This is a genomic window from Marinobacter confluentis (genome assembly GCF_004785685.1).
Lineage (GTDB): Bacteria > Pseudomonadota > Gammaproteobacteria > Pseudomonadales > Oleiphilaceae > Marinobacter > Marinobacter confluentis.
The window spans coordinates 512,710-743,395 of the sequence record NZ_SRPF01000001.1; the positions used below are offsets into that span (position 1 = coordinate 512,710).

The 230,686-nt window shown below is 57.1% G+C and carries 203 protein-coding genes, 3 tRNA genes, 1 other RNA gene and 2 pseudogenes (2 of these 209 running past the window's edge); 151 read left to right on the forward strand and 58 right to left on the reverse strand.

Annotated features, from left to right (window positions below):
* A protein-coding gene (locus E5Q11_RS02400; protein WP_135801796.1) for a sensor domain-containing diguanylate cyclase crosses the window boundary here: on the reverse strand, window positions 1–729 show its 5' portion. The gene continues 1,104 nt to the left of window position 1, outside the view; 729 of the gene's 1,833 nt are visible here — the first part of the coding sequence; its start codon is at window positions 727–729; the stop codon falls past the left edge of the window.
* A 140-nt stretch (window positions 730–869) separates the two neighbouring features.
* Between E5Q11_RS02400 and rlmM the strand changes: the two genes are divergently transcribed.
* A complete protein-coding gene (rlmM, locus tag E5Q11_RS02405) occupies window positions 870–1,946 on the forward strand; it encodes a 23S rRNA (cytidine(2498)-2'-O)-methyltransferase RlmM (RefSeq protein WP_135801797.1) in 1,077 nt (358 codons plus the stop codon).
* Between the two features lie 20 nt (window positions 1,947–1,966).
* Here rlmM and E5Q11_RS02410 read toward each other — a convergent pair whose 3' ends face one another.
* On the reverse strand, window positions 1,967–2,254 hold the full coding sequence (locus E5Q11_RS02410) for an antibiotic biosynthesis monooxygenase family protein (RefSeq protein WP_135801798.1): 288 nt from the start codon (window positions 2,252–2,254) through the stop codon (window positions 1,967–1,969).
* A 171-nt stretch (window positions 2,255–2,425) separates the two neighbouring features.
* Between E5Q11_RS02410 and E5Q11_RS02415 the strand changes: the two genes are divergently transcribed.
* A complete protein-coding gene (locus tag E5Q11_RS02415) occupies window positions 2,426–2,602 on the forward strand; it encodes a sulfurtransferase TusA family protein (protein ID WP_263641511.1) in 177 nt (58 codons plus the stop codon).
* On the opposite strand, the gene dsbD is transcribed toward E5Q11_RS02415, so the two are convergent.
* Window positions 2,583–4,475: a protein-disulfide reductase DsbD gene (gene dsbD, locus E5Q11_RS02420; RefSeq protein ID WP_135801800.1), complete on the reverse strand. Its 1,893-nt coding sequence runs from the start codon at window positions 4,473–4,475 to the stop codon at window positions 2,583–2,585. The two genes, E5Q11_RS02415 and dsbD, sit on opposite strands and share 20 nt — an antisense overlap.
* Before the next feature lie 152 nt (window positions 4,476–4,627).
* Between dsbD and E5Q11_RS02425 the strand changes: the two genes are divergently transcribed.
* Genes E5Q11_RS02425 through pdxB form a run of 3 tightly spaced genes read left to right on the forward strand, consistent with a single transcriptional unit; the run spans window position 4,628 to window position 7,735 of the window.
* Window positions 4,628–5,206, forward strand: coding sequence for an elongation factor P hydroxylase (locus tag E5Q11_RS02425; protein ID WP_135801801.1), 579 nt, complete (start codon window positions 4,628–4,630; stop codon window positions 5,204–5,206).
* Between the two features lie 6 nt (window positions 5,207–5,212).
* Window positions 5,213–6,556 (forward strand): DEAD/DEAH box helicase, encoded by a 1,344-nt coding sequence (locus E5Q11_RS02430; protein WP_225314967.1) that lies wholly within the window; start codon window positions 5,213–5,215, stop codon window positions 6,554–6,556.
* A gap of 21 nt (window positions 6,557–6,577) precedes the next feature.
* Complete coding sequence (pdxB, locus tag E5Q11_RS02435) at window positions 6,578–7,735, forward strand: 4-phosphoerythronate dehydrogenase PdxB (protein ID WP_135801802.1); 1,158 nt, start codon at window positions 6,578–6,580, stop codon at window positions 7,733–7,735.
* Window positions 7,736–7,753: 18 nt separating this feature from the next.
* On the opposite strand, the gene htpX is transcribed toward pdxB, so the two are convergent.
* The 3 genes from htpX to E5Q11_RS02450 form a co-directional block, all read right to left on the reverse strand.
* A complete protein-coding gene (gene htpX / locus E5Q11_RS02440) occupies window positions 7,754–8,635 on the reverse strand; it encodes a protease HtpX (RefSeq protein WP_135801803.1) in 882 nt (293 codons plus the stop codon).
* A gap of 99 nt (window positions 8,636–8,734) precedes the next feature.
* Window positions 8,735–9,184: a hypothetical protein gene (locus E5Q11_RS02445; protein WP_135801804.1), complete on the reverse strand. Its 450-nt coding sequence runs from the start codon at window positions 9,182–9,184 to the stop codon at window positions 8,735–8,737.
* Between the two features lie 10 nt (window positions 9,185–9,194).
* Window positions 9,195–10,409: a pyridoxal phosphate-dependent aminotransferase gene (locus tag E5Q11_RS02450; protein ID WP_135801805.1), complete on the reverse strand. Its 1,215-nt coding sequence runs from the start codon at window positions 10,407–10,409 to the stop codon at window positions 9,195–9,197.
* Window positions 10,410–10,570: 161 nt separating this feature from the next.
* On the opposite strand from E5Q11_RS02450, the gene E5Q11_RS02455 reads away from it, so the two are divergent.
* Window positions 10,571–11,059: a glutathione peroxidase gene (locus E5Q11_RS02455; RefSeq protein WP_135801806.1), complete on the forward strand. Its 489-nt coding sequence runs from the start codon at window positions 10,571–10,573 to the stop codon at window positions 11,057–11,059.
* 12 nt (window positions 11,060–11,071) lie between these two features.
* Here E5Q11_RS02455 and E5Q11_RS02460 read toward each other — a convergent pair whose 3' ends face one another.
* Both E5Q11_RS02460 and E5Q11_RS02465 read right to left on the reverse strand, forming a co-directional pair.
* Complete coding sequence (locus tag E5Q11_RS02460; protein WP_225314966.1) at window positions 11,072–13,411, reverse strand: hybrid sensor histidine kinase/response regulator; 2,340 nt, start codon at window positions 13,409–13,411, stop codon at window positions 11,072–11,074.
* 57 nt (window positions 13,412–13,468) lie between these two features.
* On the reverse strand, window positions 13,469–14,242 hold the full coding sequence (locus E5Q11_RS02465) for a hypothetical protein (protein ID WP_135801807.1): 774 nt from the start codon (window positions 14,240–14,242) through the stop codon (window positions 13,469–13,471).
* Between the two features lie 212 nt (window positions 14,243–14,454).
* On the opposite strand from E5Q11_RS02465, the gene E5Q11_RS02470 reads away from it, so the two are divergent.
* The gene (locus E5Q11_RS02470) at window positions 14,455–15,465 is read left to right on the forward strand and encodes a LysR family transcriptional regulator (protein WP_135801808.1); all 1,011 of its coding nucleotides are present in this window, start codon (window positions 14,455–14,457) and stop codon (window positions 15,463–15,465) included.
* A gap of 14 nt (window positions 15,466–15,479) precedes the next feature.
* Here the strand turns inward: E5Q11_RS02470 and E5Q11_RS02475 are convergent, their stop codons facing one another.
* The 8 genes from E5Q11_RS02475 to E5Q11_RS18100 all read right to left on the reverse strand — a co-directional run bounded on the left by E5Q11_RS02475 (window position 15,480) and on the right by E5Q11_RS18100 (window position 22,403).
* Window positions 15,480–16,445, reverse strand: coding sequence for a GNAT family N-acetyltransferase (locus E5Q11_RS02475; protein WP_135801809.1), 966 nt, complete (start codon window positions 16,443–16,445; stop codon window positions 15,480–15,482).
* 28 nt (window positions 16,446–16,473) lie between these two features.
* The gene (locus E5Q11_RS02480; protein WP_135801810.1) at window positions 16,474–17,625 is read right to left on the reverse strand and encodes a cupin domain-containing protein; all 1,152 of its coding nucleotides are present in this window, start codon (window positions 17,623–17,625) and stop codon (window positions 16,474–16,476) included.
* Between the two features lie 3 nt (window positions 17,626–17,628).
* A complete protein-coding gene (gene purB / locus E5Q11_RS02485) occupies window positions 17,629–19,005 on the reverse strand; it encodes an adenylosuccinate lyase (RefSeq protein ID WP_135801811.1) in 1,377 nt (458 codons plus the stop codon).
* Between the two features lie 79 nt (window positions 19,006–19,084).
* Window positions 19,085–19,729 (reverse strand): high frequency lysogenization protein HflD, encoded by a 645-nt coding sequence (gene hflD, locus E5Q11_RS02490; RefSeq protein WP_135801812.1) that lies wholly within the window; start codon window positions 19,727–19,729, stop codon window positions 19,085–19,087.
* Window positions 19,726–20,886, reverse strand: coding sequence for a tRNA 2-thiouridine(34) synthase MnmA (gene mnmA, locus E5Q11_RS02495; protein ID WP_135801813.1), 1,161 nt, complete (start codon window positions 20,884–20,886; stop codon window positions 19,726–19,728). Before mnmA ends, hflD begins: the two co-directional genes overlap by 4 nt.
* 44 nt (window positions 20,887–20,930) lie before the next feature.
* Window positions 20,931–21,389 carry an NUDIX hydrolase gene (locus E5Q11_RS02500; RefSeq protein ID WP_135801814.1) on the reverse strand — a complete coding sequence of 153 codons (459 nt, stop codon included), beginning with the start codon at window positions 21,387–21,389 and terminating at the stop codon, window positions 20,931–20,933.
* On the reverse strand, window positions 21,386–22,018 hold the full coding sequence (locus tag E5Q11_RS02505; RefSeq protein ID WP_404802764.1) for a pseudouridine synthase: 633 nt from the start codon (window positions 22,016–22,018) through the stop codon (window positions 21,386–21,388). Before E5Q11_RS02505 ends, E5Q11_RS02500 begins: the two co-directional genes overlap by 4 nt.
* 43 nt (window positions 22,019–22,061) lie before the next feature.
* A complete protein-coding gene (locus E5Q11_RS18100; RefSeq protein ID WP_135801816.1) occupies window positions 22,062–22,403 on the reverse strand; it encodes a cold shock domain-containing protein in 342 nt (113 codons plus the stop codon).
* A gap of 336 nt (window positions 22,404–22,739) precedes the next feature.
* Between E5Q11_RS18100 and clpS the strand changes: the two genes are divergently transcribed.
* Complete coding sequence (gene clpS / locus E5Q11_RS02515) at window positions 22,740–23,099, forward strand: ATP-dependent Clp protease adapter ClpS (RefSeq protein ID WP_135801817.1); 360 nt, start codon at window positions 22,740–22,742, stop codon at window positions 23,097–23,099.
* Window positions 23,100–23,118: 19 nt separating this feature from the next.
* A complete protein-coding gene (gene clpA, locus E5Q11_RS02520; RefSeq protein WP_135801818.1) occupies window positions 23,119–25,386 on the forward strand; it encodes an ATP-dependent Clp protease ATP-binding subunit ClpA in 2,268 nt (755 codons plus the stop codon).
* Between the two features lie 75 nt (window positions 25,387–25,461).
* On the opposite strand, the gene infA is transcribed toward clpA, so the two are convergent.
* From infA to E5Q11_RS02565, 9 genes are all read right to left on the reverse strand, one after another.
* Window positions 25,462–25,680 carry a translation initiation factor IF-1 gene (infA, locus tag E5Q11_RS02525; protein ID WP_135801819.1) on the reverse strand — a complete coding sequence of 73 codons (219 nt, stop codon included), beginning with the start codon at window positions 25,678–25,680 and terminating at the stop codon, window positions 25,462–25,464.
* 79 nt (window positions 25,681–25,759) lie between these two features.
* On the reverse strand, window positions 25,760–26,473 hold the full coding sequence (locus E5Q11_RS02530; protein ID WP_135801820.1) for an arginyltransferase: 714 nt from the start codon (window positions 26,471–26,473) through the stop codon (window positions 25,760–25,762).
* Window positions 26,474–27,211: a leucyl/phenylalanyl-tRNA--protein transferase gene (aat, locus tag E5Q11_RS02535; RefSeq protein ID WP_135801821.1), complete on the reverse strand. Its 738-nt coding sequence runs from the start codon at window positions 27,209–27,211 to the stop codon at window positions 26,474–26,476. It lies immediately after the preceding gene.
* Window positions 27,212–27,406: 195 nt separating this feature from the next.
* On the reverse strand, window positions 27,407–28,357 hold the full coding sequence (gene trxB / locus E5Q11_RS02540) for a thioredoxin-disulfide reductase (RefSeq protein WP_135801822.1): 951 nt from the start codon (window positions 28,355–28,357) through the stop codon (window positions 27,407–27,409).
* Window positions 28,358–28,403: 46 nt separating this feature from the next.
* Window positions 28,404–29,315, reverse strand: a complete 912-nt coding sequence (locus tag E5Q11_RS02545) for an AAA family ATPase (RefSeq protein ID WP_135801823.1) — start codon at window positions 29,313–29,315, stop codon at window positions 28,404–28,406.
* A 7-nt stretch (window positions 29,316–29,322) separates the two neighbouring features.
* Window positions 29,323–30,243: a carbon-nitrogen hydrolase gene (locus E5Q11_RS02550; protein ID WP_135801824.1), complete on the reverse strand. Its 921-nt coding sequence runs from the start codon at window positions 30,241–30,243 to the stop codon at window positions 29,323–29,325.
* Window positions 30,240–31,277 carry an agmatine deiminase family protein gene (locus E5Q11_RS02555; RefSeq protein ID WP_135802407.1) on the reverse strand — a complete coding sequence of 346 codons (1,038 nt, stop codon included), beginning with the start codon at window positions 31,275–31,277 and terminating at the stop codon, window positions 30,240–30,242. Before E5Q11_RS02555 ends, E5Q11_RS02550 begins: the two co-directional genes overlap by 4 nt.
* 92 nt (window positions 31,278–31,369) lie before the next feature.
* On the reverse strand, window positions 31,370–31,675 hold the full coding sequence (locus E5Q11_RS02560) for a hypothetical protein (protein WP_135801825.1): 306 nt from the start codon (window positions 31,673–31,675) through the stop codon (window positions 31,370–31,372).
* 155 nt (window positions 31,676–31,830) lie between these two features.
* Complete coding sequence (locus E5Q11_RS02565) at window positions 31,831–32,427, reverse strand: PilZ domain-containing protein (RefSeq protein ID WP_135801826.1); 597 nt, start codon at window positions 32,425–32,427, stop codon at window positions 31,831–31,833.
* A gap of 126 nt (window positions 32,428–32,553) precedes the next feature.
* Here E5Q11_RS02565 and E5Q11_RS02570 point away from each other — a divergent pair, with 126 nt between their 5' ends.
* On the forward strand, window positions 32,554–33,795 hold the full coding sequence (locus E5Q11_RS02570) for a lipoprotein-releasing ABC transporter permease subunit (RefSeq protein WP_135801827.1): 1,242 nt from the start codon (window positions 32,554–32,556) through the stop codon (window positions 33,793–33,795).
* Window positions 33,788–34,498, forward strand: coding sequence for an ABC transporter ATP-binding protein (locus tag E5Q11_RS02575; protein ID WP_135801828.1), 711 nt, complete (start codon window positions 33,788–33,790; stop codon window positions 34,496–34,498). The genes E5Q11_RS02570 and E5Q11_RS02575 overlap by 8 nt, the downstream gene beginning before the upstream one ends.
* On the opposite strand, the gene E5Q11_RS02580 is transcribed toward E5Q11_RS02575, so the two are convergent.
* Window positions 34,486–35,061 carry a DUF2062 domain-containing protein gene (locus E5Q11_RS02580; protein WP_135801829.1) on the reverse strand — a complete coding sequence of 192 codons (576 nt, stop codon included), beginning with the start codon at window positions 35,059–35,061 and terminating at the stop codon, window positions 34,486–34,488. The two genes, E5Q11_RS02575 and E5Q11_RS02580, sit on opposite strands and share 13 nt — an antisense overlap.
* Before the next feature lie 34 nt (window positions 35,062–35,095).
* On the opposite strand from E5Q11_RS02580, the gene E5Q11_RS02585 reads away from it, so the two are divergent.
* The 9 genes from E5Q11_RS02585 to murB all read left to right on the forward strand — a co-directional run bounded on the left by E5Q11_RS02585 (window position 35,096) and on the right by murB (window position 43,979).
* Entirely contained in the window at window positions 35,096–37,507 is a 2,412-nt protein-coding gene (locus tag E5Q11_RS02585; protein WP_135801830.1) for a DNA internalization-related competence protein ComEC/Rec2, read from the forward strand.
* 109 nt (window positions 37,508–37,616) lie between these two features.
* On the forward strand, window positions 37,617–38,243 hold the full coding sequence (locus E5Q11_RS02590) for a MotA/TolQ/ExbB proton channel family protein (RefSeq protein WP_135801831.1): 627 nt from the start codon (window positions 37,617–37,619) through the stop codon (window positions 38,241–38,243).
* Between the two features lie 5 nt (window positions 38,244–38,248).
* Entirely contained in the window at window positions 38,249–38,671 is a 423-nt protein-coding gene (locus E5Q11_RS02595; RefSeq protein ID WP_135801832.1) for an ExbD/TolR family protein, read from the forward strand.
* On the forward strand, window positions 38,668–40,449 hold the full coding sequence (gene msbA, locus E5Q11_RS02600; protein ID WP_135801833.1) for a lipid A export permease/ATP-binding protein MsbA: 1,782 nt from the start codon (window positions 38,668–38,670) through the stop codon (window positions 40,447–40,449). The genes E5Q11_RS02595 and msbA overlap by 4 nt, the downstream gene beginning before the upstream one ends.
* Window positions 40,446–41,474: a tetraacyldisaccharide 4'-kinase gene (lpxK, locus tag E5Q11_RS02605; RefSeq protein ID WP_135801834.1), complete on the forward strand. Its 1,029-nt coding sequence runs from the start codon at window positions 40,446–40,448 to the stop codon at window positions 41,472–41,474. The genes msbA and lpxK overlap by 4 nt, the downstream gene beginning before the upstream one ends.
* A 1-nt stretch (window position 41,475) precedes the next feature.
* Window positions 41,476–41,664, forward strand: coding sequence for a Trm112 family protein (locus tag E5Q11_RS02610; protein WP_135801835.1), 189 nt, complete (start codon window positions 41,476–41,478; stop codon window positions 41,662–41,664).
* An 11-nt stretch (window positions 41,665–41,675) separates the two neighbouring features.
* Entirely contained in the window at window positions 41,676–42,467 is a 792-nt protein-coding gene (gene kdsB / locus E5Q11_RS02615; protein ID WP_135801836.1) for a 3-deoxy-manno-octulosonate cytidylyltransferase, read from the forward strand.
* On the forward strand, window positions 42,460–42,939 hold the full coding sequence (locus E5Q11_RS02620) for a low molecular weight protein-tyrosine-phosphatase (protein ID WP_135801837.1): 480 nt from the start codon (window positions 42,460–42,462) through the stop codon (window positions 42,937–42,939). Before kdsB ends, E5Q11_RS02620 begins: the two co-directional genes overlap by 8 nt.
* Window positions 42,936–43,979, forward strand: a complete 1,044-nt coding sequence (gene murB, locus E5Q11_RS02625) for a UDP-N-acetylmuramate dehydrogenase (protein WP_135801838.1) — start codon at window positions 42,936–42,938, stop codon at window positions 43,977–43,979. The genes E5Q11_RS02620 and murB overlap by 4 nt, the downstream gene beginning before the upstream one ends.
* Before the next feature lie 7 nt (window positions 43,980–43,986).
* Here the strand turns inward: murB and E5Q11_RS02630 are convergent, their stop codons facing one another.
* Entirely contained in the window at window positions 43,987–45,720 is a 1,734-nt protein-coding gene (locus E5Q11_RS02630) for a proline--tRNA ligase (protein ID WP_135801839.1), read from the reverse strand.
* A gap of 164 nt (window positions 45,721–45,884) precedes the next feature.
* Here E5Q11_RS02630 and E5Q11_RS02635 point away from each other — a divergent pair, with 164 nt between their 5' ends.
* The gene (locus tag E5Q11_RS02635) at window positions 45,885–46,307 is read left to right on the forward strand and encodes a PaaI family thioesterase (RefSeq protein ID WP_228260627.1); all 423 of its coding nucleotides are present in this window, start codon (window positions 45,885–45,887) and stop codon (window positions 46,305–46,307) included.
* 31 nt (window positions 46,308–46,338) lie between these two features.
* Here E5Q11_RS02635 and E5Q11_RS02640 read toward each other — a convergent pair whose 3' ends face one another.
* Entirely contained in the window at window positions 46,339–46,836 is a 498-nt protein-coding gene (locus E5Q11_RS02640) for an Lrp/AsnC family transcriptional regulator (protein WP_135801841.1), read from the reverse strand.
* 162 nt (window positions 46,837–46,998) lie between these two features.
* Here E5Q11_RS02640 and leuA point away from each other — a divergent pair, with 162 nt between their 5' ends.
* Window positions 46,999–48,666 (forward strand): 2-isopropylmalate synthase, encoded by a 1,668-nt coding sequence (gene leuA / locus E5Q11_RS02645; RefSeq protein ID WP_135801842.1) that lies wholly within the window; start codon window positions 46,999–47,001, stop codon window positions 48,664–48,666.
* 103 nt (window positions 48,667–48,769) lie between these two features.
* Here leuA and E5Q11_RS02650 read toward each other — a convergent pair whose 3' ends face one another.
* The 3 genes from E5Q11_RS02650 to xseA form a co-directional block, all read right to left on the reverse strand.
* Complete coding sequence (locus E5Q11_RS02650; protein WP_135801843.1) at window positions 48,770–48,979, reverse strand: cold-shock protein; 210 nt, start codon at window positions 48,977–48,979, stop codon at window positions 48,770–48,772.
* Window positions 48,980–49,093: 114 nt separating this feature from the next.
* A complete protein-coding gene (locus tag E5Q11_RS02655) occupies window positions 49,094–50,977 on the reverse strand; it encodes a propionyl-CoA synthetase (RefSeq protein ID WP_263641509.1) in 1,884 nt (627 codons plus the stop codon).
* A 90-nt stretch (window positions 50,978–51,067) separates the two neighbouring features.
* Window positions 51,068–52,390, reverse strand: coding sequence for an exodeoxyribonuclease VII large subunit (xseA, locus tag E5Q11_RS02660; protein ID WP_135801845.1), 1,323 nt, complete (start codon window positions 52,388–52,390; stop codon window positions 51,068–51,070).
* A gap of 227 nt (window positions 52,391–52,617) precedes the next feature.
* On the opposite strand from xseA, the gene guaB reads away from it, so the two are divergent.
* From guaB to E5Q11_RS02700, 8 genes are all read left to right on the forward strand, one after another.
* Window positions 52,618–54,081, forward strand: a complete 1,464-nt coding sequence (guaB, locus tag E5Q11_RS02665; RefSeq protein ID WP_135801846.1) for an IMP dehydrogenase — start codon at window positions 52,618–52,620, stop codon at window positions 54,079–54,081.
* Window positions 54,082–54,145: 64 nt separating this feature from the next.
* A complete protein-coding gene (gene guaA / locus E5Q11_RS02670; RefSeq protein ID WP_135801847.1) occupies window positions 54,146–55,723 on the forward strand; it encodes a glutamine-hydrolyzing GMP synthase in 1,578 nt (525 codons plus the stop codon).
* 67 nt (window positions 55,724–55,790) lie between these two features.
* Window positions 55,791–58,427: an Ig-like domain-containing protein gene (locus tag E5Q11_RS02675; RefSeq protein WP_135801848.1), complete on the forward strand. Its 2,637-nt coding sequence runs from the start codon at window positions 55,791–55,793 to the stop codon at window positions 58,425–58,427.
* A 203-nt stretch (window positions 58,428–58,630) separates the two neighbouring features.
* Complete coding sequence (locus E5Q11_RS02680; RefSeq protein ID WP_135801849.1) at window positions 58,631–59,434, forward strand: PEP-CTERM sorting domain-containing protein; 804 nt, start codon at window positions 58,631–58,633, stop codon at window positions 59,432–59,434.
* A gap of 88 nt (window positions 59,435–59,522) precedes the next feature.
* Window positions 59,523–60,041 (forward strand): tRNA adenosine(34) deaminase TadA, encoded by a 519-nt coding sequence (gene tadA, locus E5Q11_RS02685; protein WP_225314965.1) that lies wholly within the window; start codon window positions 59,523–59,525, stop codon window positions 60,039–60,041.
* Window positions 60,042–60,046: 5 nt separating this feature from the next.
* Window positions 60,047–61,057 (forward strand): UDP-glucose 4-epimerase GalE, encoded by a 1,011-nt coding sequence (galE, locus tag E5Q11_RS02690; protein ID WP_135801850.1) that lies wholly within the window; start codon window positions 60,047–60,049, stop codon window positions 61,055–61,057.
* Window positions 61,058–61,059: 2 nt separating this feature from the next.
* Window positions 61,060–62,403: a UDP-glucose dehydrogenase family protein gene (locus E5Q11_RS02695; RefSeq protein ID WP_135801851.1), complete on the forward strand. Its 1,344-nt coding sequence runs from the start codon at window positions 61,060–61,062 to the stop codon at window positions 62,401–62,403.
* A 10-nt stretch (window positions 62,404–62,413) separates the two neighbouring features.
* Window positions 62,414–62,839, forward strand: a complete 426-nt coding sequence (locus tag E5Q11_RS02700) for an HIT domain-containing protein (RefSeq protein WP_135801852.1) — start codon at window positions 62,414–62,416, stop codon at window positions 62,837–62,839.
* 2 nt (window positions 62,840–62,841) lie between these two features.
* Here E5Q11_RS02700 and fabR read toward each other — a convergent pair whose 3' ends face one another.
* Window positions 62,842–63,459, reverse strand: a complete 618-nt coding sequence (fabR, locus tag E5Q11_RS02705; protein WP_135801853.1) for an HTH-type transcriptional repressor FabR — start codon at window positions 63,457–63,459, stop codon at window positions 62,842–62,844.
* 175 nt (window positions 63,460–63,634) lie between these two features.
* On the opposite strand from fabR, the gene aspS reads away from it, so the two are divergent.
* The 14 genes from aspS (at window position 63,635) to nadA (ending at window position 74,771) form a co-directional block, all read left to right on the forward strand.
* Window positions 63,635–65,434, forward strand: coding sequence for an aspartate--tRNA ligase (gene aspS, locus E5Q11_RS02710; RefSeq protein ID WP_135801854.1), 1,800 nt, complete (start codon window positions 63,635–63,637; stop codon window positions 65,432–65,434).
* Window positions 65,435–65,503: 69 nt separating this feature from the next.
* Complete coding sequence (ruvC, locus tag E5Q11_RS02715; protein ID WP_135801855.1) at window positions 65,504–66,028, forward strand: crossover junction endodeoxyribonuclease RuvC; 525 nt, start codon at window positions 65,504–65,506, stop codon at window positions 66,026–66,028.
* 99 nt (window positions 66,029–66,127) lie between these two features.
* Window positions 66,128–66,760, forward strand: coding sequence for a Holliday junction branch migration protein RuvA (gene ruvA / locus E5Q11_RS02720; protein WP_135802409.1), 633 nt, complete (start codon window positions 66,128–66,130; stop codon window positions 66,758–66,760).
* 155 nt (window positions 66,761–66,915) lie between these two features.
* Window positions 66,916–67,944 (forward strand): Holliday junction branch migration DNA helicase RuvB, encoded by a 1,029-nt coding sequence (gene ruvB, locus E5Q11_RS02725; protein WP_135801856.1) that lies wholly within the window; start codon window positions 66,916–66,918, stop codon window positions 67,942–67,944.
* Window positions 67,937–68,368 (forward strand): YbgC/FadM family acyl-CoA thioesterase, encoded by a 432-nt coding sequence (locus E5Q11_RS02730; RefSeq protein ID WP_225314964.1) that lies wholly within the window; start codon window positions 67,937–67,939, stop codon window positions 68,366–68,368. The genes ruvB and E5Q11_RS02730 overlap by 8 nt, the downstream gene beginning before the upstream one ends.
* 33 nt (window positions 68,369–68,401) lie before the next feature.
* On the forward strand, window positions 68,402–69,091 hold the full coding sequence (gene tolQ, locus E5Q11_RS02735) for a protein TolQ (protein ID WP_135801858.1): 690 nt from the start codon (window positions 68,402–68,404) through the stop codon (window positions 69,089–69,091).
* On the forward strand, window positions 69,088–69,534 hold the full coding sequence (tolR, locus tag E5Q11_RS02740; protein WP_135801859.1) for a protein TolR: 447 nt from the start codon (window positions 69,088–69,090) through the stop codon (window positions 69,532–69,534). Before tolQ ends, tolR begins: the two co-directional genes overlap by 4 nt.
* A 3-nt stretch (window positions 69,535–69,537) precedes the next feature.
* Window positions 69,538–70,563: a cell envelope integrity protein TolA gene (gene tolA, locus E5Q11_RS02745; RefSeq protein ID WP_225314963.1), complete on the forward strand. Its 1,026-nt coding sequence runs from the start codon at window positions 69,538–69,540 to the stop codon at window positions 70,561–70,563.
* Between the two features lie 16 nt (window positions 70,564–70,579).
* A complete protein-coding gene (gene tolB, locus E5Q11_RS02750) occupies window positions 70,580–71,896 on the forward strand; it encodes a Tol-Pal system beta propeller repeat protein TolB (RefSeq protein WP_135801860.1) in 1,317 nt (438 codons plus the stop codon).
* A gap of 29 nt (window positions 71,897–71,925) precedes the next feature.
* Complete coding sequence (pal, locus tag E5Q11_RS02755) at window positions 71,926–72,507, forward strand: peptidoglycan-associated lipoprotein Pal (protein ID WP_135801861.1); 582 nt, start codon at window positions 71,926–71,928, stop codon at window positions 72,505–72,507.
* 12 nt (window positions 72,508–72,519) lie between these two features.
* Window positions 72,520–73,260 carry a tol-pal system protein YbgF gene (ybgF, locus tag E5Q11_RS02760; protein ID WP_135801862.1) on the forward strand — a complete coding sequence of 247 codons (741 nt, stop codon included), beginning with the start codon at window positions 72,520–72,522 and terminating at the stop codon, window positions 73,258–73,260.
* An 83-nt stretch (window positions 73,261–73,343) separates the two neighbouring features.
* Window positions 73,344–73,419 (forward strand) — tRNA-Lys (locus E5Q11_RS02765).
* A 77-nt stretch (window positions 73,420–73,496) separates the two neighbouring features.
* A tRNA-Lys gene (locus E5Q11_RS02770) sits at window positions 73,497–73,572 on the forward strand.
* A 137-nt stretch (window positions 73,573–73,709) separates the two neighbouring features.
* Window positions 73,710–74,771 (forward strand): quinolinate synthase NadA, encoded by a 1,062-nt coding sequence (gene nadA / locus E5Q11_RS02775; protein WP_135801863.1) that lies wholly within the window; start codon window positions 73,710–73,712, stop codon window positions 74,769–74,771.
* A gap of 3 nt (window positions 74,772–74,774) precedes the next feature.
* Here nadA and E5Q11_RS02780 read toward each other — a convergent pair whose 3' ends face one another.
* On the reverse strand, window positions 74,775–76,253 hold the full coding sequence (locus tag E5Q11_RS02780; RefSeq protein ID WP_135801864.1) for a M48 family metalloprotease: 1,479 nt from the start codon (window positions 76,251–76,253) through the stop codon (window positions 74,775–74,777).
* Between the two features lie 134 nt (window positions 76,254–76,387).
* Here E5Q11_RS02780 and E5Q11_RS02785 point away from each other — a divergent pair, with 134 nt between their 5' ends.
* The 8 genes and pseudogenes from E5Q11_RS02785 to E5Q11_RS18165 all read left to right on the forward strand — a co-directional run.
* Window positions 76,388–76,615: a sulfurtransferase TusA family protein gene (locus E5Q11_RS02785; protein WP_135801865.1), complete on the forward strand. Its 228-nt coding sequence runs from the start codon at window positions 76,388–76,390 to the stop codon at window positions 76,613–76,615.
* Between the two features lie 30 nt (window positions 76,616–76,645).
* A complete protein-coding gene (locus E5Q11_RS02790) occupies window positions 76,646–77,725 on the forward strand; it encodes an AI-2E family transporter (protein ID WP_135801866.1) in 1,080 nt (359 codons plus the stop codon).
* Between the two features lie 70 nt (window positions 77,726–77,795).
* Window positions 77,796–78,674, forward strand: a complete 879-nt coding sequence (gene dapA / locus E5Q11_RS02795; RefSeq protein WP_135801867.1) for a 4-hydroxy-tetrahydrodipicolinate synthase — start codon at window positions 77,796–77,798, stop codon at window positions 78,672–78,674.
* 38 nt (window positions 78,675–78,712) lie between these two features.
* The gene (gene bamC, locus E5Q11_RS02800; RefSeq protein WP_135801868.1) at window positions 78,713–79,813 is read left to right on the forward strand and encodes an outer membrane protein assembly factor BamC; all 1,101 of its coding nucleotides are present in this window, start codon (window positions 78,713–78,715) and stop codon (window positions 79,811–79,813) included.
* Window positions 79,814–79,857: 44 nt separating this feature from the next.
* On the forward strand, window positions 79,858–80,571 hold the full coding sequence (gene purC / locus E5Q11_RS02805; protein WP_135801869.1) for a phosphoribosylaminoimidazolesuccinocarboxamide synthase: 714 nt from the start codon (window positions 79,858–79,860) through the stop codon (window positions 80,569–80,571).
* A 35-nt stretch (window positions 80,572–80,606) separates the two neighbouring features.
* A complete protein-coding gene (locus E5Q11_RS02810) occupies window positions 80,607–81,335 on the forward strand; it encodes a TIGR04219 family outer membrane beta-barrel protein (RefSeq protein WP_135801870.1) in 729 nt (242 codons plus the stop codon).
* Window positions 81,336–81,354: 19 nt separating this feature from the next.
* Window positions 81,355–82,362, forward strand: a complete 1,008-nt coding sequence (locus E5Q11_RS02815) for an NAD-dependent epimerase (RefSeq protein ID WP_135801871.1) — start codon at window positions 81,355–81,357, stop codon at window positions 82,360–82,362.
* Between the two features lie 743 nt (window positions 82,363–83,105).
* Window positions 83,106–83,195: pseudogene (locus tag E5Q11_RS18165) on the forward strand (PEP-CTERM sorting domain-containing protein); the annotation flags it as partial.
* A 268-nt stretch (window positions 83,196–83,463) separates the two neighbouring features.
* On the opposite strand, the gene E5Q11_RS02825 reads toward E5Q11_RS18165, so the two are convergent.
* From E5Q11_RS02825 to E5Q11_RS02835, 3 genes are all read right to left on the reverse strand, one after another.
* A tRNA-Val gene (locus tag E5Q11_RS02825) sits at window positions 83,464–83,540 on the reverse strand.
* 55 nt (window positions 83,541–83,595) lie between these two features.
* Window positions 83,596–84,561, reverse strand: a complete 966-nt coding sequence (locus E5Q11_RS02830) for a DMT family transporter (RefSeq protein WP_225314961.1) — start codon at window positions 84,559–84,561, stop codon at window positions 83,596–83,598.
* Entirely contained in the window at window positions 84,558–85,691 is a 1,134-nt protein-coding gene (locus E5Q11_RS02835; protein ID WP_135801872.1) for a helix-turn-helix transcriptional regulator, read from the reverse strand. The genes E5Q11_RS02830 and E5Q11_RS02835 overlap by 4 nt, the downstream gene beginning before the upstream one ends.
* 112 nt (window positions 85,692–85,803) lie before the next feature.
* Between E5Q11_RS02835 and E5Q11_RS02840 the strand changes: the two genes are divergently transcribed.
* Entirely contained in the window at window positions 85,804–87,627 is a 1,824-nt protein-coding gene (locus E5Q11_RS02840) for an integrin (protein WP_168215595.1), read from the forward strand.
* Between the two features lie 83 nt (window positions 87,628–87,710).
* Here E5Q11_RS02840 and E5Q11_RS02845 read toward each other — a convergent pair whose 3' ends face one another.
* The 4 genes from E5Q11_RS02845 to E5Q11_RS02860 all read right to left on the reverse strand — a co-directional run bounded on the left by E5Q11_RS02845 (window position 87,711) and on the right by E5Q11_RS02860 (window position 91,524).
* Entirely contained in the window at window positions 87,711–88,799 is a 1,089-nt protein-coding gene (locus E5Q11_RS02845; RefSeq protein WP_135801874.1) for a hypothetical protein, read from the reverse strand.
* A gap of 77 nt (window positions 88,800–88,876) precedes the next feature.
* Window positions 88,877–89,950 (reverse strand): AsmA family protein, encoded by a 1,074-nt coding sequence (locus E5Q11_RS02850; protein WP_135801875.1) that lies wholly within the window; start codon window positions 89,948–89,950, stop codon window positions 88,877–88,879.
* Window positions 89,951–90,119: 169 nt separating this feature from the next.
* Complete coding sequence (locus E5Q11_RS02855; RefSeq protein ID WP_135802412.1) at window positions 90,120–90,689, reverse strand: YceI family protein; 570 nt, start codon at window positions 90,687–90,689, stop codon at window positions 90,120–90,122.
* A gap of 85 nt (window positions 90,690–90,774) precedes the next feature.
* A complete protein-coding gene (locus tag E5Q11_RS02860) occupies window positions 90,775–91,524 on the reverse strand; it encodes a CDP-alcohol phosphatidyltransferase family protein (RefSeq protein WP_135801876.1) in 750 nt (249 codons plus the stop codon).
* 100 nt (window positions 91,525–91,624) lie between these two features.
* On the opposite strand from E5Q11_RS02860, the gene E5Q11_RS02865 reads away from it, so the two are divergent.
* The 4 genes from E5Q11_RS02865 to E5Q11_RS02880 are packed head-to-tail and all read left to right on the forward strand — an operon-like array spanning window position 91,625 to window position 95,949.
* A complete protein-coding gene (locus E5Q11_RS02865; protein ID WP_135802413.1) occupies window positions 91,625–92,611 on the forward strand; it encodes a zinc-dependent alcohol dehydrogenase in 987 nt (328 codons plus the stop codon).
* A gap of 47 nt (window positions 92,612–92,658) precedes the next feature.
* Window positions 92,659–93,057 carry a 6-pyruvoyl trahydropterin synthase family protein gene (locus E5Q11_RS02870; RefSeq protein WP_135801877.1) on the forward strand — a complete coding sequence of 133 codons (399 nt, stop codon included), beginning with the start codon at window positions 92,659–92,661 and terminating at the stop codon, window positions 93,055–93,057.
* Window positions 93,058–93,059: 2 nt separating this feature from the next.
* Window positions 93,060–95,000, forward strand: a complete 1,941-nt coding sequence (locus tag E5Q11_RS02875; RefSeq protein ID WP_135801878.1) for a glycosyltransferase — start codon at window positions 93,060–93,062, stop codon at window positions 94,998–95,000.
* Window positions 94,993–95,949 (forward strand): lysylphosphatidylglycerol synthase transmembrane domain-containing protein, encoded by a 957-nt coding sequence (locus E5Q11_RS02880; protein ID WP_135801879.1) that lies wholly within the window; start codon window positions 94,993–94,995, stop codon window positions 95,947–95,949. Before E5Q11_RS02875 ends, E5Q11_RS02880 begins: the two co-directional genes overlap by 8 nt.
* Here E5Q11_RS02880 and E5Q11_RS02885 read toward each other — a convergent pair.
* Entirely contained in the window at window positions 95,924–96,805 is an 882-nt protein-coding gene (locus tag E5Q11_RS02885) for a RibD family protein (protein ID WP_135801880.1), read from the reverse strand. The two genes, E5Q11_RS02880 and E5Q11_RS02885, sit on opposite strands and share 26 nt — an antisense overlap.
* Window positions 96,806–96,942: 137 nt before the next feature.
* Here E5Q11_RS02885 and E5Q11_RS02890 point away from each other — a divergent pair, with 137 nt between their 5' ends.
* Window positions 96,943–97,359, forward strand: a complete 417-nt coding sequence (locus E5Q11_RS02890; RefSeq protein WP_135801881.1) for a helix-turn-helix transcriptional regulator — start codon at window positions 96,943–96,945, stop codon at window positions 97,357–97,359.
* Window positions 97,360–97,371: 12 nt separating this feature from the next.
* Here the strand turns inward: E5Q11_RS02890 and galU are convergent, their stop codons facing one another.
* Window positions 97,372–98,208 carry a UTP--glucose-1-phosphate uridylyltransferase GalU gene (gene galU, locus E5Q11_RS02895; RefSeq protein ID WP_135801882.1) on the reverse strand — a complete coding sequence of 279 codons (837 nt, stop codon included), beginning with the start codon at window positions 98,206–98,208 and terminating at the stop codon, window positions 97,372–97,374.
* Between the two features lie 365 nt (window positions 98,209–98,573).
* On the opposite strand from galU, the gene E5Q11_RS02900 reads away from it, so the two are divergent.
* The 10 genes from E5Q11_RS02900 (at window position 98,574) to E5Q11_RS02945 (ending at window position 112,104) form a co-directional block, all read left to right on the forward strand.
* A complete protein-coding gene (locus E5Q11_RS02900; RefSeq protein WP_135801883.1) occupies window positions 98,574–99,659 on the forward strand; it encodes a ShlB/FhaC/HecB family hemolysin secretion/activation protein in 1,086 nt (361 codons plus the stop codon).
* Window positions 99,660–99,748: 89 nt separating this feature from the next.
* Window positions 99,749–101,296, forward strand: a complete 1,548-nt coding sequence (locus tag E5Q11_RS02905) for a glucan biosynthesis protein G (protein ID WP_135801884.1) — start codon at window positions 99,749–99,751, stop codon at window positions 101,294–101,296.
* A complete protein-coding gene (locus E5Q11_RS02910; protein WP_135801885.1) occupies window positions 101,293–101,559 on the forward strand; it encodes a hypothetical protein in 267 nt (88 codons plus the stop codon). Before E5Q11_RS02905 ends, E5Q11_RS02910 begins: the two co-directional genes overlap by 4 nt.
* A complete protein-coding gene (gene mdoH, locus E5Q11_RS02915; protein WP_135801886.1) occupies window positions 101,552–103,660 on the forward strand; it encodes a glucans biosynthesis glucosyltransferase MdoH in 2,109 nt (702 codons plus the stop codon). Before E5Q11_RS02910 ends, mdoH begins: the two co-directional genes overlap by 8 nt.
* A 97-nt stretch (window positions 103,661–103,757) precedes the next feature.
* Window positions 103,758–104,438, forward strand: a complete 681-nt coding sequence (locus tag E5Q11_RS02920) for a GntR family transcriptional regulator (RefSeq protein ID WP_135801887.1) — start codon at window positions 103,758–103,760, stop codon at window positions 104,436–104,438.
* Between the two features lie 21 nt (window positions 104,439–104,459).
* A complete protein-coding gene (prpB, locus tag E5Q11_RS02925; protein ID WP_135801888.1) occupies window positions 104,460–105,347 on the forward strand; it encodes a methylisocitrate lyase in 888 nt (295 codons plus the stop codon).
* Window positions 105,348–105,424: 77 nt separating this feature from the next.
* Window positions 105,425–106,552, forward strand: coding sequence for a bifunctional 2-methylcitrate synthase/citrate synthase (gene prpC, locus E5Q11_RS02930; protein ID WP_135801889.1), 1,128 nt, complete (start codon window positions 105,425–105,427; stop codon window positions 106,550–106,552).
* Between the two features lie 106 nt (window positions 106,553–106,658).
* Window positions 106,659–109,256, forward strand: coding sequence for a Fe/S-dependent 2-methylisocitrate dehydratase AcnD (acnD, locus tag E5Q11_RS02935; protein ID WP_135801890.1), 2,598 nt, complete (start codon window positions 106,659–106,661; stop codon window positions 109,254–109,256).
* 108 nt (window positions 109,257–109,364) lie between these two features.
* Window positions 109,365–110,534: a 2-methylaconitate cis-trans isomerase PrpF gene (prpF, locus tag E5Q11_RS02940; RefSeq protein ID WP_135801891.1), complete on the forward strand. Its 1,170-nt coding sequence runs from the start codon at window positions 109,365–109,367 to the stop codon at window positions 110,532–110,534.
* Between the two features lie 85 nt (window positions 110,535–110,619).
* On the forward strand, window positions 110,620–112,104 hold the full coding sequence (locus tag E5Q11_RS02945) for a bifunctional 2-methylcitrate dehydratase/aconitate hydratase (protein ID WP_135801892.1): 1,485 nt from the start codon (window positions 110,620–110,622) through the stop codon (window positions 112,102–112,104).
* Between the two features lie 465 nt (window positions 112,105–112,569).
* On the opposite strand, the gene E5Q11_RS17845 is transcribed toward E5Q11_RS02945, so the two are convergent.
* Window positions 112,570–113,286 carry a PEP-CTERM sorting domain-containing protein gene (locus tag E5Q11_RS17845; protein WP_225314960.1) on the reverse strand — a complete coding sequence of 239 codons (717 nt, stop codon included), beginning with the start codon at window positions 113,284–113,286 and terminating at the stop codon, window positions 112,570–112,572.
* A gap of 302 nt (window positions 113,287–113,588) precedes the next feature.
* Here E5Q11_RS17845 and E5Q11_RS02955 point away from each other — a divergent pair, with 302 nt between their 5' ends.
* From E5Q11_RS02955 to E5Q11_RS03000, 10 genes are all read left to right on the forward strand, one after another.
* Window positions 113,589–115,001 (forward strand): TIGR03013 family XrtA/PEP-CTERM system glycosyltransferase, encoded by a 1,413-nt coding sequence (locus E5Q11_RS02955; RefSeq protein WP_135801893.1) that lies wholly within the window; start codon window positions 113,589–113,591, stop codon window positions 114,999–115,001.
* Window positions 115,002–115,031: 30 nt separating this feature from the next.
* Entirely contained in the window at window positions 115,032–115,676 is a 645-nt protein-coding gene (locus E5Q11_RS02960; RefSeq protein ID WP_135801894.1) for an XrtA/PEP-CTERM system exopolysaccharide export protein, read from the forward strand.
* Window positions 115,677–115,692: 16 nt separating this feature from the next.
* Window positions 115,693–117,216 (forward strand): XrtA system polysaccharide chain length determinant, encoded by a 1,524-nt coding sequence (locus tag E5Q11_RS02965; protein WP_135801895.1) that lies wholly within the window; start codon window positions 115,693–115,695, stop codon window positions 117,214–117,216.
* Window positions 117,216–118,088, forward strand: a complete 873-nt coding sequence (locus E5Q11_RS02970) for a P-loop NTPase family protein (RefSeq protein WP_225314959.1) — start codon at window positions 117,216–117,218, stop codon at window positions 118,086–118,088. The genes E5Q11_RS02965 and E5Q11_RS02970 overlap by 1 nt, the downstream gene beginning before the upstream one ends.
* A 28-nt stretch (window positions 118,089–118,116) precedes the next feature.
* Window positions 118,117–119,370: an outer membrane beta-barrel protein gene (locus E5Q11_RS02975; RefSeq protein WP_191964456.1), complete on the forward strand. Its 1,254-nt coding sequence runs from the start codon at window positions 118,117–118,119 to the stop codon at window positions 119,368–119,370.
* Between the two features lie 26 nt (window positions 119,371–119,396).
* On the forward strand, window positions 119,397–120,296 hold the full coding sequence (locus tag E5Q11_RS02980) for an XrtA system polysaccharide deacetylase (protein WP_135801897.1): 900 nt from the start codon (window positions 119,397–119,399) through the stop codon (window positions 120,294–120,296).
* On the forward strand, window positions 120,293–121,450 hold the full coding sequence (locus E5Q11_RS02985; RefSeq protein WP_135801898.1) for a glycosyltransferase family 2 protein: 1,158 nt from the start codon (window positions 120,293–120,295) through the stop codon (window positions 121,448–121,450). The genes E5Q11_RS02980 and E5Q11_RS02985 overlap by 4 nt, the downstream gene beginning before the upstream one ends.
* A 7-nt stretch (window positions 121,451–121,457) precedes the next feature.
* Window positions 121,458–122,591, forward strand: coding sequence for a glycosyltransferase (locus E5Q11_RS02990; RefSeq protein WP_135801899.1), 1,134 nt, complete (start codon window positions 121,458–121,460; stop codon window positions 122,589–122,591).
* A gap of 348 nt (window positions 122,592–122,939) precedes the next feature.
* Window positions 122,940–124,835, forward strand: a complete 1,896-nt coding sequence (asnB, locus tag E5Q11_RS02995; RefSeq protein ID WP_168215597.1) for an asparagine synthase (glutamine-hydrolyzing) — start codon at window positions 122,940–122,942, stop codon at window positions 124,833–124,835.
* An 89-nt stretch (window positions 124,836–124,924) separates the two neighbouring features.
* Window positions 124,925–125,833, forward strand: a complete 909-nt coding sequence (locus E5Q11_RS03000; protein ID WP_168215598.1) for a glycosyltransferase family 4 protein — start codon at window positions 124,925–124,927, stop codon at window positions 125,831–125,833.
* Between the two features lie 208 nt (window positions 125,834–126,041).
* On the opposite strand, the gene E5Q11_RS03005 is transcribed toward E5Q11_RS03000, so the two are convergent.
* On the reverse strand, window positions 126,042–127,331 hold the full coding sequence (locus E5Q11_RS03005; RefSeq protein ID WP_135801902.1) for a hypothetical protein: 1,290 nt from the start codon (window positions 127,329–127,331) through the stop codon (window positions 126,042–126,044).
* Between the two features lie 392 nt (window positions 127,332–127,723).
* Between E5Q11_RS03005 and E5Q11_RS03010 the strand changes: the two genes are divergently transcribed.
* Genes E5Q11_RS03010 through E5Q11_RS03030 form a run of 5 tightly spaced genes read left to right on the forward strand, consistent with a single transcriptional unit; the run spans window position 127,724 to window position 133,301 of the window.
* Window positions 127,724–128,617, forward strand: a complete 894-nt coding sequence (locus E5Q11_RS03010; RefSeq protein ID WP_135801903.1) for a glycosyltransferase — start codon at window positions 127,724–127,726, stop codon at window positions 128,615–128,617.
* 26 nt (window positions 128,618–128,643) lie between these two features.
* Window positions 128,644–129,777, forward strand: a complete 1,134-nt coding sequence (locus E5Q11_RS03015) for a glycosyltransferase (protein WP_135801904.1) — start codon at window positions 128,644–128,646, stop codon at window positions 129,775–129,777.
* Window positions 129,774–130,805 (forward strand): polysaccharide deacetylase family protein, encoded by a 1,032-nt coding sequence (locus E5Q11_RS03020; RefSeq protein WP_135801905.1) that lies wholly within the window; start codon window positions 129,774–129,776, stop codon window positions 130,803–130,805. The genes E5Q11_RS03015 and E5Q11_RS03020 overlap by 4 nt, the downstream gene beginning before the upstream one ends.
* Complete coding sequence (locus E5Q11_RS03025) at window positions 130,798–132,180, forward strand: O-antigen ligase family protein (RefSeq protein WP_135801906.1); 1,383 nt, start codon at window positions 130,798–130,800, stop codon at window positions 132,178–132,180. Before E5Q11_RS03020 ends, E5Q11_RS03025 begins: the two co-directional genes overlap by 8 nt.
* Window positions 132,177–133,301 carry a glycosyltransferase family 4 protein gene (locus tag E5Q11_RS03030; RefSeq protein WP_135801907.1) on the forward strand — a complete coding sequence of 375 codons (1,125 nt, stop codon included), beginning with the start codon at window positions 132,177–132,179 and terminating at the stop codon, window positions 133,299–133,301. Before E5Q11_RS03025 ends, E5Q11_RS03030 begins: the two co-directional genes overlap by 4 nt.
* A gap of 36 nt (window positions 133,302–133,337) precedes the next feature.
* Here E5Q11_RS03030 and E5Q11_RS03035 read toward each other — a convergent pair whose 3' ends face one another.
* Window positions 133,338–134,882, reverse strand: coding sequence for a hypothetical protein (locus tag E5Q11_RS03035; RefSeq protein ID WP_135801908.1), 1,545 nt, complete (start codon window positions 134,880–134,882; stop codon window positions 133,338–133,340).
* Window positions 134,883–135,356: 474 nt separating this feature from the next.
* Between E5Q11_RS03035 and E5Q11_RS03040 the strand changes: the two genes are divergently transcribed.
* From E5Q11_RS03040 to xrt, 8 genes are all read left to right on the forward strand, one after another.
* Window positions 135,357–137,165: an ABC transporter ATP-binding protein gene (locus E5Q11_RS03040; protein ID WP_191964455.1), complete on the forward strand. Its 1,809-nt coding sequence runs from the start codon at window positions 135,357–135,359 to the stop codon at window positions 137,163–137,165.
* Window positions 137,166–137,279: 114 nt separating this feature from the next.
* Complete coding sequence (gene asnB, locus E5Q11_RS03045) at window positions 137,280–139,211, forward strand: asparagine synthase (glutamine-hydrolyzing) (protein WP_135801909.1); 1,932 nt, start codon at window positions 137,280–137,282, stop codon at window positions 139,209–139,211.
* A 57-nt stretch (window positions 139,212–139,268) separates the two neighbouring features.
* Window positions 139,269–140,981, forward strand: a complete 1,713-nt coding sequence (locus tag E5Q11_RS03050) for an asparagine synthase-related protein (protein WP_135801910.1) — start codon at window positions 139,269–139,271, stop codon at window positions 140,979–140,981.
* A gap of 41 nt (window positions 140,982–141,022) precedes the next feature.
* Window positions 141,023–141,907: a glycosyltransferase gene (locus E5Q11_RS03055; RefSeq protein ID WP_135801911.1), complete on the forward strand. Its 885-nt coding sequence runs from the start codon at window positions 141,023–141,025 to the stop codon at window positions 141,905–141,907.
* Window positions 141,908–141,938: 31 nt separating this feature from the next.
* Window positions 141,939–142,814 (forward strand): glycosyltransferase, encoded by an 876-nt coding sequence (locus E5Q11_RS03060; RefSeq protein ID WP_135801912.1) that lies wholly within the window; start codon window positions 141,939–141,941, stop codon window positions 142,812–142,814.
* Window positions 142,811–143,878: a hypothetical protein gene (locus E5Q11_RS03065; protein ID WP_135801913.1), complete on the forward strand. Its 1,068-nt coding sequence runs from the start codon at window positions 142,811–142,813 to the stop codon at window positions 143,876–143,878. Before E5Q11_RS03060 ends, E5Q11_RS03065 begins: the two co-directional genes overlap by 4 nt.
* Window positions 143,875–145,008: a GNAT family N-acetyltransferase gene (locus tag E5Q11_RS03070; protein WP_135801914.1), complete on the forward strand. Its 1,134-nt coding sequence runs from the start codon at window positions 143,875–143,877 to the stop codon at window positions 145,006–145,008. The genes E5Q11_RS03065 and E5Q11_RS03070 overlap by 4 nt, the downstream gene beginning before the upstream one ends.
* 132 nt (window positions 145,009–145,140) lie before the next feature.
* The gene (gene xrt, locus E5Q11_RS03075; protein ID WP_168215599.1) at window positions 145,141–146,685 is read left to right on the forward strand and encodes an exosortase; all 1,545 of its coding nucleotides are present in this window, start codon (window positions 145,141–145,143) and stop codon (window positions 146,683–146,685) included.
* A 177-nt stretch (window positions 146,686–146,862) separates the two neighbouring features.
* Here xrt and E5Q11_RS03080 read toward each other — a convergent pair whose 3' ends face one another.
* The 6 genes from E5Q11_RS03080 to E5Q11_RS03105 all read right to left on the reverse strand — a co-directional run bounded on the left by E5Q11_RS03080 (window position 146,863) and on the right by E5Q11_RS03105 (window position 155,985).
* Complete coding sequence (locus E5Q11_RS03080) at window positions 146,863–149,562, reverse strand: tetratricopeptide repeat protein (protein ID WP_135801916.1); 2,700 nt, start codon at window positions 149,560–149,562, stop codon at window positions 146,863–146,865.
* Between the two features lie 84 nt (window positions 149,563–149,646).
* Window positions 149,647–151,026 carry a PEP-CTERM-box response regulator transcription factor gene (gene prsR, locus E5Q11_RS03085; RefSeq protein ID WP_135801917.1) on the reverse strand — a complete coding sequence of 460 codons (1,380 nt, stop codon included), beginning with the start codon at window positions 151,024–151,026 and terminating at the stop codon, window positions 149,647–149,649.
* Between the two features lie 116 nt (window positions 151,027–151,142).
* Window positions 151,143–153,275 (reverse strand): XrtA/PEP-CTERM system histidine kinase PrsK, encoded by a 2,133-nt coding sequence (gene prsK / locus E5Q11_RS03090; protein ID WP_135801918.1) that lies wholly within the window; start codon window positions 153,273–153,275, stop codon window positions 151,143–151,145.
* A gap of 26 nt (window positions 153,276–153,301) precedes the next feature.
* Window positions 153,302–154,261 (reverse strand): SDR family oxidoreductase, encoded by a 960-nt coding sequence (locus E5Q11_RS03095; RefSeq protein WP_135801919.1) that lies wholly within the window; start codon window positions 154,259–154,261, stop codon window positions 153,302–153,304.
* Complete coding sequence (locus E5Q11_RS03100; RefSeq protein WP_135801920.1) at window positions 154,261–155,076, reverse strand: lysophospholipid acyltransferase family protein; 816 nt, start codon at window positions 155,074–155,076, stop codon at window positions 154,261–154,263. The genes E5Q11_RS03095 and E5Q11_RS03100 overlap by 1 nt, the downstream gene beginning before the upstream one ends.
* Before the next feature lie 15 nt (window positions 155,077–155,091).
* Window positions 155,092–155,985: a D-hexose-6-phosphate mutarotase gene (locus E5Q11_RS03105; protein ID WP_318527266.1), complete on the reverse strand. Its 894-nt coding sequence runs from the start codon at window positions 155,983–155,985 to the stop codon at window positions 155,092–155,094.
* A 146-nt stretch (window positions 155,986–156,131) separates the two neighbouring features.
* Between E5Q11_RS03105 and E5Q11_RS03110 the strand changes: the two genes are divergently transcribed.
* From E5Q11_RS03110 to E5Q11_RS03210, 21 genes are all read left to right on the forward strand, one after another.
* Entirely contained in the window at window positions 156,132–156,806 is a 675-nt protein-coding gene (locus tag E5Q11_RS03110; RefSeq protein WP_135801922.1) for a 2OG-Fe(II) oxygenase, read from the forward strand.
* Window positions 156,807–156,886: 80 nt separating this feature from the next.
* Window positions 156,887–156,983, forward strand: an RNA gene (ffs, locus tag E5Q11_RS03115) — signal recognition particle sRNA small type.
* Between the two features lie 115 nt (window positions 156,984–157,098).
* Window positions 157,099–158,955, forward strand: a complete 1,857-nt coding sequence (gene dnaX / locus E5Q11_RS03120; protein WP_135801923.1) for a DNA polymerase III subunit gamma/tau — start codon at window positions 157,099–157,101, stop codon at window positions 158,953–158,955.
* A gap of 15 nt (window positions 158,956–158,970) precedes the next feature.
* On the forward strand, window positions 158,971–159,291 hold the full coding sequence (locus E5Q11_RS03125) for a YbaB/EbfC family nucleoid-associated protein (RefSeq protein WP_135801924.1): 321 nt from the start codon (window positions 158,971–158,973) through the stop codon (window positions 159,289–159,291).
* 24 nt (window positions 159,292–159,315) lie between these two features.
* On the forward strand, window positions 159,316–159,918 hold the full coding sequence (gene recR, locus E5Q11_RS03130; protein ID WP_135801925.1) for a recombination mediator RecR: 603 nt from the start codon (window positions 159,316–159,318) through the stop codon (window positions 159,916–159,918).
* Window positions 159,919–159,934: 16 nt separating this feature from the next.
* On the forward strand, window positions 159,935–161,047 hold the full coding sequence (locus tag E5Q11_RS03135) for a ribonuclease D (RefSeq protein ID WP_191964454.1): 1,113 nt from the start codon (window positions 159,935–159,937) through the stop codon (window positions 161,045–161,047).
* Window positions 161,037–161,369 (forward strand): YcgL domain-containing protein, encoded by a 333-nt coding sequence (locus E5Q11_RS03140; protein WP_135801927.1) that lies wholly within the window; start codon window positions 161,037–161,039, stop codon window positions 161,367–161,369. The genes E5Q11_RS03135 and E5Q11_RS03140 overlap by 11 nt, the downstream gene beginning before the upstream one ends.
* A complete protein-coding gene (locus E5Q11_RS03145; RefSeq protein ID WP_135801928.1) occupies window positions 161,366–161,812 on the forward strand; it encodes a YcgN family cysteine cluster protein in 447 nt (148 codons plus the stop codon). Before E5Q11_RS03140 ends, E5Q11_RS03145 begins: the two co-directional genes overlap by 4 nt.
* A 3-nt stretch (window positions 161,813–161,815) precedes the next feature.
* Window positions 161,816–162,160: a hypothetical protein gene (locus E5Q11_RS03150; protein WP_135801929.1), complete on the forward strand. Its 345-nt coding sequence runs from the start codon at window positions 161,816–161,818 to the stop codon at window positions 162,158–162,160.
* Between the two features lie 41 nt (window positions 162,161–162,201).
* A complete protein-coding gene (locus tag E5Q11_RS03155) occupies window positions 162,202–164,022 on the forward strand; it encodes a VWA domain-containing protein (RefSeq protein WP_135801930.1) in 1,821 nt (606 codons plus the stop codon).
* A 105-nt stretch (window positions 164,023–164,127) separates the two neighbouring features.
* A complete protein-coding gene (locus E5Q11_RS03160; protein WP_135801931.1) occupies window positions 164,128–164,970 on the forward strand; it encodes an AAA family ATPase in 843 nt (280 codons plus the stop codon).
* Between the two features lie 22 nt (window positions 164,971–164,992).
* Window positions 164,993–166,171 (forward strand): vWA domain-containing protein, encoded by a 1,179-nt coding sequence (locus E5Q11_RS03165; protein ID WP_135801932.1) that lies wholly within the window; start codon window positions 164,993–164,995, stop codon window positions 166,169–166,171.
* Between the two features lie 315 nt (window positions 166,172–166,486).
* Window positions 166,487–167,032, forward strand: coding sequence for an AraC family transcriptional regulator (locus E5Q11_RS03170; protein WP_225314958.1), 546 nt, complete (start codon window positions 166,487–166,489; stop codon window positions 167,030–167,032).
* 15 nt (window positions 167,033–167,047) lie between these two features.
* Window positions 167,048–168,691: a tetratricopeptide repeat protein gene (locus E5Q11_RS03175; protein WP_135801933.1), complete on the forward strand. Its 1,644-nt coding sequence runs from the start codon at window positions 167,048–167,050 to the stop codon at window positions 168,689–168,691.
* On the forward strand, window positions 168,688–171,528 hold the full coding sequence (locus E5Q11_RS03180; protein WP_135801934.1) for an outer membrane protein assembly factor BamD: 2,841 nt from the start codon (window positions 168,688–168,690) through the stop codon (window positions 171,526–171,528). Before E5Q11_RS03175 ends, E5Q11_RS03180 begins: the two co-directional genes overlap by 4 nt.
* Window positions 171,518–172,012 (forward strand): tetratricopeptide repeat protein, encoded by a 495-nt coding sequence (locus E5Q11_RS03185; RefSeq protein WP_135801935.1) that lies wholly within the window; start codon window positions 171,518–171,520, stop codon window positions 172,010–172,012. Before E5Q11_RS03180 ends, E5Q11_RS03185 begins: the two co-directional genes overlap by 11 nt.
* Complete coding sequence (locus tag E5Q11_RS03190; protein WP_135801936.1) at window positions 172,012–172,332, forward strand: hypothetical protein; 321 nt, start codon at window positions 172,012–172,014, stop codon at window positions 172,330–172,332. Before E5Q11_RS03185 ends, E5Q11_RS03190 begins: the two co-directional genes overlap by 1 nt.
* Window positions 172,333–172,348: 16 nt before the next feature.
* Window positions 172,349–172,993 (forward strand): MotA/TolQ/ExbB proton channel family protein, encoded by a 645-nt coding sequence (locus E5Q11_RS03195; RefSeq protein ID WP_135801937.1) that lies wholly within the window; start codon window positions 172,349–172,351, stop codon window positions 172,991–172,993.
* Window positions 172,990–173,514, forward strand: a complete 525-nt coding sequence (locus tag E5Q11_RS03200) for an ExbD/TolR family protein (RefSeq protein ID WP_135801938.1) — start codon at window positions 172,990–172,992, stop codon at window positions 173,512–173,514. The genes E5Q11_RS03195 and E5Q11_RS03200 overlap by 4 nt, the downstream gene beginning before the upstream one ends.
* Entirely contained in the window at window positions 173,511–174,005 is a 495-nt protein-coding gene (locus E5Q11_RS03205; RefSeq protein WP_135801939.1) for an ExbD/TolR family protein, read from the forward strand. Before E5Q11_RS03200 ends, E5Q11_RS03205 begins: the two co-directional genes overlap by 4 nt.
* On the forward strand, window positions 173,998–174,975 hold the full coding sequence (locus E5Q11_RS03210) for an AgmX/PglI C-terminal domain-containing protein (protein WP_225314957.1): 978 nt from the start codon (window positions 173,998–174,000) through the stop codon (window positions 174,973–174,975). Before E5Q11_RS03205 ends, E5Q11_RS03210 begins: the two co-directional genes overlap by 8 nt.
* Window positions 174,976–174,982: 7 nt before the next feature.
* Here the strand turns inward: E5Q11_RS03210 and E5Q11_RS03215 are convergent, their stop codons facing one another.
* On the reverse strand, window positions 174,983–175,468 hold the full coding sequence (locus tag E5Q11_RS03215) for a MaoC/PaaZ C-terminal domain-containing protein (protein WP_135801940.1): 486 nt from the start codon (window positions 175,466–175,468) through the stop codon (window positions 174,983–174,985).
* A 189-nt stretch (window positions 175,469–175,657) separates the two neighbouring features.
* Between E5Q11_RS03215 and E5Q11_RS03220 the strand changes: the two genes are divergently transcribed.
* From E5Q11_RS03220 to E5Q11_RS03230, 3 genes are all read left to right on the forward strand, one after another.
* Window positions 175,658–177,331: an AMP-binding protein gene (locus tag E5Q11_RS03220; protein ID WP_135801941.1), complete on the forward strand. Its 1,674-nt coding sequence runs from the start codon at window positions 175,658–175,660 to the stop codon at window positions 177,329–177,331.
* 85 nt (window positions 177,332–177,416) lie between these two features.
* The gene (gene hrpA, locus E5Q11_RS03225) at window positions 177,417–181,199 is read left to right on the forward strand and encodes an ATP-dependent RNA helicase HrpA (protein WP_225314956.1); all 3,783 of its coding nucleotides are present in this window, start codon (window positions 177,417–177,419) and stop codon (window positions 181,197–181,199) included.
* A 101-nt stretch (window positions 181,200–181,300) separates the two neighbouring features.
* Entirely contained in the window at window positions 181,301–182,422 is a 1,122-nt protein-coding gene (locus E5Q11_RS03230) for a beta-ketoacyl-ACP synthase III (RefSeq protein ID WP_135801943.1), read from the forward strand.
* A 35-nt stretch (window positions 182,423–182,457) separates the two neighbouring features.
* On the opposite strand, the gene E5Q11_RS03235 is transcribed toward E5Q11_RS03230, so the two are convergent.
* Window positions 182,458–182,871 carry an acyl-CoA thioesterase gene (locus tag E5Q11_RS03235; protein ID WP_135801944.1) on the reverse strand — a complete coding sequence of 138 codons (414 nt, stop codon included), beginning with the start codon at window positions 182,869–182,871 and terminating at the stop codon, window positions 182,458–182,460.
* A gap of 206 nt (window positions 182,872–183,077) precedes the next feature.
* On the opposite strand from E5Q11_RS03235, the gene E5Q11_RS03240 reads away from it, so the two are divergent.
* From E5Q11_RS03240 to dinG, 5 genes are read left to right on the forward strand one after another with little or no spacing between them, the layout of a single operon-like run.
* On the forward strand, window positions 183,078–183,752 hold the full coding sequence (locus tag E5Q11_RS03240; protein WP_225315004.1) for an MlaA family lipoprotein: 675 nt from the start codon (window positions 183,078–183,080) through the stop codon (window positions 183,750–183,752).
* 14 nt (window positions 183,753–183,766) lie between these two features.
* Entirely contained in the window at window positions 183,767–185,254 is a 1,488-nt protein-coding gene (locus E5Q11_RS03245) for a DUF3336 domain-containing protein (RefSeq protein ID WP_135801946.1), read from the forward strand.
* 1 nt (window position 185,255) lies between these two features.
* Entirely contained in the window at window positions 185,256–186,968 is a 1,713-nt protein-coding gene (locus tag E5Q11_RS03250) for an ExeA family protein (protein ID WP_135801947.1), read from the forward strand.
* Window position 186,969: 1 nt separating this feature from the next.
* Entirely contained in the window at window positions 186,970–187,662 is a 693-nt protein-coding gene (locus tag E5Q11_RS03255; RefSeq protein WP_135801948.1) for a general secretion pathway protein GspB, read from the forward strand.
* Between the two features lies 1 nt (window position 187,663).
* A complete protein-coding gene (gene dinG / locus E5Q11_RS03260; RefSeq protein WP_135801949.1) occupies window positions 187,664–189,799 on the forward strand; it encodes an ATP-dependent DNA helicase DinG in 2,136 nt (711 codons plus the stop codon).
* A gap of 264 nt (window positions 189,800–190,063) precedes the next feature.
* On the opposite strand, the gene E5Q11_RS03265 is transcribed toward dinG, so the two are convergent.
* Entirely contained in the window at window positions 190,064–192,814 is a 2,751-nt protein-coding gene (locus tag E5Q11_RS03265; protein WP_135801950.1) for a LuxR C-terminal-related transcriptional regulator, read from the reverse strand.
* Window positions 192,815–193,052: 238 nt separating this feature from the next.
* Between E5Q11_RS03265 and cysB the strand changes: the two genes are divergently transcribed.
* Entirely contained in the window at window positions 193,053–194,030 is a 978-nt protein-coding gene (gene cysB / locus E5Q11_RS03270; protein ID WP_135801951.1) for an HTH-type transcriptional regulator CysB, read from the forward strand.
* Window positions 194,031–194,033: 3 nt separating this feature from the next.
* On the opposite strand, the gene E5Q11_RS03275 is transcribed toward cysB, so the two are convergent.
* The gene (locus E5Q11_RS03275; RefSeq protein WP_135801952.1) at window positions 194,034–194,756 is read right to left on the reverse strand and encodes a phosphoadenylyl-sulfate reductase; all 723 of its coding nucleotides are present in this window, start codon (window positions 194,754–194,756) and stop codon (window positions 194,034–194,036) included.
* A gap of 178 nt (window positions 194,757–194,934) precedes the next feature.
* Here E5Q11_RS03275 and thrH point away from each other — a divergent pair, with 178 nt between their 5' ends.
* Entirely contained in the window at window positions 194,935–195,552 is a 618-nt protein-coding gene (thrH, locus tag E5Q11_RS03280) for a bifunctional phosphoserine phosphatase/homoserine phosphotransferase ThrH (RefSeq protein WP_135801953.1), read from the forward strand.
* 187 nt (window positions 195,553–195,739) lie between these two features.
* Here the strand turns inward: thrH and pabB are convergent, their stop codons facing one another.
* Complete coding sequence (pabB, locus tag E5Q11_RS03285) at window positions 195,740–197,092, reverse strand: aminodeoxychorismate synthase component I (RefSeq protein WP_135801954.1); 1,353 nt, start codon at window positions 197,090–197,092, stop codon at window positions 195,740–195,742.
* 185 nt (window positions 197,093–197,277) lie between these two features.
* Here pabB and E5Q11_RS03290 point away from each other — a divergent pair, with 185 nt between their 5' ends.
* From E5Q11_RS03290 to E5Q11_RS03300, 3 genes are all read left to right on the forward strand, one after another.
* On the forward strand, window positions 197,278–197,850 hold the full coding sequence (locus E5Q11_RS03290; protein WP_135801955.1) for a hypothetical protein: 573 nt from the start codon (window positions 197,278–197,280) through the stop codon (window positions 197,848–197,850).
* Window positions 197,851–198,028: 178 nt separating this feature from the next.
* A complete protein-coding gene (locus tag E5Q11_RS03295) occupies window positions 198,029–198,946 on the forward strand; it encodes a DUF6160 family protein (RefSeq protein WP_135801956.1) in 918 nt (305 codons plus the stop codon).
* Window positions 198,947–199,063: 117 nt separating this feature from the next.
* Window positions 199,064–199,960, forward strand: coding sequence for a DUF6160 family protein (locus tag E5Q11_RS03300; protein WP_135801957.1), 897 nt, complete (start codon window positions 199,064–199,066; stop codon window positions 199,958–199,960).
* Window positions 199,961–199,971: 11 nt separating this feature from the next.
* On the opposite strand, the gene E5Q11_RS03305 is transcribed toward E5Q11_RS03300, so the two are convergent.
* Window positions 199,972–200,637 carry a hypothetical protein gene (locus tag E5Q11_RS03305; protein ID WP_225314955.1) on the reverse strand — a complete coding sequence of 222 codons (666 nt, stop codon included), beginning with the start codon at window positions 200,635–200,637 and terminating at the stop codon, window positions 199,972–199,974.
* Between the two features lie 143 nt (window positions 200,638–200,780).
* On the opposite strand from E5Q11_RS03305, the gene E5Q11_RS03310 reads away from it, so the two are divergent.
* The 10 genes from E5Q11_RS03310 to E5Q11_RS03355 all read left to right on the forward strand — a co-directional run bounded on the left by E5Q11_RS03310 (window position 200,781) and on the right by E5Q11_RS03355 (window position 211,587).
* Window positions 200,781–201,821 (forward strand): DUF58 domain-containing protein, encoded by a 1,041-nt coding sequence (locus tag E5Q11_RS03310; RefSeq protein ID WP_135801959.1) that lies wholly within the window; start codon window positions 200,781–200,783, stop codon window positions 201,819–201,821.
* Window positions 201,822–201,847: 26 nt separating this feature from the next.
* A complete protein-coding gene (locus E5Q11_RS03315) occupies window positions 201,848–203,857 on the forward strand; it encodes a transglutaminase TgpA family protein (protein ID WP_135802418.1) in 2,010 nt (669 codons plus the stop codon).
* Between the two features lie 25 nt (window positions 203,858–203,882).
* Window positions 203,883–204,902: a DNA polymerase III subunit delta' gene (gene holB / locus E5Q11_RS03320; RefSeq protein WP_135801960.1), complete on the forward strand. Its 1,020-nt coding sequence runs from the start codon at window positions 203,883–203,885 to the stop codon at window positions 204,900–204,902.
* A gap of 92 nt (window positions 204,903–204,994) precedes the next feature.
* On the forward strand, window positions 204,995–205,345 hold the full coding sequence (locus tag E5Q11_RS03325; protein ID WP_135801961.1) for a PilZ domain-containing protein: 351 nt from the start codon (window positions 204,995–204,997) through the stop codon (window positions 205,343–205,345).
* A gap of 62 nt (window positions 205,346–205,407) precedes the next feature.
* Window positions 205,408–206,271, forward strand: coding sequence for an alpha/beta fold hydrolase (locus E5Q11_RS03330; protein ID WP_225314954.1), 864 nt, complete (start codon window positions 205,408–205,410; stop codon window positions 206,269–206,271).
* A complete protein-coding gene (locus tag E5Q11_RS03335) occupies window positions 206,261–207,163 on the forward strand; it encodes a DUF4892 domain-containing protein (RefSeq protein WP_225314953.1) in 903 nt (300 codons plus the stop codon). Before E5Q11_RS03330 ends, E5Q11_RS03335 begins: the two co-directional genes overlap by 11 nt.
* A gap of 3 nt (window positions 207,164–207,166) precedes the next feature.
* Window positions 207,167–208,279 carry a patatin-like phospholipase family protein gene (locus E5Q11_RS03340; protein WP_135801963.1) on the forward strand — a complete coding sequence of 371 codons (1,113 nt, stop codon included), beginning with the start codon at window positions 207,167–207,169 and terminating at the stop codon, window positions 208,277–208,279.
* A gap of 63 nt (window positions 208,280–208,342) precedes the next feature.
* Window positions 208,343–209,239, forward strand: coding sequence for a 50S ribosomal protein L3 N(5)-glutamine methyltransferase (prmB, locus tag E5Q11_RS03345; RefSeq protein WP_135801964.1), 897 nt, complete (start codon window positions 208,343–208,345; stop codon window positions 209,237–209,239).
* Window positions 209,240–209,281: 42 nt separating this feature from the next.
* Entirely contained in the window at window positions 209,282–210,376 is a 1,095-nt protein-coding gene (gene aroC / locus E5Q11_RS03350) for a chorismate synthase (RefSeq protein WP_135801965.1), read from the forward strand.
* A gap of 65 nt (window positions 210,377–210,441) precedes the next feature.
* A complete protein-coding gene (locus E5Q11_RS03355) occupies window positions 210,442–211,587 on the forward strand; it encodes an MFS transporter (protein ID WP_135801966.1) in 1,146 nt (381 codons plus the stop codon).
* 12 nt (window positions 211,588–211,599) lie between these two features.
* Here the strand turns inward: E5Q11_RS03355 and E5Q11_RS03360 are convergent, their stop codons facing one another.
* On the reverse strand, window positions 211,600–212,466 hold the full coding sequence (locus E5Q11_RS03360; protein ID WP_135801967.1) for a LysR family transcriptional regulator: 867 nt from the start codon (window positions 212,464–212,466) through the stop codon (window positions 211,600–211,602).
* A 171-nt stretch (window positions 212,467–212,637) separates the two neighbouring features.
* Between E5Q11_RS03360 and leuC the strand changes: the two genes are divergently transcribed.
* The 16 genes and pseudogenes from leuC to E5Q11_RS18170 all read left to right on the forward strand — a co-directional run.
* Window positions 212,638–214,068 carry a 3-isopropylmalate dehydratase large subunit gene (gene leuC / locus E5Q11_RS03365; RefSeq protein ID WP_135801968.1) on the forward strand — a complete coding sequence of 477 codons (1,431 nt, stop codon included), beginning with the start codon at window positions 212,638–212,640 and terminating at the stop codon, window positions 214,066–214,068.
* A complete protein-coding gene (gene leuD, locus E5Q11_RS03370) occupies window positions 214,065–214,706 on the forward strand; it encodes a 3-isopropylmalate dehydratase small subunit (RefSeq protein WP_135801969.1) in 642 nt (213 codons plus the stop codon). The genes leuC and leuD overlap by 4 nt, the downstream gene beginning before the upstream one ends.
* Window positions 214,707–214,724: 18 nt before the next feature.
* Window positions 214,725–215,798: a 3-isopropylmalate dehydrogenase gene (gene leuB / locus E5Q11_RS03375; RefSeq protein WP_135801970.1), complete on the forward strand. Its 1,074-nt coding sequence runs from the start codon at window positions 214,725–214,727 to the stop codon at window positions 215,796–215,798.
* Window positions 215,799–215,906: 108 nt separating this feature from the next.
* Window positions 215,907–217,019 carry an aspartate-semialdehyde dehydrogenase gene (gene asd, locus E5Q11_RS03380; RefSeq protein ID WP_135801971.1) on the forward strand — a complete coding sequence of 371 codons (1,113 nt, stop codon included), beginning with the start codon at window positions 215,907–215,909 and terminating at the stop codon, window positions 217,017–217,019.
* A gap of 330 nt (window positions 217,020–217,349) precedes the next feature.
* Window positions 217,350–220,499 carry a FimV/HubP family polar landmark protein gene (locus tag E5Q11_RS03385; RefSeq protein ID WP_135801972.1) on the forward strand — a complete coding sequence of 1,050 codons (3,150 nt, stop codon included), beginning with the start codon at window positions 217,350–217,352 and terminating at the stop codon, window positions 220,497–220,499.
* 104 nt (window positions 220,500–220,603) lie between these two features.
* On the forward strand, window positions 220,604–221,503 hold the full coding sequence (gene truA / locus E5Q11_RS03390) for a tRNA pseudouridine(38-40) synthase TruA (protein ID WP_135801973.1): 900 nt from the start codon (window positions 220,604–220,606) through the stop codon (window positions 221,501–221,503).
* 1 nt (window position 221,504) lies between these two features.
* Window positions 221,505–222,134, forward strand: a complete 630-nt coding sequence (locus E5Q11_RS03395) for a phosphoribosylanthranilate isomerase (protein WP_135801974.1) — start codon at window positions 221,505–221,507, stop codon at window positions 222,132–222,134.
* Window positions 222,121–223,335 carry a tryptophan synthase subunit beta gene (gene trpB, locus E5Q11_RS03400; protein ID WP_228260620.1) on the forward strand — a complete coding sequence of 405 codons (1,215 nt, stop codon included), beginning with the start codon at window positions 222,121–222,123 and terminating at the stop codon, window positions 223,333–223,335. The genes E5Q11_RS03395 and trpB overlap by 14 nt, the downstream gene beginning before the upstream one ends.
* A gap of 29 nt (window positions 223,336–223,364) precedes the next feature.
* Window positions 223,365–224,177, forward strand: a complete 813-nt coding sequence (trpA, locus tag E5Q11_RS03405) for a tryptophan synthase subunit alpha (RefSeq protein WP_135801976.1) — start codon at window positions 223,365–223,367, stop codon at window positions 224,175–224,177.
* A 40-nt stretch (window positions 224,178–224,217) separates the two neighbouring features.
* The gene (gene accD / locus E5Q11_RS03410) at window positions 224,218–225,144 is read left to right on the forward strand and encodes an acetyl-CoA carboxylase, carboxyltransferase subunit beta (protein ID WP_135801977.1); all 927 of its coding nucleotides are present in this window, start codon (window positions 224,218–224,220) and stop codon (window positions 225,142–225,144) included.
* Window positions 225,122–226,429 carry a bifunctional tetrahydrofolate synthase/dihydrofolate synthase gene (gene folC / locus E5Q11_RS03415; protein WP_135801978.1) on the forward strand — a complete coding sequence of 436 codons (1,308 nt, stop codon included), beginning with the start codon at window positions 225,122–225,124 and terminating at the stop codon, window positions 226,427–226,429. Before accD ends, folC begins: the two co-directional genes overlap by 23 nt.
* Window positions 226,430–226,551: 122 nt before the next feature.
* Window positions 226,552–227,160 (forward strand): SPOR domain-containing protein, encoded by a 609-nt coding sequence (locus tag E5Q11_RS03420; RefSeq protein WP_135801979.1) that lies wholly within the window; start codon window positions 226,552–226,554, stop codon window positions 227,158–227,160.
* A gap of 116 nt (window positions 227,161–227,276) precedes the next feature.
* Window positions 227,277–227,846 (forward strand): CvpA family protein, encoded by a 570-nt coding sequence (locus E5Q11_RS03425; RefSeq protein ID WP_135801980.1) that lies wholly within the window; start codon window positions 227,277–227,279, stop codon window positions 227,844–227,846.
* Between the two features lie 36 nt (window positions 227,847–227,882).
* Window positions 227,883–229,406, forward strand: a complete 1,524-nt coding sequence (gene purF, locus E5Q11_RS03430; protein ID WP_135801981.1) for an amidophosphoribosyltransferase — start codon at window positions 227,883–227,885, stop codon at window positions 229,404–229,406.
* A 3-nt stretch (window positions 229,407–229,409) separates the two neighbouring features.
* Complete coding sequence (locus E5Q11_RS03435; protein ID WP_135801982.1) at window positions 229,410–230,651, forward strand: O-succinylhomoserine sulfhydrylase; 1,242 nt, start codon at window positions 229,410–229,412, stop codon at window positions 230,649–230,651.
* Window positions 230,652–230,657: 6 nt separating this feature from the next.
* Window positions 230,658–230,686, forward strand: a pseudogene (locus tag E5Q11_RS18170) (DNA translocase FtsK 4TM domain-containing protein) (its annotated part continues 563 nt past the right edge of the window); the annotation flags it as partial.

Genomic DNA, 230,686 nt, shown 5'->3' on the forward strand with positions numbered 1-230,686 from the left:
AAAACCTCCCATGGCAAACAGGAACATGGCCAGTGATGCCATGTAAAAGGCGTTGTGAAAGTAGTAGATGGTACCGGAACTGAAATAGAGCAACAGGTTGAAAATGGCAAAGATGGCCAGAGCTCCGTAGAAGAGTCCATGCGCCAGGGTCAGATGATTGCTGTCGGCGATGATGACATCCGGTGTGGACAGCGACAGGGGTACGTTCAGGGCACCGGAACTCTGGATTCTGAGGGTCACGGTGGCGTTTTCACCGGCATTGAGCGTGACGGGAAACAGGTAATACCGGTAGTCTATGCCCCGTGACGCGAAGGGATGCTGGTCTCCGGTCATAATCTGCTGATCTGCGCTGTTGCCGGATATCCAGAAACCGATCTGATCGAGCAATGGGTAGTTGAGTTTCAGGTACCAGAATTGACGCGCATCCGAGAGGTTCGACACTTTGAGCTGTACCCAGTAAACCGAATCGGTCTGGCTGAATATCAGGTCATGTCCGTTGGCGGGTGTCCACTGCTGGTTACCAGGAAGCTCCGAGGGATCAGCCACGGAGTGCGCCTCATCGCCGGGCCCTGCTGCTACAAAGCAGACATAATGCATCAGTGCGTCGCGCTCGGCGGCGTTGCTGGCATCGAGCACAGGGCAGTCGCCTGTGGCTCCGTTGGTCTCATTGGCACTGAAACCCGTGATCATCAAGGTCGCAAAAACAAGCAGGCAGCGCAGATACGGCATTATTGTTGTCTCTGCCAGAATTAGGCGGCACAGTCTAGCCAATTTAGGGAGTTTGGTTTGTTAAACAGTTTCAAATCTGTCCACAAAGGCGGCAGTCACCTGATCGATGCTCCTGCCAGCCATCTGTGGAGCCAACACTGATGGAACAAATGGTGGTTTTCTGCCGGCCAGGGTTTGAAACAGACGCCGGGCGCGAACTGACCGAGACAGCTGCCGCTGTCGGTGCGTTTGGTTATTTCGAACCCGGAGCTCAGCCGGGCACTCTGTTTTTTAACCTGCCGGCGCCCGCAACCGCAGTTGATCTTATCAACAGTCTGCCGATTGAAGAACTGGTATTTGTCCGGGACTGGTTTTTGGTCGTTGCCGATATTGTGTTGCCCCGGGCGGACCGGGTTGGGGCGGTAGTAGAGGCGCTGAGGGACACAGGCGCCGAGCTGCCGGCCTGCAGCCGAGTGGAAATCCGGCTCACTGAAACCAATGACGACCATGACCTTGGTAATTTTGCCCGGAAATGGGTTTCTCCGCTGTCCAAAGCACTCAGGGGTGCCGGCGTTCTCGACGAGAATCCGAAGGCCGAGACACCGGCCAGGCTGGACCTGTTATTGCTGTCGTTCGAGCGGGTAATCATCGGGGTCAGCTTTGCCAGCAACCGCGCCCGCCATGCCAGTGGTATTGTCCGCCTGCGCTTACCTTCTGCGGCGCCCAGCCGGTCTGCCCTTAAGCTTGAGGAGGCGTGGAAAGTGTTTCTCCCGCCGGGCCGGGAACTGGACTACCTGGGTGGCGGCTGCCAGGCCGTGGACCTGGGTGCTGCACCGGGCGGCTGGACCTGGCAACTGGTCCGGCAGGGAATGCTGGTCACCGCCGTGGACAATGGCCCAATGAATGCAGAACTGATGGCTTCCGGGCAGGTAACCCACGTTCAGGCAGATGGCTATCAGTGGCGGCCCAGGCGCGGAGTGGACTGGATGGTGTGCGACATTGTTGACCACCCCCGGCGAACCACGAACATGGTGGTAGAGTGGCTGGTGGCGAAGCTGTGCCGGTATGTGATTTTCAACCTGAAGCTGCCCATGAAAAAGCGGTATGATGAGTGGGTAATTTGCCGGCAGATTCTCGAGGATGGGCTGGGTCAGGGCGACATGGTGTTCCGTATCAAAGCCCGTCACCTTTACCACGACAGGGAGGAGATCACCTGCTTTGTCGAGCGTCTGGACTAGGTTTACGCAGGGAACGGGCGTCAGTCACCATGCTTGAGCACGGTAATGATTTCGTCCCGGTCCATCATCGGGGTCAGTTCCGCCATCATGGCCTTGCGCTCGTCCGAGCCATGCCAGCGCAGCCAGTCTGCCTCGGAGCGCCAGTTAGCGAGGGTGAAGCGATGGTTCCGGTCGTCGGAGTCAACCAGGGTTTCGCCGGACACAAACCCCGGGGCACTCACGGCGCGTTGAAGGATACGGCGGGATCTTTCTTCGTAGACAGGTTCCAGGGATTCGGCAATATGGCGTTCAATCAGGACCCGGATCATTTTTCACCTCGGTTTATTTAGACATCTATAAACAATAATTTAGCACGTATTTTCTAAAAATCAGCCGAAACTTCGGAGGTTGCAGTGGTTGATCGTTCAAATGACAGTTCAGGCAAGCAGACCTGGGATGGCGAGCTGGATGCCCGGGGCCTTTTCTGCCCGGAACCGGTGATGTTGCTGCATAACCGGATAGAAGAAATCCGGGAAGGCCAGGTGCTGAAAGTGATTGCGACCGATCCGTCGACCACTCGGGATATTCCGCGCTTCTGTCAGTTCCTGAACCATCAGTTGCTGGAAAGCCTGGAACAGGACGGGAAATTCGTCTATTTCATACGCCGGGGGGCGTGATCTTTCCCAGGTGGCTGAGGAACTGATCCCGGTCCATCTCGCCCAATACCCGGGCATTGGCCAGTTCATTACCATTGGTGCCGTAGAACAGGATAGCCGGCGGGCCGAACAGCCCCAGCTCCTCCAGCATGGCCTGCTGTTCCGGGGTATTGTCGGTCATATCAAGTTGCAGCAGAACATAGGGTTCCAGTGCCCGAGTCACCTGCGGGTCACTGAACACATTGCGCTCCATGACCTTGCAGGAGATGCACCAGTCGGCGTAGAAATCCAGAACCACCGGGCTGTTGCTGCGGCTGGCCAGCCGCATCTGCTCGCGGATCTCCGCCGGGGATTCCACCCTGACGAATTCAGCATGGGCTGGATTGGCCTGTGGCGCGCCCGTGGCAATGGAGCGGGAAGCCATCAGGGGATCCAGCGGTCGCAGCGGATCGTTTGCGCCGGTCACCGCGCCGGTGAGAAGCGCCAGGCCGTAGGCAAACATGATCAGTCCAAACCCTTTGCGGGTGCGTTCCCAACCAGCTTTCGCAGCGTCAAAAGCGCCCAGCTGGACACCGGTGATGGCAACCAGCAGGCCCCACAGGCTCAGCGCCAGCCAGGACGGCACCAGGCGCTCGACCAGCCAGATCGCTACTGCCAACAGCATGACTCCGTAGAAAGCCTTGACCACGTTCATCCAGGGACCGGTTGAAGGCAATAATTTGCGCCCGCCCACAGCAACGAGGATCAGCGGGATGCCCATGCCGATACCAAGCGAGAACAGGGCCACGCCGCCGACAACCGCATCCTGGGTTGTGCTGATATAAAGCAGGCTGCCGGCCAGAGGTGCTGATACGCAAGGCGAGACAATCAGCGCCGAGAGGGCTCCGATGCCGAAAATACTGAACAGCCGGGTACCTGTGAGCTTCTGGCTGGCATCGCTGAGAGGGTCGCGAATAAACCGCGGCAACTGAATTTCGAAAAGATTGAACATGGACAGTGCGAAGACCACAAAGAGCCCCGCGAACACGCCCAGAACCCAGGGCGACTGCAGCTGAGCCTGAAGATTGAAGCTGGCCCCCAATAGACCGGTGATCACACCGGCAGCAGCATAGGTCAATGCCATACCCAGCACATAGCTGATTGACAGTAGCAGCGCGTGGCCAGTCGAGCTGGTGTTCCGTCCCGACACCAGCGAGGAGATGATCGGCACCATCGGCAATACGCAGGGTGTGAAGGTCAGCCCCAGGCCCAGTAGCAGGAACAGGCCGGCAATCACCAGGGTAGACTGCTGGGCCAGAAACCCTGCGAGTCCGGTCGCGGTAGAGGTGTCCTGGCTTGCACCGGTCCCGGAAGAGGCCGGATTTGCGGTTCTGCTATCGCCGGGGTTCGCGCCGTCGGCGTTGGCGTAATAAAGTACGTCCCGGGTCTGCGGTGGGTAACACAGTCCCGCTTTGGCGCAGCCCTGATAGGTGACTTCCAGCTCCGCCTCGCGGACGCCCGGTGGCAGGGTCACGGGCACTTTCGCCTGGACCGGGTCGTAGAAAACCGTGACCTTGCCGAAATAGTCGTCCTCGGTATCGGTGCCACGGTAAGAGAACCGGGGCTCGCCCAGATCAACTCCGTCTGTCTTGCTGGTGATTCCGACCCGGCCCTGATAAAGGTAGTGTTCTGGCGCTATATCCCAGCTCAGAACAACGCCGTCGTCTTGATTGCTGAAGGAAAAAGGCAGGGCTTCGTCTACCGGCAGAAAATCCGGGCCGCCGCCGAAAATTGAACCTGAACTCTGGCCATGGCCGGCGACAGGAAAGCCCGTCAGGACTGCCAGTAACAGCAGGTATCGCAGCACCGCTCTGGCAGGGGAGACCGTCTGCGTTGGAAATTTGCCTTGCTTCATCAATAAGGTACCGGTTCCGGATCTCTGTGAATGCCTTTTCAGCCAGCGACACTGTGATTTGCGTCAGGGTTTGCAGGCCGCCTATGGACTCGTTTTAGCCACTGAAGTTCCCTCTGGCATTAAAGCCACGAAAGTCGCACAATGGCCGTCCCATGACGCACGACCCGAATGATCTTATCATGCTGTTCAATGACCTGTTCCGTGAGCCTTATCGGACAGTTCTGGTCAAAGGCGGCGCCGAACCTGAGTACTTGCCCGCAGATAATGCTGATGGCTTTGCCCAGATTATCTTTGCTCACGACTATTATGCCAGTGCTTTGCATGAAATCAGCCACTGGTGTATCGCAGGTGAGCAGCGGCGCACACTCCGGGACTATGGCTATTGGTATTGCCCCGACGGGCGCAGCCGCCAGCAGCAACAGGAATTCGAGGCAGTCGAGGTCAGGCCACAGGCTCTGGAATGGTTATTTTCGGTGGCAGCCGGTTCGCGGTTTCATATCAGCGTGGACAACCTGTCCGGTGACGGCGGGGTGGATGAGGTTGTGTTCCGGAACCGCGTCCGGAACCAGGCAGAAGCGTATCTGGTTCATGGTATGCCCCGGCGGGCGCAGCGATTTTTTAACGCGCTCGGGACATTTTATGGAGCACCAGAAGATTTCCGCGTTGCCTGGAACAGAGAAACCGGCCGGGCGGAAACACAGTGGTTCGAGACAGACACAGAGGTAAGTTAAGCGGCTATGACATTCGAGACGACATCCGAGACGACACCCGGGATAGCACCAGATACCGCACCGGGAACGACACATGAAACTCCGGAAGCCAGCAAAACCCTGTTCAAGGATCTGAATCTGGACCAGCGTGTGCTTGATGCCATCACCGACATCGGCTTCAAGTACTGCACACCCATTCAGGCCGAAACACTGCCTTTTACCCTCGCCTGCCAGGACCTGATTGGCCAGGCCCAGACCGGCACTGGCAAAACGGCGGCTTTTCTGATTACTGCGATTCAGAGCATGCTGGAAACACCCATCCCGGAGCAGGAGCGTTTTGCCTCCGAGCCACGGGTGCTGGCGTTGGCGCCTACCCGGGAACTGGCCATGCAGATCGCCAAGGACGCCGAAGAGCTCTGTGGCTACACCGGCCATAACGTGGTCACGGTCGTTGGTGGCATGAATTACGATAAACAGCGTGACCAGCTGCAGAACGAAATCGTCGACATCCTGGTGGCAACGCCGGGCCGACTGATTGATTTCCTTGGCTCGCAGGACGTGTTTCTGGACCAGCTGGACATACTGATCCTGGATGAGGCCGACCGCATGCTCGACATGGGTTTCATTCCGGACGTCAAGCGCATCATCCGCAAGTGCACTCCCAAGGAAGACCGTCAGACCCTGCTGTTCAGTGCCACCTTTAATCAGGACGTGCTGAACCTGGCTTCCATGTGGACCCGCAACGCCGAGTTTGTGGAAATCGAGCCGGAGCAGAAAACGGCAGAACGGGTAGAGCAGACGGTTTACCTGGTGGGTGAGGACGAGAAACTGCCCGTTCTGGTGAATTACCTGAAAAGGCCGGAGGTGGAAAAAGCCCTGGTGTTCGCCAACCGCCGTGACCAGTGCCGCGATCTGGATGAGGACCTGCGAAACCAGGGGGTCAAGGTTGCGCTGATGTCCGGCGAAATTGCCCAGAACAAACGGCTGAAAACCCTTGAGCAGTTTAAGCAGGGCAGCATCCAGGTTCTGGTGGCAACGGACGTCGCCGGCCGCGGTATCCACGTTAACGGTGTTACCCATGTGTTCAACTACAACCTGCCCGATAACGCCGAGGACTACGTTCACCGTATCGGGCGTACAGGGCGGGCGGGTAAAACCGGCGTGTCTGTCAGTTTTGCCAGTGAAGACGACGCCTTCTCACTGCCGTCCATTGAATCCTATATCAGCCAGAAGCTGAGAACCGCAGTGCCCGACGAATCCCTGATGGCGGAAATGGACAAGCCGCCCATCACCCGGAAACGGGGCCGCCGTCCGCCGCAGGGCGGTCGAAGCCAGGGCTCGCGCACTGGCGGACAGCGACAGCGCAGATAAAACAGGCCGGATACCAGCACTATGCTTATCGTAGCGGACGAAAATATTCCCTTACTGGATTCCTTTTTTGGTGACATCGGTGATATCCGCCAGGTGCCCGGCAGAACCATGTCGGCCACGGATGTCCAGGATGCCGACATTCTTCTGGTGCGTTCGGTCACCCGGGTCAATCAGGAACTGCTGGCAAACAGCCGTGTCCGTTTCGTGGGTACCTGCACCATTGGCACTGACCATATTGACCAGCAATGGCTGGAGTCCGCCGGCATCAGCTTCGCGGCGGCTCCGGGCTGTAACGCCAACAGTGTGGCTGAGTATGTGTTGTCGGTTATCTCCCTGAGGGCGGAAAAACTGTGTGAAGATGACTGGACCCGCCTGAGTGTCGGCATCGTAGGTGCCGGCAATGTCGGTGGCGAACTGGCCCATAAGCTGGAACGCCTCGGGTTTGATGTTGTGATCTGTGATCCGCCGAGGGCCGAGCAGAGCGAGGAAGAAGATGCCAAAAATTTCGCCAGCCTGGATGAAGCACTGAAGTGCGATGTGGTGACCCTTCACACCCCACTGGTCCAGGAGGGAGACCATCCCACCTACCATCTGCTGGATGCATCGCGGCTGGCAGCATTGACGGCTGATCAGCTACTGATCAACACCAGTCGTGGCGAGGTGATCGATTCCGCTGCGCTGGTTGAGCGGCTGGCCGAAGCAAATCCTCCGACAGTGGTCCTGGATGTTTGGGAGCATGAGCCCAGAATCAACCCGGAACTGGTAGAACAGGCCTGGATCGCGACACCGCATGTCGCTGGCTACAGCCTTGAAGGTAAAGTGCAGGGCAGTGAAATGATCTATCAGGCGCTAAGCCAGTATCTTGGCCTGCCAGCGCGCAAGAAATCCGGTCAGTTTCTGCCGGAGCCTGCTTTAAGCAAACTGTCCTTTACCAGCGCTGCCAGTGAAATGGACGCCGCCCGGGTGGCTATCCGCTCCTGCTGTGACCCGAGGCGGGATGATGCCAGGCTTCGGCATAGCCTGGGCATGTCGTCGGATGAGCGAGGCCAGGCATTCGACCGCTTGCGTCGCCAGTACCCGGTGCGGCGGGAGTTTTCCAGCCTGAAAATTCAGCTCAAGGGCACCAGCAAGTCGGCCCAGGACACCTTCCGCGCCCTGGGCTTCAAGATCAAACTCTGATGGGTTCGCGGATACCGCTCAGAGCTGTGCCCTGGTCAGCGCGTCAATCCGGTCCTCCAGAGGCGGGTGGGTCATGAACAGTGCGCTCAGGCCACCCCGCGCGCCCCGGTTAATGCCGAACGCCTGAAGGGTGTCCGGCATCTGATCGGGGACTTCGCTTTCCTGTTTCAGTCTTTGTAAAGCACTGATCATGGCGCCGCGCCCGGCGAGCTGGGCACCGGCGATATCGGCCCGGAATTCCCGGCGGCGGGAGAACCAGAATACGATGGTGCTGGCGAGAATACCCAGAACGATTTCCGCGATGATGCTCACTACAAAAAAGCCGATACCGTGGCCGCTTTCATTGCGGAACACCACCCGGTCTACCAGCGAGCCGATCACCCGCGAAGCAAAGATCACGAAGGTGTTCACCACCCCCTGAATCAGCGCCAGGGTGACCATATCGCCATTGGCCACATGGCCAATTTCGTGGCCCAGAACCGCGCGAATCTCATCCTTGTTGAATCTGGAGAGCAGCCCTTCGCTGACAGCGACCAGGGCGTCATTCTTATTCCAGCCGGTGGCGAAGGCATTGGACTGACTGGCGGGAAAAATGGCCACTTCCGGCATGCCGATACCCGCGTTTTTGGCCAATTGTGCCACTGTGTCCACCAGCCAGCGTTCAGCGGGCGTTCTCGGTGACTCGATCACCCGGGCCTTGGTGCTCCATTTTGCCATCCTCTTGGAGATCAGCAGGGAGATGATTGACCCGGCAAAACCGAATACGGCGGCGAACGCCAGCAGCGAACCATACTGGATGCCATTCTGGGCCAGATAAGAGTCGACACCCAGCAGCCTGAGCGTCACGCTGGCAATCAGGATAACCGCGAGGTTGGTGCCAAAAAACAACAGAAGTCTCATGCTAAGCCTCAGTATTGATGAACGGACGGGCCGGTTTGATAACGGTTTCTGAAGCTTTTATACGGTCTGAAAGGCCAGGATCAAGAGGCTTACACCAATTTAATGATCCCGGAAAAACACCGATTGCATCACCTGGCTGATTCGGGCGGAACTGCCGCTTTTCAGCGCATCGCGAATCAGATGGATATGAGTTGACAGGTCGCTGCGCACCGCGGGAGGCAGGTTCGGGTCTGGTTCCGGGGGTGGGGGTTCGATGGCTGGGTCTGCCGGGGCGCTGAGGCGTATAAACGCTTTACGGGTCAGCACCGCCTGATCCAGGGCTTCCTGGCGGATGGTGTCTACGTAACGCAGAAACCCTTCCTCCGCGAGCCACAGCAGCGCGCCGAAGCAGGCCATATGACGCTTGCTGTGCAGGCCGAAGTCATCAGGATCATCGGGGCCGGCAATGTCCTCTACAAAAAGATTCACCCTCCGCGGAAAGGCGCCATAAAGCTGCACCAGTGTTACGGCGGTGTCCTTGTAGAATTCCTCGATATGAATGTCTGCCATAGCGCCTCCGTCAGACCCGATAGGAGGCCAGGAAGTGGGCCAGGCGTTTCATGGCATCTTCCAGGGCATCTTCCCGGGGCAGGAAGACCACCCGCAGATGCTGTTTGTCATCGATGTTGAATGCGGAACCCTGAACCAGAAGAATCCGCTCCTGGATCAGTAGATCCAGCACCAGCTTTTCGTCGTTCTGGATGGGGAAGCGCTTGGGATCCAGGCGGGGAAACATATACAGCGCCCCTTTGGGTTTGACGCAGCTGACGCCCGGAATGTCATTCAGCAGGTTGAAGGCGGTTTCACGCTGCTCGTAAAGCCTGCCGCCGGGGGCAACCAGATCATCAATGGACTGGTAGCCACCCAGGGCTGTCTGGATCGCCAGCTGAGCCGGAACGTTGGCGCAGAGCCGCATATTGGACAGCATTTCAATGCCTTCGATCAGGTCCTGTGCGCGGTGCTTGGCGCCGCTGATGATCATCCAGCCAGAGCGATAGCCCGCCGCCCGATAATTTTTGGACAGCCCGTTGAAGGTAAAGAAAAGAACGTCGTCCGCCAGTGAGGCCGTGGGAATATGCTGGGTGCCGTCGTAAAGAATCTTGTCGTAGATCTCGTCTGACAAAACAATCAGGTTGTGCTGGCGAGCCAGTTCGATGACCTGTTCCAGAAGCTCTTTCGAGTAGACTGCGCCGGTGGGATTGTTCGGGTTGATCAGGACAATGGCCCGGGTACGGCGGGTGATTTTTTTCTTGATGTCGTCAATGTCCGGAAACCAGTCCTGCTGTTCGTCGCAGCGGTAGTGCACAGGCTTGCCGCTGGATAGCGTGACGGCAGCTGTCCAGAGAGGGTAATCCGGTGCCGGTATCAGCACTTCATCCCCAGTGTTCAGCATGGCCTGCATGGACATGACGATCATTTCGCTGACGCCGTTGCCCAGGAAAATATCGTCGATGTCGACCTTGTCGATGCCGATCTGCTGACAGTAGTGCATCACCGCCTTACGGGCAGAGAATAGCCCTTTGGACTCTACATAGCCCTGGGCCAGCGGCATGTTATAGATCACGTCCTGCTGGATTTCCTCGGGAACGTCCAGATCAAAGGCTGCCGGGTTACCGATGTTGAGCTTCAGAACCCGGTGGCCTTCTTCTTCAAGGCGACGGGCTTCACGCAGAACCACGCCGCGTATCTCGTAGCACACGTTGTCCAGCTTGGCGGATTTCAGGTAGTTCTGCATAAGCCCGGGTATTCCTTGAAACGGTGTAAGTCGTTGATCTCGCAATTTCTCAGTGAGCCTGTATTCTAGCGGAGCAGAGGCATCGCACAACAGGTCAATTATGATGAATTGTGGCATAGGTGCCCGAATTTGATGCTTTTCATGACCAGAATGGGACGAAAATGGCTGAACAGACTGTCTACGATTTCACCGCAACCACCATCAAGGGCGAACCGCAATCACTGGAGGCTTTCCGGGGCAAAGTGTTGCTGATCGTCAATACTGCGAGCAAGTGTGGCTTCACGCCCCAGTTTGAGGGCTTGCAGGCGCTATACGCCGACCTGAAGGACCAGGGGCTGGAAGTGCTGGGTTTTCCCTGCAACCAGTTTCGCAACCAGGACCCGGCCGACGATCAGGCCATCAGCGAATTCTGCAGCCTGAACTACGGCGTCGATTTTCCCATGTTTTCGAAAATTGACGTCAACGGCCCGGACGCCCACCCGCTATTTCAGTATCTGAAACGGGAGGCCAGAGGTTTGCTGGGGTCGGAAGGTGTCAAGTGGAACTTCACCAAGTTCCTGGTGAACCAGAAAGGTCAGGTGGTGAACCGTTACCCGCCCACCACCAGGCCTGAAGCCATCCGTGCTGACATCGAGAAGCTGTTGGCATAGAGCGATCAGGTGCTAGCTTTCCGTCGGCGCCCAGCGCTCAATGACGGCCTTGAGGTCGGCACGGTTGTAAGGCTTGGTGATGTAATCATCCATTCCCGATGCCAGGCAGTCATCCCGGTCCCCCTGCATCACGTTGGCCGTGACCGCGATAATTGGCAGGGTTTTCCAGTCAGGGTTCTTGCGGATTAACTGGGTGGTTTCGTAGCCATCCAGAACCGGCATCTGGCAGTCCATCAGAATAATGTCAAAGTGGTCGTCGGCCGCCAGTATGTCCAGGGCCTGCTGTCCCTGGTCGGCGACCACCACTTCGTGTCCCAGCTTCTTGAGCATGCTGCTGGCAACCAGCTGGTTCACGTGGTTGTCCTCCACCAGCAGGAACCGCATGGATCGGGTGGGCGCAGACTCAGCGCGCTGGGTGTCGGTATCATAGCTTTCCGCGCTCTCTCCGATACCCTCACTGCGCAGGCCCGCGGCGACAGACAGCGAATACAGTAACTGGTCACGCACCAGAGGCATGGACAACCGGGCGTGGCCATCGGCTCTGGGAGTATCGCCAAACCGGTCAATGATCAGCACCCCTGCGCCGGACCAGGGCATCAGGTTATGGGCGTCGTCGGCATCATCGGCGGGGGCTAGAAGAATGCCCTTGCCACCCGCTGATGCCGCTCGGCAGGGAATGCCCCAGGTCTCCAGCTGTGAGCGAATCGGGCCGGCATGGGGATGGTCGTCTGCCAGTGCCAGGTCGACGCCCACCTGCTTCAGTTCCTCGGGGATTCTGGTTTCCATCAGTTCTTTCGGGCCGTCTTCCTCGACTGGCAGCGGCAGATTAACGGTGAAATGAGTCCCACGGTTCTTTTCAGAGTCCACCATGATCTGCCCATGCATACGCTCGACCAGCTGACGGCACAGTGTGAGGCCCAGGCCGGTGCCGCCGTATAGCCTTGTGGTATCGGCGTCTGCCTGGGAGAAGGGCGAGAATATACGGTGCAGACCTTCCTTGGACATGCCAATACCGGTATCGACGATATCAAACCGGACGTTGCCTTTGATCCGGGTAACCGCAACCCGGACCGAGCCGTGATCGGTAAATTTGATGGCATTGCTCAGCAGATTGTTCAGCACCTGGCGGGTGCGGGTCGGGTCGCCAAGAAAGGTTTCCGGCAGACGGCTGTCAATATCAGCGATGATATCGATCTGCTTGCGGCGGGCCTGTTGCGCGTGAAGGGTGGCACATTCCTCCACCAGGTTCCGCAAGCTGAACGGAATAGTCTCCAGGCTCAGCTTGCCGGCTTCGACTTTGGAAATATCAAGAATGTCGTTCAGCAATCCCAGCAGGCTCTGGCCCGCATTCAGAGCAATTTCCATTCGATTGCGCTGCTCGGGATGGGTCTCGTTTTCCAGGGACAGGCTGAGCATGCCCAGAACACCATTCAGAGGCGTCCGGATTTCATGGCTCATGCTGGCCAGGAAGTTGGCCCGGGCCCGTGCCCGGCGAACGGCATCTTCCTTGGCTCTGACCAGAGCCTTGTTGCCCCGCTGCAAGGCATCGTTCTTTTCGGAAATTTCTCGGGTGCGGTCGTCTACTTCCCGTTCCAGTTTGCCCGAATAGTTCTTCATGACAGCTTCCGCATCGCGAAGCTGGGCCAGGGTCCGGTCTATAGTCTCCAGGTGCCGGTTAATGATACCAACCATTACACCGATCTCATCCTCACGGTGGTTCGGTGGCACCGGCAGCCGTGCCTTTTCGGGGGTTTCAGCCTTGACGCGGCTGAGAGCATTTATCACGTTCAGCATGGGCCGGGTCAGTATGAAATAGAAGATGGCCAACAGTGCCAGTGTCAGTACCAGACTTTTCAGCAGACCACTGATGAGCGTATAGCCGGCCCGCTCGAGAAACAGCAGGCCGTAGTGGTAAGTGTCGATAGTAATGGTCAGGTGGCCGAGGGAAAGGTCACTTAACTGGGGAACTTTCAGTTCTTCGCGAAAACTCCGACTGGACCCGAAAAGCATGTCGCTGATCCAGCGATAGCCGGATTCGGGGCTGCTCTGACTGGCGGCGGCCATGGTCTGGCCATTGCTGTCGATAATCCGCGCGTCAATTGCCGCAGGGTGGCGTAGCAGGCCGTCAAGTAGCTCCTCGGCCAGCCGGATATCGATGTTGTAGGCAATCTGTGAAGCAGGGCTGTGGCTGATATCGATCAGTGCAGTGATTTCCTGCTCCATGGATTCCCGGGCGCTAAAATAATCCAGAGTGACCTGAATGACGTTCAGTATCAGCCCTAGAACCATCGCAATCAGCACGGTGTCCCGAGTGAGGCGAAAGGAAAGCCGTTTCTTGAAGGGTGTTGTCACAATGCGTTTCAGATCCCGCTTGGCGAAAAGTAGGGGTGGCCCGGCCCTGATCGTTGGTCAGTCATCATAGTCAGCTTTTTTGCGCCACTCGTCATCGTGCAGGAAGGTATCCCATTCGCGATCTAACTTGGATGTCCCTTCCTCAGCAGGCCGCTCCGCTCCATCTTTTTCCAGAGCTTCCAGTTCCTTGATGCGGGTACGAAAGCTCTTGACTGCCTTCACGGCCATTGGATTGTTCTTGGATTTGCCCATTTCGGTGCTGGCGAGATGATAAGCGTGAATGGCTTTGCGAATCTGGTTCTGCCGCACAAAATCCCGCGCCTGAAATACATGCAGGTCGGCATGGGTCTTGTGGACCAGAAACAGAACAAACCGGAGGTTTTTCTTGGCGGTCGGCCCGTCTATCTGGCCCGACTTGTGAAGACCTTCGATCAGTCTGAACAGATTCTGGAGTAGTTCCTGGACATAGTTTGATTTGTCCGGCGAGTCGATTCTGACCGGGGCACGCTGGTCATCGTCGCTCTCGACTTTCTGACGCAGATCGGCGAGGGAGGTCTGCCACTCAGCCACAGAGCTGCCCGCCTTCAGGGCGACAAGCCCTTTGCAGGACGCCTCCATACTGCGAATCAACAGCAGCTTCAGATCACGGGTAAGAAATTGCCCGGGTAACTCGGCCAGCAGACGGGCTGCTCTTTTGTAGCTGTCTTCAAAGGCGGTGACTTTTCGGGCCCGCTCGATGCGGGCACGTTCACGCATCTGTATGAACACGATCACAACGATTGATACTGTTACGATAGCTGCAAGCAGCAGCACGATCATAGTGGTATCCATGGTAGTTCAGACACTCCGACAGAATGGCGAGCCGCCAGATTACCCAGGCAAAAAGCCCGAGAATCCAGCTGTTAAAAGAAGATTAGCAGAAAATACCCAAAGTTACTGATAAGCAACCCGAAACATTGCGTCTTCATATCATTTCCATGAATTGCTAAGCTCGCCGTTATCACTATGATGAATAAAGAAACGTTTCCCCAGAGTGGCCTGACATGGATATTTCGCGCGTAGACCTTAACCTCCTTGTGTATCTGGACGTCCTACTGCGGGAACGCAATGTGACCAAAGCGGCCAACCACCTGGGAATTACTCAGCCGGCCATGAGCAATGGCCTGCGGCGGCTTCGGGATCTTTTCGGGGATCCCCTGCTGGTGCGAACCAGCGAAGGAATGACGGCCACAGAGCGGGCCTCCGAGCTTCAGCCGCTGGTGCGCAGTATTCTGTCGGATATCGAGCAGGCGGTTCATGAAAAAGCCGCCTTTGCCGCCATGGAGAGCCAGCGGGTGTTTCGCATCATGGCCAGTGACTACGCCGAGTCCTGCCTTATGCCCCGGGTGCTGAGACGCATCCGGCAGGAGGCGCCCCATGTTACCCTGGATGTTCTGACGCCCAGTGATGTGAGTTTCCTGGATGTGGAGCAGGGCCGCCTGGATATGGCGATCAATCGGTTCGATAAAATCCCCCAGTCTTTCCACCAGAAGACCCTCTGGACCGAATACTTTGCCTGTCTGATGAACGCGCGTAACCCGGTGCTCAGGGAGCCGTTTACACTGGATACCTATCTGGATGCGAGCCATATCTGGGTAAGCAAAACCGGATTTGGCGTGGGGGTGGGAGTAAACCCGAAAGACGTTCAGCGGCTGGGATGGGTCGATGAAGCCCTGTCACTGATGGGGCGCAAACGACAGATTTCGGTGTTTACCCGCCATTATCAGGTGGCGATGTTGCTGGCCGAGCAGCACGACCTGATCGCAACCCTGCCATCCAGAGCCGCCTGGCTTCAGAAGGACAATCCGAACCTGGTGGTCAAGGTGCCGCCGTTCGACATTCCGCCGTTCGAGCTGAAAATGGCCTGGAGTCCGCTGCTTCAACACAACACTGACCACCAATGGCTCAGGCGCCTGATTGCTGAAGTGGCCGAAGAGGTGGATGCGGAATTCGTGCCTTTCGGGGCTCAGTTTGAATCGGCGGGGTTGGCCAGGGTTCCCCACTCCGAGCGCTGACGCTGCGGCCTGGTTCAGAGCGGCAGCTGCCTCAGTTCAAGGGATTCACGGCCACCGTCCCACATTCGCTGAAAAGCATCCTCCAGTAGCTTCACACGTCCGCCGTGGGCAAAGCCGGCGAAGCCCCCCGGACCATCAAATTCGTGCCGATAGACGACGCCGTCGCGATCAGCCAGAAGAAAAGGCTGATCTTCGAGGGGGAGTTCGTCGTTGACGAGGCGAATCGCCATGTGGCTCGGCAGGCGGCGAGTGAGCTCTACCAGCCGGTGGCGACGTTTTATCAGGGGCTTGTCGTCGTGAATGAGAATTCTGACTTCACTGGCGCGATGGTGGCGGGCAAGGCCTGACAGCAGTTCCCGGAACCGGCTACGGTCATACAGATCATGTTCCAGGAAACGGTCGTAAAGCCACACGCGCTGGCGCGCCTGGCCGACGATGGAATCCATGAGCTGGATCAGCGACTGTTCATCATCAAAGAGCCAGGAGGTACTGTCTTCGCCGGAAATCATCGGGCGTGGATGATCGTCAAGGCGGGCAAGTACCAGCTCTGGCGCATAACAGCGCATATCAAAATGGGGAATGCCGGCGTCGTCGTAAGCATCGGAGCACAGATGGAAACCGGAAGCCTGATAGAAAGGAACCGCATGTTCCTGGGCAGAGAGCCGAAGCTCCGGGAATTCCTGGCCGGTTTCTGACATCAGATGGCGCAGAAGCTGCTGGCCAAAACCCTGACCGCGGAAGCCAGGCAGGATTGCCATGCGCCCGATGTGGGCAACATCACCCAGAGTCGAGAACACCCTGGCCACACCAATGGGTGTGTTGTCGGTCAGTACCATCAGGTAATGGTCGGCAATTTCGTCGGTGCTATCCCACTCAAGCGCCGGCGGCACCTTCTGTTCATTAATGAAAACCTGTTGCCGGATGTCTTTGATGGTGCCCGGCACCAGCTGCCAGCTGTATTTGCGTATCCGCCAGTTCATTGGAAATACCGTTCACTCAAAATGGCGTTCATTCAAAATATAGGGAGCCCTGATTGACCAGTGCGCAAAGCAGACCGCAGATTGCCTCATCTCCGGCATAGCCGGCCAGTGCTGCCATATCCGGACGCGCGCCCGCGCATAGAAGTTCTGCAATGGGCGTGGCTTCGCCACGAAGCAGATACTGCTCTCCATCCACGAACAGTGCGGTTTCGTCCTCGAAATCATAATAGGCGAAGCGGGAGCCTTCGTTCCAGCGGATCTGATTGTCGGCTGAAATAAGCTCGCTGACAGACTCCGGGGTCAGGGTTTCGTCCGGCGGCACCACGATCTCAAGGCTCTTGGGCGCCGTTGAGTACTGCCCGAACCAGAGCGCCAGTTGCCGGCGGTCCTGAAGCTTCTCAAGCAATTTGCGGCCAAGCTGATCGATAACCTGCGGGCTGATGGTGCCCGGGTTGTGTTGAACCTGAAGGTCGGGGTCGGACAGATGTTCGCTGGCGTCAGTGCGACTGCACAGGAAATCGGTAAAGCCGGTGAGCAGATCGTCGATGGTGGGTGCACGGAAACCGATAGACAGAGTGATGCAGTCGTTTTCGGCAATGCCGTGATGGCCGATGCCCGGCGGCAGATACAGCATATCGCCAGGGTTCAGGGTTACAGTTTCCTCCGGCGTCCAGTCTTTGAGAATGCGAAGGGGAGTGCCATCCACCCTGGGCGACGATTCGTCACAGCGGCCGCCATACTGCCAGGTGCGCTGGCCCTGGGCCTGCAGCAGGAATACGTCATACTGGTCAAAATGCGGCCCCACGCTGCCGCCTTTCGGAGCGTAGCTGGCCATGATGTCATCCAGCCGCCAGTTGGGGACAAAACGGAATTGATCCAGCAGGTCGGCAATCTCCGGTACCCAGTGGTCCAGGCCCTGCACCAGCAGGGTCCAGTGGGTTTCTGGTAACTGGCTGAAACGCTCGGGCTCGAAGGGTCCGTTGTGCAACTGCCAGGGTTTACCTTTATCGTCTTCAACAACGATGCGGGATTCGACCGCGTCTTCACAGGCCAGCCCTGCCAGCTCATCAGCAGAAACCGGGCACTGGAAGCCCGGAAAGGCCTGACGAATGACCCTTGGCTTTTTCTGCCAGTTTTCCCTCAGAAAGTCTTCCGCTGCCAGGCCGCCGGGGAGTTTCATGGCCTAAATATCCCGTGCCTGGTCTGCGGCGTTGCCCACATAGGTACCGGGGGTCAGGTCCATCAGTTCCTTCTTTGCTGAATCCGGGATTTCCAGGGATTCCACAAACGCCTTGATCAGCTCCGGCGTCATGGCCTTGCCGCGGGTCAGGTCTTTCAGCTTTTCGTAGGGCTTTTCAATATTGTAACGGCGCATCACGGTCTGGATGGGCTCGGCCAGAACTTCCCAGGCGTGGTTCAGGTCGTCGTCCAACCGTGCGGCGTTCAGTTCCAGCTTGCCCAGGCCTTTCAGGGTCGCTTCGTAGGCAATCAGGCTGTGTGCGAAGCCCACGCCCAGATTGCGCAGCACCGTGGAGTCCGTCAGGTCACGCTGCCAGCGGGAGATGGGCAGTTTCGCAGACAGGTGGCCGAAAAGGGCGTTGGCAATGCCCAGATTGCCCTCGGAGTTTTCAAAATCGATAGGGTTGACCTTATGGGGCATGGTGGATGAGCCCACTTCACCGGCCACGGTTTTCTGCTTGAAATATCCCAGGGAGATATAGCCCCAGATATCCCGGTCCAGATCGATCAGGATGGTGTTGAAGCGGGCGATGGCGTCATAAAGCTCGGCGATGTAGTCGTGGGGCTCGATCTGGGTGGTGTAGGGGTTCCAGTCCAGGCCCAGGCTTTCGATGAACTCTTTGGCGTTGGTTGCCCAGTCAATGGACGGGTAGGCGGAGATGTGGGCGTTGTAGTTGCCCACGGCGCCGTTGATTTTACCCAGCAGCTCAACCGCAGCAATCTGTTTGATCTGACGGCGCAGCCGGTGAACCACGTTGGCGAATTCCTTGCCAACAGTTGACGGCGATGCAGTCTGGCCGTGGGTGCGGGATAGCATGGGTTGGGCCGCGTGCTCGTGAGACAGCTCGGCCAGGCGATCAACGATCCGGTTCATGGCCGGCAGCATGCCGTGGTCCAGTCCTTCCCGGAGCATGAGCGCGTGGGACAGGTTGTTGATGTCCTCAGAGGTGCAGGCAAAGTGAACGAATTCAGTGACCGCATGCAGTTCCGGAAGCTGCTCGATTTTTTCCTTGATGAAGTACTCAACCGCTTTTACGTCATGGTTGGTGGTACTTTCGATGGCCTTAATGCGTTCGGCGTCTGTCAGGCTGAATTCCGACACCATGGCATCCAGGAATGCATTAGCCTCGCTCGAGAAAGCCGGAACCTCGGTGACCTGCGGATGCGCCGCCAGTTTCTGCAGCCAGCGGATTTCCACCGTTACGCGGTTTCGGATCAGGCCATATTCGCTGAAGATCTCACGAAAAACGCTGACTTTGCTGCCGTAGCGGCCATCAACCGGAGATATGGCGGTAAGGGTGGAAAGCGGTGTGGGTTCCATCGAAAACCTCTTAATCATTAAAAATCGAGAAGGTGTCAGAAAACAGGGGCGCTCATGATACACCAGTGCAGGGGTCAGTTCAGTCGTAAACCGAGCGGTTGGCCTGTTCCGCCAGTTCACTGGCCATGGCAATCACTTTTTTGCGGTTGAAAATCAGCCGCCAGCGGCGGCCGCCGGTCTGGCGCCAGAGCACACAGGAACGGATGCCCGCCAGCAGCAGAGCCCTGACTTTGGCGGCATTCTCTTCCCGCTGGAGAATGGTTGGCTGGCCACTGACCTGAATGCGCAGGGCAAAGGTGCTGATGGTATCGCTGTAAATCGAACCCAGATTGGCAATCAGGTTTGGATGGGTATATCCAAAATGGCTCGCGGTATGACGGGCCTGATCAATCCGGCTGCCGATTACATCCAGCATGTCCCTGTTGCGTAGCAGTTTGGCCTCCAGATTAATCAGGCTCAGTGCGTATCGAAGCACCTCGATGTCCTGCTGGCGGGTCTGTTTGCCCAGAACGCCGGCTAGCGTTGAAAGGCCCTCACGAAGGTCTTTCAGTTCACCACCATAAACGTCAAGCGTTGTGGCCGGGTCAGTGGCGAATAATGAGCGGATGCTGGTTTCCAGGCTGGAGTCGGCGCATTGGCCGGAATGGGCTACCTGCTGAACAAGTGCGGCGGCCTGGAAAACGCCCGCCAGTGCCAGGGTCTGATCCCGGAGTGTTTGGCTCATGCGCCGCTTTCCTCATGACTGGAAGTTGAGACCGCCGCCGGGGTTTCGCCATCCCGCCAGGTCTGTTCAATCACGCCACCGCCCAGGCAGATCTCGCCATCGTAGAAAACCACGGACTGGCCGGGCGTTACGGCCCGCTGGGCGTCATCGAAAATCACAGAGACGCCCGGGCCTGACGGGGTAACGGTGCAGTTCTGGTCTGGCTGCCGGTAGCGTGTTTTCGCCTTGCAGCGGAATGCCCGGTCTGTCGCCGGTGGCTGGCCGGCCACCCAGTCTACCGGGCCGCTGACCAGCCCCCGGGAGAACAGCAGTGGGTGTTGTTTGCCCTGAACCGCTATCAGCACGTTGCGGGACAGGTCCTTTTCCGCCACATACCAGGGATCATCGCCGTAATCACTGAGCCCGCCGATGCCAAGCCCCTGGCGCTGGCCGATGGTGTGATACATCAGGCCCTGATGCCGGCCAATGACTTTGCCGTCGGGGGTTTCAATGTTGCCCGGTTGGGCCGGCAGGTACTGCTTGAGGAAGTCGGTGAACTTGCGCTCGCCAATGAAGCAGATGCCCGTTGAATCCTTTTTGTCGTGGGTAACGAAGCCCTGTTCGGCCGCTATCCGACGGACTTCGGGCTTCTCCAGTTCGCCCACCGGGAACAGGGTGCGGGCGATGCGCTCGCCGGATACCGCATGCAGGAAATAGCTCTGGTCCTTGTTCGGGTCCAGGCCCTTGAGCAACTGCGCCTGGTGCTCGCCGGTTTCCCGGCGTCGGGTATAGTGGCCGGTGGCGATGTAGTCAGCGCCAAGGGTAATGGCGTAGTCGAGAAACGCCCGAAATTTCACTTCCTTGTTGCACAGGATATCCGGATTGGGCGTTCGCCCGGCCTGGTATTCCGACAGGAAATGCTCGAAAACACGATCCCAGTATTCGGCGGCGAAACTGGCGGTGTGCAGGGTAATGCCGATTCGATCTGCCACCGCCTGGGCGTCGGCCAGGTCGGTCATGGCTGTGCAGTATTCAGTGCCGTCGTCTTCGTCCCAGTTCTTCATGAACAGACCTTCGACCTGGTAGCCCTGATCTTTCAGTAACCACGCAGCCACCGAGGAGTCAACGCCCCCGGACATTCCGACAATAACCCGTGTCTGTGATGGTGCTTTGTTCATGGCAGACTGAATTGACCCCTAAAAAAGGATCAGATGGTAGCATTTCACGCCCCTGGCGTCTGCGGTTCGACAATGACATCCAGCGGGAACCGGCGACCGTTTCGGTAATCTTCTATGCATTGCAGCACCAGAGGGCTGCGAAGTCTGTCCCGCCGGGCTTTGAGTTCGTCAAGATCAAGCCAGTGAGCGGCGATAATGCCGACGTCCAGGGAATCGGTGATTCTGGACAGCGCGGTCGCCGAGAAACAGAGGCGGTAGTAGGTCACGCCGTTTGCCGGGGCCCGGTAGGTGTAAAGACCCAGGAAATGGTCAAGCCTGACCTGCCAGCCAGTTTCTTCCAGGGTCTCGCGCAGGGCGGCATCCAAAATGGCCTCATTTTCTTCTACATGGCCTGCAGGCTGATTGAAAACGACCCGGCCCTGGCTTGCTTCTTCGACCATCAGGAACCGACCCTGATCGTCCTCAACAATGACCGCGACTGTGGCGTGGGGCGTCCAGGTCATGGTTTGCGATTTCTCCGTGCGGGTTTGCTGGTCGGCGCGTGAACGGTCAGGATCTTATATTGTCCGGGCGCAAGATCCGCCACTGTCCATTCGCCAATAGCGTAACGGACCAGGCGCAGGGTGGGAAAGCCTGTCGCCGCGGTCATTCGCCTTACCTGGCGATTACGGCCTTCGGTAATGGTCAGGCTTATCCAGCTGGTCGGCACGGTTTCGCGATACCTCACCGGCGGATTGCGGGTCCAGAGATCGGGTTCTGCGAGGCGTTCGACCCGGGCAGGGCGGGTTTTGCCATCCTTGAGCACAACGCCATGACGAAGGCTGTCCAGCGCCGCGTCGCTGATCTGACCTTCCACCTGAACCCAGTAGGTTTTGGGTAATTTCTGCTTTGGCGATGCAATCTGATGCTGCAGGGTTCCGCTATCGGTCAGCAGAAGCAGGCCTTCCGAATCAAAATCCAGCCTGCCGGCCGGGTATACATCGGGCACTGGAATCCAGTCGGCCAGAGTAGCTCTTGGTTGGTCTGAGTGAGTTGTGGCACTGTTGTCGGTAAACTGGGAAAGCACCTGGAAGGGCTTATTGAACAAGATCAGTTTTGCCATGATACCTGCATTACAAAACCCTGGCCGCATCGGTGGTGCGACCGGAAGGGGATCTGGTTTCAGAGGGCGGGTATCAGCCGTTCACGGCTCGCTGGTGCGCCTCAAAGGCTGCCGGTCCAGACTCGTCTTTCGGCCCGGAAGCCGAGTCAGAGGCTGGCTCTGAACCTGAACTGGTCTCTGCCCCCGCCGCGTTGTCATGCCGTTGGGGCATGTCCTGGGGAACGATGTTAACAGCGTGGACACCCTTGTCGCTCGGCTTCTTTTCAAAAGTCACCGGCTGTCCTGCCTTAAGGGTCTTGTATCCCTCCATCTGCACGGATGAGAAATGGGCGAACAGATCGTCGGTGCAGCCGTCCTCGATGATAAAGCCGTACCCTTTGGCGTTATTGAACCATTTGACCTTGCCTTGAGGCATGATGAACTCCCCTGTTCTGTCATTGTCGGACGTTTGTTGTTCGTGATGTAATTCGACGGTTTTGGTCCCTGTCGTTTCTCGCGCGTTTTCCTCGCACGACCAGCGCCAGTTACACTCTGGTTACGCCGGTTAACATGATTTTACATTGCTTTTTTATCCTTGGCCAATATTCGTTCAGCACAAATTGCGAATCAGTACGTATCTATGGTTGTACCGGTGCTTCAGGCTGTATCATTACCGTCTGCTTAATAATGTCTGTCCCGGTTTACCCAGCGCTTGAAAACGGAGACAGTGGCATCCATCTTTAATACGAGGCACCGATTACCGGTAAGAATCATGCGGACTATCCAGAATTCTCTACTAGTATTCAATCAGGGGGATGAAGAACAGCCCGGACGTCAGGATGATGTCAGTACGGCGCCGGAGAAACCGGCACTTAAGCGCCCAGCGCGCTTTCGGGTGATGCTTCTGAACGATGATTACACGCCCATGGATTTCGTCGTGGACGTGTTGATGAAGTTCTTCGGGATGAATGAAGAAAAGGCGACGCAGGTGATGCTGCTCGTCCATACGCAGGGAAAGGCCGTGTGCGGGGTATATTCCCGGGACATCGCGGAAACAAAGGCGGCTCAGGTGAACCAGTATTCTTCGGAATGCGAGCATCCGCTCCTTTGCGAGATTGAACGTGCGGACTGACTAGAATTTGGGGTGGCCCATGCTGAGCAAAGATCTTGAAATTACGTTGAATTCGGCTTTCAAAAGTGCGCGCGACAAACGTCATGAATTCATGACCGTTGAGCACCTTTTGCTGGCTTTGCTCGATAACGATTCGGCAGTGGGCGTTCTGAAAGCCTGTGGCGCAGACCTGGCCCAGCTTCAGGAGGAACTGGTTGAGTTTGTAGATTCAACCACGCCACTGATCCCCAGTAGCGACAATGATCGCGAAACCCAACCAACGCTCGGATTCCAGCGTGTTTTGCAGCGTGCTGTTTTCCATGTCCAGTCCTCTGGCAAGAAAGAGGTAACCGGCGCCAACGTCCTGGTCGCTATCTTCAGTGAACAGGAAAGCCAGGCAGTGTACGTGCTGAAGAAGCAGAGCATTGCCCGCATTGATGTGGTGAACTTTGTATCCCACGGCATATCCCGGGTACAGGGCGCCGAAGATGAAGGGCACGATCAGGCGGCCCAGGAAGAGATGGGCGAGGAGGGCGCTGGCTCCAGTGCGCTGGAAAATTACGCCACCAACCTGAATGAACAGGCCCGTCAGGGCAGAATTGATCCGCTGATCGGCCGCGAGCACGAGGTCGAGCGGGTGGTGCAGATTCTGGTCCGGCGGCGCAAGAACAACCCGTTGCTGGTGGGTGAGGCCGGTGTTGGCAAAACCGCCATCGCAGAGGGGCTGGCCAAGCGGATTGTAGACGGTCAGGTGCCCGACATCATCGCCGACGGCGTGGTTTATTCGCTGGACCTTGGTGCGCTGCTGGCAGGCACCAAGTATCGGGGCGATTTCGAAAAACGCCTGAAAGGCCTTCTCGCTGACTTGAAGAAAGAAGACCATGCGATCCTGTTTATCGACGAGATCCACACCATCATTGGTGCCGGATCGGCGTCCGGTGGCGTGATGGACGCATCCAACCTGCTGAAACCAATGCTCAGTTCCGGTGAAATTCGTTGTATCGGTTCGACAACTTTTCAGGAATTCAGGGGTATTTTTGAAAAAGACAGCGCCCTGGCCCGTCGCTTCCAGAAAATTGATGTGAACGAGCCCAGCGTTGAAGATACCTTCCAGATTCTGAAAGGGCTGAAGTCCCACTTTGAGAAGCACCACGATCTGAAGTACACGGATCAGGCGCTGAAAGTGGCGGCTGAGCTATCAGAGCGCTACATCACAGATCGTCACCTGCCAGACAAGGCCATCGACGTGATTGATGAAGCGGGTGCCCACCAGCGGCTGCTGGCGGTGTCAAAACGCAAGAAAACCATTGATGTGCCGGAGATCGAGGAGGTCGTGGCCAACATTGCACGGATTCCGCCGAAGAATGTCTCCACCAGTGACAAGGATCTTCTTCGCAACCTGGAGCGGGATCTCAAAATGGTGGTGTTCGGTCAGGATCCGGCCATCGAGTCCCTGTCGACTGCGATCAAGCTGGCCCGTGCCGGCCTGAAAGCGCCCGAGAAGCCGGAAGGTGCCTTCCTGTTTGCCGGCCCGACGGGTGTGGGTAAAACCGAGGTGACCAAACAGCTGGCCAAGGTGCTGGGTATCGAGCTGGTCAGGTTCGATATGTCCGAGTACATGGAGCGTCACACCGTATCGAGGTTGATCGGTGCGCCTCCGGGCTATGTTGGCTACGATCAGGGCGGGCTGTTGACCGAATCCGTCAGCAAGCACCCGCACTGTGTGCTGCTGCTGGATGAAATCGAGAAAGCCCATCCGGAAGTCTTCAACCTGCTTCTGCAGGTGATGGACCACGGTACCCTGACGGACAATAACGGTCGCAAGGCGGACTTCCGCCACGTGATTCTGGTGATGACCACCAACGCCGGGGCAGAAAGCATGGCCAGACGTTCCATCGGCTTCAGCGAGCAGGACCACAGCAGTGACGGTATGGAAATCATTTCCAAGACCTTCACGCCTGAGTTCCGCAACCGTCTGGACGGCATTATCCAGTTCGGTGATCTGCAGCCTGCAACCATCACCCACGTGGTCGACAAGTTCCTGACCGAACTTCAGGCCCAGCTCGATGAGAAACACGTTGTGCTGCATGTCGATGAAGACGCAAAAGTCTGGCTGGCCGAAAAAGGCTATGACGTCACCATGGGTGCTCGCCCGATGGCGCGGCTGATCCAGGACAAGATCAAGCGGCCGCTGGCCGAACAGATCCTGTTTGGCAGCCTGTCAGAGAAAGGTGGCGATGTGTTCATCCACCTCAAGGACGATGAGCTGGTGTTTGAATACGAGGACGAACCGGCGGAAGCCGTCTGACGGCAGCCGCACGGTAAGCAAAAAGGCCACACTCTCGAGTGTGGCCTTTTTCGTTCGATCAGATATCGGTGTAAATCAGCGGGCGCGGTAAACGATGCGGCCCTTGCTGAGGTCGTAGGGTGTCAGCTCGACCTTCACTTTGTCGCCCGTCAGGATGCGGATATAGTTTTTACGCATTTTTCCTGAAATGTGAGCCGTCACAACGTGGCCGTTTTCAAGTTCAACACGAAACATGGTGTTTGGAAGCGTATCCAGAATAACGCCTTCCATTTCAATAGCATCTGCCTTCGGCATTCAGTAGAAACCTCGTAAATTGGCTTTCGATAATTTTAAACTGCGCAATTCTGCCTTATTTGCGTTGATATGGCAAAAGTCAGTCAGTGGTCATGGTCTGCCAGTGGCCGTCTTTCAGCGCTTCTATGGGGCGAAATCGCGTTTTGTAGTTCATTTTACCGCAATCAGCGATCCAGTACCCCAGATAAAGATACGGCAGTTCCAGACGCCGGGCCTCTTCGATCTGCCAAAGCACCGCGAAGGTTCCCAGGCTGCGGTGTTCGTAGGCGGGATCAAAAACGGTGTAGATTGCAGATAACCCTTCATCAAGCTGGTCTATGGCGGCCAGCCCTACAAGTGCCTCCCGATCCCTGATTTCAAGAAACCAGGAATCGGTGGCGCCTTCTACCAGAAACGAGGTGAACTGTTCCCGGGAAGGTGGATACATATCACCATCGGAATGGCGTTCTTCAATATAGCGGGCATAGAGCTGGTAATAAGGTTCGGTATAGCTGGCGCGCACCATGGTGCAATTCAGGTCGCCGTTTTTTTTCAGGACCCGGCGCTGGCTGCGGTCCGGGCTGAAGTGCTCAACCCGAAGCCGGACCGGTACACAGGCGCTACAGGTTTCGCAGTGGGGGCGATAGTAGTGAGAGCCACTGCGCCGAAATCCCAAAGCGGTGAGCTGGCTGTAAAGGCGCTTGTCGACTTTGGCCCTGGGGTCGACGAACATGGTGGTCGCCTGCCGGTCTGGCAGATAGCTGCAGTCGTGAGCAGGGGTGGCGAAAAACACCAGGGTTCTCAGGTTGCTCATCTAGCCCTCCGTTCTGGCCTGTTTGGGTCCGTCCGGGCCCGGCCATTGCCAATCAATGTTCCACCGGTTGTCGCCGGGAGGCTGGCCGACTGATTCCCTGAGTATAGATAAAAAGTGGCGCCGCGGAATAGTGCGAGCGCCCATTCTCAGCAGGTGGCCGCTTTCTACCTGGCAGTCCATGATGGCATAGTCCCAGGCTTCAAGCTGTCTCGCCAGGTGCACCATCAGTACTCTGGAGGCGTTGGTTTCCAGGGAGAACATGGATTCGCCAAAGAAACAGCGGCCAAGGGCCACACCGTACATGCCGCCCACCAGTTCGCCGTTGGGGTTCCAGGCTTCTATGGAGTGGGCAATGCCCTGTCTGTGCAGTTTGCTGTAGCTGGCGATCATGTCTTCGGTGATCCAGGTGCCTTCGGCGCGGGTGTGGGCGCACAGGCGGATGACGCGGCTGAAGGCCCGGTCGGCGGTGATGGTGAAGTATTGGCTGTTGAGGGTTCGGCGCAGGCTTCTGGCAATGTGGATTTCGCTCGGGAACAGGACGCATCTTGGATTGGGGGACCACCAGAGGATGGGTTGGTCATCGCTGAACCAGGGGAATATGCCGCTCTGGTAGGCCAGGATCAGGCGTTCCGTAGACAGGTCGCCGCCTATGGCGAGCAGGCCATCGGGGTCGTCCAGGGCCTGTTCGGGATCGGGGAACCAGAGGTCTTTTTGGTCTAGCCAGGGTAATGAAGTCATTCGGGTTCGGCGTTAATTCTGAGAATTCGGAGGCGTCGGCGGGTGGGCAGAAATGTCTGAAACACGCTCCTTGCGGCACATCCGTGTGACGCTTGGGCTCCGCCATCCATGGCTCCGCACAGTTTCAGACATTCCTGCCCACCCGCCTTGTCGATCCTCGGAGTTGCCTGCCTTGCAGCACTCTCCATTTAAAGCCTAGTCCTGATCAAGAAACTTCTCAGCATCCAGCGCCGCCATGCAACCGAATCCAGCCGAAGTCACCGCCTGACGGTAAACATGGTCGGCAACATCGCCTGCCGCAAATACACCGGGCACGCTGCTTTGCGTGGCCATGCCTTCAAGGCCGGATTTGATGCGGATGTAGCCGTTTTCCATGTCCAACTGGCCGGTGAACAGGTCGGTGTTGGGTTTGTGGCCGATGGCGATGAAGACGCCGGCCAGGTCCAGGTCCTGGGTGGAGCCGTCTTTCATGCTTTTGATGCGCATGCCGGTGACGCCGGTGCCGTCGCCGAGGACTTCGTCCAGGGTGTGGTCCCAGACGATTTTGACGTTGCCGTTTTTGGCTTTTTCGAACAGTTTGTCCTGCAGGATTTTCTCAGCGCGCAAGCTGTCGCGGCGGTGCACGAGGGTGACTTCGTCGGCGATGTTGGACAGGTACAGGGCCTCTTCAACGGCGGTGTTGCCGCCGCCGATAACAGCGACTTTCTGTTTCTTGTAGAAGAAACCGTCGCAGGTGGCGCAGGCAGACACGCCCTGGCCTTTGAATTTCTCTTCCGATTCCAGGCCCAGGTACATGGCGGAGGCGCCAGTGGCGATGATCAACGCGTCGCAGGTGTATTCGCCGTTATCGCCCTTGAGCCGGAAGGGGCGGTTGTTCAGGTCGGCTTCGTTGATGGTGTCGTAGACGATGCTGGTTTCGAAGCGTTCGGCGTGTTTCAGCATCCTTTGCATCAGTTCCGGGCCCTGTACGCCGTCGTTGTCGCCGGGCCAGTTATCAACATCCGTGGTGGTGGTCAGCTGGCCGCCCACTTCGATACCGGTGATCAGGGTCGGGTTCAGGTTGGCGCGGGCAGCGTATACGGCAGCGGTGTAACCGGCGGGGCCTGAGCCGAGGATAATGAGTTTGGAATGCTTGGTTTCGCTCATGGATCTAGCTCGCTTACGGGTATTGAAATGAGTAGTAGGATCTTAATCACTCGATCACGGAAACTGAAGTCAGCAGATGCCGTATTCGTTCCTGGCTTTTGCCGGATTCGCCCTGTTCCAGACGATGTTCCGCCACTGCAGGGAATACGGCCTGTATGTCGTCCGGCAGTACGTGGTTACGGCCGTTCATCAATGCCCAGGCTTTGGCGGCTCTGACCAGCCCCAGACCGGCCCGGGGCGACAGACCGTAAACCAGGCCCGGCATGCGGCGGCTCTGCTCCAGCAGGCGCTGAACATAATCCAGCAGGGCAGGGCTGGTGGTGATTTTTTCAACTGCCTGTTGCAGGCCTTGAAGGTCTTCATCAGACAGGAAGGTGGCCAGCCGTTCGGTCAGGGCGCGGCGGTCCTCGCCTTCCAGCAGTTCCCGTTCGGCCCTCGGGTCCGGGTAGCCCAGGCGGATTCGCATCAGGAAGCGGTCAAGCTGGGATTCCGGCAACGGGTAGGTGCCGCCCTGTTCAGTGGGGTTCTGGGTAGCGATAACAAAAAACGGCCTTGGTAACGGCCGGGTTTCGCCTTCGATCGATACCTGACGTTCCTCCATGGCTTCCAGCAGGGCGCTCTGGGTGCGTGGGGAAGCCCGGTTGATCTCGTCCGCCAGGACCACCTGGGAGAATATCGGTCCAGGGTGAAAGATCAGGCTGCCAGCGGCTTTGTCGTACATGGAAAAGCCCAGTACGTCGGCGGGCAGTAAATCGTTGGTGAACTGGATACGTTTGTAGGTCAGTCCCATGACCTTTGCCAGGGCGTGGGACAGGGTGGTTTTGCCCATGCCGGGAATGTCTTCAATCAGCAAATGGCCTTTTGCCAATAGCCCGCACAGCGCAAGACGAACCTGATGTTCTTTGCCCAGCAGAATGCTGTTTAACGCTTCAATCACCCGGTCTGTCTTGGCTTGCATCTGTTGCCTAGTCCCTCACCCGCTTTGTGATGTCGCCATAGGCCTCTATGCGACGATCCCGAAGATACGGCCAGATGCGGCGAATCGATTCACTGCGCTGCCGGTCGATGGTCGCAGACAGGATAGTTTCGGCGTCCTCGTCTGCGCGGGCCAGAAATTCGCCCTGGGGGCCACAGATAAAGCTGTTGCCCCAGAAGCGGATGCCGTCAGATGTGCCGGTAGGGTCGGGTTCGACACCGGTCCGGTTAGGGGCGATGACCGGCAGGTTATTGGCGACCGCGTGTCCGCGCTGGACGGTCACCCAGGCTTCCAGTTGCCGTGCCTGTTCGTCCGGGTCATCGGTGACATCCCATCCGATGGCGGTGGGGTAGATCAGCACTTCGGCGCCAGCCAGGGCCATCAGACGGGCGGCTTCCGGGTACCACTGATCCCAGCAGACCAGCACGCCCAGCCGGCCAACGGAGGTGTCGATGGGGGTGAACCCACTGTTGCCATCGTTCCGGAGCGAGTCCCCCGGGGTGAAGTAGAATTTTTCATAGAAACCCGGGTCATCGGGGATGTGCATCTTGCGATACTGGCCTGCCAGGGTGCCATCGGACTCAAACACCACGGCGGTGTTATGGTAAACGCCGTTCATGCGGCGTTCGAAAACTGAGCCGACAATCACAATGCCCAGTTCTTTCGCCAGCGCCGACAGTCTTTCTGTGGTTGGGCCGGGAATTGGCTCGGCCAGATCAAACACGGCGGTGTCTTCCGTCTGGCAGAAATACCGGGTGGCATGGAGCTCCTGCAGCACTAACAACTGATGTTGTTCGGAGGCTGCCTGACGGATCAGTCGTTCACTGGTGTCCAGGTTCTCCTGTTTGCTGTCTCCACAGAGCTGTTGGATAGCCGCAACTTTCAGCAGGCGGTCGTCCGGCTGTTTCATGGGTTCACGACTCCCTCGGGTATCTGCATGGTGACGCAGTGCAGGCTGCCGTGCTGGTGAATCAGTGGGCGGCAATTGATGGCGATGATCTCGCGGTCCGGAAACACGCGGCGCAGGATGTCCAGGGCCTGGTTGTCCTGGGGCACGTCATAAACCGGAACCAGCACGGCGCCGTTGATGATCAGGAAATTGGCGTAAGTCGCCGGTAGACGTTCGCCGTCTTCGTCGTGGATGGCGTCAGGCCAGGGCAGGGTGGTCAGGCGGTAGGGTGTGCCGTCGGCCTGGCGGAACTGGGCCAGGTCCTCTTCCATCGCGGCAATGGCGCTGTAATGCTCGTCGCTGACATCGGGGCAGCCGACGTAGCAGATATGATCGGCCGCACAGAACCGGGCAAGGGTATCGATGTGGCTGTCGGTGTCGTCACCGGCCAGGTAGCCGTGGTTTAGCCAGAGCACGCGCTGGGCGCCCAGGGTTTCCTTCAGCATTGCCTCAATCGCTGAGCGGTCCATGTCCGGATTGCGGGATGGCGTGAGCAGGCACTCGCTTGTGGTCATCAGGGTGCCGGCGCCGTCTGACTCCAGGGAGCCGCCTTCCAGCACGAAGTCAACGGGAACCAGGGGCGTTTTGCCAAAGCTGCCAAAACTGGCCAGGTGTCGGTTCAGGGCGTTGTCTTTTTCCCAGGGAAACTTGCCGCCCCAGGCGTTGAAGCTGAAATCCAGCAGTTCGGTTTTGCCTTCGCCGTTACGCAGCGCAATAGGGCCGTGATCTCTGGCCCAGGTATCGTTCGCCGGTGCCGGAACACCGATGACCCGCCCGGGCAGACCATGCGCCACGGCAAACTGGTTCAGTTCCCTCTCAAGGGCTTGAAGCCTGAACACGTGTTCACAACTGATGATCAGGTTTTCGAACCGCAGAACGGCGCGGGCGATCTCAAGGAAAACCGGCTCTACTTCATCAAGCACCGCACTCCAGTCTGTGCCCGGGTGGGGCCAGGTGAGCATGACAGCGCTTTGTGGTTCCCATTCTGCAGGCATCACAGGTCTGGAGGTCAAGATAGGATCACCCTGTTAAAAATCGGACATTCTAACGGACAGACTGCGTTGCGTCAGGAGATGAGACCGAATTTTTAGCGATCCTGACTGAGAACCGAATGAATGACCCGGTTGCCCTCGAAATACACTGTGAAATTCTGGTAGTGCCATTGATAGATTGGCGGATCACCCACAGGGCCGGTGACCGATTGTGGCTGGCCCCAGCGATTCTCCACTGAAGACTCGCTCAGACCATTGCGGGGAAGGTCTTCCTGGGCACTGCGCTGGGCCTGATCCTTGAGGGACATCCGCAGCTCTTCGGCGACAGCGGCGCTCAAGGGAGTCAACATAAAGCCGACGACGGTGGCGGCACAGAGGGCCTGCAGTGTACGTTTTTTCATCAGTGACTCACTCCCTGGGTTGTTCGGCCCGGCATTTGTTGGAAGTATTCCGGACATTGTTAAATGGTAATTTGCGACAGATTGACTGAAAAAACCACCCCGATTCTGTGATGTTTGGTGAATTTCACGATGCTTTTCAGGTCAGAGAAGCTGTATCAGCGGTTCTGACGCTGACGGATCTGCCAGCGCAGAACGTGTCGGGCAATCTGCTGTCGGTCCTGGTCATGGATGTCTACAAACTCGGTGTGGACGCGGTATTCGCCGGTGTTGCCATCCGTATCAATGAATAGAATCCTTGCTGTTGCCATGGGTTGAAAGAGCTCTGGTGGCAGGGTCAGGCGCAGGGCCAGCTCCTCATCCAGGGAATAGTCGTCGGTTGTTGTGGTAAACGACAGCCCGCCCTCACTGAGAGTGACTTCCCGCCAATCCTCAGGTTGCAACGGATTTTGCTCAAAGGTCATAATGCGCGCCAGCGTATCCAGCTTCCCGTTGATTGATTTGATCAGTGAGGTGAGGAGTCTGTCCCGTTCCGCAAGCGTGGCCAGCTGCGAGCGCACATCCTGGTCCAGGCGGCGGTACTCGGCTCGAAGCGCTTCAAGATGGGTGTCATTGAAAGGGGCAGCGGGGGGCTCTTCCGGCGGTAAACGGCGAATTTCAAGCCCCACCTGATCGGTAATCCGAAAGAAATCGCGGCGGTCTGCAGCAGTGGACGCCGGGTCATGGTGATGATTATCCGAGTGATTCGCGGCCATTTTTGCTCCACAGCGCGGTAATTTGACGACAGTCTCGCCGTCAACATGAAAGTTTAGCAGCTTCCTGCCTGATCGTAGACGGTGGGAATTCCGAAGCACCAGAAGGCAGCGACAGGCTCCTACCAAATGTTCAGACCTTTATCACTTTACATCGGCCTGCGTTACACCGCAGCCAAACGACGCAATCACTTCATCTCCTTCATCTCCCTGACCTCCATGATCGGCCTGATGTTGGGCGTTGCAGTACTGATCATTGTTCTGTCGGTGATGAACGGTTTTGACCGCGAGCTCAAGCAGCGGATTCTGGGCATGGTGCCCCATGCGGTGATTCAGGGGAATCCGGAACTGCAGGACTGGGAATCGGTAGACCGGGAAGTCGAGCAGCATCCATCGGTTCTGGCGGCAGCGCCCTTTATCCAGGGCCAGGGTATGGTGACCGGTGGTGGAAACGTTCGGGGCGTGCTGCTCAATGGGGTTCTGCCAGAGCAGGAGCGCACCGTATCCATCATCGAGAACCATATGTTGAAAGGCGGGCTGGATGATCTCAGATCTGGCGAGTTCGGCATCATCATCGGTAAGCAGATGGCCTCGAGTCTCGGGCTGGACCTGGGTGACAAGGTCACCGTGGTGTTACCGGAAGCTTCGGTGACACCGGCCGGTGTGCTGCCGCGCCTGAAGCGTTTCACCGTCCAGGGGGTGTTCAGCGTTGGCGCCGAACTGGACGGCAATTACACCCTGATTCACATGGACGATGCATCGAAACTGATGCGCACCGGCGGCAAAGCCGAGGGTGTCCGACTTCTGGTAGACGACCTGTTCCAAGCGCCGCAGGTGGCCAGGGAGGTGGCGGGGCAGCTATCTGGTCGCCACTATATTTCCGACTGGACCCGGACCCACGGCAATCTGTTCCAGGCTATTCGCATGGAGAAAACCATGATCGGCCTGCTGCTGATGTTCATCGTGGCGGTGGCGGCATTCAACATTGTTTCAACGCTGGTCATGGTGGTTACCGACAAAACGGCGGACATTGCCATCCTCCGAACCATGGGCGCCACGCCCGGGCGAATCATGCGGATCTTTATAGTGCAGGGTGCGGTTATTGGTCTGACCGGCACGATTGTCGGAACCACTCTGGGTATCCTTGGTGCCTACAATATCAGCGCGTTTATTGCCTGGTTGGAAAACACCCTTGGCCATCAGTTCCTGAGTTCCGATGTGTATTTCATCAGCTATCTTCCGTCCCAGCTGTTGTGGCAGGACGTTTACATTATCAGCGGAGCAGGCCTTGCACTGAGCCTGCTGGCGACCATTTACCCGGCCTGGCGAGCGTCGCGGGTTGATCCGGCGGAGGCCCTTCGATATGAGTGATCAAGCATCCGTAAATCCGGACAGAACTCTGGTGATTGACTGCGAGAAAGTCACCCGGACCTACAGTGAAGGGCCCAGTGAACTGACGATTTTCTCGGATATATCACTGCAGGTGGTCGCTGGTGAAACCGTGGGCATTGTCGGTAGCAGTGGTGCCGGGAAAACCACGCTGCTGAACCTGCTCGGCGGGCTGGACCGTCCGTCTTCCGGGCACATTGATATCTGTGGACAGGACATTCACCGGCTCAGTGAGGCGGGCAGAGCCCGGTTCAGGAACCGGCACCTGGGGTTTGTGTACCAGTTTCATCATCTTCTGCCGGAATTTTCAGCGCTGGAAAATGTGATGTTGCCGGGCACCCTTGGCGGCATGTCCGTTCGCAAGGCCTCGGACCGGGCTGCGGCCATGCTTGAACGCGTGGGTCTGGGGCAGCGCCTGAGGCACAAGCCGGGTGAGTTGTCCGGGGGCGAACGTCAGCGAGTGGCGATTGCCCGTGCTCTGGTCAACGAGCCTGAATGCGTCCTGATGGACGAGCCTACTGGCAACCTGGATGAACAGACCGGTCGGGGCGTTCAGGAGCTGATCGAGTCACTGCGGGATCAGATTGGTATTGCTTTTGTGCTAGTGACCCACGACATGTCCATGGCCCGAAGCCTGGGCCGGGTGCTGAGGCTGGAACAGGGGCAGCTTTTTCAGGAGTCCTGAGCCGGCGGCTCCGGTTTGTCGATGTTCGCCCTTGCTGTAATTCGTTGCAGCCGCCGGTCGCGAATGCGCTCGCGCCAGTCTTTCCTGACCTTACGCCGCCAGAGGTACTGGATCACCAGATAGGCCAGGCAGCCGCAGATGGTTGCCACCAGAAGCGACCCAAGATAGAGAGGAATGCCGATATCCATCAGCCGACCACTGAGCCAGGTCCAGGAGAGCTGAAACTCGAAGTCCAGCAACGGGCGGTCGAGTACCACGGCGCCAATCTTGTAATTGAAATAGAAGATGGGCGGCATGGTGACCGGGTTGCTGATCCACACCAGGATGACTGACAGTGGCAGGTTGGCGTTAAACCAGATGGCAAAAAACGCCGCGGCAAGCATCTGGAACGGCATGGGAATAAACGTGAAGAAGATGCCGATCAGAAAGGCGCGGGCAACACTGTGACGATTGATGTGCCAGAGGTTGGGTTCATGCAGTATATCGCCAAGAAAGTGGAGCGATCTGATGGCCCTCACTCTTTCCGGCGTTGGTAAATACCGTTTCATGAACTTCTTTGGCATCGGGAAGTTCTGCTGACAATTAAGGGGACAGGGATTGTCCGGAAGTTTCAGGGCCAGGATCGGCCTTGCCTGCTTTGCTTGCGGCGTTATCTTACTGTATCGCCTGACAGCATTACCACCTTCGTACTGGCCTATCTTAGTGATGGGGTTGGTCTTTTTACCAGCCCTGTCTCTGTCTGGTGGCCAGGGGCGTGTCTGCTGGCTGGCGCTGGCGTCTGTTGTTGCCGGATTCGCCTGGGCCGCCTGGCATGCCGAAGCCCGTCTTGAGACACGGCTTCCATCAGCGTTTGAGGGCAGGGAGTTGGATGTGTCCGGCTATGTCTGCGGGGTGCCCGAGCCCGGCAGCTTTCAGAGCGTCCGGTTTCCTTTCTGTGTGACCCAGTGGCATGGCACTCAGCCTGACCCGGCCGGCCAGAAACTCCCATCACGGCTCCGGCTGGCCTGGTATGGCGATGACGCCAGTCTTCAGGTGCCCACCCGGTTAAAGCTCACTGTGATGCTTAAAAAACCCCACGGAGCCGTGAATCCCCGTGGCTTCCGCTACGAATCCTGGCTCTTCCGGCAGAACTACGGGGCAACGGGCACCATTCGTGCGGCAGGGGAAGACACTTCGGTGACCTGTGGCCTGCACTGTCATTATCACCAATGGCGCAGATCGGCCGTCGATGGCCTGATCCAGCGGTTGGGTTCCACTGAATCAGGGCCGCTGATTGCGTCATTGATGCTGGGGTATCGGGGCCAGTTGGACCCGTCACACTGGCAGGTTCTGAAAGCCACGGGCACCATTCATCTGGTCGCCATTTCGGGCCTGCATCTAGGGCTGGTGGCCATAGGCGCTGGTTTTCTGATCCGTCGGTGCCTGGTCTGGTTGCCGGAGCCCTGGATGCCGCCGGCCCGGTCCCGGTTGGTTCTGTTCCTGCTGGTGTGCCTGGCAAGCCTTGTGTATGCCCTGGCAGCAGGCTTTTCCGTGCCGACACGACGGGCATTGATCATGGTGGTTGTGGGTTGCTGGTGGGTGCTCCATGCCCGGCGCGGCCCGGCAAGCGATGCGGTGCTTCTGGCCCTGTTTCTGGTGCTTTTCATTGATCCTTTTTCACCTCTGGATCAGGGCTTCTGGTTGTCCTTCGGCGCAGTCGGAATCCTGACGCTGGTTTTTAGCGGCCTGCTTCGCCCAACAGCGTGGTGGCGCGGCCTGATTCTGGCGCAGGTGGCGATTTTCGCGCTGCTGTGGCCAATCCTGGCGTTTCTGGACCAGTCCCAGCCGCTAGTCGGCTTCTTTGCCAATCTGGTGGCCATTCCTTTGGTATCGCTGCTGATCATGCCGGCCGTGTTCCTGTGCGCCCTGGCCATGGTCATATTGCCCTGGGCGGACTGGCTGATCATCGGTGTGCTCGACTGGCTGTTGCAGGGGTTCTGGTGGTTTCTGCAGCAGGCGGCGAATCTGCACCTGCCGGAGCCCTCACCGGACATTCCCGAGCTGATCGGTGCCGCCGTGCTTGTGCCAATGGCTCTGATCCTGCCATTCCGGGGCTATCGGCTTGCGCTTGGGCTGACTGGAATGATTTGGTTGAGCGCGGCCGGAGGCCTCTGGTTTGGTGGCTCCGATTCAGTAAACGCCAGCGTAAGCCAACCGGAAATATGGGTCTGGGATGTGGGGCAGGGGCTGTCGATTTTGGTGCGTCACGGAGACCGGGTGTTGCTTTACGATACCGGGCCAGCGCTTGAAGGCGTCTATTCGGCGGTGGAGTCCGTCCTTGTCCCGAATCTGAAAGCCCTGGGTATCCACCGTATCAACACCCTGGTGATCAGCCATGCCGATGGCGATCATTCTGGCGGTCTGCCACTGCTGCTAGAGAATTTCGAGGTCGACTCGATTGTCAGTGGCGAGCCGGACCGGCTTGCGGAAAGTTCAGGGTTGGCACAGGACCTCGTCATTGGTCCATGCCCGACAGATTCTGACTGGTCGTTTGCGCCGGGGCTGGTGACCAGCGCCTGGCAACTGGGTAGGGATGACGAAGCTACGAGCCCAAAAGGCAACGATGCCTCCTGTGTGCTGACCCTGTCATTCAACAAAGGTCGTAAGGAACTGATTCTCAGCGGGGATATTTCGGTGGAAACCGAGCTGGCGTTTCTGGCCGAGCAATCGGCAGCGGCTGCCGAAATTGATCCATATCGCATGGTCCTCGCCCCACACCATGGCAGCCGGACATCGTCGTCCTCAGAGTGGGTGAACCGGCTTGCCCCGGACCTGGTGTTATTCACCGCCGGCTATCAGCACCGTTACGGGCACCCCCACCCGGATGTCGTCGCGCGCTATCAGGCGGCTGGCGCGCAGCTTCTCAATACCGCGACCTCAGGTGCCGTGCACCTGCTGGTCGGGCCGGACGGCGTCAGGGTGACCGAAACCCGAGAACGCGCGCCCTTCTGGATTGACCGGCACCGCTGATCCGCCGGTAAAGCCAGACCCTGTTCAAATTCCGCCAACCTGCGGGTGTGGCGACAACTGGCAGCTATGCTAAAGTAGCGCGGCTTGCAAACAATCAGGGAGACCAAGCGTGTTCGAGCTTCTGAAAGCGGGTGGCATCCTCATGGTGCCGATTCTTGCCTGTTCCATTATTGCCCTCGCCATTGTTCTTGAGCGGTTTTACAGCCTCAGACCCTCAAGGGTTGCGCCACAGCAGACCATTAACGAGCTCTGGCGCTGGATTAAAAAGAAAGAACTGAATGGCAGAAAGCTCAAGGCCCTTCAGGGCTCATCGCCGCTTGGGCGGATTCTGGCTGGCGGCCTGATGAACGCCAAGCATGGCCGGGAAATCATGAAAGAGAGCATTGAACACGAGGCCAGCCAGGTTATCCATGACCTTGAGCGGTTTCTCAATCCTCTTGGCACGATTGCCACCATTACGCCACTGCTTGGCCTTCTGGGCACGGTCATTGGCATGATCAAGGTGTTTGCGGAAATCCAGCTGGCCGGTGTCGGCAATGCCGGCAACCTTGCCGGCGGTATCTCCGAGGCCCTGATTACCACGGCATCCGGCCTGAGCGTGGCGATTCCTGCGCTGATCTGTCACCGCTACTTTATCCGCCGCGTTGACGAGCTGGTGGTCGGCATGGAACAGGAAGCCATCAAGCTGGTTGAAGTGGTCCACGGCGACCGCGAAATTGACGTGGAAGGAGCCTGAACACCGTGAAGTTCAAGCGCCAGAGAAGCCAGGAAGTCGGTGTCGATCTGACGCCGCTGATCGACGTTGTGTTTCTGCTGCTCATTTTCTTCATGGTTTCCACCACCTTCACCCGGGAAAGCCATCTGAATATAGAGCTGCCAGAGGCCAACGGTGAACGCTCGGAACAGCAGGCCGAACTGATCGATGTGGTCATCAACTCTGATGGCCAGTACCGGCTGAATGATCGGGAGCTGGTGAACAACCGTCGTGAAACCCTCGAGCGGGCGGTGACCGAACTGGCCGGCGGCGACACCTCCTTGCCATTCATCATTACCGCCGACGCACGAACACCCCATGAGTTTGTGGTGCGCGCCATGGACGTTGCCGGCTCACTGGGCTTTTCCAGACTGAGTATTACCACCGAAAGACAGGGTGAGCCCCAGTGAGCGAAGCCACTGAGACAGACCAGGGAAACCGGCGCCGTTCATCGGACTCAAGCTGGCAGATCTACAAGCGTTTGCTGAAATACGTCAAACCCTTCTGGTTTGCGTTCATGCTGGCCGTCATCGGTAACGTGATCTATGCCGTAGCCGCGACTGGAATGGCCGCTGCCATGGAATACGTCATAGCGGCTCTTGAGAACCCGACCGATGAAAACCGGATCTTGCTGACCGGGATGATTGTGGGGGTGTTTGCGCTCAGGGGTGTCGGGTTTTTCCTGAGCCAGTACTACATCAATTATGTGGGCCGGAACGTTATCAACGCACTGCGCAAGCAGGTTTTCGACAAGCTGCTGGCATTGCCGTCGCGGTTTTTCGATGAAAATGCGTCCGGAAGGCTGGTATCAAAACTGACGTTTAACGTAGAGCAGGTCGCCCAGGCCGCCAGTAATGCAATCACGATTATCCTTCGGGAAGGCCTCACGATCATTGGTCTTCTGTTGTTCATGATCTACACCAACTGGAAGCTCACCCTGGTCTTTCTGGCCGTTGGGCCGCTGATTGCGCTGGTGGTCAATTATGCCAGCCGCCGGTTCCGTAAAATCAGCCAGCGCATCCAGAGTTCGATGGGGGATATTACCCACGTTGCCTCGGAATCCATCAGCGGCTACCGGGTTGTCCGCACCTTTGGCGGCGAACAGTACGAGCGTGACCGTTTCCGCCGGGTCAGCGAGAAAAATCTGGAACAGAGCCTGAAAATGGCCACCACCCAGGCAATCAGCGTGCCGGTGATTCAGGTGCTGGTTGCCATTGCCATCGCGGCACTGGTGTGGACCATGCTGGCACCAGAAATTCGCGGCGCCATGACCACCGGTGAACTGGTGGCGTTCATTACCGCCGCCACTACCATGGCCAAGCCCATCCGCCAGGTAACTTCGGTTCACTCCAAGATCCAGAAGGGCGTTGCGGCTTCCCACGATGTGTTTTCCACCATTGATGAAAAACCCGAGAACGACACCGGCACCTACGCACCAGATCGGGTAGAAGGCGAGGTTGAATTCGATCACCTGTCGTTCCGTTATCGGGAACAGATGGATGACGTCCTGCAGGACATTTCGCTGACCATACCACCGGGGCAAAGCGTTGCTCTGGTGGGCCGGTCCGGCAGCGGCAAGTCCACGCTGGTAAGCCTGCTGCCGAGGTTCTATGAATTCACCGGTGGCGATATCCGTCTGGATGGGCACTCCCTGAAGGAATACTCCCTGGAAGCCCTGCGGGCCCAGATTGCTCTGGTGACCCAGAATGTAGTGCTTTTCAACGATACCATCGCTGCGAACATCGCCTATGGCGTACTACGGGACTGCCCCGAAGAGCAGATCCGTGAGGCCGCGGCCAAAGCCCATGCCCTGGAATTCATTGATCGCATGCCGGAGGGCCTGCAGACCATGATCGGTGATAACGGGGTGATGCTGTCGGGCGGTCAGCGCCAGCGCCTGGCCATCGCCCGCGCGCTGCTGAAGGATGCGCCGGTTCTGATTCTCGACGAGGCGACGTCGGCACTGGATACTGAGTCCGAACGCCATATCCAGGAAGCACTGGAATATGTCATGAAAGGTCGCACCACGCTGGTGATTGCCCACCGCCTGTCCACCATCGAGAAAGCCGATCGCATTCTGGTCATGGATGGCGGGCGCATTATCGAATCCGGCCGGCACAGTGAACTTCTGGCGCAGGGCGGGGCTTATGCTCAACTCCATCAGATGCAGTTCAGCGAGCAGGGATGAGATCCCGGGTTGATCGGCTCTGGTACGGCAAGGGGCGGCCGCTCTGGCCGCTCTACCCGCTGGCCTGGCTCTACAGGTTTATCGCCGAGCATCGCCGTCGGGCCGCCTGGCAGGCAAAGGATTCTCCGATTTCCGTGCCAGTGGTTGTGGTCGGCAATATTACCGCCGGTGGCACCGGAAAATCCCCCCTGACGGCCATGCTGGCCCGGCTACTGAAACAGGAAGGTTGGTGCCCGGTGATTCTCACCCGCGGCTATGGCGGCAAATCCGATCATTACCCATTGCAGGTGTTGCCGGATACCGCCGCTGCCGTGGCCGGTGATGAGCCGGTGATGCTTGCGGCCCAGGCCAAATGCCCAGTGGTGGTTGATCCGGATCGGCGCCAGGGAGCGCTCTGGGCCCTGGATCAGGGCCTGGGCAATATCATGCTTTGTGACGATGGTCTTCAGCATTACCGGCTTCCCCGGGATATCGAACTGGCGGTGTTCGATGGCCAGCGAGGGCTTGGCAACGGTGCACCGATTCCCGTCGGGCCCCTGCGTGAACTGCCTGAACGCCTCGAATCCGTGGACTTTGTGATCACCAATGGCGGCTGGCTGGAGGAAATAGAGCATTCGCAGCAATACACCATGACACTGGTACCGACCTGTATCCGGCATCTAGCCACTGGCCGAACCCTGCCTCTGGCCGACATTCGTGGAAAATCCGTGATGGCAGTAGCCGGTATAGGCAATCCCGGCCGGTTTTTCGATACACTGAGAAGCCTCGGGGCAAGGCTCAGCGAACGGGCGCTTCCGGACCACCACCGGTTCACCGCGCAGGACCTTCGCTGTGAGCACCCGGACCAGTGGCTGGTGATGACTGCCAAAGATGCGGTGAAATGTCGCGACCTGGCGCCGGATAATGCCTGGGTGCTGGAGGTCGAGGCACAGCTTCCTGACGCATTCGCCCTGGCATTCATGTCAGCCGTGGAAGCCGCCGGACGATCCATGGCCGCTGCCCCTTCAACCGATAAAGAGAAGTAATATGGACAAGAAACTGATGGCCCTGCTGGCCTGTCCCGTCTGCAAAGGGGACCTGAAGTTGAACAAGGAGCGCACGGAACTGGTGTGCTACATGGACGCCATGGCGTTTCCGATCCGCGAAGGGATACCGGTGATGTTAAGCTCTGAAGCACGCACACTCAGCACCGACGAGCGTCTGGATAAACGCTAACAGGAATTAATATGTCGTACATTGTGGTGATTCCCGCCCGATATGCCTCCACCCGATTGCCGGGCAAGCCGCTGGCGGACATTGGCGGCAAGCCCATGGTTCAGCATGTCTATGAGCGGGCCTGCGAGAGCGGCGCCTCCCGCGTGGTAATTGCAACAGACAATAGCCGGATCGAGAACGCCTGCCGCCAGTTTGGCGCCGAAGTGGTCATGACCTCGGCCGACCATGCCAGCGGGACTGACCGCCTGGAAGAAGTCGCCCGCAAACTGGAATTCGACCCCCGGGACCGCGTGGTGAACGTGCAGGGGGACGAACCGCTGATACCGCCCGCGCTGATCGATCAGGTCGCTGACAATCTCGAAGCTTTTCCGGAGGCTTCCATTGCAACCCTCTGCGAGCCAATCACCGACACCGCTACCCTTTTCAATCCTAACGTGGTCAAGGTAGTCACCGATGCCAGGGGCATGGCGCATTATTTCAGCCGGGCTCCCATTCCCTGGGCAAGGGAAGAATGGAGCGCAGGCCTGTCATCCCCGGGAAACCGGCCGATGCCGGCCAGTGCTCATTACTTCCGGCACATTGGCATCTATGGCTACCGCGTAAGCCTGCTGCGGGCCTTTGTTGACTGGTCGCCGGCGCCGACTGAGGTGACCGAGTCGCTGGAACAGCTGCGAGCGCTGTACAACGGCGCGTTGATTCATGTGGCCCAGGCCAGCGAAAAGCCCGCGGCCGGCGTGGATACCCAGCAGGATCTGGAACGGCTCAGGGCGATGGTTGATAAAAGCGGGGTGCTTCATGAGTAAATCGGTAAGCGTACTGTTTGTGTGCCTGGGAAATATCTGTCGGTCCCCCACGGCAGAGGGTGTCTTTCGCAAGGTTGTTGAGGATGCGGGGCTTGCAGACCGAGTGACTATTGATTCCTGTGGCACCGGTGACTGGCATGTGGGCAAGGCGCCGGACACCAGGGCGCAGGCGGCGGCCGCAAAGCGGGGCGTCGATATCAGTGGCCTGCGGGCGCGTCAGTTTCAGGCCTCGGATCTGAATGAATTTGATTACGTGCTGGTGATGGATCAGCAGAACCTGGCGGATGTGGAACGCATCCGTGCAGGCAATGAGGGCACCCGTCCTGAGCTGTTCCTGAGCTATGGCCAGTCCCGTCACACCCAGGTGCCCGACCCCTACTATGGCGGTGACCAGGGCTTTGAAACGGTGCTGGACCTGATTAACGATGCCAGCGATGGACTTCTCGCACAGTTAAAGGAAAGACTGGCTTGAGCCTTGGCCCAGCCATTCGTGAGTGGGTCAGCCTGCGGGAAAAAAACAGCCTTGGTATTGCCGCAAAGGCGCGTTATTTCGTCCAGGTCCGATCCATTGGCGAACTCGCCGAAGCGTTGGACTGGGCCGCCCGCCAGGGCCTTGGAACGCTGATTCTGGGGGGTGGTAGTAACCTGGTGTTTGCCGGCGATTTCCCTGGTCTGGTTCTGCAGGTGTCGATCAATGGGCGTTGCTGGCAAGACATTGAAAACGACTCCGCCATACTCGCCTTGGGTGCCGGGGAATCCTGGCATGACTGCGTGCTCTATGCCGCAGGGGCAGGATATCGAGGGATTGAGAATCTCGCCTTGATACCCGGCACAGTGGGCGCGGCACCGGTGCAGAATATCGGTGCCTATGGCAGCGAACTGGCAGACACCCTGGTGGATCTGACGGCGCTGGACCGCACCACCGGTGAGGAGGTTCAGCTGACCTGTGACCAGTGCCAGTTCAGCTACCGCGACAGCCTTTTCAAGCATCAGCCAGGGCGTTATGTGATCATCAAGGTGCGGTTGCGACTGTCCCGCACCCGTGACCTGCAACTGGGCTACCGGGACCTGACTGACTACCTGGATGGTCAGGACACCAGTCGGCTGACTCCTCTGGATGTGGCGCATGCGGTGATGGCGGTACGACGCCGTAAACTGCCTGACCCGGCCCAGCTTCCCAACGCAGGCAGCTTTTTCAAGAATCCGGTTCTGTCTCTTGATGCGTGGCACGCTTTCAAAAAGAAGTACCCTGATGCAGCCGGCTACCCCGGGGAAACCTCCGCCAAAGTGGCCGCGGCCTGGCTGATTGACCAGTGTGGCTGGAAGGGGTATCGGGACGAGCGCGTTGGCGTCCATAACCGGCAGGCACTGGTGCTGGTCAACCACTCGGACGGCAATGGGCAGGATATCCTGGACCTGGCGGCCCGAATCCGCGAGGACGTCCGGTTACGCTTCGGTATTGAACTGGAAATGGAGCCCGGCGTTGTCGGCGAGGTTTCCGCCGGGCCCTGAGGGTTGATTAAAGCCCGTTTCTGGGCGACTGGTTGATCAGGAAGGGCAGGGCCTCGTCCAGCGCAATGTCCTGCTTGTCGGCATCGCGACGGCCCTTGTATTCCAGGGTCTGGGCTTCCAGCCCCCGGTCGGATACCACAAGACGATGGGGTATGCCGATCAGCTCGATATCGGCAAACTTTACGCCCGGGCGCTCTTTTCGGTCGTCGAGCAGCACGTCAAAGCCGGCCTGCCTGAGCTGGGTGTAAAGCCGCTCGCCTGCCTCCTGAACCGCCGGTGACTTGTGGCCGTTCAGTGTCACGATAGCGACCTCGAACGGGGCGATGGCCTCCGGCCAGATGATGCCCTTGTCGTCATGGTTCTGTTCAATGGACGCGGCGACGATGCGGGACACGCCAATGCCGTAGCATCCCATTTCCAGGATGTTGGCCTTACCGTTTTCATCCAGCACGGTGGCGTTCATGGCGCTGCTGTACTTGTTGCCCAGTTTGAAGATGTGCCCCACTTCAATGCCCCGACGGATTTCCAGGGTGCCCTTGCCATCGGGACTGGCGTCGCCTTCCACCACATCGCGAAGGTCCTCAACCCGGGGTAGCGGCAGATCGCGCTCCCAGTTAACGCCGGTCAGGTGGAAATCATCCTTGTTGGCACCACAGACGAAATCTGCCAGGTGTGCAGCGCTGCGGTCCACGATGACCGGCACCGGCAGATTCACCGGCCCGATAGAACCGGCTTTGCAGCCAACGGCCTGTTCGATTTCCTCATCGGTGGCCATGGTCAACGGCTCGGCAATGCCCGGTAGGTTTTCAGCCTTGATTTCGTTCAGGTTATGATCGCCGCGCAGAACCAGGGCGACCAGTCCACTGTTGCCGTTCTCATCCTCTTCAGCTTTCACCAGCAGGGTTTTGACCGTAGTGCTGGCCTCAATGCTCAGAAAGTTGGCAATGTCACTGATGGTGCGCTGCCCTGGGGTGTTTGTTTCTTTCATATCAACGGTGGGCGCGGGGCGAGGGCCCTGGGGCGGCAGTGCCACCGCTTTTTCGATGTTGGCGGCGTAATCGCTGTCGGTGCTGAACACGATGGCGTCTTCGCCGGATGAGGCCAGTACGTGGAACTCATGGGAGGCACTGCCACCGATGGCGCCGGAATCTGCCTCTACCGGGCGATAGTCCATTCCCAGGCGGTCGAAGATGGCGCAATAGGTGCGATGCATGACCTGATAGGTGTCGTTGAGTGACTCCTTGTTCAGGTGAAAAGAGTAGGCGTCTTTCATGATAAATTCACGGGCGCGCATGACGCCAAAACGCGGGCGGCGTTCATCACGGAACTTGGTCTGGATCTGATAGAAATTGGCCGGCAGCTCTTTGTAGCTTTTCAGTTCGTTGCGAACCAGGTCAGTGATGACTTCTTCATGGGTCGGACCAAAGCAGAAGTCACGGCCATGGCGGTCCTGCATGCGCAGCAGTTCGCCGCCGTACTGTACCCAGCGTCCGGATTCCTGCCAGAGTTCGGAGGGCTGCACGGCGGGCATCAGCACTTCCTGGGCACCACTCTTGTCCATTTCTTCGCGCACGATTCGCTCAACCTTGCGCAATACCCGAAGCCCGAGTGGCAGCCATGTATAAAGACCGGCGGCCAGCTTGCGGATCATTCCGGCCCTGAGCATCATCTGATGGCTGATGATCTCGGCGTCTGCGGGGGTCTCTTTCTGGGTGGCAATCAGATAACGGCTTGCTTGCATAATGGGATCCGTCGGCATTTATTGAGATGGGTGATCTGTCCGAAAGTCTGCTTTCAAAGACCGGGAGTGCCCGCTATTGTACGGAGCGAATCAGACAAGGTACAGATCAACACAGATCAACAAGGTACGGACAAAAGGCTGACATTGGAGACCATTGGATGAGTTTGACAGCACAGCAACTGGGCGAGCTAATCCGTGCCGGGGTGCCCATGGCAGAGGACATCGGTTTCACGGTGGACGAGGCCGGTGAGGGCTTTGCCAGGACCCGGCTGGTGTTTTCACAGCGGCTGATACGCCCCGGTGGAACCCTATCCGGGCCGGTCCAGATGGCCCTGGCCGATGCCTCCATGTATGCGGCCGTGATGGCAACCATTGGTCAGGTCGAGATGGCGGTGACCAGCAACTTGTCGATCAATTTCCTGGAAAAACCCGCCCCGGGGGACCTGATTGCCGATGCGACAGTGCTGCGCCTGGGGCGACGGCTCGCCTTTTGCGAAGTTCGTCTGTTGTCGCCGGATGCGGAAACCGGTGAGGACACCCTCGTGGCCCACGTGACCGGCAGTTATGCCTTGCCCGGCAACCGCTGATTGCCGGCCGTTTCGGCCGTTGGTGTAGGGATCAGCTCAGGTACCCCAGTGGCAGCGATGTGCTGTCGATCACCCGCCTTAACACGAAACTGGAGTGTACGCCGCTGACTCCCTGAATACGGGTGATGCGGTTCAGCAGAAAGTGGTGGTAATGGTCCATATCCGGCACCACCACCTTGAGCATGTAGTCGGCGTCCTGGCCGGTGATCAGATAGCACTCCTGAACTTCCGGATATTCGCCCACCTTTGCTTCGAATTCAGCAAAACGCTCCGGTGTGTGGCGGTCCATGCCGATCAGGATGATGGCAGTCAGCGATAGCCCCAGTTTCTTATGATCCAGAATGGTTACCTGGCGCAGGATGATGCCGGATTCTTCCAGTGCACGGACCCGGCGCAGGCAGGGCGATGGGGACAGACCCACCTTGTCGGCCAGTTCCTGGTTGGTCAGTGAACCGTCTTTCTGCAACTGTTCCAGTATATTCCGGTCGATCCGGTCAATTTTTATCAGTGGCTGGCTGTTTACCGACATAAAAAATCACCTTTTATGTTTCTGGCGCAATTAAAGTCTAATAAATAGTCTTTCAGGGCTAAAAAAGCAATCATTAACCCCGTCTGATTGGTTAGCATGTGTTTCATCACAGAAATCCATTGTGTCGGCGCCCGCACGTCGGCAAAACAGGGACTAAACGTCATGGCATTCGATCACCGCAAATACATCCCGTTCAGACCGGTTGCAAAAACCGATCGCCGTTGGCCCGATCAGGTCATTGAGAAGGCGCCCCGCTGGTGCGCGGTGGATCTGCGGGACGGCAATCAGGCGCTGGTCAAGCCCATGACAGTTGCACAGAAACAGCGGTTGTTCGATCTGCTGGTCAAGGTAGGCTTCAAGGAAATTGAAATCGGTTTCCCTGCGGCCAGCCAGCCGGATTTTGATTTCTGCCGCAAGCTGATTGAAGAGAACAGGATTCCGGATGATGTACAGATTCAGGTGCTCACCCAGGCACGTCCGGAGCTGATCGAGCGCACTTACAAGGCACTCGAAGGGGCCAGAAAGGCCATTGTTCACGTGTACAACTCAACCTCTACCGTCCAGCGCGAGCAGGTGTTCGGCATGGACCGGGAGGGTGTCAAAGAGATTGCGGTAAACGGTGCCCGGGTGGTGAAAGCCATTGCCGAGAAGTATCCGGACACCCAGTGGACGTTCCAGTATTCCCCGGAAAGCTTCACTGGCACTGAACTGGATTACGCAGCGGAAGTCATTGACGCCGTCAACGATGTCTGGCGCCCGGACCAGGGCCAGCCGGTGGTGATCAACCTGCCGGCTACCGTCGAAATGGCAACGCCGAACGTATTCGCGGACCAGATCGAGTGGATCAACGACCGTCTCCGCTACCGGGAACACATCGCCATCAGTGTGCACACCCACAACGACCGGGGTTGCGCCGTTGCGGCTGCAGAACTGGCGGTCATGGCCGGTGCAGACCGGGTTGAGGGTACGCTGATGGGCAACGGCGAGCGTACCGGCAATATGGACCTGGTTACCATGGCCATGAACCTGTATTCCCAGGGCGTTGATCCGACCCTGGACCTGTCCGGCATGGCCGAAATCACCGATGTGGTGGAAGCCTGCACTGAGATCTCGACTCATCCCCGGCACCCTTATGCTGGCGAACTGGTGTTCACCGCGTTTTCCGGCAGCCACCAGGATGCCATCCGCAAATGCCTGGCCAGACGCAACGACGATGATCTGTGGAACGTGGCCTATCTGCCGATTGATCCCCGTGATCTGGGGCGCCGCTATGAAGAAGTAGTCCGTATCAACAGCCAGTCGGGCAAGGGCGGTGTGGCCTATGTACTGGAGCGGGATTACAACATCAGCCTGCCACGCTGGCTGCAGATCGAATTCAGCAAGGTGGTGCAGCGGGAAGCCGAGATCAACGGCGGTGAAATCGACTCGTTGACCATCCACCGGTTGTTTGAAAGCCGCTATCTGAGAGTAGACAAGGCCTGGGAGCTGCGCTCCTACGATCTGCATCGGGATGATAACGGGGTGAAGGCAACGGTCAGCATTGGCCCGGAAAGCAGCCCCACAACCATCAGCGGCCATGGATTGGGTGCCGTTGAGGCAGTGTCTGCCGCCCTGGAAAAACTGTTTGATGTGTCGATTGCGGTAGAGGCCTATGACGAGTTTGCCCTGAGTGAGGGCACCAGTGCCAACGCTCTGGCCTGCATCCGCGTGACGGCAAACGGTCAACACTGCAGCGCCGCCGCCCTGGCGGAAGACACCACGTCAGCGACCTTGCAGGCGCTGTTCTCGGCGGTGTCGCAGGTGGTCGAAATAGAGCCGTCCGTAGCCTGAACTTTTGACCCTTCAGCAAACGAAAAAGCCGGCTCGCGCCGGCTTTTTCTTATCCCTGTGCCCGTGAGGGGCAGAGGGCGGGATTGGTAACAGCAGCCCTGGATCAGACTGGCGTCACGTTCTCCGCCTGTGGGCCTTTGGGGCCCTGGGTCACAGTGAACTGCACCTGCTGACCTTCGGTCAGGGTGCGGAATCCGCTGGAGTTGATTGCACTATAGTGAACGAATACGTCACTGCCACCGTCCTGAGCAATAAAGCCAAAGCCTTTGGACTCGTTGAACCACTTAACCTGGCCTGTTTTTGTGTCTGACATTGATCTTTCCTGTATTTCTGCAATTTTCCCTCACGGGACGTTCAAGCTATTTTTCAAGCTTTTTTCAGTATAGACCGCCTATGGGGGGCGTCAACGCCTCGGAACAAGAATCCATCAACCCTTCAACTGCACGCTGATTTCCTCAAGAATGGCAGGGTCGTCGATGGTGCTGGGTACCTTGTATTCTTCGCCATCAGCGATCTGCCGTATTACCCTGCGCAGAATTTTTCCGGACCGGGTCTTGGGCAAACGTTCAACCACCAGCGCCCGGCGGAAGCAGGCAATGGCACCAATGCGGTCCCGCATCATTTCCACCAGTTCCTCTTCCAGCTCGTCGTGGCTTATAGTGGCGCCGTCCTTTACCATCACCAGCCCGATCGGCACCTGACCTTTCATGTCGTCCTGGGCGCCCACAACACAGCATTCCGCGATGGCAGGGTGGCTGGCGAGAACTTCTTCCATTTCGCCAGTGGACAACCGGTGCCCGGCGACATTGATGACATCGTCGGTCCGCCCCATCACGAACACGTAGCCGTCCTCGTCCACAAAACCGCCGTCACCGGATGTGTAGAACCCGGGAATCGGATCCAGGTAGGTTTTCCGGAAGCGCTCGTCATCGCCCCAGACGGTAGTCATGCAACCCGGTGGCAGTGGCAATTTGACTGCAATCTGGCCCTGCTCACCGGCCGGCATCTGCGAGCCTTTAAAGTCAACAACCTGAACGTTGAAGCCGGGGGAGGGAAAGGTTGCCGAGCCCGGTTTCGTGGTCATCTGCTCGATGCCCACCGGGTTACAGCAGATGGCCCAGCCGGTCTCTGTCTGCCACCAATGGTCCAGGACGGGAAGGCTGGTGTGTTCTTTCAGCCATTCATAGGTAGCCGGGTCAAGCCTTTCTCCGGCCAGGAACAGGCGCTTCAGTGAACTGATGTCGTACCGGCTCATCAGGTCTGCTTCCGGGTCCTCCTTGCGAACCGCCCGGAAAGCCGTGGGCGCAGTAAACAGGAAATTGACCTTGTGGTCCTGAACGACGCGCCAGAAGGCGCCGGCATCCGGTGTCTTGACCGGTTTGCCTTCAAAAAGAATGGTGGTGCAGCCCGCCAGAAGCGGGCCATAAACGATATAGCTGTGGCCCACGACCCAGCCAACGTCGGACGCTGCCCAGAACACATCCCCGGGGCCGGCGTTGTAGACCAGGTCCATGCTGTAACGCATGGCTACCGCATGGCCGCCGTTGTCCCGGACAACGCCTTTGGGTTTGCCGGTAGTTCCGGAGGTGTAAAGAATATAGAGCGGGTCGGTGGCGGCAACCGGCACGGGGGTAGCCGGCGTGGCGTCCGCCACCATTTCCTGCCAGTCAAAGTCGCGCCCGGACGTCATTGTGGCTGCGACCTGGGGGCGCTGATAGATCACACAGAATTCGGGTTTGTGCTGCGCCTGCTCGATGGCTTTGTCGACCAGCGGCTTGTATTCGATGATCTTCTGTACTTCGATTCCGCAAGAGGCGGTAATGACCGCTTTCGGTGAGGCGTCGTCAATTCTGACCGCAAGTTCGTTGGCCGCAAATCCGCCAAACACCACCGAGTGAACCGCGCCAATCCGTGCACAGGCGAGCATGGCGACGACTGCCTGCGGAATCATCGGCATGTAGATGATGACCCGGTCGCCTTTCTCAATGCCACGGCTTTTCAGGGCGCCTGCAAACAGGGCTACTTCCTGGGTCAGTTCATTGTAGGTGTAGGTGAGCTGGCTGCCGGTAACGGGGGAATCATAGATGAGGGCGTTCTGGTTTCCACGCCCGGCGCGTATATTGGCGTCCAGAGCGGCATCGCAGGTGTTGATCAGGCCGTCGGGAAACCATTGGCCATGGCCATTATCGGTGGGGGTCCATATGGTTTTCGGGGGTTCAATCCAGCTGACATCGGCCGCTTTTTCCCGCCAGAACTCGTCGGGAGTGTCCATCGAACGCCTGAATTCTGCCTCGTATCCCATACGTTCCACCTTGCTGTTCCCGCTGCGTTTTTTTCAGGATGAAAATCTGCTCAGGATCAAAGTAAGGCGGTTTAAAAATCTGGGCCAGTAGACCATCGGCTAAGGGTTTACCGAGGTCACCTTCGCTTCGATCCGGCCCTTGGCGACGCGGGCGGTGACCGAGTCGCCAACATTCAGGCCGTCGGCATCACGAACGATACCGCCGCCACTGTCCTGGACGATGGCGTAACCCCGTCCCAGGGTAGCCAGGGGGCTGACCACGTTGAGCGTTTGCGCCAGGTGCTCAAGTCTGTTGGTCTGTCGTTCCAGGCGCTGGCTGATGGACGCCACAAGACGCTCATCAAGGCCTTTGAGGCTGCTCTTGCTGTCAGCCAGGCGACGAGAAGGGGACTGCATTGCCAATCGCTGGCTCAGATGGGCTGATTGAACTCTGGAGCGGTCCAGGCGCTGATGAATTGCCTTGCCGAGGCGAACATCCAGTTCGTCCATCCGCTGGGCCTTGTCCATCAGCTGCCGTCTCGGGTCGCGAAGGCGGGCCGTCAGGTGTCTGAGGGAGGTTTCCATGCGGGTCAGCGCCCGTCGCGCAGCGCCAGCAAGGCGGAGCTCGCTTTGCTGCAGCTGTTTTATCCAGGCGGTCTGATCCGGTGAGATTTTTTCTGCTGCGGCCGAGGGAGTCGGCGCCCGCAGATCTGCGACAAAGTCAGCGATGGTCACGTCCACCTCATGGCCGACGGCGCTGACCGTGGGCAGGGCTGATGCGGCGATTGCCCGGGCAACGGCCTCTTCATTAAAGCACCAAAGGTCTTCCAGCGAACCGCCGCCACGGCTGATAATCAGGACATCAGCGACACCATGAGCGTTGGCGGCCTGAATTGCCCTGACGATGTCACCGGTTGCAGCTTTGCCCTGAACGGCGGTTGGGTAGAGTGTCACCGGAATCGCCGGACAGCGCCGGGCCAGCACTGTGAGGATGTCGTGGATGGCCGCACCGGTTGGGGAGGTCACCACGCCAATATGCCGGGGCAGGGGTGGCAACGGTTTCTTGCGGCTTTCATCAAACAGGCCTTCCTGTTGTAGCCGTGCTTTCAGGGCTTCGAAGGCCTGCTGCAACGCGCCGGCGCCAGCCGGTTCTATCTGCTCAACGATAATCTGGAAGTCGCCCCGGTTCTCATAAAGTGTGACCTTGCCACGAATCCGGACCTGGTCACCTTCCTTCGGTATATCCCTTACCCGTTGGTTGAAGCCACGAAACATGGCGCAGCGAATCTGGCACTTTTTATCTTTCAGTGAAAAATACCAGTGGCCGGAGGAGGGGCGTGACAGGCTGGACAATTCACCCTCCACCCAGACCTGAAGAAAACTGGCCTCCAGAAGATGTTTCACCTGATGATTCAGTTCACTGACGGAAAGCGCCCGGGTCAAATCAGAACTCCAGCTGGTTGTATACGCAAATGCCGAAAAAGGGAAAGCAAAAGTAACGGAATTTCAGAAAGATGCAAATGGCAGCCCGATGGTCGGCGGTTTACTGTCAATCACCACGCATTTATAATAGGTCGATTAAGAATTTTGCTTTGCCGCTACTTCCTGACAGTGAATCGGGAGCCGGCATCGGAATTCTCCAATCTAGCATGTTCAAAAGGCGGATCCCAATGCTGCGAATTGCCGAAGAAGCCCTCACGTTTGACGATGTTCTGCTGGTTCCGGGGCGCTCAGAGGTCCTGCCCCACCAGGTTAACCTGAAAACCCAACTGACAAAGGGTATCGACCTCAACATTCCGTTGCTGTCATCAGCCATGGATACGGTCACCGAGGCCGACCTGGCCATTGCCATGGCTCAGGAAGGCGGCATCGGCATCATGCACAAGAGCATGTCCGTGGAGCAGCAGGCTGCTGCGGTTCGCAAGGTCAAGAAATACGAAAGCGGCGTGGTCAAGGATCCGATCACAGTCACCCCCGAAACCACCGTCCGCGAGCTGGTGGACATCACCACTGCCAACAACATATCGGGGCTTCCGGTGGTCGATGGCAGGGACCTGGTTGGTATAGTGACCGGCCGTGATATCCGGTTCGAAAGCCGGATGGACACGCTGGTTCGCGAAATCATGACCGGCAAGGACCGTCTGGTTACCGTCAAGGAGGGGGCCGACCTCGAAGACGTCAAGGAGCTGTTGCACCGCAACCGCATTGAAAAAGTGCTGGTGGTGAATGACAACTTTGAGCTGCGCGGCCTGATCACGGTCAAAGACATTCAGAAAGCCAAGGATTACCCGCTTGCCTGCAAGGATGACCAGGGTCGTCTGCGAGTTGGCGCTGCCGTGAGCACCGGTGGTGACACCGACGCGCGGGTTGGCGCACTGGTAGAGGCAGGCGTTGATGTGATCGTTGTCGACACCGCCCATGGCCACTCGAAAGGCGTGATTGACCGGGTTCGCTGGATCAAGCAGACCTTCCCCGATGTTCAGGTGATCGGTGGCAACATCGCAACCGCGGCGGCGGCCATTGACCTCGCAGACGCCGGCGCCGACGCGGTGAAAGTGGGCATCGGCCCCGGTTCCATTTGCACAACGCGGATTGTGGCGGGCATTGGTGTGCCTCAGATTACCGCCGTATCCAACGTTGCTGCGGCCATGCTGGAGCGCGGTGTACCGGTGATTGCAGATGGCGGCATCCGATTCTCTGGCGACATCTCCAAGGCTATCGCAGCGGGCGCGCACAGCGTGATGATTGGCAGCCTGCTCGCCGGCACGGATGAGGCCCCGGGTGAGGTCGAACTGTTCCAGGGCCGCAGTTACAAGGCCTATCGTGGGATGGGTTCCATTGGCGCCATGGGTCAGGGTTCCGGTGACCGTTACTTCCAGGACGCCAGTAAAGGCATCGAGAAGCTGGTGCCGGAAGGTATTGAAGGCCGCGTTGCCTGCAAAGGTCCCATGCGAAACATCGTTCATCAGTTGATGGGCGGCCTGCGGGCTTCCATGGGCTACACCGGTAGCGCCACCATGGAAGAAATGCGCACCAAGCCGGAATTCGTCCGGATCACCAATGCGGGCATGCGGGAGAGCCACGTGCATGACGTGACCATTACCAAAGAAGCGCCCAACTACCGCATCGGCTAATCGGTTTCCGACAAGCGCGACCCTTAACCGGTTCGCGCTTTTTTCTTTCTGATCTGAGGATTTCATGGCTCACAACATTCACGACCACCGCATTCTGATTCTCGATTTCGGTTCCCAGTACACCCAGCTGATTGCGCGCCGGGTTCGTGAGATCGGCGTCTACTGCGAAGTCAGGGCGTTCGATATCACCGAAGAGGAACTGGCCGATTTCGCGCCCAAGGGAATCATTCTCGCCGGTGGCCCCGAATCCGTGACCCAGCTCGGCGGCCCCAGGGCACCGGAAGGTCTGTTTGAGCGTGGAATCCCGATCCTCGGTATCTGCTATGGCATGCAGACCATGGCCGAGCAGCTGGGCGGACGTGTCGCCAGCTCCGAGAAGCGTGAATTTGGCTATGCCCAGGTCAAGGTCAGAGCCGAAGGTCCATTGCTCAAAGACATCACCGATCACCTGACAGCCACCGGCGAATCCCTGCTGGATGTATGGATGAGCCATGGCGACAAAGTTGTCCAGATGCCTGACGGCTTCGAGCTCCTGGCTTCTACGGAAAGCGCGCCGATTGCTGCCATGCAGGATGTCTCACGGAACCTGTATGGCGTTCAGTTCCACCCGGAAGTCACCCATACGCTGCAGGGCAAGCGTATCCTCGAGCATTTCGTGCACAACATCTCAGGCTGCGAAGCGCTCTGGACTCCCGCAAAAATTGTTGATGATGCGGTAGAGCAGATTCGCAGTCAGGTGGGCAAGGACAAAGTCCTGCTGGGCCTTTCTGGCGGAGTCGACAGTTCGGTGACGGCGGCGCTTCTGCACAAGGCCATTGGCGACCAGTTAACCTGCGTATTTGTGGATAACGGCCTGCTGCGCCTGCACGAGGGCGATCAGGTGATGGACATGTTCGCCAGCAACATGGGCGTCAAGGTGATCCGGGTGGATGCGGAAGATCTGTTTCTGTCCAAGCTCAAGGGTGTCGACGACCCCGAGGCCAAGCGCAAGATCATCGGTAACACCTTCATTGACGTTTTTGACAGCGAAGCGGCGACCATCACGGATGTGAACTGGCTGGCCCAGGGCACTATTTACCCGGATGTCATAGAATCTGCCGCCTCCAAGACCGGTAAGGCCCATGTGATCAAGTCCCACCATAATGTGGGCGGGCTGCCGGAAACCATGAAAATGAAGCTGGTGGAGCCGCTTCGGGAGCTGTTCAAGGATGAAGTGCGCCGCATCGGCCTTGAACTTGGCCTGCCTTACGATATGGTCTACCGCCATCCCTTCCCGGGGCCTGGCCTTGGCGTGCGGATTCTGGGCGAAGTGAAGAAAGAATACGCGGATATTCTTCGCAGGGCAGACGCCATTTTCCTGGAAGAGCTGCACCGGGCGGACTTCTACCACAAAACCAGCCAGGCCTTTGCCGTATTCCTACCGGTGAAATCCGTGGGCGTGGTGGGCGATGCCCGCCGATACGAATATGTGGTTGCACTGCGCGCCGTGGAAACCATTGATTTCATGACCGCCCGCTGGGCCCACCTTCCTTATGAGCTGCTGGAAACCGTTTCTAACCGGATTATCAACGAGATCGAGGGTGTCTCCCGGGTGACTTACGACGTGTCATCCAAGCCGCCTGCGACCATTGAGTGGGAGTGACGGGAAACCGACTTTTCCCAGAAAAAGGGCTAGACTGTGATTTACTTTAACAACGCAGTCTGGTCCTATGCATCGTGTTAAAAACTTCCTGTCGTTCGTTGTCTTTTTCTTTTTTCTGGCCCTGCTGCAGGGCTGTGGTGGCGGTGGGGGAGGCGGCGACGATGCACCTTCGGTCAGGCTGGTTTCGCTGGAACTCTCATCGATCGATTCAGCGCTCGAAGTTGGCGATGAACGGCAGCTCAGAGCCGCCGGCCTCTATTCCAATTCAACCGCGGAAGATCTCAGCACCCGGGTAACCTGGTCTGTCGACGACGAGAGCGTGGCAACGGTGTCCGGTTCGGGCCTGCTGACGGCTCTGGCGGTGGGCACGACGACGGTCAGGGCCAGCCTTGACGGGCTGTCGGCCCAGCGCTCAGCGACGGTCTCTCCGGCGAGCCTGCAAGCAATTTCGATCAGCGCCCCGGTTTCCCGGGTTGCCGTGGGTATCAGCACCCGATTCTCGGCGGTTGGCCTTTACTCGGACGGACAGCGGCGGGACATCAGTGATCAGGTGGCCTGGTCGGTATCAGACCTTAACGTGGCAACGATTGATCCGGACAGCGGTCTGCTGACTGGCGCCGCGGAGGGTGAGGTCACCGTGACGGCAAGTGAAGACGGCGGCCTGAACGGAACCGCCGAATTTACCGTCAGCCCCGCCACCCTGCAAGGTTTGCAGGTCAATCCCGCCTCCCTGAGCCTGGCGAGAGGCACCTCGCGTTTAGTGGCGGTGACCGGCATTTTCTCTGACGGCAGCAACCAGAACGTGACGGAACAGGTTGGCTGGAGCAGTTCTGCCGAGAACCTGGCGGTTGTGACCGGCAGTTCGCTTGTCGAGGCCCTGGAACAGGGAACTGCCACTCTGACAGCGAGTCTGGAAGGCGAGCAGGTGGATTTGGCGGTGACGGTCACCGATGCAGATCTGGTATCCCTTTCTCTGACGCCGGTGAACGCAAGCATACCCCTGGGTCTATCCCTGCGCTATGTCGCTCAGGGAACCTTTACAGACGGTAGCGTGCAGGATCTGAGTGATCTTGTTACCTGGACGTCCTCTGATCAAACCGTTGCCGTGATCAGTAACAGCAGCAGTTCTAGAGGCAGAGTGGACACACTGGCCCTGGGCACCTCAACTATTACCGCCGTCGCCGATGGCGTTGCGCAAAGCACCGACTTGACGGTAGATGATGCCCAGCTAACCAGTATCGACCTCGAACCTACCCAGCAAACGGTGGCCAATGGCAGCGATGCCACGATTCGTGCTTTTGGCCAATACACCGATGGAAGTCGTATCGATATTGGCTCGTCAGTCAACTGGAATACCGGCAGTCCCGGACTTATTGATCTTACCTTGGTAGCTGATGGCAGGATCAGAACTCTTGCCCAGGGGGAGGCACTGGTCACCGCCGAACTGGACGGTATTAGCAGTCTGGCCAATATCAGTGTCACAGATGCCATTCTGACCAGTATCAGCATCGAATCTGCCGCCACTAGCCTGGCCGATGGGACCAGCCTGAAGCTGATTGCCCGCGGCCAGTTTTCGGATGACTCCAGTCAGGATATCAGTGACCAGGTGACCTGGGAGACCAGTGATAGCAGTGTGTTAACGGTCGTCAATGGCGGAGCAGAGGCTGGCACAATCACTGGCCAAAGGCCGGAAACTGCCACTATTTTCGCAAGGTTTGGCGGGGAGATTGGTCAGGAAATTTTTACAGTCAGTCCGGCCGTGATCGAAAACGACGGCCTGTTGATAATGAGCCCCAAAACTGACCTTAATGTGAATGAGGGCGTCCAGGCTAGCGCGCAGGCAACTTACTCCGATGGTTCAGTTCAGGACGTCACTAACCAGGTTAACTGGACAAGTAGTCAGGTTTCGATCGCCTCGGTGGACAATACCCAGGGTAACAAGGGTCGAATCAGGGCTTTGTCTGTAGGTGAGACGCAAATCAGGGCCTCAATAAGCGGGGTTCAGTCAAACAATCTGCCGGTCACCGTTACTCAGAACCCTGACCTGCCGATCGCGCTCACGGTCAGGCCGCAACCAAATATTATCGTCAATGACGGAAACGACCCGTCCGACATCCGAATTAACGTCATTCCAGCCTTGCCGAGTGGCACAGTTGCCGATGGCACAACCGTGATGCTGACGATCAACGAGGGTGAGACGGAACGCATGGAAAGCCTGTCCACGAATGATGGCGTGGCCAGCTACACTTTGAGGTCGAATCACACGGGCGTTGTGACGCTAACCGCAACTCTCGGCGATCTGACCAGCCGTGCAGGGGTGCTTGCCACTCCCAACCTGGAAAACGCCATCATCGCACAGGGGCTGAGCCAGGCAGTTTATGAAAACGACACTTTAAAGGCCGACAGCATCTTCGTTTTGCTGGTGCGAAACCTGTCTAACCGGGTGTTCAACGTCGATAGAATCAGTATCCAGTATCTGGATCCCAACAATGATAATCAGGCGGTTCAGTTCCCTGGCTCGCCTTTCACGAGCCCGGAGGCTACCAGTAATGGGGACTTGACCGCCGGCGAATTCACCTCGATCGGCTATCAACTGGATAACGACATCGAGGCCAGCGTTTACGAGATTATCTACGAGTTTTCCGATGACACTGTCGGGACACTCCAGCCGCTCAGGGGGCGATTCGATTTTGCGGCACCGTAATTTGGGGTTTGTGTCACTTTCTTTTACACCGGGGTGTTACGTTGAAAAGCCAACTGTTTGAAAATCACCCACTTGAGTTCTTGGGTATGGATTATGCGTGATAAATCCCCTGCACGGGGGTCGATTCATCGGCTGTAATTTGGATCAGGTATTGACTCCTCCCAATGGAATGCATGCCCTCGGCATGAGAAGGAGTTTATGTCATGAAATTCAGCACCGTCGTTCGTCACTTTTTCTTTGGTTTTCCTTTTGTTCTTTTCGCCGCGCCCGCGCTGTCCGTGCCGGTTGATCTTTCCGGTTGGCAGATTAATGGCAGCGGAAACTGGTCTTTACAAAGTAACCCGGAGCCGAGCGACTCTGTGTTCCAGAGTCTGAACAGTCGTCCAACGGTTTTCTTCAATGGCCAAAATAGCCAGGGTACAGCTCTGGCGGGTTCGATTGAGGTACAGACCACGTCAGACGACGACTTTATCGGGTTTGTGCTGGGCTACAACGACGGAGATCTGTTTTCCGACGATGCCGACTACATTCTTGTTGACTGGAAGCAAGGTACTCAGAGTGGGTGGGATGCCGGCATGGCCATTTCACGAGTAACAGGCGCTATTGACACTTGTGGAACCTGCACGGCCTCCGATGCGTGGCAGCATACGGGAAACGTTGAAGTTCTGGAGCGTGCTGCCACCCTTGGTAATACAGGGTGGCTGGATAATACCTCCTACCTGTTTGATATCGTCTTCACTTCGTCGAACATTCAAGTGCTTGTCAACGAGGTGCTTCAGTTCGATATTGACGGCAGCTTCCAGGATGGATCTTTCGGCTTCTACAACTTTTCGCAACCTGATGTGTTGTATGCAGGTATAACTGAGGAGGAAGCTCCGGATCCCGACCCCGGGAATGGCTCTGATCCGAAGCCGGTGCCCACCCCCGCCAGCCTTGGCCTGATGATTCTCGGACTTCTCGGTTTGGCGCTGAAAAGGCGTAATCCGATCAGGCAAACATCTGTCTGAACGGCTGTCTTGCTCAGTTGTGATGCAGCTCCTGAAGACACTGTAGTCATGTTAGACTTGCGCCTCTGAAAACACTGGCGTGGTATTAATGATGGTTTTGGTGTGCGGGAGCTGCGAAGACGACGAGTCCTGGATGCGTCGTGCCCTGCAACTGGCAGGGCAGGCTGCCGCCGCGGGTGAAGTTCCGGTGGGGGCGGTGGTTGTCCTTGACGGCATGGAAGTTGGTGCCGGCTTCAACGCACCAATCAGTGGCTGCGACCCTACTGCCCACGCTGAAATCCGGGCCCTGCGCGACGCGGCGCAACGCGTCGGAAATTACCGGTTGCCCGGTGCTACCCTTTACGTCACCCTTGAGCCCTGCACCATGTGCGTTGGGGCGATTGTTCATAGTCGGATCAGCCGATTGGTTTTTGGCGCTGCGGAGCCAAAAGCCGGCGCTGTAGAATCTACCCGACGGACGCTGGACGAAGACCATCTGAACTGGCAGGTAGAGGCCACCGGCGGCGTGCAAGCCGATCAGTGCAGTGACATAATTCAGCGGTTTTTCGCCAACAGGCGGGAAGCCCACCGTTTACGCAAACAGCGAACATCAGGGAAGGAGCAGTAACAGCCATGAAAGTACTGGTAACCGGCGGAGCCGGGTATATAGGCAGCCACGTGGTGCGGCAACTGGGCGAGGCCGGGCACGACGTCGTGGTGTTCGATAACCTGTCTACTGGCTATCCGTGGGCGGTGACCTGCGGCGAGCTTGTGGTCGGTGATCTCGCCGATGAGGCTGCCATCGAACAGGTATTTTCAGCCCACCAGTTCGAGGCTGTGCTTCATTTCGCCGCCAACATTGTGGTGCCAGAGTCCGTCGAAAATCCCCTGAAATACTACAGCAACAACACCCGTAATACCCTTAACCTGCTCAAGGCCGTAGAAAAGCACCGCATTCCCAGAATGGTGTTTTCTTCGACGGCGGCTGTTTACGGCATGCCGGAGCAGACGGTGTTGACCGAAGACCTGCCGCTGGCACCAATCAATCCTTACGGTGCGTCCAAGATGATGAGCGAGCGGATGATCATGGACCTGGCGGCCGCCAGCTCCCTGAATTATGTCATTCTGCGTTACTTCAACGTCGCTGGCGCGAATCCGGATGGGCTGCTGGGGCAGGCCACGCCCGAGGCCACGCATCTGATCAAGGTCGCTTGCGAGTGCGTTACCGGCAAGCGTGAAGGTATGAGCATTTTCGGTACGGATTATGACACCCGCGACGGCACCTGCATCCGTGACTACATTCACGTGGAAGACCTGGCCAAGGCGCACGTAATGGCGCTGGACTACATGGCCCGCGGTGGCGAGTCTCAGGTGCTGAACTGTGGCTATGGCCGTGGCTTCACCGTTCGCGAGGTGATCGATATGGTCAAACTGGAATCGGGCATGGAGTTCAGTGTGACCGAAACCGGGAGGCGGGCAGGTGATCCCGGTGCGCTGATGGCGGATAACACCAGAATAAAAGAAGTGCTGGGATGGGAACCGTCATTCGATGACCTGAAGACCATCGTCTGCACTGCGCTTGCCTGGGAAAAAATCTGGGTAGAGAAACAAATCAAGACATCTAACGAGAGATCGGGAATTTAAGGATGAAGATTACTATTTTTGGCACCGGGTACGTTGGCCTTGTAACAGGCGCCTGCCTGGCTGATGTTGGCCACCACGTTCTTTGCATGGACGTGGACCATGGAAAAATTGAAAAGCTGAAAAACGGGCAGATTCCGATCTACGAGCCCGGGCTTGAGTCCATCGTCAAGCACACGGTCGAGGCCGGTCGTCTGGCATTTACCACTGACACGGAAGAGGCCGTCGGGCACGGTACGCTGCAGTTTATCGCCGTGGGTACGCCGCCGGATGAAGACGGCTCCGCTGACCTGCAATACGTCACCGCCGTTGCACGCTCCATTGGTCAGTACATGACAGACTATAAAGTGGTAGTGGACAAATCCACCGTGCCGGTGGGAACAGGCGACAGGGTAAAAGCGGCCGTACGCGGTGAACTGGACAGGCGCGGCCTGGAACTGGAATTCGACGTGGTATCAAACCCCGAATTCCTGAAAGAGGGCGCGGCCATCAACGATTTCATGAAGCCGGATCGCATTGTCGTCGGTACCGACAGTGACCGTGCCATGGATCTGCTGCGTGAGGTTTACTACCCCTTCAACCGAAGCCACGACCGCATGATTTTCATGGATATCCGGTCTGCGGAGCTGACCAAGTATGCCGCCAACTCCATGCTGGCCACCAAGATCAGCTTCATGAACGAAATCGCCAACCTGGCAGAGCGCCTGGGTGCGGACATCGAGAACGTTCGCCGGGGAATCGGCTCTGACCCACGTATCGGCTATCACTTTATCTACCCTGGCTGCGGCTATGGTGGCTCCTGCTTCCCCAAGGATGTGCAGGCGCTGACGCGCACCGCCAGGGACTGCGATTATGACAGCCGCCTGTTGAACGCGGTGGAGGCCGTCAACAACGCCCAGAAATACGTGCTGTTCGACAAGATCAGCCATTTCTTCAACGGCGACCTGAAAGGCAAAGTGGTTGCTGTATGGGGCCTGGCGTTCAAACCCAACACCGACGACATGCGCGAAGCATCTTCCAGAACCCTGATGCAGGAACTATGGAAAGCCGGTGCCACGGTTCAGGCCTTTGACCCGGAGGCCATGGAAGAGACCCAGCGCATTTTCGGCGACCAACCAGGCCTGACCTTGTGTGGCACCAAAGAGCAGGCAATCAAGGGGGCTGATGTACTGGCGATCTGTACAGAGTGGAAAGAGTTCCGTTCACCGGATTTCGAGGCCATTGCTTCAGCGCTCAGTGACAAGGCGGTATTTGATGGCCGTAACCTCTATGAGCCGGAAATGCTGGAGCGCCATGGCATGATCTACTACGCCATCGGCCGTGGCCGGAACCAGTTTCACGGAAACTGAAGGAGCCGAGATGAGCAGCGCCGTGCCGTTTGTGCTTCATGAAAAGCTGGAGGCCGATACCATACCCCTCGGCCACAGCCAGCTGTGTGAGGTGCGACTGATGAACGACAGCCAGCTGCCCTGGGTGCTGCTTGTGCCCCGGGTGGCGGATATTCGCGAAATTTACCAGTTGCCCAAACAGCAGCAGATGAGGCTGGCGGAGGAATCGTCCCTGTTGGGCGAGGGAATGATGGACGCGTTTTCCGGCGACAAGTTCAACGTGGCAGCACTGGGAAACATGGTGCCGCAGTTGCACCTGCATCATATTGTCCGCTTCGAGGGCGACCCGGCCTGGCCAGGCCCGGTGTGGGGAAAGCTGACGCCTGAACCTTATGACGAAACTGGGATTGCGGAATTCAGGGCCCGGCTTCGATCAACCCTCGACGCCCTGAAATAGTCTCAGTTGCCGCGATCGGCAATCGCCCGGGAGCCGACCAGGATGATCCGGAGCTCGGCTTTCAGTTTGTCTTTCAGGACTTCTTTTTCAGCGCTGGTGGCATCCAGTGCCTCTGCGCCCTGATTGAATACCAGCGTCACCATGGCCTCCGCAACCAGTCTTGAGCTGTATAGCGGTCGGTCACGTTCTTCAGCAATGCGTTTCAGGTCTGCTTCCAGCTCTGCCACGAAATGATCAATCTCGGCCCTTATCGCGGTTCGGAAAGGTTTTGAAACACCAGTGCTTTCCCGCAGCATCAGCCGAAACAGGTTGGCGTTGTTGCCCAGGTATTCCATGAAGGTATCCACAGACGTGCTGATGGCGCTGCCATCCCGGGCGATCCGCTTGCGCGCCTGGCGCATCAGCTGGCGCAGAGCGACGCCGCCTTCGTCCACCAGTTCAAGCCCCAGTTCGTCCAGCTCGTTGAAGTGCCGGTAGAATGACGTTGGCGCTATGCCCGCTTCCCGCGCGACTTCCCGCAGGCTCAGGCTGCCAAAGCCGCGCTCGGCGCTTAGCAGGGCCAGGGCAGCGTCCATCAGGGCGCGCCTGGTGCGCATTTTCTGTTCGGCTCTGGTGGTCAAGATCACACTCCAAGGGCTTTAAAAGGGCCTCATTCTAGTCTTCAATCACCAAACCGTCATCTACGAACCCTTTACGCACACGGTGCCTGATTTTCAGTGTCATTGTGTTTATAATGGCGCACTTTTCGCACACATCAGAATCAATTCGCACACATCAGAAAGAACGGGAACCGGTATGCGCAGTCACTATTGCGGTGGGATCAATGAATCCCACATCGATCAGGAAGTCACACTTTGCGGTTGGGTGCACCGTCGCCGCGATCATGGCGGGGTTATCTTTCTGGATCTTCGTGATCGGGACGGCATGTCCCAGGTGGTGATTGACCCGGATACCCCTGAAAGTTTTGCACTGGCGGAAAAGGTCCGCAGCGAGTTTGTGATCCAGATCACCGGCCGGGTACGTCGCCGTCCGGCCGGCACCGAGAACAGCAACATGTCCACCGGGCAGGTTGAAGTGCTGGGTAAGCAGCTGGCCATTCTGAACGCCGCTGCTACGCCGCCGTTCCCGCTGGACGAGCATGTGGATGTGGGCGAGGACGTGCGCCTCAAGTACCGCTTTGTGGACCTGCGCCGCCCGGAAATGATCAACCGCCTGCGGTTCCGTTCGCGGGTCACCAGCTATGTCCGCAACTTTCTGGACAGCAACGGCTTCATGGATGTGGAAACCCCGATTCTTACCCGTGCAACGCCCGAAGGCGCCCGGGATTACCTGGTGCCGAGCCGTACCCACGAGGGTTCCTTCTTTGCGCTGCCGCAATCGCCGCAGCTGTTCAAACAGTTGCTGATGGTGTCCGGCATTGACCGTTACTACCAGATCGCCAAGTGTTTCCGCGATGAAGACCTGCGCGCGGATCGCCAGCCGGAATTCACCCAGATTGATATCGAGGCTTCCTTCGTTGACGAAGAAACCCTGATGTCCCTGACCGAAGACATGACCCGCTCGCTGTTCCGGGATGTGATGCAGGTGGATCTGCCCGAGTTTCCGCGCATGCCTTATGCTGAAGCCATGCAGCGATACGGCAGCGACAAGCCAGACCTGCGAATCCCCCTTGAACTGATCGATGTGGGCGATCTGGTTGCCGGTGTGGATTTCAAGGTATTCGCCGGCCCTGCCAACGATGAGAAGGGTCGCGTTGCCGCCCTGCGAGTGCCCAAGGGCGGAGAGCTGACCCGTAAGCAGATCGACGACTACACCAAGTTTGTGGGCATCTACGGCGCTAAAGGTCTTGCCTACATCAAGGTCAACGACGTATCGAAAGGCGTTGAAGGCCTGCAGTCACCGATCATCAAGTTCCTGGGTGACGATGTGGCCCAGGCCGTGATTGAGCGTGTTGCTGCGGAAGATGGCGACATTGTGTTCTTCGGTGCCGACAAGACCAACGTGGTCAACGAAGCCCTGGGCGCGTTACGCATCAAGGTCGGTCACGATATGAACCTGCTGACGTCCGAGTGGGCACCACTGTGGGTGGTGGATTTCCCAATGTTCGAGGAAACCCCGGACGGTGGCCTGACCGCCATTCACCACCCGTTTACGGCGCCATCCTGCACACCGGAAGAACTGGAAGCCTCACCGGCAACCGCTCTGTCCCGCGCGTACGACATGGTTCTGAACGGTACCGAATTGGGCGGTGGTTCCATCCGTATTCACGATCAGTCTACCCAGGAAGGCGTGTTCCGCGCTCTGGGCATTGCCGATGACGAGGCCCGCGAAAAATTCGGCTTCCTGCTGGATGCTCTGAAATACGGCTGTCCTCCTCACGGTGGTCTGGCCTTTGGTCTGGACCGGCTGATCATGCTGATGACCGGCGCAAGCTCAATCCGCGACGTGATCGCCTTCCCGAAAACCCAGAGCGCCACCTGTCTGATGACCCAGGCGCCGGGCGAGGTGACCGACAAGCAGTTGCGCGAATTACACATTCGCCGCCGCAAGCCGGCCGCCAAAGCGGGCGAGGGCAACACGGCCGATCAGGAGTAACAGTTGAATCGGGGCGCCTACGGGCGCCCTTTTGTCATCAGCAGACTGTGCGTTATTCGAGGAAACCGAGTGCCGATCATCATGGGCGTCGACCCCGGCTCGCGAATCACCGGTTACGGTGTTATCCGCGTTGACGGGCGGGTGATAGAGTATCTGGACAGCGGTTGCATCCGCGTTGGCGAAAAGCCCATGGCGGAGCGGCTGCAGACCATTTTTCACAGCCTGGCGACCCTGATTGGCGAGTACCGGCCAGAGGAATTCGCTATTGAGCAGGTCTTCATCGCGCGAAACCCGGATTCAGCGCTTAAACTCGGCCAGGCCCGCGGCGCGGCGATTGTCAGCGCGGCCAATAGTGGTCTGGCCGTGCATGAATATTCTGCCCGTCAGGTAAAGCAGGCCGTAGTAGGCAAGGGCGGTGCCGATAAGGCGCAGGTTCAGCACATGGTTCAGGTACTGTTGGCGCTGTCCCGCAAGCCTCAGGCGGACGCTGCGGATGCGCTGGCCATTGCCCTTTGCCATGCACACATGAGTCAGAGTATTACCCGTTTGGCCGGGAGTGGCGGGAAGGTTCGCGATGGGCGAGTTCGGCGCTAATTTTTGTGAGTTTGGGACCTGCCCCCTTGCTTCGGCACTGTCCAGTGCAAAACCCTAGAAGAACTGATAAAAAAGCTTTGTTGATCAGGAGGAATGCCGGTGATCGGTCGAATACGTGGAATGCTCATTGAGAAATCGCCAGGGCAGGCACTAGTAGAGTGTTCAGGTCTTGGTTATGAAGTCGACATTCCGCTAACCACTTTTTTCAACCTTCCCGATCCTGGTGAAGAGGTGGTGCTCCACACCCATTTTGCAGTTCGTGAAGACCACCAGAGCCTGTTTGGCTTCTCTGCTCGATTTGACCGGGACCTTTTCCGCCAGTTGATCAAGGTAAATGGCGTCGGACCCAAAATGGCCGTTGGTATTCTTTCAGGCCTGGATGCCACTCAGTTCATTCGCTGCGTTGAAGCCCGTGATATTAATTCCCTGGTCAAGCTGCCGGGTGTGGGCAAGAAAACGGCAGAGCGGCTGCTGATTGAGATGACTGACCGGATCAAGCAGCTCGAAGGCCAGTTTATCCCTAATACAGAAGGCGTAACTCCGACAGACTCGGCGGCCGTTCAGCCGGTGCCTGCAGGCCATTCGCCGGTCGAAGAAGCCGAGTCGGCGCTGATCTCTCTGGGCTACAAACCCCAGGAAGCCACCAAGGCCATCAGCCGAATTGCGGAGGAAGGTATGTCCAGTCAGGAGCTTATCAGGCTGGCATTGCGGGCTATGATTCCGGCAAACTGACTCGTACAGAGATCGCACAGGCTCCCACAAGCCCTGTCCGTTGGCGCAGGCACCTGTTGCAGGATCGAGTTAATGTGTATAGAGCGTAACGTGACAGTAAACCGGCGGTTCGTAAAATTGCGGTAAGATGTTGATTCACTCCAGCGAGTACACCAATGATTGAGTCAGATCGCCTGATCACAGCCCAGGCAGGCCAGTACGAAGAAGTTCAGGACAGGGCTATTCGCCCCGGTGTACTGGCCGATTACGTAGGCCAGCCAGCGGTTCGTGAGCAGATGGATATCTTTATCTCTGCCGCTCGTGGCCGTGAGGAAGCGCTGGACCACGTGCTGATCTTCGGTCCGCCCGGCCTCGGCAAGACCACACTTGCCAATATCATTGCCAACGAAATGGGCGTTTCCATCAAGACCACCTCCGGCCCTGTACTGGAAAAGGCCGGTGATCTGGCGGCCATGCTGACAAATCTTGAAGCAGGTGATGTGCTGTTTATTGATGAAATCCATCGCCTGAGTGCGGCTGTGGAAGAAGTGCTGTACCCCGCCATGGAAGACTACCAGCTGGACATCATGATCGGTGAGGGCCCCGCGGCCCGGTCGATCAAGCTCGACCTTCCGCCGTTTACGCTGGTTGGCGCGACCACCCGCGCCGGGCTACTGACTTCGCCACTGCGGGATCGCTTCGGCATTGTTCAGCGCCTGGAGTTCTACAACACCAAAGACCTGACCAGTATTATCCTGCGCTCTGCGCGACTGTCCTCGGTCAGCATTGATCAGGGCGGGGCCTTTGAAATTGCACGTCGCTCAAGGGGTACCCCGCGAATTGCCAACCGGCTTCTGCGCCGGGTAAGGGACTTTGCCGAAGTGAAGGCCGATGGAAAAATCAGCGAATCCATTGCCGATCAGGCGCTAAACATGCTGAAGGTAGACGCTCAGGGTTTCGACCATATGGATCGCCGCTTACTGCTGGCGATGATCGAAAAGTTCGACGGGGGTCCCGTGGGCGTTGAAAGCCTTGCCGCTGCCATAAGTGAAGAGAGGGGCACTATAGAAGATGTGCTGGAACCCTTCCTTATCCAGCAGGGGTTCATGGTGCGCACCCCTCGCGGGCGCATGGTGACGTCCAATGCCTATCAGCACTTCGGTGTCACGCCTGCAAATCCTGACCGGGAGGACCTCTTTGACTGAGTCCGCGGTAAATCCGTTTTCGTTGCCGCTGAGAGTTTACATCGAAGACACGGATGCCGGCGGCATTGTCTATCACGCCAAGTACCTGCATTACATGGAGCGGGCCCGAACCGAGTGGGTGCGCAGTTTTGGCGTAGGGTTGCGTGACGGGTTGAGCGACAACATCAGTTACGTCGTACAGAAACTGTCAATCCATTATGGTGTACCGGCAAAGCTGGATGACCAGTTGAGCGTTACAACCGAACCCGTGGGCTTCGGCCGGGTATGGATGGATTTTCGGCAGCGCGTGATCAGGGTGTCGGACCAGAAAGAGCTGGCCAGCGCCGATGTGCGTGTTGCCTGTATTGCGCTGGATTCCGGGCGACCGCGCCGTTTGCCGCCAGCCATGGCGGAACTGCTTGCGCACAGCCACAAACCGGTTTAACGGCCGAACGAAAGAACGAACAAGGAGCTAAAGGTGGAGTCAGAACTTTCTGTCTGGTATCTCATTGCGAATGCCGGAGTACTCGTTCAGCTGGTCATGCTGTTGCTGGCGCTGGCGTCGGTGGTTTCCTGGGCGCTGATCTTCCAGCGCATTCAGGTGATGAGAAAAGCCAGGCAGGCGCAGCTCGCTTTCGAAGAGCGGTTCTGGTCCGGCATGGACCTGGGCAAGCTCTACCGGGAAGTTACCGAGAACCCGACGCCGTTTTCCGGGCTGGAATCCCTGTTCCGAGCTGGCTTCAAGGAGTTTTCCCGCCTGCGTCAGCAAAGCCGGGATGCAGATGCGGTGATGGAAGGAACCCAGCGGGCCATGAGGGTGGCCTTCTCCCGGGAACAGGAGCGTCTGGAGGCGCATCTGCCGTTTCTGGCCACTGTCGGCTCCACCAGTCCCTATGTCGGCCTGTTTGGTACCGTGTGGGGCATCATGAACTCGTTCCGGGGCCTTGCGCAGGTCCAGCAGGCCACACTGGCCACCGTGGCCCCGGGTATTTCCGAGGCCCTGATCGCCACTGCCATGGGCTTGTTTGCCGCGATTCCGGCGGTTATCGCCTATAACCGGTTCTCGGCCATGTCGGATGCACTGCTGAAAAATTACGAAACCTTTGCAGACGAGTTTTCCAGCATCCTCCACCGTCGGGTCCACAGTTCCGAGGAGCAGGGCGCATGAAAGGTATGGGAATGATGCCTCCCCGGCAGAGCAAGCCAATGTCGGAAATTAACGTGGTGCCCTACATCGACGTGATGCTGGTGCTGCTGGTGATTTTCATGGTGACGGCGCCGATGCTGACCCAGGGGGTCAAGGTGGATCTGCCGGAAACCACCTCGGAACCGATTCAGTCAGACAAAAACGTGGAGTCTATTGTGGTGTCGGTGGATAGTAACGGCGCCTACTTCATGGAAATTGGCGATGAAAGCAGCCAGCCCATGGCCCTTGAGTCTGTGCGTGACCGGGTCTCCAAGATTCTGGCCCAGCGCTCAGACCGGGAAGTTCTGGTGCGTGGCGATGAAAACGTCGGATACGGCACGGTTGTGCGGCTGATGGCGCAACTGCAGGCGGCTGGCGCATCGAATGTCGGCCTGATCACTGAAGCACCGGCAGGTAATGAGTAAATTGTGATTGGTCACGAGCGGGACACAGGAGACAAGGCCCGGGCGCCCTGGAAATCGCCTGTGGCGCTCTCCATATTTCTGCATGGGCTCGTTCTGGTTGTGGCGCTTGCCGGTTGGTCCTGGACCAGTCCGGCTAATGATCCGCCACCACCGAGCATTTCGGCCCGCCTGGTAACCCAGGCCGAACCGGAGCCGAGCCCGGTAGTTGATACGGTTGATGAACCGGACCGGGATCAGGAGCGCCAGCAGGCCCAGGAAGAGCAGCGCCGCAAAGAACAGGAAGCGGAACGCCGCCGCCAGGAACAGGAACGGGCGGAAGAAGCGCGCCGTATCCAGCAGCAACAGGAAAAGGAACGCCAGCAGCAGGCGGAAGCCCAGCGCAAGCAGGAAGAGCAGAGACTGAAAGAACAGCAGGCGGCGAAACAGAAAGCGGAAGCCGAAGCCAAAGAACTGGCCAGGCAAAAAGCGGAGGAGCAGCGACGCAAGGAAGAGGCGGCCAGAAAAGCGGAAGAGGAAAAGCGCCGCGCTGAAGAGGAGCGTCGCAAACAGGAAGAGGCCCGCAGGGCCCGGGAAGAGCAGGAACGCCTTGAAGCTGAGCGCAAGCGTAAGGAGCGTGAGCGTCAGTTACGGGAGTCCCAGCTTGAGGCCCTGGCACAGGAAGCCGCCGAGGAACGCGAGGCAGAAGAACGCAGACGTAAAGAGGCTGCTGCGGCCAAGGCGCGGCAAGCCCAGATGCTGACGGAGAGTGAAAAGTACCGGGCACTGATACGCGACCGTCTGATGAATGAATGGTATCCGCCCTCGTCGGCGACCAGTGAAATGGTGACCGTGCTGCGGATTACCCTGTTACCCACCGGTGAACTGTCATCCGTGGCGATAGAATCGGGCAGCGGCAACACCGCATTCGACAATTCTGCGGTCAGCGCGGCGCGCGCTGTGGGGCGCTACCCGGTTCCCGATGACCAGCAGGTATTCGAGCAGTATTTCCGCCGGTTCCCCATAGAGTTCAACCCAGAGAACGCGAAATAGAGGCAACGAGACAACCATGAGAAATCGGGCTTATAGACCGGACATCAGGCGTTCATTGCTGGTGTTCGTGATACTGTCGCTGTTCACTGTTCCGGCAATGGGTGATGAACTGCTGATCCGGATCACCAAGGGCGCCGACTCCGCCATCCCCATTTCGGTGGTGCCGTTCTCTGAGTCCGGCCAGATGCCCTCTGGTGACAAGGTGTCGCGGATCATCCAGAACGACCTGGAAATGAGTGGTGAATTTGCGCCGCTGCCGCCGGAACAGATGCTCAGCCTGCCTTCCAGGGGCGACGAGGTGTTTTTCCGGGACTGGCGGCTTCTGGGCCAGCGTTATGTGTTGGTAGGGCAGGTGACAAGCGCCGGCGGCACACTCAATGCCCAGTACGAACTTTATGATGTAAGCCAGGAGAAGCGACTGGTCGGCGCAACGGCATCGGCGCCAGCTTCTGCTTCCCGTTCCCTGGCCCATCACATCAGTGACCGGGTTTATGAAGCCATTACCGGCGTTGAAGGAGCCTTTTCCACAAAACTGGCCTACGTAACGCTTGAGAGAAACGCTAACGGCCCGACCTATCGGCTGCAGGTGAGTGATGTAGACGGCAAGCGGGCCCGGGTCAGGCTGGAAAGCGATGAGCCAATCCTGTCGCCGGCCTGGTCGCCGGACGCGAAGAAACTGGCCTATGTGTCTTTTGAAACCGGCAAGCCGGCGGTTTATGTGCATGAGCTGAGCACCGGTAACCGCCAGCGCGTGGCTGATTTCCCGGGCCTGAATTCAGCCCCGGCCTGGTCGGCAGATGGCCAGTCATTGCTGATGACCCTGTCGAAAGATGGCAACGCCGAGATCTACCGGATGAATCTGGCCAGCGGCGATCTAAAGCGCCTGACCAATCACTGGTCGATCGATACCGAGCCCAGTTACGACCATACCGGGAATGGCTTCTTTTTTACCTCGGACCGTTCTGGCGGGCCGCAGATCTATCACAAGGCCAGCGAGAACGCCGAGCCCCGCCGAATCACCTTCGGCAGCCGCTACAACGCAAGGCCTCGCCCCGGCCCGGATGGGGATTATGTATACTATGTACATCAGCGGGATCGGGCCTTTCATATCGCCCGTACCAATCTTGAAAGCGGAGACGAAACGGTTCTGACCCGAACCGAATCGGACGAATCGCCCAGTGTGTCGCCCAATGGTCGAATGCTGATCTACGCCACCAAAAGCGGTGAGAACAGTGTACTGACTGTAATCGCAGCCGATGGCGGCGCGGCCTATAGTCTACCGGCGTCTCGTGGTGATGTGCGCGAGCCAGCCTGGTCACCGATTGTCAGATAGACAGTTAACCCAAACGAAAGGAAGTATTTATGAAAATGACATCGTCAAAAAACGTATTCGCACTGATTTTCTCATTTGCCCTGATCGCTGGTTGTAGCAGCACTGGCGAGACCACCGGTGAAGGCGGCATGGGCACAAGCGCTGGCTCGGCTTCCGGTGAGGAAAGCGGCAGCACTGTGTTCGGTGGTGGGGACGGCAGTGGTGTATCCTCCTCAGAAATGACTGAGCAGGAACGTATGGAAGCTGAAGCCCGTGCAGAGCAGGCCCAGGCAGAAGCCATGCGTGAGATCACCACTTTCTACTTCGATTTCGATACCGCTGAAATCAAACAGGAAGCCCGTGACGTGCTGGTTGCTCATGCCCGTTACCTGCAGGCGAACCCTGGCCAGAATGTCCGCATCACCGGCCATGCCGATGAGCGCGGCACCAAGGAATACAACCTGGCCCTGGGCGAGCGTCGTGCCAATGCGGTTCAGCGATTCCTGGTGGTCAACGGTGCATCACGCGGCCAGACTGAGACCGTCAGCTACGGTGAAGAACAGCCGGCAGTGATGGGTTCCAGCGAAAGCGCCTGGGCTCAGAACCGTCGCGTTGAACTGGATTTTGAATAACAGGCGACCATCATGAGACAGACCCTCATGGCGACTCTGCTGCTCCCGCTGGCCATATGGCCGGCGGGAGCAGTGTTCGCTCAGTCTTCCGGATCTGGGCAGGGCAGCCAGGCCAACGCCGAACTGTTCTATATGATTCAGCAGCTGCAGGGCGAAGTTCGTCGCCTTCAGGGCGACGTTGAAGAGCAGCGCAACCAGATCGACAAGCTGAACAAGCAGGCAAGGGACCGCTACATAGACCTTGACCAGCGTATTCTGAAGCTGTCGTCGGAACTGGCCGAAAGTGATGATTCCGGCTCAGGGACCTCTGGTCCGGCAGATTCCGGGAACAATACCAAGCCGGTCGAAAGACGGGATTATCGCCAGCCTACCTCGGAAGAACGAGAGGCCTACGACCGGATTCAGGCACTGATTCGTGAAGACCGGAATTTCAACGATGCCATCAATGGTCTCTACGACTTCATCGATAAGTACGAGGAAGGTGATCTGACGGTCAATGCCTATTACTGGCTGGGTGAGGTTTACCTCGCGGAAGAACAGCTGGAGCAGGCAAAGCAGGCGTTCACCATTGTGGCCACGCGGTACGGTGATCACCGCAAGGCACCTGACGCGGTTTACAAGCTGGGTGTGACCCTCGACAAGCAGGGCGAGACCGACGAAGCGAAGCGCCGGATGGAAGCGGTGATCCGGAATTATCCCGACAGCAATGCCGCGTCATTGTCTAAAAAGTATCTGGACGGCAAAAGCGGCTGACAGGCGCATTGAAAGAATGTCCGGAAACCTTTGATGCAGGGGTTGATCGGCGCTCAAAAATCATTACTATATGCGCCTCGTTTGGGTCGTTAGCTCAGTTGGTAGAGCAGTTGGCTTTTAACCAATTGGTCGAAGGTTCGAATCCTTCACGACCCACCAAATCAGACGACAGGTTGGTGGTTCTTGATCAACCTGATCGGATTTCCGGTAGTGAGTTTCTGGGAATCGCCAGTTATGGGTCGTTAGCTCAGTTGGTAGAGCAGTTGGCTTTTAACCAATTGGTCGAAGGTTCGAATCCTTCACGACCCACCAACAGAAGGGGAAGGTATTTGCTTCCCGAAAAAAAGAGCCTGTGGGCTCTTTTTTTTTGCCTGAACGTTCATACATCCTGAGTAGGGAAACGTAAACTGATATACTTTTCACGAGTTTGACACGACCGAGACGTTTTGATGACACAAGCCGAAGACCGAATTCTGGTGCAGGAACATCTCGCGCACCGCGCCGAGCCAAAGCCCCTGAGCGCCAGTGAAAAATCCGATCTTGAAACCCGGATCCGGCAGGCGCTCAAAGCCGAGGATGCGGTGCTTGTGGCCCATTATTACACGGACCCGGACATTCAGCGCCTGGCAGAAGAGACCGGGGGCTGCGTGGCAGACTCACTGGAAATGGCCCGTTTCGGCAATCAGCACAAGGCATCTACAGTGGTGGTTGCGGGTGTCCGGTTCATGGGCGAAACCGCCAAGATTCTGAACCCGGAAAAGCGGGTACTGATGCCAACCCTGGAAGCCACCTGCTCCCTCGATATTGGCTGTCCGGCGGACGAATTCGCCGATTTCTGCGATCAGCACCCGGACCGTACGGTGGTCGTTTACGCCAATACCTCAGCAGCGGTCAAAGCTCGGGCTGACTGGGTGGTGACTTCCAGTTGCGCCCAGGCTATTTGCGAATCCCTGGATGCGCGGGGCGAAAAAATTCTCTGGGCCCCGGACAAACACCTGGGGCATTACGTTCGCAAGACCACAGGTGCCGACATGCTGCTGTGGGATGGCTCCTGTATCGTCCACGAAGAGTTCAAGCATCGTGGGCTAGAGGACCTGAAAGCGCTTTACCCGGACGCCGCCGTTCTGGTTCATCCGGAATCTCCCGATGCCGTGGTTGAAATGGCTGACGTAGTCGGTTCCACTTCCCAGCTGATCCACGCGGTTCAGACCTGGCCCAACCAGCAGTTCATCGTTGCCACCGATAACGGCATCTTCTACAAAATGCAGCAGCTGGCACCAGAAAAGACCTTAATCGAAGCGCCCACCGCCGGTAACGGTGCGACCTGTCGCAGCTGCGCCCACTGCCCGTGGATGGCCATGAACGGCCTGGAGAACCTGCTGCGGGTGATCGAGAAGGGCGATCAGGAAGTTCATGTGGATCCTGATCTGCGCGAAAAAGCACTGAGACCGCTGAAAAGAATGCTTGAATTCACCGCCAGCATGAACCTGAAAGCTGCCGGTAACGCGTGATCTTCAGCCTCTGCGCTGGCTGGCTAGCGCAGAGGACACCTCTGAAAGCCTCTCAGTGACAACCTGCCTGGCTGGTGTGCCTGCCGGCAGTTTTTCCTGGGCCTGGCGAAGCTGACGCTCGGCGCCCTCGAGATCCCCAATCAGGATATTGTATTCCGCTCTTGCCCGGTGAACCCCCACAATGTTTCGCGCCATGCCCTCGGCCTCAGCCAGCTCAAGCCAGAGGTATTCACGGTTGGGAAACTCCCGGGTCAGGCGGTTCAGATGATCAACGGCGCGTTCGGCGTTGCCCGATTCAATTTCTATCCGCGCAAGTGTATCGGTAATTGGATAGTTCCCCGGATTGCGCTCGAGCGCCGACTGCATAAGCTGCCTGGCCTCATCAAAGTTTTCCTGGTCCATCAGGGCTTCCGCAAGGGTGACCATATAGGTAATGCGCCCCGGATTGTTCTCCAGAAGCTGGCGCAGTTCGGTTTCTGCCTCGGCCGGGTTGTCGTTTGCCAGCATCGCCACTGCCAGGCCATATCGCAGGGCGCCCTTATATTCAGGCGTTGCCTGCTCGAGATTGCTTCGGAAGGTTTCCACGGCCACCTCTGCCGAGCGTGCATAGCGCACCTGAAGCCGTGACCGTACCAGATGGTATTCCGTGGAATCGGCGTACTCGCCCTCAGGGTACTGCTCGGCCCGGTTGCGGGTGTCGGAAACCCGGCTCTGGGTAAGTGGGTGCGTAGAAAGATATTCCGGAACCCGGTTTCCCTGCAGGCGGTTCTGTCGCATCATGATTTCGAACATTTCCGGCATGCCTCTGGGGTCCATGCCGGACTCCGCCAGTATTTCCATGCCCACGCGGTCTGCTTCCTGTTCGTGGCTCCGGCTGTAGGCCAGCATGTTCTGGACCGCCATGGCCTGGGTGCCGGCGATGGCCGCAATACCAATGTCTGACTGGGTAACCGCCGACAGGATGATGCCAGCAACCATTCCGGCGATGGTCAGGGGCGCGCTCATTTCCTGCTGTTCCATGCGACGCGCAAAATGGCGTTGGCTCAGGTGGGCAAGCTCGTGAGCAAGAACCGATGCAAACTGCTGTTCGCTCTCGGCGTTCAGGAAGAGCCCGCCGTTAACGCCAACGATATTGCCTGGAACGGCAAAGGCGTTGATCGCGGGGCTGTCGATCAGTACCAGCGTCAGGTTGCGGCTATGCAGAGGCGCTGCAGGCACCAGCCTGTAAATAACGGCGTTCAGGTAATCGTAGACAAGCGGATCCTCGACCTGGCTGGCAGAGCGTCTGATCGACATCATCACCTGTCGGCCAATATCGCTCTCCTGCTGTTCCGATATCAGCCCGCCACCTACTCCGCCAATGGTCGGCAGTGGGGCGCTTCCGGATTGCGCCAGAGCAAACGGTGAAATCAACAGAAGGAACGTCAGCCCCAGGCCGGTCAGTCTGCGTTTCAGGTTACCTTTTCTCTGCCTGTTGGTCATTGCGCTGGGGTGCTCGCTGCTTTGTTGATGCTACGTTTGATACTGTGGTTCATATTATGATGATGCATTAAAGTCGGGCGGGCGTCATAATTCACCCGCAAACCCAATCAACCAGACGCTAGATGAAAGACTGTATGGCCGATCGTACTCTCGATGCTTCCGGGCTGCGCTGCCCCATGCCCCTTCTGAAAACCAAGCTGGAGCTTAACGGCATGACGTCTGGCCAGACCCTGCTGGTTATTGCCACTGACTCTGGTTCGGCCCGTGATATTCCGGCCTATCTTGCGTTGACCCGACACGAACTGGTCAGTTCCTCGGAAGAGGGAGACCAGTATACGTTTATGATAAAGTGCGCCGGTTAAGTCCACGTTGGAAGCCCCTCGGAGTCGTTAATGATTAAAACTTTACGTGGTCTTGCCCACAAATACTTTTCAGATGAAGAAGCCGTCATACTTTTTCTTCTGCTGCTGTTTGGAACCGGCTTCATCATTCTGTTTGGTGCCATGCTGGCGCCGGCGATTGCAGCGGTCATTGTGGCTTTCATCCTGCAGGGCCTGGTCACCAAACTGAACCACCTGGGCGTTCCCGAGCTGGTCTCGATCATCGGCGTGTTCCTGATATTTCTGGGTGTGCTGATTGCCTTCCTGTTCGGTCTGTTGCCGTTGATATGGGGACAGGTTACCTCCCTGGCCGGCGAGGCACCGCGTATTTTCCGTGAAATGCAGTCCTACCTGGAACTGCTTCCCCAGCAGTATCCGGCGCTCATTTCCATGGAAGGGGTCAACACCATATACACTCAGGTCACCACCGAAGCCGGGCGTATGACCCAGTGGCTGGTGTCTTTCTCCCTTGCCAGTATTCCGGACCTGGTCGCACTGCTGATCTACATGGTTCTGTTGCCGATCCTGGTTTTCTTCTTTCTCAAGGATCGTCGGGCGCTGCTGGCCTCCATTGGTAAGCTGTTGCCACCGCAGCGGCCGATGATGGTCAGGATCTGGAACGAGGTAAACCTGCAGTGCGCCAATTATGTCCGGGGAAAGGCGGTTGAGATACTGATCGTTGGCGGGGTGACTTATGTGTCTTTCAAGTTTCTCGGTGTGCCTTACGCAGCGCTTCTGTCCCTGATGGTCGGGCTTAGCGTGGTCATCCCCTACATTGGCGCAGCCGTGGTCACCATACCCGTTGCCATGATTGCCCTGTTCGCCTTTGGCTGGGGCAGCCAGTTCATCTGGGTGATGGCGATCTACGGTATTATCCAGGCGCTGGATGGCAATGTGCTGGTGCCGCTTCTGTTTTCAGAGGTGAACAACCTGCACCCTGTGGTGATTATCGTAGCAGTACTGTTCTTCGGCGGAATCTGGGGCCTGTGGGGTGTATTCTTTGCGATCCCGCTTGCTACTATGCTGAAAGCGGTGTTCTCAGCCTGGCCGGTGAACGATCAAAGGCTGTCTGCGCCAGCCGAACGGGCATGAGGGCGGGTAATTCCCTTGTGTCCGTTCGAGCCCAACATTACCATATCGCTTTTATTCGGACGGAGCTTTTATGATTACGGGTAGCCTTGTCGCTCTGGTCACGCCCATGTATGACGATGGTAGCATCCACTGGGAACATCTCGACCAGTTGGTGGACTTCCATCTGAACAATGGGACGCACGGAATTGTCGCTGTCGGCACCACGGGTGAATCCGCCACCCTGGACCCGGAAGAGCACATGAGTGTGGTCGGCCACATCATCAAACGGGTCAATGGCCGGATTCCGGTTATTGCCGGTACCGGCGGCAACAGCACTCGCGAAGCCATAGAGCTGACTGAAAAGGCGCACAAGCTGGGCGCGGACGCCTGCCTTCTCGTTGTGCCCTACTACAACAAGCCGACCCAGGAAGGTCTGTACCGTCACTTCAAGACCATCGCCGAAGCCGTGCCCGGTGTCAGTCAGATCCTGTACAACGTGCCGGGCCGCACTGCCTGCGACATGCTCAACGAAACCGTAGAGCGTCTGGCCGATATTCCCAACATCGTTGGCATCAAGGATGCCACCGGCAACATCCCCCGCGGTGCCGAGCTGGTTGAGGCCGTGAAAGGTCGGCTGGTAGTGTACAGCGGTGATGATGCCACGGCGGCCGGCCTGATGCTTGCTGGCGCCAAGGGTAACGTGTCTGTCACGGCGAACGTGGCACCCAAAGGCATGGCTGCGTTGTGCGAAGCGGCAATCGCCGGCAATGAAGCGGAAACCGAGCGCCTGAACGATCTGCTGATGCCCCTGAACCGCAAGCTGTTTCTCGAAGCCAACCCGATCCCTGTGAAATGGGCACTGCACCGCATGGGAATGATCGGAGAGGGCATTCGCCTGCCGTTGACGCCCCTGAGCGAGAAATTCCACGGCGAAGTGGAAGACGCTCTCAAGGCTTCTGGCGTTCTCTGAGTCAGGCCACACCACTTATTCAACACTGGAGTCGCCTGATGGCGTTTACGCTCAGGACTGAAACACCGACACCTGGCAAACTGATCGGGCCCCTTGTGGGCCTGATGTTCGTTTTAACAGCCGCCGGCTGCGGTGTCATTGAGGACCGCACCGAACGTTACGTTGATGCACCCGAAGGTACACCGATCGAATTTCCGGAATCGGCAGACACAAGTCGCTTTAGCCAGCGCATGCCAATACGGACCATCACTGCTGCGGATGCCGGGCGCATGTTCGTGGGTGAACTGCCTGAACCGCCGGACATGACGTCTGAAATCCTGGAAGAAAACTACGTCATCGAAGTAGTCGATGACGAAATCTGGCTGCTGGTGAACGACGTGCCAGGTCGGCTCTGGCCTGCGGTAACCGCGTACATGAACCAGCAGGGTCTGGGCGTGGCGTTCGAAAGTCCGCAACTTGGGCTGTTACAGAGTGAACTGGTGAACTACAGCAAGCAGGCTCGCGAACTGCTTGGCATGCCCCACAGCCCTGAAGGCGAAGAGCCCCTGCTGGCGGTTCAGGCGAAAGTGGCGCCGGGTGTCCGCCGCAAGACCACCGAAATCCAGCTTCGCCCTTTCAATGCCGGGGGCGGCGATGTGGACCGGCTTGTAGCCTGGGAAACCAACGCCGACCGCACCGCACAGGAACTTGAAACCAGCCGCCAGCTGTTGAGTGATCTGAGTGAGTTCCTGAAAAACCGGGAAGACAGCAAATCCTACTCCCAGGCCGCGCTGGGGATGCCGGTCGAACCTCTGGTCAGGCTGGTTTCCGAGAACGAAGTGGCTCAGCGCATCGAGATGAAACTTGATTATGGCCGCTCCTGGGGCGAGGTTCGCCGGGCGCTGGACGAGGCAGGTATCGCAATCACTGACCTGAACCGTGAAGCAGGCTACTTCTTTGTGGATGCCCGCCCGCAATCGGACAGGGAAGCCGGCTGGTTCTCATGGTTCAGTGATGAACCCGAGCCCGAGCACACCCACGACCTGACGATGGAACAGCAGGGCGACCGGATTATTGTCACAGCCGCCAGGGCCGAGGATTACACCGGTGATGATCGCTCAGCGGCGCTGCTGTCTGAACTGTTCGAATACCTATACTGATTAATTGTATCGCCCGCACCGCCGGGCGTGTCCGGAGACAAGCAATGGAAAAACGACAAGAGCTGTACGCGGGCAAAGCCAAATCGGTGTACCGCACTGACGACCCGGACCGGTTCGTGATGGTCTTCCGTGATGATACCTCCGCCTTTGACGGTCAGAAAAAAGAGCAGCTGAGCCGCAAAGGCATGGTCAACAACCGCTTCAACGCCTTCATCATGGAAAAGCTGGAAGCGGCCGGCATACCGACGCATTTTGAAGGCCTGCTTTCGGACACTGAATCATTGGTGAAAAAGCTGGACATGATTCCGGTCGAATGTGTGATTCGTAATGTGTCTGCCGGCAGTCTTTGCCGTAGGCTGGGTGTAGAAGAAGGACAGACCCTGAACCCACCCACGTTCGAGCTGTTCCTCAAAAACGACGCCATGCATGACCCGATGGTGAATGAATCCCTTGCCGTTACCTTTGGCTGGGCCACAGACGACGAGCTGGCACAGATGAAGGGGCTGACCTACCAGGTCAACAGTGTGCTCAAGAACCTGTTTGAGGAGGCCGGCATGCTATTGGTGGACTACAAGCTGGAGTTTGGCCGGTCCGGCGGCGAGATCGTCCTGGGTGACGAATTCAGCCCGGACGGATGTCGCATCTGGGACAAGGAAACCCGCAAAAAAATGGACAAAGACCGTTTTCGCCAGGGACTGGGGGACGTTATAGAAACCTACGAAGAAGTAGGTCGTAGGCTCGGCATCAGCTTCGACTGATCCGCCAGAACCAACAACAGAAGAACAGGTGTTTTATGCGTAAACTGATTATCGCCATGGGCGGCTCACTGATGATTGCAGCCCCCTTTGCTTCCGCCGACGTACTGGGCGTGGCTGCAAACATCAGCTACTGGGATTCTGACCTGTCCGGTGAAGCCGGCAAGAAAGGCGATCTGGTCGATCTGGAGAACGAACTGGATCTGGACAGCGACAGTACCGCCAACCTGAGCGCCTACTTTGAGCACCCGGTGCCGGTACTGCCCAACGTCCGTCTGAACTACACCCGCATCGAGCAGAGTGGCAGCGGCGAGTTGTCTACCCAGTTTGACCTGCTCAATGGCCCGGTGGATTCCGAGCTTGAGTTGAGCCAGTTTGATGTCACCCTTTACTACGAAGTGCTCGATAACTGGGTCAATCTTGATCTGGGCCTGACTGCCCGCGACCTTGACGGCGAATTGACGGTGCAGGAAGCCACGCTGGGTGGAGAAGTTTCCCGGACTGAAGTCAACGGCGTCATCCCCATGGGCTACCTGGCAGCCCGCTTTGACCTGCCACTGACTGGCGTGTCTCTGGGCGGTGAAGCCAACCTGATCAGCTTTGACGGCGACTCGGTATATGACTACACCGCTTATGGCCAGTATGAACTGTCGCTGCTGCAACTGCGCGCCGGTTATCGCCAGATGGGTATTGACTACGAAGACAGCGATGATCGTCTCGATATTGAGCTCGGCGGCCCGTTTGTGAGCGCCGGACTAACCTTCTGAAGGAACAGGGAGTACTACTTTGAAAATTCTGGTTACGGGTACGGCGGGCTTTATCGGCTCCCATCTGGCGCATCGGCTGCTTGATCGCGGTGATGAAGTAATCGGCGTTGATAACGTCAATGATTACTACGATCCGACCCTCAAGGAAGCGCGCCTGGAACGCCTGACCTGTAAGCCGGGGTTTACCGAGGTCCGTAAGGATGTCGCCGACAGGGCGGCCATGGAGACCCTGTTCCGGGAGCACAAACCGGAACGGGTCGTTCACCTCGCTGCCCAGGCAGGTGTTCGCTATTCCCTTGAAAACCCTCACGCCTACATCGACGCCAACCTGGTTGGCTTCACCAACATTCTGGAAGGCTGCCGCCATAACGACGTCAAGCATCTGGTGTACGCGTCCAGCAGTTCAGTTTACGGCGCTAACGAGGCCATGCCGTTCTCGATTCACGACAACGTGGACCACCCGCTGAGCCTTTACGCCGCGTCCAAGAAAGCCAATGAACTGATGGCCCATACCTACAGCCATCTGTACAACATGCCCACCACCGGACTGCGCTTCTTTACCGTTTACGGCCCCTGGGGTCGTCCGGATATGGCGTTGTTTATCTTCACCAGGAAGATTCTGGCCGGTGAACCCATCGACGTATTCAACCATGGCCATCACAGGCGTGATTTCACCTACATTGATGACATCGTCGAAGGGGTTGTCCGCACCCTGGACAGCGTCGCCACTCCGAACCCCGAGTGGAGTGGGGCCAAGCCAGACCCGGGCACCAGCATGGCGCCGTATCGCCTGTACAACATCGGTAGCAACAACCCGGTCGAGCTTTCGCGGTTTATCGAAATCATTGAAGAGCGAGTCGGCAAAAAAGCGGAAAAGAACCTGCTGCCGCTGCAGCCCGGCGACGTCCCGGCCACCTACGCCAACGTCGACGACCTGATCGCAGACGTGGGCTACAAGCCGTCCACATCAGTAGAAGAGGGTATTGCCAACTTCGTGGACTGGTATCGGGATTTTTACAAGGTCTAGTCGGAGTTGAGGACGACTATCTGTTCGGTCAAGAGCTTGCGTGCGTTGATCAATAGAATTCAAGTGTCAGGGAAATATACACATGATCGAATAATAAGCCTGGCCACCCCGATAATTTCAGCGCACTTATCTGTTTTAACCGCTTTTTTTCTTTTTAGGTTCCTCTTTTGCACAAGTAGAGCCTGCAAAGGTGTTATACCGCCTTTCTGGAATCGGAAATCTGTGCTTTCGCACTGCTCTACAAAAGGAAATAGCAAATGAGAACTTTAAGTTTCGTATCAGGCGTGGTCTTGCTCGCTTTGACGTCCTCCATGGCGAATGCCATTCCATTCATGTCCAGCCTTGATGACCACTGCGTTGGTTGCGACCTTTCCAGTCAGACTGTTGGCACCTATGTCGATCCGACCGGAACAGATTTGGATGGAGCGGAATGGATACAGGATACCAGTGGCTGGTTTGTTGATAATTCAAACTACCGGGTATGGGAAGAGGATTTGAACCAGACAGGTACTGACGCAGTTATTAGTTCGTTGTTTGTCTCCTACGACGATGACTTGATAATCAGGAGTAAAGGGGTAACCCTGTTTAATTCGTCCCTCTACGGCATCAGTGCGCCCTGGACGAAGGTTATAAATGTCTTCGACTATGTCACCGCGCCCTTCCTCATTGCAGGCGACGGCCGGCTCAACTTTTACGTGACCAATAGCGAAAATTTTGCAACAGGCGTGATCTGGAAAGGTGAAGCTGCAGCTGTACCTGAGCCCGGAACTCTGGCACTTTTCGGACTCGGACTTGCGGGTCTCGGTTTGGCCCGTCGTCGTAAGAATGCCTGATTTCGATTTGAACTCGTAGAACGTTTTGAAAGCCAGCGTAAGCTGGCTTTTTTATGTGTCCGGCAATCAAATCTTTTCAGACTCATCCAATGTCTGATTAAGGGGGCCGCAGTTGATGCCTGGACTAGAGCCCTTGCGGCCACTATAACGACGCCATTAACGCCAGAGTACAGATGGGTGTTTTCTAAAGGCTTGGGGCTATGGTTTGAACTTATCGATTCAGATAAATCTGATGGGAGGCTTGATTCGCGCAGGTATACCGTGGAAATGGTAGGACCAGGCAGATTTGAACTGCCGACCTCTGCCATGTCAAGGCAGCGCTCTAACCAACTGAGCTATGGTCCTCCGTCCTGCAACGGGGAGGAAATATACTGATTCGCCCGTGTGCGGTCAACCTCTTTCAGGCACTTTTCCGGTTTCTGCGCCAGTCCTTCAGTGCTTTGCGAAGCGTGGTCCATCGGTTAATCAGCAGGGCCGCAAAAATCAGCGCGCAGCCCGCAAACTGCATCGCGACCATGGTTTCGCCAAACCAGATAGCGGCGAAAACGGCCACCCAGATCGGTTCCAGCACCAGAAAGACCACCCCATGGCTGTTGTTGGTCAGGCTTTGGGCGTAGGTCTGGGTCAGAAAGCGTCCGGCGGTGCCGATAATTGCGCTGGCACTGATCCACACTATGAGAATGGGCGGAAAGTCGCTAAAGGTGGGCTGCCACGGCTCCAGAGCCAGGGATTCGGTCAAGGTCACCAGGCCGACGGTCAACAGGGCGATTGCCGTCAAGGGCATTGAGGGCACGCGGACCTTCTCAAGGATTCGACCTTGACGGTCGGTAGTGATTCGCTGGTTAGCTGCGCGGGAATTCAGGTTGAAATAAAGCGCAAAAATGAACGCGGCCACCACGAAGAACACCTGGCCGATTTCAGGTTGGAATCCGTTTCGCAGTGACAGCATGGCCAGCCCGGCAACCGCCACTGGAATGGCTAGCCAAGTGCTCGTCGGCTGTGGTTCGCGGAAAACGACGCGGGCGATAATCGGAACGATGACAACGCCCAGGCTGACCAGGAAAGCGCCTTCTCCAACGTGGCTGGAATGAAAAAGCCCCATGACCCAGAGGCTCATTGCGACGCCGAACACTAGCCCGACTAATGCGCCACGTTTGAACTGATCCGCGGACAGCGCCACCAGGGACGGGAAAGACAGGACAGCCAGAATACCGCCTGCCATCAGAAATCGCATGGCCATGAACAGAAGCGGCGGCATCAGTTGAACCGCTTCCTTGGAGAACATCCAGCTGATCGCCGCCATTAAAGTAACGCAGATCAGAAGCAGATCGGATTTACGTGAATCGGGGAGGACCGTGAGTTTCAAAATCTGTGTTCACCCTGAACCATCACATGTGGCGTCAGAAGCTTTGCAACCAGTTGTTCGCGGTTGTGAACGTCCAGGCGGGCGTATATTTCCCGGGCATGACTTATTGCCGTGCTGCGTTTCATCGACTGCTGTTCCGCAATCTGGTTGTAGCTCTGCCCTGTCGCCATTAACAGACAGACTTCGGCCTGCTTGCTGGAGAGCGGCAGATGTTTGATGTGGCGAATCAGTTTCAGGGGCATGGGTTCTTGTCGTCTTATACTGATAGCGATGGTTTCACCGGCATCATTATGAGGGTAAAGCCAGTCAGCGCGAAATACGAAACGCCCCCAGGCATTCTGGATCGCCCCAGAGGGAGCAAAGCTGTCTGGAGTTCCCCTTCGTACGTTGGCAAGTCTTTGTCCCAGCAGACGGAGCAGATCAGGGGGATTCGGCGGAACTCCGCGCTTCACCGGTGCCCAGGGTCGGTCGCTGCTTGCCATGGTCAGCAGTCTTTGGCCGCCTGCGGACGCGCTGACGATATTGCCCCGCAGATCCGTCACGATGAGACCCTGGTCGTCACTGTCGATCCACTGATGCTCCGGGTCACAGGGCGTGGTAAACGCATGGGCGATAAACGGCATGATCTGGTCCAGGCGGAGGGCCTCGTCGGCGTTGAACCGGGGGTCTTTTGGCGCTCTGTGCAGTGCCACGGCTCCCAGCGGCTGCTTCTGGTCCCGCACGACCATAAAGAGTCCCCAGTAAAAGTCCAACTGGCTCATCATCTCGTTGTAATAAGCGTGCCTGTCATATTCGCGGCGGTCGACCTTCAGCAGACTGTCGTAATCCACCGCTTTGGTTCCGTGCCTCAGAAAATTCTGCCAGCCGCAGAACACCTCCAGATCAAGCCGATTGTGGAATTCGGCAAGGTAGGTTGGCAGCCAGTCAGGCGCTTGCGGCCGCTCGTCATAAATATCTCGAACGTTTCCCTCTGGGTCCGACCAGAAGAAGCAGTTGGCATGAGACGGCACGTAATCATGCAGTTCCCGAAGTATGGCAGGGATGGCAATCTGATCTCCGAGCCCCATACAACAAAGCTGTTGAATCCGGCTCTGGGCTTTGCGAAGTGCCATTTTGCCTGGCTGAACCATGGCTGGAACGCGCTCCCATCAAATTTTCTCTGAAACTACCAAAGGGTGGGGATGTTTGTCATTTGCTAACGCTCTAGCATCAGACCGATGTCACAAAGGAAGGTGTTTCGATATGGACTTAGCATTCGTTCGGTCTGGGTTGGTTGGGTTGCTGGCTCTGGGAATTGGCGCCTGCGGCGGGTCAGGTTCGGGCTCAGGTTCAGATCCAGGCCCGGCACCAGAAGCTGAATTCAACGTCTCTCTCACGCCAACGCCAGACAAGCTTTTCCGCTTCAACTGGTCAGACGTATCCGGCGAAACCGAGTACCGGCTGCTGGAAAATCCCGATGGCGCATCCGGTTTCGCGGAAGTTGCCATCATTCCGGCAGATACGACCAGTTATGATCTTGACGTTTTCCTGCCTGAGCGCATCAACGCCAGCTATATTCTTCAGGCCTGTGACGCCGACGGCTGTACCGATTCAGACGAGGTATTTGTCACTGGCAATCTGGCCACTGCAGTGGGGCAGGTCAGGGCATCCAATGCCGGTAGTGACGACCGTTTCGGCTTCAGCGCCGCGCTTTCCGGGGATGGCAACACTCTGGCAGTGGGGGCGTATCTGGAAGACAGCAGTGCTACCGGCACCTGTGCCCCGGGCGATGGTGGCTGCGCCACTGCCCAGGCTGATGATTCCGCGACCGACGCTGGTGCGGTTTATGTCTTCACCCGCAGCGGCAGCGACTGGACGCAGCAGGCCTACGTGAAAGCCTTCAATGCCGAAGCCGGGGACTACTTTGGACACAGCCTCAGCCTGTCTGACGATGGTAATACGCTGGCGGTGGGCTCGTATCTCGAGGACAGCAACGCAAGCGGCACCTGTGTGACTGGCGAAACTGGCTGTGACAGCGCGCAGGAAAACAACGCTATGGTTGGGTCCGGTGCCGCTTACGTGTTTACCCGCAGCGGCAGCAACTGGTCGCAGGCGGCCTATCTCAAAGCCTCCAATGGTGAAGTCAACGACCAGTTCGCCTACAGCCTGGTGCTGTCCGGGGATGGCAATACCCTTGCCGCGAGCGCGGTTCTTGAGGACAGCAACGGCACATCCCAGATAAACGATGACACCAGCAACGCCGGCGCCACTTATGTGTTCGCCCGTTCCGGCAGTGACTGGTTTCAACAGGCCTACCTCAAGGCCAGGAACGCTGGGGAGACTGATCGATTCGGTCACAGCCTGGCGATATCGGACAACGGTAACACGCTAGCCGTTGGCGCATACCTTGAGGACAGTGATGTGACCGGAGCCTGTCCGCCTCTTTTTGGGTGTGACACAACCTCTGATAACAACCTTGCCGCCGACAGCGGGGCGGTCAATGTATTCACTCGTAGCGGCAGCAGCTGGGCCTTGCAGGCGTATATCAAGGCATCAAATACCCAGTCCGATGATAATTTTGGCCGGACTGTTGCGTTGTCGGATGATGGCGATACCCTTGCCGTGGGCGCGTATGGTGAAGCCAGTGGCGCCACAGGCGTCGATGGATCGCAGGTTGATAACAGTGTCCTTGGCAGTGGAGCAGTCTACCTTTTCAGCCGCAGTGGCGTACTCTGGAACCAGCAGGCCTATGTCAAGCCATCGAACACCGGTCAGAATGATCGTTTCAGTGATGGGCTTGCCCTGTCAGGCGACGGCACTCTGCTGGCAGCCGGGGCCGCCGGGGAAGATAGCAGTGCGACCGGCATTGACGATGCTCAGAACAACGACAGTGCGCCAGGCAGCGGCGCGGTCTATCTCTTCGTTAACCGTTCAGGAGTCTGGTCCCAAAAGGCGTATATCAACGCATCGGACACCCAGGAATCTGCACGGTTCGGCACCAGCGTGCAGTTGGCTGATGACAACAATACGCTTGCGGTAGGCGCTCCAAAGGCATTTACAGACGAGTCGGCGGTATACCTGTACTGAGCTGGGCACAAGGGCGAAGGAGCGGGGCGATGGCGGCTCATCCTGAGCCCGGGCGCCTTTCCCTGGCAGTAAAGCCTGAGTGCCTAGTTGTTGAGTGTGTTGTAAACCAGTGAGGACATGTCAGTCCGGTCAGAGCCGGGGACTTCGACGTATTGATCACCAGAGCCCCACCACTGCCACCAGGGGCGCACGTTGTAAGTACGGCGGGCAAAATCAACCCGCAGGTTGCTCAGGGTGAAGTTGTTGATCACCGGTACCGAGATGTTGCCGGTTTCAGAACCCAGAACGCCATTGTGGGTCGCCCCTTCGTTCATCAGAATCGGGTAGTGATTAACGTAACGGGCTGAAGGCGCGGTCTGGCTTGAAACCTTGCCCGCAAGGCTGAGGCTCGGCGTGCATGAATCAATGGCCCGACTGGTGGATGCACCACAGGCAGAGTGGGTGGGAACCACGCCGTCGTCAGTGCCTGAAATGAATGGCTTGGTTATACCCAGGAAGGGGGAGCCACCCGCCACAAACCGCAGCCTTGGGATGTTATTCGGGCTGATGGCCAGATTGCGGGCGACGTTGGTCTGCAGGTCATTCAGCACACCCAGGTTACCGGGTTGCGGATTAATGCCGGTAAAGGCACGAACGGCCTGCTTCACAGGCCAGTTGTACCAGCTGTCGTTGTAGGCAACGCTGAGCGCCAGGTTGGCCAGCTCGGTGCCTCCGCCCGCGCCGGCGAAATCAATGGTGGTCAGGATTCTCAGGGGCTGAAGCCCCAGGTTCTGTAACCAGCGCGCCTGGTTTTCCAGCAGGTAACGGGTTACCAGATCGCCGGTGGAGTGGGAAACCACGATACAGAAGTTGTTGCACAGACCCTGCCGGCTGATGTTCTGCAGCTGAATGTAAGCCTGTTGAGCGATGCCCCCCTCAACCCGACTGTTACTGCCCCAATCGATCCGGGCATCCGAGCGCGACAGCCAGAAATCCCGCCAGTAGTCGGCTCCGGCACTTTTCACTTCGTTAAGGTTGGTGGGTGGATCAGCCAGATCCTGGTTCTGAAAGCCATGGACCAGAATAACGTTGTGTCCGGCAAGCTGAGCGCTGGCGTTACCCGCGAACAATCCGCCGGTCATGGCGGCGGCCGCAAGTGCAGCCTTCCAGGCACTTCCTGTTCTTGTTTTCATAGTGTTGCTCCGTCTTATTGCTTTGTTTTTGTTACAAGACGTTTTTCCGGCGCAGTGCCGGCGCGGGCGCACCGCGATCAGAACCTGTCTGCCAGCTTTTGAAAAAGCGCAGCGCGTTGTTCCGATTCTGGGTCACTCGCCGGAGTATCAGTCAGGGACTCAAGGTCCGGCGGCGTGAATGTGTATCCCTCGTCCGGTCCGAAGCCGTAATCGGTTCGGTCGCCCGGCTGAGCTGGCAATCGGCGGATCTGCAGATGACGGATATGAAGCTGGCCGTCCACCTGTTTTCCCGCCAACACTGTGCCGTGGGCGCGAAGGTCGATGGTGTTGCTTGAGCCGTCCATGCGTTTTTCGGCATTCAGCAGGGCAATGGGACGACCGTTATCGAGCAGCTGGGCCGAAAGCGAATAGTATCCGGGTGCTTCAGCGTCAAAATGAACGGGGATTACAAGGTCATTGTTGCGAATATCGGGATCGCCAAGGCCTTTGAAGTCGCCCAGATAAGGTTCGATCGTCAGGGTTGATGCATGGCGCACGGTGTCGCCGTCAATGCGCGCTTCAACGATCAGCCGATATTCCCCGGGTTCACTGGCGGCGGTCAGTTGCCCCTCATAAAAGCCATCGGCGCTGCGGGCCAGTGCGCCAGACTCCAGTATGTCCCGGTTGGCGGCGCTCTCAAGCGATGCGGTCATGGTGTCAGACACGACCTGCTGACCGGTTACCGAAGCCGCCACCAGTATCGGCTCGTCCGCAACAAACCGGAATTTTTCCAGAGTGACGGTAAAGGTGCCATCGCCGGGCAGTGGCAGCGCGACAGGATCAAAACGGTTGCCCTGATACCCTTCGGCCTGGGCTTCGGTCAATGGCAGCGAATACGCGGGGTAGCGGATATCCTGGGCGTATTGCTGCGCTGCGCTGGCAAGCATGAAGCCTAATGCGTTATCCGGTGGTTCAGTGGGCGGTGGTGCCTGTGATGGAACATTGGTTGAGGCGGCTGTCGGAGATGACGTCGTCTGACTGGCAGTGGCCTGTCCGGGGAGGGCATCGGTCAGCCAGGCGAACCGGCCGGTGTTTTCCGCGGAAAGGTAAAAACCAATCCCGACGGTACACAACGCGATGAATGCGACAGCCAACAGCAGGCGTACAGGCATTCGGAAATCCTTGTAGTTAGCTTTTCTGGCGCGGGCGCCATTATTATTGTTCTAGAAAGACTAGAGTGAACCGGCCCGGAAAGCCAAGAACCGGGCCCTGAATGTAAACTTCTGTAGCCGGGCTGTGAACTGGTTCACATTTCCTCGGGAGCTTCCCCGGTGGCTCGGTTCAGTCAAACCAGCCGTCAGACTGGCGGATGGCTTCGAAACCGAAACGCAGCTTTACTTCATCGCCCACCATGCCGTTATCGACGCCGTAGGTCATGCCCCAATCGCTACGCTTGAACGAGGTTTCTGCGGTGAAACCCAGAGTGTATTCCTCATGGCCGAAAGGGTATTCAGCGGATTTGTTGAGGGTGACATCCACATCCACAGGTCGGGTCTGGCCCAGCAGGGTCAGGTCGCCGGTGACGATACCGGTATTTTCGCCGGTCGTTTCGAAATCGGTGATCGTGAAGGTGATTTCGGGATACTCATCGGTGTTCAGGAAGTCGGCATTACGCAGGTGGCCGTCCCGTTTGTCGTGGTTGGTGAACACGCTTTTGGCCTTGAACGTCAGCGAACCGGAAGTCAGCTCTCTGGTCTCTTCATCGTACTTAAACTTGCCTTCGACCTCCCGGAACATCCCCATGACCGGCGCATAGCCAATGTGCTGAACCTCAAAGGCCATGGAAAAATGCTCGTCGTCTACCATGTAGGGCACGGGCTCTGCTGAAACCTGGCCGGCGCCAAGTGCCATGGCAATACCCAGCACGGGGGCAGCGGTGTATCTGGCGAAATGGCTGTTTGCTCGGGTCATGACGTTCTCCTTGGGTGTTCAGTAATTACTGATCGGTGTTCCGGTTCTGTTCCTGCGCCCGGTACAGCCAGCGCAGGTCAGTAGCGAATGAGTAACACAGTAAAGCCAGTGCCAGCAGCAGGGACCAGAAAGCCAGGGCGTCCGGTGTTATGGGCAGCAGTGCAACCATCAGAGTCACCAGTTGCCAGACACAGACCGTCTTGCGTCTAAAGCTCTCTGGCAGGGTGCCATTGATAACAGGCCAGATTGCCCCCGCCAGCACAAACCCGTAGCGCATCAGCCCCAGCGCCAGTACCCAGACCCCGGCTCTTTCCAGGGCCATAACCGCAAGGCAAAGGCCGAGTATGAACAGGGCGTCCAGCTCCATATCAAAGCGGGCACCGAAGCGGGTCTCGGTTCCTGTGGCCCGGGCAACCTTGCCATCAACGCCGTCCAGAACAAGCGCTATCAAGCAGAGTGACACATACAGCCAGAGCAAGTTCCCGGATGAGGAATACGTAAGGTTGGTGAGAAAGGGAGCCAGGCTGACCAGCGCCAAAACCAGCATACCCCGGGCCAGGGTTACCCGGTTGGCCAGCCCAAAATCAACGCCCGCGGGCCAGAAGCGACACACGCCAATGCCGGTGGCAGCGCCAAGCCCGATAACCAGGCCGTAGAACAGGGGTGCCGGATCAAACACACGGCCCAGCCCCGCCGCAGCCGCAAGCAGTAGCAGGGCAGCCAGAAAAAGGTCTGCCATCAATGATGTGTGGAATCTGTGTGTTCGGGAATCCATCGTGAACCCCTGGCGTATCACTGGTGTTGGCGTATGGTTGAGTATACGGCAGCTGGCAGGCTGCGGTTCGGCGCAAAAACGTAAACAAAGGGAAAGTATGATGACAAGCGCATTCTGGGTCACCGGCCCAGGGCAGGGAAAGATAGGCCCGGCAGGGCTGAATCTACCCGGTGCAGACGGTACCGCCACGGTGCGGACACTGTTTTCCGGAATCAGCCGTGGCACGGAATCACTGGTGTTTTCCAACCAGATTCCCGAATCCGAGTTCCAGTCAATGCGGGCGCCCTTTCAGGAGGGAGATTTTCCGTTTCCGGTCAAATACGGTTACGCCAACGTGGGCCGGGTGATCGACGGGCCACAGGGGCTTCAGGGCCGAAGTGTGTTTACGCTGTTTCCCCACCAGGAAAAATTTGGTGTGCCGGTTTCGGCATTGAATCTGCTGCCCGAGGGCCTGCCGGAAGAAAGAGCGGTGCTTGCGGCCAATATGGAAACGGCGGTTAACGGGCTCTGGGACGCAGCGCCCAGGGTTGGTGAGAGAATCGCCGTAGTAGGCCTTGGAGTGGTTGGGTGCCTGGTGGCCTGGCTGGCCAGCCGGGTTCCCGGTACCCGGGTGACCGCCATCGACGTGAACCCGGGGCGGCGCGCTACCGCCGAAGGCCTGGGCCTGGATTTTGCCACCGAAGCCAGGTCTGATGACCATGACCTGGTGTTTCACGCCAGCGGTCATCCCGCCGGCCTGGAAACGGCACTCTCTCTATGCGCGTTGGAGGCCAGAATCATCGAAATGAGCTGGTACGGCGAACAATCGGTGCCGGCGCCGCTGGGCAAGGCGTTTCATTCCCGCCGTCTGACGATTCGTTCCAGTCAGGTCGGACAGTTGAACCCGCATCAGAAACCCCGTTGGGATTATCCGGATCGCATGCAACTGGCGTTGCGGCTATTGCGCGACCCGCAGCTGGACTGCCTTATCTCTGGTGAAAGCCCGTTTCAGGAGCTTCCCAAAGTTATGGCCAGCCTGTCCGGAAAGGCCGACGAGCCAGGGCTGCCCAAGGCTTCGGATACCCTGTGCCATCGCATAATCTATTGATGACTTAACCTGCACCTGCACACTCACAACAGTTAAAGGAATCCGGTATGTTTTCACTCACGGTCAGAGACCACATGATGATCGCCCACAGCTTCAAGGGCGAGGTGTTCGGCCCGGCGCAAAAGCTCCACGGGGCCACCTACGTGGTCGATGTAACCTTTGAGCGCAAGGCTCTGGATCAGGATGACCTGATTGTTGATATCGGCCTGGCATCGGAAGTTCTGTCTTCGGTGCTGGCTGAATTCAACATGCAGAATCTGGACGAGCTGCCCGCACTTGCCGGACGCAACACCACCACCGAATTCATGGCGGCAACCGTGTTTGACCGTCTGGAGAAAGCCATCCACGAAGGACGCTTGGGCGAAACCGGTAAAGGCCTTTGCGGAATCAAGGTTACCCTGGGTGAGTCTCACGTGGCCTGGGCCAGTTACCACGGCGAACTCTGATCATGGCAGTCAAGGGCGACCAGCCGGTGCTGTTTCTGGTACCCGGTGACCCACAGCAGAGAACCGGGGGCTACCGGTATGTGGCTCAACTGGTGAAAGCGCTGAATGCAGGCGGCCAGCCGGCGCGGGTGCAGGGCCTGGAAGGGCAGTTTCCGATTGCCGATTCAGTAGCGGAGTCGGCCATGGACAGCGCCCTGTCAGCCTGTGAAGACGGCGCTACGGTGGTGTTGGACGGTCTGGCAATGGGCGGTTTGCCAGCGGTGGTCGGAAAACACGCTGCTCGTCTGCGACTGATTGCGCTGGTGCATCATCCCCTCGCCGATGAAACCGGTCTTGGCGAACAGGATCGGGCGTTTCTACATGAAAGCGAAACCCGGGCCCTGGCCGCCGTCAACCATGTGCTTACCACCAGCAGGCACACAGCGCAGCGACTGGAGCACTTCCAGGTTCCTGCGGGCGCGATCCGGGTGATCGAGCCTGGCGCAGATACCGTCGCAACATCCCGGCGAACGGTAAGGACTGTGCCGCAAAGCGGCGAACTGCAGATTCTGTGTGTAGCCAGCCTGTCGCCGCGCAAAGCCCAGCACCAGCTGGTTGAGGCGCTGGCAGGGCTTCAGCATCTGTCCTGGCACTGCACGTTTGTGGGGTCGACGGAACGCGATCCGGACTACAGCCAGCAGCTTGTCAGCCAGATTCAGGACCTGGGCCTTTCCCGGCGTATCAGTATGGTAGGGGAGTTGGGGGACGCCGCCCTGGCGGACCACTACCACGCTGCCGACCTGTTTGTGTTGCCTTCGCTGTACGAAGGCTACGGCATGGTGATTGATGAAGCCCTCTCCGCCGGGCTGCCGATCATTACTAGCGACGGTGGGGCTCTGGCTGCCACCGGCGATCGCCCGGGTATTGCCCAGTATCCGGCGGGCTCGGTGAAGGAGTTGAGTGACTGCCTGGACAGTTGCCTGACCGACAGGCAATGGCTGCAGGGGATGACCAGCGCCGCTCAGCACAGCGGAGAGTCGGTCCGACGCTGGTCAGACGCCGCGGCGGATTTCATCGGCGCCATGGCGGCCATGGAGGATACCGCCAACCTCAATGACACCAGAGATCACAGCCAGTTCGACCAGCAATGGCTGGTGCTTCGGGAACCGGCAGACCACAAGGCGCGTAACACGACGCTTCTGGAACGGCTAATAGGTTGGCTGCAGAAGTCTGGCGGCAATGACCAGAATCCGGCAGAAGAGCCATTGCAGATCGCCGATCTTGGCGCCGGTGCCGGGTCCAACGGCGTATATCTCAGCGAAAGGCTGAGCCAGCCTCAACACTGGACGTTGCTGGATCAGGACTCCGGGCTGCTGGCGAAAGCCAGTGCGCGGCTGCGCCCGAAAGTGGCCGGGGTTGAAGTTCTGGAATGCACCCTGGAGGCGGGCAACCTTTGCCAACTCGTACCCCATCAGGCCGATCTCATTACTGCTTCGGCGCTGATCGATCTGACCTCCGCCAACTGGCTGGATGCCCTGGCAGACGCGGCAAAGGCCCGCCGGGCCGGGGTGTTCATCGTGCTGAGTTACGCCGGCGAGTTTCAGTTAAGTCCTGAGCACCCGGATGATGACCTGCTGCGGTCCCTGGTGAATGATCATCAACACGGGGACAAAGGCAGCGGCGCAGCCATGGGCCCGGAGGCAACCGGTTATCTGAAACAGCAGCTTGAAACCAGGGGATTCGACGTGGCCGTTGAGCCAAGCCCCTGGGTGCTGGGCCACACTGAACAGCAGCTGCAGGCGGCACTGATGGCCGGTTGGTGTGAAGCCGCGCTGGAGCAACGCCCGGCCGAACGGGCGCGTATTGAACAGTGGCATGCGGACCGGCTTCGCGACGCTGACCGTGGGCTTTTGACCATCACCGTCGCCCATCACGATCTGTTCGGCTGGCCAGTCCATGCCTGAGACCCAGGGCCTCCGGTTCCGGATGCCGCCGGCCCTGCGCTGGGCTCTGACCGCCTTTGTATTAATCATCCTGGTGTGGGTGCTGGATACTGAACGGCTGATCGAAGAGTTGTCGCGGTTCTCGGTAATGGCGGTCGGGATGGCGCTTCTGGTGTCCATCGCCCAGGTTGCTCTGTCTGCCTGGCGCTGGCGGTTTACCGCCCGTTGCCTGGGGCTGGAGCTGCCAATGAGAGCAGCGGTTCGGGAATATTATCTGGCCACTTTCCTCAACCAGTGTCTGCCTGGTGGAGTGCTGGGCGATGTCAATCGGGCTTTGCGCCATGGCAGCGGTTCCGACCAACGGGCGGCAGCACTGCACGGGGTGATGATCGAGCGGCTTTCCGGGCAACTGGCGATGTTTGTGGTAGCGCTCTGTGCCGGGGTCTGGCTGGCGGCCAATCACCCGCAGTTCCGTCTGCCCGATCATCAGTGGGGCAATGGAATGGGCGGCGGGCTCTTGCTGGCGTTTGCGGCGGTCACTTTGGCGCTGGTGTTTGGCAGGCGGCTTTGGCGGCGATTGCAGAATTATCTGTCGGCCCTGGGCCGGGATATCTATCGAGGGCTGTTGAGTCCCCGCGTGTTTCCATTGCAGATCGGCTCATCACTACTGGTCGTCGCCAGCTACCTGGCTGTTTTCTGGCTGCTGGCATCCAGTGCCGATGACGCCCTGACGATTACCGGAACACTGACCCTGCTGGCGCTTTGCAGCCTTTTGCTGCTGGCAATGGTCATTCCCCTGACCGTCGCAGGCTGGGGTGTTCGGGAGGGCGCAGCAGCGGTACTGTGGCCGCTGGCGGGATTGCCTGCGGAGCAGGGCGTGGCACTCAGCGTAGGGTATGGCCTGGCCGTGCTGCTATCGAGCCTGCCGGGCAGCCTGTTTGTCTTCAGTCGGCCATCGGGCGCTGGCTGAAATCCAGATCAAACAGCATATCGCTGCCCAGGTCGACCATGTTGGCGGCCGGGCGCAGGGCGTTGTCCAGTTTTTCAATTTCCGGCAGTGAAAACGCTGGCCGCCCGCTGCCAATGATCATCGGCGCTACCATCACATGAAGATGGTCCAGCAGGCCGGCGTTCAGAAAGCCGGATACCGTCAGGCCACCGCCCTCGATAAACAGCCTGCGCAGGCCGAAATCCCCGAGTACTTCCAGAATGCGATGGGGTTCGGTCGGATCGGTTTTGGCTTCGTCTCCAAGACAGGGCACGTCCAGCACTCCGCTTCGGGGCAAAAGCTTCTCGCCGGGCTGGTAGCGACCCGCCACAAGGCGCAGGGTGGGAGATTGTTCATCGGTAAAGATACCGTGGGTGTCCGGAACCCGTCGGCGGCGGTCAATCACGACCCTGACCGGGTTGGGGCCGCTGGCCAGGCGCACGGTCAGCCGTGGGTTGTCTTCCGACGCGGTGCCGGCGCCCACGATTACCGCATCACAGACGGCTCTCAGGCGATGCAGGTGGAGCAACCCACCATCGCCATTGATGTATTTAGACGCGCCAGTCACCGTGGCAATCCGACCGTCAAGGCTCTGGCCCATTTGCCCGACCACAATAGGGGCAGCGCTCTCAGGAAGGTGGCGGCACAATGGCAGAAACGTTTTAAGCAACTGGCGGGCCTGCGAATCTGCAGGGACACGCAACTGCCAATCACCGTTCTCACCAATGTCCAGAGCACGGTGGTGATCGGCACCGGTGGTGAGGGTGGCATTGTGACGGTTCACTGCCTGAAGAATCAGATGCCAGGCGGTGGCGGTATCCAGAGCTTGTGCAGCCATTGGTTCAATATCCGGTTATTGTGTTTCGTTTGGCCGTTCGTTCGTTGACGCCAGATTGTGCGTATCGCTTAATGTACGTTACATTTCTGGATTGATTCACTCCAGAATGCCAACCAGCCAGAGAGAGCTATCCTGTCATGCGGTATCTGCAAAGCTTTCATCGCCGTTTACGGCAGATTCGCGAGACCGCGCAACTCACCCGGGAGGACATCGCCAGCATCTGTGGCGTTAACGAAGATACAGTCGCCACCTGGGAAGCCAGCGATAGTCGCCAGCGGGCCTACCCCAACGTGATGGAACTGCTGGATTTCTGTCTACGTACGGAAACGGCTCTGGATGAAGTGCTGGATCTGGACGACACCGGCGATACCGGCCAGCTTGAACTGCCTGGACTGGCGTTTAGCCGGGGAGATGACCTGTCCACAGCGCTTAAACAGCTGGAACAGGAAATTCAGCGGGTCCAGCTGTCCGATGAAGAAGCTGAACTGCTGCGCCGGTTCCGTAAAACCTCCGCTGAGAACCGGCGCATGATACTGCAGATTCTGGGGCGCTAGGCCCACACCTGCCTACTTGCCTTGCTTGTAGATGTTCTCATACACGTAGTTGGTGGCCTGAACAAAACCATCGATGCTGCCGCAGTCAAAACGCTGGCCCTTGAACTGGTAAGCCAGAACACAACCATTCTTCGCCTGCTCCAGTAGCGCATCGGTAATCTGTACTTCGCCGTTCTTGCCCGGGGCGGTACGCTCGATGATGTCGAAAATATCCGGCGTCAGAATGTAGCGCCCGATGATGGCCAGGTTACTGGGCGCCTTGTCCGGGCTGGGCTTCTCGACCATATCGGTGATCCGGTAGAGGCCATCCTTCATGGCTTCGCCGGCAATTACACCGTACTTGTGGGTTTCATCGGCGGGTACTTCCTCAATGGCGACAATCGAGCAGCGGAACTGGTTGTATAGCTTCACCATCTGCGCCAGAACGCCGTCAGTGCCGGGCTCTGTAACGCAGAAGTCGTCCGCAAGTACCACTGCAAAGGGGTTGTCGCCTACCAGGTTGCGGCCGGTCAGAATGGCATGGCCCAGGCCTTTCATCTCGTTCTGACGGGTAAAGGCGAAAGAGTTGTTGTGGATCAGGTCGCGAATGGAGGTCAGCAGGTCTTCCTTTCCCGACCCTGCAATCTGATGTTCCAGTTCATAGCTGATGTCGAAGTGATCTTCGATGGCACGTTTACCGCGACCCGTGACGAAACCGAACTCGTGAAAACCGGCTTCGGCGGCTTCTTCCACGCCATACTGAACCAGCGGTTTGTTCACAATCGGCAGGATTTCCTTGGGCATGGCCTTGGTGGCCGGCAGGAATCGGGTGCCGTATCCGGCAACAGGAAAAAGACACTTCTTGATCATGATGGTCATCCTTTTGTTCGCGTAAGTCACGGCCTCTGGTAAGTCAGTCATCCATGAAGTCTGACTCACGAAGTGTGCCAAGTGTAACCAAGTTGTTGCTGTGAATGGAGACCCCGGGCAGGAATTGTATAGATTGGTAAAAAAGGGAACTGCGTCACCCTGATAGCGGCCCGTTGATTTTCTTAGAAAAAACCTTCAAAGAGTCGCTTAACTACTTGTATTTAATGAACATTAACTGTGTAATTTTTGGCAACTGAGGCTGGATTAATGGCGTCTTATAAAATATCGTTCGCATGACAAATTCTTAAGAATAGCTTGCTGCCACGGTTCTGGGCGGCAGGGTTTATCCGACGGAACTCTACACAGTGAAACTGACCCTTTTATTTGCACTGATTTGGTGCGCGATCAGCCAATCCCTTTACGCCGGCCAGGACACCTCATGGCTGAAGTTTTCCGGCAAAACCGAGCTGGATAATGTAGGGCGCCATGGCTCCGTCGGCCTAGCGGCTGATCGGCTGTTGGGCCAGAGTGATGCCATCGGCTTCAGTTACCGTGATGCCAGATCCTATCGGAATGAAACGGATTCAAGCGCCGCCTCTTTCCGGTACCGTTTGCCGGCAGGGCTGAACCAGGTGCAGGTTGAGGCAGGACGGTCCCGCTATGATCATGCCGTCAGCAGCGGTTCCCTGCGCTTCAATGCCAGTGGTGAATCCCGTGTTATCGGGCTGGGGGCCACGCGCCCGCTGTTCTCGCGGTTTGGGGTGTCGTTTGACGGTATAGCGCGACATCGGGGCCTGGATAGCGAGTCCTTTGAGCGTGATGCCAAGGTCTCAGAGTCCCGGTATCAGCTTTCATCGTTTGGCGTAGAGGCAAACTGTGGCCGCGAGCTGATGGCGGGCCTGCTGTTCAGCTCACGGGTTCTGGCGCTTAGCGGCCGCGAATTCAGTTCAACAGACTATCCACTGCACGATGATTTCACGGACGAGAGCGCCTTTTACAAGGTGGCGGTTTCGGCTTCCCTTGAGCGTGAAGTGTTTCACTGGAACTGGACGGCTAACGGTCGATATCAGTTCGCCGATGAAGACCTGCCGTCGTCCGAATACCTTACCGTGGCAGGGCCATCCCTGTTCAGCGGGTTCAACGGCCAGTCGGTATCGGTGATTGAGGGTGGCTGGCTTCGGCTGGGCACCGCCAGCCCGACCTGGCCTATGCCATTTCTGGATGGGGTGGTTTCCAGCGTTAACGTTGCGGTACTGCAGGGCTGGATCCCCTATTCACTGGCCCAGGCGTACAGCCACGGCAAGGCCAGCGCCGGCCAGATTTCAGTAAAGATGCAGGGCAGGGCATTCACCGCCAACGTCAGCGTTGGCCGCATGATAGGTGTGTCTACCATGGCCATGACAATGCCCGATCACCCGGACGTCCGCTTCTCTCTATCCGTGGGAATCTGACCGATAGCTTACAAAGCTGTCATATGAGTATTTCCAGTCTCCACTGATGCTACATTAGGAATCAGGGAATTTTCAGAGGTTGGAGTACCATGCGATCAGGGACCAGACTGCTTACGCTGCTCATTTTGCCGTGCCTTTACGTTATCCAACCGGCCAGGGCCTTTGAGTTCAGCACAGTGGTCGACCGGGCCAGGGCGCTCGCGGAAGCCAAGTACCAAGCACCACCCGAGGTGCCGGGCTTTCTCCAGGACCTGAATTATCAGGATTACCAGGCCATTCGCTTCAACCCTGAAGCCAGCCTGTGGCGCCAGGGTCGGTCCCTTTTCCAGGTGATGATGGTGCCGCCGGGCAGTTTTTACACCCACCCGGTCAAGCTTCATCAGATTGACGCCAGCGGCGTTCAACCTATTCCGTTTGATAAAGCTGCATACAGTTTCCCGAACAGTGAGCTGGCGAAACGAATGCCCGCAGACCTGGGCCATGCCGGATTCAAGCTGACTTTTCCTTTTGGCGAAGGCACAGACCAGAATCAGTTTCTGGTATTCGCTGGCGCCAGCTATTTTCGCGGCGTTGGCGCGGAAAACGGCTTTGGCATTTCGGCCCGGGGCATCGCGGTGGACACCGGCCTGGGCTCCGGGGAAGAGTTCCCTTCATTTACCGAATTCTGGCTGGAACGACCCGCTGCCGGCAGTGATCGAATGCGCGTTTATGGCCTGTTGAACGGGCCAAGCGTTTCCGGTGCTTACCGCTTTGATATCAAGCCGGGGCTGGCCACCAGGGTAGACGTCACGGCAGAATTGTTTTTCCGTGACGCCGTTGAACAGCCGGGCCTGGCGCCCTTGACCTCCATGTTCTATTACGGCGAGAGCACCCCTCGGCCAGCGGGAGAGTGGCGGCCACAGGTCCATGATTCCGATGGCCTGCTGATTTACGACAAGGGCAGTGAGGAATGGCTATGGCGGCCCTTGATGAACCCCTCCCGCCTGCGCCTCAGCTACATGCAGGTTAACCGCCTGGGGGGCTTCGGCCTGATTCAGCGGGACACCGCCTTTCACGAATTTGAAGACGCGGAAGCCCACTACGAAAAGCGTCCCAGCGCCTGGGTATCACCCCGCAACGGATGGGCCGATGGCGAAGTCGTGTTGGTGGAAATCCCCACAGATTCAGAAACCAACGACAACATCGTAGCCTTCTGGAAGCCCGGGGAAGCAGCGACGGCAGGGGCTCATCAGGCATTCGGCTACACCCTCAGTTTCGGTGGCCCCTCGGTTGCCGGGCAAGACAGCGGCCGCGTGATGAAAACCTTTGTTGGCGATGGCAACCGCGTGGGTGGCGGTGATGTCGAAAATGCCTATCGCGTGATTGTGGATTTTGCCGGTGGGCCGCTGGACAAACTCAGCCCAGATGCCGCAGTGGTCAGTGATGTCAGCGTGGCCGGTGAGGATTCAGAAATCGTCGAGCATTTCGTCGAGTATATCGAAGCCGGTAACAAGTGGCGTTTATCCATGCTGGTTCGCCCGGGCAGAGGTGTGGATCCGGTTTTTCGCGGCCAGCTGCGCCTGGATGGAAAACCCCTGACGGAAGTCTGGACCTACTCCTTATCGGAGGCTTTCAGAAACGGCAGGGAACAACCATGACCCCGCATTCGTCCGCCCCGGCTGCGCTTTGCCAGCAAGCTCTGGCAAGGGTATTGACCTATCTCGGGGACCTTGGCGTCACGTTGGACGTCACTACCTGTGCACAGGCCCTTCGCCTGGTGGAATCGGCCCTCGGCGACGGCATTACCTCCGATCTTCCTGGGCAATGTATTCAGCGTATTCCCGATTATTTTCAGCCCATAGACGACGCCATTCCGCCGGCAAGTCCAGACCTGGAACGTGGGTGCATCGGTTATGAGTGAGCTGGCGGGCCGGGCTGACGCAAACGCGCGCCGGCGCACGGGCAGTTGGCGCCGGATCGCGACACTCCGGCGCCTGTTGCTGTCGCTGTTTGTGGTCGGTCAGACCCTGGTTGCCTGCTATTTTCTGCTTTGGGTGCTGCCTTACCATGGGGGTACTCTGGTCGAACTTGGGCTACTTGGCCTGTTTTTCCTGCTCTATATGTGGATTGCCGTGGGTTTCTGGACCGGGGTGTTCGGCTTTGTGCTGCGCCTGGCCGGGGGTGATCGGCACAGCCTGCTAAAACAGCACACCGCTGAGGTTCTGGACGCAACACCGTTGGCTAAAACCGCCATCATCATGCCCATCTACCACGAGCCCGTGCACTGGACGCTCAGCGGGCTCAAGGCGGTGTATCAGGATCTTGAGCGTTCCGGCCACCTGGATCAGTTTGAATTTCACATCATTTCCGACAGTCGGGACCCGAACGTCTGGCTGGAAGAGCAGGCCACCTGGTTTCGCCTGTGCCGGGAGTTGGGGGCAGAAGGACGGCTGTTTTATCGCCGGCGCCGGGTCAACCTGAACTTCAAAAGCGGCAATGTGGCGGATTTTCTGCGGCGCTGGGGTCAGCGTTATCGTTACATGGTGGTCCTGGACGCCGACAGTCTGCTCAGTGCAGACACGATTGTGCGCATGGTGCAATTGATGGAGCGTTCGCCAAAAGTGGGCATCCTGCAGACGGCGCCTTCCATCATTAACGGCCAATCGCTTTTTGCCCGTATCCAGCAGTTTTCCAATCGTCTTTATTCCACCCTGTTTGCGACCGGCCTGGCGGCTATCCAGATGGGCGATGCCGCTTTCTGGGGGCACAACGCGATTATCCGGATTGAACCCTTCATGGCTCACTGCGGCCTTCGCAAGCTTCGGGGTTTCGGACTGTTCCGGGGCCCGATTATGAGCCATGATTTTGTGGAAGCGGCTTACATGGGCCGTGCCGGTTTCGAAGTCTGGCTGGAGCCCGGACTAAGCAATAGTTTCGAGGAATCTCCACCGACACTGTCTGACGAATTGTCACGGGACAATCGCTGGTCAAAGGGTAACCTGCAGCACCTGTGGATTCTGTTGTTCGGTCGGCGGTTGCGGCTGGCGCACCGAATGGCACTACTGAACGGTGTGATGGCCTATGTCGCATCGCCGCTGTGGCTGGGGTTCCTGATTCTGACCACCGTAGAAGCGGTGCAAATGACCGTTGCCAGCATCGACTACTTCCCTGAAGGCCATCAGGGCCTGTTTCCGCTGTGGCCGGAATGGCGACCGGAATGGGCGCTGGGGTTGGCTTTGAGTACGCTGTCGCTGCTGTTTATCCCCAAGTTCCTGGCCGTTCTGGATGCTGTGATTCACGGCACTGCCAGTCAGTTCGGTGGGGTTTTCCGCCTGTTTGTCAGTGTGCTGACAGAAATTGTCGTGTCAGTTCTGCTGGCGCCGGTCAGGATGATGGCTCACAGTCGCTATGTGCTTGGCGCCCTGCTGAACCTGTCCCTGACCTGGGCAGGGCAGAACCGCACCCAGGAAACGGGTTGGCGGGAAGCCTTTCTCACGCATTTGCCCGGCATGCTGGTAGCCGCAGGCTGGTCTGCGTTCGCCTGGAGCATCAACCCCATGTTCTTCCTCTGGTCACTTCCGGTCGCCGTGCCTTTGATAATTGCGGCGCCCACGTCGGTTTTTCTGAGCCGGGTCCGGTGCGGCCAGTTGCTGCGTAATTGGGGTCTCCTGGTCATACCGGAAGAGCAGGTATCGGTTCAGGTTCTCGATGATGCCCGTTTCGCCCGCGGCAACTGCGGCAGTGAACCAGTGCTGACAGCGGTAGAGGAGGCGGTGGTCCGCCCGAGCCTGAACCGGTTGCATCAGGCGCTGGCGCGGAATGTTCGCCTGGCCCGACGAGAGAAACTGCTGGTCCCTCTCGTCGAGCACTGCCTGACGAACGGACCGGGTTCACTGTCCCGAAGTGAATTGAGCCAGCTGTTCCGGGATAGACAATCACTGGCCGAGCTTCATCACCGCGCCTGGGAATCCGCGCCGGACAGTTACTGGGGCCGTCGGATTGCCACGTTCGGGCAGCACTGAAGGTCTACAAAAAATTTGATGCGCTGTTTGGATTGTTGACAATATATGCCTTCAGGCGTAGATTTCAGGTCATTGCAGCCTGAATTGTTAACAAAATATGTCGGAAGCCGTCCTTCAAACCTACACCCGCGCCGACGAGGCCTTTGATTGTCTGCAAACGGCCATTATCAAAGGCGACCTCGTTCCCGGCGAAAAAATCGGCGAAGTGGAACTCTGTTCCCGCTTCAACCTGACTCGCGGCCCGCTCAGAGAGGCCCTGGGCCGTCTTGAATCCCGTGGCTTGTTGATTCGCCGCCCCCACGCCGGGGTGAAGGTGGTCTCGGTAAGCGCCGAAGAGCTCATGGAGCTGTACCGGATCCGGGAGGTCATGGAAGGCCTGGCCGCAAAGCAGGCCGCCGAGAGAATGACTGACCAGGAAATTGCCGACCTCAAGGCAACCCTGGACAGCCACGAGACCATGATTGAGCAGGCACAGGGCCAGGCCTACTATCAGGCTGAAGGCGATTACGACTTCCATCACCGCATTGCCACCGGCAGCCGCAACGCCAAACTCGCGCAGATGCTGCTGGGTGATCTTTACTACATGGTACGGATGTATCGCTACCGGCTGAGCCAGTCATCCGGCCGCCCGCACAGGGCTCTGGGTGAACACCGCCGAATTGCCGAAGCCATTGCTAGCCGCGACGGCGAACTGGCTGAGTTTCTGATGAAACGTCACATCAATGCCGCTCGCGAGAACATCGAAACCAAGATCAAAACCGGAACCATAGGGGTCTGACCCCATCCAGGAGCCCAACTCATGACCCAACAACTTTCCCCAGGCGCCCGCTTTCGCAAAGCGCTCAAAGACAACTACCCACTGCAGATCGTCGGCACCATCAATGCCTACACCGCCATGATGGCGGAAAAAGTAGGGCACCAGGCCATTTATCTTTCTGGCGGCGGCGTTGCCAACGCATCCTTTGGCCTGCCGGACCTGGGCATGACCACCATGAATGACGTGGTGGAAGACGTCCGCCGGATTACCACAGCCTCTAACGCGCCGCTGCTGGTGGATATCGACACCGGCTGGGGCGGCGCATTCAACATCGCCCGCACCATCCGCGAAATGGAGCGCGCCGGCGCGGCCGCTGTCCACATTGAAGACCAGGTCGCCCAGAAGCGCTGCGGCCACAGACCCAATAAGGAAATTGTCTCCCAGGAAGAAATGGTCGACCGCATTAAGGCCGCCGTTGACGCCCGGATAGACGACGATTTCTTCATCATGGCCCGCACCGATGCCTTCCAGAAAGAAGGTCTGGAAGCGGCGATCGAGCGGGCCAAAGCCTGTGTTGAAGCCGGCGCCGATGGCATCTTTGCCGAAGCAGTCACCGAGCTTGAGCACTACAAAGCATTCGCCGAAGCGCTGGACGTGCCGATTTTGGCCAACATCACGGAATTCGGCGCAACACCGCTGTACAACCGTAAAGAGCTGGCCGAAGCCGGCGCTGCCATGGTGCTGTACCCGCTGAGCGCTTTCCGCGCCATGAACAAGGCGGCGCTGAACGTGTACGAAACACTGCTGGAAAAAGGCGACCAGAAAGACGTGGTAGACCAGATGCAGACCCGCATGGAGCTCTACGATTTCCTGAACTACCACGACTTCGAACAAAAACTGGACGAGCTGTTCAAAACCAAAGGCAGCTGAGCGAAGGGGTCTGACCCCGCACGGGGTCAGACCCCACCCCAGGCCCGACAAATGAACAAAGCAAACGGAGCAACAAAATGGCTGAAGCAAAAAAACTAGGCGGCGCAGGCCTTCGCGGCCAGGTAGCAGGCGTGACCGCACTCTGCACAGTCGGCCAGTCCGGCACCGGCCTGACCTACCGCGGTTACGACATCAGCGACCTGGCAGAAAACGCCCAGTTTGAGGAAGTGGCATACCTGCTGCTGCGGGGCAAATTGCCCAACCGCCAAGAGCTGGACGCCTACAAGAAAAAGCTGATCAGCCTGCGGGAACTGCCTTACGCGGTGAAATCCGTGCTTGAGCATATCCCCAAAGAAGCCCATCCCATGGATGTCATGCGCACTGGTTGTTCGATGCTGGGCAACCTGGAAACCGAAACCGACTTCAGCCAGCAGGACGACAAGATCGACCGCATGCTGGCGCTGTTTCCGGCCATCATCACCTATTGGTACCGTTTCGCCCACGAGGGCAAGCGTATCGACACAGCCAGCAACGTGGATTCCATCGGCGGCCATTTTCTGGAACTGCTGCACGGCAAGAAGCCCAGCGAACTCCACGAGCGGGTGATGAACGTCTCGCTGATTCTCTACGCTGAGCACGAGTTCAACGCGTCCACTTTCGCGGCCCGGGTCTGCGCGTCTACGCTGTCTGATATTCACAGCTGCGTGACCGGTGCCATCGGAACTCTGCGCGGCCCGCTGCATGGCGGCGCTAACGAGGCGGCCATGGCGCTGATCCAGAAATTCCAGACGCCGGACGAAGCCGAAGCCGGGCTGATGGGCATGCTGGAACGCAAGGAAAAAATCATGGGCTTTGGCCACGCGGTTTACAGCGAATCCGACCCGCGCAACGCCATCATCAAGAAGTGGTCCGAAAAACTGGCTCAGGAAATCGGCGATACCGTGCTTTATCCGGTCTCTGTTCGCTGCGAAGAAGTCATGTGGCGCGAGAAAAAATTGTTCTGCAACGCCGACTTTTTTCACGCCTCGGCCTATCACTTCATGGGCATACCCACTGAGCTGTTCACGCCCATTTTCGTGATGTCGCGCGTCTCCGGCTGGACCGCCCACGTCAAAGAACAGCGCGAAAACAACCGCATCATCCGCCCCAGCGCCGATTACAACGGCCCCGAGCACGCGGACTGGTTGCCAATAGACGAGCGCTAGGGGCCGGCCGGGGTCTGACCCCAAAACATTGGGGCCGGCCGGGGTCTGACCCCAAAACATTTGCCATGCCTAAATGCATTGGGGTCTGACCCCGGAGAACCAAAACATGAACACCGATTACCGCAAACCCCTCCCAGGCACCGACCTGGACTATTTCGACACCCGCCAGGCCGTTGAAGACATCCAGCCTGGCGCTTACGACAAACTGCCGTACACCTCCAGAATCCTCGCTGAACAGCTGGTTCGCCGCTGCGACCCCGCCGCTCTGACCGATTCCCTGAAGCAGCTGATCGAGCGCAAGCGGGATCTGGATTTCCCCTGGTACCCGGCGCGTGTGGTTTGCCATGACATTCTTGGCCAGACCGCATTGGTGGACCTGGCGGGCCTGCGGGATGCCATCGCTGAGAAGGGCGGTGACCCGGCAAAGGTTAACCCGGTTGTGCCGACCCAGCTGATTGTGGACCACTCACTGGCGGTGGAGCACAACGGCGACGACAAGGACGCCTTCGAGAAAAACCGAGCGGTGGAAGACCGACGCAACGACGACCGCTTCCACTTCATCAACTGGACCAAGACTGCCTTTGAGAACGTGGACGTGATTCCTCCGGGCAACGGCATCATGCACCAGATCAATCTGGAGAAGATGTCGCCAGTGGTTCAGGCGAGGGAAGGCGTTGCCTATCCGGATACCTGCGTGGGCACCGACAGCCATACGCCCATGGTGGATGCTCTCGGCGTCATTTCCGTGGGCGTCGGCGGCCTGGAAGCGGAGAGCGTGATGCTCGGCCGCGCCTCCATGATGCGCCTGCCGGATATCGTTGGCGTTGAGTTAAAAGGCAAACTGCGCCCCGGCATCACCGGCACGGATATGGTCCTGGCCATCACCGAATTCCTGCGCAGGGAACGGGTAGTCGGCGCCTATCTGGAATTTTACGGCGAAGGCGCAGACAGCCTGACCGTCGGCGACCGTGCCACCATTTCCAACATGACCCCGGAATACGGCGCCACGGCCGCGATGTTCTTTATTGACGACCAGACCATCGACTACCTGAAGCTGACCGGCCGCGAAGACGACCAGGTGGCACTGGTTGAAACCTATGCCAAACACACCGGTCTCTGGGCCGACAGCTTGAAAACCGCCGAGTACGAACGAGTGCTGTCGTTCGACCTGTCCACCGTCGAGCGCACCCTGGCTGGCCCATCCAACCCCCATGCTCATCTGCCAACCTCCGATCTGGTCAAGGCGGGTATCGCCGGCGCCTGGGAACAGGAAGAGGGCAAGATGCCCGATGGCGCTGTGATCATCGCCGCCATCACCAGTTGCACCAACACCTCCAACCCCAGAAACATGGTGGCCGCAGGCCTGATCGCCCGTAACGCCAACAAACTGGGGCTGACCCGCAAACCCTGGGTGAAATCGTCCCTGGCGCCGGGTTCGAAAACCGTGAAGATGTACCTGGAAGAAGCCAACCTGATGTCCGAGCTGGAAAACCTCGGCTTCGGCGTGGTGGCCTTCGCCTGCACCACCTGCAACGGCATGAGTGGCTCCCTGGACCCGGTGATTCAGAAAGAGATCGTGGATCGGGATCTGTACTCCACAGCAGTGCTATCCGGCAACCGCAACTTTGACGGCCGGATTCACCCCTACGCCAAGCAGGCCTTCCTGGCGTCACCGCCCCTGGTGGTCGCTTATGCCATCGCCGGAACCATACGTTTCGACATTGAAAAAGATGCCCTCGGCTACGATCAGGACGGCAAGCCCGTTACACTGAAAGACATCTGGCCTGATGACGCGGAAATCGACGCCATCGTCAAAGCCAGCGTCAAGCCGGAACAGTTCCGCAGCACCTATATTCCGATGTTTGATGTCACCCAGAAACAGCAGGCCAAGAGCAACCCGCTCTATGACTGGCGCCCCATGAGCACCTACATCCGCCGCCCGCCTTACTGGGAAGGTGGAATGGTAGGCGAGAAAGCTCTCAAAGGCATGCGCCCGCTGGCAGTGTTGCCGGATAACATCACCACCGACCACCTGTCGCCGTCCAATGCGATTCTGATGAACAGCGCGTCCGGTGAATACCTGCACAAAATGGGCGTGCCGGAGGAAGACTTCAACTCCTACGCCACCCACCGGGGCGACCATCTGACCGCTCAGCGCGCCACCTTCGCCAACCCGAAACTGTTCAACGAAATGGTCCGGGACGAAAACGGCAAGGTGAAGCAGGGCTCACTGGCGCGGATCGAACCGGAAGGCAAGGTCACCCGCATGTGGGAAGCCATCGAAACCTACATGGAACGCAAACAGCCGCTGATCATCATCGCCGGTGCCGATTACGGCCAGGGTTCCTCCCGCGACTGGGCCGCGAAAGGCGTCGCCCTTGCAGGCGTGGAAGCTATCGTTGCTGAAGGCTTCGAGCGCATCCACCGCACCAACCTGGTGGGCATGGGCGTGATGCCGCTGCAATTCGAGGAAGGCACAACACGCCACACGTTGAAAATCGACGGCACTGAAACATTCGATGTGGAAGGCGCCGTTTCGCCGAGAGCCAGACTGACTCTGACCATTCACCGGGCAAGCGGTGAATCCGAACAGGTACCGGTGATCTGCCGTCTGGACACCGCAGAAGAAGTCTCAATCTACAAAGCCGGCGGTGTGCTCCAACGCTTCGCCGAAGACTTCCTGCAATCCGAGGGAGCGGCCTGAAAGAAGGGGTCTGACCCCGAACGGGGTCAGACCCCAACGCAAGCCCGAGACCTATCAAAGTTATGGGGTCAGACCCCTAAAATGCGGGGTCAGACCCCGGAGGCCAAAATGCATCACCCCCAAACAAGAATCCCCGCCACCTATATGCGCGGCGGCACATCAAAAGGCGTGTTCTTCCGCCTGCAGGATCTGCCGGAAGCTGCCCAAAAGCCGGGCAAAGCACGGGACAACCTTCTGTTACGAGTCATCGGCAGCCCCGACCCCTACCAGAAGCACACAGACGGCATGGGCGGCGCTACCTCCAGCACCAGCAAAACCGTGATTCTGGCCGCGCCTACCCAGCCGGATCACGATGTGGACTACCTGTTCGGGCAGGTCTCGATCGACAAACCGTTTGTGGACTGGAGCGGTAACTGCGGCAATCTGAGTGCCGCCGTGGGCGCTTTCGCCATTTCCGGCGGGTTCGTCAGCCCGGACCGGATTCCGGACAACGGCACCTGCACCGTTCGCATCTGGCAGGCCAACATCCAGAAAACCATCATTGCCCACATACCCATCACCAACGGTGAGGTACAAGAAACCGGCGATTTTGAACTGGACGGCGTGACCTTCCCGGCAGCAGAAATCAAAGTAGAGTTCATGGACCCCGCAGACGGCGAGGGCGCTATGTTCCCAACGGGCAACCTGGTTGACGATCTGGAAGTACCCGGAATTGGCACCCTTCAAGCAACCATGATCAATGCGGGCATCCCCACCATTTTCCTGAATGCCACTGCGATTGGCTTCAAAGGCACTGAGCTTCAGGAAGACATCAACGGCGATCCGGATGTGCTGGCGAAATTCGAAACCATCCGCGCCTACGGTGCGGTGAAAATGGGCCTGATTGATAACATCGAGCAAGCCGCCAATCGCCAGCACACTCCCAAAGTGGCCTTTGTTGCCGAGCCAGTCAGCTACACAGCGTCCAGCGGCAAACGTATTGCCGAAAACGATGTCGACCTGCTAGTCAGAGCGCTGTCCATGGGTAAGCTCCACCACGCCATGATGGGCACCGCCGCCGTCGCAATAGCCACTGCCGCCGCCATCCCCGGCACCCTGGTCAACCTGGCCGCAGGCGGCGGTGACCGCAACGAAGTCACCTTCGGCCACCCTTCCGGTACTCTCAAAGTCGGAGCCGAAGCCGAACTGGTCAACCGCCAGTGGACCGCTAAAAAGGCCATCATGAGCCGAAGCGCCAGGGTGCTGATGGAGGGAAAAGTAAGGGTCCCGCTGGAATAAAACCAATTGGGGTCAGACCCCAATACATTTGCTAACCTGAAATGTCATGGGGTCTGACCCCAAATCAGTTTTAGGGAGTAGCGATATGAGTGCCAACGCGGATCAGAACCAGCGCCCGGACTATGATCGGGTGATTCAGGACATTGCCGATTACACCCTGAACTATGAGATCACCAGTGAGGAGGCGTGGGAGACAGCGCGGTATTGCCTGATGGATACCCTCGGTTGCGGGCTTCTTGCGCTGAGATTTCCGGAATGTACCAAGCATCTGGGGCCGCTGGTTGAAGGCACGGTGGTTCCTCACGGCGCCCGGGTGCCCGGTACGCAATTCCGGCTGGACCCCGTGAAAGCCGCCTGGGATATCGGCTGCATTGTCCGCTGGCTGGATTACAACGATACCTGGCTGGCAGCGGAGTGGGGCCACCCGTCTGACAACCTGGGCGGTATTCTGGCTGTGGCCGACTATCTCTCGCAGAAACGGGTGGCACAGGGCAAACCACCGCTGGTGATGAAAGACGTGCTTGGAGCCATGATCAAGGCCCATGAAATCCAGGGCGTTCTGGCGCTGGAAAACTCGTTTAACCGGGTAGGGCTGGATCATGTTCTGCTGGTGAAGGTGGCCTCGACGGCCGTCTGCGCAAAACTGATGGGTGCCAACCGGGACCAGATGATGTCGGCGCTCTCCCACGCCTGGGTAGATGGCCAGGCACTGCGAACCTACCGCCACGCGCCCAACGCCGGTTCCCGCAAATCCTGGGCCGCCGGGGATGCCACGTCCCGCGCCGTAAGGCTGGCCGATATGGCCATGCGCGGCGAAATGGGCATCCCGGGCGCGCTTACGGCGCCGCAGTGGGGCTTCTACGATGTGCTGTTCAGCAAAACCAATAAAGACCAGGCCATCAAGCCGGAAGAAAAGCGCCAGTTCTCGCTTCCTCAACCCTACGGCAGCTACGTGATGGAAAATATCCTGTTCAAGATCTCTTTCCCGGCGGAGTTTCACGCCCAGACAGCAGCCGAGGCAGCGGTTATCCTGCACCCGCAGGTCAGCGGCCGAATCGATGACATCGACCGCATTGTGATCACCACTCACGAGTCCGCCATCCGCATTATTTCCAAACAGGGCAATCTGGCCAACGCCGCGGACCGGGATCACTGCCTGCAGTACATGGCTGCCGTGCCGCTGATTTTTGGAAACCTTACCGCCGAGCATTACGAAGACAGCTTCCACCGGGCCAATCCAGTGATCGACCGGGTACGCGAAAAAATGGAGGTGGTAGAGGATAAACAGTACACCCGGGAATACCTGGAGGAGGGCAAGCGTTCCATCGCCAATGCCATTCAGGTTTTCTTCACCGATGGTAGCAGTACAGAAAAGGTCGCGGTGGAATATCCCATCGGTCACCGTCGTCGCCGGGAAGATGGTATTCCGAAACTGGAAGAAAAGTTTCTGAGTAATCTGCAAACCCGGTTTCCTCAGTTCCGGTGTGAACGAATTATTGAAATGTGCCAGAACCCGGAAAAACTGGGAGAAATGAATGTTGCCGATTTCATCGGGGAGTTTGTTCTCTAGATATTTTTTAATATTATAATTACTTGTTCAATTACAATTGATAAACAGAAATAAATACTGATTATAAATGATGTATTAAAGGTTTTAAGTAAACTCAATTATATCAGCTGCAAAGGAGTATCGCGGGCTTGTGGTATCGGGACTAGTCATGGCTCTCAGTGTTCAGCCCGAGTGACACCGTGAGTGTCCGTGATATCAAACACGACTTTTGCAGACGTGAAACCGGTGATCAGGGTAACGCCGGTAGGCGCACGGGTCGCAAGTTTAACGCCATCAACCATAAGGGCAGGGTTGTCAACTGACTGAAATAATAATGAAAAATTGGCAATGCGGAAGTTGTAAAGAAAGTCGACTGTTTTACTGAGTTAGGGGGAATGTTGTGAAGAGGTGAGTCTGAACTCGAATTCACACATAAAAACGGCCCCCGGAAGGGAGCCGTTTTCATTACATCTGGTGCTCGCTTATTCAGCTCCGGCGACGGCGGCTGACACCAAGGCCGAGAAGGCCAAGGCCCAACAGGGCTAAAGTGGCGGGTTCTGGCACTTCTGCAGTTACCGAGCCGATAGCGAATCCGCCATTGGTTGGGCCGGTATGTGCAACCCTGAACGTTGTTCCACTCAATGCGGTGCCAAATACAAGGTCATCTGTGGCAAGGTAGTTAGCCTCAAATATCCCGTCGATGAACAGATCGAAATACCCACAAGGGCCTTCGCTTCCAGCTGGTTCGCAGTTCGAGTCGCTTCCGTCATTAAAGTCAAAGCCGAGAAGATTGACGCGCGACCCGAAGGTGAACAGGATGGATTCGCCAGTGGCGACCTGAACCTGGTCGTCTGAACTGGTATCGTTGGGCGAAATGACTGCGAGCCCGGAGTTGGCAGGCGCCAGGTCCTGCATCAGGAAGGCATTTCCGTTCGTATTGTCCGCAGTGACGTCGAGACTCAATCCGGATTTCAGATACTGAAGGCCTGTGCCGGTTTCACAAAGATCGGCGCTCGAAATTGAGGTGCCGTTGCAGGAACCGCCCTTGGTGTAGTCAACGCCCATAACGCCTTCCGGCGTGTCTGCTCCGAAATTCTGGAAATTAAACGTCACCGGGATAGCATGAGCAGTGCCTGCCAGGGCAAGCAAGCCCAGAGTTAAAAACATTCCTTGCGCTGTTTTGCGTATAATTTGCTCGATCATGATGTTCTCCTAGTAGTCGAGTGGTGTGGCTCAGATCACGAAGCACTCTCTGTACCAAAGTTAAAAAAAATCTAAGAAACAAACGCGTAGAGGAATCAGCGGGCACGACCTATGCGCTTCACTGTAAATATTTCCGACACAGTTCAGCGCTGCCTATGCGTCGGCCTCGCACTTAGTGGGCTCAGGGTCATCGGTCCAGGGTAAGAAGTCTTTAGAGTTCGTCAGGCATCGAGTAAACTTTACTGCGCCTTGGGGAATACAGGAGACGTCCCATCACATGGTAAATACCAAAAGGAGTTGAATTGGCCCACGTCAGACTGTTCAGACACTACATACACCTGCCTTATGTCATCCTCGGCCTGATTGATTTCCTGGTGCTGATATGCGCGTTTGCGCTCGCGGTTTTCTTCAAATACTTCGGTGATCTGTCTTTTTTTCAGGATAATCTGGCGTTTCTTTTGCCGTCTGCAGTAGTTTTTGCACTCTTTAACCTTTTGGTAATGGTGTCTCTCGGGGTTCACCAGTCACGCATAGAAGATGGCATGTCCGGCATGATGCTGCGAACCATCATGGCCCTGATCGTCGGCATACCTCTGTGTGGTTTCGGATACCTGGTTTCGTCTGACTGGCTCTGGTACCTGGGATCCAGCAGCGTGCTAACAACTGCCACGGTGTTTGGCGTCTTTCTGCTTGGCTCTGCACGGCTGTTGTTTTTCGCGACGGTGGGCAAGGAGAGGTTCAAACGGAAGGTTCTGGTTCTGGGCGCCGGGTTCCGTGCACGGCAGATTCTGGAAGACCTTAAAACGCCGTTCAACCGCAAAGGCTTCACGCTGACCGGCTTTGTAGCCCTACCGGACGAACCGGTAGAAATCGGTGCAGACAACCTGCTGGATATTCCTACAACCATCCATCATTACATTCTGAAGCACCCGGTGAATGAGATCGTGGTCGCGGTGGATGACCGCCGCAAAGGCCTTCCCATGGAAGACCTGCTGGAATGTAAAATGGAAGGCATCAAGATCGTTGACGGTGCCACCTTTTATGAGCGGGAGTCCCGTAAAGTTGCGCTGGAAATGGTCACCCGGGGCTGGCTGGTGTTTTCCGATGGCTTCACGGTGTCGTCGGTTTTCGGTTTCGGTAAGCGCTCACTGGATATCCTGGCTGCCTCTATACTGCTATTGGCCGGTGCGCCTCTGATGATCCTCACTGCCATTGCTATCAAGATTGAAGACGGCCTGGATGCACCAGTGTTCTACAGCCAGGAACGGGTAGGGCTGAACGGCAAGGTATTTAAGGTCTACAAATTCCGGTCCATGATTACAGATGCCGAAAAGAACGGCGCGGTCTGGGCCAGTCAGAACGATGCGCGGGTAACCAAAGTTGGTCATTTTATCCGCAAGGTCCGAATTGATGAGCTGCCACAGATCTTTAACGTGCTGAACGGCACAATGGCATTCGTTGGCCCTCGCCCTGAGCGGCCGGTGTTTGTAGAGCAACTATCCGAGAAAATTCCGTTCTACAGCGAGCGCCACAGGGTTAAGCCGGGTCTGACCGGCTGGGCGCAATTGTGCTTTGCCTACGCGGACAATGAAGAAGATACCCGCGAAAAGCTGAGATTTGATCTTTACTACATAAAGAATCAGAGCCTGCTTCTGGATCTGTTGGTTATAATTCAGACAGTGGAAGTGGTATTGTTCAAAAAAGGATCAAGATAGAGTTTTAAAATAATGACGAGGTCAAAGGATATGTCACGCAAGCAATCATCCCTGGGTTTTGGACTCATTGCCGGAGCCCTGGTTTTCCTCGCCGGCTGCGCCGGCCAGCCAGTCTCATCCCCTGAAGATATCCAGCGCGCCCTTGCGGCCGAAGACGGTGAAATGCCGAACGATTACGTCCTCGGCCCGACCGACGTGGTGACGGTCTCCGTCTGGCGCAACGACGATCTCAGCCTGTCTGTGCCTGTGCGTCCGGATGGCAAGATCTCTGTGCCTCTGGTCGGGGATGTGGTCGCCAGCGGGCGCAAACCGGAAGAGCTTGCAGACAGCATCCGCCTGTCTCTGACGGAATTTATCCGTGAGCCGCAGGTCAGTGTTGTGGTGACGTCCATGGGCAGCCATGAGTTTACTGACCGGGTGCGGGTCACTGGCGCCGTGCGCCAGCCCATTTCCACCCCGCACCGTCAGGGCATGACCGTACTGGATATTTTCCTCAGTGCAGGCGGCGCAAATGAGTTCGCTGCCCTCGACAACGCCAGGCTGCATCGGGAACTGGATGGAAAAGTTGTGTCGATCCCGGTTCAACTGAACCAGATCCTGACGGAAGGCGATATTGAAACGAATTACAGGGTACGCCCCGGCGATATTCTGGCAATACCGGAACGCAGTTTCTAACAGGAAGTTGTAATTTATGGCTCTACCTCTGTCTCATATACCGGCGGAAGTATTCCGGGAAATCCGCAAACACAAGTGGATTTCTTTCTTTACCTTTGCCCTGGTGAGTTTTCTCGTGCTGGGCGCAGGGTTTGTCTGGCCGTATCAGTACCGGGCGGAAGTGGTTATCTATGTAGATGACAGCAACATCATCCGGCCCTTGATGGAAGGCCGTGCGGTCACCACCGAGATCAGCGAACGCACATCTACCGCCAGGGAACTGCTCCAGAGCCGGCAGATTCTCCAGGAACTGGCGACAGACCCGGAGCTCTTCGGCTCGGCGCAACCGGATCAGCAAGAGCTTGAGGAGAGAATCACTAGGCTTCGCGACGGTTTATCAGTTCATCCCCGCGGCGAAAGCTACTTCGGCATACGCTATGCCTCCACGTCGCAGCTCGACGCTTTCCGGATCGCCCAGCGCCTGGGCCAGCAATTCATTGAGCAGAGCCGCGACCGGAAGCGGGCCGAGAGCCGGAACGCTTACGATTTCATCGACAAGCAGGTCAAAGGCTATGAAGCCCAGCTGAATACCGTTGAGCAGCGCATGAAAGAGTTTCTGTCAGAAAACAAAGAGGGCACCGAAGAGGAAGCCAATGCCCGAATGGCAGAACTCAGAACCAAGCTGGAACTGGCTGAGCTGGACAAGAGAGAGCTGGAAACCCGGGTGTCATCATTGATGAACCAGATGCAGGGGGTCAGGCCGACTCTGTCCCAGGGCCAAACCGAAGACGCCTACCGTGAGCGGATCAAATCCCTGGAAGAGCGCCTGGACCAGTTGCGCCTGCAGTACCACGATACCTATCCGGACATTGTTATCACCCGCGAACAGCTTGCTGAACTGCGCAAGCAGCGGGCGAACGCCACGGCGGAGTCGGATAGCGCCAGTCGCCAGCAGTCCGGCGGCGACGCAATCCCCAACCCGGTTTACCAGGAACTTGGTGTATCCCTGTCCAACGCCAGGGCGAACCTGGCGTCGGTTGAGACCAGAATCCGTTCGTTGCAAGAGCTACTGGTCAATCAGGAGCAGCGGATGGTGCGGATCCAGGCCAACAAGGCTGAATTCTCCGAGATTACCCGCGATATGGAAGTCAACAAAGACATATACGATGACCTGCTCAAACGCCGTGAAAAAGCCCGTGTGTCGATGCACCTTGATGTTGAAGGGCAGGGCATGAATTTCCGAATCGCGGAGGCCGCTCAGTACCCCACAAGCCCGAACGGGCCGCAGTTCCAGATGTTTGCCTTCGCTGGCCTGTTCCTGGGGGCGTTGGCACCTTTCGGGGCATTGGCGGGGCTCCTGCAGCTTGACCCACGGGTCAGGGCCAAGGAGCAATTGGAGGATGGCATCGGCCTACCGGTACTGGTCGACATCCCCGCCGTTAGAACCCCCTACGAAAAACGAAGCAGCCGTCGACAGACGCTGTTCATCTTCATCTTCGTTTTCACCGTTCTGGCGGGTTATGTCGGGATTGTCGTTGCTGAACACATGGGAGTGCTTTGATGTCCAGTCAAGAGGATAGAGCCTCCGAGATGTCCCGAACCGAGACTCAAACCGAGAGAAATACCCGGGATGAAATGTCTGGTTACGAGGAAGTACAACCTGGCCAGAAAGGCCAGGAACTGGCGAGGGACTCCCGCCTGCTGGTGCCAAGCTCCCTGGAACTGACTGAAGGGTCGGTCGATAAATACGTCATCAGCAAACAGATCAGCCGGATGCAGGAACCCCGCCGGTTGACCGCCGATGACCTTGCCGAAAGACGCATCATCTACCCGGAAAGCCCCGAGCGGGCGCTGGTCAACCGTTTCCGGGATCTCAGAACAAAACTGTTGGAACTTTCCGGAGGCAACAATTTCACCATCGTGGTCAGCGGAGCCAGTGAACACGCAGGCTCGTCTTTTGTGGCTTTGAACCTGGCCGCTGCCTTTGCGTTCGATCAGTCCAAGACCGCGGTGATCGTCGACTGCAATCTGCGTGAGCCTTCGCTGAACACCGCGCTGGACATCATGCCGGAAGCGGGGCTGACCGATTTTCTGGAAGACCCGGATTATGAAATAGGGCGGATTATCTACCCGACGGGGATTCCAAGGCTGCGCCTGATTCCCGCCGGGACTCGCCGCGAGACCCCGGCAGAATTCTTTACTTCCTTCCGGATGAAACAGTTTCTGCAGGCCTTGAGACGGCGCTACCCGGACCGCTTTATCGTCCTGGACACTGCGCCCATCTCAGAGTCGCCCGATGCGCGGATACTCACCGAGCTTTGCGATTACGGCCTGCTGGTGGTCCCGCACGGCAAATTGACGCCAGGTAAGGTTGAGAAAGCGGCCAGCGCATTCAACCCGGACAAATTCGTAGGTGCGGTGATCAATGGCTAGAAGCACGGAGCTACTAAGACGCAAGGGAATGCATTGGCCATCTCTGCCACTGGCATTTTTCATCGCCCCGGCTGCCGTTACGGCAGCACCCCCGGAAGTCTACGTCGGCTTTGAATCCCGATACAGCGACAACGTCGAATTGCGCGCCAATCAGGAACAGAGCGATCTTGAAAACACCGTGTTTCTGCGGGGCAACTATCAGAGTGATCCTGGCCGATGCATCGCCATTATTGACGGCGAAATTGCCTATTCAATTTTCGCCGAGAACACCTTCGACCCCGAAACCCGGATCAACGGCGGTGCCTTCGGCCGCTGTGAGCTGGCCCAGGGATTGACCTGGGAAGTGGACAACCAGGTTCGCGAAGTCACCCGGAGCAGCCGCCAGGCCGATACCCCGGACAACCGCACCCGGAAAAACGTGTTCACCACCGGCCCCAGTTACCTGTGGCGGTTGTCCCCAAGGGACAGCGTGCAATTTTCTACCCGCTACCAGAACACCGAGTTCAGCGACCCCGAAGACAGGGACAGCGACCGTTATACCGGCTCCGTCGCCTGGAACCATCTGTTTTCCCGGGACCTGTCCGCGGGGCTGTCCTCATCCATCAGCGATGTGGAACTGGACAATGGCGCAGAAATCCAGACCACAACCGTCAATACCACCTTCAGTAAACGCTGGGCGACCACAACCCTGAGCGGTTCCGTGGGTGTTAGCGAAATTGAAACCGAGCTGAACAACATCCAGCAGTCCTCCGACGGCTTTGTCGGCGACCTGGCCCTGACCCGGGCCCTGGATTCCAGCGCCAGCGTATTCCTGCGGGCCTCGCGGGAGCTGACGGACCAGACCTCGAACTACGACATCCAGTTCGATGAATTCACGTTCGAGCTTACCGACAGCATCACCGTGGAAGTCACGAGCGTTGAAACCGGCCTGAACAAGTCGTTCAGCAACGGGGATCTTCTTTCTGTCACCGGTTTCGCCAGTCGGACGGATTCGCTGGATACCGCTGAACAGGAAGACCGCAGCGGCATCAGAACCGGTTACACAAGACGAGTGGCCCCGTCACTGTCCGCCGTAGCCAATGCGCGCTATGAGTACCTGAGTTTCGAGTCCGACCAGTCCGATGACGAGATAGTGGGGCTGGACCTGGGGCTGACCTACCAGGCCGCCCGCAATACCGAACTGGCGGCCAAAGTCGGGCGAACAGAACGAACCAGCGATATACCGAACCAGGAATACGAAGAAAACTGGATTCTGCTCAGTATCGATTACCGGTTCCGCTAATACCGGAACCCAGAAGGTGACACAGTATGACTGCCATCCAGAACGCCCTGACCATCGACGTTGAAGACTATTTCCAGGTTGCCGCCCTGGCGGAAGCCGTTCGCAGGGAAGACTGGCATTCCATGGAATACCGGGTAGAAGCCAACACCCAGCGCATCCTGAGTTTATTGGACCGGCACAACGCCAAGGCCACTTTCTTTACCCTTGGCTGGGTGGCGGAAAAATCCCCGGAACTGGTTCGTACCATCCAGAAAGAAGGCCACGAAATTGCCAGCCATGGCTACAGCCACCAACTGATCTACAACCAGACCCCTGAGGTGTTCCGGGAAGAAACCCGGCGTTCAAAAGCCATTCTGGAAGACATCACCGGGAAACCCATCACCGGCTATCGGGCGGCAAGCTATTCCATCACCAACGAAAGCCGCTGGGCGCTGGATATATTGGCGGAAGAGGGGTTTGTCTGGGATTCGTCGATTTTTCCGGTGCGTCATGACCGCTACGGCATGCCCGGCACACCCCGCTGGCCGCACAAACTGACCACAGACAAGGGCTACGAACTGGCCGAGTTCCCCCTAAGCACCCTGAAACTGCCCGGCTACACCCTGCCCATCGCCGGTGGCGGCTATTTCCGGCTGTTTCCTTACTGGTTCAGCCGCTGGGGGCTTGGCAGCATCAACCGCCAGGGCCAGCCATTTGTGTTCTACCTGCACCCCTGGGAAGTGGACCCCGAGCAGCCAAGGCTGGACGTAAAATGGTTCTCCCGCTTCCGCCACTACAACAATCTGAATGTGTGCGAGGCACGTTTGTCCAAACTGCTGGGGCACTTCCCGTTCACCACCATGAGCAACGTACTGCGGGCGCAGGGCGTGCTGGGCGCGGAACCCATTGAACACGGCGAACTGAAGGCTGCAGGCGGAATGGCATGATGCAGTTGCTGTTCTGGCTTTCCCTTTTTTTGCTGTTTTACATCTATTTCGGTTATCCACTGGCCGTGAAAGCCCTGGCATCGGTCAGGCCAAAGCCTGTGCAGAAGTCAGAGGACTTGTTGCCAAAAGTCTCCATCCTAATCGCCGCTTACAACGAAGCCAAAGACATCGAAGCCACCCTGCGCAACAAGCTGGCCCTGGATTACCCCAGCGATAGCCTTGAAATCCTGGTGGTTTCCGACGAATCAGAAGATGGAACTGACGAGATTGTTGAAAACATCGCAAAAGACGCCCCGGTTTCCATTCGCCTGCTCAGGCAGGTACCCAGGCAGGGCAAAACATCCGGCCTAAACAGCCTGTATCAGAATGCCACTGGCGAAATACTGCTGTTTTCCGACGCCAACTCCCAATGGGACGCCCAGGCCGTACGCAAACTGGTCCGCAATTTCAAAGACCCCGAAGTGGGCTACGTAACTGGCAAGATGGTTTACGTACACCAGGACGGTTCCCTGGTGGGGGATGGCTGCAGCGCCTACATGAAATACGAAAACTGGCTGCGCTTGCAGGAAACGAAAATCGGCTCAGTGGTCGGCGTGGATGGTGGAATAGACGCGATCAGAAAAGAACTCTACCAGCCACTGCGCGCCGACCAGCTGCCGGATTTTGTGCAGCCATTGAAAGTGGTAGAGCAGGGCTACCGCGTGGTGTATGAGCCAGAGGCATTGCTGAAGGAAGAAGCCCTGACTGACGGCGGCAGCGAATTCAGCATGCGTGTGCGGGTGAGCCTGCGGGCCCTATGGGCCCTGAAAGACATGAAGCAACTCATGAATCCTGCAAACGATGCCCTGTTTGCGTGGCAGATGATTTCACACAAGCTGCTGAGGTACGGGGCCTTTGTGCCCATGCTTACACTGGCCATGTCAGCGCTTTACCTGGCACCAAAAGCCGGCATTTATACCCTTGCCGCGCTGGGGTATGTGGGCTTTGCGCTACTGGCCTGGCAGGGTCACAAAAAAGAGGCCGATGGGGAATCACTCTCGACCGTTTATTCAATACCTTACTACTTTATGCTTTTAAACCTGGCTTCATATAAGGCCTGCGTTGCGTTTGTGAAGGGCGAGAAGAAGGTTATTTGGAATCCAAGGAAGGGTTGAATCAGCCATGGGGCTCAGGGTTTTGCACCTTATTGACAGCGGTGGCCTCTATGGCGCCGAGAAAATGCTCTTGAGCCTGGTTCAGGAACAGGTTAAGCAGGGCCTTCAGCCCATGATTTTCAGTGCCGGAGAGCCAGGCATAGACGAAAAGCCGATTGAGGCAGAGGCAAGGAAAAAAGGGCTGCCCGTCACACCATGGCGAATGAAATCGGGCCTGAATCTCAAAGAATCCTGGAAGATCCTGAAATGGGCTCAGAGAAGTGGGTATAACCTTCTTCACTCACACGGGTTCAAGTTCAATGTTCTTCTAGGAATGTATCCCGAAAAGTTCAGGCGCATTCCCATGATTGCCACGCTGCATGGATACGTTCATGCTCCGCGCTTTTCAAAATTGTGGATATACGAGACTCTTGACCGGTTTTCTATTTACCGTATGAGGGGTGTCGTTCTGGTGGGGGAGGCGATGAAGAAGGAGTTGACGGGAAAACTCTCAAACACCCACGCAGTTGTTATTCGAAATGGTCTCAATATTTGGGAGATTCGGGAATCCTCCCAGGCGCCAATCCATGAGCCTTTTAAGTCCTTTTTCGACAATCATGAAGTTGTGATTCTTGGAGTCGGAAGGCTCTCGAGGGAAAAAGGATTCGACCGATTGATCTCAGCTTTTTCCGAGTTAAGAAAACAATTTCCCAGTTCGGGGTTGATTATTGTTGGCGAGGGAGGGCTGCGTAACGAGCTTGATTCGCTGATTGTTAAGCTGGGCGTCAAGTGCGATGTCCTTATGCCCGGATATTGCAGCATCGTTCCTGCACTGCTGAGCCGCTCAAGCTTGTTGGTCATGCCCTCACTGACAGAGGGCTTGCCGATCACGCTACTTGAGGCCATGTCACTAAAAACTCCTGTGGTTGCCTCTGCGGTTGGTGAAATACCGATAGTGCTTGGTGATGGGCAAGGCGGCGACCTCCTAAGCAACGTTGAGCCCGCAACGATTTCAAAAGCCATTGAAAAGTCGTTAACTCAAAAAGAACTTAGCAGTCGGAAAGTAGACTATGCGCATGAAACGTCAATCAAAAACTACTCATCTGAGGCAATGGCGCGCCGTTACCTCGAATTTTACAACCGGGTTCTGGTGACACTATGACTGTCGGTTCAGTAAGATATTTGGTCCCACTATGTCGATTCTGATAATTGGCAACCGGGTTCTTTATTACCGGGAGGAAGCAGAGCGAGTTAGGAGCCCAGGCAGAGAGGATTAATTCTAATTCATATATTGGCCGCGTGATCTAAGTGATTGAAAATATCGATGCACCTGGAAGTGCAACATCGAAATCGAAGTATGAGTGAGCTCGAATGGGGATCGCCCGCCAGTAGAGACCGAAGCCGAGTATTACGAACTGAATGAAGCGTTACGTCAGGCGGCGTAACTCAAACCAACGAACCGCCGGAAACCCCCTGGCGATTCAATTGATCCATCTTTCGGAGCCGAAAAGTGTGTGGAATAGCCGGTTTTTGTCAACCTGAAAATAAGTTATCTCTTGATGATTTAAAAGTCATGACGAACGCATTACAACGACGGGGACCGGATGATTCTGGATATTTTTTCGATGACTTCGTTGGTATTGGAATGCGACGCCTAAGCATCATTGATCTTGATCACGGAAGGCAGCCTGTTCAGAGTTTTAGTGGACGGTACGTGATGGTATTTAATGGAGAGATATATAATTATAAAGTTTTACAAAAAGAGTTAATTGATCTTGGATACAGTTTTAAGTCGAATGGGGATGCTGAAGTTATTGTAAATCTTTATGAGCATGAAGGTATCAAAGCGATAAATCGCCTCCGGGGCATGTTTGCGATCGCTATCTGGGATAGTGAAAAGGACGAGCTAATACTCATTCGTGATCAACTTGGCATAAAACCGTTATTTTTTAACATTGACGGTAGTTCACTGTTGTTCGGCTCGGAAATCAAAGCATTATTGGAGGTTATGCCTCAGAAACTTGAGGTAGATGCTCAAGCATTAGACGCACTTTTTGCCTATACCTATATCCCTGCACCATTATCGATTTGGAAGAACATCCGCAAACTGCGACCAGGTCACTTTTTAAAATGGCGTGCGGGGAAAATTGAGGAGCACAGATACTGGGATTTGCTCGACGCAATGCAAGGCCCACAACCTACGACTGAAAATATACAGGACAGCATCAAGGATGCAGTCAACGTTCATCTTGTCAGCGACGTGGAAGTAGGTGCGTTCCTGTCAGGAGGCATGGACAGCAGCACTATTGTCGCCTTAATGCAGCAGCAGATACGGCTACCAATCAATGCGCTTTCAATCAACTTTACGAGTAACAGCCATCTTTTCGATGAAACAATCTATGCAAAAGAGTTGAGCTTGGATCATGGCTTTAATCTTAAAGTGCATTCTGTCGATTCGTCGGACTATTCGGCATCTAGTGCTGCTATCCAAGCATTTGATGAACCATTCGCTGATGATTCCATCGTGCCAAGCATGGCGATTTCCGAGCTTGCTGCTCGGAAGCTAAAAGTCGTACTTTCCGGAGCTGGAGGCGACGAGATTTTCGGAGGCTATAACAGGTATCAGGGTATTGCTTTGCACCAGTTAGCATCAAAAGCTCCTGTCTACTTACGGAAGTTTGTTATCAGTCCCTTACTCAAGTCTGGCGCCAAGCTAGTCGGTTCAGGTACGAGACGTGGAGACCTCCTTCGACGTTTCGCGGATAGCCTGCATGCATCTGCTGATGACGCGTATTTAGGCTACATCACCGCAGCAACTCCAAGCGCCCGCCAAAAACTTTTTGCTCCACATGTTCTCGAGCAAATTGACATGAATTTGACGGTTGACCTCATACGTGATTGCCAGTTGCGGAGCTCCACACTGGATCCTGTCAAGCGTTCAATGTATGTCGATTTTTGTACATATTTACCCGAGGATGTACTTGCACTATCCGACCGGATCGGAATGTGGCATTCACTGGAAATCAGAACTCCATTGGCAGACCGTATTCTTGCGGAAACTGCCTTTCGCTTACCGGTTTCCGATTTGGTTACAAGCCGAAATAAGAAGATCGCATTCCAACGTGCCATAACACCCTGGCTCCCTAAAAGTATACTTAGTCATCCTAAACAGGGTTTTGAGGGCCCGACAGCTAGTTGGCTAAAGGGCGCAGGCGCAGATGTAATTCGGAAATTGATTAAAGAGGACCTTGATCTAGGGCATAACCTCCTTAACCATTCCGAACTCGAAGATCTTCTTGGGGAGCACGTTGCGGGCAAGTTTGATCATGCCAAGCGACTTTTCAGCGCTTTAGCAGTAATGCAATGGACATCAATTTATTCACATCGGATCGGTGGGGTAACCTGAAAATGAGCTTAAATCCGCACAAAACACTCTGGCTTAGCTGGTACCCCCACAGGCGAACGAGCGGAATTTGTCAAGCTTGGGAAGTGCCATTGGAAATAATTGAATCTTCACGTAGAAGTCCCATTTCTTGGCTCTCCAAAAGTTGCAAGACCATTAAGACCTTACATCGTAAAAGACCTGACGTGTTGTTCGTCCAAAATCCATCGCTTGGCCTTACGATATTGGCCGTGCTTCTTCGCTCATATTTTCGATATCTCCTTGTCGTCGATGCACATAATGAAGGAGTAAGACCTTTCGTTCGATCCGGTCTTTTTGTTCAATTTTTGACTCGTTGGCTCCTTCGTGCCGCGGATACGAATGTCGTAACTAATGATTCACTTGCGAATGAAGTAAGTGCAATGGGCGGACGTGTACTAATTTTACCGGATCCTCTCCCCACCCCAAATTTCACTCAGCAAATAGATGTTTCCCCTAGAAAGAAAAAAGTGGATGTAGCTGTGATTTGTACATATGCAGCCGACGAGCCAATTTTAGATATTCTAGCAGCGGCCAAGTTAATGCCCGAGAAAATATTTGCATGCACAGGAAGAGTAGAGAAATTTGAAAGCTTAGGCTTGCAGGCACCTGAAAACGTTGAATTTACCGGTTTTCTTACTGATCAGAAGTATTGGGATCTTCTCGCCTCAGCTTCCGTTATTTGCGACCTAACTTTAATGCCCGACTGTCTAGTTTGCGGTGCATATGAAGCACTATCCGTTGGTCGGCCAATGGTACTTTCGTCTAATAAGGCGACTGAGGAGCTTTTCGGCTCAGTCGCCATACTCACCGAATCTGAGCCATCATCAATTGCAAACGCTTTGCAGAATGCTTTTAAAAATGAAGCAGAAATCTCAAGAGCTGCCATTAAGGAGGCTCATGTTTATCAGAATACATGGCAATCTAATGCTCAAAAATGCTTGCAAGAGATTGAGGCTCAAAAACAACGGCACGAACGATAAGACCTGACCGTCGGTAAATTGTCATTTGTTGGGTAATCGAATAGCCATCTGCCAACCTAAAATTCCTCCTTCACGATCACGGAGGCAACGAGCATAGGATAAGGGTGAAGTGGTTATAATGAAGTAAATTAGAGACTTCCTCCCTGAATTTGTGGGAGCAAAATGATGCTCCCACAAATTTTCGGTGCCAAGCCACTGGGCTCGGAGTTTATTCTATTGATACCTCTGTCTGAGATGGGCATTTAAGGCAAACGCCATATCCCCGCGAGTTAGCGTTGCCGTCTGAATCGACCACGTAAAAATAAATATTGTCACTATCGTGGAATATTCCGAGATTGACAATAATATCAATTCTTGAGTCAGACCATGTTTGAGGGATTTGTATTTCTTTTTTACTACATTCTGACCATTCAGATTCTTCGCATAATACAACGCGATGCCAAGAATCATCTATATAAATTGAATCGTAGTAGACCCAAGACTCGGGTTGAGCACCGTTCGAAACTTGACTCTGCGCGATTCTATTATACCTTGAGTTATGAGCTTCGGTAACTGTCGTAATTGGATCGTTATGAACTGCTTTACCATTCACTTCGAATAACCAGAGCCCGTCGCTCTCTCCTACAGTAGAGGACTTGTATATTACTTCTTCATGAACCCATTCTTGCTTTTCTTGGGCGTAAGGAAACTCTAGATCATCTGGCCATCTCGTACCTCCGCCTGTTCTTTCCGCTGTTAGGCGGTACTGATTGGTCTCAGCGCCTTGAGTTCCTAAAAAGATGTTGTTACCCGCATCACCCCAGAATCGAATCGTTTTAAAATTAAAAGTACGAAAAAGACCTGTTGGGTAGTTTTCGCTGCCCTCAACGTTAGTTGCACTTACGTTACCGGCGGACATAATTTCACCGTACCTGAAATCTAGAGGGGCGGCGGCATCATTTACTGATCCGCCTTCTCCAGAGAAGAACAGCTCTGTGCGATTTGCGCTCTCGATTATTTGACTTATTACGGCTGTTGCTCCGGACTCTTCTCCTCTGACCAAGTCTCCGACTTTAAAGCTTCCACCTTGAATGTTCGTAACGCGAGACCGTAAAGCAAGATTACGTCTCACGTCGAAATCCGTCATCATCTTTCGGTTCAGATAGATTCGATCGGAATCGAATAGTATTTCGCCTATTGCTGTACCGGAGGATTCTCCGTGGTCAAACCGAAAAGCCTGCATAGATCCATCTGAAACATGCTCTGTACTTGGTTCTCCGCTGACACTTTTGCTCCAAACTTGCGTTCGACCATGTGAGCTGGGATTACCGCCCAGATCAGCTTTCCACCAAACTAAAGGTTTCTGATGCTCTTTTTCGGAGAACCGTTCTCCCACGATTGTTAGGGTATTTGATTCAGAGACTGTGCCGTCGAGTCTAGTTATCGTAGGATTCGCGACAGCTTGCGAGGCAAGGTTTAAAAAAAATCCTGTAAGTACAACTGCTTTCATTGTTTTCATGCTACGGTCCGATTTTTCAAATTTTAGGCTTTTGATTGGATTCAAATTTACCTGGATTTGACATAGTTTAACATTTAGTCTTGTAACGAACTGTCAATATTAGTTGACTTACTCCGGTCCACGAGACGTTCCTGAACTATGATTGGACTTGCCACGGTGCAGTGAACACTCCTAGCCTAAGATTTGACCTGAGAAGCTTCCTGGGTGGCTATCGGAAATCAGGGCTAGCTTCCGCTAAAATCGCTAAAAACCGGCAAAAGGCGAATAAATAGCGTGAAAATAGTGTCTGAGTTTCAGATTTTTCGCCGGATAAAGTGAAGATTTTGAGGGCCAGAGGTAATTCAAGCCTTCCGTACATGTTTCATTGATATTAAAAAAGGAATTCAGTTTTAATGGAAACAGAGTCCGGAAACCGTGTTTCAGTAATTGTCCCCGCATTTAATCGGGCTGAATATATCGAGCAGACAGTGAACTCTGTCCTTATTCAAGATTACTCAAACGTGGAGTTGATCGTAGTGGACGACGGCTCCACGGATGGTACGTACGAAATCCTATTGAGATATTTCGAACAGAATAAGCTGAAGTTGTTGACTCACCCGGGGCGGGGTAACAGAGGGCAGTCTGCGGCTCTGAATCTGGGGCTTGAGGCCGCATCCGGAGAATATATCGCCATTCTTGACAGCGATGATCTGTTCCTGCCCGGAAAACTCAGCGCTCAGGTTGAGTATCTAGACACACACCCAGATGTCGGGTTGGTATATGGAATGGGGGAAGGGGTCGATGGTAGTGGTCGCTGGCTTTACGATATTTTGTCAACAGATCATTCTGAGCCTAATGATGCCAATGCCGTGTTGCTGGACTGCTATTTTCACCTTCCAGTAAACGCACTGGTCCGCCGCTTAATTTATGAACAAGTTGGTAGGTTTGAAGAGAGCTTCAGGGCTGCGCAAGATCACGATATGCTTGTCCGAATAGCGGAGAAGACCCATTTTGGTTTTATTCCAGTCAAGTTTTTTCAGTACCGTCGTCATGGTGATTCCATAAGCAATAATGGTCTGCGGCAACGGTGGATGAATGGGTTCGAAATTGTCCGACGTGCCGAGGCACGCTTTCCCTATCGGGCGTCCACTATTCGCAAACGCAAGGCCTTGCTCAACTTCCGTATGGCCCAGGTTTGCCTGCAGGAGAATCGTTATATAGCCGCACTCGGTTATCTGTTACAGTCTGGTGTCCTTGATCCGGTGCGGGCGATAAAAGTACTTACGGGCAAGGAGAAAATCAGGTAGGTCCACGAAGGGCTCGGAGCAACGGAATGCATTCAAGGGAACCAGTTTTATTCGTTATAGACCAGTTTCTGAATCCCTATGCTGGAACCGAAAGCCAGCTCTTTAAACTTCTTGGCGAGTTACCCTCGTTTGGTTTCGAACCGAGATTGCTGGTTATGAAAAGTTCCGCCTACACAGATTCCAATCTGATGCCCTGTCCTGTGGACGTTTTGGGTCATCATCGCCTCTCTTCGCCGCGCACCTGGTGGGCGCTTTGGCGTTATGGCAGACGTCTTCGCCAGCAAGGTTTTCGGTTGGCTCACGTGTTCTTCAATGATGCTTCTTTGGTTTGCCCCCCTGTCCTTAGGGTTTGCGGCTTTCAAATCCTGATCTCCCGTCGCGATATGGGCTACTGGTACACGCCCGCGATTGTTCTGCTGCTGAGATTGACCAGAAGATGGGTGTCTGGTGTTGTGGTGAACAGTCAGGCAGTGGGGGATGTTACCGCAGCTACGGAAGGTCACAAGCGGGACCTGGTTTATGTCATTTACAATGGCTACGATAACGCAAAGGCTGCAGTGGATGAGCCTGCTCCGATACCGGAACTGAAGGCGCTGAGCGAAATGGGGCCTGTGGCCTTCCTTGTGGCTAATATCCGACAAATAAAGCGGATTGAAGATGCACTATCCGCGGTTGCGGAGCTGGGTGGGCGCGGTCATTATCTCGCTCTGGCCGTTATCGGCGACGGAAGCTCTGAAACCTTGCGGCAGCATGCAGAGCAACTTGGGATTGGCCAGAGGGTTCTTTTCATGGGTAGCCGTTCAGACGTAACCCGATGTTTAACTTACGGTACTGTTGGGCTTTCCTGCTCCGAATCCGAAGGATATTCGAACGCTGTGGTTGAGTATATGCAGGCAGGTTTGCCGGTGGTGGCATCAGATGTTGGGGGAAATCGCGAGGCGGTTGTCAATGGCAAGACGGGATGGCGTTACCCGGTTGGAGACGTTGAGGCGCTGGCAAGCAGGTTGGAGAGCCTGCTTGCCAATCCGGAAAAGGCTTCTTTGATGGGCAGGGCGGGGAAGCAGCTTGCGCTTGAGAGGCACGGGCTGGAAAACATGATTCAAGCGCATGCGCGGCTTTATTCAAAGATTATCGAATCAGATGTTCGGGTGTCGTCATGAACTTCTCGCCTTTTGTCAAGTTTCTCGGGCAGTGGGGCGGTTATAAATTTGCTCAACGCCTGACGGCTTACCATCCAAGAATGTTGATGTACCACCGCTTCACCACTCCAGAGTCTGATTCGCGTGTACTTGGAGTTAGTGCGGAGCGGTTTGAGGAGCAGGTTGCGTACATTGCACGCCATCACAACCCGATCACTGTTACGGAAATGATCCGTGGCTGCTTCGAGGGCGAAAAATTGCCCAGGCACGCTATCGCTATCACTGTGGATGATGGTTATGAGGATTTTTACCGCATCGCCTGGCCAATTCTGAGGCGATACAAGGTTCCTGCCACGTTTTACGTTACAACCGGATTTGTTGATGGCAGGCTCTGGCTATGGCCGGACCAATTGTCGTGGATCCTGGATAATGCCCGAGCCTCGGGCATTTCGCTCAGGCCCTTCGTTAACGATGGCGAATCTGTGGTGCCACCCTCGACCAATGAAGAGAAGCAGTCGCTTTTCTCGCGTCTTGTTGGTTATTTGTTGCATATTCCCGATGAAAAGAAACACGCTTTTTTGCGTGCAATTGCGGCGCAGTGGGAAATTCATGTTCCTGAAAGTGCTCCTGATTGGGCGAGCCCAGTCACCTGGGCGCAGCTCGCTGAAATGCAGACCGAAGGGCTGGAAGTTGGCGGGCATACGGTTACTCACCCCAGTTTGAGTCAGGTCGGCCTCGGTCAAGCGAGGAATGAAATCTTCGGTGCCAGGGATGCCTTGGTTGCCAACCTTGGGGATCGTCCCCGTTCCTTTTGTTATCCAAATGGGACACAGGAAGATTTTGTGGCGGAACAGGTTCCCATTATTCGCCAGGCAAATTTTACGGGTGCCGTAGTTGCATTTGCCGATGCGCAAGGTCAAAGCCAACGGTACGCCATGCGCCGTCATTCAAGCTCAGATAACATGTTTCAGTTTTTAAAGGCGGTGTCCGGGGTCGAGCACCTGGGCCATAAGCTCAGGAACACCCGTCGGAGTACGGTGTATGAATAAGGCTTTTGTTAGGCCGACTAATTCTTATGGACAGACGGCGGTGAGTGGCTTCACTTTTTTTCTATTCATGTATTTTCTTTTGGATTTTTTCCTGAGGTTTTCCGCTCGCGTGCCAGCGTACGGTGTTTTGCGTCCTACCTTGCTCCTCGTACTGCTCATCACATTGCTGCTGATTTTTCAGAAGGAGAAATTCAAAGGCTGGACGAACGACCCGGTTGTGCAGGCTATGCTGGTTTTTCTCGGTTATTTAGTGGTCTCTCTGCCACTAGTGGAGTGGCCGGGCAGTGTCATCCGCAATAATTTGGCGGATTTTGTCAAGGCCATCGTTTTTCTTTTTTTCACTCTCCTGATTATCGATAGCGAAAAACGCCTGAAGATTTTTCTCGCTGTGTTTGTGGGTTGCCAGCTTGTCCGAATATTAGAACCATTGTTTATGAATATTACACAGGGTTATTGGGGCAGCAAAACGCATCTTGGTGGCGGAGAATTTTCTCAGCGGCTTGCGGGGGCACCTGCCGACGTGATCAACCCAAATGAACTTGGCTTTGTGATAGTTACCGCGCTTCCGTTTCTGCATTACCTGGTCTGGCCTGGTCGCTTCATCGGTAAGCTCTTCTACCTGGCTGTAATGCCGGCTCTTCTTTATGCGTTGATCCTTACCCAGTCGAGAGGAGCTTTTTTGGCGCTTCTTGTTGTGGCCTGGATGATTTTTAAGGAGTCCAACCGGAAGATGGGGCTTATTGTTCTGGCTATCGCAATTAGCATTGCTGGTTGGAACGTAATGACTTCCGAGCAAAAAGACCGCTACCTTTCCTTGGTGGGAATGTCTGAGTCTGCTAACACCGCGTCAGCTGAGGGCCGACTCCGGGGCATGCGGAACGAGTTTAACTTAGGTCTTAGTCGCCCTATCGTAGGACATGGACTTGGTACGACACCAGAGGCAAAGGTTAATGTTCTGGGTAGTCGTAGCCAGGCTGCACATAATTTTTATGCTGAAATTCTTATCGAAACCGGAATTTTGGGTTTGGTGTTCTTTTTGCGCTTTTTGATGAAGGTTTACGTGAAGTTTCGGGATAACAACAAGGTTTTAAAAAACGCAAAGCTGAGTAATACTCTGCGGTTTTATCAAAATCTCAATAAAGCATTAATTGCCCTTTTCTGGATGTATGTAGTGTACAGCACCAATTACTGGGGATTGTCTCAGTATTACTGGTACCTTTACGCTGGGATTATGATCGTGTTTTCTAAGCGTCTGTCAGAAAAATTGAAGGCGACAGAGAGTGACCCTCATAAGTGTGAAGAATTGTCTCAGCCACGATTTGGGCGTATTTGGCAAAAACACAGGGAAGCCGCCCAGGGAGTGGTTCGATCATGAATATTTTAATGACTGCGATGCAGCCGGGTGGGGGGATACTAACCTTTTTCCGCTATATCTACAGCCATCCGGCGTTTGAGGGCTTCACATTCACTTTGCTGGCGCCGGATGAAGGGTTGAGCGATTACCTCTCCGAATTCCTACCCAACGGTCGAATCACAGTAACTGCTGCGGACTCATCGCCAATAAAGTTCTTGAAGCAAGCTCGGAGCCTTTCACAAAACCCGGACTTTGACCTGGTTCATTCCCATGGCTTTTCGGCAGGAGTTCTCACCGAGTTTGCGATGGCAGGGGTCCGTAGAATCCATCTGATGACCGCTCATGATGTGTTTAACCGGGTCCAGTTTCAGGGCTTTAAAGGCCATCTTAAACACCGCATTATGGCGGCTGCCTTTCAACGTATGGACGCGATTCATACCGTCACTGAAGATGCCAAAGCTAATTTGATCGAATTTTTCCCCGACGTTGCATCAGTTCACATAGTGGGCATTTTGCATGGGGTAGACACAGAGTATTTTCGCGATGGTAAAGCGGAGCCTTTGAAAGAATCCCTTGGGCTGGCTCGGGAAACACCTCTGATCGGCTTTTTTGGCCGATTTATGGGGCAGAAGGGTTTTCGTCTCGTTGTTCAGGCTCTTAAACGCATTCGGGATGAGCAGATGTTGCCCGTGGTCCCGCACGTCGCAACTTTCGGCTGGGGTGGTTTTATTCGGGAAGATTACGCTTATCTTGAAGAATTGGGCCTCAAAGACTATTTCCACCAGATGCCGCAGGCCAACAACATGGCTGGGGCATTAAAAGGAGTGGATCTGGTTGCTATGCCTTCCCGCTGGGAGGCCTGTGGTCTTCTAGCCATGGAAGCACTGGCTGCCGGCGCTCCTATTGTGGGCAGTGCTTGCGTAGGCCTGAGAGAGGTGCTTGATGGTACGCCGGCACAGCAGGTAGCTGTTGGCAACTATGGTGCTTTGGCTGATGCCCTTGTAGCGGAGATAGAGAATCTTGATCAGAGGCGGGGAGCATTTCTAGCGTACCAAGACGAAGCGGTCGAAAGGTTCGCCATTGACCGTCCGGCGCAGGCATTAGCGGAGCTTTACCGGCAACTTGGCCCGCGGGCATTCTGATATGTTTCATGTGTAAATGGAGATCAGTGGCTCACGTCATCGAAGCAAAGCCCTGTAATCTACTGCACGCTTGTTGACGCAGTAACAGTATAGTGTGCCGTTGAGGCTCCTCCAGAACGTAGGAAGAATCCAGCGCCGCCGAATGATTCTGGACACGATTCGCTCGAAATAGTAGCTGAGTTTAGGCGCATGAACATACCTGAAAGCGACCCAGGTGTTAACGCGATGTATGAGAGGGAACAGGCAAAGCTGCCAACGCGAGAGTAATTGCTCCTGAACGAGGAATTCGAAATATGACTCTTTAAGATCGGTGGAATGCGGTACCCCTGGAGTCGGGAATTTTGCAACAGATGCCATCTTCCGTTGCCCGAATAGCTCACGTGGCACGCCGGCCTGCTCGGCGATGCGGCGTGGAATAGGTCGGTCGTAGTCCGTTCCGATCCTCCACGGGTCCATTTCCTCGGATTCCGTGATTCTGACAATATCAGCTTTGCGCCGCGCGCCAATGAACGGAACAGGTAGTTGAATAAATCCTGCGCTTAACCGAATTTCTGAAAGACCGTGGCAACCTAAGTCCCAGCGCCCAAGGCCATCATCGACTGGAGTTGAATGTTCCTTGAGGCGGGATTCGGGATACCAGATCTCTCCGAGAGTTCCGGTCAACAGCAAACACGGGCTGGAAACTTGCCGTGTTATACTCAAAAAATTAGCGTCCTCATTGCTGTGAATCGCAGAGTGAAAAATATATTCTTCGGTAAAGCCATGTTCGAATGCACGACGCTCAATCGGTGCCACTTTCAATCCTAGGTGGTTGCCGATCTCCGTCCCATCATCATTCATCTCCCCTTTTCTGTCATGTTGCACATAAGTTCCAGCACCTTTAGATGTGCTGACCGTAAAGGCCTTGTCAATACCATATTCTTTAGCAAGGGAATTTACAGCGGTAGAATCATAGCCCCTAGATTGGGTGGAATAGATTTTCAAGGGGTGGGAACGCAATGGATCACGCGCGTTTGTAACAATTTTGGCGTAATTATTACGTAAATAGTCATAATATTCTTGAAAACAGGAAAATGAGGGCGTGTTCGGTTTTTGGACAACGGTCAAGGATCCAAGGGTTAGCAACAGGTTGTGGTAGATCAAACGATTGACAGAGCCTTGCAAAGTTGGAATCACCTTACTGTATTGGAAAATGCCCTCTTTTATGCTTTCGTTGATCTTATTGTATTGGCGAAACGATGGGTCCAGTTCATCGCCGATTTCGGCAAGAAGTAAGGGGAGCGAGTTGGAGACGGTAACTGTGGAGCCTGTCTGATGCCAATAAATGCAGTCTGTAGTGGAGGCAGGCGCTACGAACAGGATGCTGTCGTCGCTCGCAATAGCGCCCGTACCAAACACACAGTCGCTGTTGCCGAAGTCCCCGTCAGCGAAACGACCGTTCCAGGCACCTTCAACAAGAAACGAGTCCGTATGTTCCACGTGTTCCCCGTGTAGGAAATCGACCTGAGCCTCATCCTTATGAACCTTGCCGAGCCAGGCTAATTTAGGAAGTTGAGTGGACATGGAAAACGTCATATTCATAAGTGCAAGTCCCTTTGGATGTTTGTAGAAAAACCAGTTGTAAATCCTGTAGAGTTCATTCGAGAGTCATTTATTGGCAACTGCGAATTCTTGAAATACATGTTTTTGGGGGGCTAACTGTCTGCTTACATTGTTGAGGACAGGTAATGCACCCCCTCTATACGTATGACACACCCCCGCTCGCTCAGAAGGCCTAGGGCCAGTAAAAAGAAAAAACGTTTCAAGATGAAGCACGATGATAAGCCTCGGAGAGGTTGGCCGGTGTAGGTTGCAATTAATTAAGTTGCTTCTCCCATGAAAATATTATTTGTCGGGATGATGTTTTGCAACATCCCCAATGGCAAGCGGCGCAGATTTTAGCGTTGCTAGCTTATTTCTATCTTCGGAAACCGTGTCAGTCTGTGTATGATTAAAGCCTTGGTAAGCTCTTAGACAACGGTAAACTTTTGAAAGCGATAACTCAGGGACGGTTGAATGCGAAGTACTTTCCGAAAGCTTTTCAGTATTCTCTCCTCAGAAGAACGCAGAACATCAGTCTGGATCTTTATTCTGATGGTGGTCGGGGCACTGTTTGAGGCGGCTGGCGTTGCTTCAATTATCCCCTTTATCTCAGTGCTTTCAGATCCTTCGATGGTCACTGAGAACGCCTGGTTGGCGAAAGCTTACGCATGGACCGGTATGGAAAGCGTTGAGGCTTTCACAGTTGCAATGGGTTTCCTTTTCTTAGTGGTGTTTTTTGTGTCACTTGGACTGAAAGCGCTGAATCAGTGGATTCAGTTGCACTTTTCCAAGATTCGCGTCCACACGGTGGGTAGCCGTTTGCTTCGCGGCTATCTCGCGCAGTCCTACGAATGGTTTCTGAGCCGTCATACCTCAAAGCTTTCCACCACTATTCTTTCTGAGGTCAATCAGGTTATTTCCAAATCGCTTCTGCCCGCCATCGAAATGGTGGCCCAGATCGTCGTGGTTGTTGCCTTGGTTACTCTGCTACTGATTATTGATCCAGTTCTGGCAGTTTCAGCAACCTTTGTCCTTGGGGGCGCCTATGTAATCGTTTATCTGGTTGTGCGTGGCCCTCTTTACAGGTTTGGCCGGCGTCGCTACCTGGCCAATCGTGAGCGCTTCCGGGTAACTCAGGAAACGCTCGGTGGTGTTAAGGATGTTAAAGTCGGCTGCCTTGAGCAAAATATGCTCGAGCGTTTTATGCCCCCATCTTTCAAGACGGCCAATGAGGAGGTCAAGGCGTCCGTTGTAAATATGCTTCCCGGTCACTTGATGCAGGCGGTTGTATTTGGCGGAGTGGTCGGCGTTCTTCTCTACCTCAAGCAGGCCCACGGTTCTATGACGGGCGCTTTGCCTGTGCTTTCGGCCTTTGCTTTCGCCGCTTATCGTTTGCTGCCGGCGCTGCAGCAGATCTTTCGACACATCACCGCGATGAGATCAAACAGCGCGGCTTTGGACGGTTTAATTGCGGAAATTCGCTCGCTAGAGGCAGTCCCAGACAGCCGGCTTCAGGAGCCCAGAACTCGTTTCCCTGAACTCAAAAAAGCCATCGAATTGGTTGATATCAAATATAGCTACCCGTCAACCACGGAGCTGGCTTTGAAAAGCGTGTCAGTGTCCATTGGCGCCAAGGAGCGCATAGGCCTTGTGGGTTCAAGCGGTTCCGGAAAGACCACAACGGTGGATGTGATACTGGGGCTGCTGTCGCCGTCAGCCGGCAGAATGCTCGTAGACGGCGTGGAAATAACCGCAGACAACGTGCGCCAATGGCAGCGGTCCATAGGCTATGTACCCCAGCATATTTTTCTGGCAGACGAGACGATTACCGCAAACATCGCGTTCGGCATCAAGCCGGAGGAGATCGATCTTGAGGCGGTAATCCGTGCGGCCAAGATGGCCAACCTGCACGAGTTTATTACAACGCGTCTGCCAGAGGGTTACGATACCGAAGTGGGTGAGCGTGGTGTGCGGCTGTCCGGCGGCCAGCGTCAACGAATCGGTATCGCCAGGGCACTGTATCATGATCCGGAAGTGCTGATTCTGGATGAAGCAACCAGTGCCCTGGATAACCAGACTGAAAAAGCGGTTATGCAAGCGGTGGACACACTCGCGAATCAGAAGACGATTGTGCTGATTGCCCACAGGCTCTCTACGGTACGCGAATGCGACCGCATCTACCTGTTGTCGAATGGACAAGTGGTTGGGGAAGGGCGGTTCGATGAACTGGTTCGGGACAGCGCCGAGTTCAGTGCCATGGCCTCCGGTGAGCCTTCAACTTAGGGCGATCCTTTCTGGAGTCTGAGTCGGTAAAGCGAGCGCTCTTTCTTAGTAAGTGTATTCGTCGTTTAAACGCTGATAAACCGGATTTTTTCAGCGGTTAAAAAGGGATAACGAATGTGTGGATTTGCCGGAGGGTTGGCAGGAAATACAAGCAAGCGCGGGTTCTCTAATGAGGTGCTCAAAGCTATGGGTGATGCTTTACTGCATCGCGGACCTGACGGCGAAGGCATTTGGACAGAAGGTGGGGCGGGCTTGATTCACCGGCGCCTTGCGATCCAGGACTTGTCTCCAGCTGGTGCACAACCCATGCTTTCCCCAACCGGCCGATATGTCATCGCCTTCAACGGTGAAATCTACAATTTTGAAACTATCCAAAAAGAACTAATAGCTTTGGGTTGCAGCTTCAAAAGCCACTCTGACACGGAAGTTATGCTGGCAGCGTTTGAGCAGTGGGGGCTTGAGCCTTCTCTTGAAAAATTTGCAGGTATGTTTGCTTTCGCACTGGTGGACCGTGAAAAAGGCTTTTTGCATCTTGCGCGGGACCGGATGGGCGAAAAGCCCCTCTACTACGGCTGGCAGCAGGGTACCCTGTTGTTTGGGTCTGAACTGAAGGCGATGCGCCAGCACCCTGACTGGGTCGGGGAGATTGACAGATCGGTTCTGCCATTGTTGCTTCGTCATAATCTTATTCCAGCCCCGCATTCCATCTATCAGGGTATCTGCAAACTGCTGCCCGCTTCCTATGTTTCTTTTAAGCTGGAAAATCTGCAGTCGGGCGTGATGCCGGAGCCACAGCGGTACTGGGAACTTGAGGCACAGTTTGCTGAGCGCCCCGGCCAGACGCTGGAAGGCGCGGCCAACGAACTTGAAAAGCTTCTGACAGAAGTAATTTCAGAGCAGATGATTTCTGATGTTCCCCTGGGGGCTTTCCTGTCTGGGGGTATTGATTCTTCTACCGTTGTTGCCCTGATGCAGAAACAGGCCACCACACCGGTGAAATCTTTTAGCATCGGATTCAAAGAGGCTGGCTTTAATGAAGCCGAGCATGCCGCGGTCGTGGCCAGGCACCTTGGAACCGAGCATACCGAACTGTATGTGAGCGAGCAGGATGCGCTCGATGTGATTCCCAAGCTGCCGCAGATGTATTGCGAGCCTTTTGCTGATTCTTCCCAGATTCCGACCTATCTGGTGAGCAAAATGACAAAGCAGAAAGTGACGGTTGCCCTTTCCGGCGATGGTGGCGACGAGCTTTTTTGCGGTTATACCCGTTATCTTGCCATGGCGTCTGCCTGGCACAGCCGGAAGGCTCCGAGGGCCCGGTTGAAAAACCTGATTTCCCGCCTGCCGGCAACACCCGCGGCGGCTCTGATCAAAGCGGGGGTGCCATCACAGCGAGGACGCTCCATCGGAGCCATAAAGCAGCGCCTGGCGTTCACCCGAGCGGTATCCCGTGCTGATTCACTATCTGAATATTATCGCCAGGGAGTGTCTTACTGGCCGTGTCCAGAGCAGTTGTTGGGGGCGGCAAAAGAGGCGCCATACGGGCTGACAGCCCCTTTGCCAGCCAGTATTGCGCCGGAAAGCCTGAAAACGCTGATGTGGCGTGACCTGAACTGGTATCTGCCGGACGATATTCTGGTTAAAGTAGATCGGGCTGCCATGGCCTGCAGCCTGGAAACCCGGGTGCCATTGCTTGACCACCGGGTTGTATCCTTTGCTCTGGGGCTGCCGACGTCTTTAAACGTTCACGATGATGTTGGCAAACAGGTTCTGAGATCAGTGCTGTACCGCCATGTGCCTCGGGAACTTATTGACCGGCCCAAGCAGGGTTTCGCTGTGCCCATAGCCCAGTGGCTACGTGGAGCACTGCGCGAATGGGCAGAGGAGCTTCTTGAATATAAGACCCTTACCGATCAGGGATACTGGAATGCCGTCGCTGTGAGGTGGTTCTGGAAAGAGCACCTTTCCGGGCGCGAGGATTACAGTTTTGAGCTGTGGGGTATCCTTATGTTCCAGGCTTGGTTGGTTCATCAGGAAAGGAACTGATAAAAGGATTTGTAGAGATTTCCAACGAAATTATTAGCTTATGTAAAGGGACTGATTATGTTTGCTGGCGTCATGATGCTCAATTCAAAACAGGCTGTCTCATCGGAATACGGAAAAGCCCTGTGCCAAAATCTATCTCGCCAACCTGACGAAGACATAGTAGAGCTTGATTTTGAGCACGCTTATATCGTGCAGGCCAAGGTTGGCGCTCTTACCTCATATGATGGCCTATCAAAACATGAGCCGCATGCTGCCTCACTTTTGTCGGGTGAGCCACTTGGGCCCGCTGGAAATATTGATGGTGATCATAAGTTGATTGATAAGGAGTTGGCCGAAGGGAGCTACCCTGCGCTGCGCGAATGCCGCGGGGCTTTCTGTGGGGCTAGTTACAGTGAGGCTGCGGGTGAGCCGGTTCTGCACTTGTTTTCCGATAAACTTGGAGTCAGGCCCATTTACTATTGGTGCGATGAAGAGATGGTCGTTTTTTCAACGGCCTTGAGGGTCTTGGAAGCCTTACCCTTCGTCCCAAAAGTTCGCGATGATGTGGGCGTTGCAGAATCTATCGCGTTTGGGTACCCCCTGGCAGAGCGTACTCAATACGTCGGTATAAATGTCTTACGCGAGGCGGAGATCGTTAGCTTCTCTTCTGATGGCATCTCAAGGGCCTGTTACTGGCGTTGGGATCAGGTTCCTACCCAGGAGATTTCAGATAAAGACGCCTTGGAAAAGGCCTATAAGCTGTTTGCGGATGCGATTAATATAAGGCGGCGCGGAGATCGCGAGGTTGGTGCTTTCCTCAGTGGCGGTATGGATTCACGAGCGATAGTGGCGATGCTCCATGCATCGGGTGCTGATATACAAGCAATCAACTTTTCCCCAGATAGGTCGCAGGATCAGGCGCTTGCGCGTGCCTATGCCGAACAGATCGGCGTCTCCTTCTTTGCTGCTCCGAGGAACCATAGTTCGAAGGATGGCTTCCGAATGGCGCTGACTAGGTTCGTGCGTGATTGCATAGACCGTGGTGAGATTAAAGCAGAGAGACCGAACGGTCTTTGGTCTGGCGATGGTGGAAGCGTTGGGTTGGGTAATGTTCACCTTGATGACAAGCTGTTATCACTTTTGAGAGGTGGTGAGCGCGGATCTGCAATCAAGCATCTCTTCCAGATTTGCCAGATTGGATTTCCTTACCGTCTACTCCAGCCTAATGATAGAAAAATCGTTGCCGATCTACTGCGCACAGGCGTTGAAAATGAACTTGACCGTCTTGAGTGTGCGGATCCCGGTCAGGCTATGTTTCTGTTCCTGATGGTGAATGACCAGAGAAAACATTTGTATGATGTCTACGAGGATCTCGACTTACATCGCCTCGAATATCAACTCCCTTTCTTTGATAGTAATTTACTGGAATTCATATGCGGGCTTCCTGTGGATTACAGAAACAACCACCGATTTTACACGGATTGGTTCTCGGTATTTCCGGAGAGCACTCGATTGGTGCCATGGCAAACCTATCCTGGGCATGTTGAATGTCCGTTACCTATCCCCGAGAACCTTTCTTATCAGTGGGGCCGTCCAAAACCTCAAAAGCTCACCACGAAGATTGCTTCAAGAATTTCAAGTGGTATTGAAGCCCTCAGGCTCGCCTTGGACCCTGCAGGTCTCGGTCCGGTGCCAAGAAGTAGGCTCCTAGCGCTGGCAGGAATACAGTTGCTTTGCATTAAGGACTATTCCTATGCAGTTAAAGCGGCTGAACGTTATCGGTTGGGCTGAGGTGTTTTTAGCAAAGTCAAAATTGATATTGGAAGTTCAGAATGACCTCAGACGATAAACCTCATGTCAGCATCATTACACCCACATTCAATCGTGCGGATTTTATTGAACAGGCCGTCGATAGTGTGCTTAAGCAGTCGTATCAAAACTTCGAACTCCTTATTATTGACGATGGTTCTACGGATGACACTAAAGAACGACTTGCTACTGTTCTTGAAGATGCACGGGTGCATTATTTTTATCAGGCGAATCAGGGGCAGAGCGTTGCCAGAAATCTAGCGCTATCCCGAGCAAGTGGCGATTTGGTTTGTTTCCTCGATTCGGATAATTATTGGCCCGAAAACAAGCTTGAAATTCAGTTGACCAAATTGGCCGAACAGCCGGATGTTGATGTCGTTTATGGAGATATAGTTACTGTCGATGAACAGGGTCAGGAAATCTCCAGGAAGAATATGAGGCGGTACTCAGGTGATATTGCTAAATATATGATTCGGGACAACTGTGTGAGCATGAATACGGCAATGGCCCGGCGCAGATGTTTTGAAGAGCTCGGCGCCATGAGTGGAACTCGGCGTGTGGCGGATGACTATGATTTGTGGCTGCGGTTTTCGGCTCGGTTTCGCTTTCATTATATGCCTGAATTCCTGGCTTTTTATAGGGTCATGGAGGACCAAATCTCTTCTGACAAGTCCCGACGATTCGATTCTAACTGGCAGATTATCAATGATTTCAGACGGGATTTTCCCAGTGCAATGTCGAAGAAGGATTTTGATTCCGGCTTTGCGGCTTTTCATTGTAGAAAAGCTAGATATCTCGCCGGTCAAAACCTTAAAAGGAGAGCACTCGTAGAGCTTCTGAAAGCGTTAAAGTTTGAACCAGCAGGGCGCGTTACATGGAGAAGTCTTGCGGCTATTCTTTTGAAATGATATCGCGCAGACCCGTCTTGGGGATACCGACATGCCAACCGTAAGTGTAATAATGCCAACTTTTAACAGGGCAAAATTCCTTCCTCAGGCTGTTGGTAGCGTTCTGTCTCAGAGCTATGCTGATCTGGAGCTCATTATCATAGATGATGGCTCGACAGATGACACAGTTAAGGTGTTAGCTCCGTTTTTAAACGATGACCGCGTTCGCTATTTTCATCAAGAAAATCGTGGCCAGAGCAAAGCTCGGAATGTCGGCTTGAATCAGGCCAGTGGCGAGTTTATTGCTTTTCTCGACTCAGATGACACTTGGGCCACAGAAAAACTTAAAAAACAAGTGGCCCTGATTAGCAGATTACCTGGGGCAGCAATCGTTCATGGCGATGAGGAGACCGTTAACGAGAAGGGTGAGGTAATAAGTTTCGATAATATGAAGCGCTATTCAGGCCGAATTACGCGCCAGCTTTTGGCGGATAACAGCGTGAGCATTACGACGGCCCTGGTGCGCCGTAAGTGTTTTGATGAGATGGGCGGCTTTCAGGCAAGCCATGGTGTCGCGGACGATTATGACCTCTGGTTGCGGTTTTCTGCCCGTTATCTGTTTCATTATGAGCCTGGAATTGTCGCGTCTTATCGTGTGATGGAAGATCAGATTTCATCGGATAAACGCCGGCGCTTCGCAGCCAATGAAATGATCATAAGGAACTTTCTGAACCAGTACGGTGATTCGGTTACGCCCCGGGAAAAACGCTGGGGTCTGGCACGTTTTTATTGTCGTTCCGCCCGGTATTTCGCAAGTGTTGGCGAACGGAAAAAGGCTGCCAGGGATATTGTCAGGGCCTTTAGCAATGCACCCATGGATTCGGTGGTATGGCGGGCTCTGTTCCGGATTCTGGTGCCGCAAAAATGACAGATGTTGCAGATCATAGCCAGAGTAAGCCAGAGCAACAGTTTCCCCGTTGCGTTCCCTGGCAGGGTAAATACCAGGACGGTGTATTAGGGCTTTTTTTAGACGTCGGCCACAAGCGCAAGCTCTGGGACTGGCAATTCGAGTCCAATCCTTTCTCCCTGCCTTTCAGTCCTGTTGTTATGGTGGACGATCAGGACCAGGTGGTTGGGTTCAATGGTGTGATGCCTGTTATGGCCGAGGATGCCGGTGTTGAAAGGCCGGTGCTATGGAGCTGTGATTTCTTTCTGGCAGAAGCCTGGCGCGGCAAGGGGCTTGGAAGCGAAATCAAACACGAACTGCATCAGAAATCCCCGATCATTATGGCCTTCGGTATCAGTGACCGGGCAAGCGATGTGCTGCAGCATCTCGGTTGGGTTTCTGATACCTCAGTTGAAAGTTACCGAATGATCCGGCGAATCAGTGGTTGGCGAACCTGGGTGTTCGTGGCTCTTCAGTTGGCGAACAGGGTAGTTCGTGGCGCCTGGCCGCCCTGGAAACAGCGAGGGCCGGAAGCGGGAATGAGATTGTCGGTACATTCGTTTCTACCCGGGAAAGACCGGGTTGATAACCTTTGGCGGTCCTGCGCCGGGGGCTATGAGCGTATTGTGGTCCGCAATTACAAATATCTAGACTGGCGCTACCAGCAACATCCGTTGGGCCGTTATGCGTTTGTTCGCGCAGAGAGAGCAGGCGAGTTGGCGGGCATCCTCGTTGTTCGGACACATGGGGAGCATCTGCGAATAGTAGATTACCTGGGGCCCTGCCGTGACCACCCGCTTAAAAAAGCGATGATTGATTACGTGGTTAGTCGGTGGCGCCACGTTACACAGATGTCAGCGGTAACGTCTGATGATCAGTTCGGTGATTGCCTTGGGGCTGCCGGATTCATACGGATGCGCGGAAAGCCGCGATTTTTTCGTTACGAGGCAGAACCCTCTGACCGAAAATGGTTCATCATGGCTGGTGATTCAGATGGCGAGTTCCTGCAGGCCGGTTCCGATTTTTGTGACCGGGGGGCATTATGACCCTGCGTATGGAACGTTTGTCCGAATCGGATTTCAGCTCTATGGCGCAGGAATGGCAGCGCTGTCTGCAGGGTTCCAATGCAAACCCCGTGTTTCTTGGCTGGCCTTGGTTGTTCAGCTGGTGGGAGGTCTGGTCCCAGGTACTAGGCCTTGAGCTTGTGCTGATCGGCGTCTATGACGAGCAGGACGGCCTGATCGGCCTCGGGCCTTTCTATCGCCGGGCCATTCTGACCCCCACCGGCTTTCGGGTGTATCGGCTCTACCTGGTTGGCAGCGCCTGGCGGCTGGCGCCCACCGTCAGAACGGAATACTGCGGGTTTATTTTGCCCGCCGGCCGTGAGAATGAAGTGAATGAGGCGATTTTGACCGCGGTTGCCAAGCTGGAGTGGGATGAACTGATCTGCAGTGATGTGGCCGAGGGAGATGTCTCGGGTTTCGCCCCTGATCGGTGGCCGTTAGAAGGGCAAGCCCGCATGATCCCTAGAACAAAAGACAGGGGCGTTCGGATATCGGTGCAGGGGGCATTTGATGACTGGCTGAAGCAGCTTGGCAAAAATACCCGACTGAAAGCCTACAATCGCCGAACTTATCTTCGCGAACGCGGGAACCTCAAATTTTGCCCGCACCAAGCGGAAACTGACGGTGATTTTTTTGATTGCTTGAATCAGTTCCACGTTATGCGCTGGGGCGTACCTGTGTTTGACGAGAATGCACTGCGGTTCCACCGGCTTTTTATCGAGCGCCTTTCAGAGTGCGGGGGCAGGGCGGAATTGACGACGCTTCGGTACGACGGCGATTGTGTCTCCGTGCTCTATGATGTTGTGGTCGGCGGCTGGCGGCTGAACCTGCAGGCGGGGTTTGTTGAGGATTTTGACAGCAAGGTTGCCCTTGGCTCACTGCATCTCGGGTTTGCGGTTGAGGCGGCGTTTAGCGATGACGCCGTCGAATTTTACGACCTGCTGGCCGGGTCTGGGAAAAATCATTTCTATAAATCCCACTTTCAGGGCGATGTGGTTGATTTCGAGACTTTCCAGGTGGTTCGGAATCCGGTAATCGGTTTTCTTTATTGGCTGCAGGGGGTAACTCCGGCGCCGGTTTCGAGAATGTTCAATCGAAGGATAGGACTGTAACGCGCCAGGGGACAGAGCATGTTGTTGGACCGCTTTATTTATTAGTTGGTGCTAGCAAAGGTTCGGCTGGTAAAAAAGCACATTAAAAGGCAAGATCGAGCATATTCAAGATTCATACAGGGAGCAGTGTCGGTGGAAAGGATTCACTACAGCCGTTGGATAAGCTCCGTAGCCCTTTTTTTGATTACCTTCGGTCTTTTGGCCTTTCTGGTCTCACCCACGCTTGAAAGCATCTTTTCCCGTTGGCTCAAGTTCGATGAATCCTATTCTCATGGTTTCCTTTTGCTTCTGGTGTCCGCATACATTGTGGGCCGCAAGTGGTATGCGCAGCGCCCGATAACTGGTTTTTACCCTTTCTGGTGTTTTCCTTTTGTTCTCGCCCTGGCGGGTTACACCCTGGGTGGCATTCTACGTGTGGAAGCGCTGCAGGAACTTGTTCTGGTTCCGATGATTCTCAGCATCCTGGCTATCCTGATCGGCTGGAACCAGGTTCAAAAGTTTATCCTTCCAATTGGCCTATTGATCTTCGCTTTACCTTTTTGGGATTACCTGTCGTGGACCCTGCAGTTGATCACTGTGGCCGTCAACGAGATTGGCCTGGGCTTTTTGGATATTGATTTCCGGATTGACGGTATTTATGTGTTCCTGACCGGTATCGGAGCCTTTGAGGTTGCCAATGGCTGTTCTGGTCTTCGATACCTGCTGGTTGGGCAATCTCTGGCGCTGTTATACGGTGAACTGAACCTGCGGAAGATTCGGTCCCGGATCATTCTGTTTCTGGTGGCGATTGGCCTGGCCTTGTTTGCTAACTGGGTCCGGGTTTTTATCATTATCTACATGGGCTACGAGACGAATATGCAAAGTAGCCTGATTGAGGATCATGACAATTTCGGCTGGTGGGTGTTTGCGGTTACGTTGATACCGTTGTTCTTGTTGGGGCGGAAGCTGGAGAATTCCGCTGTTGAGCAGGCGGCAGACAAGCACATGCGCGCTGATGAAGCTAGCCCGGCGCCGAAGAAGCATCGATACGCTGGTGTGGCCCTCGTGTCTGTGTTTTTGATTGCCGCGTTTTTTGCGTTACCGTCCAACACTGGTGAAATCAAAGAAGTGCCGGCGAACTATGATTTGCGTCTTGACCAAGAGCAATACGGGCCGCTTTTCGCGTCCGATCTTGAAGGCTGGCGCCCGCAGATTCGGAACCCAGACAGGGTGTATCAGCAAACGTTGTTTGAACGTGCTGCCGTTAACGATGCTTCCGATGGTATGCCCGAGGTTTTCTATGCTGCCATTCACAGCTACGATTTCCAGCGCCAGGGCGCAGAGGTCGTTCAGTACGGTAACAGGCTTTATGATTCAGAAGAATGGCGGCTTACTGATTTATTCAACCTCGAGGGGCCGGATTCGCGAAGATTAAGCGGTATTACGCTGCAGCAGCGCTTTGGTGATAAGAAGGTCCATATTGCCTACGGTTACTACGTGGAAGCACACTGGGAGAGTGATGAGCTGCGAGCGAAATTATCCCAGCTTGCCGGGTTTTTTAATGGCAGGTCAGATGGGTCACAAATTACATTCGGCGTGTATTGCCGTGACTGCGATGGTGTCGAGGCATTAAGCAGCTTTATTGATCGGAATCTGCCAGTTCTGCTCGATACCATTGATGCGCAGTATAAAGAGTAAAAAGGTTGAGCCAGCCATCCGATCAGCAGGCGCAGCTGTCGGGTCGTCAACGTCGATCTGAATCAAGCGTGTGCCGAGGCAGAAATCGATCACACGGGGAATTGCGAAAAAGGGCTGGCGATTTATTCGCCAGCCCTTTTCATTGCTTATGGATACAGGCTAGAGCTCGTTGACTGCTCAGCTACTCCCATCACTTACATTCTGTAGAATCTGCTTGGCGTCATCATCACGCCCCACCGACTGGTAGGCTTCCGCCAAATGCATCGCAATTTCCTGCGAATCCGGCTGCAGCTCGTGCGCCTTCTCCAGAATAGGCAGGCTTTCTTCGGTTTCACCTGCCTTGAACAGAATCCACCCATAAGTATCCGCGATAGCTGCATTATTCGGGCTTAGCTCATAGGCTCTGCTGGCCAGCTCAATCGCCCGCTCATCGCCACTTTCGTGATAAAGCCAAGCCAGGTTATTCAGCGCAATAACGTTATTCGGCGAGACCTTGATGAGCTGGGCGTAGGTTTCCGCTGCGGCGCCTGCATTGTCCGTTTGCTGCTGCATAATCGCCAGGTTGGTCAGTAGCGGCTCGGAGTTGGGGAAACGCTGCTGTGCCGCTGTCAGGCTTTCCAGGGCCTTGGCTTGCTGGCCGTCACGGTTGAGTGCCTGGGCATAGGACACTTCAAGATCAGGAGAGCTGCGCTTTGCCAGAGCCAACTGGTATAGGTCGGCGGCTTGCTGGAATTCCTGTTGCTGCTCGAAATACCGCGCTTCCACGAAGAAAGGAGCAGGGGAGTCCGGGTGGCTCTGTTTCACATCGCTCAGGATTTCCCGGGCTTTCTTCGAGTCGCCTTCCGCGAAGGCGAGCACCGCGGCCTGCAGGCCGATCTGTTCGTGCTCGGGGAAAAGTACGCGGCCACGGGTGAGGATGTCGTTGGCTTCGTCAGTGCGATCGCGCTGGGCCAGTTGGGTGGCGATGCCGTGATAGACGGTTGCCACCAGGTTTTCGGCCGGTGCCGGGCTGTTTTCGTCTTCCCGTTCCAGCAGGCCTGCGGTCAGTTCGTTGGCGGTGGTTTCGTCACCGGCAATCAGTGCGGATTCAAGCAGTACCAGCCGGGGCCCGATAGCTTCGGGGTTTTCCTTCTGAACATCCTCCATCAGCGCGGTGAGCTCTTCCCGTTCCATAACGGCGGTCAGGCCACGCAGTGCCTGCTGGTTGTCGGGCTGAAGTCTGATGGCGCGGGTGAAGGAGGTTTTTGCTTCATCCGGCTGTTGCTCGGACAGCGCCAGGTTGCCAAGGGAGATAACGGGGGTGGCGTTTTCTGGTTCGGCCTTGGCCGCTTGCTGGAAGAAGGATCTGGCTTGTTCCGTATTGCCGCCACGAGCAGAGATGTTACCCAGGGCGATCATGGCGCCAATGTTGTCCGGTTGCTGTTCCAGCCACTGTTCCGCGGTCTGCCTGGCGGCTGGCAGATTGTCGGCGGATACCTTGGCCTGGATGACGATCATGCGGGCCTGGTCCAGGGTTGGGTCGTTCTGCAGGGCCTGTTCCGCCTGTTCAATGGCGCGTTCAGTGTCGCCTTCCTGAATCAGGTAGGCGGCGTAGCGCAATCGCAGGCTGCTGTTTTCCGGCGCCAGCTCCAGGGAGCGCTGGATCATCTGTTCGCCGCTTTCCTTGTCGCCGCTGACCAGGGAGGCAATGCCTACCAGTGCCATGGTTTCAGGGTCGGTGTCCTGCGCTTCCAGGCCGGCCAGTACTTCTTTGGCGCCATCGGGGTTTCTCATTTGCAGGCGCGTTGCTGCCAGCAGTTTCTGGGCCTGTTCGGATTCTTTCAGGGCAGCGATAGGCTCCAGCAGGGCTTCGGCTTCTTGCGGGCGGCCCTGGCGGTAGCGGATGATGCCGAGCATCAGTGCCGCCTGTTCATGGGTTGGCGCTTGCGCAAGGGTTTCTTCCAGGTAACGCGCGGCGGTGGTCAGGTCGTTTTCGTTAAAGGCTTCCTGAGCAGCCACCAGATTACTGCGAATGGTGCCGGGCGCGGACTTCGCCAGGATTTCCTCGTAAACAAACGCTTCAGAGGCTTTGCCCTGTTGGCGCAGCACGTCGACCAGGGCGGACATGGTTTCGAACTTTCTGAAGGTCATCACATCGTACTGGCCGATGGTTTCCAGGGCGTTGATATAGGCCTGTTCGGCTTCGGCCCAGCGTTCGTTGGAATGGGCCAGGCGGGCTTTCCAGAGCCAGAGTTCCACATGCTGCGGATCGATTTCGTTGGCCTGCTGGATAAACCGGGCAACGTCCTCGGGGTTGTCTTCGCTGTAGGCCACTTTGGACAGGCCGATCAGTGGCTCAACCGAGTTCGGCGTCACTTCCTGGGCCAGTTGATAGGCTTGGCGAGCCGCTTCGGTTTTGCCGGAGGCCAGCTGGATATGGCCTTTCAACAATGCTGCTTCGGACTGCTGGGCGCGGTCGGCGTCCTTGATGGTGTCCAGGGCATCAAGTGCGTCCTGGTACTGTTGCTGCATCAGGTTGGCTTCGGCGCGAACCAGCGCAGCGTCGTTCAGGCTGGGCTGGCTGATGTTGGCAGGCTCAATCTGGTCCATCAGGGCGTCAAGCTGGCGTTCTGCGTTGCGGGCGTCGCCGGCGGTCAGCAGGTTGTTGATAATAACCAGGTAGGGCTCGACCCGGCCGGGCTGCATTTCGATGGCACTACGGGCTTCCAGGGTGCTGGCTTTGAGTTCGCCCTGGCGCTGGAAGAATCGGGACTGGTCCAGGTGGCTCAGGTACTGGATTTCTTCCTGGCTCATTTCGTTGCTTTCGCCGCATCCGGCGACAAGCAGCGCGAACGTGATGGCAATAAGTGTGGTTTTTAAGGCTGACGCTGATTTCATGTCCCTGTTCCTTATGATCCTGCGGTTCTTATTCTGGGTTCCCTGTTGCTCTCGCTGCCTGTGCTGTCTGCTAGGTGGTTCGCATTACTGGCGGACCTCCGGGCTTTCAGCGGATGTCTCAATTCGGTATTTATCGGTCAGGTTATAGAGTGTGGGGCGGGTGATTCCCAGCAGTCGCGATGCCTGGGCCATGTTGAACTGGCAGCATTGCAGTGCCTGCATTATGGCGGCGCGTTCTGCCCGCTCCCGCACCTGTCGAAGGTTCAGCGTGTCGTCAGCCTCGCCGTCGCCAGAACTGAGTTCCAGATCGGCGGCGGTTACCCGCTTGCCATCGGCCATGATGGTGGCGCGCTTCACCTTGTTGATCATTTCGCGCACGTTGCCGGGCCAGGGGTGGGTGGTGATGGCGGCAACGGCGTCTTCGGAAAACGCCAGGTTGGGGCGGTCCATCTGTTTGCCCAGGGATTTCAGCAGTGACTGGGCAATCACCAGGGCATCTCCATCACGGTCCCGAAGGGCGGGCACGTCCAGGGTGATTTCGCTGATGCGGTAATACAGATCTTCCCGGAAGTCGCCGCTGTCGATCAGCTGGCGAACGTCCCGGTGGGTAGCGCAGACCACGCGAACGTCTACCGGTATGGGTTTGACCGAGCCCACGCGGTCCACCACGCGTTCCTGCAGGAATCGCAGCAGCTTTGCCTGCAACGCCATGGGCATGTCGCCGATTTCATCCAGGAACAGGGTGCCGCCGTTGGCGCTTTCGATCTTGCCTTTCTTGCTCTGGGTGGCGCCTGTAAAGGAGCCTTTCTCGAAGCCGAACAGTTCGCTTTCCAGCAGGTTCTCTGGAATGGCGGCACAGTTGATGGTGGCAAAGGGCTTGTCGGCGCGCTGGCTTAAATCGTGAAGCCCCCGGGCCAGCAGTTCCTTGCCGGTGCCGGTTTCGCCGGTAATCAGGGTTGTGACGTCGGTGGGCGCGACTTTTTCCAGGGTGCGGCAGATAGTCAGCATCTGTGAGCTGGCCGCGACTATCCCTTTGATGTTGGTGCCGTTGCGATGGCTGGAAAGCTCGCGGTTGTCACGTTCCAGTTCGGCCAGACGGAAAGCGCGGTTGACCACAAAGGTGAGAATGTCGGCGTCCAGGGGTTTCTGGTAGAAATCGCTGGCACCCATGCCGATGGCTTTGACCGCGTTTTCTTTTTCTTCACGGCCGGTGACAACGATGATCTTGGCCATGGGGGCCAGCCGCAGTATGTCTTCCAGCAGTTTGAAGCCTTCGGTGGCTCCGCCAGCGTCCGGGGGAAGGCCCAGGTCCAGGGTGATCACTTCCGGTTCCAGCCGTCGCAGTGCTGTCAGTGCGGATTCCCGGTCAGCGGCCAGCGCTACCTCGATATCGTCACTGAAACACCAGCGCATCTGGCTTTGCAGGCCCGGATCATCCTCTACTATCAGAAGTCGTCTAGTCACAACGAATAAAAGTCCTTTTTTGAGATTACGGCGTTCTATCGGATCTCAGACTCCGATTCTTAACCGATCATTGACACTTTGCAATGGTCGCGGCCGCCATTTTCAAGATGCGCCAGTTATTTGGCGCCCTCGTCGGTTGTTGTGAGTGTTTCCGGGGCCTTTTCCCGGGATGTTGAATCAGCCAGGGAGCCCGGCCGGGCCAACGGAAAACGCAATGTGAAACAGGAGCCTACGCCTGGTTCGCTGGTTACATCGATGTTGCCGCCGACGTTCCGCACGTACTCCCGGGCCTGGTAGGCGCCTATTCCCATACCGGTCAGGCCCTTGGTGCTTTCGAACGGTTTGAATAGCCGGGTCTGGATAAACTCTTCGGTCATACCCGAACCTGTGTCCTGTATGAACAGTACCACGTTGTCCCGTGCCGTTTTCAGTGTGAGGGTAATTTCACCTCCCGCCGGTGTCGCATCCTGGGCGTTCTGGATCAGGTGGCCAAGAATACTGTGTAGCTGCTCCAGGTCGGCGTTGATGAAGATGTCTTCGGGGTGGGGGACTACCCGGGGCGCAGGCTGCCCTTTGGCGTATTGCTCCGCCACGGCTTCGATGGCCTGGCCCAGTTCAAGTACCTTGGTCTCCATGGTTTCGTCGGCGGGCCGGCGAATGTGGTCTACCAGGCTGGCCATTTTGCGAACGGCGTGATCGGTGGTCTGGATCATGTCGTCGATAAACTCGGTTTTGTCCCGGTGGCGCGGGGCGTTTTTGACCAGCAGGGACAGCTGGGCGATCAGGGTTTTCAGGTCGTGCACCATGAACGCCGATGCCTTGCTGACCGCTTCAAACTGCATGGCCTGGGACAGCCGGCTCTGGGCATCCGCCTGGGCCAGCAGGTTACAGGTCTGGCGGGCGACAACCTTGACCAGGTCGAAGTTCTCCCAGTTCAGTTCAACCCGCGCATAGGGGTTGCCCACAAGCGCGATGCCGTAAAGATCGTTGCCCAGGTAGAGGGGAATCACCAGCCAGCCCCCGGTAATCTGCAAAATGGGGTCGGGGATTTCCAGCAGGTTATAGCGCACCGGGTCCCGGTGGTATTCGTGCAGGTCAACGATCCACTCCCGTTCCCCGAAAAATCGGATCAGTTCCGAGCTGGCATCGATGGTGGTGTATTTCGGTGGGGCCAGGTTGATGGCGCTTTGCAGGGCAAAGTCACCGCGATCCTGTTTGACCCAGATTGCCCCGGCGTTGCTTTCCACCAGTCCCGAAAGAATGCGGATAACCCGCTCCGGCAGGGGCGGGCTGTTGCTGAGGTTGGCCAGTTCCCGGGTCATCTTCAGCCATTCGTCCCGGTAGTCGTATTTGTAGTCGAAAAAATTCTGGCCAATAAACACCATCAGGCGGGCACGGACACGGCGGGAGGTAGCCAGGGTAACCAGAAAGATCAGTGCGGCACTGAGGAACAGAATCCGGAGTGCTTCGCCCCAGTCGCCCCCCATGATTCGAACGTAGTAACCGCCAATCGCCAGAAACAGCAGATAGCCACCGGCCAGCATGAGCGCACCGGCGTGGAAGACAGCGGAGCGGGACAGCTGGAAATCCACCGGTTGTTTGCGGGTGTTGATCACATTCACCGCAAACAGCGGAACGATGGCGGCGTTGACCAGGCCGCGGGCGTTCCAGAACGAATCCGCCACCTGCCCGAACAGCAGGGCATCGGCGTACATGAAGAAGTCGTAGGCGAACAGGCTGGCAACGGCGATGCAGACGTACTTCATGCTCGATCGGCCAAAGGTCACGGCATTTCGCCAGATCTGTTCGACCAGTGACAGGCCCATCAGCGATAGGGCAATCTGCCCGACCACCTTGGTTTTGCCGTCCAGTATGGTAAGGCCGGACAGGTATTCCAGGGCTCCGGACCCCAGCAGCACCAGGATCAGAAGAAGTGTGGCCCCGGTCATGATGCGCCGAAGCTGGCCTTTCAGGTTGGCGGTGCGGAAGGCATCCCTGAGCAGGGCGAAGAGCACGGCCACCCAGGCGGCGTCCCGAAGTAGCTCCAACAGGTAGCGAATGAAAAAGCTGGGCTCCTGCCACAGCGACTGGGTAACCAGCGAGCCGGCCCAGATGGAGGACACAATGGCCGCCAGGAAGATTGAGCGATCAATATCCCGGCGCAGGTATCGTGTGGCGACCAGCCCGGCCAGCAGCGCATAGGCGATGGCGGCTGTGGCATGGCTAATCAGGCTTAGATCGTTGAGCATGGCTCGCGTCCTGCGCTCAAACCGGGTCAGACCGGCTTTTTGTTATCCCGGTAATACCGGAAGATTTCCTTGAGCGGCCGCCTGGGCTGAAACCCGAACTCCCGGGCGAAGGCTCTGCCGTCTATGACGACAGGATACTTGAAAAACGCCATCAGATACGACGGAAAACTGCGCAGCTTCAGCGTGTCTAAAAGCACCTTTGGCACCAGGGGTGGAATCGACGGTATCGGGAAGGTTTTACAGCCGCAGAGTTTCAGTGCGTGCTGATACGCTACCCAGTCTTCCGGCGCCACGTTGAAGATACCGCGCTGGGTTTTGTTATAGGCCAGAACCACGGCGTCTGCCATATCGTCGATGTGGATGAACTGCATCATCGGGGAAAAGCCGGCCAGCACCGGTGTCCGTTCGCTGCCCAGCAGGGTGCTGATGGAGTTGCGCACCCCGGGCCCGACAATGTTGCAAGGTCGCAGTACGGTTATATTCAGGTCCGGGTAGCGCCATAGATAGATGTTGGCCAGGTTTTCCAGCTCTACCGAATCAATCAGATCCGCGCTCAGCCCCGCGCTTTTCAGGGGAGCTTCCTCGTCAATCAGGGCCGGGTTGTAGGCCACGGCGCCATAGACGTGGAATGTGGACAGCACCACCACCCGCTTGATGCCGTATTTGTGGCTCAGGTCCAGCAGCTTCTGGGTGCCCAACACGTTGGCGTTGTAGCGGCGCATGCGGGTGAGCTGGCTCGACATGATCCGCCCCATGTGGATCACGCCGTCGAATTTGTAACGCCGGAACAGGTCTTCAAAGGACCGTTGGTTGAAGTCGATGCAATAGCTGGGGATGCTATCGCCCAGGTAGACCTGTTCCCGGAAATCCACCGCGACTATATCGCAATGGTCCCGCAGCCGGTTGATGACCTGCTGGGTGAGGGCGCCGGCGGCACCGGTGATCAGGATGTGCGGTCTGCTTTGCTTCTGCTTCAAATCGGTCATCAGAAAAGCCTTTTCCGTTCGCTCAGACCCTTGTCGATCAGCTCGCTGATTGCGGCCTTGACGTGTTCAACCCGTTCGGTGACCTGTTCTTCCGGAATTTCCCGGTTGTCGAAGTGCATGGGGTCGCCGATGTTCAGGTGAACCTTGGCCGGGAAAACCACGGGCAGCGCAACCGGGGCGTAAGGTATGCCCAGCATCCGCGCCAGAGGTTTGATGTTGGCGATGGCGGGTATGGTTTCCTCACAGCCGACTACACCCACGGGCACAATAGCGGCGTTGTACTTCATCGCCAGATGCATGAAGCCGTTGCCGAAACGTTTCAGCTGGTAGCGGTCCCGGTAGAGCTTGCCGGAACCGCGCACGCCTTCGGGGAAAACGATCACCGCTTCGCCGTTGGCCAGCATCTTGGCGCAGTTGGTGGGGTCGCCCAGCACAGCGCCAAATTCATTCAGCAGGTTGCCCAGGTAGGGCACCGTGGGAAAGAAGCGTTCGATCATCGCCCGGGGTATGCGCGGCTTGTTCTGGCGGGCCGCCAGGGCGTAGCCGATCAGTATGCCGTCGATCGGAAGTTGGCCGCTGTGGTTGGCCACGATCAGCACCGGGCCTTCAGCGGGAATCTTGTCGATCCCGGTGGTTTCCACCCGGAAGTATTTTTCGTAAAGCTGCCGGGCCAGGGAAAACCCGACTTTCATGCCGTCGTTATTGAAGCCCCAGGGGTCATAACCCAGAGTGCCGATGGGCTTGCGGATGCGGTCGATCTGATTGTCCAGCTCGGCCGAAACCAGTTTTGATCGCAGGTAGGATGTCAGGCCCATGGGGTCTCCAGATTCTTAAAGTCGGCCAATCATAACGCCTATGGTGTGGCTTTGCCCTTCATTGAGCACGCGATAATCGGAAAGCGCATTGGCGGTTTCCACGCAGAGCATCCGCTGCCAGCCGGCGTCCGGAAAATCGGATAGCTGAGCCGCCTTGGTTGGCCCGGGGTTCCAGACCACCGTAGAGTCGCTGCCGACGGACTGCAATGATCGTTCGGTGGCCGGGGTGATAACCGCCAGTGGCTGACCGCTTTCGTAGATGCGGTCGGTTTGGCCATTGAACAGGACCGGGCCGTGCTGGGTGAAGTCGCTCCAATTCTCCAGGGTGTCGATAAACACCGAGCCCTCCAGACCTTCTATGTGAGTGTGGCGGATGTCGCTGGTGGGCAGGTAGGTGTGCAAGGCCTGGGTCAGCGCCAGTGGTGAATCGCCGAGGTTGGTGGTGGTCAGCGCAATCTGCAGGCTGTCGGCGGTGAAGGTATAGGTGGCTAGGCACAGGGCGCTGCCGTTCCAGGCATCGGCAAAATCCTGGTTGGCGTGCAGCGACAGGCTGATTTCGACTTCGACTGAAGTTTCACGAACATCTTCCAGTTTCCACAGCGCAGTTCGGGCAAATCCGTGGGAGGCGCCTGTCAGAATCCGCCGCCGGACTTCCGGAGGATTCCTGCCCGGCACACCAAACCAGGGCCAGCAGATGGGGATGCCACCGCGAATTGCCTGGCCGGGTTTGAAAATGGCGTCTTCGCTGACCCAGAGCCAGTTGGCTTCGTCGCGGGGCGCGAACTGGGTAAGGTGGGCACCCTGAAGAAACAGTCTGGCCTTGAATGATGGATGATGTACTTCGACGGCTTCCAGCTGCCCCACGGTTGTCCAGCGGGTGAATGACCATTGCCCGGGTTTGATTGCCACACTTTGCCTCGTTGCTGTGATGCTCAATGCCGCACGGGAGCCCGTCAGGTTTCGGCATTCTCTTATCTGCAGGGTAAATTAAAACATCGTGCCGGGCGAGATTCAGGCATAGAATTCGGGCCAGTCAATAACAGGAATTGAACCCTATGGGCATGAACGCACTGGCACAGCATTTGGTCGCCGCGCCGTCATCAGAGGACTGGCTCGATGTGCTGGCCGATGGCCTGAGTGAATATGGCTGGCTGAGCGTCGACGCCCGTGGGTTCCTGGGTGAGCGGTTGCTTGCGACTCTGTGCGAGGAAATTCGGGATCTGGACCGCAACGATGAATTGCGTGCCGCCCGGATTGGCCGTGGCCAGGACAAAACCCGAGATCGCTCGGTACGGCGGGACAAGATCGCCTGGTTGCAGGGCGAAACCGGCGCCCAGGCCGAACTTTGCAATGCCTTTGAAGCGATCCGCACGGGCTTGAACCAGCGGCTGTTCCTGGGCCTGAAACGGTTTGAAGCCCACTACGCCACTTATCACCCCGGCGACTTCTACCGCAAACACGTGGACAGTTTCCGGGGCAGGGCATCGCGGGTGGTCAGCGTTGTGTTGTATCTGAATCAACACTGGCAGGAAACAGACGGTGGCGTGCTGCAGGTGTTCAACCGCGACAGTGACCAGGAAATCTGCGGGCGGGTTGCGCCGGAACTGGGCAGGATGGCAGTGTTCATGAGCGAGGAAATCCCCCACGAAGTGCTGCCAGCCAATCGCACCCGCTACAGCGTGGCCTGCTGGTTCCGGCAGGATGAGATACCGCTGCCTTTGTCACTCTAGAAGCGTTGTAGTGCATCGGGCCTTTTGCTACTATGCGCGCCGTTCTGAGGGATTCCATGCCCCGGACGTTATGGTGGCTCCATCGGTGCCTCCGCAACGATAAACCGTGAACCCGGTCAGGCCCGGAAGGGAGCAGCCGAAGCGGTGGACTTGTGTGCCGGAGTGTTGCTGGTGGAGTCACCCCCAGTTTTGGGGTCAGACCCCAAGACATTTTGCCTGCCCAAATGCATTGGGGTCTGACCCCCTACCGTGCTAATGTTAATCCCATTTTCTCCGCCGCAGTTGATGGAATATGAGCTATCAGGTTCTCGCCCGAAAATGGCGCCCTAATACCTTCAAGGACATGGTTGGCCAGGAGCACGTTCTTCAGGCCCTGATACACGCCCTGGATAACCAGCGCCTGCACCATGCCTATCTGTTTACCGGCACCCGGGGTGTGGGAAAAACCACCATCGGCCGCCTGCTGGCCCGCTGCCTGAATTGCGAAACCGGCGTTACCTCCAACCCCTGCGGCACTTGCACCAGCTGCCAGGAAATACAGGAAGGCCGGTTTGTTGACCTGATCGAAATTGACGCGGCTTCGCGAACCGGCGTGGATGATATGCGCGAACTGACGGATAACGTTCAGTACGCGCCCACTCGCGGCCGCTTCAAGGTGTATCTGATTGACGAAGTGCACATGCTTTCGAATCAGTCGTTCAACGCCTTCCTCAAGACCCTTGAAGAGCCACCGGAACACGTCAAATTCCTGCTTGCCACAACGGATCCCCAGAAGCTTCCCGTAACGGTGCTGTCCCGCTGTCTGCAGTTCAATCTCAAGCGGATGACGCCGGAGCACATCGCCGGGCATTTGCGCCATGTGCTGACCCAGGAAGAGATTCCGTTTGAAGAGCCTGCACTCTGGTTGCTGGCCCGTGCGGCTGACGGCAGCATGCGGGATGCACTGAGCCTGACTGACCAGGCCATCGCCTTTGGCAACCAGACCCTGAACAGCAGCGATGTCAGCAATATGCTGGGCACCATTGATCAGGGGGATATTGCCCGTCTGGTGGATGCACTGGTGGCAGAGGACGGCCCGGCGCTGCTGTCTGAAATCCAGCGGATTTCCGATTTTGCGCCGGATTACAGCATCATTCTGGCGGACCTGTTGTCGCTGTTTCACCGTGTCACCATGGAACAGGTGGTTCCCGGCAGCGCTGATAATTCACTGGGCGATGCCGCCATGGTGCAGACACTTGCCAGGCAGGTCAGCGCGGAAGATGCCCAGCTGTTTTATCAGGCTGCGCTGATGGGCCGGAAGGACCTGGCGGTGACGCCGGACGCGCGAATGGGTTTTGAGATGACGCTGCTGCGTATGCTGGCCTTCCGCCCCGGCGCTGACCGGCGCGAGCCTCCTGCCGGTGGGGGTGCGCGAACGGCCAGCGAGGGGGGGAGCCGGGACGAACCGGAGCCGGCCGCTCAACAACAGCCACAGCCGGAACCCGAACCTGCTGAATCCGTTCCTGCACCTGAACCGGAGCCAGAGCCAAAGTCAGAGCCAGAGCCAGAGCCAGCTCCCGAACCGGAGCCGCAGCCTGAGCCGCCCTCACAGGAAGAGCCCCCACCGTGGGAGCCTGAATCCGAGCTTCCCTGGGAGCCTGATGAGCCGACTGTGAGTGATGAAACCGCTACCGCTCCTGTTCAGCTGGAGCCATCAGCGAAGTTAGAGCCTTCAGAGAAGTTAGAGCCTTCAGCGGATATAGAGCCTTCAGCGAATGAAGAGCCCTCAGATTTTCACTGGGAACGGGATTTCCGCAGCCTCAATATCGTCGGTATGCCCGGCAACCTGGCCAGCAATGCGGCCATGATCCGTTCAGGCAATGACATTGAACTTGTTCTGGACGAAGGCCACGCCCGGCTGCTGAATGCCCGCCATGAGGAAAAAATCCTTGAGGCGTTGAGGAATCGGTTTGGCGACGCCATAAACGTTAAGATAACGGAAGGCGAAACCCGTGGGAAAACCCCGGCGGCCTGGGAAGAAAACCGTCGGCAGGAACGTCAGGCGGCGGCAGAAGCAGCCATTCATGACGACCCGCTGGTAAAGTCCATCGTAGAACGTTTTGATGCACGGGTAGTCGAAGGCAGTATCCGGCCCGGAAAACAGACTTAGAAGAGGACACAAGCGATGAACAATATGGGCGATTTGATGCAGAAGGCCCAGAAGATGCAGGAAGAAATGCAGAAGGCTCAGGAAGAGGCGGCCAAGGCAGAGATTACCGGCGAATCCGGAGCCGGCCTGGTGAAAGTGACCATGAACGGGCGCCATGACGTTCGCAAGGTTGATATTGACCAATCCCTGCTGAGTGAAGACAAAGAGGTTCTGGAAGACCTTCTGGCCGCGGCCATTAACGACGCGGTTCGCCGTGTGGAAGCGAACCAGAAAGAGAAAATGTCCGGAATGATGTCAGGCATGGGGCTACCCCCTGGCTTCAAGATGCCGTTCTGATTCCTGGCTGACTGAGGAAACTCCATGGCGTTTAGCCCACTGGTTGACGAACTCGTTGAATCGTTGCGCTGCCTGCCCGGCGTCGGGCAGAAAACCGCCCAGCGCATGGCCTTCCATTTGCTGGAACGAGGCCGCTCCGGGGGCAGCCGCCTGTCGGAAGCGCTGGATCAGGCAATGACGGGCGTCCGGCGCTGCGACAGCTGCCAGAATTTTTCCGATACCGCTATCTGCGGCATCTGTGAAACCCCGGAGCGCCGTAATGGCACGCTCTGTGTGGTGGAAAGCCCCTCGGACCTGTTGGCGATCGAGCAGGCCGGCGATTATCGCGGCAGTTATTTTGTGCTGATGGGCCACCTGTCACCCATTGATGGGGTAGGGCCTGAAGAAATCGGCATTGAACGGCTGCTGGCCCGCGTTGCGGAAGAGGGCGTGACCGAACTGATTCTGGCCACCAATCCCACGGTCGAAGGGGAAGCCACCGCCCACTATATTTCCGATCGACTGGACGGCCGGGAAATCCTGATTACCCGCCTGGCCCACGGTATACCGGTGGGTGGCGAACTGGGATACGTCGATGGTTTCACCCTGACTCATGCATTCCGGGGCCGCAAGCCGCTGTCCGACTGAACCTCAAGAGCTTTCTATGAACGCAACATGGATTACCAGCGCGGCAGAGCTCGACGCCTGGCTTGGCGCAAACAGCGACCAGCCAATAGCCCTGGATACTGAATTCGAGCGGGTCAGCACTTTCTACCCCATCCCGGGCCTGGTGCAGCTGGGTCTTGGTGAAGAATTCCGCCTGGTTGACCCCTCGGTTGCAGAGGCCAGCGCCGTTTTCCGCAGCGCGCTTGCCAGCCCCGAACGCGTCAAACTGCTCTACGCCATGAGCGAGGACCTGGAACTGTTCCGACACTGGTTGTCGCTGGAGCCGGCCGGGGTGATTGATCTGCAGATTGGCGCCGCCATGGCCGGGGCCGGATTTTCCATGGGCTACGCCAGGCTGGTTGAGCAGCTGTTCGGTGAGACCCTCGATAAGTCCGCCACCCGTTCGGACTGGCTTGCGCGGCCGCTGTCTGCCGCGCAGGAGCAGTACGCAACCGACGACATCCGCTTTCTCAGGCCAATCCATGAATGGGTCTGGAATGCCCTTGGCGACAAGGGCCTGATTGAAGCGTTAGTTGAGGAATCCGCCCGTTTCGCCGAAGACCTGGCCAGTCAGGATGACCCGGAGAACCATTACCGCAAGTTGCGGGGTGGCTGGACCCTGACCCCACAACAGCAGGGGGTTCTGAAAGCACTTGTGCACTGGCGGGAGCTTGAGGCCCGGGAACGGGATCGGCCCCGCAACCGGGTTCTGGCGGATGCGTTGCTGATCAGTATTGCCGAAAAACTGCCCGGTTCGGTCAGGGAGCTTTCCCGCATCAGTGGCCTGCCGGCCGTGGTGGTACGCCGGTATGGCGATCAGTTGATTGAGCGCATTGGTGAGGCGGCGACGGCGGATAATTCCACACTGGTGCTGATTTCGCCGCCGCTGACCCGGCAGGACCAGATGCTGTACAAACAGCTGAAGCGATTGATGGTGGAAGCCGCAGAAGACCGGGATCTTCCGGTCGAGCTGCTGGCGCCGCGAAAACGGCTGGAAGCCGTGGTACTGACTCGCGACCTCAGCGCCGGGCTGTTCACCGACGGCTGGCGGAAGCAGGTCGTTGCGCCGGTTCACAGCAAACTTGAGGAAGTACTCAGCAATGACCGATAAAACCTTTGTGTCGGTATTTCGCAGCAGTAAAAAGCCGGATACCTACCTGTTTGTTCCACGAGGCCAGGTCTGGGAGGATCTGCCGGAAAGCCTGCTGGGTATTTTCGGCAAGCCGGTTCACTCCATGGACCTGATTATGACGCCGGACCGCAGGCTGGCCCGAACCAGCGGCAGACAGGTTCTGGAGGCCATCGCCGATAAGGGCTTTTTCCTGCAGATGCCGGAGGAGCAGAGCGGCTACGTGGTGGATTTCCGCACCCGGCCGGAACAGCAAAGAGAACGGGCGGCCGAAACTGATGAAGGCGCCGGGAACAGCGAATGATTGCTGAAATCCCGTTCTGGCAGCGCAAACGCCTGGATGAGATGACCGCCGCAGAATGGGAATCACTGTGCGACGGCTGCGGTAAGTGCTGCCTGGCCAAGTTGGAAGACGAAGATACCGGGGAGGTGTTTTATACCGACCTGGTCTGCCGATACATGGATCAGGATACCTGCGGCTGCACCGTCTATCCTGAAAGACTGGAGAAGGTGCCGGCCTGCACTGTACTGACACCAGACACGCTGGCTGACTTTCACTGGTTGCCCTATACCTGTGCCTATCGCCGGCTGGCTGAGGGCAGGCCGCTGGCGGATTGGCACCCGTTGCGGTCCGGCGACCCGGAGACCGTGCATCAGGCGGGCGTTTCGGTACGTCACCGGGTGCAATCAGAAGCCGAAGTCCCGGAAGACGACTGGGAAGAACACATTATTCACTGGATTATATGAATCATGATGGATGCTGATACCAACTTCGCCTACGGCCTGTTCTGGGTCTTTTACGCCGTTGCATTTGTGGTTTTCTTCTACTCGGTGTCGCGGTTGTTCCGGCTGATTCCGGTGTACGGAATTCGTACCCTGCTGCAGGCCGCGCTTGTGGTCATTGTGCTGACGCCGGTTGAATCCAGCGAGGTCGCAGACTGGTGGATGCCCGCCTGGCTTCATGGAGGCTACGAATCCATTCTGGGTAACCCCGACGAAGCCGGCCGAGCGCTTCTGAATCTGGGTATTGCCGCTATCATCATGCTGCTGGTGTGGGTGCTGGATATGGTCCGTTACCGGCTGGTCAAGCGCTGAAGCCTATCAATCTCGTCTCTGGAAATCTCTGTGGAGTGACTATGCGAACACTGCCTGTCCTGCTGTTGATGCTTGTTGTTTTTACGCCACAGCTTCACGGCCAGGAGGTAGACGCTCCCCAGCTTCCGGGGCAGGGGGACGTTCGGATTATCGTCGACATTTCCGGTTCCATGAAAGCCAATGATCCGGAAAATCTCCGCCAGCCCGCCGTTCGCCTTCTGGCCCGCCTGTTGCCCCAGGGCACGGAGGCCGGTGTCTGGACCTTCGGCCAGTGGGTAAACATGCTGGTACCCCACGGTGCCGTGGATGATGAGTGGCGCCAGAACGCCGTGGAGAAATCCCGGGAAATCAATTCGGTGGCGCTGCGAACCAACCTGGGCGCGGCACTGGATAAAGCCAGCGATCCCTACCTGAGCGGCGGCGATCTTAGCAACACCGACTTTATTCTGTTGACCGACGGCAAGGTTGATCTGTCTGATGACGCTTCGGTGAATGCCGAGGAGCGTGAGCGCATTCTTGGGCCGCTGCTTGCGGGCCTGGTTGAGCGTGGTGCCACACTGCATACCGTGGCCCTGTCCGAAGAAGCCGACCTGGAGATGCTCGAGGCACTTGCAACTGGTTCCGGCGGGCTTTTCTCGCTGGCGTCGTCTGCCGATGACCTTAACCGTGCGTTTCTCCAGTCCCTGAACGCCGCCGTGCCTCAGGAGCAGATTCCCCTGAATGAAGAAGGCTTCAGGGTGGATGAAGGCGTTGAGGAGTTCACCGCGCTGATTTTCTGGGGCGAAGAAGAAACCTCCGCGACACGCTCACTGGCACTGATCAACCCGGCCGGCGAACGATTCTCGAAGAATTCCGTGGCCGACAATATGGCCTGGTCCGCTGAAACCGGCTATGACCTGATGACCGTAACCGGTCCGGTCGCAGGGCAGTGGCAGATTGAAGGCGAGCTGGGCGAGGGCAGCCGGGTCACGGTGGTCAGCGACCTGCGCATGGTGGTCAGCCCGGTGCCCACCAGCTTTACCGCCGATGAGCCAATCAATCTGAAAGTGGCGTTTTTTGAAGAGGATGCCCGCATCCAGAACGCCGATTTTCTGGACGTGATTGACGTGATCGTGCGCCTGACCGCCAGTGACGGCCGCAGTGGCTCCAAGACCCTCAGCCCGGAGCAGCCCCCGGAGGATGGCGTTTATACCGATAGAATTGAAAGCCTGCCTGCCGCCGGGGATTACGACATCGAAGTGATTGCAGACGGAACTACCTTCTCCCGCCAGTTTTCCGCGGTAACGCGTTTTATTGCGCCGGAAGCCTCGATTGCGTCACCGATTGATATCAGCGAGGTGGAGGCACCTGTGGCTGATTTGCCCGCTGAAACAGACCCTGAGGCAGCGCCCGAGCCTGAAGCTGCGGGTCCGGAACCTGTCAGCTCAGCGCCCGACGTACGAGAAAAAGAGGCGGAAGCGACGCTCTTATGGATCTGGGGGCTCGGCGGTGGAGCGGGTTTACTGGCGTTGGTGGTGGGCGCATGGGCCCTGTTACGGCGGAAGAAGGCTGATCCCGAGGATTCCGGAGCTGAGAGGGAAACCCTGGACGATCTTGAGGCCGAGGCTGAAGACGCCGACGATGATTTGCCGCCCGTTATCGAGCCAGAGCCAGAGCCGGAGCCTGAGCCTGAGCCTGAGCAAGCGCCTGAACCGGAGCCCGAGCTCGAACCTGACGTGGCCGTGCCGGAGCTGGAGCCAGAACCCGAACCCGAGCCTGATTTCGGCCTTGAGGACTTCGATCTGTCCGAATTTGACGATCTTCCCGACAGCGATGAAACCTCACCGGACGACCCGGAAGACGACCGTAAAAAACGCGAGTAAACGGCTTCCCCAGGCCGCCCCTTATCATGGCGGCCGCACTTCTCTATAATCTGTGGCTGATTCAAACAGTTGTTTAATCCGACCACGAGACAGGAATAGCACCCCATGAAGTTTACCGGTACTGATAAATACGTCGCGACGGATGACCTGCAGATGGCGGTTAACGCCGCGATTACCCTTCAACGGCCGCTGCTGATCAAGGGCGAACCGGGTACCGGCAAAACGCTGCTGGCGGAAGAAATGGCCTCGGCCCTGGGCATGCGTCTGATTCCCTGGCACATCAAGTCCACCACCAAGGCCCAGCAGGGCCTGTACGAGTATGATGCGGTTTCCCGCCTTCGCGACAGCCAGCTGGGCGACGAAAAGGTCAAGGACATCAGCAACTACATCGTCAAAGGCAAGCTTTGGGAGGCGTTTGAAGCCGACGAGCAGGTGGTTCTGCTGATCGACGAAATCGACAAGGCCGATATTGAATTTCCCAACGACCTGCTGCTGGAACTCGACCGCATGGAATTCTATGTGTACGAAACCCAGCAGTTCGTCCGCGCCAACAAGCGCCCGGTGATCGTGATCACCAGTAATAATGAAAAAGAACTTCCGGACGCCTTTCTGCGCCGCTGTTTCTTCCACTACATCAATTTCCCGGACCACGACACCATGAAGCACATCGTGGATGTTCACTTCCCGGGCATTCAGCAGCAGGTCGTGCGGGACGCGCTTGAAGTCTTCTTTGATGTGCGCAAAGTGCCCGGCCTGAAGAAAAAGCCGTCCACGTCTGAATTGATTGACTGGCTGAAGCTGCTGATGGCCGACGAGCTGTCTGCCAAGATGCTGCAGGAAAAGGACACCAGTTCCGCTTTGCCACCGCTTTACGGTGCCCTGGTGAAGAACGAGCAGGACGTGCACCTTCTGCAGAAGCTGGCGTTTATGGCGCGCCGCCGCAGCTGAAATTCAGCAAGAGCGACCACTTATGTTGATTGATTTTTTTCTGGAAGTCAGACGGGCGAAGGTACCGGCCAGCCTGCGTGAGTTTCTGGACCTGCTGGAAGCGCTCCAGAACCGGCTGGCTTTCGCCAATATGGAAGAATTCTATTATCTGGCGCGGGTGTGCCTGGTAAAGGACGAGCGCCATTTCGACAAGTTTGATCGGGCATTTCAGGTTTACTTTGAAGGCATCCAGAATCTGGACGACCTGATGGAAGCGCTGATTCCTGACGACTGGCTGCGCGCCGAGTTCGAGAAACAGCTAACCGATGAAGAAAAAGCGAAGATCGATTCCCTCGGTGGCCTGGAAGAGCTGATCGAAACCTTCAAGAAGCGCATGGAAGAGCAGGAAGAGCGCCATGAGGGCGGTAACAGGTGGATCGGCACCGGCGGAACATCCCCGTTCGGCGCCAACGGTTACAACCCGGAAGGCTTCCGCATTGGCCAGAAAAAGGGCCGGCACGGTAGGGCCGTCAAAGTCTGGGAGAAGCGCGAATTCCGCGATCTGGACGACAGCCTGACCCTGGGTATCCGCAACATCAAGGTAGCCATGCGCCGGTTGCGCAAGTTTGCTCGCCAGGGCGCAGCGGACCAGCTGGATATGGACGACACCATCCGCTCGACCGCGCGTAATGCCGGCTATCTGGACCTGAAAATGGTCCCGGAACGGCACAATGCGGTGAAAGTGCTGATTTTCTTCGATGTGGGCGGTTCCATGGACCCACACGTGCGGGTCTGCGAGGAGCTGTTTTCAGCTGCGCGGATGGAGTTCAAACACATGGAATATTTCTACTTTCATAACTTCATCTATGAAAGCGTGTGGAAGAACAACATCCGGCGGATGAATGAAACCATCAGCACCTGGGACATCCTCAACAAGTACACACCGGACTACAAAGTGATCTTTGTAGGGGATGCCAGCATGGCGCCCTATGAGATCTCACATCCGGGTGGATCCATCGAGCACTGGAACGAAGAAGCCGGTGCCACCTGGTTCCAGCGCTTGAGCGACCACTTCCGCAAAGTGGTGTGGCTGAATCCGCTGCCAGAGAGCTACTGGGGCACGGGCGGTTCCATGGGCATGACCCGGCAGCTGGTAAATGATCACATGTACCCGCTGACCCTGGAAGGCCTGGAATCGGCGATGAAACAGCTGAGCAAATAAAAGCCGGGCAAAAAAAAGCCGATGCGTTGAGGGCATCGGCGAAGCTCGGCATATCAAACGGGGCTGGCAAAACCGGCCCCGCAACCCTCTGTCAGCAATTACGGGACCATTTAATCCCAATCCTGTTAAATCAGACACATAGCCGGTTTCCTGCTCTCACGGAAATGAATGTGTTCTGGTTTGCCTTGCCATCCTGTCAAATATTCCGACACTCCCGAATGTCGATTTGGTGATCTGGATACCGTTATTGGCTGTTACCAAGTGTTACTCTCGCTGCGAATTCGGTTACAGACGTTTGCAAGGGGCGTTTCACTCATGGTTGGCACAGTTCACGCAGTCATCAGCCAGGTAAAACCATATATCACGGCACTGGTGGTCGCTATTTTCGCGGCTGGCGGCGTTCAGGCAGACGAGTCTGCAGCGCTGGACCGTGAGATCGACGCTATCGAGTCCGAAGTGGCGTCCCTCAGCCAGACCCTGTTTGAACTGGAAGAATCCGTGCTTTACCCGGCGGATACCCAGGTTGCGGTCTTTCTGGCGCTCAAGGACAAAGAGGGGCTGGCTCTGGATTCTGTGGAGCTGTACCTGAATGGCAGCCCGGTGTCCTCCCATCTTTACACCGACCGCGAGCGCGAGTCCCTGCGTAAGGGCGGCATCCAGCGACTTTACATCGGTAACCTTCCCCATGGTGGTCATCAGTTGAAGGCCGTCCTGACCGCCCGGTCTGCCAATGAGCGGTTCATCCGCCGTGAGGTTCGCCACCAGTTCCGCAAGCGCCCGGGTGAGTCCCGCATCCAGATGACACTGGACGCCGCCGCGCCGGATTATGAGCCTGTTGTGTCTTTCCAGGAATGGGAATAAGCCGGAGGCTTTGCCGTGCAGGAATGGATTCGCAAGTTAAACCCCACCCGCTGTTTCGCGCTGGTCCTGGCTTTGATCAGTCATTCGAGCGTGCTGGCACAGACCGGCCATCCCGATCTGGACCTGGGTATCGCCCGTTTTGCCGAACACAATGGGCAATCTGCGGAAGCACTCTGGTACACACAGACCCCGGAATCCGAAGCTGAATCGCTGGTTCGCGCCCGGGCGCTTATCAATACCGGCCGCCAGAGCCAGGCTGTCGAACTGCTGGACCGGCTGATTGATGGCGATTACTACCGGGGCGAGGCGGCGCTGCTGAGGTCTGACCTGATCGAAGACAACCCCGCCGAAACCGAACGCCTGTTGACGCTTGCCTCGGAAAAGGGCCATGGGGAAATCCGTCAGCGGGCGCTGTATCAACTCGCCGACATGGCCCGCACTGGTGACCGGCCGGAACGGGCAGGTCAGATACTGGCTACCATGGACCCCGGTTACTGGGCGGCCCTTGGTTACATGAACATAGCGGCGGACTACGGCAAGCGTGACCTGAATCCTTCCCGTGCTCTGATTTCCCTTCGGGTTGCCCTGGCAATGGCCGAGGAAGACCCGGACAGGCGGCGCGGTGAAGCCCTGAAAGCGCGGCTTCTGGTGAGGGCAGGTCTTCTGGCCTATGAAGCGGGGGATTACGACAAGGCCATCAGTTTTCTGGAGAAGGTAGCACTGGAAAGCTACAGCACACCCCAGGGTCTTTATCTCCATGGCCTGGCGCTGTCTGCAAAAGGCAATCAGCGGGATGCCATGCAGTCCTGGCACCGGGCAAAGAAATACCCGCTGGCATTTGCCGGTGTTGCCGAGGCGTGGTTGGGGACAGGCCGGGGGTACGACCTGACGGGGTATCTGGGTCAGGCGGGTGAGGCCTATCTGGCGGCCAGTGCTTCCTACGAAAGCGAACGGGTCACATTGCGGAAACTGGCAGACCTGGTTCGCGACAAAGGCGCCTTTGAGGCGCTGGTGTCCGGCGCCGGTGAAACCCAGACGGAATGGTTTCTGGCCGACAGCCGGATGCTGACCCAGCCCCGCAGCGCCTACCTGCTGAGGTTTATGGAAAATGCCGATGCCCAGGCCGCTGTTGGTCGGGTCAGCACCCTGGAAACCCAGCTGGACCGGATGGCCCAGCAGGAGCGCACTCTGACGGTGTTTCAGGGGGTTCTGAGTGAGCGATTGAAAGAGAGCTCCGGCCAGGCAGGCATTTCCGATGCCTTCCGGGACAGGTTCGAAGCCACGCTGAAGCGGATTTCCGGGGCGAAAGACGCTGCCAGTGCGGGCTCACCCGAGGCAAAAAGGCTTGACCAACTGGCCCTGACACTTGCTGATGTCAAAGACTCGGCAAACCTGTTTGGTCCCCGGCTGGCGCAACGGGATCAGACGCTCCGTCGTCTTTCTGGCCGAATTGAAAAGGCGCTTGTTTCACTGAGGCAGAATCGCCAACGGGCGCGCCAGGCCCTGGACAGCGCCAATGCTGATCTGGACAGGCGGGTGCTGGCCTATGTTAACGCTGAGGCCGACCGCATGGTCACGGCCCTTGAAAAAGCCGAGCAGCAGATTGCCCACCTCTATGAATACCTGGCCCTTCAGAATCTGAAGCAGGGGGCTCCATGAGCAGGCTGAATGATTCTTCATGGCACCTGATACTGACACTGATCACCGGCCTGCTGGCGGTTAACGTTGCGCTGGGCCAGGAATCTTTCCGGGTTGAACTGGGCCGGGATGGCGAAACCATTGGCGATATGCGCCCGGTGTTCCTGGAATTCAAAACCCAGCCAATGCCCGCGATCTCGCCGGTAGAAGTGGCAAGGCGCTATCAGAAACTGTTCGACAATGCTGACGAGCCGGACGTCAGAATTGATGCGCTTGCGCGACTGTCCAACATCCAGCGGCTGACGGACCAGAACATCGCCATCAGCCAGGACGAAGAGCAGCGTATCTACCGTGAGGCGATTTCTAGTTATGAGGCGATTCTCAATAAAGGCTCCTATTACGGCAAGCTTGACGAGCTGATCTACCAGATGGCCAAAGCCCATGCTTTCGTGGGTCAGATGGAAGAATCCACCGCCCGGCTGAAACAGCTGGTTGGCCTTTATCCGGGGTCTGAGCTGGTGCCCGAGGCCCGGTTCCGGATTGCTGAATCGGCGTTTTCCCGCGGGCGCTATGCCGAAGCAGAAGCCGAATACAGCCGCCTGATTTCCGGAGATGGCGGTGACTCCCTGAAAACCAAGGCCCGCTATATGCTGGGCTGGAGCCAGTACAAGCAGGGCCCTGCGGCCTGGCGCCGGGCGGCAGTGACTTTCCTGACGGTGCTGGATGGCCTGAGCGGCCAGACCAGCGGGTTTACCCGGGTACCCAGGTCTGATGCTGAACTGGTTGAAGATACCTTCCGGGTGATTGCGTTGATGGCAGCCGAGGCCAGGGGAATAGAATCCATTGCCGAGTGGTCCGACGACGCGGAAAGAACCGACGCAAAGGAAGGAGTGACTGCCGGCTTCAGTGACCTGCTCTACGATCGGCTGGCTGACCTGTATGCATCCCGTGGCCAATACACGAACAGCGTGGCGGTGCACCGTGCCTTCATTGCGCGCCACAGTACTCACCCCGGGGTACCGGCTTTCTATGCACAGTCAGTGCAGGTCTGGCGGATGGCGGGGCAAAACAACCGCGTCCGGGAGGCCCGCGCTGATTATGTTGCAGCATTCAGCAAGCAGGACCGGTATACGGCCCTGAACAGAGCTGATCAGCAGCGCTGGCTGGAATATGCAAAGACCCTGGGTGACTATCACTACGATCAGGGCGAGACCGCAAGCAGGGCCGAGCGCAAAGCCAGGTTTACCTCCGCCGCCAACTATTACAGCCAGCTTGCGACCCGCCAGGACAGCCCCGGGGAAACCCTGCGCCTGGCTGGCGATGCCTGGTTACAGGCGGGCGAGGCCAGATCCGCGCTGGCTGCTTTCCGCCAGGCGGCCTATCAGGCGCCGGGCTACCCAGATGCCGACGACGCAGGCTGGGCGGCGCTGGTGCTTGAGCGTGATGCCGTCGATGGCCGGAATTCCCTCGGTACGTCCCTTGGCCAGCTCGCTGATGCCAGCGAAAAATGGTCGGCCAGGTTTCCGGACGATCCAAGAATTCCTGAGTTGAGCTCTGATCTGGCGAACCGCCTGCTGGCGCAGAGCGAGCATGAGCGCGCCCGCCAGTTTGCGGAGATGGCGATAAATCACCCTGAAGCCACCCCGGCAGTCACCTACAGCGCTCTGCTTGCACTGGGTGAAACCCAGGTCTTGGGTGAGAACTATCGGCTTGCAGAAAACGCCTGGCGCAAAGCCCTGGGGCTGATGACTTCCGGCCAGGTTACCGGGGTGGCGCCAAAGGAGGCAATGGGGCTGAAACGCCAACTGGCCACGAGCATTTACCGGCAGGGTGAACAGGCTGCCGCTGAGGCCCGGACCGACATCGCGGTGGCCCACTTCCAGCGTATCGACAGCGTGCTGCCGGGCTCGGACATTGCCATCAAGGGCCGATTTGATGCGGCAAACACACTGCTGAAAGCCGAGCGTTGGCTGGCGGCGGTGAATGAGCTGTCCCGTTTCCGTCAGGACTATCCGGCACATCCGCTAACCGCCTCTGTCAGCGAAAAGCTGGTGCTGGCCTACGTGTCTTCGCAACAGCCGGTGCGGGCAGCGGATGAATTGATGGCCGCCAGTCCATTGATGGAAAAGCAGCTTCGGGCGGCAGAGCTTTACCACCAGGCCGGCGCTGAGGACAAACGCAATAAGATCTACCTGAGCTATCTGGGGCAGGGCGATGCTGCGATCAAGCCCACGGATGCCAGAGCCCATGTGATGAACCAGACCTTCCGGCAGCGGTTGATTGAATCGGATGTTTCCGCCACCGCCCTGCGGGAGCAACTGGTCACCGCTGAACTGGAAAGCGACTGGCACTCACCTGAAACATTGAACTGGGCGGGGCAGGCAGCGCTGCAGCTGGGCGACATTCAGGCCAACCGTTTTGCTGCGGTAGAGCTACGGGCGCCGCTGGCCGATTCACTCGCCCGCAAGCAACGCCTGCTGGACGCCGCCGGAAACCGCTATGACCAGGCCCGGACATTTGGCGGGCAGGGTGTCGTGTCCCGCGCCACCTTTGAAAAGGCCGAGCTCTTCCGGCGCCTGGCGGCTGATCTGATGGCGTCAGAGGCGCCGCCGGAGCTCAACGAGATGGAAACCATGCAGTACCAGATGCTGCTGGAAGAAGAAGCCTATCCGTTTGAAGAGCGGGCCATCACCCTGCATGAGCGCAACCACCAGCGACTGGCAGAGGGGGTTTTTGACCAGTGGGTTGAGCAGAGCCTGCAGGTGCTGGCGGAACTGTTCCCTGGCCGCTATGCCCGCTCGGTGCGCTGGATGAGCCTGAGTGAAAAGCCAAGCGAGGAGTCCGACGATGACGCGTAATCTGATTCTGGGCCTGTTTTGCCTGATCCTTGTGGGGTGCGCTGCAAGCCCGCCCGCGCCGTCCGGGGCTGAAACCACGCCGGAGCAGGAACAACAGGCCGCTCAGGAGGCCGCAAGGGAAGCTGAAAAGGCGTCGATGGCCCTGAAACAGGGGCATAAAGATGCGGCCCTGGCGGCCTATCGCACCGCTTTTGATCTTGACCCGAAAGATGCCGTTTCAGCCAACAACCTGGCGCTGCTGTTGCGGGAGAAAGGCCAGTTCCGGGAGGCGGTCACGCTGCTTCAGAAGGGTATTGAGCATTCACCGGAAACCGCAGAGCTGCACTACAACCTCGCGGTTATCGCCGAACTCTATCTGCTGGATCTGGAACTGGCGCTGGCCCATTACCGAAGATATCGGGCACTGACCGCGGAAACCGATCAGGAGGCCGAGGGCCAGCTCGTTGCCGGCTGGATCGCGGATCTGGAACGGAGGCTTGACTGATGATGGGTTTTACCGGGTTCGCCTGCTGTCTTCGAGCCGCTTTCGCGGCCATTGCCCTAATGGTTCCGGCAATGTCGGCCGCCCAGGAAACCGTTTCGCTGACGGTTGAAGGCATCAGTACGGTGTCCAGCGAGGACAACCCTGGCATTGTCTACATTCTGCCGTGGCAGCCACCAACCCTGCCCAGGCGGGACCGCGAGGGCCTGGCCACCAACGCTGCGGAACTGCTCGAGCCTGTGGACCCACTGGTCTTCGAGCGCCACCAGAACTTTCAACAATCGCTGAATCCTGACCTGGATTCGTCGAACACCCTGCGCTAGCACCCGGAGTCTGATCATGCTGGAAACTGTCGCCCGTTTTTTTCAGGAAGGTGGTGCATTCATGTACCCCATCGCCATTGTGCTGGCCCTTGGCCTGGCCATTACCCTGGAGCGTTTTATCTACCTGTCCGGGGTTCGCCGCCGGAACCGGCTGGCGTTTGAAAAGGGCATTCTGCCGCTGCTGCGTAAACGGGATTATCGGCGCGCCATGAAAGCAGCCAGCGCCTCCGACAGCGCCATCTCCGACATTATGAGTGCCGGTATTGGCCGGTTGCTGAATAACCATCGCCGTGAGGACATCGAATACGCCATGGAAGAGGGGCTGATGGAGGTGCTTCCCCGCCTGGAAAAGCGCACCCAATACCTGGCTACCCTGGCCAATGTCGCAACCCTGTTGGGCCTGTTGGGCACCATTATCGGTCTGATTGCCGCGTTCACGGCGGTAGCGGCGGCTGATCCTTCACAGAAGGCATCGCTGCTTTCGGAAAGTATTTCGGTGGCTATGAATACCACCGCCTTCGGCCTGATGTCGGCGATTCCGCTGCTGATGTTTCACGCCGTTCTTCAGACCCGTACCAACGAGATTGTCGACACCTTTGAAATGGCGGGTGTGAAGCTGCTCAATATCATTTCGGAGAAGTCGGAGCCAGTCGCGGCATGAGGCGTAAACACCGGAAGCTCACCTCCAGTGCGGAACTGGACATCACGCCATTCATGAATCTGATGATTGTGCTGGTGCCGGTGCTTCTGCTGGGCATGGTGTTCAGCCAGATCCGCATGATCGAGCTGAACTTCCCTGGCATGGAAGCGGGTCAGGCGCCGGACGCGGATGAACTTCAACTGGTGGTGACGCTGGTTCCCCAGGGCATTGAAGTGATTGACAGCAAGCGGGGTGTGATCAGAAGCCTGCCGCTGAGAGAAGGACAACAGAATTACGAGGAGCTAAGGCACACCCTCAGGCAGATCAAGAAACGCCTGCCGGACAAGACTGACATCGTTCTGGAAGTCAGCCCTGACGTCGGCTACCAGACCCTGGTGAAAACCATGGACACCCTGCGCTCCTACCCGGCGGTTGTAGCGGCCAGCGTGGTTGAAGGCGAGCTGTTTCCGGACGTGTCACTGTCTGATGCGGCGGAGAATCGGGTATTGGCCGGCCTCAAGGGTCAGAAGGAGGGCGCATGAAAGAGTCCCGTCGCGCTCACCGAATGCGCCGGCATTACAGCCGGATGCACCGGGCTGGTGGCCTGAACCTGGTATCGCTGATGGATATTTTTACCATTCTGGTGTTTTTCCTGATGGTGAATTCGTCCGATGTGAAGGTGATGCAGAACACTGCCGACGTACCGCTGCCGCAATCCACCGCCAAAAAGCAGGCGGACGAAACCCTGATCGTGCAGGTGATTGGGAAGGCAATTCTGGTTCAGGGGCGGGAAGTGGCTCGAACGGAAGGTATCGAGACCGGCGACACCACCATTGGCGGGCTGGCTGAGGAGTTGGCCTATCGCCGGGAACGGGGAGGCGTCATGCCGGAAAACGGATTTGAGGTGACGATCATGGCCGGAAAGGAAACCGACTACCGGTTGCTGCGAAAAATCATGCAGACCTGTGTGGATGAAAATTACCGGCAGGTTCGCCTTGCAGTTGAGTCTGCTCCGGAGGTGGCCAGTGGCTGAACCCGATCGCAGGATACAGGGATTGCCCTGGGGAAAAGAGCGGGGGGAGAGCCAGCGTTTCTATCTGGCACTGGCGCTGATGGTGGCTGTGTTCCTGCCACCCGCGCTGATGATACCGGCATGGAACCTGCCGGAACCGGAGCGCAGTGAGGCCGAAGAAATTCCGCCACAACTGGCCCGACTGATTGAGCAGCGGAAACCGCCAGAGCCGGAAATTGCAGCCGTTCCCGAGCCGGAACCAAAGCCCGAGCCTGAACCGGAGCCGAGGCAACCTGAACCTGCGGAAGAACCGACCCCGGAAATTGTGAAAACTCCAGAACCTGCGGAACCGGCTCCGACGCCGGAACAGACGCGGGAACAGACGATCGAAAAAGCCCGGGAAAAGGCCTCCCGCTCCGGGTTGCTGGCGATGAAAGACACCCTGGCCAGCATGCGAAGCTCTTCCACCAAGCCTGTGGAGACCCTGAGTGCCAACGTGAATTCCAATGAGGCAGCGTCTGCAGCTGAACCTGCCGACCCTGATCCTTCACAGGCACTTGCCGGAAGCGGCGGCGTTGAACAGGAGCAGGGCATGACGCGGGAAGTGGCGGTGGCGGATCATAACGTCCGGCAGGTGGACGTCGCGGAGGAAAAGGCATCGGCGCCGGCGCCCCAGCCCCAGGTCGCCGATTCCGGGCCTTCAACCCGCTCGATGGGCAATATCCGGCAGGTGTTTGACGCCAACAAGACGTCCCTGAATGCCATGGTGGGCCGTGAACAGCGAAAAGATCCGTTGCTGCATGGCAAGATTCTGCTGAAACTGGTGATTGAGCCGGACGGCTCTGTGTCCCGCTGCGAGGTTGTTGAATCAGAACTGGATCATCCGGAGTTGGAACAGCGCATCGCCATGCGTGTACGCCTGTTCAATTTCGGGGCTGCGGATGTCGATCAGCGGGAACTGAATTTCCCGCTGGAGTTTTTACCGGGTTGAAAGCGCGTTATCGGTCAATCGTAATTCTAGGCAGTTGCGGCTTGTGGAAGGACAGTTTCTGGGTGGGCGCGATGACTTTGGCGTCACCGGAAACCACCTGTTCACCGTTCTGGTTGCGAACGTCGCAGGCAAGGGTAACGCGGTTTTTCCGGTCCTTGCTGGTGACCTTCAGGTTGACGGTCAGGGTATCGTCGAGCTTGACCGGCCTTTTGAACGCCAGGCTCTGCTCGAGGTAGATGGTACCGGGGCCTGGCATCACGGTGGCCAGGGCAGCGGAAATCAGGGAGCCGCTCCACATACCGTGGGCAATCCGCTCCCGGAAGATGGATTCCGCGGCAAACTCGGAATCAAGGTGGACCGGGTTAACGTCACCGGAGACAGCCGCAAACAACACCAGTTCATCCTCGGTCAGAGTCCGTACGTAGGTTGCCGAATCACCCTCCTGAAGTTCGTCGTAGGTGATATTTTCCAGAATATCGAGAGAGTCACTCATCGTCCGCTCCGCTGGGTCTGATTTGTTTTTCCGGGGACTTCGCTTTAGCCTGAAAACTACCTCATCGTTCACAAAACTGCTATTCTCTGTCGGATTTTTTAACGCTTATACGTTCGTCTTCTTGCTTTTTTTCAAAATAAGAAACACAGGCTTAGGACAACAATCAAAAATGCCGAACAGGAGATTGTGATGGATTTTGAGCAGTTCTATCAGGACAAGTACCCCGCTGGTGTCCCCCGTCATATCGATCTGAACAAATACAAAAGCATGGTTGATGTGTTCGACCAGGCTGTCAAGAAATTCGCGGACAAGCCAGCATTCAGTGCTGTGGGTGCAACCCTGACCTACCGGGATCTGGACACCCAGAGCCGCAACTTCGCGGCCTGGCTGCAGAACCGCACGGACCTGAAGCCCGGCGACCGCATTGCCGTTCAGATGCCCAACGTCTCCCAGTATCCGGTGGTGGTTTTCGGTGCCATGCGCGCCGGCCTGATTGTGGTCAACACCAACCCGCTCTATACCACCCGTGAAATGGAGCACCAGTTCAACGACTCTGGTGCAAAAGCGATTGTGGTTCTGGCCAACATGGCCTACAACGTTGAAAAAGTTCTGCCGCAGACCGGCATTGAGCATGTGATCGTGACCGAACTGGCCGATATGCATTCACCGCTCAAGCGCACGCTGATGAACGCTGCGGTCAAGCACTTGAAGAAAATGGTACCGGCCTACAGCCTGCCCCAGGCGCATAAACTGCCTGCGGTTCTGAGTGAAGGTAGCAAGGAAAAATTCACCCCGGTTGAAAGCAAGCAGGACGACATTGCCGTACTGCAGTACACCGGCGGCACCACCGGCGTTGCCAAGGGCGCCATGCTGACCCATGGCAACCTGGTAGCCAACCTGCTTCAGGCCCGGCCGATGATGGGTGACTCCATCCAGGAAGGTAAGGAAATCGTGATTGCGCCGCTGCCGCTGTATCACATTTATTCCTTCACCCTGAACTGCGGCATCATGCTGGAAGCCGGCGCCCACAACGTGCTGATTCCGAACCCCCGTGATATCCCCGGCTTTGTGAAAGAACTGAAGAATCACAAATTCACTGCCTTCCTGGGCCTGAACACACTGTTTGTGGCGCTCTGCAACAACGAGGAATTTCAGGGGCTGGACTTCAGCAGCCTGAAGCTGACCTCGTCCGGCGGCATGGCCCTGACCAGTGATACCGCCAAGATGTGGCAGCGGGTAACCGGCTGCGAAATCAGCGAAGGCTACGGCATGACGGAAACCTCGCCGGTGGTGACTTTCAACCCGAGTGTGGCGATCCAGCTGGGCACCATTGGCCTGCCCATTGCCGATACCCTGGTCAAGACCATTGATGAGGACGGCAATGAGACTCCAATTGGTGAGCCTGGCGAGCTTTGCGTCAAGGGGCCGCAGGTGATGCGCGGTTACTGGCAGCGCCCTGAGGACACCCAGAAGTCCTTCACCGATGATGGCTACCTCCAGACTGGCGACGTTGCCCTGATTCAGGAAGACGGCTACATCCGGATTGTTGATCGCAAGAAAGACATGATCATTGTGTCTGGCTTCAACGTATATCCAAACGAGATTGAAGATGTGGTAACCGGTCATCCGAACGTGATTGAATGTGCGGCAGTCGGTGTGCCGGATGCCAAGAGCGGTGAAGCCGTGAAGGTATACCTGGTGGCAACACCGGAAGGTGTCAGCGAGAATGAGCTGAAGGAATTCTGTCGCGAGCGACTGACGGCCTATAAAGTGCCCAAGTCGTTTGTCTTCCGTGACGAGCTGCCGAAGACCAACGTTGGCAAGATCCTTCGCCGTGAGCTTCGGGACGAAGCCAACGCCTGATCCCTGATCGCCGATGAAGCTCAGAAGACCCCGCTCAGGCGGGGTTTTTCATTTATCCACCACTTATGCAAGACCAGAAAGACTGATGACCGAAGCCTCTTCAGAGAAACACGCCAGACCATCCCGCGCCGATGACAGAATCCGGCTGCGGGAAGCCCAGCAGAAGCCGGTTACTTTTCCGGAATCCCTGCCGGTTTCCGAGCGTGTCGGGGATATTCGGAAGGCAATAGAGGACCATCAGGTGGTCATTATCGCGGGCGAGACTGGCTCCGGTAAGACCACCCAGATTCCCAAGATCTGCCTGGATATGGGTCGCGGTATCCAGGGGCTGATTGGCCACACCCAACCCCGCCGTATCGCCGCCCGCACGGTTGCCGCGCGGATTGCCGAAGAGCTGGGTGAGCGCACTGGCGAACAGGTGGGCTACCAGATCCGCTTCACAGATACCACCTCCGACCAGTCGCGCCTGAAGGTGATGACCGACGGCATTCTGCTGTCTGAGGTCCAGCACGACCGGTTTCTCAAGCGCTACGACACCATCATTATCGATGAGGCCCATGAGCGCAGCCTGAACATTGATTTCCTGCTGGGCTATCTGAAACAGCTTTTGCCCAAACGGCCCGACCTGAAAGTGATCATCACCTCGGCCACCATTGAGGTAGAGCGTTTCAGCGAGTTTTTCGGTGATGCGCCGGTGATTGAGGTCAGTGGCCGGACGTTTCCCGTCGACGTTCGCTATCGCCCCCTGGCCGGGGACGACGAAGATCGGGACCAGGGTTGGAGCGATGGGGTGCTTCAGGCCCTGGAAGAAATTGAACAGCACGAAAGGTCCGAGAAAAAACCGCCCGGCGATGTGCTGATCTTCCTGCCCGGTGAGCGGGAGATCCGCGGCCTGAGCAAGGCGCTGCGACATGCGGAACTGCGCCACACCGAAGTGTTGCCGCTGTATTCGCGGCTGAGCAACCAGGAGCAGAACCGGATATTCCAGAGCCACCCGGGCCGGCGTATTGTGCTGTCCACCAACGTGGCGGAAACCTCGCTGACGGTACCGGGTATCCGCTATGTGATCGATACCGGCATGGCCCGCATCAGCCGCTACAGTGTGCGCTCTAAAATCCAGCGCCTTCCCATTGAGCCCGTCTCCCAGGCCAGCGCCAACCAGCGGGCAGGGCGTTGTGGCCGGGTTGCCCCCGGTATCTGCTTCCGTCTGTATGATGAAACCGATTTTCTGAACCGGCCGGAATACACGGACCCTGAGATCCTGCGCACCAATCTGGCGTCGGTCATTCTGCAGATGACCACGTCCGGTCTGGGGGAGATTCGACGTTTTCCGTTCCTGGAAGCGCCGGATCGTCGCATGATTAACGATGGCTACAAGCTGCTGGAAGAACTCAGCGCCGTGGACGGCAAGCGCCGGGTTACGAAGCTGGGGCGGACCATGGCCAGGCTGCCGCTGGACCCGCGTCTGGCGCGAATGCTGGTGACGTCGTCCGAGCAGGGCAGCCTGGCGGAAACCCTGGTGGTGATTGCAGGGCTGAGCGTTCAGGACCCTCGCGAGCGGCCTCAGGAAAAACAGCAGGCGGCGGATCAGGCCCACGCGCCTTTCAATGATAAAGAGTCGGATTTCCTGACGCTGCTGAATATCTGGAATTTCTTTGAGGAGCAGCGCCAGGAGCTGTCCCAGAATCAGCTCAAGAAGGTATGCCAGAAGACGTTCCTGTCCTGGATGCGTATGCGGGAATGGCGGGACATTCACCGTCAGCTAACGCTGATCTGCAAACAGCAGAAGCTGAAACTGAATCCGGAAACCGCCAGTTATGCCGCTGTGCATAAGGCCATCGTGTCGGGCCTGTTGGGCCAGGTGGCGGTCAAGATCGAGAAGAAAGAGTACCTGGCGACGCGAAATCGCAAGGTGCTGATCTTTCCCGGCTCCAAAGTCTCCAAATCCTCCCCGAAATGGATTGTCGCCGCCGAAATTGTTGAGACCAGCCGGGTGTTTGCCCGCATGGTGGCGAAAATCGAGCCGGAGTGGATCGAACCACTGGCGGGGCACGTGGTGAAACACCACTTTTTCGAGCCCCACTGGGAGCAGAAACGGGCTCAGGTCATGGGCTACGAAAAGGTCACCCTGTACGGCCTGGATATTGTACCCAGCCGCCGCATCCCCTACAGCAAGGTTGACCCGGCGGAATGCCGAAATCTGTTCATCCGCCGTGCGCTGGTGGACGGGGATTACCAGTCCAGAGCGCCCTTTATTGCCCGCAACCGGGAGTTGCTGGAATCGGTTGAAGATCTTGAGAAAAAGACCCGCCGCCGGGACCTGCTGGTGGATGATGAAACCCTGGTGGAGTTTTACGATAAGCGCCTGCCCGATGACATTGTCAGCGGTTCGCATTTTGAGCGCTGGTGGAAACAGCTGGACGCCGAAACCCTGAAATCCCTGGAGCTGACCGAATCAGACATTCTGCAGCGGCCCGTGGATGAACAGGCGGGCGCCCTCTATCCGGATTTTCTGGAATGGGAGGGGGTTAAATACCCCTTGAGCTATGAATTTGAGCCAACCAGCGAGCGGGACGGGGTGACCCTGCAGGCGCCGATCATGGCTCTGAAGCAGCTACCGGCCCGGCGCCTGGAGTGGCTGGTTCCCGGCCTGCTGCGGGAAAAGTGCATTGCACTGGTCAAAGGGCTGCCCAAGGCCCTGCGCCGAAATTTCGTACCGGTTCCGGATTTTGTTGATGCCGCCGTGGAAAACCTGCAGCCATCCAACGAACCCCTGACCCTGCAGCTGGCGGAACAGCTGAGGAAAATGACCGGCGTGCGGATTCCGCCGGATGCCTGGTCTGAATCCGATCTGCCCAACCATCTACGGATGAACCTGCGGGTGGTGGACGATGCCGGTAAACCGATTGCCGAGGGCCGGGAAACCGAAAATCTGCAGAGCGAGCTGGAGAGCCGTGCCCAGGATGCACTTTCCCAGGCAACCACCAGCGAGCGCCAAAAGCCCAGCGAGAAGCCGGTCACCGAATGGAATTTTGGCGATCTGGCCCACTCAGTCACCACACAGAAGGGCGGCATGGAGGTCACGGTTTACCCGGCCCTGGAAGACCTTGGCGATTCTGTCCGTCAGATCCAGTGCCTGGATCCGCTGACCGCAGAGGATTCGACCCGCAAAGCGGTGGCGCGTCTGATGCTGATCCGTTTCGGGAATACCCTGGAAGGGCTGGAGCGCAAGCTGCGCCGGTTCAAGGATTCGGCGCTGATGTTTGCCCCGGTTGGCCAGTCCCGGGTGCTATTGGATGACCTGCTGGTATCCACGGCGATAGAACATTTTCTCAGTGATTCGCTACCCCGGTCTGAATCGGCGTTCCGCCAGTGCTTTGAAAGCCGGCGCGGCGACTATATTCCGGCGCTGGAAGCCGCCGATGCACGCCTGCATCAGGCCATGGCCGGTTACCACGCGGTGATGAAGCAGCTGAAGGGCAAGATTGACCTTGCCGTGGCCAATAGCCTGGCAGACCTGAAGTTCCAGATGCAGAACCTGGTGTATCCGGGCTTTCTGGTGGAAACGCCGTCGGAATGGCTGGCCTGTTTTGGGCGGTATTTCGAGGCCGCCGGTATCCGCTTCGAGAAGATGCGCCGGGAAATGGGCCGGGAGCGGGAATTCCTGCACACCATTGAGCCTTTATGGGCGCGTTATGCAACAAAGCGGGAGCAGCAGCAACGCCAGGGCGTTCGCGACCCGGAACTGGTGGTTTACCGCTGGATGCTGGAAGAATTCCGGGTGTCTTTCTTTGCACAACAATTGGGCACCGCCATGCCGGTGTCGGTAAAACGCCTGGACCGGCAGTGGGAGAAAACGCGGGTTTAAGACTTTTGTCTCCCGCAGCAAAAAGCCGGGATTGTGTTAGTATTTGCTGCAGAACCATGACTTTCTGGTGTCTTTTTCATTAAATTTGACGAGGGGTTAGCGTGATAAAAGCCGTCATCAGCGGAACCGGGCTCTACACTCCGCCAGCGACCATCAGCAACGATGAACTGGTCAGCGCTTTCAACGCCTATGTAGAGCGCCACAATTCAGAGCACGCCGATGAAATTGCCAAAGGCGAGCGTGAGGCACTTCAGCCCTCGTCTTCAGCGTTCATCGAAAAGGCTTCCGGTATCAAAAGCCGCCATGTCATCGATAAGGAGGGCATTCTAGACCCAGAGCGGATGTGCCCGAATATTCCTGATCGCCCGAACGACGAGCCGTCCGTGCAGTGCGAAATGGCGATCGCCGCCTGTAACGAGGCCCTGAAGCAGGCCGGCAAAACCGCCGCAGATGTGGATGCACTGATTGTCGCCTGTTCGAATCTTCAGCGAGCCTATCCCGCGGTGTCTGTGGAAGTGCAGGATGCCCTGGGAATCGAAGGCTTTGCCTATGACATGAACGTGGCCTGCAGTTCCGCCACCTTTGGCCTGCAGGCGGCACAGAACGCCGTTGAGAATGGCTCTGCCCGGGCTGTCCTGGTGGTCAGCCCGGAAATCTGTTCAGGGCACCTGAACTTCCGTGATCGCGACAGCCATTTCATTTTTGGTGATGCGTGCACCGCTATCCTGGTTGAGCGTGAGGAGAATGTAACGGCGGGGCAGGGCTTCGAAATTCAAGGAACCAGCCTGAAAACAAAGTTCTCCAATGCCATTCGCAACAACTTCGGTTTCCTGAACCGTGCCGACAAGTCCGGCGTGAACAAACCCGACAAGCTGTTTGTGCAGCAGGGGCGCAAAGTGTTCAAGGAGGTGTCACCGCTGGTGGCAGAGACCATCCTCAAGCAACTCGGCTCCCTGTCGCTGGATGCTTCAGAACTCAAACGTATGTGGTTGCACCAGGCCAATCTCAACATGAACCAGCTGATCGCCCGCAAGGTGCTCGGCAGGGACGCAACCACGGAAGAGGCGCCGGTGATTCTGGATGAGTATGCCAACACCAGCTCTGCCGGTTCCATCATCGCCTTCCATAAGAACAAAGCGGATTTCAGCAGCGGCGAACTGGGCGTGATCTGCTCCTTTGGTGCTGGGTATTCGATTGGCAGCGTGGTGATCCGGCGCCGCTGATTCCTGCCTTGCGACGCCGTAGCTTTTAGCCGCTTTCAGTTTTCTGAGGCGGCGAGGGCTCTGAGTGTGTCCGGCAGAGGCGCAGAGGTTCTGTTTTTCCGGTCAAACCAGACGATTTTTGCATAGCCTTCTGCGTATAATGCGCCGGAGTACGCGTCTACGAGCGTATGGTAAGTGTCAAGACTGGTATTGCCGGCCTTGTCCGCGTATGTTCGAACCTCAACGGTGGCAGGGTGGCTGAGCTCTTTCAGAAAGGTCGCGCTGGTCTTGATGATTACCGGGCCGTCCGGCTCGCTTTCCGCCCCCAGTTCAAGAGATGCCAGCCATGTAATCCGGGCCTCTTCGAAAAAGCGGAAATAAACCGTATTATTGGCGTGGCCGTAAGCATCCATATCTCCCCACCTTAGTGGCATGGACAGCGTGCTTACCAGATTTCCGGGAACGGACATCGTTTTACTCCTGTTGCGGGATGTTCGGTCTAGTCGAGTGTCGGTATTCTTGTCAGAACCACGTGAAATTAACAAATTCAGGTCAACGAATGAATCAAGCAGGTCACCGACACAGAGCGCTCTGGGTCTTCATCATATTATTCTTCAGCCCCGTTGCCGGGCTTGCCCAGAATGTTCAGCCCTACAACGAGTCTTCGCAGCAGGACATGGATGACAGGGCAGCGGCCGAGCGCGACCCCTACGAAGACTGGAACCGCAAAGTCTACCGATTTAATGAAGTGATCGACGACTGGTTCCTGCGCCCGGTAGCAAAAACCTACCGCACCTTCATGCCGCCGGTGGCTGATCGGGCTGTGACCAATTTCTTCAATAACCTGACCGAGATCCGCAACCTGGCGAACAGCCTGCTCCAGCTAAAGCCTGAATCAGCGGTGGTGGCAACGGGACGGTTCACCTACAACACCATCTTTGGTCTGGGCGGGTTGTTTGATGTGGCGACCGCATTTGATCTTCCTGAACGCCCGGAGGATTTTGGCCAGACCCTGGGTTACTGGGGGGTGGGGTCAGGGCCCTATCTGATGCTACCGTTCATGGGGCCGTCCAACCCCCGGGATTTTGGTGGTTTCATGACCGACAACCTCCTTTTACCATCCTTCTGGGATCTTGCCGAGGAGCCGGAAGTCTATGCGGCAAGGGTGCTTCAGGTGGTGGACAAGCGCGCTGACCTGATTCCGGCCGAGGGTTTCATTTCCGGCGACGAATACATATTCGTTCGCAATGCCTACCTGCAGCGCCGGGCCTATCTGATCAATGATGGACGAACCACCAATGACCCGTTCGCCAGTGATGACGACGAAGATCTCATGCTAGAGGACTTTTAACCGAGGTTGTTGCAATGGCAGATGGCAGAATACGGAAATTCCGCAAGATGCTGGCCGAGGCGCCGAATTACGAAGCGTGGAAAGCAGCCGCTCTTGAACTCGATTTTCTGGAAGGCAACGTTGACTGGAAGGAAGATTTTGCCTCTGACCTCTATCATTACGAGCTGGTCTACGATCGGCTGAGTAACCTTAGGCACTATCGGCAGCAGAATGACATGGACAGGCTCAAGCGCGCCCTGCGCGAAGGTCTGCACCATGACCTGGGCAATATGGGGAATGCCGCGCTTTATGCCCGCTCACGGGTGGGCACCAAACACCTGATTGAAGAATACATTACCCAGGTGTGCGAATCCCTGGACTATCTCTGCGACACTCCCGATCCGAACTTTCCGGGCCCGGACAAGCTCCAGTTTTTCCGCGATACCCTGACCAGCTTTGGCCGCCCGGCGCTGCTGCTCAGTGGCGGGGCGTCCCTTGGCATCTTCCATTTTGGCGTGATAAAGGCGCTCTGGGAAAAAGGGCTGCTGCCCCAGGTCGTTGCCGGTTCCAGCATCGGGGCCATCATCGCCGGTATTCTGGGCGTTCACAGCGATGCCGAAATTCCCGAGATGCTGGTGCCGGAAACCCATAATCTGAATGCCTGGAAGTGGCGGGGGCTTCTCAGCGCGGTGCGCGGCGATGGCCTGATGGACCAGCAGACCCTGAAAGAGTGTCTGCGGTCGAATATTGGCGAGTACACCTTTGAAGAAGCGTTCCAGCGGTCGGGCCGGTCGATCAATGTCAGCGTGTCGCCCGTTCAGGCGCATCAGCAGGCCCGGTTGCTGTGCGGCTATACCTCGCCCTACCTGTTGGTGTGGAGTGCGGTGCTGGCCAGTGCCGCCGTTCCAGGGATATTCCCGCCGGTTACGTTGATGAAGAAAGACATTGCCGGCAACGTACTGCCCTATATGTCGCGGCTGAGATTCGTTGATGGTTCGGTGGTCAGTGATCTGCCGATTGAGCGCCTGATGCACCTCTACGATGTGAACTTTACCATTGTCAGCCAGACCAACCCCCACGTTGTGCCTTTCCTGAACAGCCGGGGCCGGGATGAAAAACTGAAACTCAGCAATATTCCCATGCACCTGCTCAAGGCCGAAGTCCAGTTTCATGGCCAGGGCCTGTTCGATTACCTGCGTAAGCGGGTCAGGCCGGAAGTGCTCAGACAGATGTCCGGCCAGATGCACTCGATTCTTGGACAGCGGTATTCCGGTGACGTTACCATCGCGCCCTCCTATCGCCTGAAAGACTATCGCCGGATGCTGGCAAACCCGGACCCGGCCTGGGTCAAGGAAATGATCCTGCAGGGCGAAAGGGCCACCTGGCCGAAAATTTCCATGATCCGCTCTCACGCCCGGATCTCGAAAACCCTGGAGCGCTGCATCCGCCGTCTGAAAAGTCAACAGGGCCGGCCAACGGCTGAATTGCGCCTGATAAGCCAGTCCGAACCCGGAATGTCCTGAGATGTATTACGACTTTTTCGGCTTTCGCGAGCCGCCTTTCTCGATTTCTCCGGACCCTCGATACCTCTACCTGAGTGAGCGTCATAAAGAAGCGCTTGCCCATCTGATGTACGGGGTACAGGGGCAGGGCGGGTTTATCGTGATCACCGGTGAAGTGGGTACCGGAAAAACCACGGTCAGCCGCTGCTTCATCGAAAACGTGCCTGATCACGTGGATATCGCCCTGGTGCTGAACCCAAGGCTGTCCGCCCGAGAGTTGCTGTCGGCCATCTGTGACGAGCTGGAAATTGCCCACGCCCCCGCGGCTTCCATAAAGGAACTGGTGAGCCTGATCAATGATGATCTGCTGGAAGCCTATGCGGCAGGCCGTCACAAGGTATTGATGATTGATGAGGCCCAGAATCTGTCCGCGGCGGTTCTGGAGCAGTTGCGCCTGCTGACGAATCTGGAGACGGCGGAAAAGAAACTGCTGCAGATTGTACTGCTGGGCCAGCCGGAGCTTCAGGACATGCTGGCCTTACCCCAGCTTCGCCAGCTCAACCAGCGGGTGACCGCCCGTTACCACCTTGAAGGTCTGGAAAGACGGGAAATCGATGCCTACGTTCGTTACCGCCTGGCAGTGGCGGGCCTGCGGGGTGAGATTTTCAGCGAAAGCGCGTTGAGAGCCCTTTACCGCCACTCCCAGGGCATCCCCAGGCTGATCAACCTGATCTGCGACCGGGCCCTGCTTGGTGCTTACGCCCAGGGTGAACACCACATCACCCCGGGTCTGATTCGAAAGGCCGCGCTTGAAGTCAATGGTCGGGGGGCGACGGGTTCCCGGGGCAAGTCGACCCGGTGGTTACTGGTTGGGTCGGTGGCGGCCAGTGCCGTGCTTGCGGTATTGCTGAGCCTACAATGGGCCGGTGTAGGCGTCGATGGGTCTGATGGCCAACTGGCTGGTCAGGAACCTGTCACGGTGGTCGGCAACGAGAATTTTATGGGTACCGTTGAGCGTGTGGAGCCTGTGGATAGCAACGAAAATGGGCCTGCTGCCCCGGCAAGCCCCGCCGAGCCAGTGGTCGCCGATTTCAGCTTTGATAACCGGCTGCCAACCCTGGGCAGGGCTTTTGAACATCTGTTCGGGGTCTGGGGCCGGGAGTATGAGACGTCCCAGGCGCCCATTGCCTGCGATTTTGCCGAAACCCAGGGCCTGCGATGTCTGGAAACACGAATGTCGCGCCAGGGTCTGCTTTTTCTCAATCGCCCGGCCATTCTCCATCTGCGGGACGATGCGGGACAGGCCGGATACCTTGTGCTCAGATCCCTGTCAGGCAAGAACGCGGTTATTGTAGGCGTTGATGGCAAACAGCAGGTGGCTTTCGACAGCATCGAACCCTTCTGGCACGGACAGTTCACGGTACTCTGGGAATTGCCGCCCTATGAAGCGCTGCCTGGTAATGGCCGTGGGGAGAACCCGGTTGACGAACAGGTCTGGCTCAGCGCCCGGCTGATGGAATTGGCCGGGCAGCTCGCGGAAGACAGAGCGGAGGAAGACCAGGTCGTGCGTATGGATTCTGGTGAGCAGGTGCGTTGGTACCAGTCCAGGAAAGGGCTCACCGTTGACGGCATTGCCGGGGCCATGACCCTGATCCAGATGAACAATGACCTGCAAACACCAGTGCCTCGCCTGGACCAACCCGAGCGTCTGAATGATCAGGCGGGGGCCGGCTGATATGTCCTACATCCTGGATGCACTGCGAAAATCAGAAACCGAGCGCCGTCAGGGCCGGGTTCCGGATCTGGGCCAGCAGGTACAGTTGATTCACAAGCCCCGGAAAAAATCCTCCGTGCTGGTTGTCTGGGTTGGTGCCGGCCTTTTGCTCAACGCGGCGGTGTTTGCGTATCTGTTCTGGCCCGAGTCATCACCGGTGGTTGAAAAAACCGCCCTGGAGCCCGAATTACTGGATGAGCCTGAGGAATCTGTGGGGGCTGTCGAACCAGTCGAACCCGTGAAGCCTGCTGAGCCGGAAGCTATCTCTGAAGCCCGGCAGGAACCTGAAGCCAGCGCCGAGCCAGAGCCGGTTTCTGAACAGACGGCCGAGGAGCGCCCAACGATCATTGTGCCGTCACGCAATAGCCAGAGTGGCCCGGTCGAATCATCGGTGGGCTCAACAGCGACTGTACCGCATCTGGTGGAAATGCCGCTGGCGTTCCAGAAATCCATTCCTGACCTGGTCTTCAATAGTCATATATATGCCTCAGAACCGTCTTCCCGTCGCGTCATGATTAATAATAACTACCTGAAACCCGGAGATACCTTTGCCGGCATTCGCGTTGAACGCATTACCGAAGAAGGGGTGGTGCTGAGCAAGAATGGCCGTGCTTTCCGGGTAGGCATCGTGCGTGACTGGGTGAGCCCTGACTGATATGGCGCTGACCGACGACACCAAACAGATCATTCAGCAGGCTTACCGTGATGTGCTGGCCGGCAAGGACATCAAGGCCCGTTACGGCCAGCGCCTGATGATTGCTGAAATAGCCCGGTACATGGGCGCCATTACCTCCGACGACGGCCAGCGCACCTCCGCGCCTTCCGCCTGTGTGGTGGAGGCCGGAACGGGTACCGGCAAAACCCTGGCTTATCTGATCTCCGCCATTCCCGTGGCAAAAGCCCTGGGCAAGACCCTGGTGATTTCCACGGCGACGGTGGCGCTTCAGGATCAGATCGTCAACAAGGACCTGCCGGACCTGCATAAACACAGCAAGATGGATTTCAACTGGACCCTGGCCAAGGGCAGGGGCCGCTATCTGTGCATGTCCCGCCTGGAAGCCCGGCTGCACGATGAAGGCAACGGCGACAGCGATACCATGCCCCTATTCCTGATGGACGAGCCGGGCAAACAGGAACCGGGTACCCGGGCGTTTTTCGAAGATATGCTGGCCAGCTACGGCGCCCGCAAGTGGGACGGCGACCGGGACCACTGGCCCGACCAGATTCCTGACGACATCTGGCGCCAGGTCACCACCGATCACCGGCAGTGTACCAACCGACACTGCTCCTATTTCGACAGCTGTGCCTTTTTCGATGCCCGCAAGGACCTGGACGATGCCGACATCATCGTCGCCAATCATGACCTGGTGCTGGCGGACCTGGCTCTGGGCGGCGGTGCCATACTGCCGGAGCCGGAAAACGCGCTGTTTGTGTTTGACGAGGCGCACCACCTGCCGGAAAAGGCGCTGAATCATTTCGCCGCCTCCGTGCCCCTGAATTCAACCCGACAGTGGCTGAAGCAGCTTTCCCAGGCGCTGGGCAAGATGCAGCCGTATTTCAGCCCGGGAACCACCGCTGCGAAAAGTATCGACAAGATCAGCACCGCGTCCCGTGATCTGGACCTTACCCTGGCGGATATCTATGCCGAGGCAGAGCAGAATACCGGCTGGGAATTCAATGAAGAGCGACGTTCTGCCCAGTGGCGGTATCCGGAAGGTGAACTGCCCGAAGCTCTGGCCGAACTGGCTGAGTCGTCACGGATTGCAACAGCCGCACTGGTTCGCCAGTTGGGGGCAATGGTTGATGAGCTTCAGACCGCCTTTGACGAACGCAAGGAAAGCGAGATAGACCGGGACACGGCGGAAGCCTGGTACCCGGTGATCGGCTCTTTCCATAGCCGGTCGGAAGACCAGTTCCGACTCTGGACCGCCTGGTGTGATAACGGCAAAACCTCCGGCCCACCGCCGGCGCGCTGGGCCATTCGTCAGCGCTGGGAGCATGCTGAAGACATCACTTTCTACAGCAGCCCGGTCCTGGCCGACAATCTGCTCTATACCCGCCTCTGGTCCCGTGCCTTTGGCGCGGTACTGACCAGCGCTACCCTGACCGCACTGGGCCGGTTCGACCGCCTGAAAAGCCGCGCAGGCCTGCCGGACGAAAGCCGGTTTGTGGTGGTGCCCAGTTCATTCCGTTATCAGGAAATGGCGACGGTGGAAGTGCCGGCGCTCAAAGTCATGCCCACGGACGATGGGTTTACCGAGGCTCTGGTAGAACGCCTGCCGGACTTGTGGGCCGGCGAGAAAGCAACGCTTGTGCTGTTCACCTCCCGCCGCCAGATGAAGCAGGTCCACGAGCGCCTGTCACCGGAATACCCGGGGCTGATCACCACCCAGGACGACATGGCCAAAGGCGAGGTATTACGCCGCCACTGCGCCCGTGTGGATGAAGGCGAGCCCAGCGTGCTGTTTGGCGTGGCCAGTTTTGCCGAGGGCATTGACCTGCCCGGGCACTATCTTAGCCATGTAGTGATTACCCGCCTGCCATTTTCCGTGCCCGACGACCCGATTGAAGCGAGCCTGGCGGAGTGGGTGACACTGCGCGGTGGCAATCCATTTATGGAAATCACCGTGCCGGACGCCTCCATCAAGCTGGTCCAGGCGGTTGGCCGCCTGCTGAGAAAAGAGTCGGATACTGGAAGGGTGACGATTCTGGACCGCCGAATTATTGCCCGCCGCTACGGTCAGCTGTTGCTGGATGCGCTGCCGCCGTTCCGGCGAATTATCGAACCATAGGTTTATTTGAAGCATAAAAAAGGAGCCAGCCCCATCGGGGTGGCTCCGGGCAAGAGGGTTCTTACTGAACCCGGGCGTCGAAAAACGCAAGTCAAGAAGTCTGAAGGCCTGAATTTCAGAATTCTTACTGAGGTTTCCCTCAGCGATGGATGAATAATAGAGGAGGAGGGGGCGTATACGGATCGTCCAAAGGGCGTAGAGGGTCTGAAAAATCGGGGAAAAGTGTGATCCGCGTCACATTTTATTCAGTCTCTGTAATGGCGCCTAGGTCAACAGGCCCAGTGCCCGCGCCTTCGCCAGCGCCTCGGTGCGGGAGCCAACCGCCAGTTTGCCATACAGGTTACGGATGTGCGCTTTGACGGTTGTGGGGGCTACGCCCATGGTTGATGCGATGTCCTTGTTGGCCAGCCCCTGGTTGATCAGTTCAAGCACCTGGATTTCCCGCTGGCTCAGGGGTTCCGGCAATTGGGCGTTTTCGTTGCCTGGTGTTCCGGCATTTGCCAGCCCGACATCGGCGACGGCTTCAGACGGTTCCGGCTGGGCCCTGAGCATCTCCAGAACCTTTTGGTTCCAGACTCCGGGTGCCTGCAGAACCGGCAGTTCAAGACACATCCGCCGTAGGGTCGGGCTTTCCTCTGCCAACAGGCGCATGAAGCCCGCCTCGGCTGCCCGTTGCAGGGCCAGAGTGAGCATCTGCCGGGCTTCCTTGTGCTTGCCTTCGGCGGCCAGAGCTTCGCTGTACACCAGCTGGATTTCCGCCAGGTGCCGGTAGTGCTGGTCTTTTTCCGCGCTCAGGCGCAGGGGGACCAGAGTCGCTGTGGCTGCCGCCGGCTGACCCATTGCGACCTGAACCCTCGCAACGCTGATCTGATTTTGCTCCCGATTCAACGGGTTAGTGAAGGTTTCTGAAGTGATTTGTTCGACCCAGTCTGCGGCTTTTTCAACATGGCCGGTCGCCAGGTAGCAGCGAGCGAGCAACGCAGAACAGGCCGGCGGTTCGAACAGGATATTCGCCCGTTTGCGCCGGGCGACACTGGCCGCATCCTCAAGAACCTCGATCGCGTCCTGGTAACGGCCTTCGCTGAACGCCAGGTGTCCGCGTACAAACTGGATAATCACGTGCTGGCCTGGCTCGGTGCCGTTCTCCACATGGTCCAGCAGCGGGGCCAGGTAGGAGGCCGCCAGTTGTGGTTGATTGCGTTCCCGATAGATTTCCGTCAGGGCGCTGTTCTGCCAGCAGGAAATCAGCATGGGCTGGCGTGGGTCGCTGTGGTGCTGGTCCACCCACTGGCGAACGCTGGTGCAGGTTTCAAGGGCGGTATCGATATCGCCCCTGTTGTATTGTATCCACGCCAGCAGCCCCCCGCTTGAGAGCACTGTGCTGGGTTTGCGCTCTACCTCGCCGTAACGCACTGACGATTTCAAGGCTTCCTCGGCGTCTGCCAGTTCACCCTTGCCGTAACAGTCCAGCCCCAGGCCGTAGTAGGTGACCGATTTCAGCGGAATGCGGGTGTGGTCAATGTCCTTGAGCACCTGCTGCGTCAGGTCGCTGGCGCTTTTATCATCGCTGCGGGAGCGCGCCAGGTAAGACCGGATCAGCGATATTTCGCTTTGCAGGCCCAGCGCGCCTTCGGCGTCCGGGTGGGAGTCGGCAACCTGGCGGTCCAGCATGTCTTCGAGTTCGGACAGCAGGGGCGCCAGCATCTCTACCCGATTGGCAAAAAACAGCGCCCACACCTGAAGCATCAATAGCTGGGGGCTTGCGGACATGGTTGGTGCGGGCAAGGCATCGAGCCAGTCCAGCACCTGCAAGTGAAAGCCGGAGTGGATCAGGTTGTTGCCATGCTCGGACAGAACCTGCGCCAGCCAGGGCCAGTCCCGGTGCTGAACAATCTGGCCGATGGCCTCCTGAACGTGACCGTGATCAAGGAGCCAGTGAACCACGCGCTGCCATTTCTGCTCCGCGTTTTCCGGTGCCAGTTGCCCGGCGCGTTGGAGAAGTGCCTCACGGAACAGGTCGTGATAGCGAAACCATTCATTGCGGGTATCCAGGGGAATCAGGAACAGGTTTTCACGAAGCAACTGTTCCAGCAGAACCTGGCTGTCGGAGGCGCCCCGGACCGCGTCGCAAAGCGACGCGCACAGTCGCGGACAGAAGGCAGTGTCCAGAAGAAAGCGCCGGATTGGCTCTGGTTGCTGTTCGAGAACCTCTGACAGCACATAATCACTGATCCGCCGTTCGTCGATATCAAGCTGATGCTGGTCGCCGGCGCCGCCGGCCCTGGTGGAGTCGACCGGACTGCCGGACAGCGCCGATAACTGCATGGCCGCGACCCAGCCCTCGGTTCTGGCGCAGACCCGGCGAATGTCCGATTCACTCAGGGCCAGTCCCATGGTGTCCCGGAAGAAGTGGCGGCATTCCTCTTCGGAGAATGCCAGCAACCCCGGGTGAATGTCTTCAACCCATCGCCGGACCCGCCAGCGGGCCAGGGGTAGGGCGGGTTCAGTGCGTGATGCCAGAGTAACCAGAACGCCCGGGGGCAGATAGTCCAGAAAATAGGACATCTGGCGCTGGATTCTGGTGTCCTGAATAAAATGATAGTCGTCCAGAACCAGTGACCAGGCGGACTGTTCATTCGAAAGGTCACTCGTGAGGTCAGTGGTGAGGGTGTTGATCAGGGCGGTGATCGGGCCCTCCAGTTCTTCCAGCCGGCATTGGGCAAGCTGCTGGCGGCACTCCTCCAGCCCTGTCAGGCCGTTGGCTTCAAACGCGCCAATGACATACTGCCAGAACCGGCGAGGCTCGTTATCGTGTTCATCCAGTGACAGCCAGGCCGTTGGCCTGGTGCTCTGGGCACACCATTGGCAAACCAGTGTGGTTTTGCCGAAGCCGGCGGGCGCAATCACCAGGTTCAGACGTTTGGCAGCGGAGGCTTCCAGCAAGGAGGACAGGCGCGGGCGGATCACTGAGCGTGGGTCTGCCGAGGGCCTGAGAAATTTGGTGGTAAGAAGCATCGGGTCCCTGAATGCCGGTTAAGGGTTTCGATACGGGATTGTGTGCTTTGTCACAGGTAAGTCAAGGCCGGGCGCCGGGAATGCGCTTTTCAGGTTTTGCGCTAAACTGTCAAAAAAGGCGACCGGTATACTTTTAAAGAATGAAAACCGCAGCTTTTATGCGTAGCATCCCTGTTCAAGTGGGCAGTGCCCCCGGGAAGCAGCGGGAGCGTCAGTAGCGACAGGAGCGAGACAGGTAATGAAACTACAACAGTTGCGGTATATCTGGGAAGTGGCTCACCACGATCTCAATGTTTCGGCGACCGCCCAGAGCCTGTTTACGTCGCAGCCGGGTATTTCCAAGCAGATCCGGTTACTGGAAGATGAACTGGGCCTGGAGGTGTTTGCCCGCAGTGGTAAGCATCTGACCCGTATCACCCCGGGCGGCGAAATCATCATCCGTGAAGCGGGTGAGATTCTGCGCCGGGTCGAGGGTATCAAGAAGATTGCCCAGGAATTCAGCAACCAGCGCAAAGGCGACCTGAGTATCGCCACCACCCACACCCAGGCCCGTTATGCGCTTCCGCCCATCATCAGCGGGTTTATCGAGGCGTTTCCCGACGTTTCCCTGCATATGCACCAGGGAACGCCCATGCAGATTTCAGAAATGGCGGCCAATGGCGCGGTCGACTTTGCCATTGCCACAGAAGCCATGGAGCTGTTCAACGATCTGATCATGATGCCCTGCTACCGCTGGAACCGCAGCGTGATCGTGCCGCGTAACCACCCGCTGGCACAGGCATCAGAGCTGACCCTGACCGAACTGGCCAAATTCCCGCTGGTCACCTATGTCTTCGGCTTTACCGGCCGCTCAAAGCTGGACGAGGCGTTTCAGGCGAAGGGGCTGATCCCGAAAGTGGTGTTTACCGCCGCAGACGCCGACGTTATCAAGACCTATGTTCGGCTGGGTCTGGGCGTGGGCATCATTGCCAGCATGGCGTTTGATGCGTCTGCAGACAGCGATCTGGTCGCCCTGGACGCCAGAAAGCTGTTCAGCCCCAGCGTTACCCGCATCGGGTTCCGCAAGGGCACCTTCCTGAGGGGCTATATGTATGACTTCATCGAGCGGTTTGCGCCGCACCTGACCCGGGATCGGGTCGATGAAGCGGTCAGCCATCAGGGCAGCCGGTCGGAAATCCAGGAACTGTTTTCCGACGTTGAACTGCCCACCTACTGACGGCTAGTCGTGGGCGATCAGGTTGCCGGCGTGGAGTCCGCATTCCTTCTGGGTAGCCTCTTCCCACCACCAGCGGCCTTCACGTTCATGCTGTCCCGGTAAAACAGGGCGAGTGCAGGGCTGGCACCCGATGCTTACAAAGCCTTTGGCGTGCAACTCGTTGTAGGGCAATTCGCTCATCCGGATGTAATCCCAGACGTCTTTCGAGGTCCAGTTCGCCAACGGGTTGAATTTCACCAGTTGTCTGTCAGCGGTGGAAAAGGCTTCGTCAATCTGCACTACCGGCACTTCGTTACGGGTGCCCGGGCTCTGGTCTTTTCTCTGCCCGGTGATCCAGGCGTCCACCGTCTGCAGCTTGCGCCGCAGGGGATTGACCTTGCGGATGCCGCAGCATTCGGAGTGGCCATCCTCGAAGAAACTGAACATGCCTTTGCGGCTGACCAGGTCTTCCACTTCCCCGGCATCCGGAAACAGAAACTGGATGTTGATGCCGTAATGGTTGCGAACTTTTTCGAAGAACTCATAGGTTTCAGGATGCAGGCGGCCGGTATCCAGGGAAAATACCTGCAGGTTGTCGGTAAGCTTGTGGGCCAGTTCGATCAGGGCCACGTCTTCGGCGCCGCTGAACGAGATGGCGATATTATCGAATTGCTCGAAGGCGGCCTTGAGGATGGCCCGGGGGCTCTGGCCGTCCAGATCGTCTTTAAGCTTTGCGATGTCCGTCATTGAATCACTGACCTGCGCGAATAAATGGGCGGTTAATCTACCATTAACCGGTTCGGGTCTGAAGGAATCCTGGCGTATAACCTTATAGCGGCATGGTCAACGGTGCATTCGTCATCGGTTTTTCTTATCATGGCGTTCCCGCGTTACCAAACCGACTTCACCAGAACAGGAGAATACCGTGGAACTGGCTTGCCTTGACCTTGAGGGCGTACTGATCCCCGAGATATGGATTGCGTTTGCAGAGAAAACCGGTATTGAGGAGCTCAAGGCGACGACCCGCGATATTCCGGATTACGATGTGCTGATGCAGCAACGGCTGAAACTTCTGGACCAGCATGGTTTCGGGCTGCCACAGATTCAGGAAGTCATTGGCGAGCTGGACCCGTTGCCGGGCGCGAAAGAGTTTCTGGACTGGCTGCGCGAGCGGTTTCAGGTGGTGATCCTTTCCGACACCTTTTACGAGTTTGCCATGCCGCTGATGAAGAAGCTGGGCTATCCAGCGCTGCTGTGCCACAAGCTGGAGGTGAGTGACACCGGCCAGATTACTGATTATTTGCTGCGTCAGCGGGATCCAAAGCGCCAGTCCGTGCGGGCGTTCCAGTTGCTGAATTACCGGGTGATTGCTGCCGGTGATTCCTACAATGACACCACCATGCTCAAGCAGGCGGAAGCCGGTATTCTGTTCCACGCGCCGGAAAACGTGATTGCAGAGTTCCCGCAGTTTCCGGCGGTGCATACGTTTGACGAGCTTAAGCAGGAGTTTCTTAAGGCTAGCGCCGTTCACTCTGTTGGGTGAACGCCAGCGAGCGAAGAGATCCTTCCAGAACACGCTGTAAATACGTCCATGTACGCTTGGGCTCCGCCCTCAGCGCTTATTGCTCCTGCGTCGCGCTGAGGTCCAGGCCAGGCCGTCCTTGGCCTGGCCGTGAAGAGCTATCGCTCTTCACCCATGGCTCCGCACGTTTCTGGAAAGGTCACTCCGCTTACTGGCTACCTATACCCTCAAGGTAGTCCATCAAAGGTTTAACTTTTGTCAGGGTTTCCTGGTATTCGCTTTCCGGGTCTGAATCAGACACCACGCCACCCCCGCCACAGCAGTGAATCTTGCCCTCTCCATCGCAGAATAGTGTTCGAATGGCGATATTGCTCTCCAGTGAATCGTCCAATCCCCGGAAGAAAACAGACCCGCAGTAAGGACCCCGGTCGTGAGGTTCCAATTCGCGGATGATCTCCATGGCGCGGATTTTCGGGGCGCCGGTGATGGAACCGCCGGGGAAGGCGTCCAGCAGGGCTTTCATGGGTGTAACACCGGGTGCCAGTTCGCAGCGGATATGGCTGACCAGGTGGTGCACGTTGCGGTAGGACTCCAGTTCAAATAACCGATCCACTTCCACAGTGCCATTGGTGGCGTTCCTGCTCAGGTCGTTTCTCAACAGGTCCACAATCATCAGGTTTTCGGCGCGGTCTTTTTCGGATGCCATCAGTTCGTCGGCCAGCTTTACGTCTTCTTCAGGCGTGGCGCCTCGCTGGCGTGTGCCCTTGATGGGGCTGGTGGTGACGGTGTTGCCGGCGATTTTCAGGAACCTTTCCGGGGATACCGACAACACGGCCTGACGTCCCGCCCGAATGAAGGCGCTGTGGGCTGTGGGGTTGGCGTCTGACAGGGCTTTGAAAGCCTGCCAGGGGTCGCCGGAACAGGTGGCTGTAAAGTCCTGGGACAGGTTTGCCTGGTAGCAATCCCCGGCGGTGATGTAGCTCCGGACTTGTTCAACGCTGGCTCTGAATTCTGGAGCAGATTGCCTGGCACGGAAGGGGTGAAGGATTTTCCAGGGCTGGGCATCGCCCGAACACGGTGTTGTCAGCCAGTGGTCCAGCCGGGACCGGGTTTCGGCGGCACACTTCGGGTGAACCCAGAGATAGTATTCTCCGGTGCTGCGATTGTGGCTGGCCAACCAGAGGTATAGCCCGGCACACAGAAGTGGCGCGGGAATATCCCGGCGCAGCCGGTGCAGCTTAGGTTCGGTGTCGTAGCCAAGTTCATAGCTGATGAAGCCAATCCACCCGCCAGTGAGGCAGGGCAGTATGCTGGCTGCCGGCTCGCGATAGGGCTCGAGCGCTGATTCAAGCTTTTCGGCAATAGCCGCTGACGCCAGGGGTTCTGTTCCGGAGGCGAGAGTTAGCTGATCGGCTGCCAGCGCTGAGAATGCGGTATGGGCTCCCCGGTTTTCACCACCGCCAACACTGCCCAGATACACGAAATCTGACTCTGCCGAGGCGTGGGTCAGAAGTTGAGTGTAAGTGGCCTGGTCGATCAGTTTGTACGCAGAAGTGCCCAATTTACCCTCGAAAAATAGAAAGAATGATAATTCGGCCACAAAAACGCCGTTGTCTGACTGCTTGGCCACTTGCTCTAATGACAGCCCTGCCGAAAAGGCCAAACCTGAAGGACTGGCAATTTTACCCCAATACCATCGCTTCGGGTCCAGTTCCGGGAAAATCCTGACACAAAAGAGGTTACGCAATGCCACTGAACAGAACCTTATCCGCCATGCTATTCACCGGTGCACTTTTCAGCTTCGGCGGCAGTGCAGCCTTTGCGCAGGGTGCAGAATCCCAGGAAGTGCCGTCACCCGAAGAGGTTAAGGAAGAGGCGCAGGCCAACACCAAGTACCTGGCCGCCCAGGCACTGAAGAAAGCGAAATCTCTTATGGATACCTACGGTGAATTTGCGCCGTTCGGTGCCGGCCTTTTTCAGGACGGCGAGGTCAACTTTGTCTGGGCGGTGAAGCCCGGGGAAAGCACTGACGGGCTCAACCCGATTCTGGTGTTGAATGCCATCAGACGAGCGCTCAATACCCAGGCTCAGACTGGTCGGATTCTTGGCTCTGCCGTGATCTACCAGTACCAGAGGAACGCTGATGGTGAGGTGACACCTCAGATTAATATCGAACTGGAATATCTGAATGGCTATGCGGAAGTGATTGCAACGGAGTATGAGCAGGGCGGGGACGGTATCGAGTTTACCAGCTCCGCGAGGCAGCAGTTCGAGCCGAAGGTGTTTGTTGAGCCTAACGAAAACATTGCAGCGCAATGATGCCTTGTGCCGCTTTTCGTCAATAAATGTGCTTCAGTTCAAATTGTTACAGTTTGTATGAATTACGTCAGATTGTGTGCGCAAAATCTCAGAAAAGGATTAGGGCCTCTGGGACACTGAATCTGCGGTTTGGAGAAAGCCGCAAACAAAAATAGAAAGATCCTTCAAGGAGAATTACATGAAAGGCCTGAAAAAGATTGCATTGTGTTCTGCCGTGGCCCTGGCGCCATTCGCAGCAAACGCTGAAATGACCGCACTGAATGACGCAGACATGGGTTCTGTAACCGGCCAGGCCGGTGTAACCATTGATCTGGAAGCCAACGTATCCGTTGGTGAAATCGCATACAAAGACGGCGGTTTCCTGGCGCTGTCCGGCGTAACTCTCGGCGGTTCCGGCCTTGTTGGCGGTACAGGCACCAACAGCCTGGATGATATCCGGCTGACCATCGACGTTGTTGGGGAGAATCCTGGCACCGATCTTGGTGTCGCTGCTCAGGCGACCGGTTACATGACCGCACTTGGCGCTGATATGGCCAGCGTGAACTCCACCGATTATGCACTTGGCGACGGTGACCTGCTCATCGGTCTGCGCTCTCAGTCCGGTACTCCGGTTGACTTCGGTCTGACCATTGGCGAAATCTCCCTGAACGCTGAAGCTAACGCTTCTGACCTGGGTGACTTCGCTGGTTCTGCTGGCAAAGGCACGGTTCTGGTTTCGAACCTGGCCATCGGTGGCGCTATCGGTCCGGTCGACATCGTTGTTGACGCTGACACTCAGAACATGAACATCAACGCGTTCTTCAACGCGTCTGGTTCGCTGAACATGCCGTTCATGAACACGACTCTCGGGTTCGAACTGCACAACCGTCGTGGTGCTAGCACCGCTATCGTTGGCGGCGGCGCTACCAGCTTTGCGCACGCTCAAGTTGACATTAACCCGTCAACCAACGGCCTGGGTGTTAACGTAACTGATTTCTCAGGTGATCTTGACCTGACAAACATTACCTTCGGTACATCACCGTCAATCGGTAGTGTTTACATGACTGACCTGGCAGTTACTGCCACCATGGATGTCTACGGTCACGAACAGCCGTAAAACAGGATACGCAAGTAACCTGAGAAAAGGCGTCCCAGCCCGTTTGGGGCGCCTTTTTTGTTTCAGTCAAGACCAGACAATCATAAAGACGAACAACCAAGCATTCCTGGAGCTGCCATGCCCTCAACCATGAAGATACTTCCCGTCACATTTGCGCTTGGCATGTCTCCGGCTGTTTATGCGGAGCTGGAATCCATTACCGACGGTGAGCTGTCATCCGTGACCGGCCAGAGTGGCCTGACCATCGATTACAGTGGTCGCATGAGCATGCAAGAGTTTCGATACGAGAACGACGGCAAATACGTGGCGGAAGAGATCCGCTCCGGCGGCGCTGGCGTGACCACGGCCGGCGCCGCTGCAGGTTACGGCGAGAATTTTGACGATGCCAGACTGACCTTTGATGTAGCGACAGACGGTGGCCTCGATATCCTGTGGCAATCCCAGAGTGGCCAGCCCATGGACTGGGGGTTTTCAACCGGTACTGTTTCCGTGGGTGATGGTGAGCCGGGCCCCAGAACCCGGATTTACGCGGATATCCAGAGCTGGGGCCTGTTGCGCACGTCCCAGTACAGTGTGCTTCCTGCCGCCGAGACCGGCCTTGCCCGGAGCGCGGTCTACAACTACGCGGCTTTCACCGTTGAAAGTCTGTCATCCAGTGATACCCCGGGGACCATCGGTTTGCAGGGTGGTTATATCAAAAGCCCTGATTTTATGGGTAATAGCCTGGATGATATGAACCTGACGGACCAGATACCGGCCTGGGCCGGCGGCCAGCGGGCGAGATCGACCACCCCGATGGACGATCTTCGCGCGGGCTTTGCAGCAGCGGAGTATACGGTTTATCCGCTGAGCGCGGGCGAGCAGGGCGCACCCACTGACACGATTGCCATTGGTGTTTCCGGGTTTGCAGCGGATATTGGGGTACAGAACCTGTCGGTAGGGCAGGGAGATCTGGGAAGAATGACTCTGGATAACCTTCAGGTGTCAGATACCATTATCACTCTGACACCCTGAAGCAAGCAACCTTACTGGTCTGGAACCTTGATGGACAGATCAAACCCGCCGCCCGGCCTTGGGATAAGTCGCACTGGGCCTTCGTTAATCGCCCTTGGCACCTGAATGTTATCGATGCCCGGCGGGCGGCCGATACCGAAGTTCAGGTTTTCGCCATCAAAATTGATGCCCAGCTGATTATTCAGGAAATTCTGGGTAAATGGCTCATCCGGAATCTGCGCCTGCTGGCCGAAGATAACGGGCTGTATCTGCGGACTGAAATCTTGCGGGGGCTGGGCTCTTGCCAGTTCGTCCTGCTGCAGCGCCAGTGCCCGCCTCAGGAACTCTTCCTCTGCGCTTTTCAGTGCGTCCAGTTTACCTTCACGCTCAAGCTTTGCCAGGGCCTCACGGTAGGCCTCTTCTTCGGCTTCGGTGAGCACCGGCTCGCCGGGGGAGATGGTCAGGGTTCGCAGAATGCGCTCCCGGTTCTGCTGTTGCTGTTCCGACTCCGGGTGTACCAGAATCAGAGCCGAATCCTGAACGTAGGTATCGACCATCTCGTCTGACGACAGTGTCTGAACGCCGGCCAATGCCTGGTTGCCCAGTAACACACCCAATCCGAGTGCGCTTATGGACGCGGTAGAAAGTGCGGTAGAAAGCAAAGCTGGCCTGGTCATGATGTAGTCCCTGTCGTTCATGGAATGACTCTGATGCTAGTATTTGCCTGCTTCCTACTGAATTCAAGCCCGGGCCTGCGGGTTTGTGATCAGTTACAGGGAAAAGACAGTATCATTGAGCAACACGGCGAATTACCCATCAGTACCCTGTGGCCGGGAGCCCTATGAGAAGCCGAATCAGAAAACGCTGGCAGCGCTGGATAAACCATCGGATCCCCCGGCGGGACCATCAGATACTCAGCCAGCGTAATGTCTTTATTCTGCCAACGGGCGCTGGCGTGATCTTCGGGTTGCTGTTACTGATCATGCTGATCACCGGCATCAATTATCAGAACAGTCTGATCTACCTGCTGACCTTTATCCTGGGAGCGGTGTTTGTCGCCGCCATGCATCAGACCCATCGCAATCTGGCCGGGCTAGAGCTGACAGTCCTCAGTGGCGGTGAGGGTTTCCCCGGCGACCCCATTCCGTTTCGTATTCGGGCCAAAGCCGGCGGCAACGACGCGCTGGCGCTGTCACTCTCCTGTGAGGATACCCGCATCGACCAGCAGCATGTGCTCAAGGGCGAACCCGCAGACCTGTCCCTTGCCCTGGTGCCTTTCGAGCGGGGCTATTTCCGCCCCGACCGGATCCGCGTGGAGACCCGTTTCCCTTTTGGTCTGCTGAAGGCCTGGTCCTGGCTGCGACCGGTATCCGCCGGCATTGTCTTTCCCGACCCGATCCCGGCGCCTGAATCTGCCAGCACGGTCCAGGATGGCGAGCAGACGTCCCAGGCCCGCTCCATCGACGGCAATGATCACGCGGATATCCGTCCCTGGCGCGAAGGGGATCTGAGCCAGAGGGTGCTCTGGAAACGCTTTGCCCGCACCGGTGAAATGGTCATTGCCGACTGGGAGGGCGAACAGGGAAGCCCGCAATGGCTGGATTATGAGGCGTTCCGGGGCGTTGATCAGGAACTGCGCCTGAGCTACCTGGCTTACCAGGTGCTGGACCGGATGAAAACCAACCGGCCGTTTGGCCTTAACCTGCCGGGACAGAGGATTGACCCTGACGAGGGCCGGGCCCACGGCACACGTTGCCTGAAGGCGCTGGCCGTGTTCGGACTTGAGAAGCCCAGGGAAGGTGAGCCCTTGGCTTTCGGTACCCGTACGCAGGATGCGTCGTTCGGGCCGGGCATCCGCTCAGCGCGGGAGGCAAGGTCGTGATTCCCGGTACTGCACTGGCCTGGTTGATGGGTGGCTTTGCGCTGCTTCTGATTCCCCAGTGGGATCGACTTCCGGTCTGGCTGATGGTCAGTTGCATTGTTCTGGCGATCTGGCGCTGGCTGGCGCAGCTTGGCCGGTTGAGACTGCCGGGGAAGTGGTCACGCAGCGGTCTGATGGCGGTGCTGGTTGCGGTCTACATTGCCACGGTACAGGGGCGGTTTACCGTTGAAACAGCGTCGTCGTTTTTTGTACTGGCGGTCGGGCTGAAATGGCTGGAAACGCGCACCGTACGTGATTTCTATGTGTTGTTGTTCATTCTTGTGTACCTGGCGACCGTCAACTTCCTGTTCCACCAGGAAATCCACTGGACGGTCATAAACCTGACCGGTGTTCTGGTTCTGTTTGTAGGGCTTCAGGTGCTGAACGCGCCGGGAATCCCGGGCGCGGTCCGGTCAGGCTGGAAACGGCTGGGCCTGATGTTCGTGAAAACCCTTCCGGTGGTGGTTCTGCTGTTTGTGTTTTTCCCACGCATGGCGCCCTTGTGGAGTGTGCCCCTTGTATCCGGAGAGGCGCGCACCGGTATCAGCGACAGCATGACGCCGGGGGATATTTCAAACCTTGCCCAGAGCGATGAGCGGGCCTTCCGCGTGACCTTTGGCGACGAGATTCCGGCCTACCGCGACCGCTATTGGCGGGGGCTGTTCCTGGACACGCTGGATGGCGAGACCTGGCGCCAGAGCCGTGGCGATGGCTTCCGGCGCCCCGGCCGGGTGTCGGTGGATGGTGGTGTGGGCGAACTCCAGCCAAACGAGTACGACGTCTTGCTGGAGCCCACTGACCAGACCTGGGCTTTCGCCCTTGAAGGGTCGGTTGCGGTGTCTGATAACGTTGAAAAAAATGAGAACGGGCTGTTCCGGTTTGACCGCCCGGCGGACTCTGCGGTGCGCTACCGAATGGGGCTGGCGCCGCAGGCCGCAGAAACTGGTGCCGCTCTGGGCAATGCCCGGCAATATCTGCAATTGCCAGCGAATGGCAATCCAAGGGCCAGGGAGTTGGCCCGGTCTCTGCGGGAACAGGCCTCGGGGCCACAGGAGCTTGCGCTGAATATCCTGAGCCGGTTCCGTGAGCAGCAGTACTTTTACACCCTGCGACCGCCGCAAATGCCGGAGAATGGCATTGACGCTTTGCTGTTCGATTCCAAACGGGGCTTCTGTGCCCATTACGCCGGTGCCATGACGTTCCTGCTGCGGGCGGCGGATATTCCGGCGCGGGTGGTGGTTGGTTATCAGGGTGGTGAGCCGGGCGCCGACAACGCCTATCTTATTGTCCGCCAATACGATGCCCACGCCTGGGTTGAGGCCTGGATACCCGGGCAGGGCTGGACCCGGTTTGATCCGACAGCGGCTATTGCGCCGGAGCGGATTGAGTCCGGTCTGCGGCAAGCCATGCAGGAAGAAGGTTCGTTCCTGGAAAACAACTGGACTTCGCCCCAGCGGTATGGGGATATGGCGATGATCCAGTGGGCGTCCTTGCAGCTGGACAAGATCAACTATCAATGGCAACGCTGGGTGGTGGGGTATCAGGGCCAGTCCCAGATGGATCTCATGTCACGGTTGCCGGGTGGCTTCAGCCTGCGGGAACTGGGCTATGTGACAGCGGCTGTTATTGGCGGTGCGCTGCTGTTTGCCGGGCTGTTTACCGCCTTGAGAGGGCGTTCCTTTTCCGGCAGGGACGCATTTTCTCGGGTCCTGGGCCGTTGGCACAGCATCTGCGAGGCGGCCGGTGTGCCGGTGCGTGACGGCGAAACCCCTTCGCGCCAAGCCCAGCGGCTGGCCCAGGCGCAACCGGCGGTGGCATCATCGGCCATGACCTTTGCCCGATTGGTGAACAGGCATTACTATGCGGGCAGTTCCGGAGCGCCCGGTGCTGGGAAGTCCGGCCCCGGCGCCAGAGAAGAGCTTGGTAGAATGAAAAGGCTGCTGGGCACGCTGAACAAGCAGGTAAAACGTTCGAAATCGTCAACCGGTCGGGAATGAATCCTTGGATACTTCGGTAACAACCATGAGCTGGTTGCATGACCCCTGGCAAAGGCTGCGCCAGAGCTTTGCAGAGAACCGCCTGCCCCATGCGCTGCTGGTGATAGGTGAGCAGGGGGTGGGAAAGCGTTTCTTCGCGGACCAGCTGGCGGCTCTGCTGGTATGCGATCAGCCCGATCTGGCGAAAGGCGAGCGCTGCGGTCGCTGCAAGCAGTGTGAGCTGACGTCAGCGCAAACCCATCCGGACATACGCCGATATGCGCCGGAAAAAAGCCGGATGATCCGTATTGACCAGATTCGGGCGCTGTCGGCATTTGCGGTGGCCTCACCCCAGGTGGCACGTCGTAAGGTTGCCCTGATCGACCGGGCCGACCAGTTGAATATCAATTCGGCCAACGCTCTGCTGAAAACCCTGGAAGAACCGGTGTCTGATCTTGTACTGATACTGCTTCAGGAAACCGGACGTCCGATTCTCCCCACCATACGTTCCCGCTGCCAGACCCAGGCCATTGCCACACCTTCAGCGGGGCAGGCGTCTGCCTGGCTGCAGGCGCAGCTGGAGCAGATGAGCCTGGAATCACCACCAACGGCGCAGCAGTGTGACCAGGCGCTGGCACTGGCGGCCAATGCGCCCCGGCTGGCGCTGGAATATCTGACCGGGGATTTCATGACCCAGCGTCAGGACGCCCTTGAGCAGTTTCGGCAGTTCATGAAAGGGCAGGTGTCCGTGGGTGAGGCGGCGCGACCGTTCAAGGCGCTCGGCCTTGAGGCATCACTCTGGTTATTCGAAGGCTGGGCAGCAGACCTAGCCCGGCTTTGCGCCGGCGGCGCAGCCCGGGATGGCGAGGCCGCGGAAATGCTCGGGTTTCTGGCCCGCAACAACCCGGCCTGGCGCGCCCACGAACTGCTGGAAATGATTCACGAATCCCGCTCCGCTGGCGTTTACAACGTCAGCCCGGAACTGGAAGCGGGCCGGTTGCTTATTGCCTGGCAGAGACTGATGCCGGTGAAGCGTGCCGTCACAAAACAGGTGAGCGCGCGCTGACGGATTTCGGTGCCCCGGGCTTGTTCTAGGCACTGGTCAGGAACTGCTGCTATGATTGCGAAATATCGACAGTTTTAACACAGGTGTTTTCTATGGGCCCCGGTTTTGGTGCACGCAGCGGTATTCTCACCCTGACGATCAAAGACAAGGCTGTCCTCTATGCGGCGTACATGCCCTATATCCGCCAGGGCGGGCTTTTCATACCAACCCAGAAGCAGTACCAGCTGGGCGATGAAGTATTTCTGCTGCTGAACCTGATGGACGAAGCTGAAAAAATCCCGGTAGCCGGCAAGGTTATCTGGATCACGCCAAAAGGGGCCCAGGGTAATCGCGCTGCCGGAATCGGTGTTCAGTTCAACGGCGACGACGAAACTGCCCGCACCAAAATTGAATCCTACCTCGCCGGTTCGCTGAGCTCTGATCGCCCCACCCATACAATGTAAGGCCCTCAATGAATGATGTTGCTCAGGGCCCCGTACCTGATTGTGAGATTCTCCCGCAGGAGATGACCTGGCCGTTACGGCACCTTTCCCTTGCTGGCCTTCACTGGCCGGCTGCCGTTGAAAACCCCGAACCCCCGATAGTCATGGTCCACGGCTGGCTGGATAACGCCATGTCGTTTGCCAGACTGGCGCCTTTGCTGGCCGTCGATCGTGATGTCTATGCCATTGATCTGGCCGGGCATGGCCGGTCCGGGCATCGGCCACATGGGCAGGGCTATCCACTGACAGATTACATCGCTGATCTGGCCGAGCTGATTGAAACGTATTTTCAGAAACATGAGGGAGGAAGCCAGCCAGACCTGGTTGGGCACTCCCTCGGCGGCATTATAGCGTTGTTTTACGCCGCGGCCTTTCCGGAGCGCGTTCGCAGGCTGGCTCTGATCGACAGCCTGGGGCCTCTGACCAGGGAACCTGCGGAGGTGATTCCGCAGATGCGAAAAGCCATCACAAAACGACTTGCAGGCTCGGGAAACCCGGTCACTTACGCCAGTATTGAGGAGGCAGCCAGGGCCCGGGAAGGAGGAATGATTCCGCTTTCCCGTCAGGCGGCGATGACCCTGATTCCGCGAAATCTGCGTGAGATACGCGGTGGGTACGGGTGGTCCACCGATCCCCAGCTCAGACATCCGTCGATGATCATGATGGATGAAGCGCAGGTGCTCGGGTGCCTGGGTCAGGTAAAAACGCCAACGCGGTATATTCGGGCCGAGAAAGGCCTGCTGATCAAACGTGAGGGCATTAATGCCCGGGCCGAGGCAATCGCCGGCCTGGAACTTGTTACCGTTCCCGGTGGTCACCATTGTCATCTCGACGGTGATGTTCAACCAGTTGCCAGTGCAGTGAGGGAATTTATCAATGTCTGTTGATTATCGAGGGTCCGTATTCCGAAGTGTCTTCGCGGTCATGGCGCTGGTGTCCGCTGCTGCGCAGGCAAATCAGGTGCCGCCGGAGCCTTTTGAGGATGCGGTGCTTGAAGAAACGGTTTCGATTTCATCGCCCGGGCGTCTGGTGCTGTTCAGCCCGGTGCGGGAGGTGAATAATGAGATACGCTCAGCCTCGCTGGCGCGCCTGCCGGTAAAAGGTGAGGGCCAGCTTTTCCGCATTCTTGATGGAGCCAATCGGGAAGAGGCCCGGGATCATTACCTGAGCCAGCTTCAGGCGAGAGGCGCGCAGGTGCTTTTTGAGTGTTCCGGCCGTGGCTGTGGCCGCAGTAACGTCTGGGCAAACCAGATTTTTGGCCAGTCAACGCTTTACGGCCGTGATGAAAACCAGGATTACCTGGTGGCTGGATCCATCGACGAGAACGGCAGGCCTTCGCTAACGCTGGTTTATACCGTGACACGGGGAAACCAGCGTGAATATGTCTGGGTTGAGCAACTGGAGACGCCACCGGGAACCAGTATTCCCGGCCTGGGCGCTGGCAGTGCCCGGATCAAGGGGCCGGTTTTGGTGCCCTGGGAAGGCAGCATTACCTTCAGCTTTGAGTGGAGCGCAACGGATCGCCGGCTGGTTAACGACTGGGCCGGTGCGGAGGGTGCCAGGGTTGTTCTGGTGGCCTACAGCGAACTGAAAGAAAATGAATCGTTCGAGGACGCCATGAGTCGTGCGGAGAAAGCGGCCGGCTCGCTGTCACGGGTTCTTGCGAAGAGCGGCGTGCCCGAAAGCCAGCAGACCTTGGTTGTCGCCGGGCCGTCTGTGGTCATTCCGAGCCCGGACCGCCAGGGTGACCGGGTGGAAGTCATGGTAATACAGAGGTGAAGTTTGAGCAGCAATAACCAGAGGAAAACCGTTGCCTTGACGCTGGGCAGCGGCGGGGCAAGGGGTTACGCCCATATCGGTGCCATCGAGGTGCTCTGCGAGCGCGGCTATGACATTGTGGCCATCTCGGGGTGTTCCATGGGGGCGCTGGTCGGAGGCGTTTACGCTGCCGGCAAAATGAAGGATTACAAAGACTGGGTCACCGGCCTGGGCCAGTTTGATGTGCTCAAGCTCCTGGATGTGACTTTCAACTCTGTGGGTGCGATCCGTGGGGAGAAGATCTTTTCAGTGGTGCGGGAGATGATTGGTGACATCCGCATTGAAGATCTCCCTATTGCCTACACCGCCGTGGCCACCGATCTTCTGGGCCATAAGGAAATCTGGTTTCAGGAAGGACCTCTGGACCAGGCCATTCGCGCGTCCGTGGCGATTCCCAGCGTGGTGACGCCGCTGGTGCTGAACGGCAAGGTGCTGGTGGACGGTGCGGTACTGAACCCTTTACCGATCATCCCCACGATCTCATCCCACGCGGACCTGATTGTCGCGGTGAATCTGAGCGGTGAGGATGACCGCCGTAAACGCATTCGCGATGCCGCTTTCCAGAGCTCGGCAGACAGTGATTCCGACGAAGAGGCGGACGAGTGGGTCGACAAGCTGCGAGACAAAGCGTCCCAATGGTTTGACTGGGATGCGCTGAAAACCTTCACTGCCAAGCGCGACCGGGCGCCGGACGACAGCACAGCGGCGCAGGACAAGATCGACCATGCGCTGGCGAAAAAGCAGGCGGCGGCGCGGAAGGAGGCAGAGCGGCAACCTTCCGATAAAAAGCCGTCTGACCGGAAGCGGGAAGACTACGAAACCATCGACTGGGACAAGTTGGGCATCGGCAAGTTTGATGTGATGAACCTGACCATCGAAACCATGCAGGGCGCACTGGCCCAGTATAAGCTGGCCGGTTACCCGCCCGATCTGCTGGTAAATATCCCCAAAAACGCCAGCCGCAGTTACGATTACCATCGCGCGCCGGAGCTGATACAACTTGGCCGCGAGCGCATGACTCAGGTGCTGGACCGGTATGAGCAGGACATGAACAGCTCTGGCCCCATGGCGCTGTAGCCGGCGGGCCAAAAAGCGTATACTTCGCCCACCATTTTCCGCTTTTAGTGAAAGAGACTCATCGTGTCCGACGCCGTCAATGATCTGCAGACAGTCCGAGACTACCTGCGTTATGTCTGTTCGAATTTTTCAGATTCATCGCTATTCTACGGGCACGGCACGGATAACGTCTGGGATGAGGCGGTCCAGCTGGTGATGCGGACGCTGCATCTGCCGCTGGAAAACAACACCCTGTTTCTTGACGCCAGGCTGACCCGGCCCGAGCGAGAGCTGATTCTGCAGCGTATGTCACGGCGGATTGACCAGCGGGTTCCGCTGGCCTATCTGCTGGGTGAGGCCTGGTTCATGGGGTTGCCATTCTATGTGGACGAGCGGGTGCTGGTTCCCCGTTCGCCCCTGGGTGAGCTGCTGCAGAATGGTCTTCAGCCCTGGCTTGGTGACCGCGAGCCAGGCCGGATTCTGGATTTGTGCGCCGGAAGCGGTTGCATCGGCATTGCCGCGGCCATGGTGTTCGAGGATGCGGACGTGGATCTTTCCGACCTTTCGGAAGATGCTCTGGACGTGGCAGCGGTAAATATTGACACCCACGGCGTGTCTGACCGGGTTCGCACGGTGCGGTCTGACGTTTTTGAGTCTATCGAAGGGCGATACGATATTATCCTGAGCAACCCGCCCTACGTGGATGCCGAGGATATTGCGGACATGCCGGCGGAATTCCGTCATGAACCGGAACTGGGCCTGGCGGCGGGCGACGACGGGCTGGAAATTGCCCATCGGATTCTTGCCGGCGCGTCGCAACATCTGAATCCCGGTGGTCTGCTGATCGTCGAAGTAGGCAATAGCTGGGTGGCGCTTCAGGAGGCCTACCCGGACCTGGCGTTCACCTGGCTGGATTTTGAAAATGGCGGTGACGGTGTGTTTCTGCTGACCGCAGAAGAGCTCGCCGCTGCCGGGCTCTGAATTAATCCCATTTGTTAAATAACGACTTTAAGATGCTGAAATATGTCTGGAAATAGCTTCGGAAAACTGTTCACAGTGACCTCCTTTGGTGAAAGCCACGGGGCCGCGCTTGGTTGCATCGTCGATGGCTGCCCGCCGGGGCTGGAACTGTCCGAGGCTGATCTGCAGGGGGATCTGGACCGCCGCAAACCCGGCACATCCCGCCATACAACGCAGCGGCGTGAGGCGGATGAGGTGCGGATTCTGTCCGGAGTATTCGAGGGCAAAACCACCGGAACTCCCATTGGCCTGCTGATCGAAAATACCGACCAGCGCTCGAAGGACTATTCCAAGATTTCCACCCAGTTCCGGCCGGCGCACGCTGATTACACTTACATGCACAAGTATGGTGTGCGGGATTACCGTGGCGGCGGGCGCTCTTCGGCTCGGGAGACCGCAATGCGGGTGGCGGCGGGCGCCATCGCCCGGAAGTTCCTGCACCAGCGACTGGGTATTACGGTTCGTGGCTACCTGTCCCAGCTCGGTCCGGTAAAAATCGAAAAATTTGATTGGGCGCAGGTTCACCAGAACCCGTTTTTCTGCCCGGACGTGGATAAGGTCCGGGAAATGGAAGATTACATGGACGCGCTGCGCAAATCCGGCGATTCCATAGGCGCGCGGATCAATGTGGTCGCCGAAGGCGTGCCCCCGGGGCTGGGTGAGCCGGTGTTCGACCGGTTGGACGCCGATCTGGCCCATGCGCTGATGAGCATCAACGCGGTGAAAGGGGTGGAAATTGGCGCCGGTTTTGACTGTATCGACCAGAAAGGCACCCAGCACCGGGATGAACTGACCCCGGAGGGCTTTCTATCCAACCATGCCGGCGGTGTGCTGGGTGGAATATCCTCAGGGCAGCCTATTCTCGCCAGTATTGCCCTGAAACCGACATCCAGCCTGCGCCTGCCCGGGCGAAGTATTGATGTCGACGGCAACCCGGTTGAGGTCATCACCACCGGCCGTCACGATCCCTGTGTGGGCATCCGGGCAACGCCGATTGCCGAAGCGATGATGGCCATCGTGCTGATGGACCACTATCTGAGGCATCGCGGCCAGAATGCTGATGTAACCGTTTCCACTCCTGACATCGGCCAGGCCTGACCTGTAGATAGTTCGTAGGTCGGATTAGCCAAACCGGTAATCCGACAACAAACGGGAGAATTCCTATCTACTGGCGTCTTTCAAATCTCTATTTCTGGTTCTTCGCGCTCCTGGGCGGGCTGTTGCCGTATTGGTCACTGTACCTTGAGGGTCAGGGCTTTTCCTATCTGCAGATCGCCACCCTGATGGCGACGATTCAGCTCACCAAGATTGTTGCACCCAACGTGTGGGGCTGGCTGGGCGACCGAACCGGTCAGCGGGTAAAACTGGTCCGTTACGGGGCCATCATTGGTTCCCTGTTCTTTGCCGGCGTGTTCATGGAGCCAGGGTTTTACGGCTTATTGCTGGTGATGCTGGCGTTCACCTTTTTCTGGAATGCGATCCTGCCGCTTTACGAGGTGATCACGCTCCGGGCGCTGGGTAGCGCAAAGGAGAAATACGGCAAGGTCCGCCTTTGGGGCTCGGTGGGGTTCATTGGGGCTGTGGCGCTGGTGGGTGCCATTCTTGATTTCGTGCCGGTCAGCACCTTGCCGTGGCTGCTGTTGCCAGTGTTTGCAGGCATTGCCGTCTCTGCGTTTCTGGTTCCGGCAGAGCAGGGCGAACGCAAGCCTCCCGCGCCCAAAGGGAGTCTCAAGGCCATTATCACCCACCCTGCGGTGATCACTTTTTTCCTGATGAACTTCCTGCTTCAGGTCTCTCACGGCGCCTACTACACGTTTTTCAGTATCCATCTGGAGCAGCATGGCTACGGCAAACTGTCTATTGGCCTGCTGTGGTCACTGGGTGTGCTGGCGGAGATTGGTCTGTTTCTGGTGATGCACCAGCTCACCCGGCATTTTACCGTGCGACAGATCGTTATTGCGGCGCTGGCACTGACCATGCTGCGCTGGGGGTTGATTGCGGAACTGACAGATCTGGTCTGGGTGCTGATCTTTGCCCAGCTGCTGCATGCAGCCTCCTACGGGGCGCTGCATGCGGTGTCGGTTCAGTACATTCAGGGTTTCTTCGGGAAGCACCATCATGGCCAGGGGCAGGCGCTCTATAGCGGCCTGACATTCGGTGCGGGCGGGGCTATTGGCGCCTGGCTTTCAGGTTTTCTGGTAGAAGGTTTCAGCACCTCCGCGGCTTTCTGGGGAGGCGCCGCGGCAATGGCGGTGGCCATCGTCATTACCTGGCGGGGTTTGAGGCCGCCGCCGGTTGAGCAGGAATAGGTCCTCTCTAACTCACTGCAGTTCCTCGGCGATCGTCAGCAGCGCCTTTGCCTGGGGGCTGAGGGTGCGGCCTCTCAATCCTATACCACCGAGAAGCCGGCTGACCTGGTAGGTCATCGGCAGGCGGATCAGGGTCTGATCCAGCATATTCACCGGCAACACACTCCACCCCAGCCCCACACCCGCCATCACCTTGATGGTTTCCAGGTAGTTGGTTGGCATCTGCAGTTGAAGGGTCAGGCCTTCATCCAGAAATAACCGGCTGACACGGCGGTAAGTAGCAGTTCCAGCTTCAGGCAGCAGGGCATCGTAACGGGCCAGATCGGCCAGAGTGGGCGCGGTCAGCCGGGCAAGCGGGTGTTCCGGTGAAACCATAAACGCCATCTCGTCTTCCCAGCGCGTCTCTACCTGGAATAATGGGCTCATGCTCTCGCTCAGGGTCACAAAGGCTAGCTCGGCGGTGCGCTTTTCCATCATGCCCAGCGCGCTTTCGGAATCCATAAACTTGAGTTCCAGGGACACCTCGGGAAATTCGCGGTTGAGGCGACGAAGCCAGGCGGGCAGATGATGCAGCCCAATATGGTGGCTGGCAATGACAGACAGCCGGCCGGACACCCTATCGTTTCGGTCCGATAGTGCCAGTCTGGCGTTGTGTACTTCATCGATAATACGCCGGGCATGGGGCAGCAACCGGGCGCCGGCATCGGTTAGCCGGATCTTGCGGTTGCTGCGGTCAATCAGCCGGTTGCCAGTCAGATTTTCCAGCGCTGACAAACGTTTGCTAATGGCAGGCTGGGTCAGGTGCAGCCGTTCGGCGGCCTCGGAGAAAGAGCCCTGATCTATAACCGCCACGAAGGCCTGAAGCAGGTGTGCGTCCATCGGTGATTTCCTGGCCTGTTGTTTCTTTGAAATTCCAATATGGAATGCATGATATAAATAACATGAATTGCGGTTATTCTGGGGCTGGCGGTATAATCGGTCAATCATAAAAGCGACCGGCTTAAGCGTCGGTCAGTCAAAGAAAGCTGACACCACAGATGAGAGAGCGTCATGGCGGGTAAAACCTTATACGATAAATTGTGGGACGATCATCTTGTCAAACAGCGGGATGACGGTTCGGCACTGATTTACATTGACCGGCAGCTTCTGCACGAAGTGACGTCACCCCAGGCGTTCGAAGGTCTGAGACTGGCGAATCGCAAGCCCTGGCGGCTGGATGCCAACATCGCCACACCGGACCATAACGTGCCCACCACCGATCGCGAGCGCGGCGTGGAAGGCATTGTTGACCCGGTGTCCCGTATCCAGGTGGAAACCCTGGACCGGAACTGCGACGAATTCGGTATTCTTGAATTCAAGATCAAGGATCAGCGCCAGGGTATTGTGCACGTAATCGGGCCAGAGCAGGGCGCCACGCTGCCCGGTATGTCCATTGTGTGTGGCGATTCCCATACATCGACCCACGGCGCGTTTGGGTGCCTGGCTCATGGCATTGGTACCTCTGAAGTGGAACACGTACTGGCGACCCAGTGCCTGGTTCAGCAGAAAATGAAGAACATGCTGGTGAAAGTGAACGGCAAACTCGGCCCTGGTGTCACCGGTAAAGATGTTGTGCTGGCCATCATCGGCAAGATCGGGACCGCTGGCGGCACGGGCCACGCCATTGAATTTGGCGGTGAGGCCATTCGCGGGCTGTCGATGGAAGGCCGTATGACCATCTGTAACATGTCCATTGAAGCCGGCGCGCGCGTGGGTATGGTTGCGGTAGACCAGACCACCATTGATTATGTCAAGGATCGTCCGTTTGCGCCCACAGGCGAGCTGCGGGAGAAGGCGATTGAATACTGGAGCACCCTGCACAGCGATGACGACGCCGTGTTCGATAAGGTCGTGGAGCTGGACGGCGCTGCAATCCAGCCCCAGGTAAGCTGGGGCACCTCTCCGGAAATGGTAACCGGTGTCGGCGGCAATGTGCCTGACCCGGCGACAGAAGCCGATCCGATCAAGCGGGAGGGCATCGTTCGCGCGCTCAAATACATGGGGCTTGCGCCGAATATGCCGATCTCTGAAATCAAGCTGGACCGGGTGTTCATTGGCTCCTGTACCAACAGCCGCATTGAGGATCTTCGCGAAGCCGCCAAGGTCGTCAAAGGTAAAAAGGTATCTGCATCCCTGAAACAGGCCATGGTGGTTCCCGGCTCCGGGTTGGTGAAGCTCCAGGCCGAGCAGGAAGGGCTGGACCGGATTTTCCTTGAGGCCGGTCTTGAATGGCGCGACCCCGGCTGTTCCATGTGCCTGGCCATGAACGCCGACAAACTGGGGCAGGGGGAGCATTGCGCCTCTACGTCCAACCGCAACTTTGAGGGCCGGCAGGGCTTTGGCGGCCGGACCCATCTGGTTAGCCCGGCAATGGCCGCCGCTGCCGCCATTCACGGCCACTTTGTGGATGTCCGCGAGATGATGAAGGGAGAGCAGGCATGAGAGCCTTTACCCAGCACAAGGGCGTTGTGGCGCCCCTGGACCGGTCCAACGTGGACACGGACATGATTATTCCCAAGCAGTTTCTGAAGTCCATCAAGCGAACCGGCTTTGGGCCGAACCTGTTTGATGAACTGCGCTACCTGGACGAAGGTCAGCCCGATCAGGACTGCTCACAGCGCCCGGTCAATCCGGATTTTGTGCTTAATCAGGAGCAGTACAAGTCAGCCAGCATCCTTCTGGCGCGCAGCAATTTCGGCTGTGGTTCGAGCCGTGAACATGCGCCCTGGGCGCTTGAAGACTTCGGTTTCCGGGTGATTATTGCCCCCAGTTTCGCCGATATTTTCTATAACAACTGCTTTAAGAATGGCTTGTTACCCATTGTTCTGGATGAGAAAAGTGTAGATCAACTGTTTACAGAAGTTGAGTCTCACCCGGGCTATGAGCTGTCGGTGGATCTGGAGGCAAATTCGGTGACGACACCGTCTGGCCAGGTGTTCAGTTTTGAAACCGATCACTTCCGCCGCCACTGCCTGCTGAATGGTCTGGACGATATTGGCGTGACCCTGGAAGATTCCGACGCCATTCGGTCCTATGAAGAGAGCCGCCGCAAAACCGCTCCATGGCTGTTCAGTGCTTAAAACTTGAAGGGAAAGAGTATGTCCAGAAACGTTCTGTTGTTGCCGGGAGACGGCATAGGTCCGGAAATCGTTACCGAAGCCGAAAAGGTACTTCGAAAGGTTAACGATAAGTTCAGTCTGAACCTGAATTTCGAAAGTGCACTGGTTGGCGGTGCGGCCATTGATGAACACGATACGCCTCTGCCTGACGAGACTCTGGCGAAAGCCAAAGCAGCCGATGCGATTATTCTCGGCGCTGTGGGTGGCCCCAAGTGGGACAGCCGGCCCATGGCCAGTCGCCCTGAAAAAGGTTTGCTTGGCCTGCGCTCGCAGCTTGGCCTGTTTGCCAACCTGCGCCCGGCCATTCTGTATCCACAACTGGCTTCGGCGTCTTCGCTAAAGCCGGAAGTGGTGTCCGGGCTGGATATCATGATTGTCCGGGAATTGACTGGCGGTATCTATTTCGGTCAGCCCCGGGGGGTTCGCCAGTTGGAAAGCGGTGAGCGCCAGGGCTACAACACCTATGCCTATACCGAGTCTGAAATCCGCCGGATCGGTCGTGTCGCATTCGAGGCGGCCCAGCAGCGCGGCAAGAAACTGTGCTCAGTGGACAAGGCAAACGTGCTGGAAGTGACGGTGCTCTGGCGGGAAGTCATGGAAGATCTGCGCAGGGAATACCCCGATGTCGAACTTTCCCATATGTACGTGGATAACGCCGCCATGCAGCTTGTTCGCGCGCCCAAGCAGTTCGATGTGATTGTGACCGGCAACATGTTTGGTGATATTCTTTCTGACGAAGCTGCAATGTTGACAGGGTCGATTGGCATGTTGCCGTCAGCTTCCCTGAATTCCGAGAAGCAGGGCATGTACGAGCCCTGTCACGGTTCGGCTCCGGATATTGCAGGTCAGGGCATTGCCAATCCGCTGGCGACGATATTCAGTGCCGCCATGATGCTTCGCTACAGCCTGAATGAAGAGGCGGCAGCGGATGCCATCGAGACGGCGGTGAGCAAGGTCCTGGATCAGGGTCTTCGAACGGCGGATATCATGTCAGCCGAAGGCAGGAAAGTGTCCACCCGGGAGATGGGTGAAGCGGTACTGGCCGCACTCTGATTATTCACTTCCCGACAGCAGCGCGATGCGGCTGCTGCGGGATCATTCATCCCGTCCCTGGCAGCGATAGAGGCAGCGGGCGGGCATAAAACGAGGTTCAAAGGTCGCATGAAGCGAGTTGGACTTATTGGTTGGCGCGGCATGGTGGGCTCGGTCCTCATGCAGCGCATGCGTGAAGAAAATGATTTTGCCGATATCGAACCGATCTTCTTTACCACCTCCCAGGCTGGTAAACCGGCCCCGGACGTCGGTAAAGAGGGTGTGCCTCCGCTACAGGACGCGTTTGATATTGATACCCTGAAATCCCTGGACGTTGTGGTTACCTGCCAGGGTGGGGACTACACCGGTGCGGTCTACCAGAAGCTCCGTGACGCAGGCTGGCAGGGGTACTGGATCGATGCCGCCTCCACCCTGCGGATGGTGGACCATTCTGTGATTGTGCTGGACCCGGTCAATCGCAACGTCATCGATGAAGCGCTGAGTAAGGGCGTCAAGGATTACGTTGGCGGCAACTGCACGGTCAGCCTGATGATGCTTGCCCTCGGTGGACTGCTGGAGAAAGACCTGATCGAATGGGTTTCGCCCATGACCTATCAGGCCGCTTCAGGTTCCGGCGCCCAGAACATGCGTGAGTTACTCAAACAGATGGGTGCACTGCAGGATAGTGTCAGCGAAGAGCTGGCCGACCCGTCCTCGGCCATTCTGGAGATAGACCGCAAAGTGACCGATACCATGCGTTCCGGCAGCTTCCCCACCGAGCACTTCGAAGTGCCGCTGGCAGGCAGCCTGATTCCGTTCATCGACAAGCAGCTCGATAACGGCATGAGCAAGGAAGAGTGGAAGGCGGGCGTCGAGACCAACAAGATCCTCGGTCGCAGCAACAGCCCCATTCCGATTGATGGTATCTGCGTGCGGATTGGTGCCATGCGCTCCCATAGCCAGGCGCTGACCATCAAACTGAAGAAAGATCTGCCGGTCTCTGAAATTGAATCGATTCTGGCCGGTGCCAACGACTGGGTGAAAGTGATTCCCAACGAGCGGGATGCGACCATTCGTGAGCTCACGCCGGCCAAGGTGACAGGTACCCTGAGTGTGCCCATCGGCCGTATCCGCAAACTGGCCATGGGCCCCGAGTATATTTCGGCGTTCACCGTTGGCGATCAGCTGCTATGGGGCGCTGCGGAGCCACTGCGCAGAATGCTGCGGATTCTGCAGGAGTAATGACCTGTCGGCGCAGAGGGCATGTTTATGCCAACTGCGTTTGATTTCAGGAAAACCAACAGGGGCGAGGGCTGCAATAGGCCGTCGCCCCTGTTATTTTTTTGACGCAATCATCGTTCCCGAACAACGTCTTCCCTCACATAAGTGAAAAAACGGTGCAAGGAGCGCGGCTGATTGATTGATAAAAGAGGTTTTATCAACAATACTTGCCGGACTGACTGTTCAAAACATTACACAATAACGATAGAAAATTCGGCGAAAGTCATCCAACCTCGGGCGTAATTGTTCTGCAGAACAATAACGAACAACGGAGACTGGTAAGGAAAAAGCATGAAGGTACGCAAGCTTGCGGTTGCTCTGGCTCTGGCAGGAGGGCTCGGTTCAGGTGTCGCACAGGCTCTGGGGCTGGGAGAAATTGAATTACAGTCCTACCTGAATGAGCCTCTGGACGCAGAAATAAATCTGCGTAAAAGCGAGGGGGTTTCGCCAGGCGATGTTTTCGTCAACATCGCGCCCCAGTCCGCCTTTGAACGGGTGGGCATCGAGCGCAGTTATTTCCTTACCAGACTGAATTTTGAGGTGACGACGGCGCCGAACGGCAGCCTTGTTGTCAACATTTCAACCCGCGAGCCCCTGCGGGAACCCTATCTGAATTTCCTGGTGGAGGTGACCTGGCCCAACGGTCGCCTGATGCGTGAATACGCGGTTCTGGTCGACCCGCCGGTGTACGCTGAAGAATCCGGCATCCGTGAGCAGGTCTCAGCTCCGGCCTCAAGCGCCAGCGGGCAAAGCAGTCAGCCCAGACAGCAGGCGCGCCAGCCGGAACCCGCGCGGACAACACGCAGTACCCAGTCCGTTAGCATGTCAGGCGCCCGCACCCTCGGTCCGACCGATTCCTCCGATACGCTCTGGACCATTGCCGCCCAGGTTCGCCCGAATAACAACGTGTCGATGCAGCAGACAATGCTGGCGATTCAGGATCTGAATCCGGATGCGTTTATTGATGACAATATTAATCGCCTCAAGCGCGGTGAGATTCTGCGGATACCGGATGAGAACCAGATTCGCAGCCGTAGCCGCAGTGAGGCCAATCAGGAAGTTGCGGTACAGAACCGGGCCTTCTCGACACCCCGGTCGACGGTGGATGCAACAGCCGACTCGGCAGGTTCAGGCTCTGACGAGGCTGCTGGTGGCAGCGGCGGTGACCAGCTCCGTCTGCTGGCGGCTGATGACACCGAATCCCGTGATACCTCAGACGGTGGGTCTGCCGGTGGTGACGGCGATACCGCCGGTGGTGTTGATGCGGGCTCCGCGGTTGCGATGGAAGAACTTGAAAGCGCCCGACGCGAAAACGAGGAACTGACTGGCCGCGTCGATGATCTGCAGGATCAGGTCCAGACGTTACAGCGGTTGCTGGAGCTCAAGAACAGCCAGCTTGCGGATTTGCAGAACACCCAGGGTGAGCCTACAGCTTCCGGTTCACCCGAAGCCGGAATGGCCGCAGATGATTCTTCAGCCAGCGCTGACGATACCGCAAGCGCTGAAGGCACTGAAGCTACGGACGGGATGGACGGCGTTGAAGGCGCTGGAATGGATGATGCCTCCGCGGACTCAGATGACATGGCAGCCGGTGATGCTGCCCAGGATGCCGAAAGCCAGGACCAGGCATCCGAGTCTGATTCCATGTCCGACGAAGCCACTGGCACCGAAGGCGCAGGCGCTGGAACAGACGGCGGTATGACCGCGGATGATGCGGCTCAGTCTGCCGATGAAACCGATGACGCTGCGGCGCCCGCAGCCGAGCAGTCTGAACCGGAAGTGGCTGAACAGCCAGAGACCGAAGCGGCTCCTGCTGAGTCAGCCCAGAAATCATTCCCGGGCAATATCATTGATGCTATCTCCAGCAACCCCATGTACCAGATAGCACTTGGTGGTGGGCTGGTGGTGCTGCTGTTGCTTCTGTTGTTGCTTGCGCGGCGCAATGCCAATCGTGAGAAGGCGTTCTACGACCAGTTGAACAACGAGACCGACGGTGAAGAAACGGATTCGTTCGACCTTACGTTTGATGAAGAGTCAGACGGTGTGGCGCCGGATGACGATGCCATCGCTGAAGCCGACGCCTACATTGCCTATGGTCGGCATGACCAGGCAGCACAAACCCTGGAAACCGCGATTTCCCGCGAACCAAGCCGCTCCGATTTGCGCCTGAAGCTGCTGGGCGTCTACGCGGACACCCAGGACCGGGAGTCTTTTGACAAGCAGTTCCGTGAGATCGAAGCGCTGGATGATGAAGCGGCGACTGAAGAGGCTCAAACGATCCTGAATCGTCTGGAGGAAGATGAATCGATGCCGAGCATCGATGATCTTGAATCCCAGTTGATGTCGGGCGGTTCTTATGAGGACGAGCAAGACGAAAACGATGTCAAGGGATCTTCGTTCCAGTCCGATTCCGAATACGACATTGAGGCCTACGAAGCGCCTGAGGGCGATGACATAGGGCTGGACGAAGATGAATCACCAGAGCGGGCTCTGGATTCAGACGCGGAAGATACCGAAAGCCTGACGCCGGCCAGGGCCTCCGATGATGATCGTGACGATCCCATTGAGTTCGATCTGTCGGACCTTGAGGATACCGAGGAAAAAGGTTCAGAATCCGAAGAGCCGTTTGATTTCTCGCTGGAAGAGGGCGATCTGCCCGAAGGCGATAAAGACGATGAGGATGACCTGAGCCTGGACTTCGAAACCTCCGATCTTGAGCTTGACGACAAAGCCTTGCCGGGTGCGGAAGATTCAGACGGGCTCTCCGGGGACCTTGCCGAAACGCCTGAAAAGGCCCCGGAAAGTGACGACCGCAAGGACGACAAGGCCGAGAGCCTGGACGTTGATGATGACGGAGAACTGGATGAGTCATTCCTGGATGAGCTTGATGCCGAGCTGGACAAGGTAGCAGGCGAAGATGATCTGCCGGAAGACGGTGATGAGTCTGAGCTGGATGATCTGGAACTGGACGTGTCCGACGAGGATCTTGCCCTGATGGAGGAATTCTCTGAAACCGACGAAGCCAATCCCTCTGATGCACCGAAGACCTCTGAAGACGATGATCTGTCCCTGGATGACGAGCTTGGTCTGGAGGATACGCTGAGCGGCGAAGAGCCCGCTGATCCGGAACAGGAAGTCGAGGGTGCTGAGCAGGCCGATGAGATGCTGTCGGAAGATGGACCGGTGGATCCCCCCGTTGCGTCTGATCCGTCGGCGACCCGGGATTCCGGTCGCGACATTCAGGAATCCGATCTGGGCGATGATGACGACTTCGACTTCCTGGCAGGCACCGATGAAGCAGCGACCAAGCTTGATCTGGCGAGAGCCTATGTTGAGATGGGCGATGTGGATGGTGCCCGGGATATACTCGAGGAAGTGGCTCTGGAAGGTAACGAAGAGCAGAAAATCGAAGCTCAGGAACTGCTTAAAAACCTGTCCTGATCCGCTATAATCAGGCGGCTTTAACCTGAACGCCGGCAGCCCGTGTTATTGCAACGGGTGTAGCCGGCGTTTCTCGTGTGTGATCAACCAATCCGGGAAGGCCCTTGTTCCAGCAACCCCAGCCATTAACCACGGACAGGCCTGTCGGCGATGGACGTGTGGCTCTTGCCTTTGAATACGACGGCCAGGCATTCCATGGCTGGCAGTTCCAGAAATCCGGGGTAAGAACCGTTGAAGCGGAGCTTGGCAGAGCGGTGGCCCGGGTGGCCGATCACCCGGTTGAGCTCGTTTGCGCCGGGCGGACCGATGCCGGCGTGCACGCCAGTTACCAGATAGCTCATTTTGAGACGACGTCGGTGAGAAATCTCCGGTCCTGGGTGATGGGCATCAACACCGCTTTACCGTCTGACATAGCGGTCCATTGGGCGGGGCCGGGAAAAGCGGATTTTCACGCGCGTTTTTCTGCCGTCTACCGCCGCTACCGATACATCATCTGGAATACGGCGGTTCGCCCGGGGATACAGCAAGGGCAGGTTTCCTGGATTTACCGGCCACTGGACGCAGGGCTGATGCACCAGGCGGCACAATCGCTAAAGGGCGAGCATGATTTTTCAGCGTTCCGTGCGGCTGGGTGCCAGTCCCGGTCACCGATCCGCTTCCTGGAGTCCATAAGCGTGGCTCGCAAAGGCCAGTATGTCGTCCTTGACGTACAAGCTAATGCTTTCCTGCATCATATGGTCCGCAATATTGCCGGGGCTCTGATTGCTGTCGGAAGCGGGGATAAGCGCGTGAACTGGATTCATGAGATACTGCAATCTGGCGACCGGCGACTCGCGGGGGTGACTGCGCCCCCTCATGGCCTTTATCTTGTGGATGTGGGTTACCCCGGCGACTTCGGAATCCCGGCCGCGGAGTGCGGGCCGGCGTTCGCGGTACCCTGGTTTACCCACGAGGAAAACCAGCCAGTTGAACCAACACACATTCATCGCAAGCAGCGGGAATGATATGAGAACACGGGTAAAAATCTGTGGGCTTACCCGGCCTCAGGACGTGGCTGCCGCCGCCAATGCCGGGGCAGACGCCGTGGGCTTTGTTTTCTACGAACCCAGTCCGCGGAGCGTGTCCATCGAGGCCGCTGCAGAGCTGTTGCGTTCTTTACCAGCTTTTGTGGTCGCCACCGGGCTGTTCGTGAATCCGGACCGTGAACTGGTGGAACGGGTGCTATCAAAAGTACCCCTGGATCTGCTGCAGTTCCATGGCGATGAAACGCCGGATTTCTGCAACAGTTTTCCCGCCCGCTGGATCAAGGCCGTCCGGGTTCGGGCCCGGGGCGATATTGAGCGTGCTTTCCAGGACTATCATCGGGCCAGTGGCCTGCTTGTGGATGCCTGGGTAGAGGATAAATACGGCGGTACCGGGCAGTCTTTCAATTGGGATCTGATCCCGTCTGTACGCCCGCTGCCCCTGATATTGGCCGGTGGACTGGCTTCTGATACCGTAGCCGACGCTGTCGAAAAGGTCCGTCCCTGGGGCGTCGACGTAAGCGGTGGGGTAGAGATTAGTAAAGGCATCAAACACGCCGCCAAAATGACTGACTTTATAAATGAGGTACACCGTGTCGATGAAACTGACTGAAGAAATGTTGAGCGGCTTTCCGGATGCGCGTGGTCACTTCGGTGCCTACGGTGGCCGGTTTGTGTCCGAGACCCTGTTCGATTCGTTGATGACCCTTGAAAAGGAATACAAGCGGCTGAAGAACGATCCGGATTTTCAGGCCAGCTTTGATAAGGACCTTGCCCACTATGTCGGCCGACCTTCGCCCCTTTATCTGGCCGAACGCCTGACCCGTGAGACCGGTGGCGCCCAGATCTGGCTGAAGCGGGAAGACCTTAACCATACCGGCGCCCACAAGGTGAACAACACCATCGGGCAGGCACTGCTGGCCAGTTTTCTGGGCAAGAAACGCATAATTGCCGAGACAGGCGCGGGGCAGCACGGAGTTGCAACCGCCACGGTCTGTGCCCGCCTGGGCCTGGAATGCCACGTATTCATGGGTGCAGAGGACGTTCAGCGCCAGTCCCTGAACGTTTACCGCATGAAGCTGTTGGGTGCCACTGTGCACGCGGTTCAGAGTGGCACCAAGACGCTCAAGGATGCCATGAACGATGCCATGCGCGACTGGGTGGCGAACGTCGATGATACTTTTTACATCATCGGCACCGTGGCCGGGCCGCATCCTTACCCCTTACTGGTGCGTGATTTCCAGTCGGTGATTGGGCGGGAAACCCGTCAGCAATGCCTGTCGCAGGCCGGTAAGTTGCCGGATGCGCTGGTGGCCTGTGTCGGTGGTGGCTCCAACGCAATCGGCATGTTCTATCCCTTCCTGACCGATGAGTCGGTGCAGATGTATGGCGTTGAAGCCGGTGGCCTGGGCATTGAAACCGGCCAGCACGCGGCTCCACTGAGCGCGGGTCGTCCCGGTGTGCTACATGGTAACCGAACCTATCTGATGGAAGATGAGAACGGCCAGATCGCCAGCACCCACTCGGTCAGCGCCGGTCTGGACTACCCGGGCGTTGGGCCGGAACACAGCTGGTTGAAAGATATTGGTCGGGCCCACTATGTATCCGTAACCGACGACGAAGCGCTGGACGGCTTCCGCAAACTAACCCGGGTGGAAGGCATCATGCCGGCGCTGGAAACCGCCCATGCTGTCGCCTACGCGATCAAGCTTGCCGCCACCATGGACAAGGATCAGGTGGTAGTGATTAACGTGTCTGGCCGCGGTGATAAAGATATCCAGACCATTGCCAAGCTTGACGGCATCGAGATGTAACTGCAGTTAAAGGATCAACAGGAGAACGCATGAGTCGAATTGAAGGGGTTCTGAAATCCCTCAAAGCCCAGGGTCGCAAAGCATTAATACCCTACATCACCGCAGGCGACCCGCATCCGGATCAGACCGTTGATCTGATGCACACGCTGGTGGCAGCCGGTGCCGATATTATCGAGCTGGGGGTGCCGTTTTCGGACCCCATGGCCGACGGCCCGGTGATCCAGCTGGCCTGTGAACGGGCGCTTGTGCATGGCACCTCACTGCGCCAGGTTGTGGCCATGGTGAAAACTTTCCGGGAAAAAGACGATAAAACCCCCATCGTGCTGATGGGCTATCTTAACCCCATGGAAGCCATGGGGTATGAGCAGTTTGCAGATACCGCCAAAGCCGCTGGCGTAGACGGTATTCTGACCGTGGATCTGCCTCCGGAAGAAGCCGATGAGGTGGCGCCGCTGTTCACCGAACGTGATCTGGACGCCATTTTCCTGCTTGCGCCAACCACTACCGACGACCGGATTCGTTCAATCAGTCAACACTCTTCCGGCTATGTGTACTATGTTTCATTCAAGGGTGTGACCGGATCAGGCAAAATTGATATCGACGAAGTGGCCTCAAAAGTGGCCCACATCCACGAGCTGACCGCGCTGCCGGTTGGTGTTGGGTTCGGAATACGGGACGCGGAGACCGCCGCCGCCGTTGGCCGGGTATCCGATGGTGTAATTGTCGGCAGTGTTCTGGTGGATACAATAGCCCGCAATCAGTCAGATCCGGACCAGCTGAAGCGTGCGCTGACCGATCTGCTTCGACCGATGCGCGAGGCGTTGGACAATCTGGCTTCCTGAGAGGAAGGCCGGAATGGGGATCACAGGATAGGATGAAACCATGAGTAACTGGCTGGATAAGATCATGCCGAGCAAGATTCGCTCGGAATCCAAACAGAGAATGGGTGTGCCGGAAGGCCTGTGGAAGAAGTGCCCGAAGTGTGGGGCCTTTCTCTACAAGCCCGAGCTGGACAAGAACCTGGATGTCTGTCCAAAGTGCAATCATCACCTGCGGATCACCGCCCGTCGCCGCCTGGACGTATTCCTGGACGCAGATGGTCGCGAGGAAGTCGGCGCCGAGCTTGAGCCCTGGGATCGTTTGAAGTTCAAGGACAGCAAGCGCTACAAGGATCGTCTGACCCAGAACCAGAAGACCACCGGTGAGAAAGACGCGTTGGTCGCCATGCGTGGCAAGGCGATGGATATACCGATGGTTGCCGTGGCGTTCGAGTTTAACTTTCTCGGAGGCTCCATGGGCCAGGTCGTGGGCGAGAAGTTCGTTCAGGCTGCCAATGTGTGCCTGGAAGAGCGGATTCCACTGGTCTGCTTCTCCGCCAGTGGCGGCGCCCGCATGCAGGAAGCCATCATTTCCCTGATGCAGATGTCCAAGACCGCGGCGGTGCTCGAGCGCATGAAGCAGGAGGGCATTCCCTACATCTCGGTGATGACAGATCCAGTCTTTGGTGGCGTTTCCGCCAGTCTGGCCATGCTGGGGGACCTGAATATTGCCGAACCCTACGCCCTGATCGGTTTTGCCGGGCCACGGGTAATCGAACAGACGGTTCGCGAGAAGCTGCCGGAAGGCTTCCAGCGGAGTGAATTTCTGCTTGAACACGGCGCCATCGACATGATTCTTCATCGTCACCAGATGCGCGAGCGCATTGCCGCGCTGCTGGCGAAATTTACCGGCCGGGAACAGACTGCGAAAGAGCAGCCGATCGAATTTGAGGTGTCTGAAATCCCGGATGCCGATGTCCCCACCGAATGATCGTCCGGCCCGGATGCCACAGGCTCCGGGCCCGGGCTCACCCCTCGCTGACTGGCTGAACTACCTTGAATCCATCCATCCCACGGAGATTGATCTTGGGCTGGATCGAGTGCTGGTGGTCTTTCGGCGACTGTTTCGCAGCAACCCCCGTTCGCGCATCATCACCGTCGGTGGCACCAATGGCAAAGGCAGCACGGTAGCGGCGCTTGAAGGGCTTCTGAGAACGGCTGGAAGAACCGTTGGCGCCTACACGTCACCACACCTCGAAAAATATAACGAACGTGTGCGGGTCAACGGTATTGATGCATCCGACCAGGCCCTCGTTCAGGCTTTCGAGGAAGTTGAGGCGGCCCGTCGGGATGTGTCGCTGACCTATTTTGAATTCGGCACCCTGGCGGCGTTTGTGGTATTCCGTGACTCTGGCGTCGATGACTGGATTCTGGAGGTGGGTCTTGGTGGACGCCTGGATGCGGTGAACATACTGGATGCGGATCTGCCGATTATCACCTCGGTTGATATCGATCATGTTGCATTCCTCGGTAACGATATCGAGTCCATTGGTTTCGAGAAAGCCGGGATACTGCGCCCGAATCGCCCCGCCATTTTTGCTGACCTGAACCCGCCGTCCTCAGTACTTCAACAGGCCAGTGCCCAGAAAGTCAGGTTGCTTCGGCCGGGGTCGGGCTACCGGCTTTCCGCACCGGCCGGGCAGGGGACGGAAGCGGTCCTGGACATTGATCAGCCGTTTTCCCGGGTTTCCTTGCCGGACCTCGGGCTGCCGGTAAACAGCGTCGCGGCGGCGGTTGTGGCGGCACGGATGTTGGAGCCGGACCTGTCAGTGGAGCTGATCGAGGCCACTCTGGCGGGCCTGTCTCTGGCGGGCCGATTCGAGCAGCTGGCTGAGGCGCCAACAGTCATTGCCGATGTCGGTCACAATCCCCATGCCGCGCGCTGGCTGGCATCGCGAATCGGGGCGATTCGGCAGCCCGGGCAGAGAGTGCTCGCGGTCTACGGCGCGCTGGCTGACAAGGATGTAGAAAATGTGACTGAGGCATTGTCTGAGCAGGTTGATCAGTGGTTTCCCGCCGCACTGAATGTGCCCCGGGGTCTGGGCTGTGAGCAACTGATGCCGCGAATGACCGGCGCCCGAATGCTGGACCAACCGGGCTGCGCCGGCTCTGTTCAAGAGGCTGTATCTTCGGCCCTGGCAACCGCTCGGCACAATGATCTGGTGCTTGTTTTCGGCTCCTTCTTCACGGTGGCCGCCGCCAGAAAGATGTTTTGATAGCGAGTCTTAAATCTTCGTCATTCCCGGATGGATGTTTTGAGTTCAGGGGCGCTGACAGTTAGTATCAGCCTTTAAAGGCGACACCACGGGATGACTGGCATCAACAGGGGAAGCTCAACGTGAACGGATTGAAGCAACGTATTATCGGCGCACTGGTACTGGTTTCCCTGGCGGTGATATTCGTGCCCATGATGTTCGATGAGCCCCATTCAGAGCGGGAAACCAGCAGCATCAAGATTCCGGAAGAGCCGCCGTTCCCTGAGGTGGATATGCCGGAACCGGAAACCACCGAGGTACCGGATTACCGGATCATTGAAGAGCCCGAAAACGTGGCGCCCGCAGAGCCGGCTCAAACCGCCGAAAGCGAACCTACCTCAGAGGGCCCTCCTCAAACCGAAATCACGCCAGCACCAGAGCCGGAACCAGAAGCAGAGCCAGAACCCGCGACTGTTGAGGAGGCTGGATCCGCCGAATTTTCCCGTTCGCTTGAAGGCGCCTGGGTCGTCCAGTTGGGCAGTTTTGGTAGCAGCGAAAATGCCTCCCGGCTGCGCGACCGGGTACGGGAAAAAGGCTACAGCTCCCATCTTCAGAGTGTTTCCCGCGGCGACGCCGAGCTGACACGGGTATTTAGCGGTCCCTTCGCCGAGAAAGCCGAAGCCGAAAAAGCGAAGCAGGTGCTTGATAAGGCGTTCGGCCTCAACAGCCTGGTAACCTCTGGCGGTAAGTGACAGGCGAAGGTTGGCAGCCTATCCCGTCCGCCGATTGTATTCATTTTGAAAGCGCGGTTTGGTCAGATGGTGTTTCCTGATAGAATTCGCGCTTCCTAATTTGCACCGGGTTGTTAATGGACGCGCTGATCTGGATCGACTGGGTCCTCATTGCCCTGATAGCAGTATCCACTCTCATCAGTCTGAAACGGGGCTTCGTCAGGGAGGCGCTGTCGCTGGTGACCTGGGTCGGCGCTTTCCTTCTCGCCCGTACATTCCACCCGCAAATGCAGTCATTACTGGAAAGCACCGTTGAAACACCGCTGGTGCGCCTGATCGCAGCTTTCGCCATTCTTTTTTTCGGCACCCTTATTGTCGGCGCGGTCATCAACAACATGATCGGGCACCTGGTACGGGCCACCGGCCTGTCCGCAACGGATCGGGTACTGGGCATGGGGTTTGGCCTTCTGCGTGGCCTGGTGGTGGTCATTGTGGGCATCGCTTTTACCCGCTACACGCCGCTGGCAGAGGACACCTGGTGGCGGACCTCGATAATGATCAACCGCCTGGCAGTGGTGGAAGACTGGTCAAGAAGAACGCTGGGCGATGAGTTCGCCCGGTATCTTGGCCCGGCCGGGGGGAACATGGACCTTCCCGTCGACCTGCAGACGGATGAGGCTGTAGAACCTGCGCCCGCGTCCCGTTAACATTCAGTTTTAAACGCTTGGGAGAATACCGTAGCCATGTGTGGCATTGTCGGCATAGTCAGTACCTCTAACGTCAATCAGTCGCTTTACGATGCGCTGACCGTTCTTCAACACCGGGGCCAGGACGCAGCGGGTATTGTGACATTCCAGGACGAGCGTTTTTACCTGCGCAAGGACAACGGGCTGGTACGCGATGTGTTCCGTACACGCCACATGCGCCGCCTGGTGGGCAACGTGGGAATCGGCCACGTGCGCTATCCAACGGCCGGCAGTTCCAGCTCCGCCGAGGCGCAGCCGTTCTACGTCAACAGCCCCTACGGCATCACCCTGGCGCACAACGGCAATCTGACCAACGCCGAGGAACTGAGCCGCGACCTGTTTCGTACCGACCTCCGGCACATCAATACCAACTCGGATTCCGAAGTTCTGCTGAACGTGTTTGCCCACGAACTGCAGAAACTTGGGAAGCTGGACCCGACCAAGGACGATATCTTTGCTGCGGTTCGCGCGGTGCACCAGCGCTGCAAGGGTGCCTATGCCGTTATCGCCATGATTACAGGCTACGGGATTGTGGGTTTCCGGGACCCGAATGGCATTCGCCCGGCCTGTTATGGCGTGCGCCATACGGACCAGGGCGATGAATACATGATTGCCTCGGAAAGCGTGGCTCTGAGCGCCGCTGGCTGCAAACTGGTCCGGGATATTGCGCCGGGTGAAGCGGTTTACATTGAAACCGATGGCACTTTCCACACTCAGCAATGCGCAGACGATCCCCATCTGTTCCCGTGTATCTTCGAGCATGTCTATTTTGCGCGGCCTGATTCCATCATCGACCGGGTGTCGGTCTACAAGGCCCGACTGCGCATGGGGGAAACCCTGGCCGAAAAAGTGCTGAGAGAAAATCCCGACCACGATATTGATGTGGTCATGCCGATTCCGGACACCAGCCGCACCTCGGCCATGCAGATGGCCCACCGGCTAGGGGTGAAATTCCGGGAGGGTTTCATCAAGAATCGCTATATCGGTCGGACCTTTATCATGCCCGGCCAGAAGATGCGGAAGAAATCCGTGCGCCAGAAACTTAACCCTATCGATCTGGAATTCCGCGGTAAGAATGTCATGCTGGTGGACGACTCCATTGTGCGCGGCACCACCTGCCAGGAAATCGTCCAGATGGCCCGGGATGCCGGCGCCCGCAAGGTGTATTTTGCCTCTGCCGCGCCACCGGTTCGCTACCCCAACGTTTACGGCATTGATATGCCGTCAGTAAACGAGCTGATCGCCCACGACCGCAGCGTTGAAGAGATTGGCAAGATTATTGGCGCGGACTGGCTGCTGTATCAGGATCTTGAAGACCTGGTGTCCAGCGTCAGCGATGTAAACCCGGACATTGAAGGCTGGGAATGCTCGGTGTTTACCGGTAATTATATTGCTGGTGACGTTGATGCCGCTTATCTGGAAAAACTCGAAGCGGCCCGGAATGATGAGCAACGTTTCAATCAGGGTGCCGCTGACTCTTCCGATAATGGCATTATTGATCTCTATAACGATGAAGACTAGACCATGACGAATTATCGCGACCAGCATGTCCTGATCCCGGAATCAGACCTTGAAGGCATGTCCGTGGACACCCTCGCCGTCAGGGCAGGGCAGATCCGCACCGGCGAGCTGGAACACAGCGATGCCATTTTCCCGACCTCCAGTTTTGTTTATGCCAGTGCGGCCCAGGCCGCCGCACGATTTGGCGGAGAAGAGCCCGGTAATATCTACAGTCGGTTCACCAACCCGACGGTGCAGGCCTTTGAGGCGCGCCTTGCCGCCATGGAAGGGGGGGAGCGCTGTGTCGCAACGTCTTCCGGTATGTCGGCGATTCTTGCCACCTGCATGGCGCTGCTTACCTCCGGCGACCATGTCATCTGTTCCCGGGGTGTGTTTGGCACCACCAACGTGCTGTTTCAGAAATACCTTTCACGCTTCGGGGTTGATACCTCTTTTGTGAAACTGACCGATCAGGACGAATGGGAAGCCGCGGTACGACCGGAAACCCGGATGATCTTCATAGAAACGCCATCCAACCCACTGTGTGAAGTGGCCGATATGGAAAAGCTGGCTGCGCTTGCCCGTCGCAGCAATGTGCTGTTTGTGGTGGACAACTGTTTCTGTACGCCGGTCTTGCAGCGGCCTCTGGAGCAGGGTGCCGACATTATCATCCACTCGGCGACCAAATACCTTGATGGCCAGGGACGATGTGTCGGCGGCGCGGTTGTCGGCCCGGCAAAGCTGATGGAGGAAGTCTACGGTTTTCTGCGTTCCGCAGGTCCGACCATGAGTCCATTCAATGCCTGGGTGTTCCAGAAGGGCCTGGAAACCTTACCAATCCGTATGCGCGCCCACTGTGACAATGCGTTAGAGTTGGCGAAATGGCTGCAATCGCAGGAAACCGTTGAGGAAGTCTATTACGCCGGACTGGCCAGCCACCCGCAGCATGAACTGGCAAAGAAGCAGCAGACCGGGTTCGGTGGTGTGCTGTCATTCCGGGTCAAGGGCGGTCGTAAAGAGGCCTGGGCGTTTATTGACGCCACCCGGATGATTTCTATTACGGCGAATCTGGGGGATGTGAAAACCACCATCACCCATCCTGCCACTACAACCCATGGCCGGCTTTCCGATGAGGACAAGGAACAGGCGGGCATTACCGAAAATCTGATCCGGATATCGGTGGGGATTGAAGCTGTGTCTGACCTCAGAACTGATCTTCAGAGAGGGTTCGAGGTGCTCGAAAATCATCGTCAGGGAAACGTCTGAGCATTCATGGCTGAGAGCGAAAAAGCGAAGAAAAA

Bases quoted from the DNA above. Each gene is read 5' to 3' on its own strand.
- E5Q11_RS03290 (WP_135801955.1), top strand. From the start codon at position 197,278: ATGCCACTGAACAGAACCTTATCCGCCATGCTATTCACCGGTGCACTT.
- E5Q11_RS02920 (WP_135801887.1), top strand. From the start codon at position 103,758: ATGTCGGAAGCCGTCCTTCAAACCTACACCCGCGCCGACGAGGCCTTT.
- E5Q11_RS02890 (WP_135801881.1), top strand. From the start codon at position 96,943: ATGCGGTATCTGCAAAGCTTTCATCGCCGTTTACGGCAGATTCGCGAG.
- aspS (WP_135801854.1), top strand. From the start codon at position 63,635: ATGCGCAGTCACTATTGCGGTGGGATCAATGAATCCCACATCGATCAG.
- E5Q11_RS03165 (WP_135801932.1), top strand. From the start codon at position 164,993: ATGTTGATTGATTTTTTTCTGGAAGTCAGACGGGCGAAGGTACCGGCC.
- E5Q11_RS02855 (WP_135802412.1), bottom strand. From the start codon at position 90,689: ATGGCACTTGGCGCCGGCCAGGTTTCAGCAGAGCCCGTGCCCTACATG.
- E5Q11_RS03220 (WP_135801941.1), top strand. From the start codon at position 175,658: ATGGATTTTGAGCAGTTCTATCAGGACAAGTACCCCGCTGGTGTCCCC.
- accD (WP_135801977.1), top strand. From the start codon at position 224,218: ATGAGTAACTGGCTGGATAAGATCATGCCGAGCAAGATTCGCTCGGAA.
- E5Q11_RS03125 (WP_135801924.1), top strand. From the start codon at position 158,971: ATGAACAATATGGGCGATTTGATGCAGAAGGCCCAGAAGATGCAGGAA.
- E5Q11_RS02870 (WP_135801877.1), top strand. From the start codon at position 92,659: ATGTTTTCACTCACGGTCAGAGACCACATGATGATCGCCCACAGCTTC.
- holB (WP_135801960.1), top strand. From the start codon at position 203,883: ATGAGCTGGTTGCATGACCCCTGGCAAAGGCTGCGCCAGAGCTTTGCA.
- E5Q11_RS02985 (WP_135801898.1), top strand. From the start codon at position 120,293: ATGATGCAGTTGCTGTTCTGGCTTTCCCTTTTTTTGCTGTTTTACATC.
- E5Q11_RS03100 (WP_135801920.1), bottom strand. From the start codon at position 155,076: ATGGGCCTGACATCCTACCTGCGATCAAAACTGGTTTCGGCCGAGCTG.
- acnD (WP_135801890.1), top strand. From the start codon at position 106,659: ATGAACACCGATTACCGCAAACCCCTCCCAGGCACCGACCTGGACTAT.
- E5Q11_RS18100 (WP_135801816.1), bottom strand. From the start codon at position 22,403: ATGCCTCAAGGCAAGGTCAAATGGTTCAATAACGCCAAAGGGTACGGC.
- E5Q11_RS03080 (WP_135801916.1), bottom strand. From the start codon at position 149,562: ATGAAATCAGCGTCAGCCTTAAAAACCACACTTATTGCCATCACGTTC.
- E5Q11_RS02410 (WP_135801798.1), bottom strand. From the start codon at position 2,254: ATGATCCGGGTCCTGATTGAACGCCATATTGCCGAATCCCTGGAACCT.
- E5Q11_RS02560 (WP_135801825.1), bottom strand. From the start codon at position 31,675: ATGAAAAAACGTACACTGCAGGCCCTCTGTGCCGCCACCGTCGTCGGC.
- E5Q11_RS03240 (WP_225315004.1), top strand. From the start codon at position 183,078: ATGGATGACAGGGCAGCGGCCGAGCGCGACCCCTACGAAGACTGGAAC.
- E5Q11_RS03160 (WP_135801931.1), top strand. From the start codon at position 164,128: ATGAAGTTTACCGGTACTGATAAATACGTCGCGACGGATGACCTGCAG.
- E5Q11_RS02465 (WP_135801807.1), bottom strand. From the start codon at position 14,242: ATGGATACCACTATGATCGTGCTGCTGCTTGCAGCTATCGTAACAGTA.
- E5Q11_RS02960 (WP_135801894.1), top strand. From the start codon at position 115,032: ATGTCACGCAAGCAATCATCCCTGGGTTTTGGACTCATTGCCGGAGCC.
- trpB (WP_228260620.1), top strand. From the start codon at position 222,121: ATGAAACTGACTGAAGAAATGTTGAGCGGCTTTCCGGATGCGCGTGGT.
- E5Q11_RS02810 (WP_135801870.1), top strand. From the start codon at position 80,607: ATGCGTAAACTGATTATCGCCATGGGCGGCTCACTGATGATTGCAGCC.
- E5Q11_RS02850 (WP_135801875.1), bottom strand. From the start codon at position 89,950: ATGCCTGTACGCCTGCTGTTGGCTGTCGCATTCATCGCGTTGTGTACC.
- E5Q11_RS03150 (WP_135801929.1), top strand. From the start codon at position 161,816: ATGATGGATGCTGATACCAACTTCGCCTACGGCCTGTTCTGGGTCTTT.
- E5Q11_RS03005 (WP_135801902.1), bottom strand. From the start codon at position 127,331: ATGAAAACAATGAAAGCAGTTGTACTTACAGGATTTTTTTTAAACCTT.
- E5Q11_RS02695 (WP_135801851.1), top strand. From the start codon at position 61,060: ATGAAGATTACTATTTTTGGCACCGGGTACGTTGGCCTTGTAACAGGC.
- trpA (WP_135801976.1), top strand. From the start codon at position 223,365: ATGAGTCGAATTGAAGGGGTTCTGAAATCCCTCAAAGCCCAGGGTCGC.
- E5Q11_RS03135 (WP_191964454.1), top strand. From the start codon at position 159,935: ATGAACGCAACATGGATTACCAGCGCGGCAGAGCTCGACGCCTGGCTT.
- E5Q11_RS02910 (WP_135801885.1), top strand. From the start codon at position 101,293: ATGACCCCGCATTCGTCCGCCCCGGCTGCGCTTTGCCAGCAAGCTCTG.
- E5Q11_RS03335 (WP_225314953.1), top strand. From the start codon at position 206,261: ATGTCTGTTGATTATCGAGGGTCCGTATTCCGAAGTGTCTTCGCGGTC.
- clpA (WP_135801818.1), top strand. From the start codon at position 23,119: ATGCTGAGCAAAGATCTTGAAATTACGTTGAATTCGGCTTTCAAAAGT.
- E5Q11_RS02980 (WP_135801897.1), top strand. From the start codon at position 119,397: ATGACTGCCATCCAGAACGCCCTGACCATCGACGTTGAAGACTATTTC.
- dsbD (WP_135801800.1), bottom strand. From the start codon at position 4,475: ATGAAGCAAGGCAAATTTCCAACGCAGACGGTCTCCCCTGCCAGAGCG.
- E5Q11_RS03110 (WP_135801922.1), top strand. From the start codon at position 156,132: ATGGGCATGAACGCACTGGCACAGCATTTGGTCGCCGCGCCGTCATCA.
- dapA (WP_135801867.1), top strand. From the start codon at position 77,796: ATGATTACGGGTAGCCTTGTCGCTCTGGTCACGCCCATGTATGACGAT.
- E5Q11_RS03330 (WP_225314954.1), top strand. From the start codon at position 205,408: ATGACCTGGCCGTTACGGCACCTTTCCCTTGCTGGCCTTCACTGGCCG.
- nadA (WP_135801863.1), top strand. From the start codon at position 73,710: ATGACACAAGCCGAAGACCGAATTCTGGTGCAGGAACATCTCGCGCAC.
- pal (WP_135801861.1), top strand. From the start codon at position 71,926: ATGAAAATGACATCGTCAAAAAACGTATTCGCACTGATTTTCTCATTT.
- prpC (WP_135801889.1), top strand. From the start codon at position 105,425: ATGGCTGAAGCAAAAAAACTAGGCGGCGCAGGCCTTCGCGGCCAGGTA.
- E5Q11_RS02425 (WP_135801801.1), top strand. From the start codon at position 4,628: ATGACGCACGACCCGAATGATCTTATCATGCTGTTCAATGACCTGTTC.
- E5Q11_RS02455 (WP_135801806.1), top strand. From the start codon at position 10,571: ATGGCTGAACAGACTGTCTACGATTTCACCGCAACCACCATCAAGGGC.
- hrpA (WP_225314956.1), top strand. From the start codon at position 177,417: ATGACCGAAGCCTCTTCAGAGAAACACGCCAGACCATCCCGCGCCGAT.
- E5Q11_RS02450 (WP_135801805.1), bottom strand. From the start codon at position 10,409: ATGCAGAACTACCTGAAATCCGCCAAGCTGGACAACGTGTGCTACGAG.
- bamC (WP_135801868.1), top strand. From the start codon at position 78,713: ATGGCGTTTACGCTCAGGACTGAAACACCGACACCTGGCAAACTGATC.
- E5Q11_RS03145 (WP_135801928.1), top strand. From the start codon at position 161,366: ATGATTGCTGAAATCCCGTTCTGGCAGCGCAAACGCCTGGATGAGATG.
- E5Q11_RS03255 (WP_135801948.1), top strand. From the start codon at position 186,970: ATGTCCTACATCCTGGATGCACTGCGAAAATCAGAAACCGAGCGCCGT.
- E5Q11_RS03265 (WP_135801950.1), bottom strand. From the start codon at position 192,814: ATGCTTCTTACCACCAAATTTCTCAGGCCCTCGGCAGACCCACGCTCA.
- tolR (WP_135801859.1), top strand. From the start codon at position 69,088: ATGAAAGGTATGGGAATGATGCCTCCCCGGCAGAGCAAGCCAATGTCG.
- E5Q11_RS02530 (WP_135801820.1), bottom strand. From the start codon at position 26,473: ATGAGCAACCTGAGAACCCTGGTGTTTTTCGCCACCCCTGCTCACGAC.
- E5Q11_RS02700 (WP_135801852.1), top strand. From the start codon at position 62,414: ATGAGCAGCGCCGTGCCGTTTGTGCTTCATGAAAAGCTGGAGGCCGAT.
- E5Q11_RS03180 (WP_135801934.1), top strand. From the start codon at position 168,688: ATGAGCAGGCTGAATGATTCTTCATGGCACCTGATACTGACACTGATC.
- rlmM (WP_135801797.1), top strand. From the start codon at position 870: ATGGAACAAATGGTGGTTTTCTGCCGGCCAGGGTTTGAAACAGACGCC.
- E5Q11_RS17845 (WP_225314960.1), bottom strand. From the start codon at position 113,286: ATGATCGAGCAAATTATACGCAAAACAGCGCAAGGAATGTTTTTAACT.
- E5Q11_RS02500 (WP_135801814.1), bottom strand. From the start codon at position 21,389: ATGACCTGGACGCCCCACGCCACAGTCGCGGTCATTGTTGAGGACGAT.
- E5Q11_RS02505 (WP_404802764.1), bottom strand. From the start codon at position 22,018: ATGCGGCCAGGGTTTTGTAATGCAGGTATCATGGCAAAACTGATCTTG.
- tadA (WP_225314965.1), top strand. From the start codon at position 59,523: ATGATGGTTTTGGTGTGCGGGAGCTGCGAAGACGACGAGTCCTGGATG.
- E5Q11_RS03215 (WP_135801940.1), bottom strand. From the start codon at position 175,468: ATGAGTGACTCTCTCGATATTCTGGAAAATATCACCTACGACGAACTT.
- E5Q11_RS02620 (WP_135801837.1), top strand. From the start codon at position 42,460: ATGAGTAAATCGGTAAGCGTACTGTTTGTGTGCCTGGGAAATATCTGT.
- E5Q11_RS02475 (WP_135801809.1), bottom strand. From the start codon at position 16,445: ATGAACTGGCGGATACGCAAATACAGCTGGCAGCTGGTGCCGGGCACC.
- leuA (WP_135801842.1), top strand. From the start codon at position 46,999: ATGGCATTCGATCACCGCAAATACATCCCGTTCAGACCGGTTGCAAAA.
- E5Q11_RS03435 (WP_135801982.1), top strand. From the start codon at position 229,410: ATGACGAATTATCGCGACCAGCATGTCCTGATCCCGGAATCAGACCTT.
- E5Q11_RS03205 (WP_135801939.1), top strand. From the start codon at position 173,511: ATGAAAGAGTCCCGTCGCGCTCACCGAATGCGCCGGCATTACAGCCGG.
- E5Q11_RS03360 (WP_135801967.1), bottom strand. From the start codon at position 212,466: ATGGACGCACACCTGCTTCAGGCCTTCGTGGCGGTTATAGATCAGGGC.
- E5Q11_RS03140 (WP_135801927.1), top strand. From the start codon at position 161,037: ATGACCGATAAAACCTTTGTGTCGGTATTTCGCAGCAGTAAAAAGCCG.
- E5Q11_RS02835 (WP_135801872.1), bottom strand. From the start codon at position 85,691: ATGGTTCAGCCAGGCAAAATGGCACTTCGCAAAGCCCAGAGCCGGATT.
- E5Q11_RS02640 (WP_135801841.1), bottom strand. From the start codon at position 46,836: ATGTCGGTAAACAGCCAGCCACTGATAAAAATTGACCGGATCGACCGG.
- E5Q11_RS03035 (WP_135801908.1), bottom strand. From the start codon at position 134,882: ATGAATATGACGTTTTCCATGTCCACTCAACTTCCTAAATTAGCCTGG.
- leuC (WP_135801968.1), top strand. From the start codon at position 212,638: ATGGCGGGTAAAACCTTATACGATAAATTGTGGGACGATCATCTTGTC.
- E5Q11_RS02580 (WP_135801829.1), bottom strand. From the start codon at position 35,061: ATGCCAAAGAAGTTCATGAAACGGTATTTACCAACGCCGGAAAGAGTG.
- E5Q11_RS02965 (WP_135801895.1), top strand. From the start codon at position 115,693: ATGGCTCTACCTCTGTCTCATATACCGGCGGAAGTATTCCGGGAAATC.
- folC (WP_135801978.1), top strand. From the start codon at position 225,122: ATGCCGATGTCCCCACCGAATGATCGTCCGGCCCGGATGCCACAGGCT.
- prpF (WP_135801891.1), top strand. From the start codon at position 109,365: ATGCATCACCCCCAAACAAGAATCCCCGCCACCTATATGCGCGGCGGC.
- E5Q11_RS03195 (WP_135801937.1), top strand. From the start codon at position 172,349: ATGCTGGAAACTGTCGCCCGTTTTTTTCAGGAAGGTGGTGCATTCATG.
- E5Q11_RS02975 (WP_191964456.1), top strand. From the start codon at position 118,117: ATGCATTGGCCATCTCTGCCACTGGCATTTTTCATCGCCCCGGCTGCC.
- E5Q11_RS02970 (WP_225314959.1), top strand. From the start codon at position 117,216: ATGTCCAGTCAAGAGGATAGAGCCTCCGAGATGTCCCGAACCGAGACT.
- guaA (WP_135801847.1), top strand. From the start codon at position 54,146: ATGGCTCACAACATTCACGACCACCGCATTCTGATTCTCGATTTCGGT.
- E5Q11_RS02845 (WP_135801874.1), bottom strand. From the start codon at position 88,799: ATGAAAACAAGAACAGGAAGTGCCTGGAAGGCTGCACTTGCGGCCGCC.
- E5Q11_RS02650 (WP_135801843.1), bottom strand. From the start codon at position 48,979: ATGTCAGACACAAAAACAGGCCAGGTTAAGTGGTTCAACGAGTCCAAA.
- E5Q11_RS02480 (WP_135801810.1), bottom strand. From the start codon at position 17,625: ATGAAACTCCCCGGCGGCCTGGCAGCGGAAGACTTTCTGAGGGAAAAC.
- E5Q11_RS03300 (WP_135801957.1), top strand. From the start codon at position 199,064: ATGCCCTCAACCATGAAGATACTTCCCGTCACATTTGCGCTTGGCATG.
- infA (WP_135801819.1), bottom strand. From the start codon at position 25,680: ATGCCGAAGGCAGATGCTATTGAAATGGAAGGCGTTATTCTGGATACG.
- purC (WP_135801869.1), top strand. From the start codon at position 79,858: ATGGAAAAACGACAAGAGCTGTACGCGGGCAAAGCCAAATCGGTGTAC.
- E5Q11_RS03305 (WP_225314955.1), bottom strand. From the start codon at position 200,637: ATGAACGACAGGGACTACATCATGACCAGGCCAGCTTTGCTTTCTACC.
- dinG (WP_135801949.1), top strand. From the start codon at position 187,664: ATGGCGCTGACCGACGACACCAAACAGATCATTCAGCAGGCTTACCGT.
- asnB (WP_135801909.1), top strand. From the start codon at position 137,280: ATGTGTGGATTTGCCGGAGGGTTGGCAGGAAATACAAGCAAGCGCGGG.
- E5Q11_RS02865 (WP_135802413.1), top strand. From the start codon at position 91,625: ATGACAAGCGCATTCTGGGTCACCGGCCCAGGGCAGGGAAAGATAGGC.
- E5Q11_RS02990 (WP_135801899.1), top strand. From the start codon at position 121,458: ATGGGGCTCAGGGTTTTGCACCTTATTGACAGCGGTGGCCTCTATGGC.
- E5Q11_RS02840 (WP_168215595.1), top strand. From the start codon at position 85,804: ATGGACTTAGCATTCGTTCGGTCTGGGTTGGTTGGGTTGCTGGCTCTG.
- E5Q11_RS02780 (WP_135801864.1), bottom strand. From the start codon at position 76,253: ATGACCAACAGGCAGAGAAAAGGTAACCTGAAACGCAGACTGACCGGC.
- E5Q11_RS02445 (WP_135801804.1), bottom strand. From the start codon at position 9,184: ATGGCAGACATTCATATCGAGGAATTCTACAAGGACACCGCCGTAACA.
- ruvB (WP_135801856.1), top strand. From the start codon at position 66,916: ATGATTGAGTCAGATCGCCTGATCACAGCCCAGGCAGGCCAGTACGAA.
- E5Q11_RS03395 (WP_135801974.1), top strand. From the start codon at position 221,505: ATGAGAACACGGGTAAAAATCTGTGGGCTTACCCGGCCTCAGGACGTG.
- E5Q11_RS03155 (WP_135801930.1), top strand. From the start codon at position 162,202: ATGCGAACACTGCCTGTCCTGCTGTTGATGCTTGTTGTTTTTACGCCA.
- guaB (WP_135801846.1), top strand. From the start codon at position 52,618: ATGCTGCGAATTGCCGAAGAAGCCCTCACGTTTGACGATGTTCTGCTG.
- E5Q11_RS02630 (WP_135801839.1), bottom strand. From the start codon at position 45,720: ATGCAAGCAAGCCGTTATCTGATTGCCACCCAGAAAGAGACCCCCGCA.
- E5Q11_RS02945 (WP_135801892.1), top strand. From the start codon at position 110,620: ATGAGTGCCAACGCGGATCAGAACCAGCGCCCGGACTATGATCGGGTG.
- E5Q11_RS03070 (WP_135801914.1), top strand. From the start codon at position 143,875: ATGACCCTGCGTATGGAACGTTTGTCCGAATCGGATTTCAGCTCTATG.
- E5Q11_RS02430 (WP_225314967.1), top strand. From the start codon at position 5,213: ATGACATTCGAGACGACATCCGAGACGACACCCGGGATAGCACCAGAT.
- E5Q11_RS03275 (WP_135801952.1), bottom strand. From the start codon at position 194,756: ATGACGGACATCGCAAAGCTTAAAGACGATCTGGACGGCCAGAGCCCC.
- E5Q11_RS03310 (WP_135801959.1), top strand. From the start codon at position 200,781: ATGAGAAGCCGAATCAGAAAACGCTGGCAGCGCTGGATAAACCATCGG.
- E5Q11_RS02575 (WP_135801828.1), top strand. From the start codon at position 33,788: ATGAGTGATCAAGCATCCGTAAATCCGGACAGAACTCTGGTGATTGAC.
- E5Q11_RS03060 (WP_135801912.1), top strand. From the start codon at position 141,939: ATGCCAACCGTAAGTGTAATAATGCCAACTTTTAACAGGGCAAAATTC.
- E5Q11_RS02680 (WP_135801849.1), top strand. From the start codon at position 58,631: ATGAAATTCAGCACCGTCGTTCGTCACTTTTTCTTTGGTTTTCCTTTT.
- E5Q11_RS02885 (WP_135801880.1), bottom strand. From the start codon at position 96,805: ATGGCTGCACAAGCTCTGGATACCGCCACCGCCTGGCATCTGATTCTT.
- E5Q11_RS03025 (WP_135801906.1), top strand. From the start codon at position 130,798: ATGAATAAGGCTTTTGTTAGGCCGACTAATTCTTATGGACAGACGGCG.
- E5Q11_RS03250 (WP_135801947.1), top strand. From the start codon at position 185,256: ATGTATTACGACTTTTTCGGCTTTCGCGAGCCGCCTTTCTCGATTTCT.
- lpxK (WP_135801834.1), top strand. From the start codon at position 40,446: ATGAGATCCCGGGTTGATCGGCTCTGGTACGGCAAGGGGCGGCCGCTC.
- E5Q11_RS03190 (WP_135801936.1), top strand. From the start codon at position 172,012: ATGATGGGTTTTACCGGGTTCGCCTGCTGTCTTCGAGCCGCTTTCGCG.
- ybgF (WP_135801862.1), top strand. From the start codon at position 72,520: ATGAGACAGACCCTCATGGCGACTCTGCTGCTCCCGCTGGCCATATGG.
- galU (WP_135801882.1), bottom strand. From the start codon at position 98,208: ATGATCAAGAAGTGTCTTTTTCCTGTTGCCGGATACGGCACCCGATTC.
- dnaX (WP_135801923.1), top strand. From the start codon at position 157,099: ATGAGCTATCAGGTTCTCGCCCGAAAATGGCGCCCTAATACCTTCAAG.
- pdxB (WP_135801802.1), top strand. From the start codon at position 6,578: ATGCTTATCGTAGCGGACGAAAATATTCCCTTACTGGATTCCTTTTTT.
- purB (WP_135801811.1), bottom strand. From the start codon at position 19,005: ATGGAACCCACACCGCTTTCCACCCTTACCGCCATATCTCCGGTTGAT.
- E5Q11_RS03200 (WP_135801938.1), top strand. From the start codon at position 172,990: ATGAGGCGTAAACACCGGAAGCTCACCTCCAGTGCGGAACTGGACATC.
- cysB (WP_135801951.1), top strand. From the start codon at position 193,053: ATGAAACTACAACAGTTGCGGTATATCTGGGAAGTGGCTCACCACGAT.
- E5Q11_RS02675 (WP_135801848.1), top strand. From the start codon at position 55,791: ATGCATCGTGTTAAAAACTTCCTGTCGTTCGTTGTCTTTTTCTTTTTT.
- E5Q11_RS02555 (WP_135802407.1), bottom strand. From the start codon at position 31,277: ATGCCTGCAGAATGGGAACCACAAAGCGCTGTCATGCTCACCTGGCCC.
- leuB (WP_135801970.1), top strand. From the start codon at position 214,725: ATGTCCAGAAACGTTCTGTTGTTGCCGGGAGACGGCATAGGTCCGGAA.
- aat (WP_135801821.1), bottom strand. From the start codon at position 27,211: ATGACTTCATTACCCTGGCTAGACCAAAAAGACCTCTGGTTCCCCGAT.
- tolB (WP_135801860.1), top strand. From the start codon at position 70,580: ATGAGAAATCGGGCTTATAGACCGGACATCAGGCGTTCATTGCTGGTG.
- E5Q11_RS03030 (WP_135801907.1), top strand. From the start codon at position 132,177: ATGAATATTTTAATGACTGCGATGCAGCCGGGTGGGGGGATACTAACC.
- mdoH (WP_135801886.1), top strand. From the start codon at position 101,552: ATGAGTGAGCTGGCGGGCCGGGCTGACGCAAACGCGCGCCGGCGCACG.
- E5Q11_RS02905 (WP_135801884.1), top strand. From the start codon at position 99,749: ATGCGATCAGGGACCAGACTGCTTACGCTGCTCATTTTGCCGTGCCTT.
- htpX (WP_135801803.1), bottom strand. From the start codon at position 8,635: ATGAGACTTCTGTTGTTTTTTGGCACCAACCTCGCGGTTATCCTGATT.
- E5Q11_RS03185 (WP_135801935.1), top strand. From the start codon at position 171,518: ATGACGCGTAATCTGATTCTGGGCCTGTTTTGCCTGATCCTTGTGGGG.
- prsK (WP_135801918.1), bottom strand. From the start codon at position 153,275: ATGCTCAACGATCTAAGCCTGATTAGCCATGCCACAGCCGCCATCGCC.
- E5Q11_RS03295 (WP_135801956.1), top strand. From the start codon at position 198,029: ATGAAAGGCCTGAAAAAGATTGCATTGTGTTCTGCCGTGGCCCTGGCG.
- E5Q11_RS03055 (WP_135801911.1), top strand. From the start codon at position 141,023: ATGACCTCAGACGATAAACCTCATGTCAGCATCATTACACCCACATTC.
- E5Q11_RS02790 (WP_135801866.1), top strand. From the start codon at position 76,646: ATGATTAAAACTTTACGTGGTCTTGCCCACAAATACTTTTCAGATGAA.
- hflD (WP_135801812.1), bottom strand. From the start codon at position 19,729: ATGAGCCAAACACTCCGGGATCAGACCCTGGCACTGGCGGGCGTTTTC.
- E5Q11_RS03050 (WP_135801910.1), top strand. From the start codon at position 139,269: ATGTTTGCTGGCGTCATGATGCTCAATTCAAAACAGGCTGTCTCATCG.
- prpB (WP_135801888.1), top strand. From the start codon at position 104,460: ATGACCCAACAACTTTCCCCAGGCGCCCGCTTTCGCAAAGCGCTCAAA.
- E5Q11_RS02545 (WP_135801823.1), bottom strand. From the start codon at position 29,315: ATGCAAGCCAAGACAGACCGGGTGATTGAAGCGTTAAACAGCATTCTG.
- E5Q11_RS02860 (WP_135801876.1), bottom strand. From the start codon at position 91,524: ATGGATTCCCGAACACACAGATTCCACACATCATTGATGGCAGACCTT.
- asd (WP_135801971.1), top strand. From the start codon at position 215,907: ATGAAGCGAGTTGGACTTATTGGTTGGCGCGGCATGGTGGGCTCGGTC.
- trxB (WP_135801822.1), bottom strand. From the start codon at position 28,357: ATGAGCGAAACCAAGCATTCCAAACTCATTATCCTCGGCTCAGGCCCC.
- E5Q11_RS02565 (WP_135801826.1), bottom strand. From the start codon at position 32,427: ATGGCCGCGAATCACTCGGATAATCATCACCATGACCCGGCGTCCACT.
- E5Q11_RS03235 (WP_135801944.1), bottom strand. From the start codon at position 182,871: ATGTCCGTTCCCGGAAATCTGGTAAGCACGCTGTCCATGCCACTAAGG.
- recR (WP_135801925.1), top strand. From the start codon at position 159,316: ATGGCGTTTAGCCCACTGGTTGACGAACTCGTTGAATCGTTGCGCTGC.
- leuD (WP_135801969.1), top strand. From the start codon at position 214,065: ATGAGAGCCTTTACCCAGCACAAGGGCGTTGTGGCGCCCCTGGACCGG.
- E5Q11_RS03385 (WP_135801972.1), top strand. From the start codon at position 217,350: ATGAAGGTACGCAAGCTTGCGGTTGCTCTGGCTCTGGCAGGAGGGCTC.
- clpS (WP_135801817.1), top strand. From the start codon at position 22,740: ATGCGGACTATCCAGAATTCTCTACTAGTATTCAATCAGGGGGATGAA.
- E5Q11_RS02550 (WP_135801824.1), bottom strand. From the start codon at position 30,243: ATGAAACAGCCGGACGACCGCCTGCTGAAAGTTGCGGCTATCCAACAG.
- purF (WP_135801981.1), top strand. From the start codon at position 227,883: ATGTGTGGCATTGTCGGCATAGTCAGTACCTCTAACGTCAATCAGTCG.
- E5Q11_RS02610 (WP_135801835.1), top strand. From the start codon at position 41,476: ATGGACAAGAAACTGATGGCCCTGCTGGCCTGTCCCGTCTGCAAAGGG.
- E5Q11_RS02470 (WP_135801808.1), top strand. From the start codon at position 14,455: ATGGATATTTCGCGCGTAGACCTTAACCTCCTTGTGTATCTGGACGTC.
- E5Q11_RS02415 (WP_263641511.1), top strand. From the start codon at position 2,426: ATGTTGCTGCATAACCGGATAGAAGAAATCCGGGAAGGCCAGGTGCTG.
- E5Q11_RS03315 (WP_135802418.1), top strand. From the start codon at position 201,848: ATGGGTGGCTTTGCGCTGCTTCTGATTCCCCAGTGGGATCGACTTCCG.
- galE (WP_135801850.1), top strand. From the start codon at position 60,047: ATGAAAGTACTGGTAACCGGCGGAGCCGGGTATATAGGCAGCCACGTG.
- E5Q11_RS03040 (WP_191964455.1), top strand. From the start codon at position 135,357: ATGCGAAGTACTTTCCGAAAGCTTTTCAGTATTCTCTCCTCAGAAGAA.
- kdsB (WP_135801836.1), top strand. From the start codon at position 41,676: ATGTCGTACATTGTGGTGATTCCCGCCCGATATGCCTCCACCCGATTG.
- E5Q11_RS03095 (WP_135801919.1), bottom strand. From the start codon at position 154,261: ATGACCGATTTGAAGCAGAAGCAAAGCAGACCGCACATCCTGATCACC.
- E5Q11_RS03015 (WP_135801904.1), top strand. From the start codon at position 128,644: ATGCATTCAAGGGAACCAGTTTTATTCGTTATAGACCAGTTTCTGAAT.
- E5Q11_RS03170 (WP_225314958.1), top strand. From the start codon at position 166,487: ATGGTTGGCACAGTTCACGCAGTCATCAGCCAGGTAAAACCATATATC.
- E5Q11_RS03065 (WP_135801913.1), top strand. From the start codon at position 142,811: ATGACAGATGTTGCAGATCATAGCCAGAGTAAGCCAGAGCAACAGTTT.
- E5Q11_RS02875 (WP_135801878.1), top strand. From the start codon at position 93,060: ATGGCAGTCAAGGGCGACCAGCCGGTGCTGTTTCTGGTACCCGGTGAC.
- E5Q11_RS03010 (WP_135801903.1), top strand. From the start codon at position 127,724: ATGGAAACAGAGTCCGGAAACCGTGTTTCAGTAATTGTCCCCGCATTT.
- E5Q11_RS02570 (WP_135801827.1), top strand. From the start codon at position 32,554: ATGTTCAGACCTTTATCACTTTACATCGGCCTGCGTTACACCGCAGCC.
- E5Q11_RS03425 (WP_135801980.1), top strand. From the start codon at position 227,277: ATGGACGCGCTGATCTGGATCGACTGGGTCCTCATTGCCCTGATAGCA.
- E5Q11_RS03020 (WP_135801905.1), top strand. From the start codon at position 129,774: ATGAACTTCTCGCCTTTTGTCAAGTTTCTCGGGCAGTGGGGCGGTTAT.
- E5Q11_RS03245 (WP_135801946.1), top strand. From the start codon at position 183,767: ATGGCAGATGGCAGAATACGGAAATTCCGCAAGATGCTGGCCGAGGCG.
- E5Q11_RS03325 (WP_135801961.1), top strand. From the start codon at position 204,995: ATGGGCCCCGGTTTTGGTGCACGCAGCGGTATTCTCACCCTGACGATC.
- E5Q11_RS02880 (WP_135801879.1), top strand. From the start codon at position 94,993: ATGCCTGAGACCCAGGGCCTCCGGTTCCGGATGCCGCCGGCCCTGCGC.
- aroC (WP_135801965.1), top strand. From the start codon at position 209,282: ATGTCTGGAAATAGCTTCGGAAAACTGTTCACAGTGACCTCCTTTGGT.
- E5Q11_RS02785 (WP_135801865.1), top strand. From the start codon at position 76,388: ATGGCCGATCGTACTCTCGATGCTTCCGGGCTGCGCTGCCCCATGCCC.
- mnmA (WP_135801813.1), bottom strand. From the start codon at position 20,886: ATGAACAAAGCACCATCACAGACACGGGTTATTGTCGGAATGTCCGGG.